At 46.6% G+C, this 230,686-nt stretch carries 196 protein-coding genes, 2 pseudogenes and 1 riboswitch (1 of these 199 cut by a window edge); of the genes and pseudogenes, 70 read left to right on the top strand and 128 right to left on the bottom strand.

Going from position 1 to position 230,686, the window contains the following annotated elements:
* Nucleotides 1-171, bottom strand: partial view of an IclR family transcriptional regulator gene (locus GK047_RS18900; protein WP_163950209.1) — the 5' end (the start) only. It extends 573 nt beyond the left edge of the window; 171 of the gene's 744 nt are visible here — the first part of the coding sequence; it begins with the start codon at nucleotides 169-171; its stop codon lies off the left edge, out of view.
* Between the two features lie 360 nt (nucleotides 172-531).
* On the opposite strand from GK047_RS18900, the gene GK047_RS18895 reads away from it, so the two are divergent.
* A complete protein-coding gene (locus GK047_RS18895; protein WP_163950206.1) occupies nucleotides 532-1,551 on the top strand; it encodes an alpha/beta hydrolase in 1,020 nt (339 codons plus the stop codon).
* A 38-nt stretch (nucleotides 1,552-1,589) separates the two neighbouring features.
* On the opposite strand, the gene GK047_RS18890 is transcribed toward GK047_RS18895, so the two are convergent.
* From GK047_RS18890 to GK047_RS18845, 10 genes are all read right to left on the bottom strand, one after another.
* Nucleotides 1,590-2,909 (bottom strand): deoxyguanosinetriphosphate triphosphohydrolase family protein, encoded by a 1,320-nt coding sequence (locus GK047_RS18890; RefSeq protein WP_163950202.1) that lies wholly within the window; start codon nucleotides 2,907-2,909, stop codon nucleotides 1,590-1,592.
* A 258-nt stretch (nucleotides 2,910-3,167) separates the two neighbouring features.
* Nucleotides 3,168-3,755, bottom strand: coding sequence for a GTP cyclohydrolase I FolE (gene folE, locus GK047_RS18885; protein ID WP_163950199.1), 588 nt, complete (start codon nucleotides 3,753-3,755; stop codon nucleotides 3,168-3,170).
* Between the two features lie 21 nt (nucleotides 3,756-3,776).
* A complete protein-coding gene (locus GK047_RS18880) occupies nucleotides 3,777-4,355 on the bottom strand; it encodes a TetR/AcrR family transcriptional regulator (protein WP_163950196.1) in 579 nt (192 codons plus the stop codon).
* Nucleotides 4,356-4,477: 122 nt separating this feature from the next.
* Nucleotides 4,478-4,687: a YneF family protein gene (locus tag GK047_RS18875; RefSeq protein WP_163950194.1), complete on the bottom strand. Its 210-nt coding sequence runs from the start codon at nucleotides 4,685-4,687 to the stop codon at nucleotides 4,478-4,480.
* An 89-nt stretch (nucleotides 4,688-4,776) separates the two neighbouring features.
* Complete coding sequence (locus tag GK047_RS18870) at nucleotides 4,777-5,811, bottom strand: HD-GYP domain-containing protein (protein ID WP_163950192.1); 1,035 nt, start codon at nucleotides 5,809-5,811, stop codon at nucleotides 4,777-4,779.
* Nucleotides 5,812-5,816: 5 nt separating this feature from the next.
* Nucleotides 5,817-6,362, bottom strand: coding sequence for a methylated-DNA--[protein]-cysteine S-methyltransferase (locus GK047_RS18865; RefSeq protein ID WP_163950189.1), 546 nt, complete (start codon nucleotides 6,360-6,362; stop codon nucleotides 5,817-5,819).
* Nucleotides 6,363-6,440: 78 nt separating this feature from the next.
* Complete coding sequence (gene queG, locus GK047_RS18860) at nucleotides 6,441-7,601, bottom strand: tRNA epoxyqueuosine(34) reductase QueG (RefSeq protein ID WP_163950186.1); 1,161 nt, start codon at nucleotides 7,599-7,601, stop codon at nucleotides 6,441-6,443.
* 36 nt (nucleotides 7,602-7,637) lie between these two features.
* The gene (lepB, locus tag GK047_RS18855; protein WP_163950183.1) at nucleotides 7,638-8,231 is read right to left on the bottom strand and encodes a signal peptidase I; all 594 of its coding nucleotides are present in this window, start codon (nucleotides 8,229-8,231) and stop codon (nucleotides 7,638-7,640) included.
* 4 nt (nucleotides 8,232-8,235) lie between these two features.
* Nucleotides 8,236-8,790: a DUF402 domain-containing protein gene (locus tag GK047_RS18850; RefSeq protein WP_163950179.1), complete on the bottom strand. Its 555-nt coding sequence runs from the start codon at nucleotides 8,788-8,790 to the stop codon at nucleotides 8,236-8,238.
* A gap of 144 nt (nucleotides 8,791-8,934) precedes the next feature.
* On the bottom strand, nucleotides 8,935-9,366 hold the full coding sequence (locus tag GK047_RS18845) for a GNAT family N-acetyltransferase (protein ID WP_163950176.1): 432 nt from the start codon (nucleotides 9,364-9,366) through the stop codon (nucleotides 8,935-8,937).
* A 461-nt stretch (nucleotides 9,367-9,827) separates the two neighbouring features.
* On the opposite strand from GK047_RS18845, the gene GK047_RS18840 reads away from it, so the two are divergent.
* Nucleotides 9,828-10,025: a hypothetical protein gene (locus tag GK047_RS18840; protein WP_163950174.1), complete on the top strand. Its 198-nt coding sequence runs from the start codon at nucleotides 9,828-9,830 to the stop codon at nucleotides 10,023-10,025.
* Nucleotides 10,026-10,113: 88 nt separating this feature from the next.
* Nucleotides 10,114-10,725 (top strand): superoxide dismutase, encoded by a 612-nt coding sequence (locus GK047_RS18835; protein WP_163950171.1) that lies wholly within the window; start codon nucleotides 10,114-10,116, stop codon nucleotides 10,723-10,725.
* Nucleotides 10,726-10,762: 37 nt separating this feature from the next.
* On the opposite strand, the gene GK047_RS18830 is transcribed toward GK047_RS18835, so the two are convergent.
* Nucleotides 10,763-11,110, bottom strand: coding sequence for a hypothetical protein (locus tag GK047_RS18830; protein ID WP_163950168.1), 348 nt, complete (start codon nucleotides 11,108-11,110; stop codon nucleotides 10,763-10,765).
* 228 nt (nucleotides 11,111-11,338) lie between these two features.
* Between GK047_RS18830 and GK047_RS18825 the strand changes: the two genes are divergently transcribed.
* Nucleotides 11,339-12,022, top strand: coding sequence for a Crp/Fnr family transcriptional regulator (locus tag GK047_RS18825; protein WP_163950166.1), 684 nt, complete (start codon nucleotides 11,339-11,341; stop codon nucleotides 12,020-12,022).
* A 12-nt stretch (nucleotides 12,023-12,034) separates the two neighbouring features.
* Here GK047_RS18825 and mutY read toward each other — a convergent pair whose 3' ends face one another.
* A complete protein-coding gene (mutY, locus tag GK047_RS18820; protein ID WP_163950163.1) occupies nucleotides 12,035-13,159 on the bottom strand; it encodes an A/G-specific adenine glycosylase in 1,125 nt (374 codons plus the stop codon).
* 101 nt (nucleotides 13,160-13,260) lie between these two features.
* Between mutY and GK047_RS18815 the strand changes: the two genes are divergently transcribed.
* Together GK047_RS18815 and GK047_RS18810 are read left to right on the top strand one after the other, a co-directional pair.
* On the top strand, nucleotides 13,261-13,836 hold the full coding sequence (locus tag GK047_RS18815) for a hypothetical protein (RefSeq protein WP_163950160.1): 576 nt from the start codon (nucleotides 13,261-13,263) through the stop codon (nucleotides 13,834-13,836).
* 45 nt (nucleotides 13,837-13,881) lie between these two features.
* The gene (locus GK047_RS18810; RefSeq protein WP_275901692.1) at nucleotides 13,882-14,331 is read left to right on the top strand and encodes a c-type cytochrome; all 450 of its coding nucleotides are present in this window, start codon (nucleotides 13,882-13,884) and stop codon (nucleotides 14,329-14,331) included.
* A gap of 8 nt (nucleotides 14,332-14,339) precedes the next feature.
* Here the strand turns inward: GK047_RS18810 and acpS are convergent, their stop codons facing one another.
* Nucleotides 14,340-14,729 (bottom strand): holo-ACP synthase, encoded by a 390-nt coding sequence (gene acpS / locus GK047_RS18805; protein ID WP_163950157.1) that lies wholly within the window; start codon nucleotides 14,727-14,729, stop codon nucleotides 14,340-14,342.
* 228 nt (nucleotides 14,730-14,957) lie between these two features.
* Between acpS and GK047_RS18800 the strand changes: the two genes are divergently transcribed.
* Complete coding sequence (locus GK047_RS18800) at nucleotides 14,958-15,935, top strand: aldo/keto reductase (RefSeq protein ID WP_163950154.1); 978 nt, start codon at nucleotides 14,958-14,960, stop codon at nucleotides 15,933-15,935.
* Between the two features lie 80 nt (nucleotides 15,936-16,015).
* On the opposite strand, the gene nadE is transcribed toward GK047_RS18800, so the two are convergent.
* The 12 genes from nadE to GK047_RS18740 all read right to left on the bottom strand — a co-directional run bounded on the left by nadE (nucleotide 16,016) and on the right by GK047_RS18740 (nucleotide 24,409).
* A complete protein-coding gene (nadE, locus tag GK047_RS18795; protein WP_163950151.1) occupies nucleotides 16,016-16,825 on the bottom strand; it encodes an ammonia-dependent NAD(+) synthetase in 810 nt (269 codons plus the stop codon).
* Between the two features lie 175 nt (nucleotides 16,826-17,000).
* Nucleotides 17,001-17,438 (bottom strand): BrxA/BrxB family bacilliredoxin, encoded by a 438-nt coding sequence (locus GK047_RS18790; RefSeq protein ID WP_163950136.1) that lies wholly within the window; start codon nucleotides 17,436-17,438, stop codon nucleotides 17,001-17,003.
* A 124-nt stretch (nucleotides 17,439-17,562) separates the two neighbouring features.
* Nucleotides 17,563-17,958 carry a DUF3905 domain-containing protein gene (locus GK047_RS18785; RefSeq protein WP_163950133.1) on the bottom strand — a complete coding sequence of 132 codons (396 nt, stop codon included), beginning with the start codon at nucleotides 17,956-17,958 and terminating at the stop codon, nucleotides 17,563-17,565.
* Between the two features lie 54 nt (nucleotides 17,959-18,012).
* Complete coding sequence (locus GK047_RS18780; protein WP_163950130.1) at nucleotides 18,013-18,888, bottom strand: prolipoprotein diacylglyceryl transferase family protein; 876 nt, start codon at nucleotides 18,886-18,888, stop codon at nucleotides 18,013-18,015.
* Between the two features lie 63 nt (nucleotides 18,889-18,951).
* The gene (locus GK047_RS18775) at nucleotides 18,952-19,848 is read right to left on the bottom strand and encodes a polysaccharide deacetylase family protein (protein WP_163950127.1); all 897 of its coding nucleotides are present in this window, start codon (nucleotides 19,846-19,848) and stop codon (nucleotides 18,952-18,954) included.
* A 219-nt stretch (nucleotides 19,849-20,067) separates the two neighbouring features.
* On the bottom strand, nucleotides 20,068-20,754 hold the full coding sequence (locus tag GK047_RS18770) for a PspA/IM30 family protein (protein WP_163950124.1): 687 nt from the start codon (nucleotides 20,752-20,754) through the stop codon (nucleotides 20,068-20,070).
* Between the two features lie 3 nt (nucleotides 20,755-20,757).
* On the bottom strand, nucleotides 20,758-21,210 hold the full coding sequence (locus tag GK047_RS18765; RefSeq protein ID WP_163950121.1) for a PspC domain-containing protein: 453 nt from the start codon (nucleotides 21,208-21,210) through the stop codon (nucleotides 20,758-20,760).
* A 7-nt stretch (nucleotides 21,211-21,217) separates the two neighbouring features.
* Nucleotides 21,218-21,877 carry a PspA/IM30 family protein gene (locus GK047_RS18760; protein ID WP_163950118.1) on the bottom strand — a complete coding sequence of 220 codons (660 nt, stop codon included), beginning with the start codon at nucleotides 21,875-21,877 and terminating at the stop codon, nucleotides 21,218-21,220.
* A gap of 44 nt (nucleotides 21,878-21,921) precedes the next feature.
* Nucleotides 21,922-22,221, bottom strand: coding sequence for a LiaF transmembrane domain-containing protein (locus GK047_RS18755; RefSeq protein ID WP_163950115.1), 300 nt, complete (start codon nucleotides 22,219-22,221; stop codon nucleotides 21,922-21,924).
* A gap of 252 nt (nucleotides 22,222-22,473) precedes the next feature.
* Nucleotides 22,474-23,157 carry a hypothetical protein gene (locus GK047_RS18750; protein WP_163950112.1) on the bottom strand — a complete coding sequence of 228 codons (684 nt, stop codon included), beginning with the start codon at nucleotides 23,155-23,157 and terminating at the stop codon, nucleotides 22,474-22,476.
* Nucleotides 23,158-23,159: 2 nt separating this feature from the next.
* Nucleotides 23,160-24,050, bottom strand: coding sequence for an ABC transporter ATP-binding protein (locus tag GK047_RS18745; protein WP_205516881.1), 891 nt, complete (start codon nucleotides 24,048-24,050; stop codon nucleotides 23,160-23,162).
* The gene (locus GK047_RS18740) at nucleotides 24,050-24,409 is read right to left on the bottom strand and encodes a GntR family transcriptional regulator (protein WP_481856013.1); all 360 of its coding nucleotides are present in this window, start codon (nucleotides 24,407-24,409) and stop codon (nucleotides 24,050-24,052) included. Before GK047_RS18740 ends, GK047_RS18745 begins: the two co-directional genes overlap by 1 nt.
* A gap of 213 nt (nucleotides 24,410-24,622) precedes the next feature.
* Between GK047_RS18740 and GK047_RS18735 the strand changes: the two genes are divergently transcribed.
* Both GK047_RS18735 and GK047_RS18730 read left to right on the top strand, forming a co-directional pair.
* On the top strand, nucleotides 24,623-26,053 hold the full coding sequence (locus GK047_RS18735) for an ABC transporter substrate-binding protein (RefSeq protein WP_163950103.1): 1,431 nt from the start codon (nucleotides 24,623-24,625) through the stop codon (nucleotides 26,051-26,053).
* Between the two features lie 105 nt (nucleotides 26,054-26,158).
* Complete coding sequence (locus GK047_RS18730) at nucleotides 26,159-27,145, top strand: metallophosphoesterase family protein (RefSeq protein ID WP_163950100.1); 987 nt, start codon at nucleotides 26,159-26,161, stop codon at nucleotides 27,143-27,145.
* Nucleotides 27,146-27,155: 10 nt separating this feature from the next.
* On the opposite strand, the gene GK047_RS18725 is transcribed toward GK047_RS18730, so the two are convergent.
* From GK047_RS18725 to GK047_RS18685, 9 genes are all read right to left on the bottom strand, one after another.
* Nucleotides 27,156-29,384, bottom strand: coding sequence for a hypothetical protein (locus tag GK047_RS18725; protein ID WP_163950098.1), 2,229 nt, complete (start codon nucleotides 29,382-29,384; stop codon nucleotides 27,156-27,158).
* Nucleotides 29,385-29,408: 24 nt separating this feature from the next.
* Entirely contained in the window at nucleotides 29,409-30,587 is a 1,179-nt protein-coding gene (locus GK047_RS18720) for an ABC transporter permease (RefSeq protein WP_163950095.1), read from the bottom strand.
* Nucleotides 30,584-31,312 (bottom strand): ABC transporter ATP-binding protein, encoded by a 729-nt coding sequence (locus tag GK047_RS18715; RefSeq protein ID WP_163950092.1) that lies wholly within the window; start codon nucleotides 31,310-31,312, stop codon nucleotides 30,584-30,586. The genes GK047_RS18720 and GK047_RS18715 overlap by 4 nt, the downstream gene beginning before the upstream one ends.
* Before the next feature lie 33 nt (nucleotides 31,313-31,345).
* Nucleotides 31,346-33,034, bottom strand: a complete 1,689-nt coding sequence (locus GK047_RS18710; protein WP_163950089.1) for a permuted SH3 domain-containing protein — start codon at nucleotides 33,032-33,034, stop codon at nucleotides 31,346-31,348.
* Between the two features lie 233 nt (nucleotides 33,035-33,267).
* A complete protein-coding gene (locus tag GK047_RS18705; RefSeq protein WP_163950086.1) occupies nucleotides 33,268-34,089 on the bottom strand; it encodes a hypothetical protein in 822 nt (273 codons plus the stop codon).
* Between the two features lie 205 nt (nucleotides 34,090-34,294).
* On the bottom strand, nucleotides 34,295-35,815 hold the full coding sequence (locus tag GK047_RS18700) for a sensor histidine kinase (RefSeq protein ID WP_163950084.1): 1,521 nt from the start codon (nucleotides 35,813-35,815) through the stop codon (nucleotides 34,295-34,297).
* On the bottom strand, nucleotides 35,812-36,495 hold the full coding sequence (locus GK047_RS18695; RefSeq protein ID WP_163950081.1) for a response regulator transcription factor: 684 nt from the start codon (nucleotides 36,493-36,495) through the stop codon (nucleotides 35,812-35,814). The genes GK047_RS18700 and GK047_RS18695 overlap by 4 nt, the downstream gene beginning before the upstream one ends.
* A 228-nt stretch (nucleotides 36,496-36,723) precedes the next feature.
* Nucleotides 36,724-38,226 (bottom strand): C39 family peptidase, encoded by a 1,503-nt coding sequence (locus GK047_RS18690; protein ID WP_163950078.1) that lies wholly within the window; start codon nucleotides 38,224-38,226, stop codon nucleotides 36,724-36,726.
* Nucleotides 38,227-38,383: 157 nt separating this feature from the next.
* The gene (locus tag GK047_RS18685; protein ID WP_163950075.1) at nucleotides 38,384-39,412 is read right to left on the bottom strand and encodes a copper amine oxidase N-terminal domain-containing protein; all 1,029 of its coding nucleotides are present in this window, start codon (nucleotides 39,410-39,412) and stop codon (nucleotides 38,384-38,386) included.
* 325 nt (nucleotides 39,413-39,737) lie between these two features.
* Between GK047_RS18685 and GK047_RS18680 the strand changes: the two genes are divergently transcribed.
* The gene (locus GK047_RS18680) at nucleotides 39,738-41,000 is read left to right on the top strand and encodes a BaiN/RdsA family NAD(P)/FAD-dependent oxidoreductase (protein ID WP_163950072.1); all 1,263 of its coding nucleotides are present in this window, start codon (nucleotides 39,738-39,740) and stop codon (nucleotides 40,998-41,000) included.
* A gap of 58 nt (nucleotides 41,001-41,058) precedes the next feature.
* Here the strand turns inward: GK047_RS18680 and GK047_RS18675 are convergent, their stop codons facing one another.
* Together GK047_RS18675 and GK047_RS18670 are read right to left on the bottom strand one after the other, a co-directional pair.
* A complete protein-coding gene (locus GK047_RS18675) occupies nucleotides 41,059-42,414 on the bottom strand; it encodes a cation:dicarboxylate symporter family transporter (protein WP_163950069.1) in 1,356 nt (451 codons plus the stop codon).
* Nucleotides 42,415-42,723: 309 nt separating this feature from the next.
* A complete protein-coding gene (locus GK047_RS18670) occupies nucleotides 42,724-43,155 on the bottom strand; it encodes a hypothetical protein (RefSeq protein ID WP_240344035.1) in 432 nt (143 codons plus the stop codon).
* A gap of 292 nt (nucleotides 43,156-43,447) precedes the next feature.
* Here GK047_RS18670 and GK047_RS18665 point away from each other — a divergent pair, with 292 nt between their 5' ends.
* The gene (locus GK047_RS18665; RefSeq protein ID WP_163950067.1) at nucleotides 43,448-44,413 is read left to right on the top strand and encodes an aldolase catalytic domain-containing protein; all 966 of its coding nucleotides are present in this window, start codon (nucleotides 43,448-43,450) and stop codon (nucleotides 44,411-44,413) included.
* Nucleotides 44,414-44,498: 85 nt separating this feature from the next.
* Here the strand turns inward: GK047_RS18665 and GK047_RS18660 are convergent, their stop codons facing one another.
* On the bottom strand, nucleotides 44,499-44,819 hold the full coding sequence (locus GK047_RS18660; protein WP_163950064.1) for a hypothetical protein: 321 nt from the start codon (nucleotides 44,817-44,819) through the stop codon (nucleotides 44,499-44,501).
* Between the two features lie 155 nt (nucleotides 44,820-44,974).
* Here GK047_RS18660 and GK047_RS18655 point away from each other — a divergent pair, with 155 nt between their 5' ends.
* From GK047_RS18655 to GK047_RS18645, 3 genes are all read left to right on the top strand, one after another.
* Nucleotides 44,975-45,820: a response regulator transcription factor gene (locus tag GK047_RS18655; protein ID WP_163950062.1), complete on the top strand. Its 846-nt coding sequence runs from the start codon at nucleotides 44,975-44,977 to the stop codon at nucleotides 45,818-45,820.
* A complete protein-coding gene (locus tag GK047_RS18650) occupies nucleotides 45,817-47,181 on the top strand; it encodes a sensor histidine kinase (protein ID WP_163950060.1) in 1,365 nt (454 codons plus the stop codon). The genes GK047_RS18655 and GK047_RS18650 overlap by 4 nt, the downstream gene beginning before the upstream one ends.
* 237 nt (nucleotides 47,182-47,418) lie before the next feature.
* On the top strand, nucleotides 47,419-47,925 hold the full coding sequence (locus tag GK047_RS18645; RefSeq protein WP_163950057.1) for a C40 family peptidase: 507 nt from the start codon (nucleotides 47,419-47,421) through the stop codon (nucleotides 47,923-47,925).
* A gap of 62 nt (nucleotides 47,926-47,987) precedes the next feature.
* Here GK047_RS18645 and GK047_RS18640 read toward each other — a convergent pair whose 3' ends face one another.
* Nucleotides 47,988-48,467: an Hsp20/alpha crystallin family protein gene (locus tag GK047_RS18640; protein ID WP_163950055.1), complete on the bottom strand. Its 480-nt coding sequence runs from the start codon at nucleotides 48,465-48,467 to the stop codon at nucleotides 47,988-47,990.
* 114 nt (nucleotides 48,468-48,581) lie between these two features.
* On the opposite strand from GK047_RS18640, the gene GK047_RS18635 reads away from it, so the two are divergent.
* Genes GK047_RS18635 through GK047_RS18615 form a run of 5 tightly spaced genes read left to right on the top strand, consistent with a single transcriptional unit; the run spans nucleotide 48,582 to nucleotide 50,477 of the window.
* Nucleotides 48,582-48,806: a spore germination protein gene (locus GK047_RS18635; RefSeq protein WP_163950053.1), complete on the top strand. Its 225-nt coding sequence runs from the start codon at nucleotides 48,582-48,584 to the stop codon at nucleotides 48,804-48,806.
* Nucleotides 48,807-48,852: 46 nt separating this feature from the next.
* Nucleotides 48,853-49,062: a spore germination protein GerPB gene (locus GK047_RS18630; protein WP_163950051.1), complete on the top strand. Its 210-nt coding sequence runs from the start codon at nucleotides 48,853-48,855 to the stop codon at nucleotides 49,060-49,062.
* Nucleotides 49,063-49,121: 59 nt separating this feature from the next.
* Nucleotides 49,122-49,802, top strand: a complete 681-nt coding sequence (gene gerPC, locus GK047_RS18625; protein WP_163950049.1) for a spore germination protein GerPC — start codon at nucleotides 49,122-49,124, stop codon at nucleotides 49,800-49,802.
* Complete coding sequence (locus GK047_RS18620) at nucleotides 49,802-49,981, top strand: spore gernimation protein GerPD (protein ID WP_163950325.1); 180 nt, start codon at nucleotides 49,802-49,804, stop codon at nucleotides 49,979-49,981. Before gerPC ends, GK047_RS18620 begins: the two co-directional genes overlap by 1 nt.
* A 4-nt stretch (nucleotides 49,982-49,985) precedes the next feature.
* Nucleotides 49,986-50,477, top strand: a complete 492-nt coding sequence (locus GK047_RS18615) for a spore germination protein GerPE (RefSeq protein ID WP_163950047.1) — start codon at nucleotides 49,986-49,988, stop codon at nucleotides 50,475-50,477.
* 209 nt (nucleotides 50,478-50,686) lie between these two features.
* Here GK047_RS18615 and GK047_RS18610 read toward each other — a convergent pair whose 3' ends face one another.
* A complete protein-coding gene (locus GK047_RS18610) occupies nucleotides 50,687-52,321 on the bottom strand; it encodes an S-layer homology domain-containing protein (RefSeq protein ID WP_163950045.1) in 1,635 nt (544 codons plus the stop codon).
* 552 nt (nucleotides 52,322-52,873) lie between these two features.
* Here GK047_RS18610 and GK047_RS18605 point away from each other — a divergent pair.
* The 4 genes from GK047_RS18605 (at nucleotide 52,874) to GK047_RS18590 (ending at nucleotide 55,076) form a co-directional block, all read left to right on the top strand.
* Nucleotides 52,874-53,575: a response regulator transcription factor gene (locus GK047_RS18605; RefSeq protein WP_163950044.1), complete on the top strand. Its 702-nt coding sequence runs from the start codon at nucleotides 52,874-52,876 to the stop codon at nucleotides 53,573-53,575.
* 145 nt (nucleotides 53,576-53,720) lie between these two features.
* Nucleotides 53,721-53,957 carry a hypothetical protein gene (locus GK047_RS18600; protein WP_163950042.1) on the top strand — a complete coding sequence of 79 codons (237 nt, stop codon included), beginning with the start codon at nucleotides 53,721-53,723 and terminating at the stop codon, nucleotides 53,955-53,957.
* A 96-nt stretch (nucleotides 53,958-54,053) separates the two neighbouring features.
* Nucleotides 54,054-54,695 (top strand): thiamine diphosphokinase, encoded by a 642-nt coding sequence (locus tag GK047_RS18595; protein WP_163950039.1) that lies wholly within the window; start codon nucleotides 54,054-54,056, stop codon nucleotides 54,693-54,695.
* 108 nt (nucleotides 54,696-54,803) lie between these two features.
* Complete coding sequence (locus GK047_RS18590) at nucleotides 54,804-55,076, top strand: helix-turn-helix domain-containing protein (protein ID WP_163950036.1); 273 nt, start codon at nucleotides 54,804-54,806, stop codon at nucleotides 55,074-55,076.
* A gap of 42 nt (nucleotides 55,077-55,118) precedes the next feature.
* Here GK047_RS18590 and GK047_RS18585 read toward each other — a convergent pair whose 3' ends face one another.
* The gene (locus GK047_RS18585; RefSeq protein ID WP_163950034.1) at nucleotides 55,119-55,499 is read right to left on the bottom strand and encodes a response regulator; all 381 of its coding nucleotides are present in this window, start codon (nucleotides 55,497-55,499) and stop codon (nucleotides 55,119-55,121) included.
* A gap of 140 nt (nucleotides 55,500-55,639) precedes the next feature.
* Nucleotides 55,640-56,764, bottom strand: coding sequence for a response regulator (locus tag GK047_RS18580; RefSeq protein WP_163950031.1), 1,125 nt, complete (start codon nucleotides 56,762-56,764; stop codon nucleotides 55,640-55,642).
* Between the two features lie 303 nt (nucleotides 56,765-57,067).
* On the opposite strand from GK047_RS18580, the gene GK047_RS18575 reads away from it, so the two are divergent.
* The gene (locus tag GK047_RS18575) at nucleotides 57,068-57,517 is read left to right on the top strand and encodes a PilZ domain-containing protein (RefSeq protein WP_163950029.1); all 450 of its coding nucleotides are present in this window, start codon (nucleotides 57,068-57,070) and stop codon (nucleotides 57,515-57,517) included.
* On the opposite strand, the gene GK047_RS18570 is transcribed toward GK047_RS18575, so the two are convergent.
* Nucleotides 57,510-57,989: a GAF domain-containing protein gene (locus GK047_RS18570; RefSeq protein ID WP_346010362.1), complete on the bottom strand. Its 480-nt coding sequence runs from the start codon at nucleotides 57,987-57,989 to the stop codon at nucleotides 57,510-57,512. The genes GK047_RS18575 and GK047_RS18570 overlap by 8 nt on opposite strands.
* 303 nt (nucleotides 57,990-58,292) lie before the next feature.
* On the opposite strand from GK047_RS18570, the gene GK047_RS18565 reads away from it, so the two are divergent.
* Complete coding sequence (locus GK047_RS18565) at nucleotides 58,293-59,504, top strand: serine hydrolase domain-containing protein (protein WP_163950023.1); 1,212 nt, start codon at nucleotides 58,293-58,295, stop codon at nucleotides 59,502-59,504.
* Between the two features lie 92 nt (nucleotides 59,505-59,596).
* Here GK047_RS18565 and GK047_RS18560 read toward each other — a convergent pair whose 3' ends face one another.
* The 3 genes from GK047_RS18560 to GK047_RS18550 all read right to left on the bottom strand — a co-directional run bounded on the left by GK047_RS18560 (nucleotide 59,597) and on the right by GK047_RS18550 (nucleotide 62,763).
* The gene (locus tag GK047_RS18560; RefSeq protein WP_163950021.1) at nucleotides 59,597-60,781 is read right to left on the bottom strand and encodes an S-layer homology domain-containing protein; all 1,185 of its coding nucleotides are present in this window, start codon (nucleotides 60,779-60,781) and stop codon (nucleotides 59,597-59,599) included.
* A 336-nt stretch (nucleotides 60,782-61,117) separates the two neighbouring features.
* A complete protein-coding gene (locus GK047_RS18555; RefSeq protein ID WP_163950018.1) occupies nucleotides 61,118-61,567 on the bottom strand; it encodes a hypothetical protein in 450 nt (149 codons plus the stop codon).
* 326 nt (nucleotides 61,568-61,893) lie between these two features.
* On the bottom strand, nucleotides 61,894-62,763 hold the full coding sequence (locus tag GK047_RS18550; RefSeq protein ID WP_163950015.1) for an RNA polymerase sigma-70 factor: 870 nt from the start codon (nucleotides 62,761-62,763) through the stop codon (nucleotides 61,894-61,896).
* Nucleotides 62,764-62,998: 235 nt separating this feature from the next.
* On the opposite strand from GK047_RS18550, the gene GK047_RS18545 reads away from it, so the two are divergent.
* Nucleotides 62,999-63,565 (top strand): RNA polymerase sigma factor, encoded by a 567-nt coding sequence (locus GK047_RS18545; RefSeq protein ID WP_163950012.1) that lies wholly within the window; start codon nucleotides 62,999-63,001, stop codon nucleotides 63,563-63,565.
* Nucleotides 63,552-64,829: a hypothetical protein gene (locus GK047_RS18540; RefSeq protein ID WP_163950009.1), complete on the top strand. Its 1,278-nt coding sequence runs from the start codon at nucleotides 63,552-63,554 to the stop codon at nucleotides 64,827-64,829. Before GK047_RS18545 ends, GK047_RS18540 begins: the two co-directional genes overlap by 14 nt.
* Before the next feature lie 62 nt (nucleotides 64,830-64,891).
* On the opposite strand, the gene GK047_RS18535 is transcribed toward GK047_RS18540, so the two are convergent.
* The 5 genes from GK047_RS18535 to GK047_RS18515 form a co-directional block, all read right to left on the bottom strand.
* Nucleotides 64,892-65,419, bottom strand: a complete 528-nt coding sequence (locus tag GK047_RS18535) for a YfiT family bacillithiol transferase (protein WP_163950007.1) — start codon at nucleotides 65,417-65,419, stop codon at nucleotides 64,892-64,894.
* A gap of 76 nt (nucleotides 65,420-65,495) precedes the next feature.
* Entirely contained in the window at nucleotides 65,496-66,992 is a 1,497-nt protein-coding gene (locus tag GK047_RS18530) for an HD domain-containing phosphohydrolase (RefSeq protein ID WP_205516873.1), read from the bottom strand.
* A gap of 193 nt (nucleotides 66,993-67,185) precedes the next feature.
* On the bottom strand, nucleotides 67,186-68,514 hold the full coding sequence (locus GK047_RS18525; protein WP_163950003.1) for a hypothetical protein: 1,329 nt from the start codon (nucleotides 68,512-68,514) through the stop codon (nucleotides 67,186-67,188).
* A 17-nt stretch (nucleotides 68,515-68,531) separates the two neighbouring features.
* Entirely contained in the window at nucleotides 68,532-69,986 is a 1,455-nt protein-coding gene (locus tag GK047_RS18520) for a flotillin family protein (protein WP_163950000.1), read from the bottom strand.
* Between the two features lie 38 nt (nucleotides 69,987-70,024).
* A complete protein-coding gene (locus GK047_RS18515; protein ID WP_163949997.1) occupies nucleotides 70,025-70,549 on the bottom strand; it encodes an NfeD family membrane protein in 525 nt (174 codons plus the stop codon).
* A gap of 575 nt (nucleotides 70,550-71,124) precedes the next feature.
* On the opposite strand from GK047_RS18515, the gene GK047_RS18510 reads away from it, so the two are divergent.
* Both GK047_RS18510 and GK047_RS18505 read left to right on the top strand, forming a co-directional pair.
* A complete protein-coding gene (locus GK047_RS18510; RefSeq protein ID WP_163949995.1) occupies nucleotides 71,125-72,669 on the top strand; it encodes a copper amine oxidase N-terminal domain-containing protein in 1,545 nt (514 codons plus the stop codon).
* Between the two features lie 140 nt (nucleotides 72,670-72,809).
* Nucleotides 72,810-73,217, top strand: coding sequence for a hypothetical protein (locus GK047_RS18505; protein WP_163949992.1), 408 nt, complete (start codon nucleotides 72,810-72,812; stop codon nucleotides 73,215-73,217).
* 95 nt (nucleotides 73,218-73,312) lie between these two features.
* Here the strand turns inward: GK047_RS18505 and GK047_RS18500 are convergent, their stop codons facing one another.
* On the bottom strand, nucleotides 73,313-73,783 hold the full coding sequence (locus tag GK047_RS18500) for a CBS domain-containing protein (protein WP_163949989.1): 471 nt from the start codon (nucleotides 73,781-73,783) through the stop codon (nucleotides 73,313-73,315).
* 92 nt (nucleotides 73,784-73,875) lie between these two features.
* Complete coding sequence (locus GK047_RS18495) at nucleotides 73,876-75,090, bottom strand: NAD(P)/FAD-dependent oxidoreductase (protein WP_163949986.1); 1,215 nt, start codon at nucleotides 75,088-75,090, stop codon at nucleotides 73,876-73,878.
* A gap of 216 nt (nucleotides 75,091-75,306) precedes the next feature.
* Between GK047_RS18495 and GK047_RS18490 the strand changes: the two genes are divergently transcribed.
* Together GK047_RS18490 and GK047_RS18485 are read left to right on the top strand one after the other, a co-directional pair.
* On the top strand, nucleotides 75,307-75,507 hold the full coding sequence (locus GK047_RS18490) for a cold-shock protein (RefSeq protein WP_163949983.1): 201 nt from the start codon (nucleotides 75,307-75,309) through the stop codon (nucleotides 75,505-75,507).
* Between the two features lie 64 nt (nucleotides 75,508-75,571).
* A complete protein-coding gene (locus tag GK047_RS18485) occupies nucleotides 75,572-75,772 on the top strand; it encodes a cold-shock protein (RefSeq protein ID WP_163949980.1) in 201 nt (66 codons plus the stop codon).
* A gap of 417 nt (nucleotides 75,773-76,189) precedes the next feature.
* Here GK047_RS18485 and fumC read toward each other — a convergent pair whose 3' ends face one another.
* Nucleotides 76,190-77,581 carry a class II fumarate hydratase gene (gene fumC / locus GK047_RS18480; RefSeq protein WP_163949976.1) on the bottom strand — a complete coding sequence of 464 codons (1,392 nt, stop codon included), beginning with the start codon at nucleotides 77,579-77,581 and terminating at the stop codon, nucleotides 76,190-76,192.
* A gap of 68 nt (nucleotides 77,582-77,649) precedes the next feature.
* Nucleotides 77,650-77,826 (bottom strand): hypothetical protein, encoded by a 177-nt coding sequence (locus GK047_RS18475; RefSeq protein WP_240344046.1) that lies wholly within the window; start codon nucleotides 77,824-77,826, stop codon nucleotides 77,650-77,652.
* 411 nt (nucleotides 77,827-78,237) lie between these two features.
* On the opposite strand from GK047_RS18475, the gene GK047_RS18470 reads away from it, so the two are divergent.
* Nucleotides 78,238-78,630 carry an acyl-CoA thioesterase gene (locus GK047_RS18470; RefSeq protein ID WP_163949973.1) on the top strand — a complete coding sequence of 131 codons (393 nt, stop codon included), beginning with the start codon at nucleotides 78,238-78,240 and terminating at the stop codon, nucleotides 78,628-78,630.
* A gap of 11 nt (nucleotides 78,631-78,641) precedes the next feature.
* On the opposite strand, the gene GK047_RS18465 is transcribed toward GK047_RS18470, so the two are convergent.
* Nucleotides 78,642-79,223 (bottom strand): pyridoxamine 5'-phosphate oxidase family protein, encoded by a 582-nt coding sequence (locus GK047_RS18465; protein ID WP_163949970.1) that lies wholly within the window; start codon nucleotides 79,221-79,223, stop codon nucleotides 78,642-78,644.
* A gap of 430 nt (nucleotides 79,224-79,653) precedes the next feature.
* On the opposite strand from GK047_RS18465, the gene GK047_RS18460 reads away from it, so the two are divergent.
* Both GK047_RS18460 and GK047_RS18455 read left to right on the top strand, forming a co-directional pair.
* On the top strand, nucleotides 79,654-79,815 hold the full coding sequence (locus GK047_RS18460) for a hypothetical protein (protein ID WP_163949967.1): 162 nt from the start codon (nucleotides 79,654-79,656) through the stop codon (nucleotides 79,813-79,815).
* Nucleotides 79,816-79,961: 146 nt separating this feature from the next.
* Nucleotides 79,962-80,561, top strand: a complete 600-nt coding sequence (locus GK047_RS18455; RefSeq protein ID WP_240344034.1) for a DUF3298 and DUF4163 domain-containing protein — start codon at nucleotides 79,962-79,964, stop codon at nucleotides 80,559-80,561.
* Here the strand turns inward: GK047_RS18455 and GK047_RS18450 are convergent, their stop codons facing one another.
* Both GK047_RS18450 and GK047_RS18445 read right to left on the bottom strand, forming a co-directional pair.
* Nucleotides 80,562-81,485: a TRM11 family SAM-dependent methyltransferase gene (locus GK047_RS18450; protein ID WP_346010361.1), complete on the bottom strand. Its 924-nt coding sequence runs from the start codon at nucleotides 81,483-81,485 to the stop codon at nucleotides 80,562-80,564. It lies immediately after the preceding gene.
* Between the two features lie 765 nt (nucleotides 81,486-82,250).
* Nucleotides 82,251-83,189 carry a LysR family transcriptional regulator gene (locus GK047_RS18445; RefSeq protein ID WP_240344033.1) on the bottom strand — a complete coding sequence of 313 codons (939 nt, stop codon included), beginning with the start codon at nucleotides 83,187-83,189 and terminating at the stop codon, nucleotides 82,251-82,253.
* 67 nt (nucleotides 83,190-83,256) lie between these two features.
* Between GK047_RS18445 and GK047_RS18440 the strand changes: the two genes are divergently transcribed.
* Nucleotides 83,257-84,327, top strand: coding sequence for a branched-chain amino acid aminotransferase (locus GK047_RS18440; protein WP_163949961.1), 1,071 nt, complete (start codon nucleotides 83,257-83,259; stop codon nucleotides 84,325-84,327).
* A 204-nt stretch (nucleotides 84,328-84,531) separates the two neighbouring features.
* On the opposite strand, the gene GK047_RS18435 is transcribed toward GK047_RS18440, so the two are convergent.
* The 10 genes from GK047_RS18435 to GK047_RS18390 form a co-directional block, all read right to left on the bottom strand.
* On the bottom strand, nucleotides 84,532-84,891 hold the full coding sequence (locus tag GK047_RS18435) for a hypothetical protein (RefSeq protein WP_163949958.1): 360 nt from the start codon (nucleotides 84,889-84,891) through the stop codon (nucleotides 84,532-84,534).
* Between the two features lie 45 nt (nucleotides 84,892-84,936).
* Nucleotides 84,937-85,179, bottom strand: a complete 243-nt coding sequence (locus tag GK047_RS18430) for a hypothetical protein (protein ID WP_163949956.1) — start codon at nucleotides 85,177-85,179, stop codon at nucleotides 84,937-84,939.
* Nucleotides 85,180-85,245: 66 nt separating this feature from the next.
* Nucleotides 85,246-86,190, bottom strand: a complete 945-nt coding sequence (locus GK047_RS18425) for a phosphotransferase (RefSeq protein WP_240344032.1) — start codon at nucleotides 86,188-86,190, stop codon at nucleotides 85,246-85,248.
* Between the two features lie 995 nt (nucleotides 86,191-87,185).
* Nucleotides 87,186-87,617 carry a YkvA family protein gene (locus GK047_RS18420; RefSeq protein ID WP_240344031.1) on the bottom strand — a complete coding sequence of 144 codons (432 nt, stop codon included), beginning with the start codon at nucleotides 87,615-87,617 and terminating at the stop codon, nucleotides 87,186-87,188.
* A 56-nt stretch (nucleotides 87,618-87,673) separates the two neighbouring features.
* A complete protein-coding gene (locus GK047_RS18415) occupies nucleotides 87,674-88,279 on the bottom strand; it encodes a LysE/ArgO family amino acid transporter (RefSeq protein WP_163949950.1) in 606 nt (201 codons plus the stop codon).
* Between the two features lie 66 nt (nucleotides 88,280-88,345).
* Nucleotides 88,346-89,221: an N-carbamoylputrescine amidase gene (gene aguB / locus GK047_RS18410; RefSeq protein ID WP_163949947.1), complete on the bottom strand. Its 876-nt coding sequence runs from the start codon at nucleotides 89,219-89,221 to the stop codon at nucleotides 88,346-88,348.
* 38 nt (nucleotides 89,222-89,259) lie between these two features.
* On the bottom strand, nucleotides 89,260-90,294 hold the full coding sequence (locus tag GK047_RS18405) for an agmatine deiminase family protein (RefSeq protein ID WP_163950313.1): 1,035 nt from the start codon (nucleotides 90,292-90,294) through the stop codon (nucleotides 89,260-89,262).
* 213 nt (nucleotides 90,295-90,507) lie between these two features.
* Entirely contained in the window at nucleotides 90,508-90,786 is a 279-nt protein-coding gene (locus tag GK047_RS18400) for a chorismate mutase (protein WP_163949945.1), read from the bottom strand.
* A gap of 79 nt (nucleotides 90,787-90,865) precedes the next feature.
* The gene (locus GK047_RS18395) at nucleotides 90,866-91,597 is read right to left on the bottom strand and encodes a metallophosphoesterase family protein (RefSeq protein ID WP_163949942.1); all 732 of its coding nucleotides are present in this window, start codon (nucleotides 91,595-91,597) and stop codon (nucleotides 90,866-90,868) included.
* Nucleotides 91,598-91,618: 21 nt separating this feature from the next.
* Nucleotides 91,619-93,586 (bottom strand): dihydroorotate dehydrogenase, encoded by a 1,968-nt coding sequence (locus tag GK047_RS18390; RefSeq protein ID WP_163949939.1) that lies wholly within the window; start codon nucleotides 93,584-93,586, stop codon nucleotides 91,619-91,621.
* A 932-nt stretch (nucleotides 93,587-94,518) separates the two neighbouring features.
* On the opposite strand from GK047_RS18390, the gene GK047_RS18385 reads away from it, so the two are divergent.
* Nucleotides 94,519-95,016 (top strand): DinB family protein, encoded by a 498-nt coding sequence (locus GK047_RS18385; protein WP_163949936.1) that lies wholly within the window; start codon nucleotides 94,519-94,521, stop codon nucleotides 95,014-95,016.
* A gap of 712 nt (nucleotides 95,017-95,728) precedes the next feature.
* Nucleotides 95,729-96,955: an NO-inducible flavohemoprotein gene (gene hmpA, locus GK047_RS18380; protein WP_163949932.1), complete on the top strand. Its 1,227-nt coding sequence runs from the start codon at nucleotides 95,729-95,731 to the stop codon at nucleotides 96,953-96,955.
* Here hmpA and GK047_RS18375 read toward each other — a convergent pair.
* The 7 genes and pseudogenes from GK047_RS18375 to GK047_RS18350 form a co-directional block, all read right to left on the bottom strand.
* Nucleotides 96,910-97,443: a Crp/Fnr family transcriptional regulator gene (locus GK047_RS18375; protein WP_163949929.1), complete on the bottom strand. Its 534-nt coding sequence runs from the start codon at nucleotides 97,441-97,443 to the stop codon at nucleotides 96,910-96,912. The genes hmpA and GK047_RS18375 overlap by 46 nt on opposite strands.
* 254 nt (nucleotides 97,444-97,697) lie before the next feature.
* Nucleotides 97,698-98,168: a CBO0543 family protein gene (locus tag GK047_RS18370; protein WP_205516871.1), complete on the bottom strand. Its 471-nt coding sequence runs from the start codon at nucleotides 98,166-98,168 to the stop codon at nucleotides 97,698-97,700.
* A 22-nt stretch (nucleotides 98,169-98,190) separates the two neighbouring features.
* Entirely contained in the window at nucleotides 98,191-98,667 is a 477-nt protein-coding gene (locus GK047_RS18365) for a CBO0543 family protein (protein ID WP_163949922.1), read from the bottom strand.
* 130 nt (nucleotides 98,668-98,797) lie between these two features.
* Nucleotides 98,798-98,998 (bottom strand): YiaA/YiaB family inner membrane protein, encoded by a 201-nt coding sequence (locus tag GK047_RS18360; protein WP_481856018.1) that lies wholly within the window; start codon nucleotides 98,996-98,998, stop codon nucleotides 98,798-98,800.
* A 42-nt stretch (nucleotides 98,999-99,040) separates the two neighbouring features.
* A pseudogene (locus GK047_RS30415) lies at nucleotides 99,041-99,244 on the bottom strand (YiaA/YiaB family inner membrane protein); the annotation flags it as partial.
* A gap of 146 nt (nucleotides 99,245-99,390) precedes the next feature.
* Nucleotides 99,391-99,843: a hypothetical protein gene (locus GK047_RS18355; RefSeq protein WP_163949918.1), complete on the bottom strand. Its 453-nt coding sequence runs from the start codon at nucleotides 99,841-99,843 to the stop codon at nucleotides 99,391-99,393.
* Between the two features lie 10 nt (nucleotides 99,844-99,853).
* Entirely contained in the window at nucleotides 99,854-100,627 is a 774-nt protein-coding gene (locus GK047_RS18350; protein ID WP_205516870.1) for a hypothetical protein, read from the bottom strand.
* A 104-nt stretch (nucleotides 100,628-100,731) separates the two neighbouring features.
* On the opposite strand from GK047_RS18350, the gene GK047_RS18345 reads away from it, so the two are divergent.
* Entirely contained in the window at nucleotides 100,732-101,313 is a 582-nt protein-coding gene (locus GK047_RS18345; protein ID WP_205516869.1) for a TetR/AcrR family transcriptional regulator, read from the top strand.
* 64 nt (nucleotides 101,314-101,377) lie between these two features.
* Nucleotides 101,378-103,243, top strand: coding sequence for an alpha/beta fold hydrolase (locus GK047_RS18340; protein ID WP_163949911.1), 1,866 nt, complete (start codon nucleotides 101,378-101,380; stop codon nucleotides 103,241-103,243).
* Between the two features lie 89 nt (nucleotides 103,244-103,332).
* On the opposite strand, the gene nasC is transcribed toward GK047_RS18340, so the two are convergent.
* A complete protein-coding gene (gene nasC, locus GK047_RS18335) occupies nucleotides 103,333-105,432 on the bottom strand; it encodes an assimilatory nitrate reductase catalytic subunit NasC (protein WP_205516878.1) in 2,100 nt (699 codons plus the stop codon).
* A gap of 169 nt (nucleotides 105,433-105,601) precedes the next feature.
* Between nasC and GK047_RS18330 the strand changes: the two genes are divergently transcribed.
* The 5 genes from GK047_RS18330 (at nucleotide 105,602) to GK047_RS18310 (ending at nucleotide 112,368) form a co-directional block, all read left to right on the top strand.
* Nucleotides 105,602-106,888, top strand: a complete 1,287-nt coding sequence (locus tag GK047_RS18330) for a glycosyl hydrolase family 18 protein (protein ID WP_163949908.1) — start codon at nucleotides 105,602-105,604, stop codon at nucleotides 106,886-106,888.
* Nucleotides 106,889-107,054: 166 nt separating this feature from the next.
* Nucleotides 107,055-109,646, top strand: a complete 2,592-nt coding sequence (locus GK047_RS18325) for an Ig-like domain-containing protein (RefSeq protein WP_163949905.1) — start codon at nucleotides 107,055-107,057, stop codon at nucleotides 109,644-109,646.
* Nucleotides 109,647-109,809: 163 nt separating this feature from the next.
* Nucleotides 109,810-110,193 (top strand): hypothetical protein, encoded by a 384-nt coding sequence (locus tag GK047_RS18320; RefSeq protein ID WP_163949902.1) that lies wholly within the window; start codon nucleotides 109,810-109,812, stop codon nucleotides 110,191-110,193.
* Nucleotides 110,194-110,357: 164 nt separating this feature from the next.
* Nucleotides 110,358-111,455: a carbohydrate kinase gene (locus GK047_RS18315; protein WP_163949899.1), complete on the top strand. Its 1,098-nt coding sequence runs from the start codon at nucleotides 110,358-110,360 to the stop codon at nucleotides 111,453-111,455.
* A gap of 4 nt (nucleotides 111,456-111,459) precedes the next feature.
* Complete coding sequence (locus GK047_RS18310; protein ID WP_163949897.1) at nucleotides 111,460-112,368, top strand: pseudouridine-5'-phosphate glycosidase; 909 nt, start codon at nucleotides 111,460-111,462, stop codon at nucleotides 112,366-112,368.
* Between the two features lie 42 nt (nucleotides 112,369-112,410).
* Here the strand turns inward: GK047_RS18310 and GK047_RS18305 are convergent, their stop codons facing one another.
* Together GK047_RS18305 and GK047_RS18300 are read right to left on the bottom strand one after the other, a co-directional pair.
* Nucleotides 112,411-113,709 (bottom strand): ATP-binding protein, encoded by a 1,299-nt coding sequence (locus GK047_RS18305; RefSeq protein ID WP_163949894.1) that lies wholly within the window; start codon nucleotides 113,707-113,709, stop codon nucleotides 112,411-112,413.
* 163 nt (nucleotides 113,710-113,872) lie between these two features.
* Complete coding sequence (locus tag GK047_RS18300; protein WP_163949891.1) at nucleotides 113,873-114,445, bottom strand: nitroreductase family protein; 573 nt, start codon at nucleotides 114,443-114,445, stop codon at nucleotides 113,873-113,875.
* 575 nt (nucleotides 114,446-115,020) lie between these two features.
* On the opposite strand from GK047_RS18300, the gene GK047_RS18295 reads away from it, so the two are divergent.
* Both GK047_RS18295 and GK047_RS18290 read left to right on the top strand, forming a co-directional pair.
* Nucleotides 115,021-116,649: an S-layer homology domain-containing protein gene (locus GK047_RS18295; protein ID WP_163949888.1), complete on the top strand. Its 1,629-nt coding sequence runs from the start codon at nucleotides 115,021-115,023 to the stop codon at nucleotides 116,647-116,649.
* A gap of 174 nt (nucleotides 116,650-116,823) precedes the next feature.
* Nucleotides 116,824-117,231, top strand: a complete 408-nt coding sequence (locus tag GK047_RS18290; protein ID WP_163949886.1) for a YuzC family spore coat inner layer protein — start codon at nucleotides 116,824-116,826, stop codon at nucleotides 117,229-117,231.
* Nucleotides 117,232-117,282: 51 nt separating this feature from the next.
* On the opposite strand, the gene GK047_RS18285 is transcribed toward GK047_RS18290, so the two are convergent.
* From GK047_RS18285 to GK047_RS18270, 4 genes are all read right to left on the bottom strand, one after another.
* A complete protein-coding gene (locus tag GK047_RS18285) occupies nucleotides 117,283-118,080 on the bottom strand; it encodes an energy-coupling factor transporter transmembrane component T family protein (protein WP_163949883.1) in 798 nt (265 codons plus the stop codon).
* On the bottom strand, nucleotides 118,071-119,672 hold the full coding sequence (locus GK047_RS18280; RefSeq protein ID WP_205516868.1) for an ABC transporter ATP-binding protein: 1,602 nt from the start codon (nucleotides 119,670-119,672) through the stop codon (nucleotides 118,071-118,073). The genes GK047_RS18285 and GK047_RS18280 overlap by 10 nt, the downstream gene beginning before the upstream one ends.
* On the bottom strand, nucleotides 119,673-120,269 hold the full coding sequence (locus GK047_RS18275) for an ECF transporter S component (protein ID WP_163949875.1): 597 nt from the start codon (nucleotides 120,267-120,269) through the stop codon (nucleotides 119,673-119,675).
* A gap of 96 nt (nucleotides 120,270-120,365) precedes the next feature.
* Nucleotides 120,366-120,477: riboswitch (TPP riboswitch) on the bottom strand.
* Nucleotides 120,478-120,555: 78 nt separating this feature from the next.
* Entirely contained in the window at nucleotides 120,556-121,998 is a 1,443-nt protein-coding gene (locus tag GK047_RS18270; RefSeq protein WP_163949873.1) for a methyl-accepting chemotaxis protein, read from the bottom strand.
* Nucleotides 121,999-122,187: 189 nt separating this feature from the next.
* On the opposite strand from GK047_RS18270, the gene GK047_RS18265 reads away from it, so the two are divergent.
* Nucleotides 122,188-122,919, top strand: a complete 732-nt coding sequence (locus GK047_RS18265) for a DUF3105 domain-containing protein (protein WP_163949870.1) — start codon at nucleotides 122,188-122,190, stop codon at nucleotides 122,917-122,919.
* A gap of 22 nt (nucleotides 122,920-122,941) precedes the next feature.
* Here GK047_RS18265 and GK047_RS18260 read toward each other — a convergent pair whose 3' ends face one another.
* Nucleotides 122,942-123,736, bottom strand: a complete 795-nt coding sequence (locus GK047_RS18260; protein ID WP_163949868.1) for a helix-turn-helix transcriptional regulator — start codon at nucleotides 123,734-123,736, stop codon at nucleotides 122,942-122,944.
* Nucleotides 123,737-123,858: 122 nt separating this feature from the next.
* Here GK047_RS18260 and pyk point away from each other — a divergent pair, with 122 nt between their 5' ends.
* Nucleotides 123,859-125,271 carry a pyruvate kinase gene (gene pyk, locus GK047_RS18255; protein WP_163949865.1) on the top strand — a complete coding sequence of 471 codons (1,413 nt, stop codon included), beginning with the start codon at nucleotides 123,859-123,861 and terminating at the stop codon, nucleotides 125,269-125,271.
* Between the two features lie 108 nt (nucleotides 125,272-125,379).
* On the opposite strand, the pseudogene GK047_RS18250 reads toward pyk, so the two are convergent.
* From GK047_RS18250 to GK047_RS18235, 4 genes and pseudogenes are all read right to left on the bottom strand, one after another.
* A pseudogene (locus tag GK047_RS18250) lies at nucleotides 125,380-125,558 on the bottom strand (DUF2277 family protein).
* A gap of 200 nt (nucleotides 125,559-125,758) precedes the next feature.
* Complete coding sequence (locus GK047_RS18245) at nucleotides 125,759-126,139, bottom strand: DUF779 domain-containing protein (RefSeq protein ID WP_163949863.1); 381 nt, start codon at nucleotides 126,137-126,139, stop codon at nucleotides 125,759-125,761.
* Between the two features lie 14 nt (nucleotides 126,140-126,153).
* Nucleotides 126,154-127,674 carry an aldehyde dehydrogenase gene (adh, locus tag GK047_RS18240; protein WP_163949860.1) on the bottom strand — a complete coding sequence of 507 codons (1,521 nt, stop codon included), beginning with the start codon at nucleotides 127,672-127,674 and terminating at the stop codon, nucleotides 126,154-126,156.
* A gap of 275 nt (nucleotides 127,675-127,949) precedes the next feature.
* Entirely contained in the window at nucleotides 127,950-128,771 is an 822-nt protein-coding gene (locus tag GK047_RS18235) for a YihY/virulence factor BrkB family protein (RefSeq protein ID WP_205516867.1), read from the bottom strand.
* 133 nt (nucleotides 128,772-128,904) lie between these two features.
* Between GK047_RS18235 and GK047_RS18230 the strand changes: the two genes are divergently transcribed.
* Nucleotides 128,905-131,220, top strand: coding sequence for a UvrD-helicase domain-containing protein (locus tag GK047_RS18230; RefSeq protein ID WP_346010360.1), 2,316 nt, complete (start codon nucleotides 128,905-128,907; stop codon nucleotides 131,218-131,220).
* 378 nt (nucleotides 131,221-131,598) lie between these two features.
* Here GK047_RS18230 and tpx read toward each other — a convergent pair whose 3' ends face one another.
* From tpx to GK047_RS18190, 8 genes are all read right to left on the bottom strand, one after another.
* Entirely contained in the window at nucleotides 131,599-132,117 is a 519-nt protein-coding gene (tpx, locus tag GK047_RS18225; RefSeq protein ID WP_163949858.1) for a thiol peroxidase, read from the bottom strand.
* 52 nt (nucleotides 132,118-132,169) lie between these two features.
* Entirely contained in the window at nucleotides 132,170-132,487 is a 318-nt protein-coding gene (gene trxA, locus GK047_RS18220) for a thioredoxin (protein ID WP_163949855.1), read from the bottom strand.
* Between the two features lie 13 nt (nucleotides 132,488-132,500).
* Nucleotides 132,501-133,436: a thioredoxin-disulfide reductase gene (gene trxB / locus GK047_RS18215; protein WP_163949852.1), complete on the bottom strand. Its 936-nt coding sequence runs from the start codon at nucleotides 133,434-133,436 to the stop codon at nucleotides 132,501-132,503.
* Between the two features lie 324 nt (nucleotides 133,437-133,760).
* On the bottom strand, nucleotides 133,761-134,132 hold the full coding sequence (locus GK047_RS18210) for a hypothetical protein (protein WP_163949849.1): 372 nt from the start codon (nucleotides 134,130-134,132) through the stop codon (nucleotides 133,761-133,763).
* A 264-nt stretch (nucleotides 134,133-134,396) separates the two neighbouring features.
* Nucleotides 134,397-134,657 carry a hypothetical protein gene (locus GK047_RS18205; protein ID WP_205516866.1) on the bottom strand — a complete coding sequence of 87 codons (261 nt, stop codon included), beginning with the start codon at nucleotides 134,655-134,657 and terminating at the stop codon, nucleotides 134,397-134,399.
* 734 nt (nucleotides 134,658-135,391) lie between these two features.
* Nucleotides 135,392-135,889, bottom strand: coding sequence for a hypothetical protein (locus GK047_RS18200; RefSeq protein ID WP_163949842.1), 498 nt, complete (start codon nucleotides 135,887-135,889; stop codon nucleotides 135,392-135,394).
* A 30-nt stretch (nucleotides 135,890-135,919) separates the two neighbouring features.
* Nucleotides 135,920-136,744: an amidase domain-containing protein gene (locus GK047_RS18195; protein ID WP_163949840.1), complete on the bottom strand. Its 825-nt coding sequence runs from the start codon at nucleotides 136,742-136,744 to the stop codon at nucleotides 135,920-135,922.
* Nucleotides 136,745-137,236: 492 nt separating this feature from the next.
* On the bottom strand, nucleotides 137,237-138,331 hold the full coding sequence (locus GK047_RS18190; RefSeq protein WP_163949837.1) for a Fic family protein: 1,095 nt from the start codon (nucleotides 138,329-138,331) through the stop codon (nucleotides 137,237-137,239).
* Nucleotides 138,332-138,681: 350 nt separating this feature from the next.
* Here GK047_RS18190 and GK047_RS18185 point away from each other — a divergent pair, with 350 nt between their 5' ends.
* Nucleotides 138,682-139,590, top strand: a complete 909-nt coding sequence (locus tag GK047_RS18185; RefSeq protein ID WP_163949834.1) for a peptidyl-prolyl cis-trans isomerase — start codon at nucleotides 138,682-138,684, stop codon at nucleotides 139,588-139,590.
* Nucleotides 139,591-139,667: 77 nt separating this feature from the next.
* Here the strand turns inward: GK047_RS18185 and pdaA are convergent, their stop codons facing one another.
* Nucleotides 139,668-140,429 carry a delta-lactam-biosynthetic de-N-acetylase gene (pdaA, locus tag GK047_RS18180; RefSeq protein ID WP_481856017.1) on the bottom strand — a complete coding sequence of 254 codons (762 nt, stop codon included), beginning with the start codon at nucleotides 140,427-140,429 and terminating at the stop codon, nucleotides 139,668-139,670.
* Between the two features lie 221 nt (nucleotides 140,430-140,650).
* Between pdaA and GK047_RS18175 the strand changes: the two genes are divergently transcribed.
* Complete coding sequence (locus GK047_RS18175; protein WP_163949828.1) at nucleotides 140,651-141,793, top strand: transglutaminase domain-containing protein; 1,143 nt, start codon at nucleotides 140,651-140,653, stop codon at nucleotides 141,791-141,793.
* A gap of 96 nt (nucleotides 141,794-141,889) precedes the next feature.
* Here GK047_RS18175 and GK047_RS18170 read toward each other — a convergent pair whose 3' ends face one another.
* Nucleotides 141,890-142,453 carry a GNAT family N-acetyltransferase gene (locus GK047_RS18170; protein WP_163949825.1) on the bottom strand — a complete coding sequence of 188 codons (564 nt, stop codon included), beginning with the start codon at nucleotides 142,451-142,453 and terminating at the stop codon, nucleotides 141,890-141,892.
* Between the two features lie 280 nt (nucleotides 142,454-142,733).
* Between GK047_RS18170 and GK047_RS18165 the strand changes: the two genes are divergently transcribed.
* The 6 genes from GK047_RS18165 to GK047_RS18140 all read left to right on the top strand — a co-directional run bounded on the left by GK047_RS18165 (nucleotide 142,734) and on the right by GK047_RS18140 (nucleotide 147,690).
* The gene (locus GK047_RS18165; protein WP_163949823.1) at nucleotides 142,734-143,144 is read left to right on the top strand and encodes a DUF1761 domain-containing protein; all 411 of its coding nucleotides are present in this window, start codon (nucleotides 142,734-142,736) and stop codon (nucleotides 143,142-143,144) included.
* Nucleotides 143,145-143,281: 137 nt separating this feature from the next.
* Entirely contained in the window at nucleotides 143,282-143,641 is a 360-nt protein-coding gene (locus tag GK047_RS18160; protein WP_163949820.1) for a hypothetical protein, read from the top strand.
* A 166-nt stretch (nucleotides 143,642-143,807) separates the two neighbouring features.
* On the top strand, nucleotides 143,808-144,617 hold the full coding sequence (locus tag GK047_RS18155) for a helix-turn-helix transcriptional regulator (protein ID WP_163949817.1): 810 nt from the start codon (nucleotides 143,808-143,810) through the stop codon (nucleotides 144,615-144,617).
* 94 nt (nucleotides 144,618-144,711) lie between these two features.
* Nucleotides 144,712-145,686, top strand: a complete 975-nt coding sequence (locus tag GK047_RS18150) for an ABC transporter substrate-binding protein (RefSeq protein WP_163949814.1) — start codon at nucleotides 144,712-144,714, stop codon at nucleotides 145,684-145,686.
* A gap of 4 nt (nucleotides 145,687-145,690) precedes the next feature.
* Nucleotides 145,691-146,710 carry a FecCD family ABC transporter permease gene (locus GK047_RS18145; protein WP_163949811.1) on the top strand — a complete coding sequence of 340 codons (1,020 nt, stop codon included), beginning with the start codon at nucleotides 145,691-145,693 and terminating at the stop codon, nucleotides 146,708-146,710.
* Nucleotides 146,707-147,690, top strand: coding sequence for a FecCD family ABC transporter permease (locus GK047_RS18140; RefSeq protein WP_163949809.1), 984 nt, complete (start codon nucleotides 146,707-146,709; stop codon nucleotides 147,688-147,690). The genes GK047_RS18145 and GK047_RS18140 overlap by 4 nt, the downstream gene beginning before the upstream one ends.
* A gap of 217 nt (nucleotides 147,691-147,907) precedes the next feature.
* Here the strand turns inward: GK047_RS18140 and GK047_RS18135 are convergent, their stop codons facing one another.
* Complete coding sequence (locus GK047_RS18135) at nucleotides 147,908-148,558, bottom strand: hypothetical protein (protein WP_205516865.1); 651 nt, start codon at nucleotides 148,556-148,558, stop codon at nucleotides 147,908-147,910.
* Nucleotides 148,559-148,861: 303 nt separating this feature from the next.
* On the opposite strand from GK047_RS18135, the gene GK047_RS18130 reads away from it, so the two are divergent.
* The 3 genes from GK047_RS18130 to GK047_RS30675 are packed head-to-tail and all read left to right on the top strand — an operon-like array spanning nucleotide 148,862 to nucleotide 149,939.
* Nucleotides 148,862-149,557, top strand: a complete 696-nt coding sequence (locus tag GK047_RS18130) for a sigma-70 family RNA polymerase sigma factor (RefSeq protein WP_163949801.1) — start codon at nucleotides 148,862-148,864, stop codon at nucleotides 149,555-149,557.
* Nucleotides 149,530-149,700, top strand: a complete 171-nt coding sequence (locus GK047_RS18125) for a YvrJ family protein (RefSeq protein WP_163949798.1) — start codon at nucleotides 149,530-149,532, stop codon at nucleotides 149,698-149,700. The genes GK047_RS18130 and GK047_RS18125 overlap by 28 nt, the downstream gene beginning before the upstream one ends.
* Nucleotides 149,700-149,939 (top strand): helix-turn-helix domain-containing protein, encoded by a 240-nt coding sequence (locus GK047_RS30675; RefSeq protein WP_163949797.1) that lies wholly within the window; start codon nucleotides 149,700-149,702, stop codon nucleotides 149,937-149,939. The genes GK047_RS18125 and GK047_RS30675 overlap by 1 nt, the downstream gene beginning before the upstream one ends.
* A gap of 174 nt (nucleotides 149,940-150,113) precedes the next feature.
* Here GK047_RS30675 and GK047_RS18115 read toward each other — a convergent pair whose 3' ends face one another.
* Genes GK047_RS18115 through GK047_RS18105 form a run of 3 tightly spaced genes read right to left on the bottom strand, consistent with a single transcriptional unit; the run spans nucleotide 150,114 to nucleotide 153,291 of the window.
* A complete protein-coding gene (locus GK047_RS18115; protein ID WP_163949795.1) occupies nucleotides 150,114-151,088 on the bottom strand; it encodes a 2,3-diaminopropionate biosynthesis protein SbnB in 975 nt (324 codons plus the stop codon).
* A gap of 1 nt (nucleotide 151,089) precedes the next feature.
* A complete protein-coding gene (sbnA, locus tag GK047_RS18110; protein ID WP_240344029.1) occupies nucleotides 151,090-152,070 on the bottom strand; it encodes a 2,3-diaminopropionate biosynthesis protein SbnA in 981 nt (326 codons plus the stop codon).
* A 15-nt stretch (nucleotides 152,071-152,085) separates the two neighbouring features.
* Nucleotides 152,086-153,291: a phenylacetate--CoA ligase family protein gene (locus GK047_RS18105; RefSeq protein ID WP_240344028.1), complete on the bottom strand. Its 1,206-nt coding sequence runs from the start codon at nucleotides 153,289-153,291 to the stop codon at nucleotides 152,086-152,088.
* 210 nt (nucleotides 153,292-153,501) lie between these two features.
* On the opposite strand from GK047_RS18105, the gene GK047_RS18100 reads away from it, so the two are divergent.
* The gene (locus tag GK047_RS18100) at nucleotides 153,502-154,296 is read left to right on the top strand and encodes a YheC/YheD family protein (protein ID WP_163949791.1); all 795 of its coding nucleotides are present in this window, start codon (nucleotides 153,502-153,504) and stop codon (nucleotides 154,294-154,296) included.
* A 165-nt stretch (nucleotides 154,297-154,461) separates the two neighbouring features.
* Here the strand turns inward: GK047_RS18100 and GK047_RS18095 are convergent, their stop codons facing one another.
* From GK047_RS18095 to GK047_RS18085, 3 genes are all read right to left on the bottom strand, one after another.
* Nucleotides 154,462-154,701, bottom strand: a complete 240-nt coding sequence (locus GK047_RS18095) for a MerR family transcriptional regulator (protein WP_163949790.1) — start codon at nucleotides 154,699-154,701, stop codon at nucleotides 154,462-154,464.
* Between the two features lie 221 nt (nucleotides 154,702-154,922).
* The gene (locus GK047_RS18090) at nucleotides 154,923-155,558 is read right to left on the bottom strand and encodes an FMN-dependent NADH-azoreductase (protein WP_163949788.1); all 636 of its coding nucleotides are present in this window, start codon (nucleotides 155,556-155,558) and stop codon (nucleotides 154,923-154,925) included.
* Between the two features lie 109 nt (nucleotides 155,559-155,667).
* Nucleotides 155,668-156,420 carry a GTP pyrophosphokinase gene (locus tag GK047_RS18085; protein ID WP_163949787.1) on the bottom strand — a complete coding sequence of 251 codons (753 nt, stop codon included), beginning with the start codon at nucleotides 156,418-156,420 and terminating at the stop codon, nucleotides 155,668-155,670.
* Nucleotides 156,421-156,745: 325 nt separating this feature from the next.
* Between GK047_RS18085 and GK047_RS18080 the strand changes: the two genes are divergently transcribed.
* The gene (locus GK047_RS18080) at nucleotides 156,746-157,558 is read left to right on the top strand and encodes a hypothetical protein (protein ID WP_163949785.1); all 813 of its coding nucleotides are present in this window, start codon (nucleotides 156,746-156,748) and stop codon (nucleotides 157,556-157,558) included.
* A gap of 82 nt (nucleotides 157,559-157,640) precedes the next feature.
* Here the strand turns inward: GK047_RS18080 and GK047_RS18075 are convergent, their stop codons facing one another.
* The 5 genes from GK047_RS18075 to GK047_RS18055 form a co-directional block, all read right to left on the bottom strand.
* Complete coding sequence (locus GK047_RS18075) at nucleotides 157,641-158,531, bottom strand: ABC transporter permease (RefSeq protein ID WP_163949783.1); 891 nt, start codon at nucleotides 158,529-158,531, stop codon at nucleotides 157,641-157,643.
* A 14-nt stretch (nucleotides 158,532-158,545) separates the two neighbouring features.
* Nucleotides 158,546-159,550 carry an ABC transporter permease gene (locus tag GK047_RS18070; protein ID WP_163949782.1) on the bottom strand — a complete coding sequence of 335 codons (1,005 nt, stop codon included), beginning with the start codon at nucleotides 159,548-159,550 and terminating at the stop codon, nucleotides 158,546-158,548.
* 99 nt (nucleotides 159,551-159,649) lie between these two features.
* Nucleotides 159,650-161,317, bottom strand: a complete 1,668-nt coding sequence (locus GK047_RS18065) for an ABC transporter substrate-binding protein (RefSeq protein ID WP_481856016.1) — start codon at nucleotides 161,315-161,317, stop codon at nucleotides 159,650-159,652.
* Between the two features lie 47 nt (nucleotides 161,318-161,364).
* Complete coding sequence (locus GK047_RS18060; protein WP_163949775.1) at nucleotides 161,365-162,336, bottom strand: dipeptide ABC transporter ATP-binding protein; 972 nt, start codon at nucleotides 162,334-162,336, stop codon at nucleotides 161,365-161,367.
* On the bottom strand, nucleotides 162,333-163,319 hold the full coding sequence (locus GK047_RS18055) for an ABC transporter ATP-binding protein (protein WP_163949772.1): 987 nt from the start codon (nucleotides 163,317-163,319) through the stop codon (nucleotides 162,333-162,335). The genes GK047_RS18060 and GK047_RS18055 overlap by 4 nt, the downstream gene beginning before the upstream one ends.
* A gap of 810 nt (nucleotides 163,320-164,129) precedes the next feature.
* On the opposite strand from GK047_RS18055, the gene GK047_RS18050 reads away from it, so the two are divergent.
* Entirely contained in the window at nucleotides 164,130-165,395 is a 1,266-nt protein-coding gene (locus GK047_RS18050; RefSeq protein WP_163949768.1) for an MDR family MFS transporter, read from the top strand.
* Nucleotides 165,396-165,558: 163 nt separating this feature from the next.
* Here the strand turns inward: GK047_RS18050 and GK047_RS18045 are convergent, their stop codons facing one another.
* Nucleotides 165,559-167,604, bottom strand: coding sequence for a methyl-accepting chemotaxis protein (locus GK047_RS18045; protein WP_163949765.1), 2,046 nt, complete (start codon nucleotides 167,602-167,604; stop codon nucleotides 165,559-165,561).
* 184 nt (nucleotides 167,605-167,788) lie between these two features.
* On the opposite strand from GK047_RS18045, the gene GK047_RS30670 reads away from it, so the two are divergent.
* The gene (locus GK047_RS30670) at nucleotides 167,789-168,433 is read left to right on the top strand and encodes a transmembrane-type terpene cyclase (protein WP_163949763.1); all 645 of its coding nucleotides are present in this window, start codon (nucleotides 167,789-167,791) and stop codon (nucleotides 168,431-168,433) included.
* 94 nt (nucleotides 168,434-168,527) lie between these two features.
* Here the strand turns inward: GK047_RS30670 and GK047_RS18035 are convergent, their stop codons facing one another.
* The 5 genes from GK047_RS18035 to GK047_RS18015 form a co-directional block, all read right to left on the bottom strand.
* Nucleotides 168,528-171,131 carry a metallophosphoesterase gene (locus GK047_RS18035; protein WP_240344027.1) on the bottom strand — a complete coding sequence of 868 codons (2,604 nt, stop codon included), beginning with the start codon at nucleotides 171,129-171,131 and terminating at the stop codon, nucleotides 168,528-168,530.
* A 488-nt stretch (nucleotides 171,132-171,619) separates the two neighbouring features.
* Nucleotides 171,620-171,868 (bottom strand): stalk domain-containing protein, encoded by a 249-nt coding sequence (locus tag GK047_RS30665; protein WP_481856015.1) that lies wholly within the window; start codon nucleotides 171,866-171,868, stop codon nucleotides 171,620-171,622.
* 140 nt (nucleotides 171,869-172,008) lie between these two features.
* Complete coding sequence (locus tag GK047_RS18025) at nucleotides 172,009-174,795, bottom strand: glycoside hydrolase family 3 C-terminal domain-containing protein (protein ID WP_163949757.1); 2,787 nt, start codon at nucleotides 174,793-174,795, stop codon at nucleotides 172,009-172,011.
* A gap of 323 nt (nucleotides 174,796-175,118) precedes the next feature.
* Entirely contained in the window at nucleotides 175,119-175,799 is a 681-nt protein-coding gene (locus tag GK047_RS18020) for a DUF4166 domain-containing protein (protein ID WP_163949753.1), read from the bottom strand.
* The gene (locus GK047_RS18015) at nucleotides 175,796-176,722 is read right to left on the bottom strand and encodes a DoxX-like family protein (RefSeq protein ID WP_163949750.1); all 927 of its coding nucleotides are present in this window, start codon (nucleotides 176,720-176,722) and stop codon (nucleotides 175,796-175,798) included. Before GK047_RS18015 ends, GK047_RS18020 begins: the two co-directional genes overlap by 4 nt.
* Before the next feature lie 145 nt (nucleotides 176,723-176,867).
* On the opposite strand from GK047_RS18015, the gene GK047_RS18010 reads away from it, so the two are divergent.
* The gene (locus GK047_RS18010; protein ID WP_163949746.1) at nucleotides 176,868-178,619 is read left to right on the top strand and encodes a copper amine oxidase N-terminal domain-containing protein; all 1,752 of its coding nucleotides are present in this window, start codon (nucleotides 176,868-176,870) and stop codon (nucleotides 178,617-178,619) included.
* A 234-nt stretch (nucleotides 178,620-178,853) separates the two neighbouring features.
* On the opposite strand, the gene GK047_RS18005 is transcribed toward GK047_RS18010, so the two are convergent.
* Nucleotides 178,854-180,434 (bottom strand): S-layer homology domain-containing protein, encoded by a 1,581-nt coding sequence (locus tag GK047_RS18005; RefSeq protein ID WP_163949743.1) that lies wholly within the window; start codon nucleotides 180,432-180,434, stop codon nucleotides 178,854-178,856.
* A 453-nt stretch (nucleotides 180,435-180,887) separates the two neighbouring features.
* Between GK047_RS18005 and GK047_RS18000 the strand changes: the two genes are divergently transcribed.
* Nucleotides 180,888-181,283, top strand: coding sequence for a VOC family protein (locus GK047_RS18000; RefSeq protein WP_163949740.1), 396 nt, complete (start codon nucleotides 180,888-180,890; stop codon nucleotides 181,281-181,283).
* Between the two features lie 179 nt (nucleotides 181,284-181,462).
* Nucleotides 181,463-181,594, top strand: a complete 132-nt coding sequence (locus GK047_RS30200) for a hypothetical protein (protein ID WP_275901690.1) — start codon at nucleotides 181,463-181,465, stop codon at nucleotides 181,592-181,594.
* Nucleotides 181,595-181,912: 318 nt separating this feature from the next.
* Here the strand turns inward: GK047_RS30200 and GK047_RS17995 are convergent, their stop codons facing one another.
* Entirely contained in the window at nucleotides 181,913-182,134 is a 222-nt protein-coding gene (locus GK047_RS17995; protein WP_205516863.1) for a hypothetical protein, read from the bottom strand.
* 16 nt (nucleotides 182,135-182,150) lie between these two features.
* Nucleotides 182,151-183,935 (bottom strand): helix-turn-helix transcriptional regulator, encoded by a 1,785-nt coding sequence (locus GK047_RS17990; RefSeq protein WP_163949734.1) that lies wholly within the window; start codon nucleotides 183,933-183,935, stop codon nucleotides 182,151-182,153.
* A 201-nt stretch (nucleotides 183,936-184,136) separates the two neighbouring features.
* On the opposite strand from GK047_RS17990, the gene GK047_RS17985 reads away from it, so the two are divergent.
* The 3 genes from GK047_RS17985 to GK047_RS17975 are packed head-to-tail and all read left to right on the top strand — an operon-like array spanning nucleotide 184,137 to nucleotide 186,733.
* A complete protein-coding gene (locus GK047_RS17985; protein ID WP_163949731.1) occupies nucleotides 184,137-185,051 on the top strand; it encodes an ABC transporter ATP-binding protein in 915 nt (304 codons plus the stop codon).
* Nucleotides 185,044-185,979 (top strand): ABC transporter permease subunit, encoded by a 936-nt coding sequence (locus GK047_RS17980; RefSeq protein ID WP_163949729.1) that lies wholly within the window; start codon nucleotides 185,044-185,046, stop codon nucleotides 185,977-185,979. The genes GK047_RS17985 and GK047_RS17980 overlap by 8 nt, the downstream gene beginning before the upstream one ends.
* 28 nt (nucleotides 185,980-186,007) lie before the next feature.
* On the top strand, nucleotides 186,008-186,733 hold the full coding sequence (locus GK047_RS17975) for a DUF4097 family beta strand repeat-containing protein (RefSeq protein WP_163949727.1): 726 nt from the start codon (nucleotides 186,008-186,010) through the stop codon (nucleotides 186,731-186,733).
* A 108-nt stretch (nucleotides 186,734-186,841) separates the two neighbouring features.
* Here the strand turns inward: GK047_RS17975 and GK047_RS17970 are convergent, their stop codons facing one another.
* From GK047_RS17970 to GK047_RS17925, 10 genes are all read right to left on the bottom strand, one after another.
* On the bottom strand, nucleotides 186,842-188,149 hold the full coding sequence (locus GK047_RS17970) for an MFS transporter (protein WP_163949725.1): 1,308 nt from the start codon (nucleotides 188,147-188,149) through the stop codon (nucleotides 186,842-186,844).
* A 116-nt stretch (nucleotides 188,150-188,265) separates the two neighbouring features.
* Complete coding sequence (locus GK047_RS17965) at nucleotides 188,266-200,790, bottom strand: non-ribosomal peptide synthetase (protein ID WP_163949723.1); 12,525 nt, start codon at nucleotides 200,788-200,790, stop codon at nucleotides 188,266-188,268.
* A 22-nt stretch (nucleotides 200,791-200,812) separates the two neighbouring features.
* Nucleotides 200,813-208,558 (bottom strand): non-ribosomal peptide synthetase, encoded by a 7,746-nt coding sequence (locus GK047_RS17960; protein ID WP_163949722.1) that lies wholly within the window; start codon nucleotides 208,556-208,558, stop codon nucleotides 200,813-200,815.
* A 16-nt stretch (nucleotides 208,559-208,574) separates the two neighbouring features.
* Nucleotides 208,575-224,363 (bottom strand): non-ribosomal peptide synthetase, encoded by a 15,789-nt coding sequence (locus GK047_RS17955; protein WP_163949720.1) that lies wholly within the window; start codon nucleotides 224,361-224,363, stop codon nucleotides 208,575-208,577.
* Between the two features lie 1,138 nt (nucleotides 224,364-225,501).
* A complete protein-coding gene (locus GK047_RS17950) occupies nucleotides 225,502-225,801 on the bottom strand; it encodes a hypothetical protein (protein WP_163949719.1) in 300 nt (99 codons plus the stop codon).
* Between the two features lie 29 nt (nucleotides 225,802-225,830).
* Nucleotides 225,831-226,226: a hypothetical protein gene (locus GK047_RS17945; RefSeq protein WP_163949716.1), complete on the bottom strand. Its 396-nt coding sequence runs from the start codon at nucleotides 226,224-226,226 to the stop codon at nucleotides 225,831-225,833.
* Between the two features lie 626 nt (nucleotides 226,227-226,852).
* Nucleotides 226,853-227,611, bottom strand: a complete 759-nt coding sequence (locus GK047_RS17940) for an ABC transporter permease (RefSeq protein ID WP_163949713.1) — start codon at nucleotides 227,609-227,611, stop codon at nucleotides 226,853-226,855.
* A complete protein-coding gene (locus tag GK047_RS17935; protein WP_163949711.1) occupies nucleotides 227,604-228,524 on the bottom strand; it encodes an ABC transporter ATP-binding protein in 921 nt (306 codons plus the stop codon). Before GK047_RS17935 ends, GK047_RS17940 begins: the two co-directional genes overlap by 8 nt.
* Before the next feature lie 96 nt (nucleotides 228,525-228,620).
* Nucleotides 228,621-229,478, bottom strand: a complete 858-nt coding sequence (locus GK047_RS17930) for a sensor histidine kinase (RefSeq protein ID WP_163949708.1) — start codon at nucleotides 229,476-229,478, stop codon at nucleotides 228,621-228,623.
* An 83-nt stretch (nucleotides 229,479-229,561) separates the two neighbouring features.
* Complete coding sequence (locus GK047_RS17925; protein WP_205516862.1) at nucleotides 229,562-230,260, bottom strand: response regulator transcription factor; 699 nt, start codon at nucleotides 230,258-230,260, stop codon at nucleotides 229,562-229,564.
* Between the last annotated feature and the right edge of the window lie 426 nt (nucleotides 230,261-230,686).

The following is a 230,686-nucleotide window of genomic DNA, read 5'->3' as shown; positions in this document are numbered from 1 at the left end:
CATGATGAAGCCCTTGCCCTCTAAGGAAGCCAATAAGCGATGCACCGTGCTTTTGTGCAGCTCCACGCGACTTGAAATCTCGGTTAGCGTTAACTCCGACACACTTGTGAAACAAAGCAAAATATCTAAAGCGCGCTCTACCGCGCGAACCGTCAGTTTGGCATCTTCCATGCAACACACCGCTCTCATTATGTGGGCCCTTCACACGTTACTTCCATCAGTTAGACCCTAAATTATAGACTCAAGAAAAATAGGACGAAGTTTCATTATATGAAACCCTGTCATCTCTAGTATAACCAAACCTCAATGTCCAGTAAAGATAAAACAACTGTTTTTTTCATTGTTACAGAAAGGTTACAGCGGGCTTACAATTCCCGCACCTTCATTGACTTGTAAGCGCATACAGATTAACATTAAAGTACAGAACATTTTATCAGAATATTCCGTTAATTTTACATAATTTCCCTGACTCCTCGACCAGACACCAGGGCAACATGTTACCGATTTTGAAGATGAGGGAGGGAATCCGCCATGTCGACTACATCACTAACACCTAGAACTGGTCCGCTAGAATCACCATTGGATCAGGTCATTGCCAAACCGCTACTACGTAAAAAGAGGCTGATTCTAACCATCATTATCTCTTTCTTTGTATTATGCACTTCTCTGCTGCTTGCCTTCCATGCTTATATGGCTTGGACGTTGGCGCGGCCGCATATTGATCCGCTCCATTCCAACCCGATGCAAGCGGTTGGACTCCATTACACCAATGTATCTTTCCCTAGCCGCAATGATAAATCCAAACTAGATGGATGGTTTATTCCCGGGGATTCCAACAAAACGGTTATTTTCTCGCACGGCTATGGCGGGAACCGTGAAGAACTTTGGGTTCCGATCTACAGCTTAGCCCGAGAACTTCATTTGCAAAATTACAATGTACTGATGTTTGATTACGGATATGTGCATCCTGGCAGCGAACGCTTAATGACAGGCGGGATTCAAGAATCCCAAGAGCTGTTAGGAGCAATTGACTATATGAAACAATTGTCTGATGGTCCTATCTACATATGGGGCTTCTCCATGGGTGCGGGAACTGCCCTGCAGGCCGCGCTCCAAAGCGGCGATGATATCTCAGGGATGATCTTAGACAGTACATTTCTACTTAATCCAGACACCTTATATCATAATATGAAGCAGCACGTAAACGTTCCTAAATTCCCGTCATTACCGCTGGTTCGCTTGTTCTTCCCGCTTCTCAATGGCGTGAGCTTACATGAAATTCCCTATAATAAGGTGACTAGCCAATCTTACCCGATGCCTATCTTCTTTATTCATGGCACTGATGATAGTAAAGCACCGTACGGCATGGTTGAGGATGTATTCAGCAAGCAGAAGGACGACAGCGATACGAAACTTTGGATTATTCCGAACGGACAACATGAACTTCTCTATCGCGCCGAACCGCAAGCTTATGTCAAAAGGACGCTCAATTTCCTTAAGGAGATTGCAGCTCCACAGCAAGCTAGCCTTGGTATTCCCTCCTCCCTATAAAACCGCCCCCTTTCGGGGGCGGCCTTTTTTATATGCTTCTAATCCATCTCATAAATCGAGCCAGATTTACTGGCAAATAACTCAGCATATACTTTTTCCGCGTAGGCATCCGTCATCCCCGATATATAATCGGCAATAAAACGCGGCCAGCTCCACTGGTTTTTGTGCCGTTCATAGCTATCCATCCAGTCTGGGGGGATAATCCATTGCCCTTTATCTGGATCAATGAATGAGTTCCACAGGCTCTCTACGATAATTTCGCTGCGCTTTTGAAGACGCTGCACACGGAAATCTTTGATAAGCGTAACCCATGCTAGCTTTTTCAATATTTCCATCGTCCGCAGCAAATCCAGATCTTCCGCGTCATCCTTGACAAGGGTAACCTTCTTCCAGCCTTTGACGGCGTCGTCAATAATGTCCACGCGATTCGCAAATGAGCTGACCCAGCGTGCTTTCATTTCTCTTCGGGTTCTTGATTCCTCGCGGTTGCATTCACTGAAAATTTCTTGCCATTGATCTAAATAGTTCGATAATACCTGCCGTACCATTTGTTCAATGTTGACCTGCTCCCAACCGAATTTCTTGTTGTTCGGGTCGTTCAATACCTCCATCACAAGATGACGAAGCAGCCTCTGATCTTCAAAGAAGGTAGCGTTCATTTGGATTTTCCCAGCGCGAATGCCGTCTTCGATATCATGAGTTGAATAAGCAATATCATCGCATAAATCCATTAGCTGTGCTTCAAGTGTGGAACACCCCTCTGGCATTTTCCAAAGTGTTCGAAGCTCGCGAATAACGTCCCACTCTGCTCCATACACGCCTTTCAGCCTGCCCTCATCTTCAAGAAGAAACGGATATTTATTAATGCCTAAGAGTACAGCAGCCGTCAGATCTAAACCGCTATCGCTGCCCGCTCTTTTTTCCAAAAACATGAGGATTCTGAAATTTTGCGCGTTACCTTCATATTTCAATCCATAATCTCTCAGTAGAAGATGATTGAGTACCTCTTCCCCTTTATGGCCAAAGGGCGGATGCCCAAAGTCATGCGCAAGCGACGCACATTCCACAACGGTCGGATCGATGATCAAGCCTAGATGCTCTCTTTTTTTCAAAAAAGGATTCGTGCGGTCTAACCGCTTAGCCACTTCACGAGCAATTTGTGCTACTTCAAGCGAATGAGTAAGCCTTGTACGATAATAATCACCTGAGCCAGCCCCGAACACTTGCGATTTCCCCTGTAACCGACGAAACGCAGGTGATTGAATCATGCGCGCGTAATCTCTTTCAAATTCATCCCGTTCTTCACTCACTTTCGAGGAAGCCGCCTCTCCAGGTCTATATTTCCGAATGCTGTCCATAAGCTGTCCTCCCTCTAGCAGCTGTTGCATGAGCAGAGATTATACCCTCTCCTCCATGTCAACAAGCCACTTCGTAAGCCCTCTTTCTTCCTATCCATTTATGCTAATGCCTATCCGATAGTCACTTGAGGTTTCATATTTATGTTAAAGAATACTATATCTGCTGACTGTACAACAAGTCATTCCGCAGCTTGCTCGAAAAAAAGGGATGCTGCACAAGACAATTGTCATTGTGCACATCCCCTCTGAAACCCTATTTTATTTGATCAAGGACAGAAATTCGGAACGCAGCGTAGGATCGGAACGGAAAGAACCGCGCACAGCAGACGTTACCGTCTGACTGCCGTATTTCTTAACCCCTCTGGAGCACATGCACATATGCTCTCCTTCGACGACGACCATGACGCCATGCGGCTTCAACACGTCATCCAAGATGTCTGCAATTTCGGAAGTGATCCGCTCCTGTACTTGCAGCTTGCGCGTCACTACGTCGACCAGACGAGCAAACTTGCTCAATCCAGCCACTTTCCCACTCGGTAAGTAGCCCACATGCACCTTGCCGAAAAAAGGAGCCATATGGTGCTCACATTGGCTGTAGTAGACGATATCTTTAATAATGACGAGTTCCTCATGCTGTTCGTCGAACGTAACACCCAGCACATCACGCGGATTTGCGTCATAGCCCGCAAAAATTTCCTCATACATCCGGGTTACCCGAGCCGGTGTATCAAGAAGTCCCTCGCGATCCACATCTTCCCCGATTAAGCGCAAAATTTCTTTAACATGCTGTTCAATGAGCTCGCGATTTTCGGCGACTCTCGTATTTTTGTAATCTATAGATGCCATCTTTCTTTCACTCCTCTTCCTCTACCCAATGCAAAAGGTAAGCAGCTTGATGCTGTCGCGCAGCGCCGCACTGTCTTTATGCGTTTTCGTCAGCAGCATTCCGCCCTGAAGAAGCGATACGATAGGAAGAGCAACCTCTGAAGGTGTCAAGCCTTGCAATGATAATTCCCCTTGGCTCTGACCTTCCTGTAAGCATCCCTCAACCTTCGTCTCCAGTTCGCTGAAGAAGCGGCTTAACGGCTTCCGCAGCTCCTCAGAGCGGTCACTGAGCTCAAGCGACATGTTGCCGAAAAAACAGCCTTTGCGGCACGCATTTTCCTCACAAAATGCCAGCATCCGCTCAAACAATTCAACCACACGCTGCTTTGGGGTCAATTGCAGGTTCCCTAGACTGGGTCCCCATACGAATTCCCGCATCTCCTGCATTTTACGCTCAATGACTTTCACACCAAGCTCTTCTTTGCTTTTGAAATGGTAATAAAAATTGCTTTTGCATACTCCGCTGCTTGTCAGGATGTCCTCCAGACCTGTGCCCCGAAAGCCATGATCATGAAATAAATCCATCGCAGCTTCCATAATTCGTTCTTTATTGTTCGCCATGATTGTGCCACCTCTGGATAGTACTGGTACGTCCTAGTCATACCGAACGGTAACAGGAAGGGCTCATGCCGCCTACCGCATATACGGTTTGACTGCACAGCCCTTTAGACACTACGATGGTGCTATTTCCATTTTTGGTTTTTCATCATGTTCTGCACTTTGTTCATTTGCTGCTTATTCATATTGTAACCCATTTGCTTAGCCATTTTTTGCAGCATTTCTGGATTATTCTGCATCTTTTCCATTTGCCTTTTCAAGTAGAAAACCCCGATGAAGAAGCCTCCCACCAAACCGATAATCAGCGTAACAATTGGAATAATAATACTCCACATAAGCTTGCCCCCTGCTTGTACATTATTAATAAAATGGTTTGTTTGCTCCATCATAGCATTTCTATTCATCCGTTTACAAATGAATGAATTTACAGAAGTACCTGCTCAATAAAGATCGTTGTATGCTTGGCTAAATCGATCTCTTTAATCTCTAATTCCTTATCTTGAGCATCCTGCTTAACGATCCTCACAATAGGGCGACTAGGCAGTCCTCGATGCTGTCCAACCACGACACCTGATTCACGAGTCGACAATCTCACGGAGGCTCCCGTCGGGTAGATCGAGACGATTTTCAGAAATTGAATGAGCACATCTCGATCCAACTTCGTCTCGGCAAGTGCCATCATGTGCTCACATGCTTCATGAGGCAGCATACGGCGGCCCAATGAAACATCAAACAGGAGATTATCAAACATATTTGCTACAGCCGTAATTTTGGCATAAAGATGAATTTCTTCACTCATCAATCCTCGCGGTATGCCCTCGCCATTGAGTGCTTCGTGGTGCTGGAAAGCGACATGAGCAATCAATAGACTGAACTCCCGCTTACTCTTCAGCAGCTCGAAGCCCCTCCACGTATGATGTTTTCTTGGGTCAGTAGATTCATCTTCTGTCGTAAGCTCAATCTTGCCGATATCATGCAAAAGTGCTCCAATCGCGAGCTCTTTCAGCTGAGTAATAGAAAAACCCATATTAATACCCATAAGAACAGACATCATGCAAACATTGGTGGCATGAACATACATCTCATTATCTTTCGTGCGAATATCCGATAATTGCACGAGTAAATCTTTATTTTTCATCACTTCGTCTAGTAATGAATTAATCGAGATGCTCATCGATCGCGTATTGAATTCTTTACCTGACCGGATAGAATCGAACGTATCGCTCATCCGCTTCATTACATTGCGCTTGGTCTCTTCGGAGATGATCTCTGGAATTTCGATATCATCGGTTTCAAGATCTTTGATGTAGATCATCGTGACTCCGATTCGATTAAGCGTATTGATCATAAAAACCGTTAATTGCACGCCTTCAGAAAGCAATACGGCTCCGTTGCTGGAAAATATCGTTCGTCCTAAATATTGACCCGATTCAACGGAATCCAAATGCACATATTTCATAGGATTCACTCCACGATATTTGTCTTGTTTGCAAGCATTCCTTCTAGTGCTAATAAAGTAACTTTCGTATCAAGTCCGCCACCATAACCAACCAACTCTCCACTAGCTCCAATGACACGATGACAAGGAACGATAATGGAAATTGGATTCTGGTTATTAGCTCCTCCAACAGCTCTTACTGCTTTAGGTGAACCAATGGCTTCCGCAATATCTTTGTAAGAAGCTGTTTTCCCGTAGGGCACGGTCAGCAACGCTTGCCAAACACGTTTCTGAAAATCAGTTCCATGCAGATCAAGCGATCCCTCAAAGATCGATCGCTCGCCTCGGAAATATTGCTCTAATTGCAGTGCCACCGGTCGTAGTCGGACTTCATTTTCTTGCCAATTATGCGGCCCAAGCCAACGAATCGCCCAAATTTGCAGCTTCTCTTGATTGTTTGCGAAGGTGCCGAACTTAATCGAACACAGCCCGCGACTATTAGCGACAAGCACAAGAGAACCAATGGGAGAGGAAACCTCCAAATAGTGAAGAACTCCTTCACCTTGCGTCATTTTCGTCCCTCCTTAACATTTTCCGCAAGAAAAATTCCTTCGTAAAAGCATGCTGCGTTTTCGAAAGAAGCGCGCGCTTCATAAGTGGACGTCTTGAGCTTTGCGAATAGCTTGCATAACTGCGGGCTCCTGTTCGCTTTCTAACGCTTTCCCAAGGCCAGTCGCAGCTTCTTCTCCACCGATTCGCCCAAGTGCCCAGGCTGCTGTCTCCCGAATTTCTGGACGCGGATCCGTGAGAAGCAGTTCCGACAGGGTTGGCACGGCAGTCTGATCCTTGAAGTTCCCGAGCGCAATGATCGCATTGCGCTGAATCGGCTTCTTCCCTCTCCAGGAAGCAGCAATGCGCCCATATTGTTCCTTAAATTGTTTATTTGTCATCGTTAATAAAGGAATTAGCAAAGGCTTGACCTTCTCTGGGTCTGGCTGCAGCTCTGGCTGATGAGTCCAATTCAATCCCTTGTTTTTCGGACAGACAACTTGGCACGTATCGCACCCGTAGAGACGGTTGCCGATCTTCAGCTTATACGTATCCTCCACATACCCCTTTGTCTGGGTGATAAAGGAAATGCAGCGGCTCGAGTTAAGCTGCCCGGGCCCTACGAGAGCCTCCGTTGGACACGCATCGATACATATTGTGCAGTCTCCGCATTGATCCATAATAGATGTATCGGATAAAAAGGGGATATTCGTAATGATTTCGCCTAAATACACCCACGATCCCCACTCGGGGGTAATGACGGCGCAGTTTTTGCCGCTCCAGCCGATGCCCGCCCGCTCGGCAACGGCACGATCAACGAGCACGCCCGTGTCGACCATGCTCTGCATACGCGCATCAGGCACTCGCTCCATAATGAAGGCCTCTAGCTTGGAGAGTCGATCGCGCAGCACATCATGGTAATCGCTGCCCCATGAGGCGCGCGAAATGATCCCTCTATATGCCCCTGGCTCCGAGCGTGGAGGATTAGGCAGCTTCGATGGGTAGGCGACCGCTATGGAGATGATCGACTTCGGAGCGTCGAAGCTGAGCTCCGGGCTTACCCGCTTCTCAATATCTGGCTCCTCGAAGCCCGATTCATAACCCTTCTCCCTATGCTGGAGAAGAATGTGTTTAAGTTCCGCGAAAGGCTCCGCTGTCGTGAAGCCAATTTTATCGATACCGAGGGATGACGCGGCTTCCACGATCTCTTGTTTGATAGTGCGCCAATTCGCATCTGTCCCTGTTGCGATGGAAACCGCCATAGCCTTCACCTCTCGTTTCTTGGTTGACGCTTCCTCCTAGAGCTTCGTAGCCATGGAGAATGGCCACAAGACATATTCCGCCCGCCCCTGAATATGACTGGTGGGCACTGCCCCGAACCGACGGCTATCTGCGCTTGCCGCCGCATGACGATTGTCGCCCATCACGAAAACGTGACCCTGCCCGACAAGCATCGGGCCAAAATCCCCGTCAAGAATGGGCGTGTCGGTGTAGGGTTCCTCAACGACGATGCCGTTCACATAAAGAAGGCCGTCTCGGCCTTCCACCTCGTCACCAGCGATGGCGACGACCCTTTTGACCAGAAACGGGTGGTTCGCTACGAGCTGCTCCTCAGGCTCCTTTAGAATGACGACCTCGCCTCGCCGAGGTGCTTTCACATAGGTAATTGCTTTATTCACAAATAACCACTCGCCCTCTTGTAACGTAGGCTGCATGGAGTTGCCTCTCACTGTCGAGAGATTGAAACCGAACTGATGAAAAAGAATGACAACAAGAAGAGCTACAAGGATCGACTTCGTCCAATCCCACAACTCATGAGTAAAGCTTTTGCCTTCCGCATCCATCGCTGACCTAGAGACAGTATGGTTCTGTTCATTCCTTGGCACAAACATCCACTCAGGTCCCTCCGTTCTTTTGCTTTTCCCATTGCTCGTAATAAGACATAACCAGATCGTCTTGAAAGGGCGGCTTGCCTGCATGCAACAACTCCAGCACAGCTGCAAGCCCCTCTTGCACCTTCTCTTCTACAAGTGCAGAGTAGTGATAGTTCAGCTTATGATGCTCATATTCTTCCTGATCAACAACATGAACAGAACCATCCGGCATCCGAATGACATCAAGGTCGTAATCAATATAAGTCAATACTTGTCCTGTAACGTAAAGTGGAGAGGCAATATTACAATAATATCTAATCCCACTATCCTCAATGAGCGCTACAATATTGAACCACTTTTTAGGAATAAAAAAAGAAACCCCGGGAATGCGGCTCACCCACTCTTTGCCGTCTGCTTCCTGAATCTTCGTCTGACTATTAATAAATACCATCATCTCTTGCTGCCGATGGTCAGCATGAAGGATCTCTTCCGGAACTCGCCAATTACTGAGCCACATACGGTGAAGATGTCCATCGTGTTTGAAACTTTTTATCACATACGGCGTGAATACATCCATGTCTCAAAGCTCCTCTATGCGTTCCTGCCGATATTCGATCCATTACTATATAGAAAAGCATATCTTCTCCCCAATTGCAACGGCGGAAAAGATATGCTTCCATGGTCCGATCATTTCAAATTTCTTAAACAAAGAATGTGTCTGTTAAACACTGACTTTTTTCACGATGCTGAGCCGATGCGCAGTCCGCGAAAAATCTGATGTGCTGTACCCCGCTGATTCATAAACAGGCAGTACGATCTCATTATGCACATCAACAGTCACCATAATTTTGTTCACGTTCCGATGGAGGAACCTCATCTTCATGGCTTCGATCAATGCTTTGCCGATACCCTTGCGCTGATACTCTGTTGCAACTGCAATTCGATAGTAGTACCCATTGTTATTATCGATAGTGCCGATAATCAAGCCTACGATTTCTGCATCTTCTTCAGCTACAAGGACAAGCTCTGTGTCCCAAGATAACTGACGAGCAAATGCTTCCATCGTTTCTTCATAGCAGGTTTCCGATAGTACATCCTGCAATAGTGTAGTTACCGAAGAAGTATCTCCGAGCTGAAATGAACGAACGTGCATACGGTTTCTCTCCCAATTCCATATGAATTTTTTCGGAATCATTTTCTAGTGAATTAGTAAATACGACAAAAAAATCCGAAATCCTGCTGAAAAAGTGTTAAATTTCACAAAAAACTATGTTTTTTTCGCTTTTTCTCTTGAAAGCGCTTAATTGCAAGCGTTTGCAAGGTTTTAATGCAAAAGTTCCCAATCTTGTCCAACAACTGATTGGCTTGCTGCCTTCTTTGGTGGCTGTATTAAGAAAGTTGTCGAATCGTGCTGACGGCCACTTTTTTCGTCTTTTTATATAGCGACAAGTGGTTTTAAGTATCGCCTTGCACCCACTCTTTGAAAAGCAATTCCCAAAGTATTCAAGCATTTTGGACAGGTATGCATAAAAAGTCAAAGAATTTCGGAGTTTATAGTAGGAATGTTCAAGCGCTGCCCATTTTACTTAAGCACAACGCCTAGGAGGTGAAACCATGACAAATATTCGCGAACCAAGATCCTATGATGCGAGAGATTTTCAGGAACTAAGCTCTATGAAGCCGAGTGAATGGACGGAAATTGAACTCCGTTTTAATCACAAAGTAATGAGCGATTTATCTCCTTGGCTTAATGAGCAAGGAACGCATATCCATACACAAATCATCCAAGAGATTGAGCGCCGAGGCGTCTGACTTAGTAAACATATATGTTGCTTTATTATCGAAATTCCTTCATAATGAAGGAGTAGAAACTACATACTTTTAGGAGGTATTTTATACAATGGCACATCAACTACCAGCTCTTCCGTACGCAAATAATGCACTCGAGCCACATATCGATGCAAAAACCATGGAGATTCACCACGATCGTCACCATAATGCCTATGTAACAAACCTGAACGCAGCATTGGACAAACACCCTGCGCTTCATGAAAAATCCTTGAATGACTTGATCGCTGACCTTAACAGCTTACCGGAAGATATCCGCACAGCTGTTCGCAACAATGGCGGCGGACATGCTAACCACTCCTTGTTCTGGGAAACGATCGGACCAGAAGCTGGCGGCGCACCTACTGGCGCACTTGCAGCAGCAATCGAAAGCGAGCTTGGCGGATTCGACAAGTTCAAAGAAACTTTTGCAGCGGCAGCAACAACTCGTTTCGGCTCTGGCTGGGCGTTCCTTGCAGTTGGTAAAGACGGCGCGCTTAAAGTATACAGCTTGCCTAACCAAGATAGCCCGATCTTCGAAGGCGAAACCCCAATTCTTGGCCTTGACGTATGGGAGCATGCTTACTACCTGAACTACCAAAACAAACGCCCTGACTACATCGCAGCGTTCTGGAACGTTGTGAACTGGTCCGAAGTTGGCAAACGTTACGACGCAGCAAAATAAGTGAAAAGGCGACCCCCAGGGGCCGCCTTTTTTTAAGCTATTTATACCTATGATGCATAATAGAATGAGGATAGCGTGATATAAAAGCAATACAAAAATCCGTAGCCATATCCTCTGACTGCTCCCCGCTGATAGGCTCCACACTTAAAATCGTACTCGTAATAAAATTGTAGGTTTCTCTCAAGAATGCTGTTTCCTCTGACCACATTTGCAAATCACTACTATAGTGTACCCTTACAGTTCCCTCCTCGCTTTCCAATACACCTTGCCATATTATTGGATTTTCTGGCCACTTCAGAAAACCGTTGCAGCTTTCCGAAACGAAGTCCAACACTTCTTGTTTTGTGAGAAGTTCGCTGCAAAATATAGCCAACCCTCTAGACACGATATCTCCCCCTCCATTTTTAACCATTATATTACATTTTTATCAATTTTCATAGAATTTATCAAGAGCCTACTAACTTTTATTAAGAATAAATCCTGTTGGAGATTCTTTACGTAAAAGCTCTAAAGCTGTACCATATTCATAGGGTCTGGCTTGTCCATACTGATATCGAATCCGCTTCAAATAACAACTGGTCGTTTACTATGACTGAAATGAGATGAATACCTGATGAAAACGATCGCTGCTTTAATTCAAAATGTCCCTCTCCTTCAGGAACTTTCTGAAGAAGATTTGCTAGGCTTAACCCCTTTGTTCGTGGAGAGAAAAGTTAAAAAAGGAACTATTTTGTTCCTGGAAGGCGAAGTGGGAGATGAATTATATCTCATCAAATCGGGAGTCATCAAAATTTACCGCTTGGATGATGCCAAGGAAATCATTCTAGCTCTCTTCCAGGAAGGGGATTTTTTCGGAGAAATGGCGTTAATTAGTGTTGGTTTAACAAGGTCCGCCACAGCAGAAGCCCTAGAGGCCTGCACACTGTATGCACTGAAACGTTCTTCCTTCGCGCAATTCATGGAAAAGAGCCCTAAGCTATGCTTAAAGCTCTTAGAAACGACGATGGAGCGCTTACGCAAAGCCAATGAGCAAATCTACGATCTGACCTTTTTAGGCGTTCGTTCTCGCATTATGAAAACAATTATCCGCCTTTCCGAACAGCATGGTATTCCCACCGATGATGGCCTGCTTATTAATGTGAAGCTAACCCATCAGCAGTTAGCTAATATGGTCGGCACGGTAAGAGAGTCTGTAACTAAAGTGCTACAAGAGCTTATAGACGAAAATTCCATCCAGATTGATAAGAAGCTCATCACGCTTAAAAACATAGAAGCCATTAAGCGAGATATTCGCTAATGACTTCATCGATTAATCTTTGCGCTGCTCCTGCCACGCATTAATGATACGCACGAAGGCATTAGGGAACGCATATTGCTGGAGCTCGTCCATGCTTACCCAGCGATAGTGGAACGGAATCCAGTCATCACCGTCACGCGGACGACTCGCGTCCCCTAGCTTAGCGCGATATACTTTCATTTTCCAAACAATATGACTAAATACATGTTCAGCATCCATGAGCCAGTCCTCAGGACTAATAACGATTTGCTCTTGATCCGCTAGGCACTGGCGAAGTTCATTCATGTTATAGGCATCGGCTTGCCAGTCAGACAATTGCCATTCTACATGTGGCAGTTCCCACATTTTGGCCAACAAACCCTCCTGAGGGCGCTGACGAATTAGCCATTTCCCATCATATTCACCTGTACCTTCAATGAAAGCTACTGCTCTCAACTCAGGGCGCGGGGGTTTTGCTTTCTTTTTGATAGGAAGCGTTTCCTCCATGCCCACATCACGCGCTGAACAATGCGCCATGACCGGACACGTTAAGCAATGCGGAGAGCGCGGCGTACATACCATAGCCCCAAGCTCCATCAGCGCTTGATTGAAATCACGTGCTGTTCCTTCCATAATCAGTTCACGGGCCAACTTCTCCATTCGTACTCGAGTTGCAGGCTTCATAATATCTTCTTCGATTAAAAAATACCTAGCCAATACCCGCATCACGTTGCCGTCAACGGCAGGCTCTGGCTTGTTGTAAGCAATACTAAGAATAGCCCCCGAAGTATAAGGACCCACTCCCTTTAGCGAGGAGATCTCTGTTTTCTCCTGAGGGACTACGCCCCCATAACGTTCATGAACTTCTCTTACCGCATTTTGCAGATTACGCGCACGCGAGTAGTAGCCTAAACCCTCCCATGCCTTCAACACATTTTCCTCTGGTGCAGTCGCCAGCGCCTCGACCGTCGGAAACTGCTCTATAAAACGATGGAAATAAGGGATCACCGTATCTACCCGCGTTTGCTGCAGCATGACCTCAGAAATCCATATATAATAAGGGTTTTTACTTCTTCGCCAAGGTAAATCACGCTTGTGTATGTGATACCAGTTCAGCAAGTTCTGTGAAAAATATTGTTTCTGTTCTTCGCTGTACATGTGCTCTCCTTCTCTATAAGACACGATCAAGTTATAATAGATGCATGGATATATGTTACCATTATACGAGAAGTTCGGAAGAGAAAACTAGAGGTGAATGTATGCAGAACGCAAAGCAAACAGATTTGGTAAATAGAAGAAAAGCTTGGATCGGAGAAGCGCGTGCGCTGCTGCCGCTATTAAGCATTTGGGGCATAGCGTGGATCTTCAGCGCTCTAATTGATTTCGCTATTGTTTGGCGGAACTTCGATTGGCTCAAGCAAGCGGTCTTAATTACGGCTGTAGCGGCCAGCTTAATTCAAATTTGGAACCTACGTAAGGAGTCTCGCAGTGAAAGTGGATCAGGGGTTCAAGTAAGTGACCGCAGTGGTTGGGGGCACCCTATCTTTCTGCTGCTGCCCGGGGCGCTGCTCATTGCAGCGGTCGCGCTGCTTGAGGCAATTGGCGCTATCGGGCCACTCTTCACGCCGGTGCTGCGGGCCTTCATCTTGGCGATTGGCTTCGTCCAGTTTGGACTTTTGCTGGGAAAACCCCTTGTCTATTTGGGACTGTGGTTATTCACCTTGTCCGCAATTATGGGCGTATGGTATCTCGGCTACTCCGCCGTTGTGCTCGAAGGAATGGGTGGGATCAGCCTACTCGTTAGCGCTTATATGCTGCGGGTTTGGGGGAAGTAAGCGAGTAAGAAAATAAAAGATCCATGTTCTGGAGGTAGCTCAGCCATGACAATCAAACAAGCAGCTCATACAGCTGCTGTTAATATGAAAGACCGCGTTATGTCCGCGGTGAATTGGCGGGGAGCAAGGAGCATCGTATTCGCGATCGTCATCGCGCCGATGGTCCTTGCTCTTGCCGCCTGCGGCAGCGGCTCAGGCATAACGCCGAAGGCCCCAGTCTCGCCGTCCGCCAGTGCGGATACGCAAGAGAGTAACCCCGCCTATGTGAAGGCGCAGGAGTCCTTCACCGTGAATAAGTGCATCAGCTGCCACGGTGTAGACTTGGCAGGCAAAGTCGGCCCTAAATCGAATTTGCAAAAGGTTGGCGCTACGATGAGCGAAGAGCAAATTACGAACAAAATCAAAAATGGCGGGGGCGGTATGCCCGCCTACAAGACGAAGCTCACCGAAGAAGAGGTCGGGCTTCTAGCCGATTGGCTTAGTTCAAAAAAATAGAGCAGCTTCTAGAGCTGCTCTACAATGGCATAAGCAGCAGCCATCGACTCCGTATGCGTAATGCTAATATGGATGCGGTGACTGCTGCCGTTCAAGCCTGCACGGAGCAGAGCTTCTTCCGATACCCGGCATATAGGTTTGCCGAGTCCATCCGGCAATACCTCAACATCTTGAAAGCCGATTTGCTTGCCGATTCCACAGCCGATTGCTTTCACAATCGCCTCCTTGGCCGCAAAACGACCTGCAGCAAACTCTGCGATCCGACCTCTCCGCTGCTCAGCAAGCAACCTCTCTTGTGGCGTAAGTATCCGCTCCAGAAATCGAGCAGCAGCCGAGCCCTCTAGCGTTTTGCGCATTCGCGCAATTTCAACCAAATCCGTTCCCACTCCAATGATCATAAGATGTTAGCACCCACTTTTCCTGTATCGATTTGCGTACAATGTACATGATTCCTTACCGCTGGTCAAGGTATAGCAGTCAACCTTCCCGTAAATCGCTCACAGTTAGCGCAGCTATTTGAATACGTGGTTACTTGAAGGTAAGTAACTGAACCTATCTTCAGTCCTTATGCCAAACTTCCTGAACAGGTATAATGAACATAAACAATTAGATTGGGAGGCAAACCTATGAAAGCAATGCCGCTTGAAAAACGAGGAATATCGACCAGTAGAGTCGTTTTCGGATGTATGGGTATTGGTGGCGGATGGAATCATGATCCCCTTACGAAGGAAGATTACACAATTGCAGAGGCTGCCGTTGAAGCTGCTCTTTCTATTGGAATTACCATGTTTGACCATGCAGACATTTATAAAAAAGGAAAGTCAGAGTCCGTCTTTGGACAAATCCTCAAAAATAGGCCCGATCTGCGCGATCAAATCGTGCTGCAATCGAAATGCGGTATTCGTCAATCCGATGGCGTGTTGCCTGGACGCTATGACTTCTCGAAAAGCCACATTTTGAGTTCCGTGGATGGCATTCTTGAGCGCCTTGGCGTAGAACACCTAGACGTGCTTTTACTGCACCGTCCGGATCCTCTGATGGAGCCTGATGAGGTGGCGGAAGCTTTCACTCAATTGAAAACTTCCGGTAAAGTCCGTCATTTTGGTGTATCCAACATGACCGCCTCACAAATCCGCTTCCTGCAAAGATCCATTGCAGAACCACTCGTTGTCAACCAACTGGAAATGAGCCTCGCTCGCACAGACTGGCTCGACCAAGGCATCCTTGTAAATCACAAAGAGGGCGTAACTATCAACTTCGCCGATGGCATTATGGAACACGCCCAAATGGAAAACATTCAAGTTCAAGCTTGGGGTCCGCTCGCCCAAGGCATCTACTCGGGTAAATCTCTAGATAACGCTACCAATGCGGAGAAGCAAACCGCTGCGCTGGTTCAACAAATGGCGATAGAGAAGGAAACGACGCCTGAATCAATTGTACTCGGCTGGTTAATGAAGCATCCAGCTTATATCCAGCCAGTTATCGGCACGTCTTCTGCGGAGCGAGTACTGGCTTGCAAAGATGCCGTTCGTATTTCCGAGCTGCTCAGCCGTGAAGAATGGTACGCGCTTTTCGAGAAGTCACGCGGCCACCAAATCCCTTAATTTTTACCTGCTGCTCAAAAAGGCTGAAAGATCTCTTCCTAGAGAAACTTTCAGCCTTTTTATATTCAACTCCCCGACTGTTAAATACCAGGAATCGGAATGCGTTTATGCTCCGTTTTCAAGTATTGTTTCTCCAGCTTCTCTTGAATGGTCGGATCGATTTGCTTGCCTTCCAGATAGTCGCTATTGTCACCGTATGTAATACCCAGCTCGTTCTCATCGGTTTGACCGTCCCATAGTCCAGCCGTAGGGGCTTTGTCGAGAACGCTTTGCGGTACGCCCAGCCTCGCAGCTAGCGAACGTACTTGACGTTTGTTCAGCGTGCTCAGCGGCGTAATATCGACTGCTCCGTCACCGTATTTGGTGAAGAAGCCCGTGATGGCTTCAGATGCGTGATCCGTGCCTACAACGATCAATCCAAGTTCGAATGCGAGGGCATACTGCATAACCATGCGCGTCCGCGCTTTGATGTTGCCTTTGCCTCCGCGGCTTACGTGTTGATGAACGCCGATATGCTTGAGTCCGTATTCAACCTCGATAGCAATTTCATCGACGGCTTCTTCGATGTTATTCTCGATTTGAAATTTCAAATCGAAGGCTTTCGCCGTAGCGTAGCTATCCTCAATATCAACTTGCACGCCGTATGGCTGAAATACGCCAACGGTTTTGTATTCCTTCCCCGTTTCGGCGGTCAGTTCATCCGTCGCCTGCTTGCAAAGGCCTGTGGCAACGGCGCTGTCAATGCCTCCGCTGATTGCGATTAGCAGCCCTTTGGCATGGGCGCCCAACACATAATTTTTAAGAAAATCCACCCGATTGCGAATTTCTGTGTCGATGTCGATTTCGGGCTTAACGCCGAGCTTGGCGATAATATCCTGTTGCAGACTCATCCATGTCTCCACCTTTTCTCTAATGATCGAAGAATGCATTCTTTATGATTAAGTATAGACTTTAGCACTTGAATTTTCAAAGTCAGCTATTCGCTCAAGGCTTCACAAAACAAAAAGCCCGCTGTGCAAATACTGCAAGACGGGCCATGCTGATAAAGTTTTCTTCCTGAGCTTCTTATTTGCAGAATTCGTTGAAAGCGCCGACTAGATCGCCAGCGATCATTTCTGCAGAACGGTCTTCAATTTGGTGACGTTGAATGAAGTGTGCCAGTTCACCGTTTTTGAACAGTGCGATAGATGGCGAAGATGGCGGATAGGGCGCTAAGAATTCGCGTGCTTTCGCCGTTGCTTCTTTTTCTTGACCTGCGAACACCGTGTATGTGTAAGTAGGAAGCACATCATTTTGCAGAGCTTTCGCAACGCCTGGACGACATTGACCAGCTGCACAACCACAAACGGAGTTAACAACAAGCAGAAGCGTACCGTCCTTAGACTTTGCAATCGCTTCTTCCACTTGCTCTGGTGTCAGAAGTTCTGTAATCCCCAGACGAGTCAAATCTTCTCTCATCGGTTTAACCATATCTTTCATGTAGGAATCAAAAGACATTGCCATATGTTCCACCCCTTAGTATTTTATAGTTAATATTAAAACGTAATGTTTATTGTTATTATACATCCGTGTGCGTAGAATGCAAAGCACAAAGTAACCTGAACGTAAAATGAAAATAAGGCGAAAGCTATGCTTCCGCCTTATCCTCTTCCTGCTTGCTTGTAGCTTGACCAGGTTCGTAAGAAACATCTTTGTCGGGATGTGTGAATATTCCACCCTGTGGGGGAATCCCCTTTTCAAAATAATCCCGATTTTCGGCGCTTTGAAAGCCGATATCCTTGTAGGGATGCACCCATTCATCGCCAGCCATGACCTCTGGATCCGTCTCCGCACTCCACTGCTCAAGGGGGGACTCCGCCGATTCATAGTTATGATCGCCGATCACGACGCCGTGCTCATTGACAAAGGGCTCGTGCGGACCTCGACCTTGCTCAAATTGGGGGAGAAAGTTGATCTCAAATGGATCCAGATCGCTCTGCTCTTGAGTTTGCTTCGTCTGCTTATTCCTGTCTCGGTCGCTCATGGTACTTGGTATTCCTCTCCTAAGCGTTTTCCTTCGTAAGTCCTGGGGAATATCCTATGTGGAAGGCCGGTTCGGACCATCCAGTTTTTTATCGACAAAGCCTTCTTTGCCAGGTATAGATGCAATTTTCTGGTGCTCTTTGTTTTGCTGCTCTTGTTGGATTTGCATTTTGGAATCGTTTTGGCTCATGTGGCTCAGCTCCCTTCTGTTTGTATTATGTGCCATAGGCGGAAGAAGCATTCCAATGAACAGCATGAAAAGAAATAGCAACTGCGGCCAACTAAGAAAGACAACCGTTGACGCGGGTTGCGCGAAGAAGCTGGCTATCATTCCCGCTGCACCAACGTGGAACAACGAATATTTAAAGAGCCTTCCGCTTCCAGGCGCATGTAATTGCAGTTGGGTAAACTGCTGCCAAAGGAAAAGCGGCACTAAGAGAACCGCTAGATACATAGGATACGGGTGAAATCTACTTGTTGTTCCTTCAGCTCCAATACCCCACGGCAGTGTGGTTGGCAGTCCGTTATCCGATATCAATGCGTTATATAAGAGAAAAGCGGCTGTCACTCCGCATGCAAGAACATCCAGCATCAGGATAGCCGGAATCCTCAGCTTGCGAATTTGGAACCATCCATACCCAATTGCGATAAGTAGGCCGAGCAGCACCTCTATGCCTGAGCCTGATACGAATAGTATCTTGGCGGGCTGCGTCCATAACATCGAGGGCTGTGTAAAAACTACGCCAAGCTTCCATGTAAGCACGACAATCATAGCCCCATTAAAGATGATATCCGTAATAGGAAGTTTGTTTCCGTCTTGAAGACGAAGAACTTGCCTGCGCACAAGCCATAAGCCTACGGAACAAGCGAGCAGAAGTGCAAGATGATGTCCTTCCAACTGCAAGGGGCCTATTTGTAACACATCGGGCATGCCTATCTTCCCCCCCATTGTTCATACTCCCATGGTAAACGATGGAAAGGATGTCTTCAACGGCTAAGGCTCCAAAAATTTAAAGGTGAAGGCGGACTTTGTCAGCTTCTCGAAACGAAACCCGGCGGCTTGCAGTCTTTTGATCATGGTAGGTAAGGCTTCTACGGTTGTTGTTTTAAACGTATTGTCATGCATCAGAACGATGATACTTTGTTTGCCCCGGCTTGCGCTGAGTACAGCGTCGATGATCATGTCCTTATTTTGCACAGGAGCTGCTGCGTCCGTAGAGCTAACATTCCAGTCAAAAAACTGGTAACCATCTTCAATCATGGCTTTCGTTACCTTGCTCATAATACGTTTGCCGCCAGGCCTCCAGCTCAAATGATTATTGGAGCCCCCTGGAAAACGTAAAATATCTGGTCGGTAGCCTACAGTATCTTCTAATAGCTTATCCAGCTTACGAACATCTTTCCGGAACGCCTCAACCGATTTATAAATGGTACTATAATCGTGAGAGTAAGTGTGATTGCCTAGCGTATGTCCCTCAGCAACCATTTGCTTGTAAAGGGCTCTCCCTTCACTTGTATCTGATCCTACAACAAAAAAAGTAGCGGGAATTCTAAAACTTTTCAAAATACTCAAAATTTTCTTTGTACTCTGTGATGGGCCATCATCGAAGGTCAAGTAAGCTACTTTTCCTCTATCTTTCACAGGTACTGTTCTTTCAGTGGGCTTATGTTTTCGGGGCCCCGAGTAAAAGTGCTGCGTTTCCACTGGCTCATCGTCTATAACAGATACCCTGGTAGTAGAGGGTGGAACGGGCAGCGTCAGATTAATTAATGCCGCAGAGTCTGAGTTGAGGGGCTTAGTTGGCGTTTCGTTCACTCCACAGCCAGCCAAAACCGCCCCTGCCATGACCAAAATCAAACAAATCCAACCGTGTTCCCAAGTTTCCCTCACAGAAGCCCCCCACCCATCTTCCAACGGATTGATATCGATGTGCTTATTATGGCTTCCTGCGCTTTCCAGCGTACTGGTAGTTTTATGCAGTTAGCTCCAACAAGAATCGACAGTACAGGCACTATTTCCTGGGAAATTTGTAGAACGGAACACCTATTCGTCTAAATGACGCGAAAAAGCCCCTCACGAGGAGGGGCCTTCTAGGGTTAGTTTCACAAGCTACTCGGCAGCGCTGCCGTTTAATTTTTCTTTGAGCAGATTCAACTGCTCATCCACTTTAGCTTGCTTAGCTGCATTCACAGGTGTATAGCTGCTGATGCTGCCTGCTGGTACATAGGGTTTGCGGGCAATCTCTGCTTCTACTTCCAGCTGCATGATCTTCTCTTCCATACGTTGGAAGCCACGGGATGCGTTACCGCTTTCGATGACACCGCTATAGGAAACTTGAGCCATTTGTTTTTTAGCTTTAGCAAGCTGAGCACGAGATACGAGTTCATTGCGTTTGTTGCGTAATTTGTAGAACTCATCCTTCATTTCATGCAGTTGCTGCGTCAATTCATCCGCTTGCGCTTTGGAAGCTTCATGCAAATCAGTGTACTCGACAATTTTATCTTCATGGTAAAGCTTTTCTTCAAGCGCTTGACGAGCGATAGCTTCTTGACCATTTTTCAGTGCTGCTCCTGCCTTCGCTTCACGATCAGCAACCAGACGCACAGACTCTTCTAGACGCTGTTTCAACTTGCGCTCATTAGCGATTTGTCGAGCTACAGTTACTTCAGCTTGCGCAATTTCTTGCTCCATATCGCGCAAATATTGGTTTAACATTACAATTGGATCCTCAATTTTATCCAATACCTCGTGAATCGATGCTTTTGTCATATCTTTCATTCTTGTAAATACTCCCATGGTTTACACGTCTCCTTTATTATTATCATTAGTATGTTCGTAACGAGCGACTTTGGCTCTCAGTTCTTCGATTTCTCTTTGCAGTGCTTTCTTCTCAATATCTTTCATCATTTCGTCGATATTGTTCGTTTTTGGAGCATCATATGCTGCATTATAGTTAGGGTTTGCAGCCGTTGGACCTGGTTGGGGTCTCTGCGAATTCCAATTCCCGCCGTTATAGCCTTGTCGGCCATATGAGCCTGCATAAGGATCATAGGGGGGTTGATCAAACCCAGGTTCTTTCGGTATCACAACCGCAGCAATAAAGTAGATGAAGATGACGGTTCCTCCAGTGAAAAAAGTCGTAATGACCACGAGTAAGCGTAATAGTGTTGCATCTACATTCATGGCTTCGGCGAGTCCGCCGCATAAGCCGGTTACTTTCTTATCTCTACGTGAGCGATATACTTTGCTCATGATCTTGTTATCCCTCCTGCTTCAGTTTGTTCCGCAACGCTTCTAGTTCAGCATCTACAGCCGGATTGCCCGCCGTATAATAGCTTTCACGGCTCATTCGTCTTACATCGCGGAGCGTCCTTGCGTTAAGCTCCATATCGGATACGCGCTCTTCCAAGCGACCGAACATCCTCGGTGTAGCATCCTGTGCTACACTACTCGCCCGAGCATGTAGCTTTTGCTGCAAGCGTGCAGATTCCATTCGTGCCAGATAGTAGCTGCGTTTATCTGCCACTTCTCTGTAATCAGCTTTCAGTTGCTGAAGTTCTTCATCCAAATCAAGGATGGACTGTTTCGCTTGCTCGTAGAGTTCACGGTACTGCTCGCTTTTCTCTTCAGCTTGTAGCTTCTCTTGAAGTACAATCCGCGCCATATGTTCCTCGCCGGCTTTCAATGCCAACAGCGCTTGATGCTCGCGCTTCTCTTTGGTTTCTAGCGCCGTCAGATACTGCTGACGAAGCGCAGCTGCGTGGCCAACACATTGTTGGTACAGTTTTTCGGATTGCTGCAGTTGCTCACGTTGCGCAGCTAAGTATTGATCAATCAAGCGAACCGGGTCTTCCGAACGTTCCAAATGTTCATTCAGTGTGGCTACGGTAATATCTCTCATACGCCTGATTAGGCTCATTTCACATTCCACCTTTTTCAATCTCTAAAATCTGTTTCTGTTGGTTAAACCCGCGATCTGCCAGACAACATCGTGAAACCATAACCGATCAAGCCAATTGCCAGTAAAATGATCAACCAACCGGATAATTTGCCAAGCAGGATGATGATACCGAGTCCGGCAATGATCCAACCAATTTTGCTGCCGTTTTTAATACCGACATAACCTAGACCCACCATTGCAAGCGGAATGACATATCCCATGATGGAGCCAATAAACGGTCCCATGTGGAGGCCCAGCTTATTCAGCAGGATCAGCGCACCGAATGCGATTAGCAGAACCGCAAAACCTGTATTTTTTTTCATCGTTTTCGTCACCGCCTTTCGTTGTGTGTCGTGCTCTTCTTCATGTCTTTATTCTAGGTAAAAACGAAGCTTTCCAAAACGGACTCGCGACGGTTTTTGTTCCTAGACCTAAGTCGGGGCCAACCTACGACCTGCGGATAAGACAAGCTCTCGCATAATTCGGGGACTGTATAGAGCTTCCGCATGCAAAGCAAAAAGCCGCCAAGGATACGCTCCTTTGACGACTTTTGATAAAATAAACATCAATCTCAACTAAACAGTTGCTTTACGAAGAAGCGCATAGGCGATAAGCAGATAGCCTACTATTGCGGGAACCATCCACCAGAACAGTTCCCTATAATGATGAACCAACCATCCGAACATATCGCCCCACAAATGAAAATACGCATTTAAAAAAGTGCCAACTACGCCTAACAGGAACACCGCGGTAAAAAAAGCAAACATCCCATTTCGACCAAAACGTCTATGAATACTTGAGATAGCCAAGCCGAGAAAATACATGTTTACCAACAGGATAAAGTAAATACCTAGCATACCGATTAAGGGCACATCTTTAAGAAATTCCACTTGAAAATAGTACAGCTGCGTTCCCCAGCCGTTCGTAGCCTGCTCTGCTATCGATAATACAGCGAGCATGACGGCCGAGATAAGATTGACCATCATGGCAGTGGCGAACGTTCCTAGAAAGTAATCCTTACGCCGTACGCTTAAGCCCAGCGCAAACGGGAAGGTCTCTTTCAAAGTAACCGTGCCAGCGACAAAGGTATAGATGAAAATAGCAACGACCGAGCCTGAATGAAAAGCGCCCTCTTCATTTAAACTGAACGCGAGAACTAAATTAATCACAAAACTTGCCGCAATAATAATCCACGGGGTATAGAACCACATCGCTTTATCTCGCAAATGCATCTTCATTACGCTTTGAATAGGATTCATAGTTATTCAGCCGCCTTTCTTTCTAACGTGTTGCGCGTCAGATGAACCATCAATTGCTGCAAGGATACCGCCCCAAGTTCAAGCCCTAGTCGTTCAGCCTGTTTCCTTTGGCTTACATCCAAGTCCCCAACCACTGTAGCCGAGACCAAAGCGCCGAATGGCGTACGCGCCAATACTTCCTTCCCCTTAATGAACGTATTGACGGCATCCGCAGAACCCGTTACCGTACATGCACGACCACGAAGCTCCTCCGCATCTTCATCCATAATAAGCTTGCCGTTATCAATGACGAGTACATGCTCCAGAAGACGGCTAACCTCATCGATTAAGTGCGTCGATAAAATAATCGTTCGCGGATATTCTGTATAATCTTGAAGCAATCGATCGTAAAACATACTTCTCGCTACCGCATCGAGCCCCAGATAAGGCTCATCGAAAATAGTTAGCGGCGCACGGCTGGCAAGCCCTACAACGATACCCACAGAGGATAGCATCCCTCGGGACAGCTTCTTCATCTTTCTTTTGAGTGGAAGGCGAAAATCTTCAATCAACGCGTAAGCATACTCGCGGTCCCAATTAGGAAATAAAGCTTCCGCAACTTCCAGCACATCCACCACCTGATAGTTGTCGGGATACTTTTGGCTCTCTTTAATGAAACAAATTCGACTGAGCACACGACGATTCTCAAATGGCGATTCATCAAACACCTTCAGCTCGCCACTGGTAGGAAATAATTGGGCTGTAATCATGTGCATAATGGTTGTTTTACCTGCGCCATTTCTCCCAAGCAGACCGTATATTTTGTTCGCTTCAATCTTAAAGCTGATATCCTCGATCACAGTTACTTTGCCATAAGATTTCGTCAGTCCCTTTACTTCAATAATATTCGGCATCATACTGGCTCCCCTCTCCGAATCATTTCTGTTAATTGTTCCGCCGTAATACCCAATTTCTCTGCTTCCTTCACCATCGTCACCACATACTGCTCATAAAATTGCTCTTTGCGCTTTTCCATCAGTTTCATCCGTGCACCAGCGGCTACAAACATGCCAATCCCTCGCTTTTTGTATAAAATGCCTTGATCCACCAACAGATTCACACCTTTCGCAGCGGTCGCAGGATTAATCTGATAAAAAGAGGCAAATTGATTCGTTGAAGGTACCTGCGATTCCTCCGGCATCCGATCCTCAATAATGTCATCCTCGATTCGTTCTGCGATTTGCACAAAGATCGGGCGGCTATCATCCATCATAAATCCCAAAATCCTCACCACCATATTGGTTAGTTACTCATGTAATTAACTATATAAGCAATTAAGTTATAAGTCAATACAAATTCCAAAAAATAGGTAACACCCCAATTGCTCATATCGATGTTTATTTGGAATAATTTGTAGTTTAATGGATGTTTGTGTATGATAAAGGAAGGATTTTTACTATATTTGGAAGTGTAACTGGAGGTTACTATGAAACGTTGGATGGTTCCGCTTACTGCAATTATGATTTCCGCTTCACTTACAGGCTGCAATTTCTCAATGAACGCTAATGGAACTTCTAGCGAGGGCAGCTCCCTCAAAAAGCTGGGGAAAGACGAAAAGGCTACGATTAAAGTCATGTATTATGATAAAAACTCGTTCTACCAGCAGTACGGCAATCTTTTCATGGCGAAGAACCCCAACATTGATGTTGAGGTCGTATCGAACCAAGGTATTTATGGACCCAACACGGATCCCGAGCAAGCACTAGATAAATTGCTTGAGGAAGAAAAGCCCGATGTAATCCTTGTTCAAGGGACAGAGCAACTTGAGAAGTTCGTGCAAAAAGGACGTCTCTATGCGATTGACGATGTGATCAAGCAGGATAAGTTTGACGTGGAGCAACTGCACCCTTCAACGTTAGAAACGATTAAAGGTAAAGGCGAAGGTAAGCTTTACGGACTTTCCCCTGAGTTCTACAGCCAAGCGCTTTACTACAACAAGGATTTGTTTGAGCAGTATGGGATTGAGCTTCCCAAAAATAAAATGAGTTGGGAGGATGTCCTCAATCTTGCTAAACGGTTCCCCACCGATGGTCAAGGCGATCAACGTATTTATGGTTTTTCCGCTTACTCTTATATGCGAGAAGGGGTTGGCTACCAGTATATGAGCAGCATTGGGACTACGCTAGGTCTCTCCTATTTTGATGCCGATCAGATGAAATTAACGATCCAGACCGATGCATGGAAAAAGGCGCTGCAGCTTACCGTGGATTCCATGAAATCAGGCGCTTTATACATACCGAAAAATGAGAATAACGAGAATGGGCAGCGCATGTATGAAGACTATCTCAAAGAAAATAAATTTGCCATGGGTAAAGTGGCTATGACGATTGACGGCAATTATATGATGCAAAATTTGCAAGAGGTTAAAGATCGTTTGAAAGATGTAAAGCCTGTCAACTGGGATATCGTAACGGTCCCCATCGACCCCCAGAACCCAGACTTTTCTAATAACGTTTCGGTTTCACAAATTTTCGCTATCAACGCGCAATCTGCTAATACACGGGCAGCATGGGAATTCGTCAAATATATTAACAGCGATGAATATGCGAGAGTCATGTCCAAATCGTCCCAAGGTCTGATGACCCGCACGGCCTATGCCAAAGAAAAAGACGGTCATAGTTTAGAGCCGTTCTATCTGCTTAAACCTAATCCTAACAGCATTTATAAAGGGTACGACAAGATCCCATCCGGCTTCTACCAGCCATTCACGACGTTAGCTAATCAAGAAATTCAAGCGGTTCTCGACGGTAAGAAAACAGCGGACGAAGCTTTGAAAATGATTCAGGAAAAGGGACAAGAGCAGCTCCTGAAAGCTAAGCAAGAAGCGGATGCGCAGAAAGCAGCCCAGCAAAAATAAATGCAACAAGACCTATCCCCCAAGGAAAGGTCTTGTTTTTTTGTATAGCCCTCCTTACTTAAACACATACTATTTCATCATGTAATAAGGTGGGAATTACCAATCATGAACCGTTTCTTGCTTCGTATCTGTTTCACTAGCCTTGTACTCCTTATGCTGCCCTTCGAAGAAGCGGCAGCCACGTTCAAGGTGGCCGCCGAGCCTCCAGCAGCCCCTTTGTTTTCATTCTCCGTCCTCAGCGATATACACATCATCTCCTGGGACGGAGAAGCCCAACAGCGGTTCCAGAACGCGTTGAAGGATCATCACGCGCTGCGTCCGGACAGCAAGCTCCTTGTCCTTAACGGCGACCTCACCGACGGAGATGAGGGGGATTACCGCAGCTTGCTCGGTCTGCTGAGCAGGCTGCCTCATGCTCCAGTCCATGCGACGATGGGTAACCATGACTACTATCGCATGTGGCGCACACCTGAGGGTGGGATGGACACCAGGAAGCTCAATCCGAACTGGTCGAGTCGGCAAGCCGTCGAGCAGTTCAATCGTATGTTTCACTATGATAAGCCCTACCACGAGCTTGTCCTTGACGGGTACCGCTTCCTCTTCCTAAGCGGGGAAGCTTATCGCGATGTAGATGCTTCAGTGGGCGAAGATGCATTTTTATCCCAGGAGCAGCTTGCCTGGCTTAAAGATAGATTGGATGCCTCCTCTACCGCTGATGCCGGCAAGCCTGTCTTCGTGTTCCTCCATCAGCCGCTGCCGCATACGCTCGATGGTACAGATCGTGAGCTGGGCGTCGTCCAGCACAGAGAGCTGCGGACACTGCTCGATACGCATCCGAACGTCATTTTATTCAGTGGGCATACCCACTGGAATCTAGAAACAACGAACCAAGTAAACCAGTTGAAATTTCTTGCCGCTTCCAGCGCCTCTATCCGTCAAGTATGGAACGGAAACAACGAGCCTGAGACACGCGCGATCAGTCAGAGTCTGCTCGTTGATGTCTACAAAGATCGCGTTATCATCCACCGCCGCGAGCACGTTAAGAAGCGATGGATCGAACCCACTATCGTAAAAAACTACGACGTAAAATAAATATGCCTTGTTATTGGAATTGTTTAATTAAGCGTTTAGCTGTTCCGTTCGGTGTCTCAATAACTTCATACATGTTGACTTTAATCCCTGAGTCTACCTGCTCGTTTTTCAAGCCTGTGACGACAATCTTCTGTTTACCGCTAGTCAATTTGGCTGTTCCCGTCAGGGTGGCTTGCTGTGTACCTACGACGCGACCGAGAGAATCGACCATATCGAATTCGATCTTAGAGAAATTCGAATCAATAATCACTTGATCCTCATGTGTAATATCAAGATCCAAGTTCAACTGATAGGAGTAAGTGCCATTGTTATAGAGCCAGCTAATCGAATCGCTGTTCACTTTGATCGAGAACGGATAGAGCGAAAGCGTATCACTGTCTTCCTCTTTCTGAAGCGCTACCTGATACGTGCCGATCGACACTTTACCTTCAGAAACGGATTTATCATCGAACACATGGAGCGCGAATGCCTCGTCTTCGACCCCCTTCTTATTCGGGAGCAAATAGGAGTAACTGACAATATAAGAGCTGCCTGGTGTAATCTGGGTAGCCACAGTGCTTTGCCTAGCCCCTGTGTAGGAATTGCCGCTGCTATTAATCAGCTCATTCTGAAGCTCAGGGAGTGCAAGGGTACTTGCTCCGTTATTCGTAATTTTGTACTTGGCTACTGCCGTTTTATAACCCAGATCATCATTTTCATGTGCATGCAGCTCAACAAGAGATACATCTAGATTTTTATTAATCATTGAACTGTTACTAAAAGCTAGCTTGCTGCCTAGCTTATAGCTCGCTGCCGTCGTGAACCCATTCTTGGCTTCGCTGGCCCCCTTCAAAAGGAACACAGCAACGGGCATCTGGTTCGTTGTTGTCGCAGTGTTATTTGAATTGCTTGCTGAAGAAGCTGTCGAGCCTGCTGATGCGTTAGTGGTTGTTCCGCTCGACGTGGAACTTGCAGCGCCCGTAGAACTAGCGGTACCTGTAGGGCTGGCGGCATTTCCTCCGCTTGCTGAACTTCCAGCGGTTGATATTGTCGGCGTCTTCTCCCACAGGACAAGCTGCGCCACATTCAGATCGACTCCACTTGGCAGGATCGCGTTAAAATAGTAGGTTGCTGTCTCCTTCGAAGCCAAGTAATCGTTCCGAGACGAATTATCTGTGGCTGTTATGGACGTTCCTGAATCGCCGAATTGATAGGAGGCGTAGAAGGAAGGTATTGACGCTGTAGCCTCACCATCATTACTAAGTGTTACAACCGTTTGGACATGAACGCCGTCCGCTTGCTTGGAATAAACAGAGCTGTTCGCCTTCACAGTGATTTGTTCACCCTCTTGTTGACCGATATAAGCTTGTTTCGTATCTAATGGCGTTGTTTGCAGCGATGTGTTCAAGTTCATCGTACCTAAGGAAACATCTTCACTTTGGTTCAAGTAGTAAAATTCTAACGATAATCCGGTTGTCGCCATCTTCTTAGATACCGGAGTTTTTAATGTAACCGTATCTGATTGGCTCGGCAGGAACGTCGTACCCGATCCGTTAGCGATTGTAGACGTGTATTGCAGTCCATCAGCATCTACAAGTCTCATCTGAAGACCTGCGGGCAGTTTCACACTGCTTGAGCCCAGATTTTTGGCCGATAATTGCGTATACATGTACCACTTGCCGTTCTCTGACACACGAACGCTCTGCCCCAATTGAAAAGATATGGAAGCATCATTAGCTAAGGTGCTATCTAACGTGTGGAGATTAATCATTTCCTCCGGCACGTTCACTTGACCTGCTTGCACGACCGAAGCTACAGGGAGATCGCCAAGATGGGTCATGAAATCGGCTTTACCAGTATCCCAACGGAACACATCTACCTTCAATTGATCGGCCGTTTCACCCGCTGCCAGACTGGAATAGAAGCGGAAACTCTGCTGCTCTCCAGGAAGAACACTCCCGCTCTTCTTCTCGCTTAATTTGGCCGTATAGCTGTGCCCGGCTGTGTCGGTGACTCGCACACCGTATTGGTTAAAGTCTATCGCCGTACGCTCACCGTTATGTAAAACAACGGAAAATTGGAGAGAGGAGGAGGAAAGTTCAGCTTGATCCAATGTAAAATAGGATGTGTTCGAGATGTAGACCCCTTCGCCAGCAGCGTGTACAGCTGGCGCTGTCCATGCTGCTGCGGTCAAGCCACCGGTCACCAAGAGCGCTAGTGCTGTATGTTTAAACGAAATCGAAGTTAATTTACGAATCATTGTGGTTACCTCCTGGATCTATCTTTAGTCATATCGAAGTGCATCGATGGGTTTCAATTTGGATGCTTTGTTGGCAGGATACAATCCGAAAATAACACCAACTAAAGCAGAGAATAGGAATGCGTATAAACCTACAGAAAGGGACAGACTCGTTTCCTGACTTGGATTGATATAAGGCCAAGCAAGTGATAGGGCAACACCGACAATGAGCCCGATTAAACCACCCATACCACTTATTAACGTAGCTTCAACCAGAAATTGAAGCAGAATATTCCTGCGCTTGGCGCCAATGGATTTGCGAATCCCGATTTCCCTCGTTCGTTCGCTTACCGTAACAAGCATAATGTTCATGATGCCAATACCGCCTACAATTAGCGAGATCGCGGCAACCGCAACCAATTGATTGGTAAGTGAGCTCGAAGCCGACTGTCTGGCGCTAATCAATTCGGATGAGTTGAAAATATTGTAGCCTGATGTGCTTTTGAATTTGTTTGCTAAGTAAGCTTCCAATATCCTCTGAACGCGACTCACATCGTCCCCAGAGGCAGCTTCCACATAAGCAGTTCGTATTGAACCCAGCTTAAAGTCTCTGCTCATCGTTGGCAGCGGTACAAGAACAGCGCTATCTAGGGAGGTTCCGTTTGTATTGGAACCTTTGCTTTGCAGCACGCCGATAATCGTGTACATATAGCCGTTAACATTAATTTCTTCATCTATTGGACTTTCCGTACCAAAGAACTGCTTGGCTACATCGCTTCCAACCACCGCAACGTGATTGCGGTAATCAAGATCCGCCTGAGCGAGGAATCGCCCGCTGCTCATTTTCCCTTTTTGCAAATCCAAATAACGATCATTGGTTCCAATCACGCTATAGGACTCAGAAGTCCGGTCATATTTAATATTCGTGCTGCCCCTCGTCATCGTTGGCGCTATAGCACTGATTCCAGGTGTACTCTCCAACTGCATGACTTCATCATAATTGAGCTGTGTAGCGCGTCCATTCCCCATTAGGTTGACTGTCAACAGGTTGGTGCCTAATCCTTCATACTGCTTCTCGATGGTCTTGGATGTCCCCTGTCCGATGGAAACAAGTGTGATTACCGAGCTAACTCCGATAATGACCCCAAGCATCGTAAGCACGGTCCGAAGCGGATTGGAGCGCACTGTAGCCATTGCCATTTGAAAAAGCTCCCAGATTCTCATAGGGAAACCGCCTCCTGCGCTTGCAGCTTGGAAACGGGCAAAGGTTCATTTCTTGCATCCTTGATAATTTCTCCGTCACGCAGTGTGACGACCCGTTTGGCGTTATCGGCGATATGATTATCATGCGTAATTAAGACAATCGTATTACCTTGCTTATTCAGTTCTTTAATCAATTCAAGCACCTCGATGCCTGTTTTCGAATCAAGCGCTCCTGTCGGTTCATCCGCCAAAATCAACGAAGGCGATGTAGCCAATGCTCGAGCAATCGCCACCCGCTGCTGCTGTCCACCGGAAAGCTCGCTAGGCTTGTGATGCCCACGTTGGCCCATGCCTAGCTTTTCTAGCATCCGCTGCGCCTGTTCTCGGCGCTGTTTCGCCGGAATGCCGCCATAAATCATGGGCAGTTCCACATTTTCAATCGCGGTAAGTCTGGGCAGCAGGTTAAATTGTTGGAAAATGAACCCGATCTTCTTATTCCGCAGCTCTGCTAGCCCATTGTCGGACATCTTCTCTGTAGAGACACCATCTAAGGTGTATGTGCCTGAGGTCGGGCTATCCAGCAGCCCAATTGTATTCATCAATGTAGATTTGCCCGATCCGCTGGGACCAATAATCGCAACGAAGTCACCTTCTGCAATGTGCAGGGTGATGCCTCGCAAAATTAGCAGTTCCTCATCGCCCCTGGCATAGCTCTTCGTCACTTGGCTCAGTTCAATAATATTCATTGCTTTGGCTCCTTTCTGGGGAGCTAGGCTGCCCTAGCGTCTTCCGCCTCCGCCTTGGTTTCCGCTTCCACCTTGGCTTCCACCGCCGCCAGTCCCACCGATTTGGAAAGCTCCTCCACCGCCACCACCAGGAAAGCCACCTCCGCCCGGGAAGCCCTGTTGTTGCTGCGTTGTTGCTGCCTTACGTATCGGCATGACCACTTCATTTCCTGCTTCTAAACCGCTCACGACTTCAATTTGCGTCTTGCTGCGGATACCTATTCTAATCTCATGCTGCTCCTCAACCGTGCCGTCCGCCTTTTTCAAAGAAACAGTCGTTTTACCTTTGGAAGTTGTAACAGCTTGAATAGGAAGCACCATAATATCTTTTTTATCTTGTATGTAAATTTCAGCCGTTGCTGTCATTGCATACTTGAGATCATTCTCATCCGTGTTGGGGATAGCGACTACGGCATCATACGTTGTAACCCCATTTGTGGTTGTGCCCACGTTGGAAACAGAGGTAACTTCACCGCTGAACGACTTGCCCGATATGGCGTCAACTTTCACCATAACTTTCTGTCCCACCTTGACGCTCGTCAAATCCAGCTCATCCACTGCAATCGCAAGCTGCATCGTACTCAAGCTAGCTACAGCTCCTAATGTCGTATTCGCATTAATTTGAGCGCCTGCTGGGTAGTTACGTAGCACGTTGTTTTTACTGTTAGCGAAGTCAGCCGAAAACACGCCATCGAATGGTGCTTTAATCGTTAATTGATTTACTTTTTGCTGAGCGTCATCCACTTTGATCTTCTGACTATCAATAGAGGCTTGCTTGCTGATGATATTATTTTGCAGATCGTCGTTGAACAACGTAGCGATTAAATCGCCTTGTTTCACCGTTTCACCGTCTTTGAATTTCATATTTTTGGTCGTTCCGCTTGCCTCGGAGAAAATAGCTGCCGTCCGCACATATTCAAGCGCCACCTGCGCTGAAGATTCAATTTTAGTATCGCCGCTGCCAATGCTTCCCTTCACCTTCAGACCTGCTGACAGCGTGCCGTCATTACTGACCAGAACATCCACATCGACAATTTTATTCCCATTAGCGTCAGCCTTGATCTCGCGACCAATTGCATCAACCGAACCGACTTTAGATAGCAGGTATCCGTCCACTGACAACTCTACCGAATCACCTTTCTTTAACTGCACAGCCTCTTGTAGAGAAAACGGCAGCTTCACTTTAAATTGCGTTGTATCGGAAACCGTACCGATTTTCGTCGTTTTATTGACCTGGCTGCCCACATCCAGATTGGAAGCTAAGGTAAGCTTGCCGCTCAGGGGTGCTGACACATTCATATGATTTTGCTCATTTTGCAACTCAGCCAACTCTTTCTCTAACTGCTGCAAGTTCACTTGGGCTTCCTTCAGGTTCGTTTCCGTGGAAGGCACGGATAGCTCGACGAGTACATCGCCTTTCTTAACCGCCTGATTTTGTGTCAAATTCATTGTTTTAATGATGCTATCTACAGGAATCACGATATTTTGTTTATCCTTTGCATCCAACTGAGAAGTGCCCGATACTGCCGAGCTTATGGCCCCCTTCGACACTTTCATTACCGTTTGTTGTGCTGTGGTTGCCGCAGGCTGCGATTTGCTATGTATATAGAAATAAGTCCCCACTCCGCATAACAACGCCGCTAAAACTACAATGACCCATTTTTTCTTCCGGCCCATACTCATCCATAAATCCCCTCTCCAAGTTTCCAAGACATCGCATGCCTTATTCATAAACATCCTCACAATAACAAGTGTAAGGCGAGAGACTGAAACCCTTCTGAACGTAAGCTGAAAATAAGTTGAATACAAGCTGAGCGTTTGCTGAAAAATTGGAACTTTCTGGTATTATCCGCTGCTGTGGCAAACCACATCTTAGAACAAAAAAACGCTGCCTTTTTAAGGACAGCGCCGGTGTATCAATTTGTTGAATTCGAAGCCGGAGCAGCCGGTTCCGCTTGAGCATCTTCCTCTGGACGCGAATGTTTGAAACCATCTTTGTTTTCAACAAATTTCTTGATGGAGTCTGTCATCCCTTCCTTAATTTTACTAATGAGATTATCTTCGCTGATGCCTTTAGCCGCAGCAATATCTGCGATTGATTTCCCAGCTTCTTGCTGTGTTCTCAGCTCGTCTTGCGTGATGCCGAGAATCGATGCCAACGTTTCGGCATTGCCGAAGAATCCACCGCCTGGGCCCCAATGTCCACCTGGTCTGCCTCCGTGCCCTCCTTCTGGTCTGGTGTTCTCGATTTGTTTTGTCAGTCGATCAGAGAGTCCCGACAGGATCTTATCCGCTTGCTCTTGCGTGATTTTGCCCGCTGTTACTCCTGCAGTAATAGAAGTCGTCTCAGCTGCGACTAGCTTTTGCAAATAATCGGCTTCAGTAACGCCTTGCTCAACCGCGTACGCCGCTAAAGTTTTACCAGCCTTCAGCGCTTCTTGAACGGCGTTTTGTTCTACGCCCAGCACTGTTGCTGTCTGTTTAACCAAATTATTGCCGCGGAAGCCTTCGCCTTTACCTCCGCCTTGATGCCCACCACGATCACCGAAGCCACCGCGACCTTGACCATTATGTCCGTCAGGTCCTGCTTTATCTGACTTTTGAACCGAAGAGCTGCTGGATGTACCGCTTGCTGTGTCTGCATAGGCTTGATTATGTAAAGCTCCTACAAATCCAACTCCAAGAACGAAAGATGCGATCATTGTGCCTGTAAGAATTTTTTTACTAATTGTTTTCATAAATTGTTTCCACCTTTTCTTATAGTTTGTTTGTTCCTCACAAGACCAAGTATAGGCCCCTTACCTGAAATCCATCTGAGTATGAACTGAAGGTTCGTTGAGCATTGTCTGAGAATTGGCTGAATAATCCAAATGGCCTGACCTTCTAACTGTGATCACCAAAAAGAACCTTACCTCGATTCCTATCGAGAGAAGGTTCTTTGCTTCATATGCCTATGGGCAGCGTTACTCGGAACGTGCTGCCGTTCCCTTCGCTGCTATCCACTTCTATGGTGCCTCCATGCAGCTCCACAATCGATCTGGTAATCGATAAACCAAGACCCGCTCCACCACTCCTTCTCGCCCGAGAAGAATCAATACGGTAGAAGCGATCAAACAAATGTGCCTGATGCTCGGGAGAGATTCCGGGTCCATTATCTTGAACCGCGATTTCAACACCGTCCTTCGTGGTTGCTAACCGAAGATCAATTTGACCTGATGCAGGGTTCGTATGCTGAACAGCGTTGTGGAACAAATTGAGAACGACTTGCTTAATTTTGTCTTGATCGTACATACATCGCGTACGCGGTGCCAACTTAAGTGAGATTTTGCGGTCTCCCGCCAGCAGCCGGAGCTGCGGCTCCATCTCACGCAGCATCTCATCCAGTTGTCCTTCCCCCTTGTGGAAGGCTGGCTTTCGATCCAGCCGCGCGAGCAGCAGCAAGTCCTCGACTAGCTTATTTATTCGCACGGATTCGCCATGCATACTTTTCAGCGCCTTCAATAACTGCTCAGGCTGGTTGTATGCTCCCCGCAGCAGCACTTCGAGGAAGCCATGAATCGAGGTCAACGGCGTGCGCAGCTCATGCGAAGCATCCGCTGCGAATCGGCGCATCTGCTCTTTGGCTTCCTTCTCGGCTGCGAACGAAATTTCCAACCGCTCCAACATGCTGTTGAAGGAGGTCGACAAGCGATCGATCTCCATCTGTCCCTGATGAGCAGGGAAGCGTTCGCTCAAGCTCCCCGCGTCTATGCGTTTTACGGTATCCACCATCGTAGATAAGGGGACTAGCGTGCGGCGCAGCACAGGGAGGAACCCTAACAATCCAATCACTAAAGCTAACATGGATAAAAGCAAAAAGGTCACAAGTTGACGAATCAGCACATCATTAATTGGTCCTGTGCTCGCGCTTGCTTGAATGAGCCCTCTAATCTCTTGAGATCGTTCTGGATTCAAAGCGACGATCTGGTGAAAGACAACAAGTTGATCCTTACCATTATTGTCCTTCATGACCCTATAGTTAAGCTTCATTCTCGTTTTCACTAGCGCCTGATATTCCTCTGCAGAAAGCTGAGGAGTCGAAAGTCCATTTTTTGATGTGATTAGTTTATAAGTACCTTTATCATCAATAATCGCTATCGATAGATCCGGAATTAGAATTCTTGGGAAGTCACTCGAATTATTATCCGATCGATTATTGCGCGGGGTATCCCTCTTTGGCAAAAAGGGATTCTGATTTTGATCCAGAAATTCACCCATACGCTGCCACGTTCCCGGGGGAAGCGTCGCAAGTTGGTTGCGAATCGTTTCCGCATTGTTCTGATAAAGAAATTTTTGCATGAAAATGTACTGAAATACACCGATAAGCAAAAGCAAAACAGACATCACCAACAAAGACCGCGACAATAATTGAAACTTCAGTGAACCGGTGACAAAAAGCTCGGCAAACCGGCTCCGCTTCTTCATGTCAGATCCATCCGATACCCAGCGCCGCGAATCGTGCGGATCAATTTATGTTCTTTATCCCCCAATTTATCCCGCAAAGAACGGATGTACACCTCGACGATATTTTCTTCACCGCCGAAATCATAACCCCATACTTTATCGAGAATCATCGTTTTGCTGAGCACAAGCCCGTGGTTAATGGACATAAATTTGAGTAGTTCGTACTCCGTGGGCGAAAGCTCCAGCACTTTGTCATAGAGACTAATCTCCTTGCGGCGATCATCCATTCGGAGGGGCCCGATGACGACCTCACCGAATAAGTTCGGGAAATGATTGCGGATACGCGCATAGATGCGAGCAAGTAGCTCCTCAAAGCTAAACGGCTTAATCATGTAATCATCCGCGCCTAACGTCAGTCCCTTCACCCTGTCATCGACTTCATCCTTAGCAGTCAGCATAATGACAGCGATATTATCCGTCTTTTTAATCATTCGACAAACCTCAAAACCATCCATCCCAGGCATCATCACGTCCAAGATAGCAATGTGCGGTTGAAATTTATTACAAATCGTGATGGCGCTCAATCCATCTGGAGCCGTCATCACCTCGAATCCTTCATTTTGCAAACCCAACTCCAGAAACTCCAAAATATGCGGTTCATCATCTACAAGCAATATTTTAATCCCTTTTAATTGGCGCATGGGTACTCCTCCTGAATTTCATCTTACACGTTTCTATACTTATTATCCCATATCCTGCCTGAAAGCAATCTGAGAGAAACCTGAAAGAAGCCTGAATGTTTAGGTAAACAGTTTTTTTAGGTAAACAGTTTTTCATAAAAAAAAGCTCACCATACGAGTATGGTGAAGCTTATTCACGCCGTTTACTTGTCCGCAACCTGGAATCATATCCTGCAGGCCAGAAACCCATTAGTTGGTTATAAGATTCGGTCGAGCTTGCAGCAAGGTCATCCCCTTATCCTGCAGATTTTGGAGGAATTGCAATGCTTCAGCCCGAGTTAACCCGTCATTACCAGCAAATCCAGAAATAGTTGCCGAAGTTTTACCCTGTGAAAACCTGTTATCGAGCAAAAACTTGACTGCATCATCGTTGTTTGAAAAATTTTTACCACTGAGCCCAGAAATAATCTGCGCAACCTCGACGCGCTTTATTTCAATATTTCGGCTATTACCGTCGAGTCCCAGTTTAAACATATTCGCATACGAATAATAGACATCGCTCCAGCTCCCACCATTAGGCACTTCTAGTTGAAGAACGCTAACGTTATCAGGGTACATGCGAAATAGCATGGCTAAGAACTCAGCTTCCGTCACCTTACTATCAGGTCTAAAAGTACCATCTTGATAGCCTTCGACAATCTGAAGTTCACGGCCACGTAAGATAGCGTCGTGAGCCCAGTGTTTGCCGATATCTCTTAACGGCTTCATTGGTATACCCTGACTTTTATCAGGGGTTTCTGCTACTTTTAAAGAAAAGGTAACTGTTTTACCGCCAAAAGTCGCCTCGATTTGGGCATTTCCGATGGACACCCCTGTTAGATAATGATCATGGATGCTAACATGAGATGAGGCGGAAGAAAATTGCACAGATGAGGTTACCTCTGATTGAAGACCTCTTTCATAGTTAACTGTGATTTCAGGAACTGGAATACTTGAGCCTACACCAATCTGATAATCATAAAGCCCATACGTTATAGAAGTAATTGTGTCTGGTTGGGTAGAAGGATTCTCGGTATCACCTTTTTCATCTTCCTGATGTTCCACAGTAACTGCGCGACTCCCCATCTTCTCCCAACGGTCTTTAAACGTCCAAAGATTATACGTCACACGTTTTCCAGTATAAGGGTCATTGAAATACGCATTATCATCGTCCCATCCTACCATCAAAAGGACATGCTCAGGACCGTTCCAGTAAACCATATTCCCCTCGTCATCCACCCATTCATCAAGTTGTTTGGGATCCTTCATATTTAGCGTTGCCCACACAACAACCGGAGCTCCTTCTTGAATTGTATGTAGTAAATCATTGAAAGAACTTCCCGTTAAATTTTTAGACTTCCCAGGAATATAATGTTCAATAATATCAAGAATGGGTTGTTCGAACACACCGTAACCAATTGTAGAATAAGGATTTCCAACAAACACGGTATTTGGATTCCCCCCGATGTACGAACTCTTCACGACGCGCGGCATATTCCCTTTAGGAAGTAAATCAGCCACATCCGTCTTAGTTGCAGGAACCCCAAAATAATTCAATAACATTGTAGTGGAGGTTGCCTCGCACCCAGAGGGAAGTTGCGGAAATTGAGAAATTATTTCTACATCATTGACCATAAATAACCGTTCACTTGCAGAAGCATTAGGCGTAAAAAGCATAAAACATATCATAACTACTAGCATTGTGTTTTTCATGGTGACAACTCCCTATTAAGCAAAAACTAGCATTGTGACTAGTTTCTATTCAAAAAATTTAACAAAAAATTATGCTGAAAAAGAACTTATCACAAAGTTCATTCCAGCATTGGCTACTCATTAGTAGTCGCTTGTAAAGAACAGACTCTAAATAACGTTATTTCTGCTCTGCATTTACAATAATGATCTGCTTTAAATTAGTCTCAGACCGGAAATAGACTTTATTTTTGAACACTTCGGAAAAGAAACGTAGGGGAACAAACAATACGCCATCTTTTTTAATGGGTAAGCTATCTTGCGCAAATTCAGTAAAATCAGCACCTGATTTTTTAACGGTACGGTTATGTCCATTAGAATCAAATTCCACAGGTATCCCCTTTTTATCCGTTAGCGTTACTAAACCGGTTCCCTCGTTGTAATCAACCTTAAGCCCTAACATCTCGGATATAGTTCGTATAGGAATATAAGTGGATCCATTTTCGATAAAGGGGTTATATTCATTTTTTATCATTCGAGCATCCACATCCATTACATTGCTAAAAATGGTGTATTCACCTGTCTGCGCATCTCCTGACAAATGACCTACATTAAATGTGTATATCGATGTATCTACCTTATTATTTTGAGTCTCCATATTCAGAATAAGCAAATGCGGGAGCAGAGCATCAGAACTCACGCGTTTCTCTGTTAGCTTAGCCAAAAAATCAAGCGTGCTCTTAGCATCTTGCAACCGTGCGATTGCGCTCATATCGCTCTCGAACTTCACTGTTAAATCACCATCATTTGTCTTAACATGAAATCCGTTCTTGTCTTCTGTCAATTCTCCGAGATGAAGATCGAATAAATGCTCTTTATCAGAAAATTGTCCCAAGGCAGCATGATAAGTAAACTGGTTGTTAACGACTGGACCCACATTATAAGGATTGCTTCTTATTGTATAACTTTCTTTTGCCTGATAACTTTCTACAAGCGGCTTTTTGACCTTCCCTACCTCAATACCGTTCTGATCTTTTAAGGCGTAATAAAATTCATTCTGGCTCGTTTCACCCCATTTATGGAAGAACGTATTGAGCTTTTGAGCATCCCCAATCTTCAGATTCTCTGTCACATTTTCAGCAGATGCTGGTGGTCCTACAAGACTTAGAATTAAAGCTCCAATAAGAACGGAAACAGCTATTTTTTTCATCGTATTTTCTCCATTTCGTTAAGTTTAAGAAGATTCATAGTGCTTAAGTCCCTTTCTCACTATTCGCCGCGACCTATATTTTTCCTTTTTATTACGACAAAATTCCCATTTATTCGACATTATTAAGCGAAAAATGACGGCCCCATCAGGACAACCCAACTCTGGTTGAAGCTCCTTTCTTTGCAGGCCTATCTCAACAATCGTTTTCATAACACAAATTGAATGTTTGTGGAATACGACATGCGTTCGGGAGACAGGTGTTTTGTTTTGAACGGGTACTGCATGATATGATGGAACAAAATATGCATGTAGGGGCTTTTTTACGATGAATGTTGAAGTGATAGTAATTGGTGGAGGATCGGCTGGACTCATGGCAAGCATCGCCGCCAGCGAGCAGGGGGCTTCGGTTCTTCTCGTTGATAAGAGTGACAAGTTAGGCAGGAAACTGGGTATTTCGGGCGGTGGACGATGTAATGTCACCAATGCGAAGGAAATCGATGAGTTAATTAAACATATTCCTGGAAATGGGCGATTTCTACATAGCGCCTTAGCCCATTTTGGCAATCGAGATATCGTCAATTTCTTCGAAAATTTAGGCATTCGCCTGAAAGAAGAAGATCGCGGACGTATGTTCCCCGTAACCGATAAAGCCAAAACAGTTGTTGACGCCCTTGTGAATCAAGTGAAGCGCCAAGGAGTCGTGATTAAAGTAAACAGTCCTGTAGCCGAAGTCCTTTACAAGGATGGCAAAACGTCAGGCATTCGACTGCAATCAGGCGAAATCATTCACGCAAGCGCTGTGATCATCGCTACGGGTGGAAAGTCGGTCCCCCATACAGGATCTACAGGCGATGGCTATCCATGGGCTGAGAAGGCTGGACACACCATTACAGAACTTTTCCCAACGGAAGTTCCTCTGACTTCCAAAGAAAGCTTCATCCGCAGCAAGGAACTACAGGGCCTATCCTTGCGAAATATTACGCTGTCTGTCTGGAATCCGAAGGGTAAAAAAGTTATTGAGCATGAAGGCGATATGATCTTCACTCATTTTGGCATATCTGGCCCGGCGGTGCTGCGCTGCAGCCAGTTCGTCGTTAAACTCATCAAGCAAACACCTGGACAAGCGGTAGCCTTAACCATCGATATGTTCCCCGACAAGAGCGTAGATGGCCTGTATGCAGAAACCATGCAGCTCGCCAAGAACGAGCAAAAAAAGATCATCAAAAATGTACTTAAGGGCTATCTGCCCGAGAAGCTGATTCCTCTGCTGCTCCTAAGAGCAGAATTAGATGAGAATACGACCTACGACCATATTCCCAAGCAAGCATGGATGGACTTATGCAAGCTTGCCAAAGCCTTTCCTATTCACGTGAGTGGCTCCCTTTCTATCGAGGAGGCATTTGTTACTGGCGGCGGCGTAAATTTAAAAGAAATCGATCCTAAGACGATGCAATCCAAGCTAATTGAAGGCTTATTTTTCTGCGGAGAAATTCTAGATGTTCATGGATACACAGGCGGCTACAACATAACAGCAGCTTTCTCCACAGGTTATACAGCGGGGAAACACGCTGCTTTGATTCAACAGTAATTAATAAGACAGACACCCGCATCCATGATGCAAGTGTCTGTCTTTTCTTTATTTTTGCTTATGCCGTTGCGAGTTCGAGATCGTCTTCCTCATCACGATTGAATGCTTCACGGTCGAATTCACCTTCGGACTCAGCTACTAGCAAAGCTGTAACTGTTGTTCCCGTTGCATTAACAGCTGTACGACCCATATCGATCAGCGCCTCAACACCAAGCACAAGCCCCATACCTTCCAAAGGTAAGCCTAAGGCGGTAAGCACGACTGTTGTCGAGATTGCAGCCGGACCTGGAACCCCTGCCACACCGATAGAAGAGATAACGCTAACGAGAATAAGCAATGCGTACTCTGATACGCTTAGTGGGAGATTGTAAACTTTAGCTACGAATATCGCTACAACTGCCGGCCATACCCCACCGCAACCGTTGAAGTTCATTGTTGCGCCTAATGGTGCTACGAAGCTGGCAATCCGCGGTGAAATTCGCAAACGTTTCGTAATAACTTCTAGATTCACCGGCAGTGTTGCGTAACTGCTGCGCGTTGTGAAAGCAACAGCGATCGTAGGATACGCCTTTTTAAAAAATTTGATCGGGTTCACTTTCGCTACTAGAAGCACCAACCCGCCGAAAATGAGCACAAAGTGAATGATAAGTGCAACATAAGAAGTAAGGATAATCTTGGCTAACGGTGCCAGCGTATCAAGGCCGTATTTAGCAGCCATTGCTGCGATCAGTGCGTATACGCCGTAAGGTGTCAAACGGATTACATATTTTACAACTTGATGAATGACAGCTGTTAAGGATGTGACAAGTGCTTTAACTGGCGCAACGCTCTCTGGCTTCTTGGAGCCTACGTGCACAATCGCTACTGCAACGAATATAGCGAAGATCAGAACCGGTACAACTTTGCCGTTGGCCATGTCACTAATTGGGTTAGAGGGTACCAAGTCCAAAATAACTTGTGAGAACGTAGGAATTTCTCTTGCTTTGAAATCTTTTGGAACCACTTGCGCGATGCCTGCTCCAGGATCGATAGCCAGTGCGACAACCAAGCCAATCAACGCTGCGATACCTGTTGTAAGCAAGAACCAACCAATCGTTTTCAGTCCAAGTTTACGGAGCTGACCCAGACTGGATAAAGATGCGATACTATTAATAACAAGAATAAGGACCAGAGGCATAACTAGCATTTTGATTAAATTGACATAAGTGCTTCCGATTGTGCTTACACTTTTAAAGTCCAAATGCAATTGATTGAATGCGACCCCCGCAACCAATCCAAGTCCTAATGCGATAAAAACGCGGTTTCCGAAGCTGATACGTTTTCTTGCCAAGAAGATAAGAAGCCCAATTATGACGATGGACACGAGCAAGCTGATCCAGTTTGATTGAAACGCTGTGACTAAGTTATTTTTCACCAAAATCATCCCCTTTAATTCCAATGTTGTTACTTGGTTTTATGGGATAAGATTATGACATATGTCGTGGACTGTCAACCACTAATTTTCCACTCCCTCAGAGAAAGCCGCATCTTCCCCCGTCTCTAACGTTAAGTAAAGCGGCAGGACAAAGCTTTGGAAGATAAGATCAGGTCAGTGTGGATCTTATCTCCCACCATTACTTGTGTACATTGTGATGACCCATAGCCTCGTCATCTCCATAATCAACAACAAGAAAACCGATCCTCCAACGAAGGAGAATCGGTTTTTTGCGTCTTCTAGGCGACCTCACATGCGGATTCCAGCGCTAAAATGATTGTAATCATCGGCTGACGGATCGAAAGCGGCTTCCTCTTCGCTAGGAATCGCATCCGCATCCCTCAAAGACACTGAAGCCGATGCTTCGTAACCTTCTGGCCAATCTTCGTTCACTGTGTGAGCCGGAATCCGAATCGAACCCTCCAAATCGTAGGCCATGGCGAAAGTTGCAGACTCCGTCTGTGTCTGCTTGCGCTCCACTAACCGCCCGCCATGCGCCTGAGCAATCTCAAGCGCCGACGTAATCTCTTGCGTATCTACGTGGATATGCAGAGTCGGCTTTTCATCCAAGAGAAGCCTAGGCTTGTAGCCCAACTCCTCCAACGTATCCAGCGCATGAAGCGCGTCGCGCTCTTGCTCAAATTCAAAAAATATTGGAACAGAATTATTCATTTCCGGCATCCTTTCTATCTCCAACTGGAAAGTCTACCCTTATCTTCTGCAATAATGTCCCGCCCTATTCGATTCCTTCCTGCACGATTTTTGGTAGTTCGTCTTGATACGCAGGCACAGCAGCTACTAAATAAAATCCAGCTCGTAGAGCCTTCTCTTCATTCATCGTAATATACGCCATTTAAAGAGGGTGCGCACATGTTAAGCTTTCATGTCTTTCATTGACAAGCTACCTTTAGATAAGTGATAATATAGCAAAATCAGAAGCGAAAATGAGCTAGTGGAAAGGGGCAATACGAGCATGGTAAAGCAACAGCAGCACAAAATTTTGGATTGTACAATTCGGGACGGCGGTTTGGTGAACGATTGGGATTTTAGCGTGGAGTTTGTCCAAGACATGTATCGCGGCTTAAGCGCAGCTGGTGTTGAATATATGGAGATTGGCTACAAAAACTCCGAGAAATTGCTGAAAGGCGGAGCATCGGGTCCGTGGAGATTCCTGAACGAAAACTTTCTTCGTGAAGTCATCACAAGCAAAACCGATACGAAGCTATCTGCACTCGTTGATATCGGTCGTGTAGATGAGAAAGACATCTTGCCTCGTGAAGATAGCTTACTCGATTTGATTCGTGTTGCTTGCTACATTAAAGATGTAGATAAAGGTCTTGAACTCGTTCAGAAATTCAACGACATGGGCTACGAAACATCCTTGAACATTATGGCGCTTTCTCACGTTATGGAAAATGAACTGGTAGAAGCTTTCGAAGAAATTAACAAAAGCCCTGTTGACGTTGTCTACATCGTAGATTCCTACGGTAGCATGGATCACAAGGATGTTGACTATCTCGTATCGAAGTTCCAACGTCTCCTGCCTGAGAAAGAACTAGGTTTACATATGCATAACAACATGCAGCTTGCTTTCTCCAATACAATTGCCGGTGCTTCCAAAGGGGTTAGTTTCTTGGATTCTTCCGTCTATGGTATGGGTCGCGCAGCTGGAAACTGTACAACGGAACTACTCCTCAGTTACTTGAAAGGCACACGCTACGATGTTCGTCCTGTGCTCGAAATTATTGAGAAACATATGCTCACGATGCGTCAAAAATGGGATTGGGGTTACCTCATTCCATACATGATCGTTGGCGCTCTAGATGAGCATCCGCGTACGGCTATGGCACACTTAAGCTCTCCGGAAAGAGACAAGTTTGTTGAGTTCTATGACAAACTGACTTCCGTGGAAACTATCCCTGCTGCTCATAAGAACTAATCTATATAAACGAACACCCCTTGCTGTTAGATGACAGAGACCCCGGCCTCTGGAACTAACGATAAGGGGTGTTTTTCGTGTCGAATCATTTTATAATTTTGGCAGACACAATATAATCTTCAGCGAAGGTTCGATCGATAAGAAATACAAAGTCTTCTTCTTTACGATTGGAGCTCTTTTTGCGGAAAATTTCAATATATGCATCATCAATTAACTCCGTGCAGCTCTCGTCGGCATATATGAGTCCATCCTGGAGGCGCTTAAAGGCTTCGACGACCAGTTCTTTGGATGTCAGCTTCCCCTGAATCTTTGCATACACTTTCCCTATGGCATCTTGATCCTGAAGCAAAATCGCAACACGTTGATTCGATCGGATATTCACCTTATTTTTTTGAGAAATACTCATTAGCCTCTACTCCTTCTTTATTTTTATTCTTCCTTATTTTATGTAAATAGTGATGAACGTGGACTAGGCTAATGATCCATACACGCCTTTGGCATAGTTGTATAGGAGAGCTTTCAAAGTTTTTAGTTAGTTGGATAGCCAACTGATGTATGTAAATGAGACGATTTGAGAAAATAAGAGCAACAGTCAACGCCGTGATAGCCGATATCGGAGCGAAATCAGCGGCACCAAGGGTGGAATCCGTATTGAGCCGTATTTTATTAATCGAGGACGAAGAACGTATCTCCCGTGTGCTCCAGCTAGAGCTGGAGCATGAGGGCTATGAAGTGCATATGGCGTCTGACGGCCGCACTGGGCTGCATGAAGCATTGTCCAATCCGAATTGGGAGCTAATCCTACTGGACATTATGCTCCCAGAAATGAGCGGGCTGGAAGTGCTTCGCCGAATTCGGCAAGTAAATGCAGTTCTCCCCATCATCTTGCTAACTGCGCGGGATGCCGTACCCGACCGGGTAAGCGGACTCGATCAAGGCGCCAACGACTACATCACGAAGCCATTCGCCATTGAAGAACTGCTCGCTCGCATTCGCAGCTTGCTTCGTCATAAAAGCCTGCAAGAACAACCATCCACTCCTCATCTGATGAAAATAGATGACTTAACCATGGATTTAAAGAGCAGAGCCGTTATCCGCGAGGGAACTTCTATCGAATTAACGCCTACCGAATTCGATCTGCTTCGTTATCTCATCCAGCATCAAGATGAAGTGATGTCTCGCGAACAAATCATTTCCGAGGTGTGGGGGTATGATTTCGTTGGGGATACGAACGTAGTCGACGTATATATCCGTTATTTGCGACAAAAAGTAGACAAGCCCTTCGCCTCTAAGCTCATTCAGACGATTCGTGGAATTGGCTATATGCTCAAATACGAGTCCGGGAACAAAGAAGCCGAGGAATCAGGCGAAATTGCGCTGGCCAAAGATGAGAAAAATCCGTTATGAGCCTTAGATTGAAAATTACACTTTGGGTAACAGCGGGGCTTATGCTCATTCTTTTTTTCAGCTTTACCTTCGTATACTACATGTTCATTCGTGTTACGACGAACGGCGAAATTGAACTTCTAAAGGAAAAAGCGCACACGCTTTTGCAAAAAGATTTGCCGAATCATCCCGAATATTGGAATAATAATAATCAAATGGACGAGTTTCTCATTCCCCAAGAGATGCTGCGCTATATTACTCCCGATACCAAAGTGCTTTATCAAATCTACTCGGACGAGAACCTGCTCCGCTATCGCCCGTCTTATGTAAATAAAGAAACGATTACAACAGAAACCGCTCGCGACGGTATCTTTATCTTTGTAAAGGTACCGGTATTCCAGCAAGGGCATCAGGTCGCGGTGTTAGAGATCGGCCGAAGCCTGAGAAAACTGGGAGAGCACGCCAACATTCTTATTTCAATTTTATCCTTAACCTCAGCAGGCGCGCTGATTCTAGCTGTCACAGGGGGCTATCTGTATACCAATGTGATCTTTCACCCGCTCCATCAACTTATAAGTACGATGCAAAATATTGAAAAAAGCGGTTCATTTCGCCGTATCTCCATGTCAAAGACGAAAACGCAGGACGAATTATTTATGTTGGGGGATACATTTAACCGCATGATTGATCGGCTTGAGGAGACATTCATGAAGCAGGAGCAGTTCCTTGCCGATGCTTCACATGAACTCCGAACCCCACTCACCATAATCGAAAGTTACGCCAGCTTACTTCGACGTTGGGCTTTTAGCGATGCAGCGCTCCGAGAAGAAGCCCTGGAGGCAATTCAGTCTGAATCCGCTCAGCTAAAGCTGCTTACCCAAAACCTACTATCACTCACCCATGCCGTGCGGGAAGAATGTGAACAAAGCGTATCCTTTGACCTGCTTCCTTTCATTCAAAAAACCGCATCCTCGCTTCGTCTAACATCGGGAAGGCACATTGAAGTGCATACACCGCCTGAACTCAAGGAACTCCATATGACGGGCAATCCAAACAAACTCAAACAATTGCTGATCATTCTTGTGGATAATGCCCTGAAATACAGCAAGCAAGATGTAACTATTCAAGTTAATGATGAGGCCAATCAAGTGAGACTAACAGTTGTAGACCACGGGATTGGAATTGCGGAAAAAGACCTCCCTCACCTCTTCGACCGCTTCTATCGGGCGGACAAAGCAAGGAACCGAAAGCTTGGTGGCGCAGGGCTTGGGCTTGCCATTGCGCACAATATCGTCATGAAGCAGAAGGGCACTATCACCCTGCAAAGCAGCTTGGGAGAAGGGACCAAAGCAGTTGTCACACTGCCCAAAACGTGTCAATAAAAATATTTTCAGCGCATTCTCGCCGTTCTCTCAGAAAACGTTCAAATACCTCTGATAGCACGTTGTACAGGCTTTCAAGGTAAATAATAGGGGGGTTTTCATCTGCTATACTTGGGCTTAGGTGAAGCGATCACCATAACAAAGCCAGATAGCAAGTCTTATAAAACAACTAGTTTTCGTAAGAATCTTCACATCGGCTTGCACCGTAGGATTTCTTACGAAAACAATTAGGAGGACATGATGAAGAACCAAAAGAAATGGTACAAAAAACTAGTCATAACAGCCTTGACTCTCTCAATAGGACTATCTGCTGGGGTAATTAGCGCCCCTCACGCAGCCGAAGCCGCAGTTGCCACATCCGCAACTTCACGCGCAAATCAAGCAATTTCCATTGGTAAGCAGTATTTAGGCAGACCGTATCAATTTGGTGCACAAGCTGGGCAAACGCGAACGTTTGACTGCTCCTCTTTCACACAGTACGTGTTCAAAAAGATTGGCGTCAGACTACCGCGGACCTCGCAACAGCAGTCGCATGTCGGAAGCTATGTATCCAGAAGCAGCCTTCGTGCGGGCGATCTTGTTTTCTTCTCTATTCCTGGAAAACCTGGTATCGTTCACCATGTAGGCATTTATATAGGGAACGGTAACATGATCAACACATACGGAGCTGGCGGAGTCCGTATTACGAACATTAACAGCGGAAGCTGGTCATCCCGCTATATGACAGCTCGTCGCGTTCTATAATTCCCTTCGTTTAATTGCAAACACCCCTCAGGACTCATGTCCTGAGGGGTGTTCTGCGTCCCCTAGAAACGGATAAATGCTTCCTGGTAGTTTTCCTTTAATCCGCGCTTACGCGCTTTAATCTCCAAGGTGGGCTGCTTATAGCGCACTCGGACCGTTTTAGGCAGCACAAGGGATGGCAGCTTGATGATTCGGTTCTTGCCGTTAATAAAGCCTAGCAGTTTGATTTGATTAGATTTCACAAAAACTTGGATCGCTTTAGGATCTTCTTCCTTACTCAGCTTTACTTTAATAATGACATGTTCATGTGTCTCAAAGATCTCCGATGAGATTCCACCAGGAGACGAAATGCTCGCATCCATGCCAGGCATCGCTTTTTTCAGCATGTCCTGTACATATCCTTCAACCCACGTCATATTATCTAGAAAGGTCTGCCCTTTTTCACCGAAAGGCAGCTTTTGCCCCAGAAACTTCTCAATTTGCTCCCACTTTAGCCAGGGGTGCCGATTAAGCCCGCTCAACCTCATCACCTCATTTTCCATACCAGTATATGTGCATGCGTCTAGATCGTGACAATCGCCTGAAATACGGCGCACCCCTAGGTGGATACCCTCATATACTAAAGAAGTGAGAAGCCTGAGCAAGGGAGACCGACTATGCCTTCAATCGTAGGAAATGTCAAAATTATCAGCGTGGGTCCGAGCTCTGTTGTCCAATTCGGCGATTGCCTCATTATATCCCCTACCAGTTCGTCCAAAACATTCGCAGGGGCGGGCTCGTTCAACACCGGGGACTTTCCGCGAATTTATAATGCTTACAGCACAACCGTAACGAACGATTCCGATCTGATCGAAAACAACGCCAGCGGGGTGATCATCTAGGAGGATTGCCTCAACAAATTCAATACGAATGAGGTGATCCTCTTAGATGAACTGGACCATCCATCAGACTATTATGATCCAACATTTGAAGGTGGACTCTGTCGCTAATTCCTCGGTTCTGCAAATTGGAAGCGCAGGCTCCATCCGCTCTTTGTCTAATCTATATAATACAGGCGGATTCGTTGAATCTGCACCCCAGCTCGGGACCAGCGCCACTAATCCGGTCTCGCTCGTCCCCCTGCCACCCCCAACCTGATTCACAGAGAATAGAGCTACAACCCTAGCACGGGCTAGTGAAACGAGGTGCTTTCCAAGATGCACAACCCCATCTCCTGGCAACAATGGACGCAGCAGCTCTGCACCTATATAGAAGTGCAAAAACAGCGTATCGACAAATTGGAGCAGACTGTCGCCACACTGGAGCAATCCGTCGCCAAACTCCAAGGGGATCTGAATGCCCAGAAAGATCAGAAACGTATTCACATTGATAAAATTGAATACAATTTCGACCAGCTCAAAGTCGAGAAGCTGGACGGCACGCTAACGATCGGAATTAGCCCCAGTTCGTTAGATAGTATCGAAGATTTTACCGTCAACGGTGTTTCCGTCGGCAAAGAGGGGCAAAGCGGCGCTGTGCCTGAAGGCGGCAATCCTGCTGCTTCAACAATTGGAACATCTCCGGACCTTGGGGTCCAACAACAAGTATCCAGCCGCATCCAACAGTATCTTCAGCAGGACGTACAGGCCGATATAAAGAACCTGGAGCTCAAATATCAGTACCCTCTGGATGATGATTATAAGGAACTCATTTTGGAGGACATTCGTAAGCAGCTAGATACTCGCATTGGGCATTATGTGAATCAATACCGCAGTGTCGGCTTCAAGGAGCCTATGGAAGCCATAACCACAGGCATTATGGAAAAGACCAAGCAAGATATCTTAAGTGCTTTAGAGACATACATATCCAGTCTGCCTAGAAATGAGGGATCACAATGATGAACTTTTGCGTTGTAAACAAACAGCTTTTCGTTGGGGACGTGCGTATCATCGGGGTAGCAAGTTCTTCGGTATTGCTTATAGGGGATACCGAAACCATTTCCTTATCTTCCATGTTCGATACACCGCCAGAATCCGTTATCATCTCCCCTTTCATTCCCCTGCCAGCGGAGAAATGACGTTATGGCGCGATTATCGATCGTTAGCACGGTTTATGTAAATGACGTAGGTTCCAGCAGTACCCTCCATATTGGAGATCATGTGTCGACAACGCTTCAATCCAGAGCGTTTGCCGTACAGCGGGAAGTTCCCCTATATTATGATAATGAAGGCAATTTCGATGAATATCCGTTCTATATTAGACCTTTCCCAATCCCACAGCCTCCTGAGCCAGTCGCAATGTCTGTGGATAACTGGGGCTCGTTCATACGTGTTGGAGGCATCCGAATTCTCGGTGTAGCCTCATCATCTCTGATTCAAATCGGCAGCAATTGCAACACTCGCTCTGAGACAAGAATCAAAGATTTCAGACAGTTTGTCTCACCAAAGCCAGGACCTCAAGAACAAACGACATTCGTTAAGAAAGGCCAAGAAATCGGTATTGGAGATTTCGTAGACATGCTCAAGCCGCCTCCACGACCTCCCCACACGCGAAGCTCGACGTCGATTAATTAATAATCCGTCATAACAATCTCGTTCAAAAAAAGCCTGCATCCCCATGCTATGATGGGTTTGCAGGCTTTTTCCTAGAATTTCCAAAACGTTGAGAACCACTTAATCAATAACTATGAGATCGGGATCAAACGGAACAAACAAATAGTTGACGCACATTCAAATGCCTGCATCTCAGCACATCGTACATGGCTTGCAACGCGAATCCCGCCTCACTTTGTGAGCAGCGGCTGTGCGCGGCTGAGCAGCGCGGCCATCTCTGCGCGCGTCACAGAAGCCCGCGGGCGGAACGTGCCGTCGGCATAGCCGTCGACGAGGCCACCACTGCTCATCGCAGCAATGGCCTCCGCCGACCAGCTTCCAGCCGGCACGTCGGAGAACTGCGCAGCCATCTTACCAGGCTGCGCGGATACTTGCAGTACGCGGGCAAGCAGCGCAGCCATCTGCTCACGCGTCATGATTTGATCCGGCGCGAAGCGACTATCGCTGATCCCTTGGATCAGCCCGTTTTGCTTCGCTAGCATAATATCCTGCCACGCCCAATGGCTGGCAGGCACGTCTGCATAGCCGTCGGCAGTCATGGCCGAGACCGTGCTGGACAAACCTAGCGCGCGAACCATTATCGTCGCAGCTTCTGCTCGAGTGAGCGCCGCGTCTGGCGAGAACTGATTGGAAGCGGTGCCTAGCATCCAACCAAGGTTCGCCGCAGCGAGCACATCGCCCTGCGCCCAATGCTTCTGCATATCAGCGAAGTAAAAACCATCGGACCAAAGACGATAGTAATCCCACACATCCGCCGTCTCTTGATTAAGGCTCCAGCTTCCTGTTCCCTTGAGATCATATTTACTAACTAATTTGAGTTTCTCCTTTAGGGACTGCTCATTTTCGTACCAGACCGTGTACCTACCTTCAGCTAGTTTTTTACCATTAATAGATGTTTCTTTATCTGTTGGGTTTATCGTAAACGTAGCAACCGGCGATTGACTTTGAGCATCATAACGAGTCGTTCCCTGATAGGTTTGGATCAGCTTGTTCACCATCTGGTTGGACAAGCCTGCTCCGTTGGAGGCTGGATCTTGGTTCCAATAACGACCATAGAACGGAATTCCAAGCACTATCTTATTCGACGATACTTGCGTTAGCGCATATTGAATGGATTTCTCAACAAAGGGTAAGCTAGCCACAGGTCCCGCAGTAGGATCACCCGGATAGCTTTCATCATAAGCCATCAGCATCAAATAGTCGCTGACTGCAGCTAACGCTTTATAATCATAAGCAGCAATCCAGCTCTTCGCTGCACCCGTCGGATTCGCCGCTACGGCTACAGATACTTCCATCGTGCTTGGCAGCTTGTCCCGAAGCCTTTTGATTAAATCTGTATATTTATCCCTATAAGTTGCGTCCATATTTTCAATATCCATGTTGATGCCATCTAGCTGATTAGCTTGTATAGCATCCACGATTTGATTAACGAGAATTTCTCGGTTATCAATGCCTTTCTCCCCAATTCCTTCGTCAAAGTTATTGCTAAGGAACGGAACAACTTTCTTCCCATTCCTATGCATCTCATCAATGAAGGTAGCCTGTATCGTATTAGATATTTGTAAATTCCCCTCCGCATCCAACTCAAAATAACTGGGTGATACAACATCAAGTGTTTGGCCGCTCTTCTGCACTTGAGCGGTGTAGGAATTCGGACTTCCAAAGTACAAGTAGGCCATATTAAACTTGCCTTGGGCTGAAGCAGCATGAACTTGGACCTCTTGAACTTGATTCGTCAGAAGTGAAAGCACAGCTGTTATCGAAACCATTACTGCTAATTTACCTAGTTTCCTTCGTATGTACATATTCGTTTAGCTCCCTTATTGTATGTCGAGGCGCCCTTCCCCTATCTTGCAGGATTGACCCCCTTTACGCTACGAGTAAATATTGGGACACAGAAAACGCTGTTAGAGCTAGAGCCCTAACAGCGTTTTCCGTGTCCCATATCACTCATTCTATCATCAATGATTTTCCCCCTCATAATCCCTACCTTTTTGTACTTCTTCATAGAGACAATGGGAGCACATCATGATAACATAAAGAATAAATTAAGATTACCTAAATTTTGGGTTAATTCTAGTCCATGAGTGACTATCTATTCGTCAATTCGCTGCTATTCGGGTACATCTAGCAGATACAAGTACCTATTACAAAAGAGAGGCATTGAGGGGAAATCATACCTATACGAAACGGGGGAATTTCAGCATATAGACCAAGCAATTTCCTCATTTGACTGGTTAACAATAAAAGAATAGAAATTAGTAGGACAAACGTTCTATAATAGCAGTAAACATTTGGGAATGGGAATCGCTTACTTTTAAAATAGAGTCGTTCCGTAACCGAGGAGGATTCCATATATGTCACGCGAAAAAATTTTAGTCGTGGACGATGAACCGGAAATTGTCCAGATCATCCAGTTATATCTCGTACGAGAAGGCTATGAAGTCATTAGCGCCAACAATGGGCAGGATGTCTTCGACATCGTGCGCGAACATAAGCCCGATCTTATCATTCTAGATATCCTACTGCCCGGACTCGACGGCATTGAAGTTTGCAGACAGCTGCGCAAAACGAGCAATACCCCCATTCTATTCATCTCCTGCAAGAGCGAGGATATTGATATCATTCTCGGCTTAAGCATGGGCGGCGACGATTACATGACCAAGCCCTTTAGCCCTAGTCAGCTCGTGGCTCGCGTAAAAGCTCATTTACGCAGGAATTCTATTCGAGAGCAGCACAAAGACGATCCGCAGCTGGTGAAATTCCCCGGCCTCGAAATCGACTTGGTCAGTCATGTTGTGACGGTGAACGGCAAAACCATCTCTCTTTCAGCTAAAGAATTTGACCTCTTATCTTTAATGGCCAAAACGCCGAATCGTGTTTATAAAATCGAGCATTTATTTGAGCTGGTGTGGAGCTTGGATAGCATTGGCGATCCACGCACATTAATTGTACATATTAGCAATCTGCGCAAGAAAATTGAATCTAACCCAGCCGAGCCTCGTTATATCATTACCGTGAGAGGTGTAGGTTATAAATTTAATGGTTCGCCTTCTTAAAACCATAAGTGATAGAGAGCAATAAGCTAGTTCTACAAAGGAACGGCGACAGCAGCAACGTTCCTTCTTTCTGCATGATCTAACTCATAATTTCCCCCAAGCTTGGAGAAGGTATGGATAGGCTATGCGAAAGGAGGAGTGCGGCATGTCTGAAGATAAAACGATGGATCCCATGAGCGGCGACACGGTCGAAACGGATGGCGTCTATGCAAACGAAGCGGGACGCGAGGTTACACTGAAGCGCGGCGATGATTTCCCTGCTGATTTGATTCTAGGCCGAACGACATGGGCAATGAAAGGCTTCTCGATGAATGAAGCCGATATTGATCACGACCAGAAAGAGAATACGAAGGTACGACGACGCGTGGATACACGAACTTAAATGGATTGACTCCCGGGCTTGTACATTGAAGCTCGGTTTTTTGTGCTTATGTGATATAATGTGGGGTGATATCAAGCTAGAGGAGACGGGACAGATATGAAAGGGAAACGGATTGCCATCGTTACAGGCGGAACACTCGGCGAGTGGACTCTAGAGGAATTGAGAGAGGATGATATCCTTGTAGGGTCGGATCGTGGCGCATTGTTTCTAATCGAGCATGGCTTACAGCCACATATCTCTATGGGGGATTTCGACTCTGTCACAGCGGAAGAGAAAGACAGAATACGCTCTTCGAGTCACGCTTTCCTTGATTGTGATCCTATTTACAAGGATTTAACCGATACCGAGATGTCTTTCCAGTGGGCGTTAGAGCAAAAGCCTGCTAGCATTGTCCTGTTAGGTGCACTCGGCACGCGCTTCGACCATTCGTTGGCGAACGTTCATTTGCTGCGTAAAGGGATAGAGTACGATGTGCCCTGCACGATCATCGATGCCAGCAATGAAATCATGGTCATTGATCAGCCTACCCGCATACAGAGAGGGCGCTACACACATGTTTCGCTGCTACCGCTTAGTCTAGAAGTAACTGGTATTACGCTGCACGGTTTTCAATATGCCCTGCACAAAGCGACACTTCAGATTGGACAGTCGTTAGGAATCAGTAACGTACTTCTTATGCAGGAAGGACTCATTGAATTGGATTCAGGGTTATTGCTTGTCATCCAAAGCAAAGATTAAGACTAGAAGATTTGGAATTTTGACATATCTAATAGGAAGCCAAGGCATACTCCTTCTGTTAAAATGAAAATTACGTCATAAACTTTTGGATATTGAGGTTGTTAGTGCATGCAGGATTTACAAGTAAGCCAGGTTCATGTCGTCCAGCCGAACAGTACTCACTCCGTCATCAACCGATTTGCAACTATATATCTGCTTACGAATCGAGAAGCGGAAATTATTGGTCTTATTGCTCTTCATGGCTACAGCAACAAAGAAATCGCCGATCACTGCACAATAAGTGAAAAGACTGTGAAAGTACATATCGATAAAATTATGGTTAAAGTCGGAACTCGTTCTATGCGAAAACTGCTAGCTTTAATCATTTGTACGACAATCTAAAGCCCAGAGCTCTTACCGCTCTGGGTCTTTTTCTGGATAAAGCTAGTTGCGCGCAACTGCTGTCTTAAAACCGAACACCTTATCGATCGCTTCCTCTAACCGTTCCTTTTGTATGGGCTTGATCACGAAATCGCTTGCACCGCTGCGAATGGCATCGAGCACCATCTGACGCTGACCCATCGCTGAACACATAATGATTTTAGCATCCTTATTGATCATCTTTATTTGTTTAACTGCTTCTATACCATCCATTTCTGGCATCGTAATATCCATCGTCACAAGATCAGGCATGAATCTGCTGTATAAGTCGACCGCTTCTTTCCCATTCTTCGCCTCAGCGATTACGTCATGGCTCATTTGCTCCAATAAAGAGCGCAGCACCATCCGCATGAACGCTGTATCATCTACCACCAATACCTTCACTTGATCCCCCCTCCCCTACTTAGATTACCAATAGTTTACCACTTGGATTTGAACAGCTACTAAACAATGACAAGACTTCATGCTAAAAAGAACCAGGGACCTCGCAACTGCGAAATCACTGGTCCTTTTATGTAATCAGGTTAGCATTCCCATTGATCATACCAAGCTACAATTGAAGCTCGGGGAGCGACGCCCAATTCCTCCTCAAGCAATACCGTCAATCTATGATACTGCTCCTCTACTGCGACTCGATCGCCAACTTCAGCATAGAGCATCATTAAGGAAAAGTAGCTTTCTTCGTTGTAGGGCTGCTGCGCCTGAATCCGCTGATACATCGACATGGCTTCCTTATGCATCCCATGCAGGATGTAATAATCGGCTACTTGCTGGGTCTGATTCAACCAAAGCATACGCAATCGCTGTCTTTCATGTTCGGCCCACAGATAATCGTACTCTCCCAAATAGTCTCCTTGATAGGCATCTATGACGCGTTGGTGTCCTGCGAGAGTGCTCTCAGAGATCGGCTCTAGCTCCGTCAAGGTCCGTTCCCATTCAACAGCATCTACGCTTACAGCGTCCGCTTGAATCATATAAGCATCTTCCATTGCGATCGTTTGGATGGGAATATCGATGGCTTCTTTTTTCAAACATTGGCGAATTTGATAGATTGTGGTGTATAAGTGAGTCTTCGCTTTATTCTCATCGAATTGAGGCCATAGCATCTCATGCAGGACACTCTTGCGAACAAACTGCCCTCGATGGTGAACTAAATAAGCAAATACCTCCTGTGCTTTAGAGGTCCGCCACTTGACCAGGTCACGCTTTTCTCCAGGAAGGTCGATACGAAGTGTTTGAAAGCAGCGAACTAGAAAGGGGCTCTGGGTGGCGTTTAATCGTTGTACATGCTCTCTCCGCTTCTCTAAACGCTGAACAGTATCTTTCATGCGATTACGCTTGATGGGTTTCATCACATAATCGACAGCATTGAGATCAAATGCTTGCAAAGCATATTCATCAAACGCAGTAACAAAGACGATATCCAATTCCGGACATGCTTCCTGAAGCATCTCCGCGAGCTGTATCCCTGTGACTTCTGGCATATGAATATCCAGAAAAGCGACGTCTGGTTGTAATTGAATTGCTGCCTCTAGGGCTTGATTCGGTTCCAAAAAGGCTCCTATAATTTCTATGTTAGCTTGCTCCTTAAGTATCTTTTCCAATTGAATCAGCGCAAGCCTCTCATCATCGATAATAATCGCTCTCAATGTTTCACCTTCCTGATAATCCAATTCATTATTACTCGCATATATATGTTCTTTCGGTTATTTCTAAGCATTTAATTAGCTTAAATTATCTTGGATATTTCCATCATAAAAAGCCCCTGACAACCAATCATTTCAGAGACCCGTTTATCATTTGGTTTTTTTTACCTTTATCATAGCACTCTAGATTGAGAGAACCAACCCTTATTTCTCACTTTTTTCTCATTTTGTCCCAACAATTTTACTAGTTCATTACAACTAGATAATATAGTATAATTGACCTACTTCATATAAAGGTCGATAATCATGCCACTTTCAAATAATCGCACATACTTTCGGATCAATCTCCAAATCCCTTTATCTGCTATGTTCAAGATTATTGGAATCAAGCACAAGGATACTGATACCAATTACTCCAAAATTATGATTAAAGACATTAGTGTTGGCGGCATTCGGATGCACACACCTTTAGATTTGCCTGTTCAAATGGACTTGCTGCTTGAATTCACCTTTCAACTGTTCCATAATCATCTCAAGATTCTAGGAACCATAACAAGAAAAAATAAGCTGAACCCCTCCCTCTATGAATACGGGATTAAGTTCAGCATCGTTGATCTCGTTATGGAACAGGCGCTGGCGAGCCATTTGACCCTGCTTGGCACCCGATTAAAACATACAAAAGTACTGGCAAGCTGCAGTTTCTGTTCCGATGAAGATTTAGCAGATATCTTACCTCAACAGTATGACATTAAATAGCCGCAGACAGCGCCTTCACGAACTGCTCCAAATAGCTTTGATCCGTTTCATCGAAACGGTTCTTGGTCGGGCTATCGATGTCCAACACACCAATAAGCTGGTTTCCTTTGAGAATGGGGATCACAATTTCAGATTGCGATGCCGCATCGCAGGCAATATGCCCAGGAAAAGCATGAACATCCGCAACACGTATCGTCTCTTGACGCTGTGCTGATGTACCGCAAACTCCTCTGTTTAGCGGAATGCGGACACAAGCTGGAAGTCCTTGAAAAGGTCCCAGGACAAGCTCATTTTCCTCCAACAAATAAAAACCGACCCAATTTATATCGTTCAGAAATTGCTGCAGTAAGGCGGATGCGTTAGCCAAATTAGCAATTCGATTCGGCTCGTCATGAATTAATGCCTCCAATTGCTTGATTAGAAGCCTGTAGTTCTCTTCTCGCGTTCCCTCATAACATGATTTTGCAAACACGCTTACCCACTCCCTTTCCACTAAATATGAATTAATCCTATCATACCAGAACGAATCATTCTCGCCAAAAAGGGCAGTCCGCATTTACAGCCGACTTCCCTATTACGATGAACGATACGTGACAGTTAACCAAAAGGCCTGGAATCATCTCAGGGTCTTATATATAGTTTAAGACTTCAAATCCTAATTTTAAGCTTATTTTAAGTTAACATTTAAGTTATATTAAGGTTTTGCTCATATTTAATTCACACTTCTCAAGTAGTATTTTCATTATGAAAATACTTTCTGGAGGGTACGGGTGAAATGAAAAAAAAGAAAAAGCGCACTGGAGGCGGTACGAATCTATCTCTACCAGTTGCAGCAGGGAGTGGGGACAAGACATATAGAAATCCCTCTAACAAATCAATCACTCAGGCCGCTAGGTCTTCTGTAGATACCATAAAAAGCACGCTATATTGGCCGACCGAAGACTGGAGAACGACCACGCCAGAGTCGCAAGGGATGGATTCCTCCATTATTGCGGAAGCGATCGAAGCTTTCCAACATCGCAATATGCACAGTATGGTTATCATTCGTAACGGCTACTTAGTAACGGAAGCTTACAACTCAAGTACACAAATCGATACTCGACAAGATGTGCGCTCCGTTACGAAAAGCATCACATCCGCGCTAGCAGGAATTGCTTTATCTGAGCAAAAGTTAAGGAGCCTCGATCAGAAACTCACTGAGTTTTTTCCCGAGTTAGTCTCCGACCCATTCAAATCCAAAATTACGATCAGTCACTTGCTATACATGGCCTCGGGCTTGGAATGGACCGATCAGAACGATCAATCCTCTTCTGATATGATGTACTCACCGAATTGGATTCAGTTTATATTGGAGCAACCTTCCGCGAACCCGCCTGGCAGTAAGTATAACTATAGTAACGGAGATTCTCATCTCCTTTCCGCCGTGCTCCAAAAAGCAACGCATCAATCCCTGTTTGACTATGCCAAAGCCCATTTATTCACCCCACTAGGGATAACAAATGTCAATTGGAATCATGATCCTCAAGGCCATAGCATTGGGGCATGGGCGTTGGCACTGACCGCACGAGATATGGCCAAAATAGGTTTGTTGTATCTAAAAGAAGGCGTATGGGATACCACAACTGTGCTCCCAAAACCTTGGATTAAAGAGTCGCTCACCAAACGTGTTTATCATAATTATCATGACGGAACACAGGGCGGATATGGCTATTATTGGTGGTTAAAGCCTTATCTTCGAGGACGATTTGAAGGTGATACCCGAACGTATGATACCTTCTATGCCGCGGGATCTGGAGGACAGCGTATCTTTGTTGTTCCCGAACTGCAGCTCATTGTAACACTTACAGCTGACTCTTCGGACGTAGATATGCCCGAGCAACTGCTGAAGCACGTAACAAAATCGATCCGCTCAAATCGGTGGATAACAGATAACCTAGAAGCGGCTGATAGACTTGCTCAAGCAGTACAATCCTTTAAAACCTTTTAAGCACTCTAGCTTAATTTCAATGCACACCATAAAAAAGAACCACTTCCCAAATGCGGGAGCCGTGGTTCTTTTTTATTCAACATCCAATTCAATCATGAAGAGTAGATAATGGAAAATACCAGCGTCTTTCCATCTGGTTCTAGCCTTGTCTCTACCGAATAACTCCCCATTTGCTTCGTGGTTGTTTCTAGCTGCCCCTTCGCGGCTACACGATTACAAGCGTCTGTAAACTGACGATAAAACGTTTCTGCATCGTAACCAAACAAGAAATCAGTAAACTTGCGAATGCTCTCCTGGTTGCGCGCTAACGTGCCCTCTTCAAGACGAACGGTTACTCCGTAGGTCGAGAACTGAGGATCGAGCCATAGGGAAGCCTCATTACTATTACGCGCCTCCGTCGTTGCGCCGGCAACCGCCCGACTCTTCGCGTCCCCGTCCCTGAACAGGCGCAGCGTCGTTTCTTCCAAGTCGTAGTTCGTCCCTCGAAGTTTGCCTGCCTCCTCCATAACTCCGTACGTTTCCAGCATACGCTGGTCTGGAAAGATCAGCTTCTTGTAGCTGCCATCTTTGGTTGGAACAACTTTAATGAACGAAGCTGCGCTGCTGTTCACTTTGATACGTTTTGCTTTCGTCTGCAGACGGGCGATTATTTGTAGCGCTTCAGCCCGCGTCACATATTGTCCAACACCGAAGTAACCGTTTGGGTAACCTTCCATAATCCCTTTTGTCATCGCTTCACCAATAAATTTTTGCTGCCGCGTCGTAGCGCTTTGGAAATCGCCAAACTGCGCTGCAGTCTTCAAGCTATACACTTCATCCTCTAAATACTCTGTTTCCTTGAGTAAATAATATAAGATTTCAGCAACATCTTCTCGTTTTAGCTTCGCTTTATAGTCAGTGAATTGACCTTTAGTAATGAAATGCAGGTCACTTGCCAAATCTAAGTATGGCTTAGCCCAGTAACCAACGGTATTTGGCTTAAACGTGAAATCCCTATAATCCTGCTGCAAAATACTTTGATTGCTGTTGCTCAGCGACTGCAGGAAGGTGGACTTCCATTTCCGTTCACTATTGGGGAACATATCGGTAAACGCTAACAATACAATTTTGACGAATTGATCCGCCGTCACGGAATCATTCGGTCGGAAAGTTCCATCGGGAAAACCGTCTAAAAGTCCTTGTTGTGCCATTTGGCTAATCGTTTGTTCAGCCCAATGTCCTCGAACATCCACAAAGCTCGCGGCTTCAGCCTTTCCTTGTACGACACTAATAGACATAATGCAACATATGGTTAAGAGCACTACCCATTTTCTCAGCTTTATCATCTGTAACTCTCCGCTTCTCCATGGTTTATTTTGGCGGAAATACGCGCCCTTCCTAGGATAAGCCTTCCGTAAAGCTTTGAAAACCTGCTAGATGCCTAGTATCGAGCATGCTTAGCCGGGACTATAGCCATATGAAGGCTTAATCTACTAGATGCACCTTAATCCACAAGTAGGAGTAACAAAGGAACTTAGGAGCATGACTCTATATTACAGGGATAAGATTGAGTTCATTAATCACTTCTCGCAGACACGAAAAAGAACCCCATCTCGGGGTTCTTACTCTTGCATTTATACGATTCTCTTAGCGCTTCCTACCATTTTGACTGAATTATAATAGCGAAGCCAGTCGACTACGTAAAGCATTTTCATCAAGAAATCGGATACATTCCCTTGCAGATCTGCGTATTTTTCCTGCTGAAGTAATTGATGTATCTCCCAGCTCTTCATGCAAATTGCCTTGATCAGTGCATCTTCCGTTTGAGGCTTATGCAAATCGGTTCCCCGCGAGAGTTCGATTTCCTCGATAATACGCCCCCTATAGTAGGGGTGTACGTTTACCTGCTGGCCCAAATCAATATAAGCAAGTCCTGTATATTCAAAAGGTAGCCAAAACAAATTCGTTTTTTTATCGTTTAATTTCACTGTATACGCAAGTCCCAGGTTCAGTGCAATTGGCTGTGGATAATTGTTAATTTGTCCGGTTCGAAGATGGTCCCAGACATGCTCAACGAAATTCATGGTGTTCTTCCTTTCCTAGGGGGCTCGTTTTGGTAGGCAGTGTTCTTACCTTCATATTGCGTGTTAATGACTTCAATTGTCAAGAAAGCTCATGACGGAGAGCACCCTTTTCTTACGTATGTAACAATCCGATTAGTACCACACCATGTCAAAAAAGGAAACATCCGTATATGATCATCTGGTGGTCCGCTTCATTTTCCGGCTATCCTCTTTCATTCTCCCCCCGAGAAGGAATCTCCTCTCCATTTCGATTCACAGTAACTCCCATCTTGTAAGACCCATAATCCGTATTCACCTCGAATATTATAAAAAGGAGGACCAATAAGCTAGCCCTCCATGTCATCAAAGTTTAATTTATCCGGATTTCTCATAAAAAATATGCGCTGCACGCGGCCTTCCGACTCAATCTCTATATTCACTGCGGTAACAGGTTTTCCTTGTTCTGTGATGATGATACCGGTTTGACCGTTCATGTTGACCACATGGTATTCGTAAAGTCCAATCCTCTTGGTACGAATGCCAAGAAGGAATTTGATCACGCGCTCGCGTCCCACAATCGGATTCAGCGCAGCTACAGCTTTACCACCGCCATCCGAATACATAATGACATCTTCAGACAGAGAACGTATGAGCCCATCTAGATCACCTGTGCTGGATGCGTGCAGAAACTGCTGCGCCAAGCTATACGCATGTTCATCGTTATGGACCGCCGGAGCCTGCTCTTCATGAAGCTTTCTCTTCAATCGACTGAAGATTTGGCGACAATTGGCTTCCGATTTACCTACAATTTCACTTATATCCATGTATTCATATTCAAACGCTTCTCGCAAAATAAAAACCGCGCGCTCAATTGCCGTTAGCTTTTCCATATATACCATGAATGCATAAGAAAAAGTCTCATCACGCTCCATTGCATGCAGCGGATCATTCGTATTCAGCAACAGGGGTTCGGGCAACCACTCGCCAACATACATCTCTCTTCGAATACGTGCAGATTGTGCGTAATCGATGCATCGATTCGTTACCATTTTGCATAAATAAGCTTTTACGTGATTTACTTCACTGGCTTGAAGCTGTTGTGCATTTATAAATGTATCCTGCACCATATCCTCCGCATCTGCAACTGAACCCAGCATGCGATAAGCAATCGAGAACAACAATGGTTTATATTCATTATATAAATCTGCGATATCCACGGCGTAATCACTCCTTAACTTTTGCTGATGCAATGCTTACTTCGTAAGTATGTGCTTTTTCATAACAACAGCAGGTGTCCCAAGTATTCAATTGCTTTCACTTTTTTAGTATACCTGCTCTCACTCGCTACGCCAATGTAGACGATGTTCGGAGCTAATTTGTGACCTTAATTTTTTTTTAGCCGCGAGCGAACTTTTTTAAACTTATTACGTCTAATCTTAGAGAGGTGAGAGTATGGAGACGACCGGTGTCCATGTATTTGAGTATTTAAAGTATGTATCTGAAACGACGGATCAGAAAGCAATTTTACGCAATTTGATGGAGGCCTATGGCAATGACGTATGGAATTATGCGTTCAGCATATGCCGTAACATGGATTTAGCGGACGACATCTCCCAAGATGCCTTCCTGAAAGTATATCGTAATTTGACGACCTTCCGCGGTGAGGCTTCCGTAAAAACATGGCTGCTGACAATCACACGCAACACCGCTTATGACTATTTACGCAAAGCATTCTGGCGCAAAGTCACACTCGTTGGCTTCATTCAATCCGCAGGTACATCTCAATCTGCTGAAAATGAAGCGATGGAGAAGCTCTATGCCAGTGATATATGGAAAAAAGTAATTTCTCTCCCTCCTAAGTATCGAGAAATTCTGATTTTGCATGCGCACCATCAGCTCTCAACGAAGGAAATGGCAGCCGTTCTGAACATCTCGGAAGGAACTGTGAAATCGAGGCTCCATCATGCCAGATTGAAGGTGATCGGGCTGAAGGAGCGTGAAGCGCGTGAACTCTCCTGATCCGGATAATTTACATAAGGAATTGGAATCAGGACCGCTCCAAGAATCCGGTTTTACATCCAAGCTTCAGCGCAATATCGAGCGAGCGATCGACCGGAAGGAGCGCGCGAAGCCTCGTGTAAAACCGTTTCTTTGCCTCGCAGGACTCAGCGCGATCGTGGGAGCCGCGCTGCTTTTCCCATGGGATACGATCCACACCAAAAGCGACGCCGCGTCGGCAGTTGATTTTCCGGCCCAAGTAGAAGCGCAGGCCACCAGCTCCTCGCCAGCTCCAATCAGCACCGCACTGCTGATCGGTTTAAGAACTGAGCATGAAGCCGAGGGCACCAAACGTACGTTGAACTCACTACGGTATAGCACCTATCGTACTATGCTAATCGCTCCTGTCCGCGGGAAGCTGCAGAAAACGTCAGAAGGCAGCGGCATTCTCATGCCCTATAAACAAAACTTTTGGAAGATAGATTCCCTAGTTAACAAAACAAAAACTGATGAGTTTCATTACTTGTCCGCGCATTTGGCTGATCAACCAGTAAAAGAGGAAACCTTTACCGACGATCCCCTTGAGGAACTAAACCATGTGGAAACACTGGTATTCGCAGGCAACCAATACTTATCTGTGAAAGAAACGGAAGAAGCCTGGAGCGGAACTGCCCCGTATCAAGCTGATCGAATCTGGGTTCGCACCTTACCCCAACTGAAGGAAGGGCATGCGACTCAGTTCTACAAAAAACCAATCGATAAGAACCACGTCTCGATGACTGATCTCTATGGCCCCAACATAAGCGGAGTATTGAGTAACTTGTCCACTACTGTTAAGAGACTTCCCTCGGAAACACAAGGTGAGATCACAGGGCAAAGTTGGACCGTTCAGCGCCAACCAGGACGTTGGGTTGGCAAGATCGCCGAGACGCCTAGCCCTAGCTCCTCTAGTCCAGATCGCTACGTCCTACGCGATTTTCCGCGCGAGCTCCCGGATAAAGTCGTCAACCACGACGTGCTTTGCTGCTCATGGAACGATCTTCGATCTTCTTGGCCGAATGCGACTGATGCATTATCCTCACCGATGAATGACATGATTGTTATCTTCGAAGAGGATAAACTCAAGTTCTACCCGTATGGTCAAGCACCGAACAACGACCCTCAATTAACCATAGACCTGCAGCCAGGCGAGCAGCTTGTTATGGCACAGTGGGCAACAGACCATTATGTGCAGGAATGGATCGATAAGGTCGGAAAGTACTTGTCGTACGATAACAAAGAGTAAACAAAGAACCTCTACCCCTCATCAAAAACGTTGGGTGTGGAGGTTCTTTGTTCCGTTTGCTTCTACCAACCTCTGCGATCGCGAAGACGGGTAATATGGGTAATATGATGATTACCGTGCCAGGCATAGTTGCCCACGTTCCAATCCAATCGAATCTTATTTCCTGATTCCGGATGAACAAAGGCTCTAGCCAACTGGTCTTGGTTCAGTGAGTGAAGTAAGATCATCCAGCGGCTATGTAGGGCATCAAGCAGTGCGAGTGAAAGCTCCACGGGTGCCGATTTCCCGTCGCTAAGACTAGCCCAACGATCCTCGTAGTAAGGTCTAATTGTCGGTTGTTCCTCTGTTAGAGCAAGCTTGAAGCGTGTGTAGCTATTCAAGTGACTATCTGCCACGTGATGAACGACTTGCCTCACTGACCAGCCACCTGGACGATACGGTGTATCCAACTGCTCATCCGAAAGCCCCGCTACTGCTGCTTGCAGTCTTCTAGGCGTCGATTCGATATCAGCCATCCACACCTGTAGCTGCTCTTGTGTAATTTCGCCCTCATGCTCAAATAATCCAATGGGATAGCGCAAATCTTCCATACTTCCATCCTCCTGCATCTTTTTCTCCCATTATACATGAAGTAAAGCTGCTACCTAGGTAATAAATGGTCTATTTCTATTGGCTTTCTTTTATAGGATTAAAGGTGCATTCGGCTTCTTGCGAGGAAGAATACGCAGCCATAAACAATTCGGCGAACCGCGAATCCCACTGGGTGCCTCTCCCCTCTTCTAGAATGGCTAACGCCTTCTCTACAGCCATTCCTCTACGATAGGGACGATCCGAAGTCATCGCATCGAACGCATCAGCGACAGCGATTATTCGCCCGAAGACTGGAATATCAAGTCCCTTCAGTCCATCAGGATATCCCTTACCGTCAAAGCGCTCGTGATGCGAGCGGACACCGGGTAGAAGGGGAGCCATCGCCTCGGTAGGCTCGATTTGCCTTAGAATCGTTTCACCCAAAACGGGGTGTAGCTTGATTTGCTCAAATTCCTCATCCGTCAATTTACCTTCTTTCAGCAGTACCGCATCTCTAACGCCGATTTTACCGATATCGTGGAGCAGCGCAGTTTTGTTCAAAAGATCAAGCTCTTCCTCACTTAAATTCGCAGCTTGTCCAATCATTAACGAATATTTAGCCACACGCTGCGAATGACCTGCGGTGTATGCATCTCTGGCATCCAGAGCAGCTGCCAAGGTGCTAAAGTAGCTCTGCAACAGTTGATTGTTCATACTTTCTCGCGCTTCAAGGCCCTTCACCATGTGATTGAATCCGGCAAACAGACGAGAAAACTCATCGGAATATAAGTCCGAAGCTCGTACTTGAAGATCCCCAGACTGAACCTCATTCATCGCTAGGTATAGATCGTTTATTGGCTGCTGAATATCTCTCGTTAACAACCTTGCTCCAAGCGAAGAGAACCCTACACCCAGCAGTAAAATGATAGCCGCCCATTTCCAATAATCCGAAGTTATTTCCACCGATTTGTTCACAAGTCGAATTTGAGTTGCCAAGCTGAACAGGAAAAGCGGCATCGTACCAATTAAAAAAGAGCTCAGTTGAAACTTGCGTTGTATGGATACGATAACTCGACCGTCAAGCGAGACATCCTCCCCGTAGTAGCGCTGCCCCAGTTCACGAATATGAAGCAATACGGGGCGAATGGCCTGTGCTGTCAGGAAGAACTCCAACAATCCATGCATATTTGCAATCAGCAGGGCGCCGATGCCCGCTAAACCTATATAAAACGCTGACAGGGACAGTAAGCCTAGCTTAATACCTATGCTCGCCATAAGAATAGCAGGGATGGATAACCCCAGAAAATGCGGACCGAGAATTCGCTTCACCGCAAGCGCAGGAAAGCGGTGCGTTTGCAGGTAGGCTTCACGGAGCGTAGCCAAATCGGGAACCTCCTGCTCAAACATCAACCGAATGGGCTTTACATGAAAGCGAAACATGATAAACTCGGAAAGCATCATGATGCAGAGCGAAAGCATCATAATGATAAAAAGACGCAGCAACTCCGTATTTGATATATTAAGTGTCGTTGATATGATGAAACCGCCAACAACCATCACGGCTGCTGCGGACCCCAAGACATAATTTCGCATTAAATGTTTAAGAAATCTCTTATAAGTAAGCACAATGAATTCCTCATTTCTGCAGCACTGTCAGACTTAGCTGACAATTCCTCATGGTGTTCTCTTCATTGTATAGTAATTCGACAATTTACGGTGATTTTCTAACAGTTTTTTAACAAAAAAAGGTGCCCTCCTCGGAATGCTGAAGGCACTTCGTAAACTCCTATTTGTTAATTTTGAGCTTAATGCTGGAATACTCCAGCACATTTGCAGGTGCTACACTCTCAAAACTATAAATCCTATCTTTTCCCACAAGATTAGTATCTGGTTGTATTTGAAACGGCGCTGTCCCCATTATATTGCCTGTTCGATCTATGAAGCTTAACTGGCCTTTTATAGAAGTACGATCGGTCGCCTCGTCAAGCTGGAACTGGCCACTGATAACACTATAAATCCCATCCCTTCTAACTTGTATGCCGCCCAGACGAAGCTCAGGAACAGCTGCATCTGTAATCAACATGGGCTCTGATGGCTGGACGTCATTTACAATGCTCCCGAACAACCTACCGACTTGGACCGTAGCATATTCAAAATCAGAAATATTGTCATTCACTGTAAGATCGATGACTTGTCTTCCAGCACCGGTAGCCACTTCTGTTGTTACGCTATTCGATACACCCAATCTCTCGCCAAGAGCACTATAAAATAAAACTTGGAACCCGACTTGAGCTGGTTCATTTCGATCATGCCATTTCCGACCCAACTGCACTTCAGCTTTCATATGGGTACTTCCACTCGACGGGTCAAAGTTCCAATAAGTAAAACCAACCTCGACGTCGTCATTCCTATCTACAGCATCGAGCTCATGCAGTTTAAACCATACGGGACCGATCCAAGAATCAATACGATGCCAATTACGCCACACTTCCTTGACATTTACCAGCTGTGGGGTAATGCTTGCGAATGTTTGGAAAGTAGTCGGATTACGGACAATTACAGTCTCATAAGGTAGCTGAACCTCTTCATCAACCTCTTTTACTCCTATCAAGGATAGGTAACCAGGTTGTATCCACTTATCTCCTGATTTCGTCTTTATTAAGTAGCGGCTACCCCATTTGGACTTTGTTGTTACGATCTGCGGAGCCAATGCGCCTCCCGTTGGCTGGGTTAGACCTGGATCATCGTAGATCGCTTGAATACTGCCAAGATCGATGTTCGTGATTAGGGGCTCTGCATGATCGAACTCCGCATTATCTGGCGAAATCCACATCAGACCCATCCAAGTGGAAATTTGATAAAAGCTCCTTAAATACCCCTCTCCATGGCCGACACGTAATAGCTTTGTATTCAAAATCGTTACTTCCTGCGGGGATAAAAGACCTACTTCTTTCCGGTAGACATCATAGAAACTCGTATCCTCAAACAAAGTAATCGTTTTTGCCGACGGAGCGGGAGCTATTAACGCCAACGAACTGGATGCAAATACTCCCCCTATAACAAACCAACATCCAATCAGACTAAGTACTACCACTCTGGCGACAAGCCTCTTCATGATTCACCTCAACTGAATTATTCCGTCTCCTTGCCTACAGCATCCGGGATCAGCGCATTTTCTTTCCCTAGAAATGCGCGAGCAAGATCTGTTACCGTCTTACCTGTTAACGTTTGTGCGATTTCAGGCACTTGGGCGATCATCTTCGTGATATCGCCTGTTATTCGATTAACACCCGATGTCGCGCCATCTTGCGAAATAACCGTAATTTTGTCCACTTTGCTAAGAGGAGCGGCAATTTTCTCGGCCAGCTCTGGCAGCATGCGAAGAATCTCGACCGTAACGGCAGCCTGCGTATACTGTTTGTAAGCTTCGGCTTTTTTCTCCAAGGCTTCGGCTTCGGCAAAACCAGCCAACCGAATGACTTCCGCATTCGCCTTCCCTTTAGCCAGTTCCGCTTCGGCCGTCGCTTCACCTCGTTTTCTTGTCGATTCCGCCTCAGCTTCCGCTTCGAGAATTTGGCGCTGCTTACTCACCTCTGCACGCATGATTGCAGTCAGCTTATCGGCTTCCGCTGGTTTAATAACCGTTGCCTCAAGCTCTTTCTGCTTAAGTTCAACTTCAATTTGGCGAACATTCTTATTGGCTTCTGCTTCCATCTGCTTAATTTTCACTTGTTCCGTCATCAGAGATTGCTTAATTTGGTTTTGCTTCAACTCGTAAGCCAAATCGGCTTCCGCCTGCTTGGTCGTCGTTTCCTGTTTAAATTCAGCTTCTTTAATGCTCAATTCCTTGCGATACTGGGCTTCTTTGGCAGATGCGGCGCTCTCTGCCTCGATACGCAGCTGATGAGCTTCCGCTTTACGGATGGCGGATTCTTTTTCCGTATCGGCCTGTCTCATTTGAATATCTCGCTCGACCTCAGCCTTTGCAATGCTTGCGCTCTTCCGAATACGCTCAACCTCAGGGACACCCAAGTTTTCAATGTATCCTTGATCGTCGGCAACCCGTTTTAACACGAAAGAAATCAAACTCAGACCCATTTTATCCAAATCCTCTGAGCACGTCTCGCGCATCTTACTGTTTAGTTCGTCAGGATTTTTGAGGATCGCTTCCACCGTTAATTGACCAACTAAACCACGGAGATGTCCTTCTACGGAATGTAATATTATCGTTTCCCGTTCTGTCATTGTATGGTCGAGAAACTGCTCTGAGGCTGTGGCAATGGCAACAGGATCGCTTTGGATTTTAATTTGAGCGACAGCCTCGATTTTGAGCCTAATTCCTTGCTGGGAAAACATAGGTTGATCCGGCTTCACATCGAAGCTCATCAACATCATAGAGATCGTTTTATAGCTTTGGAAACCTGGAATAACGAAAGTACCCCCGCCTTGAACAACTCTTTTACCCCCTAAGCCGTAAACAATCATAGCTTCGTTAGGCGGTACTTTCTTATAAGCTTTCACAATTGAAACTAGTAAGATAAAAACGACAAAAACAATAGCGCCAGCTGCATACAAAACAGTTAACATTCTCAAATTACCTCCCTGTGGCACATGTTTGTTAAGCGTTATTCATTAAACTCTACGACCGTGGCAACACCTTTGTCTACGTGTAAAACAACGACTTTAGCTCCTTTCTTGATGGACTCCCCTTGCTCAGACTTCACACTAATAGCACGCGTAGTTCCCTGCAGAACAAACTTCATTTCCCCAGTGCCTTTTTCATGAATCGGTACTGATAGCTGTCCCAATTGTCCTTGAAGATCAAAATCACTCTCCTTCATGCTGTGATCGTGCTTATAGATAACTTTGGCATAGAAGAGGAAGAAAAACCAACCAATGAGGAGACCAGCCGCTATTGCAATGAGCATAATAAGTATTAAGCTCGTCATGCCTATACTGCCCAGCATATAGCCTACACCGCCAAATACAGTCAAACTGGCCAAGATCGAAGATAAATTAAAAAAAGACGGCCCTGCATGGGCATGCATACCGCTATCCACGTGGAACTCTGAAATATCTCCACCGAAAAACGTAATTAGCAACGTGAGAGCAAGGCCAACAAAGAAACAAATTGCAAACAAAGTCATCATGTGCGTCACCTCCCTGCGAAGTTACAATACACTTTCCAGTTTTCAACTGAAATTATTTATTTTTCAATATGTTACACACTTACCCAAGTTTCAAACAAACTAATAAGCTTAATCTGGCGTGGATTTATATGAAATTTCAAGTTCTTCATAGACTTCCCAACATTTAACAAACAAGACATAAATATAGACGCACGTAAGCATGAAAGGTTGCGTGTACCTACCTGAATATGCACCTACACAAACAGCTTTCCCAACGCTGCGCAGAACGAACTGCCCATAGATGGGGAGAGCTGAACCTTAATCGTAAAATGAGCTACTTATGAGACTCCGTCTGTGGAATAACGATACCAATGAGCTTTGATTGATTTTTGACCAAACTTCTCGCAGAGAAATCAGGAGTGTAGTTCAAATCTTCAATAATCACTTTGATACGTTCAATCGTTTCCCCCTAGATTTAGAATCCATTTTTACCTAAAATAAATATTTCCCCCATTTAGCGCATCGTTCTTCCCGTTCATGCGTATAAACATTTGTCATTTACTGTTATCTATAAAATTTAAGGAGTAGATTCGAGCATGAAGAAAAAGAAATTAACAGGGTGGATTTCAGCCGCATTAGTTGTTCTGATGGTTACGCTAACAGGTTGCCAAGCTGTTCAAGGATTAGATTTCGCCCAAGCTATCCAAAATGGAGCAAGCGTGAAGTCAACTGAGTCCAAAAGCACGTTCCAACTGGAACTCGTTACTGGCAATACCGCGCAGCTGTCCGCTGAAGCGCAAACCGCAATCACAGCGTTCAAGAACGTTAAATTGTCGATTGCGAACGCCAAAATGCAGGACAATCAACACCTCTCTGTAGATGGCGCCCTCACTTACGGTAAAGGGACAATCCCTTTTAAACTCAATGTAGATGGTACCAAGTTTATTGTTCAGATCGAGGGTGCTCCAAAACCAATCGAGTTTGATCCAGCAACGTTTGCAGAGGCAGACGAACTCACGCTGTTACCTACTAGCGTACAGACTCAGCTTGGCAATAAGATCAAGGAATTACAACCAGCTCTCATTAAGTTTTTCTTGAAAAATTTCCCCAATCCTAAGAATATTACGGTCACCTCTTCTACCGAGCAAGTAAATACCGAAACTCTTAATTTGCAAAAGGTTCACTTGGAGTTGAACGGCAGTGAAGTGGTTGATCTTCTGAAGGTATTCCTCAAAAGCATTCTTGCCGATGAAGAAGGCCTAAAAGAATTGCTAGGTCAATTGTACGATGCGTTCCTTCCTCTCCTTAACGAACAAGGAGAAGGTCAAGCTTCCGTTCTGTTAAAAGACAAATCTTTAGCTGTCGGATTCGCTTATTCGTCCATTCACGATAGCCTCGAAGAAGCTGTCGCTAGCATGGATAAAGCTACACAAAATCCTTCTGAAGATGCTCAAGTTCAAGCACTTTTGAGCGCTAAAACTACGCTAAAAACCGACTTTTTCATTGATACAGATAAACAAATTCGCAAAGAAAACTTTGAACTCTTTATCCCTATTACGGATGAAAAGTCTGGTGTTTCGGGAATTAAACTGAGCTATGCTGGTGAGGCATGGAACATTAACAAACCGGTGAAGGCCGATGCCATCGATACTTCTGCAGGCGTATTAAACTTTGAATCTGAGCCTTCCTTTATCTACACCTTATTGAATCAACTAGATAAAAAATCTGCTTTCTATACGTTGTTGAAAAACGACTTGAAAGTAACAAAAAAAGAAATCCCTCTTGTAATCAATCAAAACAGCGAAGAAGAATCTCTGTTTGATAGTTACAGTCCATTTATCAATGCAGACAATAACACGATGGTTCCCGTCAGATTCATCTCCGAGCAGCTTGGCGCGGATGTGAAATGGAACGGAGATCTCAAGCAAGTTACGATTAAAGATGAGCTTACTGGCACAACGATTGTCCTGACCCTTGATAGCCAAAGAGCAACTGTCAACGGTTCGCCTGTACAATTAGAAAGCGCAGCAACTCTTCATCATGGCTCCACCTTCGTACCTATTCGTTTCATCGCTGAGAAGCTTGGCAGTACGGTCAGTTTCAACAATGATACGCACACAGTAACGATTAAACGGGATTAAAACGTTGGCAATTTAGCAATATTAGGCGGACCTAGGTGTCCGCCTGTTCCCTTTTTCGAATGTCTGAATAGTCTAGTAAGGAACTAGGCAAACGACGTGCTGTTCCCAGGGACAGCAGTACGAAAAAGGAGCGAAGCCTCATGTATACGAATCCACCGAATCAACAAGATTACCAAGAGCAACCCAGTCCGCAAGAAACACAGCTGCGACCTACGCATCAAGTTATTTATCAGGCAGAACCGTCATGGACACCGATGATGAAACAAAAGCAGCATGCCATACACGCTGCCCTACACCCTCATGTCGGTCACCACATCCACGTTCAGACCATAGATGGGCATACGTATCAAGGAACACTAGTTCATGTAGACGGACACCATGCTCACATTCATGTGCACCCACATGGACACCACCCTCATCATGGGCATCATCTTCCGTTCGTTCAACATCCATCTGGGCAGCATCGCCCTATCTACTCTCCAGCGGCCTATAATCAAATTATGACACTCGTGCTATTTGAATTGCTTGTAATCCTACTACTAGGATAAACTAAAAACTCGCCTCTCCACAGGTCATTGCGACCTTTGGATAGACGAGTTTTTTAATTAATAGGACTGACCAGTTCCTTTATTCAGGGGGCCCGTTAACTTAATCGCTTATGCAAAAACTGATCATTAAGAAAACGCATCATATCTCCCCGACTTATAATGCCTGCCAAATAGCCTCCGTTTTTCTCCACAACAACCTTCTTAAGATGCCTTCTGCCAAGAATGGAAGCGACTTCATCCGCGGGCATAGCTATACTGACCGTAACGACCTTTTTCGTCGCAATTTCCATCACGGTTGTTTCCATCATGTCGCGATACTTATCTTCCATCGTTTGTGTATCCAACCAAGAAGATATAAAGAACGGAGATACTACAATAACCTTAGACTGTGAACCGATACCACGCATAATATCGCCATCGCTAATATACCCTTTAATTTCATTGCAGTGGTTAACTATAGGCATGCCACCGATACGATGGGATACGAATTTGTCCAGAACCGTCCGAATCGTATCCCCTTCCAAAACCTTAACAACCTTAGAAACCATAATGTCTGACGCATTCATTGGTCCATCCCCCTTTTCAAAAGGAAGCTTACAATAAAATTGTAAGACAATTCTAACTATTTAGTCAATGGTCGTTTTTGCTTATCTGCATTCTATTTCCTACCAGCTTCCACTTGCAGGTGCTCTACAACTTTACGGCTCATCAGACTAGCCATATCCCACGTCAACTTACGAACTTGGCGCCCTAGCTTTCCAGTGAGGACGATATTCATTCCCCATTTTTGAATCCAAATGAAGCCCTTTTCCGGGCCAAGCCCGATGCAAAATAAATTCATATAGGCTTCATGCGCCGGGCCCTTTTCTCCAGCGAGTTCAGCCTTAATAATCTTAGCAAGACGCGTCGCTTGAGGAATAGCTTCCTTGCATGTCATGCCATCAGCTTTGCCTGTTAAAGGATCAAACACATGAGCACAATCGCCAATGGCGTATACATGCTCACACCCTTTGACATGGTAGCGTTCGTCCACCATCAACTTACCATTCCCCTCTAGAGGGAGACCAAGCTGCTGAACTAGCGGATTCGGACGCAGCCCCAACGTCCAAACACAGGCGCCAACAGGTAAGCTAGCGCCATCTCGCAGCAGCACGGCGCCATCGCGGAAGGCCTCCGCTCTAGCACCATGCAGGATGTGGACACCAAGCTCGCCCAGCTCCTTTTCGAGCCGCTGGCTCACGTGTGGCGGCGCTGCTTCGAGCAGTCTCGCCTGCGAGCCGATTAGCGTGACGCTGATCAGTGTTGGGTCCAGTCCAGCGGCTACCGCCTTGCGTCTCAGACCGCAGGCTAGTACGCTGGCGGTCTCAATACCCGTAATTCCGCTGCCTACCACAGCTACAGATAGGAGCCTCTGCCGTTCGGACACCCGCGCTGCCAGCTGAGCATCGCGGACGTTCCGTTCCAGCTGCACTCTAATCATTTCGCTGCTGTCCGTATCCGTTAAAGAGTGACCTCCCTGCTCTGGCGCAGCCGAAACGACCCTACTACCCAGACATAGAATGAGCCTATCATATTGAAGCGATTCCGTTTGTCCATTCGGAAGCTTGATTCCGATTCGTTTTTGTTGCTGTTCTACTCCAGACAGCTCGCCCTGTATGACCTCGATCGTTCCATCGAAATAAGTGGAGAATGGGATTTTTAGTGCAGTTCCCTCCACTGCCCCTTGAAAAAGCAGCACTTTCCTGAGATGAAAAGTTTCTTTATCGAGTAAGGTGATCCTCATTCCTCTTTGACCCGTGAACTGCTTCTGCAACGAGCTTACAAGGTTAAGACCTGCATAACCTCCACCAACAATAACGATATGCTGCTCCATGCGCCATATCCCCTTTCAAATCCCTTGATACTACTTGAGACGAAGCAAGAGTCTGTCTTGTGACGTAGCTCCGCTGGAATCTTTGCGAGTTTTTTATTAAAAGTGGAATAAGCTCTGGATAAATTGGATATATTATCAAAGCTGCGTTAACAAATTGTCCAGATCGAAAAGGTCGGGCCGTCTACGCACAAATTATTGTTGGAGGTTTTTGTAAACATGGAAACAGGTACGGTAAAATGGTTTAATGCAGAAAAAGGTTTCGGGTTCATTGAAGTCGAAGGCGGTAAAGACGTATTCGTCCATTTCAGCGCCATTACAGGTGAAGGTTTCAAAAGTTTGGATGAAGGTGAGCGTGTTCAATTTGAAGTTGTTCAAGGTAACCGCGGACCACAAGCTGAAAATGTAGTCAAGCTGTAGTCCTTCACCACATATGCTTTAAGCTGCTTGCGAGTCTGAGTCTACACGACAAGGAGGAGTTCAATTGTATTTTTCAAAGAAATCGTTGGAACCTGTACCAGAAGAACAAACTAGCATCTGGACTTGCAGCACCGAGCAGTGCTCATGCTGGATGCGGGATAACTTCTCATTCGATGATAGTCCCGTATGTCCAATTTGTAGTTCGTCTATGGTGAAGGATTTAAAGATGCTCCCCACCTTATCGAACACAAGCAGCAGAAGATGATTATTCAGAAGGAGGGGGACTTGCCTCCTCTCTTCACACTTCCCCATAGGGAAGTCCGACCAAAGAAAAGCCCTTGCTGCTCCTATCGGAGTTGGCAAGGGCTTTTCTCCTGGTCTTGGTAAAGTTGCTATATAGACGGCACTAAAGGATCTGGGGCAATGCTCGAATACATCATGCCAAATTGATTCAACCTTCTCTGAAGAATTATCGATTGTCACCCGTTTTCGACCTAACAAATTGGCCACACATTCAGATGCATTTTCTGGCACAATTTTCACCTTACGAATGACATTTCCCCCGCGAAATGTAACAACCGTGCCATCTTGTATTGTGTAGGTGTCTGATGTGAAGAAAGACATTCAGCTGTTTGTCTTTGTACGATGTGGAAGAATGATGACGTACACGCCTTCACAGCCGCTAAGTCTCCTTCGGATGCACCATCTCTTCTGGACGCACATAGCTGTCGAACTGCTCTGCCGTCAAATAGCCGCTGCGCACAGCAGACTCTTTTAACGTCAGCCCTTCCTTATGGGCCCTCTTCGCGATGCTCGCCGCCTTCTCATACCCGATATAGGGATTGAGCGCCGTAACGAGCATAAGCGATTGCTCAAGATTACGCTGAATGGCTTCACGATTCGGCTCCATACCTGCGAGACAATTATCATTGAAGGAGCGCGTGCTATCCGCCAAGAGCCGCACGGATTGCAGGAAGTTATAAATGATGACGGGCTTGAACACGTTCAACTCGAAGTTGCCCTGACTGGCGGCAAAACCGATGGCCGCGTCGTTTCCCATCACTTGGCAGACGACCATCGTCATCGCCTCGCTCTGGGTGGGGTTAACCTTGCCCGGCATGATCGAGCTGCCGGGCTCGTTCTCGGGGATCGTGATTTCCCCGATCCCACACCGGGGGCCGCTCGCCAGCCAACGCACATCGTTGGCGATCTTCATCAGGTTCGCCGCCAGCGCCTTCAGCGCGCCGTGTGCGTAAACAATCTGATCATGGCTGGTCAGCGCATGAAACTTATTCGCCGCCGAGACGAAGCGCGTCTGCGTCTCGCGTTCAAGCGCTTCGGCAACTCGCGCTCCGAACTCCGGATGCGCGTTCAGCCCTGTGCCCACTGCGGTACCGCCGATGGCCAGTTCGCGCATTGTGTCCACGCTGCTGCGCACCATGTGCACAGTCTGCTCCAGCATCGCCCACCAGCCGCTGACCTCCTGCCCTAACGTCAGGGGGGTCGCATCCTGCAGGTGGGTGCGCCCGATCTTAACGATGGAGGCATAGGCCTCCATCTTGCTCTGAAGAGTCGCCTGCAGTAACGCTAGCGCAGGCAGCAGTTCCTGCTCCACGGCGATGACGCCTGCGACATGCATCGCCGTAGGAAACGTATCGTTCGAGCTCTGCGATCGATTCACGTCATCATTGGGATGAATGCGCAAGCCATCCCCAACCAACAGCTCGTTCCCGCGGTGCGCAATCACCTCATTAACGTTCATATTCGATTGCGTCCCGCTGCCCGTCTGCCAGACGACGAGAGGGAACTCATCGTTCCAACGGCCCTGCACAATCTCATCCGCCGCTTGCGTGATAGCATCTGCTTTCTCTGCCGTTAAGCCGCCCAACTCGCAATTCACTTGCGCAGCGGCTTTTTTCAACAGAGCAAAAGCTTGAATGAGACGGAAGGGCATCCGCTCTGTGCCAATCTTGAAATTCTCATAGCTGCGCTGCGTCTGGGCGCCCCACAACTTATCCACAGGCACTTTGATTTCCCCCATCGTATCGCGCTCAACGCGATAGCCTTGCTCCATAATAATCCCCTCTTTTCATAGATAGCTTCATCGTAGTATTCCCCGCTTAGAGCGAACTATCACCCTTCTCACACCGAGGAAAGCCACTCCATAATCTCCTCCGCACTTGCAATCGTCGCAAATTTCTCGTGTACATTCACCGGCGTCATGCAATGGACCTGCTCCTCTGCGTACACCACTCCATCGGGACCCGCCCGATCAAACATTGCCTTCACATCTGCCACAAGATACGTTGTGAACCCCAAAATCCGCCGCCATTCGGGTCATCGTTTCCACACAATGATTCGTGGTCAGTCCTACAATCACGACCGTTCGGATTCCAAATCATAAAATCATGCTCTAGGTCCGTACCCATGTAAGCAATGTGGTTTCATGAATCAAGCTTCATGCGAACCTTTTCAACTTGTTGGCGATCTAACGAAAGTAACGTTACACTGATAGGATAAGGAGGCGCTACTCCCCAAGCAGTCGAGCGTAACAAAGGTCAAGCAGAGCGTGACAAACAAGGATATCAGTGCAACAATTACAGATATGCTGTGTGAATTGTTCAGAAGTAAATCAACGATCTGACTAACATCAAATTCGTTTTACACGTTCGCTAACTAAAAACAAAAAACACCTGCCACGCAGGTGTCTAATAAAGGAGAGTCTATCTCATGGAATCTACACTAGAAATCATTGTTCGTTCCACCGAAATCGATATAAACGGACACGTCAATAACGCCAAATACTTAGAATACCTCGAATGGGGTCGGGAAGAATGGTATGAGCGCTCAGAGCTCCCCTATGATGCTTTCAGCCACATGGGTATCCAAACCGTCACTGTCAACATCAACATTAACTACAAAAAAGAGTGCAAACAAGGTGATCGCCTAACCATTACCTGTCGCCCTGAAAAAATGGGCCGCTCGAGCTTCGTTCTGAAGCAAGAAATCATCAATGAGCGTGGCGACCTCTGTGCCGATGCCCTCGTTACCAGTGTTACGATGGATAGCCATACGCGTAAAAGCCGTGAAATGCCTGAGCAATTACGGAAGCATTTTGAATGAGTAAGACCCGCTCAATCTTCAATTCCTAGAATACCTGTGGATAACTTTTGTCCAATCGTAGTCACTAAACCATCCATACTCATCATATTTTTCTCGCGATGGTATTTGTTAATCCCTTGCTCGCCTTGATGTACGGCCCACTGCTGAAGCGTGTTCCTTTCACCTTCATAGTTATAAAAGGGAATACTGAACCCACAGGAAGTTTTCACCGCGTGAATGGAGACAACGATGATCTGACGAGCGCCCGGTAACAGCGTAAATCGTGGAGCTAGCTTCTCCCACTCCGAAGTACCCGGCAAAACTACCCTACCTTCTCCATACAAACGCAAAATCATAGGAGGCCCGTCAAAGGCAGTGAACATGAGCGTAATTCTCCCATTCTCTTCGAGGTGCGCGCTCGTTTCGTTTCCGCTTCCTGTCAAATCCAAATAAGCAACTTCTGTCTGGGATAAAATACGCAGCACGTCATGACCCTTCGGTGAAAGATTGACATGCCCCTCCGCATCCAATGGAGCCGATCCAACGAAGAAAATATGTTGCTTTGCAATGAATGCCTCATGCTCTGGTTGCATGACTTCGAATAATTTCCCCATGAACACCACCTCCGTTTATTCCATTTTCTTCTATTATGAGGCTCTCTCCTTTATTTGTGAAGTAGATGGAAACTATCTGTTCTATAGCCAATTCCTATAGCGCTATATTCTTTCCACGTAATTACCTAGTTACGATTAAAATGTTCCATCCGCATTCGCGATAAGACTACCTGGTACTAAAACACTTTTCCAATCCTCCATGTTTTATTTTTTGATCAATGCGGTTTGTATGGATGGCACGCACCTCTATTGGTGGGACAAATTCCATCTGTTTAACAAAAGTGCTCCAATCACCAAGTCACGTCCCCTTCCATTTTTTCATTTTTTCTTATCTATGACCATCGAAATTTCCATTAAAAAAGCTAATTCTGCATAATTATGGGTATTACGTGGCATACTTTGTTCGTTATAGAAGAGGAGGTGATTGTACATGTCAACAACTGATAGCAATGACGTGGTTAGTCATGGTATTAATGCTGCTCAAGCAAGTGCAGAAGACAGCAAATCCCAAGAGCAGGTAGAACAATTATCCGCTGAACTACAAGAAGCTTCCACTACGTCCCAAACTGATGAATCCAGCACACAACAATAAAGCTAAAAAAGCGGTAGGAGCCCTGCGCTCCTACCGCTTTTTTAGCAGTTTTTTAGACGACAGCCTATTATCCTTGAGAAATTACACACCATTCGCCCAGCATCCGAATAAATTGTAACAAACATGCAGGAATGGATGATGAAAACATGGAAAAGCCTGTTAACATACAAACGTACCAAGTGCTACGAGATAAGCTCAATCTGCTATACCCGGCAGTTGTGCAGCTAACGTCCAATTCAGTTCAGCAAACACTGAATACAGCTATTGTCAATGCGGTTAATCAATTGCTTCATGATCAAGGATATCCGCAAAATCCGCTGACCGATGTAACGGCCTATTATGAGCTTAAAACAAATCAAAGAGATGTGTTGAGCTTGTCCTTGTGGAACTACGCGTTTTCAGGGGGCGCTCATGGATTAACACTACAGAAATCATTGACCTTTAGTACACAAACTGGAAAGCAGTATGCGCTCAAAGATCTGTTTAAGCCAAACAGCAACTATGTGGCCAAACTCTCAGCTATCATTCAGGCCCAAATTAAAACAAGAAGTCTCCCTTTACTTGTGGATTTCAAGGCAATTCGCCCGGATCAGGATTACTATATCGCAGACAAGGCTCTCGTGATTTACTTCCAGGTGTATGAACTCGCTGCCTATGTCTACGGGTTCCTTTATTTCCCGATTTCCGTATATGACATTCAGGATATCATTAACGAAAACGGACCATTAGGTAAAATGCTTAGCTGATTAGACGCAGACTATAATCTGTCTGCTGAACTTGCCTTTGCGAACGACGCAACGCTCGGCGATGCGGAAACCGACCCGCAGCACGAGCGAATCAATCTGCTCGGTCGTAATAATGACAGCGCGCTCGGCTAAGCGGCGAGCGCTCTCAAGCATTTGAAGCTGCTCGTCTTCCGGCAGCTTCGAGCAGAGATTGTACGGCATGTCGAGAATAAGCGCGTCATAGCGGCCCTGCAGAGTCCGCATGTCCGCGAGACTCACCACATTTGCCATGCCGAAGTGATCTAAGTTCACCCGCGCGCCGCGCACGGCCAGCGGGTTGACGTCGCAACCGACGATATCGATGCCCATCGATATCGCTTCCACCAGCACCGTGCCGATACCGCAGCACGGATCCAACACCCGCGTGCCCGCTATATCGGGCACGGCGATATTCACCACCGCCCGCGCAAGGCGGGTTCCCAGGGCGGTGGAGTAGTTCTGCGGCTTCTGCTGATGCTGAAGCCACACGGCTTCGCCGAAGCTGCAATCGCCGAACAACCATCGGCCTCGCAGCTCCGTTACAGCGAACCATTGCTCCGGCCGTCGCATTTCGGCTTTGCCGCGAAGATGCCGGCCTATTTCGCGCTCGACCTCCCGCTGCCGGTCATAGCTGATGGCTGTTTCCGTCTCCGCGAAAACAACCTTGAACGTTGACCCGCGTACGGTCAACGTCTGCACCTGCTCGGCCAGCTCTTCCAGGCTATCGGCCTCGAACAAAACCTCCAGCCGCAGCTTCAGAAACGGGCTGCGACTAGCATCTATACAGCGCGTGCTCTCTATGCAGCGCACGCCCAACTCTGCACCCAGCAGCGTGCGTAGCTCTAGCTGACATAACGCCTGCTCATCTTCATGGCAGGTGTAAGTGTACACATATTTCATCGTCATAAAGGTTCCTCTGTCTCTTAATCATTAGCAGAATTTCACGATAACTGCTGAAATTTCCGTTTAACACGCCGTGGACATCGTAACAAATTCCGTCGCAGGTAGCTCCCTATTTTATCGTCCTATCCGTCGTAAGGAGCGAACTAAGTCCGGGCACTGCTTCTTGAGCCTGTACGATCGATTATATCCTGTATTGTCGTTTGACAGCACCCTCTTTCTTGAACCCGCTGACCTATCGTTTCCAAAATGAGTTAAAAGTTTGCGCTGTAAAGATTTATTTACTGTGCAAGTAGTAACTTTTTTTTCAAGCTCTTGTTGTCCCTTTTTTTGAATTTCCGTAATTGCTTCGTCCAGAGATTTTTTATTAGTAAGAACAGCTTGCATCTCATCCTCAATAATGCCCCCAAGAGGAATCACTAGGTAATCAACGGGGGTGGGGGATTCGTAGCCCCAGACTGGATGTCAGTAAAGGTGATTAGACCTAAAGATCCAATCAAACCTATGCTCTTTGTTACACTGTTAGGCCCTTCGTACCTTCATTGGTGGGAATCATCGGTTTAATAACCACGAATTTTATGAATCAAGAGATAGCAACGGAATTGGGCCTTTTCTTCATTATGTACGCTAGCGATATCTTGTATCTACTAGGGAGAGTACCAGCGAACGTGTTACCAAGTGCCTATGTCCCTGAGCTGCTCCTCCGTAGTCTTTGGTTAATGCCACTTCACTCTCTCCCTCGTTCGGAAGAGCAAATGTTTTCGAGTAAGGTTATATAAAATCTGTACTCAATTGCCTGATAAACGTATCGGTTGTTTTGCACATAAACATGTCTTTCCTAAGAACAATACCGACCTCTTTTTCGGGGACGGGGTCTTGGATAGGAATAGACCAAATCCCGCTGTGGTCGCCAATCCTTTTTACATATGACTCTGGTAGAATGGCTCCGCGCACGTTGTTCCTCGCCATTTGTAGCAATGATTCCAGCGTGGATAGCTCCAATGCTGGCTTCAATGCGAGGCCAGCCCGATGCACGCAGTCATCCAACATTTGACGCACATAAAATTTCTTGGGAAGCATCGCCAAGGGCAGTTCACAGAGATCTCTTAGTCCAATCGCTTCAGATTGAGCAAGCGGATGCTTACTAGATACAACAAACTGCAAACGTTCGTTATACAACGGAATACGCTGTAACTGCTCCTCCTCACCCGGTAAGAAGACAACGCCGAGATCCAGCTGATTGTTCAGCAACCCTTCCTTGGTTTCCTCCGTAGCCAGTTCAGTTACCGATAGCTCGATCCCAGGATAGCTCGCATGGAAGGATACAATAGTTGCGGTCAGCAGGTGATTCCCCGAACAGCCAATGCGTAGTCGGCCGCGCTGCATCCCCCTCATCTCATTGATCGCCGCCTGTGCTTGGTCAAGCTCGTGAAACATATTCCTACTGTGCTTATAAAGTATTTCTCCGGCTTCTGTGATGAAAATTCTCTTCCCGATTCGCTGAAAAAGCGAAGTCCCCAACCGGGACTCCAACAGGCGAATTTGTTGGCTTAGGGTGGGTTGGCTAATGCCGAGTTTCTCCGCAGCTTTCGTAAAATGTAATTGCTCGCAGACCGCTAAAAAGTATTCCAACAAGCGATATTCCAACAATTTCGCCTCACGATCATAGTTAGTATCTATGATGTTAATTGATAATTCAGAATTGATCAATGATTCTTTTTCTTCTATAGTAAAGATAACTATTTACGAACTTAGTAGCAGGAGAGGAATGAGATCTATGTACGGAAAGATTCGGATTGAACAGGTGAAACAGCTCAAACCTATGCCTAAAGCGGATGAAAAGCTGGGCTTTGGACGTTATTTTACCGATCATATGCTGTTGATGGATTATGAAGAGGGGAAAGGGTGGTTCGATCCGCGCATCGTTCCCTATGCGCCGCTTACTTTAGACCCGGCAGCTATGGTTTTCCATTATGGGCAGGCTGTATTTGAAGGGCTGAAAGCTTTTCAAAGCGAGGAAGGCGAGGTGCGGATTTTCCGTCCTGATCAAAATGCGAAGCGGCTCAACCATTCCAACGAAAGGCTCCAAATGCCTTTCATAGATGAGGACTTTTTTGTAGCATCCATACAGACCCTCGTGCATGTCGATGCGAAATGGGTACCTCAGCAGCCTGGAAGTTCGCTCTATATTCGCCCCTTCATAGTTGCGACAGAAGCTGGGCTTGGGGTCAGGAGCTCAGCGCGTTATCTATTCGTCGTTATTCTAACGCCTGTTGACAGTTATTATGAAGAAGGACTCCAGCCCATTCATATTCTAGTGGAAAGCCACTATGCGAGAGCAGCCCAAGGTGGTATCGGCGACGCCAAAACAGGGGGGAATTATGCGGCAAGTATGAAAGCGCAGGCTCTCGCTAAACAAAAGAATTGCGCGCAAGTACTCTGGCTGGATGCCAGCGAGAAGAAATTCTTAGAAGAAGTGGGTAGCATGAACGTCTTTTTCTATATTGGAGGAGAGGTTATTACCCCTAGCTTGAGCGGGAGTATTCTGGCTGGCGTTACGAGGAACAGCATTATTCAGTTACTGAAGGATTGGAAGATTCCCGTCATCGAACGGAAAATTTCGATCGCAGAAATCGTTCAAGCTTATGAGGACGGGACGCTGCAGGAAGCGTTCGGCACAGGCACAGCAGCTGTCGTATCGCCCATTGGAAGCTTACATTGGAATGAGAAACAGATGGTTGTTCATCAGGGGGGTATCGGCGAGCTGACGCAAAGGCTCTATAACGCCATAACTGGCATTCAACGTGGAACCGTTGTGGATTCTCATGGTTGGATGGCCTCTCGTTGAATGTAACAGATCAAGTCACGGAACTCGTCTTACCGTCATTGCGATGACAGGGCGAGTTTCTTTTTTTATACGCTCACTTCTAGCTTTTAGTAAAATAAAGAAAAAAGGTGCGTGAGGAGAGGAGTTTGACGCATTGAAGGCGGCTTTTTAAGAGACAAATTGCGAAAATGACACAGCTGAATAGACAAATATTAAGATATTGGCCTATTTTACTGGCCATATGAGGCGGCTATCAGATGCTGCGCTTCCTTGCACATATACTTCATCTATTTTCCCGAATTTGTTAATGATCGTTAAATCAAACCTACCAACGCCACTTGCGTTTAGGATGCTGCCTTGAATCCGGACGAATAGTTTACCATCCTTGTAGTCTACCTTGTAGGATTTATAGTTAACGGCGCTAGCGGAAAAATCTCCTTTCATGGTAATGAAATCATTTGTTACGTTTGCTTCAAGAATAACTATACTCTCAGGGGTGATTGTTGATGTGAACAGCTGGCTAGCTATCCACCCAGCTAGAAGTACTATTACCAGAATAATGATTCCAATAGACGTTTTCTTCAAGGTTCTCCCCCTATCTATTGACCAAATTCATTTGCAGCCTGAGTTTCACGACTTCATTTCTTTTCGATCTTGTAAATAAAATAACAGCCAGATAATTCCCGAAACAAGAGCGGTCATAAAGCCAAGACCTCCGACTAATAAGAACAACAAAAAGCGCACAAAACTAGCATTCTCATCATGATTAGACATAGAAGCAAATTGTATTGATATCCCAATTCCTACACTTAAAATCCAAACCACAACTCCAATAATCGCAATAATTAAAGCTTTCTTCGTACTCTTTCTCAAAAAATCAGCTCCTTTGCACTCTATTATACAACCCGCCATGATTGAGATCGACATATATTCGGATTACTAACCAATCCGTTCTGCACACTGGACTAAATTAGATAGCGTTTCTTCCAGTTGGATTTTCAACAGTCCTTTATCCCATTTGTCCTCCCCACTAGTCAGATCCCCGTGTATAAGCAGCAGCATCCAGAGGGAGAACGTAGAGGAAAACAAGTAATACTCCTTTTTAAAGGCTAACTGATCTAGCTCGCTGTTGCTTGAATGTGCCTTGAATTGTTCTACGTAGGAGTCCAATACTTTTTCCCTAAGTTCATTTGTCACTACCTTTGGAAAAATAGGATGCGAAATATCGACTAAATGGTATAGGTCCCATAATGGTGTATTTAGATGGGCGTGCTCCCAATCCAGAACGAAAACTTTATGATTACTCCTAGCATAATTGCCAAGATGCAAGTCACCATGTGAAAGAACCCGACTCTTAGAAAAGCTAGATTGTTCAAGTAACGAGAATAGGTTTTCAATGATTACTGGCGAGGGATAATAGTGAGTCCATATCTCTATAACATGCTTCTTTTTTAGAAATAAATCTTGTACGAGTTCCTCAATAACGGGCTTTGGCCCCTTTAAGGGAGCGTCTAACCATTTGTCTATAGAAAGGGAATGCCAATAAGCCATCTGCCTTGTTACTTCTAGCACAATTCCCTCTTCAAATCTATGTTCGAGCTGACCGAGATCCTCAAAAATGATCCAACTTGCCTCTGGCCTATCGCTTGTTGAGCTCGCTCTTATGCTGGGATATATAGGCCGAAAATCATGAAGCACTTGCTCATAAACCCACGTTTCTTTGCCTAATTGCTCGTTATTCGTTAATGGTTTAAACACATAACTCTGCGACTCAGAGACATAGAATCTCTCTACATTTCTACCATTCATGCCTTTATAGAGAATTTCTCTTTTCACGATTTTATCCTCGTTCAAATAACCATCAGATCGTACTACGTCATTCATAGACGGCTCTATCATCAACCACACCTCGGCACCTTTTTACATTAATATACATTTAACCTAAATCATTGCATGCGCAAATAGAGATTTTGTACAGCTATTGATTAAAAGATTGTCGTACAGCCCCTTTATCCTTGTCTACTTCCACTTCTACTTAGGCATATGCCCCATTTATGATGTCATTTTCGGTCACAAATAACATTGATACCCTTCGTCTTCATACGGCTGCATGACCCGATAATGCCAAATTGCATGTATAAACATTATACTTAGCTATTTACTAATTCTAAAGGTGCATCAACAATCAACCCTATCCGTTTTTAAATAAGGAGAACGACATTAGCCCCTTTGGAACTTGGTAACAAGTTTCGCTGGCATTACCCCAAATAGGAAAATTCTTGGTATTTTATGTACGTCTGAGCATACGATACAATGCTTCCCATTCTTCTCTATCGCCCACGAAGGTTGGTTATGGGCGGTATAGTTAAAGGGGATTTTTTTCAAGAATTTTTCAGTAAATACTCGATTATTACTCCCAAAAAAGCAATTGAAACACCTACTATTAAGTTAACTTTAACTTCTGATAGTTTAATTTTTTCAATTACAAAAACCAAGAATAAAAGAATAGCCCAGTATTAAATTGAGGATATAAATTGACTATCTGGAAATATAAAAAATTTGCCACCTAACAAGTGGGTTATACCTGCCAAAGAAAAAGCAATTAATAGTATTAATGGAATACGCAATTTCAGTTTCAAGAAAATCCCCCTCCTTCTTTATTAAACATAATTTTTATTTCTTTTTATATTGGTATAATATACCAATATAAGTAAAACAATTCTACTGAAGTGATATATTTGAATTTTAACAAGTTATAAACTGGTAAGTACCGAACAGCCTTTGAATACCTATCGTAGAGTCCCTTTTCAACGCAAAAAAAGACTGTCCCAACGTTATAGAATAACCAGGGATAGTCTTTTCCATATATTTATATTTATCTATCTGCTTGCTTCCTCATCGCTCTTAGGAGCATCTTCTTTCTCCACCAGCTGAGCTTCAATCTCAATGAGATCCGGGCTGCTCATCGCATCCTCCCCAAAAAAATCTCTCAGCTTGTCCTTCGCCTTACGCTTCACATCGCTATTGATACTCATCGCTACAGCTCCAAGCGCTAGACCCAGAGCGCCTAAATCATCGACATAGCCGACCACAGGCAGCAGATCGGGCACAAAGTCGAGTGGAAAAATAAGATAACCAAGCGCACCATAGATTTGAACCTTAGCTTTCAGCGGCGTTTTTGGACTTTCAAGCGCATAGAACAAGAGCAAGCCCGAGTAAATGACCTTAATCCCGGCGTCTTTAGCGCCTTTTTTCAACTTCGTCCAGAAACCCTCCTTGGAAAAATACTTTTCATACTTGGATGCGTCCATCTTCATCACTCCATTCATTAGGTTACTACGCGTTAAGATGCCTTAGAGATTCACACTTATAGCGTTGTTACCAAATAGATCGCCGCTGCCCACATCACAACTGCTGATACTTTATTCAGATAAGGGATCAGTCTGCCTGACTTGTCTCTGAGCCCTATCCATCGGCCCGCTGCGGCCAATAAGAAAAACCACAGCCATGAGACCGCAATACACGTAATGGTGAATGCTGCTTTCTCAGCACCTTGGTAACTCAATGAGCTTGTCCCAATAACCCCCACTGTATCCAAAATCGCATGAGGGTTCAAAATAGAAATCATCATCGTGAATAAAATTAATTTACCCACTTGTGTGTGCTGAGGAACCTTCTTGTCTGTTGAAGGTTTTGTTTTCCAAGATGAATACCCCATATAAAGCAAAAATAACACACCGATGACGACAATCGTCGTTTTGATCCATACAAAGCTAAATACAATAACCGACAGTCCCAAGACTGCGACTAAAATCAATAACGTATCGCATAACGCCGCCGTAACTACGATAGGAAGTACATAGGTCAGTCTTCCCCGAACTGCCCCTTGCGAAAAAATAAAAAAATTCTGAACACCTAGAGGAATGATTAGACCTATAGCTAGTATAAATGCGTGAATAATTGCTGATAACATGATGGCTCCTCAATGCTAGTCCGATCAAAAAGGCAGCCACCCTAAAGGGATGACTGCCAACCTAGCTTATAGTACTTGCTCCCCATCATAGGTGGCAATTTTTTTATACAAATCAGGACGGCGGTCGCGGAAAATCCCCCACTCAATGCGCTGAACCTCCAACTGATCAAGGTCGAATTCAGCCACAAGCGTCGTTTCTTCCGAACGCCCCGCTTCTGCGATCTTGTTACCCTGCGGGCCTGCGATGAAGGAAGAGCCATAGAAGTCGATGCTTGAATCCTCATCTTCTTCTTTACCTATGCGATTCGACGCGATTACTGGCATTAAGTTGGCAGCGGCATGCCCACGCATACACATTTGCCAGTGATCCTTGGAATCAATCAAGCCATCCTGTGGCTCAGAGCCGATAGCGGTTGGATAGAACAGCAGCTCAGCCCCCATCAACGCCATGACTCTAGCTGCTTCCGGGTACCATTGATCCCAACACACTCCTACGCCGATCTTCGCATAGCGTGTTTTCCACACCTTGAATCCGGTATCTCCAGGATTAAAATAGAACTTTTCTTCATAACCTGGGCCGTCAGGAATATGACTTTTGCGATACAAACCGAGAACTTCTCCATCCGCGTCAATCACCGCGAGGGAGTTGTATCGAGCATAGTTCTTCTTCTCATAAAAGCTGATCGGTAGAACGACCTGCAGCTCTTTTGCGATCTTGCGAAAATGATTGACTGCTTTGTTGTTTTCCAACTCAGTTGCATAGTGATAATAATCCGATTTTTCCTTTTGGCAGAAGTAAGGTGTCTCGAACAGCTCTTGAATCAAAATAATTTGAGCGCCCTGAGCCGCCGCTTCACGGACTAGAGCCTCGGCTTTCCGGATGTTTTCCTCAATGTTGGTGGAGCAGCTCATTTGTGTAGCTGCGACTTTCACCTTTCTCAATCCAATCACCTCTCATCTAGTTCTTTATGTTACAAAGCTTACGCTCTTTTACTTGCTGGCATCTGCTGCGTTGTGCAGTGGACGTTGCCGCCCTCTTTAATTATGGACATGCCGTTGATTTTGCGGATACGACGATCAGGGAAAGCTGAGCTTAATACTTGCTCTGCTTTGCGATCCGTGTCTTCAGCCGTTCCACCAAACACCGGCAAAATGATACCGCCGTTCACGAAGTAGAAGTTCAGATAGCTCAGCGTCAAACGCTGCTCTTCAAAGAATGTTTTCGGAGGCTGCTCGATCTCGATGATCTCGAAAGCGCGTCCCTTAGCATCTGTTGCGCTGCGCAAAATCGCCAGATTCTCTTGTGTAATCGCGTAATTCTCATCCGCAGGTTCGTTGCAAACCTGAATAATGATTTTACCAGGAGCTGCGAAGCAGGCGATATTGTCGACATGACCGTCGGTTTCGTCGCCATCCAGGCCGTTTTTCAACCAGATGATTTTCTCGACATTGACGAAATTTTTCACATGCTCTTCAATCTGCTCGCGGCTTAGCTCTGGATTACGATTCGTATTCAAGAGACACTCTTCTGTTGTCAAAAGCGTGCCTTCCCCATCCACATGAATAGAGCCGCCTTCCATGACAAGCGGAGCGTCCAAACGCTTCACACCGTAGTGCTCTAATACCTGCGGGGCTACTTCATCATCCAAATTCCAAGGGGCATACTTGCCTCCCCACGCGTTGAATTTCCAGTTTACTGCCGCGATTCCCTGCTCTGCATTCAGCACAAAGGTTGGCCCATTATCTCTAAACCAAGCATCATTATGCTCGATCGCTAGGAACTCGATGTTGGACTCTTCGAACAAGGCTTTTACCTGTTCCGCGTCCCCTGGGTTAACAATAACGGTCACAGGCTCGAATTCGGCAATAGCCTTCACTAAATCAGTGTAGCCCTTTGTTACAACTGCATGATCTTCTGGGTACACCATTGAAGCTTGTACCGGCCATGAAACGAAGGTGCGCTCATGAGCTGTCCATTCTGCGGGCATTGTATAGTGTAAATCCTTAGCATTCATCTTATCCATCTCACTTTATCCTTGAATTTTAGACGTGCTGCCGCCAATTATGCTTGCGAGCACCGACTTTCATCATAACCTAAATGACGTTCAGGCTCAATGCAGAACATCAGTAAAAAAAGATTCCATTGACAGGAATTCTATAGCATTCAATTCGTGAAAAAACGGATGCAGCCGCAGAATCCCTTCTGGCACTGTATCCGTTTTTCCCATTTAAATTCTTTGCCGACTTTGAAGCTCTGAGGATTCGTCGAAGATTTGCTTGAAAATATTTTTGATCATTTCATCATCAAAGGGCCCTTTGTTTTGGCTGCATAGATGCTCGAAGATTTCTCGTTCTCTAATTGGATCGTACACATCTTGAATGCCTGCGCTGCGTTTATAGGCTCCAATGAGCTCGACAACCCTCGCTCTTTCATTCAAAAGATCAAGTAATTTAAGATTGATTTCATCAATTTGGGTGCGCAGACCCTTTAGCTCCGTGTTATTCATGCGGTCGTAGTCTCCTTACCTTCCATGCATTTAACTAATAATTATAGCATATTTCGCATGAATTGTATGGAGCTTCCCTTTACTTCTTCTTCCCACGATATTGCCCTGTACGAAGCTCTATAACATAAGGCTCCAAATCTGGCATATCCTCATCTTTCGCTTGCTGCACGGCACGCTCAATGTCGTACGGGACACGAACCAGTTGAATATTCAGAGGTGCTGTCTTCTTACTATGGTAATGTCCTTCAAGAATGGCATAAGAAGCCTGCGGCATATCCAGTGGGTTGCCAACACTGCCTACGTTGAATAACGTGCGCCCATTCAAGTGCTGAAGATACGCATTATGAACGTCTCCATAGCCCGCTACATCGGCTTGTAGCGTTTCCGAGCATAGCGCTGAAGACTCGAACATCGACAATCGGCTATCCATAGCATCCCATGGCTGGATGCGTTCATAGACGCTTCTTGGAGAAGCATGAAACAGCCTTACGTATTTGCCGCTCATCCAAAATTCATAAGAAAACGGCAATCCTCGCAGGTATGCCATTCGCTCCGTTCCCAGTCTAGCTTGATGCCAATTCAAGGTCGGGTCTTCTGCGGGTTTGCTCATGAAATCGTCCCAATTCCCCATAATGACGGTATGGCAAACCTCCCTTATACGATCTACGGCACGCTCGGAATGCGGACCTTTCCCAACTAAGTCCCCCAGACATAGGATGCTCTTAAGATCACGGTGGCGGATATCCTCCAACACGGCATCTAGAGCTGGCATGTTGCCATGAATATCTGAAATTATCGCTATTTTCTCCATCAGCATCACCTCCCTTAAGGGTTAAGAATTGTTCGTTAGAGCGACAGTCGGTACACTCGCCCTGCCTACGAGAAACGGATACATGAGATACAGTCCAACAGCATAAAGAGCAACTGCAATATAGACAGGAAGAAGATGGATGAAATCGGTATAGCCGATATGAAAATGAACAAGCAGTCCGGCGGCGAACCCAGGCAGTCCACCCAAGAAGAACGTCCACCATAACCAAGCTTCGCCCTGGTTTACGCCCCATAGCGCCGAAGACGTGATTGCCACCGCGAGGGAAAACAGAGCGCCGCCGAAACCTGCTCGATCATGCGCAATCAAGGGAATGAGACGCTCGTTCCAACTCGCAAGCTGCTCGGCGCTCAGACCCACATAAGTGAGATCTGTCGGTACAAATACCGTCGTAACACCGATGGAAGATATCGTAAGCCCACCGATCCCTAGCGCAAATCCAAGTACGACGAAACAGCACTGTCCCCACTGCGCCCTGCGCCAAACAGCGTCATTGCAAAGCCCTGGCGGTTTCCGCGAAGGCCTGTCCTTCAGGCCCCGCATCGACATGAGCAGCATAGGCAGCAGCACTGCGGCAGCAAGGGCATGTAAAGGATCGAAGAAGCCATATCCGAGATACAAGAAAAAGCTGCTGAATCCTACCGCACAAGAGCTGAACACTGCTGTACGCGCCCAATGAAGTCCATAACGAAGACCATGATGGGCTAACTGATAATAAAAGATACCGATGGAGACCATGGTCCCGGCCAAAGTAATCCGATCATGGGACATGAAATGCAGCAAGCGATCATTATATGTCAGGATAGCATTCCGACTTATCCCAAGAAATGTCTCATCATAAGGCAGAAGTACGCTGGTCGTAGCAATAAGCCATGCAAGCACACCACCGATCATCATGCCAATACCTAGCAGGCTCATCCAACCCCAGTTTGCCCAAAACGATGGCGATTCCGGTTCTTCGGTAGCTCGAATGCGATCATAAATGATCGCTTCGTTCACTCGCTTGGGCAGTCCCGGCCCCGCGTATACGAGCCCGCTGTGCAGCTGGACACAGTTCGCGCCAACAGAGAGAAGCGCTAGTGCATCCTCTGGCTGGTGCACACCGCCAGCAGCGATAATCGTGCTCCGCTCGCCCAGCGCCTCGCGGAGCAGCCGCACTCGGCTCAGCGAGGCACCGAGCTGCTCGGCACCGCCAACGCGAATACGGCGGTCGTCCTGCGCATCGCGCACAGCCTCGCCGATGACGACACCGCTCCAGCCTCCTAGCTGGGCGTCTTCTACAAGCTGCCGCAGCATCTCCTGTGGATAACTCTGCGGCACATAAACCAACAGCGGCTTCCCAGCCGCCGCTGTCATAGCGAGCTGGCGTACCTCGACGAGGTACGCCGCAGCCTCAGCCGATGGCCAGCCTTCGTCAAGGCCATCGAAGTAGAAGCCCGCCGCGTATGGCGTCAGCTTTGTCAGCAGCTCTTGCTGCTGACAAAGCGCTTCCCGCGGGGAGCTGCCAGGCAGGGGCCTGAGCCGTACAAAGTGGGGCAAAGGATGCCCCGTGCCTCTGGCCAGGCGACGGACAATGTCATCGACGCCGTCATTTGCATAGCCATCGGGGTACACGATGGCTTCCTGCTCCACCTCTCTTAGCATCTCTGCTTCTACTTCTCTGCCTACCTGACTGACTGTGACAGGACCGAGTTCTATGAAGCCGAACCCGAACTGGGCCAGCGCTTTATTCGCTGTACCATGCGGATCAAGCCCTCCACTTAAACCCACAGGACATTGTACCCTCACACCTGCTAATTCACTTTGGAGGAGAGGCGACAGCTCCATGTGCCCCATCGTTTTGATAACGAACGTCCCACCGGGGATGCGGCTTAGCCCTCCCATCGCATGAAGCGTGAGCCCCCGAGCCAGCTTGGCAGGCAAACAAAAAAGTAAAGGGCGAAAAATAGCGTGATAAGACCAATCCGGCATAGGATGATGCGCTCCTATTCATAGCAATATGGGGTTCCGCCAACATTTTAACGAAAATATACTAAGGACGACCGTTTAGACGTGTGAAAAGCGGATTTTTCTTACTCTAAGACGGATGACCGCTAAGGTAGCCAGAGAATGGACGACTACATATTTGCTAATAGTCCATCCACGATATTTTTTAAAAACCAAGCTTCCGTTATAATCCCTCAAAATCAACAAAGATCGCATCTTCCTTTTTGGTAATTTTGCCGCCCATGAGCAATCCTCCATCTTTTAGTCAAATAAAAACGCAATTCGCATATTTCCTTGACATACATTTTCCACTATCTGTTTAAGGATAGCAACAACTGGATGTAACAAACGTTTTCAAATTTATAAAAATCCTTAACGCATATTTTACGCGGTTATCTAACGAGCGTGTGAAAACCCCTTGAATTATAAAGCTTTGTACATTGTTTGCATGTATTTAATGTATTCTTTTGGGAGCATCAAAAAAAGCAGTCCAAAACTGGAACAATACAGTCTTGGCCTACTTTTTTTTTGTCATTCAACTATCGTTCTCCGTTAACGTAATCGATTATTCGATTCACCTGGGTACATTTATAGAAATACCTAATCGTTATCTCTAGATCTTTTATCTAATAATTTCTGTAGAGATATGTGTCGCTCTAAGGTGAATTATTATACTGATGAAACCTATTACTAAAATCGCGATAGAATCCAATGGTTGAATCCCCCTCTACCATTAAAAAATGATCCTATTTCCGACCGAATTGTTAAGAAGAAAAAATGGATTATGCTGGAGTGAGAAGGCATGCCGTTATTCAGCTCTCGGGCAGTTTAGCGCAATATCATAGTCAGCTAACCAGAGAGCTTTCCACTCGACTGGGATTTATAGTATGCTAAACCAAAAGGGAGGAGAGGAATTTATGGTCAAACAACTGATCGTCGGCGACGCAACGCATGAACTGGCCACTACGCGCCGCATTCTGGAACGCTTGCCCGAGGAGCATATGTCGTGGAAGCCGCACGAGAAATCGATGACGCTCGGCGGGCTGGCCACGCACCTGATCAACCTGCTGAACTGGCAAATCGCGATTTTTCAGTACCCGGAGTTCGATCTTTCGACCGTGCCGCTGCGGCGGGAGCCTTTGGAAAAACGCGCTGACGTTCTGGAGGAGTTCGACGCGAACGTCGGCAAGTTTGAAAAGTTTCTCGCCGAATGCGACGAGAAAACGCTCGGCGAGGAATGGACGCTGCGCCACGGCGACCATATCATCCTCCGCAAGCCGCGGGCGATCGCGCTCCGCACCTTCGGATTAAGCCACATGGTCCACCACCGGGCGCAGCTCGGGGTATACTTGCGGCTTCTCGATATTCCGGTCCCGGGCATCTACGGTCCCTCAGCCGACGAGGAAGTCCAATGAACTAAGTTTCTCGATCCAATGCGCGCCAAACAGTCGCAGGGCACCGGCATGACCGTCGGTACTCTGCGACTGTTTTTATTATCGTCGAATACCTGTGTAGTCCGGCAAGCAGCTGGCGCTGGATTCGCTCTCTTAATAGTAGCAACAATAGGAGTAAGCAAAAGCATCAATCGCCAAAAACATTAATGCAAAAATAGAAACCGAACTTTGTCGGTTTCTTTTTCCGGCAATGATTGCAGCAAAAATGTTCAAACGTGCATGGCCATAGCGTTTTAACCAATACCGAATTTTTCTATCCTGTATGTGGGATCATACTTCGATACATCCATTTGAATGCCAACTTTTAGTAAGAATGGATTTTTACTTATTCAAGAAAAGTTCTCCCTACAACAAGAATCGCTCCATCGCGTAAAAAATTGCGGTTGCACAAATAACACGAAGCTCAAAGTTTACTCCTCCTTGACTAACTTTGAAGTATTACGAGAAGCACAAAAAAAGACCCTACAATCCACTTTCTTTTACTTCACCGAAGGAGTAGCTTCGACAATTATGAGAAAATGGCGAATTAGGGTCATCTATTACGGAGTTCTTATAAGCTTATAGACGGACACAGATCTTTGAAACTTAGTGTGATTATAATCACACGTCATGTTTCTTCCTCTCTATATACTTGAATCATAACCAAATCAAATAAGAGCGAGGCGATACGCTAATGTTAAGCGAAAAAACAATAAGCGTAATAGAATCTACTGTTCCTGTACTCGAGATCCATGGAACCACGATTACAAAACGATTTTATGAAAGATTGTTTACAGCGCATCCCGAACTGCTTCATATCTTTAATCATGCCAACCAAAAACAAGGCAAGCAACCAACAGCTTTAGCCAACGCTGTTTATGCTGCCGCAAAGCACATCGATCAACTAGAAACGATCTTACCCGTTGTCAAGCAAATTGCTCATAAGCACCGTAGTCTCGGCGTAAAAGCAGAACATTATCCAATTGTAGGGCAAAATCTTCTCGCCGCCATCAAGGATGTACTTGGTGATGCGGCAACAGATGACATCCTTCAAGCATGGGGAGAAGCCTATGGCGTAATTGCCGATGCCTTTATTGGTGTGGAAGCGGATATGTATGTGCACGCCAAAGAACAAATAGGAGGATGGGACGCTTTCAGAGCCTTTCGCGTGGACCGAAAAATTCGAGAAAGCGACGTCATCACTTCCTTTTATTTGGTACCTCAAGATGGTCAATCCATCGCTCCATTTGAGCCAGGACAATATATAAGTATAAAAGTAGAAATTCCGGGAGAAGCTTTCACTCATATCCGTCAATATAGCCTGTCCGAGGCTGCTGGGAAGCCTTATTATCGCATTTCTGTCAAGCGAGAGGACGGCATTCCAGGACAACCGTCTGGTAAGGTTTCTGTTTATTTACATGATCAGATCGAAGAAGGCGCGATTGTGTTGCTATCCGCGCCTGCTGGAGACTTCATCTTAGATCAACACGATACAAAACCCGTTGTATTCATAAGCGGCGGGGTTGGGTTGACACCATTAATCAGTATGTTGAACACCTTAGTCGAATCCTATCCAAATCGGCAAGTAACCTTCATCCACGCTGCTCAGAACGGCGACATGCACGCTATGCGTAAGCATGTTGAGGAGCTCGCAAGTATGTATTCACAGGTAGCCTTTCATTGGTGTTATCAAAATCCTACAGTACTGGATAAAGCGGAACAAGCTTATCATAAAGAAGGATACATTGACTTGCCTTGGCTACAAAGTGTGGTGCCTACGAAGGAAGCCAGCTTTTATTTCTGCGGTCCATTGCCTTTTATGAAAGTGATACACCATGCACTTAATGTATGGGAAATTCCCCAAGAAAATATCCATTATGAGTTCTTCGGCCCTGCCGGCAGCTTGTCCGCCTCCGATTGAGCTCTTAATAGCCGATTAACCGTTTCACGGCGAAGGCCGATAAACTGACCGATCTCTTCCTGTGTCAAGATATCGGTCAATTTATCTAGAGGCATATAGGCTAGGAACCAACTCTGCAGCTTTTTTAATTTTTCCGCCGGGGCGATCTCGGTCAGTTGATCGATCCGCTGCTGCATCATGCGCAGCTTGTCCTGCAAAAGAAGGGCGATTGTGCGGCATTTATCTGGATCGTTCTCCAATTCCCGATACCACTGTGCCGCCGAAATCATCTCAATTTCACAAGTTACAAGAGCAATAGCTGTGCCATAGTAAGGATTAGGGCTTATCAATGCATGGTGGGGGATGATTTCATTCGGCACAATGATATTCACGAGAACCGAGTTTCCGTCTTCATGGAACCGGACGATTTTTAGAAGACCGTTTTTTATCTGGTAAAGCGGCCCCGTTTCACCTTGGCGAAACAAGATTTCACCTTTATGCAAGATCATAATTTTATTTCTCCTTTAACAAAAAAGCGAAAGCCCAGTTTATCTGCTCATCGCTACTTGGCATATTCCTTCTACATTAACAATTTCCGCCTTATTCACGTACTTTCCTTCAAGCTCTATCATACCGTTCCCATCATTATCGGTAAACGATAGGCGAACATCCCTTTTTCACAATCGCTTTCTGGCATTTCCCCAAAATAAAAAGCCTCCACTTTTGAGGCTTTTTTTGCTTTCCTTAAAATCCAATAGGCAAGCTAATAGTTCTCAGAAACAACAGCTTTTCGGAAGAACCAGGTGTAGAACCATCTGGACAAATACAAAGTTACCCAAACGCTTAAAAATGTCCAGTACCATTTCCACGTTATATAGTCAATTAACGGTGTTTTCTTTTCAATAAAATGCTCAATGGCGGTTAATCCAGCAGGATAAGCGGCCACATACATCAGCTTAATCCAGACACTTTTCTGTATCGGATAATACAAATTCATATATACAGCAACGATTGGATAGGCCATGAACTCAAAAGTAAAACTTGTTCGGTTATAGACAAGTTCTCTTAGCGGATATTCGATCCAACCATTTTGAACGACAAGGAGCCCCAGAATCCAATTAATAAATTGTTGGAACAAGAACACTACCTGTGCCTCACGTCTCCAACGTTTAGGTATCAAGAGCAAACCCGTAATAGAAATTGCCCAGACCGCTATTAACAGGATTCGATCCAATGTAAAAACCATAGTGGCATTTCTACCCTCTTCCTCTAACCGCTTTAAAAAACCAACGCCCATAAAGTCTCGTAACATTTAAACCTAGAAAAAAAACAATTCCATTCAACAAAATATGGAAATGGTGGAATTTGACTAAATTCGTATACTTTTCAATTGCGTATACATAGCCACAAGCGAATAAAATAAAACCTATCTGGTATAGAGCTTTGATAAGAAGGTTCTTCCCCCCAGGATAGTACAAGTAAAAAACCGTAGAAATAAAAGGATATAACACATAGTTGTTCGTAAAATTGCTTCCTGAGGCTGCCGGAAATTCCCTCACTGGATTAGAAAACCAGTTCATTTCGACAAAAAACAAGCTCAGCGTCCAACTGATGACTTGATTGGACAGAAAGACCAGAGCGGCTTCACGCGATCTTCCCTTCGGGATCACAATCGGCATTGCGATAACACAGACCAACCAGACCATGATTAAAATGGCACGTTCGATTGTCATTTGTTATCAGCCTCCCAAGTAAGCATATACTTCCCAATATGCCCTAATTCATACCTTATAATTAACTTTATAGAGATCTACGCCAAAAAAAAGCGCCCACTTGCCATTAGGCCGTAGACGCTTAGCTTATTTACAATTCTTCTGCTGTATCCACAACATGTAAAGCTTCATCTTCATTATTGTCGCGAACGGTCTTTTGCAGAACAAACGATGACATAGTTAGGAACAATGCCGTTACAGCATAGTACCCTTTTACGGATAAAGGTTGTTCTAAGTTAATGATGCCAATAAACATACCAATTAGGGCCAACGAGAATGAACTCCATGCCATGAAAGTGAATGCCGATGTGTTCCGTTTGCGAGAACCGTATCCATCCTCCAAATTATCGCGAACAACCTTCTGAAGAACGAAGGAGGACATCGTCAGAAATAAAGCGCACACTGCATAATATCCTTTCACACTCAAGGCCTCTTCCAAGGTGTAAATACCGACAAACATGGCAAAGAATGCGCCTATAAATGATGCCCAGACCATAAAAGTGAATGCGGATGTGTTTCGTTTGCGGTTCGTATACATAGCTCATTTCCCCCTGTGGTTGCTTACTGCAACACGCTAATGTCTTGCTCTTGTTTCTCATTATAGGAGGGAAGTCCCGAATCAGATAGTACTATTTACCAGTAGTACCGAAATTCAGGTGGTAAAGAATGGCTGCACGCAGCCTTTTAATCGCAGACGGCAACGCCAAGGGCAAGGTGTTCCCAGAAAATGGACTCAACCTGCTTGACCTCCTCGTTCGTACATGAGACTAAGACGACCACTTCCGTACTTTTACCTCCTGCGCTTAGTTTCGAATTTCTTTTTTTGCGAAGCCCATCTAGGAACACGCCTACCGTAAACCCGACGACGGCTCCGATAATCCCCCAAAGAATGGGCCCTCCTTTTAGAATAAATCCATAGGAGGAGCCTACCACAGCCAGAGCCGTTCCCAGAGCAAATCCAGCGTCCAATAAGCTAACACCATCTGAGCTATGGATGGTATCGAACATTTTCACTTGTTCCGACCTTCGACGTAAGGGAACGGCATAAATATGCTCTTTGGAGATTCCGACCTCTTCTAGAGCTGTAATGGCCAGCTCGAGGTAGATCGAATGATCAAATGATGATACTACATGCATCGCGTCAGCCTCATTTTAGGAGCGGAGATTCAGGAAATCGGAAATGGGGATGTTGATAATTTGATTCCAGTAATCTAGCCTGCTCGCGGTCAAATAATTTATTGTATTCTACGGTATTCACGTAGGCGTCATAAATGGCAAAGCCATAAATTGAGGGTAGAAACAGGAGCCACTTCATCTCCACAACACTTACAGATCGAGTCAAATCCCACATGAATAAATACTGCAAACCATCAAGTAAATGGGCAAGATAAGAGATTACCACCCAATTAGCAAGCAGAAAAAAAGCATTAAGGATGCGATTCGTATAGAGTTGGCCCATGCCCGGCATTAACATTGACCATACGATGGCTACCCATGGTGAGCGTTTATCTAGGTAATTAATTTCCATACAGCCTATTTTAAACACATCAATCGGGGCATTTTCCCTTTTGGCCAAAATAAAGTTTAGATTCAAATCCAAAGAAGTGCGATAACAGTCATAAATCGAAAATAAATACACAGGCGCGTAAAATGACATCCAGTGAAGATCGATTATCGCTTTCGCCTGCTCGAATTGACCGATGAAGGTGTAGACCATCGCTTCGTTCAGATGCATCTGGGAATTAATTACCATCTCCCATCCAATGAGCAGAAACCCCCTGAAATACTTGGATAACAACAGATGACCGAATCCCGGAAAAGCAGCGGACCACCACGCAATAATAAATGGATTCCGCAAATGCAGTTGAGTAATGCCTAGCAGGCTGACATATGCAATTTGGCGGCGCGGCTTTTTTACCATGTACAGCATCCTTAAGATTAATTTTCCAATTACCTTAGTATCCTCTCTCCCTTGTAGGATATACATGGATTGACAAAGAACGAATAGTACTATACAGTACTATTATGATAAAAAAAAGAAAGCCAACTAATCGAGATCGCACGCTTCAAGTCGCTACTTCTTTGTTCCTAACGAAAGGTTATCTCGCAACTAGCATGGATGAAATTGTAGCCGTGAGTAAAGTTTCCAAAACGAACATTTACTATTACTTCAAAAGCAAGGAAGATCTACTGTCAGCTATTCTCGATCAACTCATACAAACCTATACCGAGATGATTCACGAAGTAGCTTCAAGAAGAGATACTTCTGTACAGGAGCGTTTTACAGCTCTTATCCAGCTGTTGACACAGCAAGAACTGGAATGCCTGGGCGGATGTCCATTCCTTACGTTATACGCCCAAATGCCACAAGAAGCTCATCAACTTCGGGAGAAGGTATCCGCGTTTTTCCGAGATCAGGTCGACGCGGTAGAAGCGTTACTACACGAAGGCATCCAGAAACAGGAATTCAAAGATGATTTACCCGCCAGAGCTACCGCTCAACTCATTGTTTCCCTCATAGAGGGTGGATTATTTCTAGCGCATGCGAGTAAAGACACGGGCATGCTTGGTTCTTCTCTTACTACTTTAGCTTTCCTGCTAAAGTAATTTTTTCGGCACAATTTAGTACCGGTTAGCACTAATTAAAATTAAATGAGAGAAGGCGTATTCAATGGCACATATTTTCATTACGGGTGGCACAGGGTTTATTGGCATGCAGGTGCTGCAGCAGCTTTCTCGCGCAAACCACACGATAACAGCTCTCGTTCGCTCCAAAGTGAGATGGGAGCAGGTTTGCAAACAAATGGCATTCACGAATGAGGGGCTGCAAAGTATTACACCTGTAATTGGGGATTTAAGCGCGCCCTCCTTCGGATTAAGCTCGGCCGACAGTGCGCTGGTCCGACAGGCGGATGTGGTCATTCATGCCGGCGGGCCGATGGATATTTTACTCGGGGAGGAGGAAGCACGGATCGTATTTTTGCAAGCTGCCGATGAAATGCTAGCCTTAGCGGATCGTATTCATGCCGATAAAGGCTTAAAGCATTTTATTCATCTAGTCGGGTTCAAGAGTCCATTCAACGACCAGAATATGAACGCTCCTGAGTCGGTGATTGCCCGATTAGAGCAGGAGCCTCCCTATGAGCGTATGAAATGCCTTGCGGATTTACGCATTCGTCAGGGCGCGCAGCAAGCTGGTTACCCGCTTTCTGTTGTGCATCCGAGTGTTGTTATTGGCAACTCCGAGAACGGGGATACGCCACAAACTGGCGGACTTGGTATTCTTGTCAGATCGACAGCAAGGAAAATGATGGGGCTCGTTCCCGGCGGTGCGTCCCACTGGCTGCCGCTCGTGCATGTAGACCACGCAGCTGCCTTCATGGTCGCCCTCGTTCAAGAACCGCATCCAGCTAACGGGACTTATTATTTAATGGATGATACAAAGGACAGTCCGTCCATGCTGGAACTCGTAACTGGCATGGCTAAGGAGCTTCGTGTCAGCAAGCCGTTGGGTTCGATTTCCTTGGGTCTGTTGTCCAAGTCACTCGGTGGCCCACTTGGTCGGAAACTCGGCATTCCGAAGGAATCGCTTGATTTCATCATTCCCAAGGATACAGAATATCCATTGAAGCAAGCGCGGGACATGCAGCTAAAATATGGTTTGACACACTCCGTGAATGCCTCCATTCTCCCATCAGCCTTTGCTGATCTCGACTTTCGCCTCATCCATTCGCACGCCCACCGTCAGGCTGAAGGGTATAAACGAGGGAAAAGGGGACCTTTGGCTACACTTGAAAAGAGCGGTCAGCAAGCAGGAGAAACAAGGGATTCCCCGCTTATTTTTGTCCATGGTACCCTGAGCGGAGCGGATTGGCTGGTTCCGCTCGCCGAGCAGTTCCCCACATCGACCGTCTGCCTAGTCGATCTCCCCGGCTTCGGACGTTCGCCCTATCATCACGTAGACGATGTCCTCGAAGGACATGTCCAATCGCTGGTTCAAGCGATTCAAACTTTTGATACCCCGGTTACGCTAGTGGGCCATTCTTTGGGTGGGCTTCTAGCTGCCCAAGTGTTCCAGCGCGTACCGGAGCAAATCCGCAGGCTGCACATGCTCCAGCCTGTACTGCAGCGCGCTCCGAGGAAGTATCGGAGCGCGCGAATGACCGCGGCTGCGCTGCGCAGGCTGCGCGCGCCGGGCTTGCAGAAGCAGTTGCTCGCGCAGAGCTGCTTCCAGGACATAAGTGACATACCGCCTACGTATGTCACTTATGTCCTAGAAGAGCTGAAGTCACCGCGTGTGCGCAGGACGACTGCGGGAACCCTCTCTGCATTGGCACGAGCAGAGAGCTTCTACTTCTCGCAGGGAGATTATCTGCGAAATGACAAAGTTTCGATCCTCTGGGGCACCCAGGATAGAATCTATCAGCTGCCAGAGCAGGCCCGTTCGGTGAACACGCTAGAGCTATCTGCTGCTCATCACTTCCCGCTCTCGCAGCCAGCAATGACAGCTCAGCTCCTGCGGCAGCAAGAACTTTAATACTGTTTCAGCGCGTCAGGAGTTACACAACGAAAAGCCCGATATTGCGAGCAGTCAAGTCAAGCTGTTTCGGACCCTCGGGTTCCTTTTTATACGCTCATAGCTGCGGAATGCAATCCGCTCACATGAACCGCACATATTTTAAATCCAGGCATCCTGCACGTGGGATCAAGCGCAGGATGCGTGAGTTTGTTTACATTCTGCGCACCGCCCCAGTGCATAGGCACGAACACCATATCCTCACGGATATTGTCACTGTAGCGGCAGCGGACGATCATAGCTCCTCGTCTTGACGCCAGCTTCATGAGAGCGCCGTCCTCTATGTGAAGCCGCTGTGCCGTGCTCGGATGGATTTCAGCGAAGGACTCCATCTCTCGCTGCGCCAAGGATTCGCTTCTTCGGGTTTGCTCACCAGTTAAATAATGCACTAGCGTACGCCCCGTCGTCAGATACAGCGGGTAATCGTCGCTGACCTGCTCGCTCAACACATGATTATGCACGACACTCAATTCTGCTCTACCGTCCGTATGAGCGAAAGACGTCTCGAACAGACGCTTCTCACCCAAGTGCCCAAGCTCTGGGCACGGCCAGTACACGCCCTCATCATCGCGTAACCGCTCATAGGTGATACCATAATAATCTGCGACACCGCCTCGGCTCGCTAAACGCAGCTCGTCGAAAATCCCCTCCGCCGAAGTGAATGGGAAATAAGCGCCCCTGCCCAACTTCACCGCCAGCTTGCATAAGATTTCCCAGTCATGCTTGGCCTCCCCTGGCGCAGATCGGCTCGCTTCCCTCAACAGAACACGTCCCTCAAAGTTCGTTAGTGTTCCTTCATTCTCTAAGAAGGCTGACACAGGCAGCACCAAATCCGCCATTTGCGCTGTTTCGGACATGAGCATATCGGCAACTACAAGGAAGTCAAGCTTCCGCAGCCCTTCCTCGACTAAGCTAGCATTCGGATTTGAAACGATTGGATTCGAGGCCATCACGAACAATCCGCGAATTTCCTGCTCCTGCACCTTCTGCATCATTTCGTAAGCAGAGACTCCTTTACCTGGGAGTTCGCTGGGCGCAATGCCCCAGACGCTCGCCACATAAGAACGATCCTCTGGATTCTCAATTAAGCGATACCCCGGCAGTTGATCCGCCTTTTGCCCATGCTCCCTGCCGCCCTGACCATTCCCTTGTCCAGTCACAGCACCATATCCACAACCTGGTTTGCCGAAGTTTCCGGTTAACAGCAATAAATTGAGGAAGTTGCGTACGGCCATATGACCATCTGTCTGCTGTTCCACACCGCGAGCTGTAAACACCATTCCCGTAGCAGCTTGGCTGAAGGCTTGGGCAGCTTCGCGGATCAGCGCTGCAGAAATCCCCGTAAGCTCAACAATCTCATTCATTTCAAGCGTTTCCAAGTGTGCTAACAGAGCTTCGACACCTTTTGTTCGCTGCTGCACAAAAGCAGCGTCTATCCAACCTTCCTCCACGATCACTTTCAAAATTCCATTCACTAGAGCTGCATCCATGCCAGGCTTTACCTTTAGATGAAGATCAGCCATTCGTGTTGTTCCCGTTTCTCTTGGATCAATAGCAATCAGATAAGCACCCTTCGCCTTAGCTCGAGTAAAGTAAGGCATAATCGTAGGCTGACACTCCGCAATATTTGTTCCTGCCAAAATTATACATGAGGCTAATGCAATGTCAGACAACGGATTCGTCAAACCGCGATCCAATCCCAAAACCTTCATTCCCGCGGATGCTGCGGCTGACATACAAAACCTGCCATTATAGTCGATGTATTTCGTCTTAAGGCCCACCCGCGCGAATTTACCCAGCAAATATGCCGATTCATTGGTCAGCGACCCGCCACCGTAGACGCCTACGACGTCTTGTCCATATTGCGTTTGCAGCTCTGTAAACTTGCTAGCCATAAGCGTATACGCTTCCTCCCAAGTGATGGCAACATACTGTCCGTCTCTACGCGCCATCGGATGAAGGATTCGTTCTTCGCTCAGCGCATGCTGATGCGCATAAATGCCTTTGATGCAAAGCCGTCCTTCGGAGGCAGCATTCGGCGTCCCAATCGCTTTATATGTTGATGGCTCATCTGCATTTTTCTTTTCGATGAGCTGCATTTTACACTGCACACTGCAAAATGGGCACTGCGTCTTCATCCCCTGATTCATCTTCTCCGCTCCCACTCGTCCTGCAATGAGTACTACTCTACTTGAGTCCCTCCTTTTTTTCAACTTCATAAAAGCCATAGACATTCACCCATTTCCACCTACTCGAATATAGTAAAGAAATGTTTCCAGCAGGTACTTATGCTTACGATCTTTAGGAGGGAACCCCCCCATGCAAATCCAAGTTATCCAAAAAGGGCAAACGTTGTATCAAATCTCACAAATTTACGGTGTTTCTGTGGACACAATCGCTGCAGCCAATGAAATCGATCCAAGTCAAGCGCTCGTCATCGGACAGGCACTGGTTATTCCAATTGTCGGCTCCTATTATTGGGTTCAGCCCGGTGAGAATCTCTATGTTATTGCCCGAAAATTGGGCGTCAGTCCCCAAGAACTTGCTTCTATTAACGGATTAAGCCTGAGCCGCCCGCTTCCCGCAGGTTTTCGCCTCTATATCCCGCCTTTTCCTCGTCCATCAGCCGAAGTTAATGCTTACCTTGAACCCCGAGGAACGCATGTAGCTCCCGCACTATCCCAGTCGGCAAAAGAAGCTGCTCCCCATCTCACTTATTTGGCTCCCTTCAGCTTCCGTATTAAGCGGGACGGCACTCTGCAAGCACCGCCTCTAGGTGATCTGGCCTCCATAGCGGCAGAGCAAGGAGTCACATTGATGATGGTTGTCACGAATTTGGAGAACGACCAATTCAGCGCTGGTTTGGGTCACATTTTCCTAACTGATGAAAATATCCAGAATCGACTGCTCGAAACAATTATAAGCACGGCTAAACAGTTTGGATTTCGGGACATCCATTTTGACATCGAGCATCTGCTCCCTACTGACCGCGAAGCGTATAATCGTTTCCTCCGCAAAGCGGCAAAACAAATTCATCAAGAAGGCTACTTGATGTCTACGGCTCTCGCTCCCAAAACAAGCGCGGCCCAAGCCGGTGAATGGTATTCCGCTCATGACTACAAGGCTCACGGGGAAATTGCTGACTTCGTTATCATCATGACCTATGAATGGGGATACAGCGGAGGCCCTGCGATGGCTGTTTCTCCCATAGGACCTGTGCGCAAGGTACTCGAGTATGCTTTAACCGAGATGCCCGCCTCCAAAATCATGATGGGGCAAAACCTCTATGGCTACGACTGGACATTGCCCTATGTCAAAGGTGGCGCCTACGCCAAAGCCGTAAGCCCCCAAGCGGCAATCGAGCTCGCGCGTAAGAATCACGCTCAAATCATGTACGACTATACTGCGCAGGCGCCGCATTTCAACTATTGGGATGAAGCAGGCAAGGAACATACCGTATGGTTCGAAGATGCAAGATCTATCCAAGCCAAATTCCACTTGCTGAAAGAGCTTAATCTCCGAGGAATCAGCTATTGGAAGCTAGGACTCAGTTTTCCGCAAAATTGGCTGCTCATTGAGAATAATTTCAAGGTCGTGAAACGCTGAGCTTCACAGCGTGTTCTTGCCAAGAACGAGTACCCTGAACCTTGAGACAGAAGGTTTGGGGTATTCTGTATGTAACTATTCATTTTAGGAGGCTTATTTCCGATAATATATGGAGTTCCGTCAATTTCGTACGATTGGAAGGAGAAAACAGTGGAGGTAATCAAACATGAAGTTTAGTCGCAACAAATGGTTATCATTAATTTTTATTATGATCCTAGCAACTCAGTCCTTACTAGCAGGAACAGCGTCTGCTGCCGACGAGATTTCGAAGCTCGTGCTCAGTAAAAACGAACTGGTTCTTCAAGTCGGAGACACCGCGAATTTAACGGCAACGGCGATTTATGTAAGTGGCTTGACCGAAAACGCAACAGTCAAAGCAGATTGGAATTCAGGATCGGCGGATGTCGCTTCGATCTATGCAGGTGTTGTCACAGCAAAAAAAGAAGGCAGCGCAGTCATTACTGCTACTTATATGGGGAAAACCGTCATCGTAAACGTCACAGTTACGAAGAAGGTAAAATCATTAACAAAGAACAAACAATCTCTGGACTTACGTCTCGGTGCATCCGAGCAAGTTATAATTACAGCCTACTACGTGGATGGCACGTCAGAGGATGTTACGAGCAAAGCTGACTATACTTTCGATGCAAACTCCATCGTTTCGGTAACGAATGGGTTGGTAAAGGGTGAAAGTCCTGGTAGTGCTGCAATTACGATCAAATACATGAATCAATCGATTATCCTGCCTGTTGACGTTGAAATCGTCAGACGTATTGATGCAGAGAAATCTCAAGTTTCCTTGCTCACGAACGGAACGCAGAAGATTAAACTGATGGCCACCTACCCTGACGGAGCTGTAGCCGATGTCTCGGAAAAAGCGGAGTGGAAGTCAGATAAAGAAAAAATTGCAGACGCGATTAAAGGCACAATTACAGGTTATGGCGTTGGTAAAGCAACCTTAACCGCTACATATGGCACGAAAACAACAACGATTACTGTTGATGTAGATGCGAACATTAAGCTTGATTTAGATAAACAGCTTATTTTACTTAAGAAAAACGGTACTGGATCGCTTAAACTCACGGCTACCTATCCGAATGGAACAACAGAGGACTTCACAGACCGTGCAGAATGGGCTTCAGAAGATGAAAAAATTGTACAAGTGTCCAAGGGCAAGCTGATCGCCAATTCGATTGGCGAAACCGTTGTTTCCGCGAAATACGGAGAAAAAACAATCAAAGCTGTCGTTGATGTTGAAGTTCCACACAAATTAGATGTCAATAAAGACCTGCTCTCCCTGCAAGCAGGGAAAGACGATCAACTCGTTTTGCGAGCTACTTTTGCCGACGGAACAAGTGAAGAAGTCACTGACCGTGCGGACTGGAGCGTTGACGATGAGAAAGTTGCTTTCGTTATTAAGGGGAAAGTGACCGCGTATAAAGCAGGAGAAGCGAAAGTGACCGCGTCCTACGGGGGGAAAACAACTACGACCAAGGTCGAAGTCGATATTCCTAATATCATCAAACCAAGCAAAAAAATACTTAATTTACAAATTGGCGGCTCTGAAACGCTAAAACTTATCGCTGTTTATAAAGATGGCCGCGAAGAAGACGTAGCAAGTAAAGCCGAATGGACAACAAGCTCCAAGGACATCGCGGATGTTCACAATGGCTACATTTCAGGCACAAATACCGGCGCAGCAACCATTACAGCCAAATACGGCACACGTACTACGGTCATTCAAGTATCGGTTGGCGTTCTGAAAAGTTTAACAATCACTCCAGAAAAATTGGTATTGAAAAAAGGTGCCACGGCTGCATTGACTGCAACGGCCGTTTATACCGATGAAACGTCCAAGGATGCTACATCCGATGTTATCTGGACAAGCAGCAACCCCAAAGCCGCTACGGTTGAGGCTGGTAAAGTAAAGGCCATAGCTTCTGGCGAGAGTACGCTAACCGCACAGTTGGATAACAAAACGGTCACGGTGTCCATCCAAGTGGATATGGCCAGTGACCTTACGGCCAACGTGGCCAGTCTTGTCTTCGACATGAACGAGACGCGATCCATTACGCTAACTGCCACCGATCTTCTTGGAGCTACTCTTAATGTGACCAACGAAGCCGAGTGGAAAACTAGCAACAGTTCAATTGCCACCGTGTCCAAAGGGGTTGTAACACCGGTTGCTAGAGGTAAAGCGACCATTACCGCTACTTATGGCGGTAAAACCGTTACGATTCCAGTTGAAATCGGAGTGATTCAGAACTTAGTGGCTGACACCACGTACCTTACAACCAAGAGCGGCGAACAAGTGCAAGTGAAGCTAACGGCGACGTTATCTGATGGCACAACCAAAGACGTCACGAAAACAGCGACATGGAAAGTGTCCTCCTACAAGTTAGGTACTGTCAACGAGGGCCTTTTCTCCGCTACCGCTTCTGGAAAAACATCATTAACCGCCTCGTTCGGTGGCAAAACGGTTTCTATTCCCGTTGAGATCGATTCATTAAAATATTTGAAAACAGACGTCGTCAGGGTGGAGTTGCGTGAAGGCAAAACCTCCGAGGTAAAGGCCTTGGGAACCTACACAGATGGCTCTGAGGAAGATGTTACGAAGCCGGCGTTATGGACTACGTCTAATATTCTAGTCGCAGACGTGAAGGATGGCATTATTCGAGCAACGGGAAAAGGAACTGCAAGAATCACTGTCACCTATTCCAATATGAGGACGACAGTTCTTGTGACCGTAACAAAATAAATGAAATGGTTCGTTCAATCAACCGCCGATCCCCTATTTGGGGGATCGGCGGCTTTTCGTTTTATTCCGTGTTTTACGAATACATAAGTTCCAACATCCAGGGAAATATACCTTTACCTAGATTCACACAAATTAATCATATATGGCCTTGGAGGTATAAAATATGTTGCCACGCTTTGTTACGCTTGCTTTAGTTTCTTTCATTACGATTATAGCTCTGCTAGGAGCCCATCAATATCACACACATTCCCAAGCACAGCAGGCAACAACACAGGCAGATCAGCGGGAAGTCGCCAAACAGGGCTCGCCGACCTTCTTTCATACGAATCCATTTGGTATGCCGGGTGTAGACCGCGGTGTTCGTGTCCGATCAGATTCAAACAGCTACGCCGCTGCCCAGGGGCTTACACCGCCTACCTCAATCAAGGTACTTTCAGACAGCAATACGGCGGCTAAGCCTCCTTCCTACTTGAAATATTTCGGACTATTGGGCTTGCTTGGGCTACTTGGATTCGTGAACCGTTCAAAGACTGAACAGTCGAAATAGTTGCCTTCTCAACCGTTACTATCTTCCTGTGTCGAAAAAAAGGAGCACTGTCCCTATTCTGGGCGCAGGCTCCTTTTTCATTCATAAACATTTGTTTGTACTATGGACATTTGTCCGTGAGTGTATTAAAATTAAGCTATTCACAAAAGAGAAAGGAGCCGCTCATGGACCGGGAACAGCAAATCTTAGCGCTCATACGTCAAAATCCATTTATCTCCCAACATGAAATGGCAAACGCCATCGGCATCTCAAGATCAGCCATTGCTGGCTATATCGCCTCATTGATGAAAAAAGGCGTCCTACGTGGACGTGCTTATGTCACAGCAGACGACAATACGGTCATGTGCATTGGCGGTGCCAACCTAGACAATAAAGCGACCAGCAAACAAGCCATTCGACTTGCTTCCTCCAATCCAGTCACCGTCGCGGAGTCCTGTGGTGGCGTGGCACGCAATATCGCGGAAACGCTCGCCAATTTGTCCTGTCAAACTGCGCTACTTACCGTTGTGGGCGACGACAAAGCGGGTCAATGGGTCTTGGAAGAGACGAAGAAGCGTGGCGTCGAAGTTAGCCAATCCATTGTGCTGCAAGGCGAGAAAACAGGTACCTATACAGCCCTTCTAGACGCAACAGGCGAAATGTTTCTAGCTTTCGCCAACATGGAAATTTACGATAAATGTTCACCTGCACTACTTCGAGAAAAGTGGCCTCATATCGCCGCTTCCAAGCTGGTTATTGCCGATACCAACCTGCCATCTGACACCTTGGATGAATTGGTGAAACGCTGCGGCGAAGAAGGTGTCTCGCTGTTCATCGACCCTGTTTCTTCGGAAAAAGCAAAAAAACTTCCTCGGCACTTACAGGGAGTGACTGCGATCTTTCCCAATTTAGAAGAAGCCTGCCAACTTGCTGGCGTCTCCATCTCTACAGAGCCTGACATTGCCAAGCTCGCGGAAGCCATTCGGGAGCGCGGTGTGGAGCATGTGTTCATTACACTTGGGAGCAGAGGTGTGATGTACAGTGGTCAAACAGGTAGCAAACACTTCGCCCCTATCCCGACGCAAGTCGTCGAAGTGACGGGCGCTGGCGATGCCTTCCTTGCAGGAATCGCCTACGGCGTGCTGCATAATCAATCTTACATCGAGGCTTGCTCGTATGGTCTCGCCGCTGCTCACATCACGCTGCAAACCGCTGATTCTGTAGCCAGCGAATTGAACGAAGAACGACTCATTCAAACGATAACAACCATCAAAGGAGACTAACGATATGAACAACTACCTGACATTTACGGACGAAGTAAAAGAAGCGCTTGCTAACAATAAGCCTGTTGTAGCTTTGGAAACAACGATTATTTCCCATGGTATGCCTTACCCGCAAAACATTGAAATGGCCAAAAAAGTTGAACAAATCATTCGGGATAACGGCGCTGTTCCAGCAACCATCGGTATCATGGATGGCAAAATCAAAATTGGCTTGAACGAGCAAGAACTCGAAGAGTTTGCTACAAACCAAAATGTAGATAAAGTCAGCCGCCGCGATTTGCCCTACATCCTTTCATCCGGTAGAATCGGAGCAACAACCGTGGCCGCAACGATGATCGGCGCAGCGCTTGCCGGCATCCAAGTGTTCGCAACTGGCGGTATTGGCGGCGTACATCGCGAAGCCGAAGTGACAATGGATATTTCCGCAGACTTGACGGAGCTTGCTCAAACGAACGTAGCTGTCGTATGCGCTGGCGTCAAATCCATTCTCGATATCGGCCTTACTCTAGAGTACTTAGAAACCTATGGTGTACCTGTTATCGGCTACAAAACAAGTGAATTCCCCTCCTTCTACGCACGCGAAAGCGGCTTTGGCGTGGACTTCCACCTCAATGAGGCTGCCGAAGTGGCTAGCATGCTGCGTACCAAATGGGAGCTTGGCTTGAACGGCGGCGCCATCATCGCCAACCCGGTTCCAGCAGAGTCCGCAATGGATCACCTCGAAATCGAAGGTGTTATTCAACAAGCGCTCGCTGAAGCTAAAGATCAAAACATTACTGGCAAAAAAGTAACACCATTCCTGCTTTCCCGCATTAAGCAATTGACGGAAGGTCGCAGCTTGGAAACCAACATTGCGCTTGTATATCACAACGCGGAAGTTGCTGCCAAAGTAGCCGTAGCCCTTAAAAACTAATACAAAAGGATGCCAGGGCATTTCCCCTTGGCATCCTCTTTTTTATTTTCGTATTGGCAGTCTCACCAGCACTTGAGTTCCCTTATGAAGCTCGCTATGTATTTCAATGAAACCTTCAAAATGATCGACTAATTTTTTGACCATGAATAAACCGATGCCTTGTCCACTACGCTCTAGGTTCATTTTCTCATATTTTCGAAACAGCTTCTGTGTCTGCTCACCCGTCATGCCGATACCCTGATCTTTGATCTGAATATGAAGGGAATCCCTTTCGTTATGGACCTCCATCCAGATACAGCTATTTTCCTCGCTATACTTAATCGCATTACTGAGCAGATTGGATACTACAAGCTTCATCCCAACTACATTACCAACCATCTTGATGGGTTTTGAAGGCAGCGTACTATGAAGTTCTATATTTTGCGTTCGTGATTTGGTCTTCATCGTAGCGATTACTTCTTCCAGCACTGGAAGAACACTAATTTGAGTCGTACTCCATAACGCTTCAGTTGACAGCATTTGTTCTGTATTAATAATATGCATAATCTCATTATCGATCACATCGACGTAGTCCGTAATCGCTTTCAGTTTTTGCTTGCCATCCACGTCCAAATCCTTCTGCAGCAGCATAGCTGCATAAGCCTTAATAACAGTTAGCGGATTACGCACCTCATGCGATACCACATGGACGAAGTCTAACTTCTCTTTATATTGATTCATCTCAGATTGCATCTGTGTATGCACCGCCAGTGACGGGAAAACGACTTCCTGGTCTCCCTTTCTATATAAATTGGAGCGTACCAACGAAGTGTCCGTCATTAAGTATCCATGATTTTGCAAAAGCTCATTCTGAACGTGCGCCGGAAGCCTATGCCCATTGTACACCCACACACCAATCATTCTAAACTCTTCTATTGTAAATCCATTGCTTCTTTCATACTCTTTAAGAAGCTTACGTAAATAATCGGGCTCCAAATACGGAACATGCCCCCAAGAGCGTATTGGGATCTTCCTTTGTAACAACGGTTTAAGAAGCTCTGCCATAGTGTGCAGAACCTTTTCCGCTTGTAAATCTGTATCTGCTCGATTCAAATCATCATGATTCACAAAGTGAACGTCCGCCAATCCTCTTCGGTCCACCAAGCCCTTTACTTTATCCATAATGACCTGAAAATTTTCACTACTATCAATGATAATCACTTGCTGCCGCAGCTTAAGTCCTGTCTGGATAAATGCAACTGCATTTTCTATGTATTTTTCATCAGAACTGTAAATATATAAAATATGAGCACCGCTAGATACATCAATATGCTCGGTTAGTGGGATAGTAGGAATCGACAACTTCACAGCCCCTCAAATATCTTCCAAACAAATGTTAACTATTGTTGATCGTTAGTATACCATGTTCTCCTGACTAACACGACGACTAATTATTTCATTCATCCTTATGCGGCTTAAAGAAAAAAGCCTACCCTCACTTGCAAGGGTAAGCTCCAATAGCGACCTAATCGTTCAGCCACAGCGTCTTTTGCTCGAACGGAACTCGTTCCGCCTTCGGTGTAGGCATATCTGGGTAGCCGAGATAGATAAACCCGACCATTTCTTCTTTTCCTTGCAGATTGAACGTCTCTCGCATCTTCGGGTGGTAAGTTGGAGCTCCCGACCGCCAAATCGTCCCCAAACCAAGCGCATGAGCGGTTAACAGCATATTTTGGACTGCCGCATGCACAGCGGCATATTCTTCAATTTCCGGTACTGTGGGATGATTCGTAGGAGTTACAGCCACCGCAATAATGACAGGAGCCCGAAATGCCTTCTTCTCCTGACCGCTTCTAATCAGCTTCAGCTCATCCACCGAGACTTGACCAGCCTCTGCGGCAGCAACTTCTGCATACCCCCGTCCTAACAGCTTCCTACCATCACCCGTCATCACCCAGAATCTCCAAGGCTCTGTATTGCAATGATTAGGTGCCCATACACCAGCTTCGAGAATTTCTTCAATTAAAGCCTTATCCACAGGGTCTGATTTTACCCTGCCTATGCTCCGTCGATGACGAATTGCTTCTTTAACATCCATTAAGAAAATTCACTCCATTTCGAGATATACACTGCTTTCTCTATTGTGCACCACGAATCTAGCTTTCGCAAACATGCGCGCGCCAAGCAATCGCCTCAAGCAAAAAAGGGACTCCAACGAACTTTGCGTTCGTGGAATCCCTTATATATGTACAAACATTATTTATTTATCTTTTTTAGCGTGTGAACCGTCGCAGTTTCCTTCAACGTTCTGTGTGTTACCACATGCACATTTACCCATGGTGTCAGCCTCCTTCTCGTTTGGTTCTTAATAATATTATATGCAATTCACTTACATTTGTAAAGTGATTAATTTAAAATTAGTAAATGATTATAATAATCATTCTCACTATTCGTAAGTTAATGAGGAAGATTATCATTCTCAATAAACGATGAAATAACAACAATCGGCAATAGCACTCTTGACCTGAGAATGCCAACAATTTGACAATGACGTGCTTTTTCATGCAATGTATAGTTATAGCTATAGAACGGCCGTACGATAACCTGCTAGATTCAAAGCTATTTTTTAATAATCAACGAATTTGACTAACCCAAATCATCAGGAGGTATATAATGAAATCTAAACAAATGACAACCCTTGCGATTACTACTCTTGCTCTGTCTATGTTATCTTCCGCCGCTCTTGGTAACCCAGCTAGTGCAGCTGGTAAATCCTCTGCAGACTTTACTGATTTAACTAGCATTGATGCGCCATTAAAAGCTAAAATCGACGCAATGATCACGGCTGGTATCTTCGAAGGCGTCTCGGAGACTTCTTTCGGGATTACACAGAATATGACACGCGCGCAGTTTGCAAAAGTAGCTACGCTTATCTTCGGAGTGACGGTTGACCAGACGATTAAAGCTTCCAGCTTTACAGATGTTCGTGCCGATGATCCAGCCAATGGTTGGGCGATACCTTATATTGAAGCTGCAAAAAAAGCGGGCTTAATTGATGGTGTTACGGATATGACCTTCGTTCCCGGAGACTCCGTTACAACTGGTCAGCTAGATACCGTTCTGCTAAAAGGTTTAGGTAAAAAAGTAAGTGTCCTTGGCTCGCCTTGGTATGGTGACGCAGTGAAACAAGCTACTGATCTTGGCATTCATGCAAGCAGTAAAGCAGGAGATCAACCTGCTAATCGTGCAGATCTCGTTCAAAGCTCGTACACCGCTCAAGGTGTATTTAAAAATCCAAATCAAACACTTATTTCTGTAGGAAATGTACAAGCTACTTCTGACAATAAAAAAGTACAGGTTACTCTTAACAAGCAAGTCGATACCAGCAAAGCTATTCTTACCCTGAATAAAGGCACTACGATTGTGAATACTACAACAGAATGGTCAAGTGACGGGAAATCTGCAACATTAACTGCCAAAGACGGTGCATTAGCTGTTGGTGAGTACACAGTAACTCTAAGTGGTTTAGAAGCTACTTCTATTCAAACAGCAACCGGAAAATTGACTGTATCTGCAATAGACACAGGGAATATTTCGATAACTGGTAATTATGATCTTGCTAATGTGCTGGATAGCGGCTTAATTGGAGCAGCAACAGGTCAAGACCTCCTTGCTACGAAAGCTGAGGCTGAAGATCCAACACGAAGTAAGCTTGCCAAAGAAATTGAAGTGAAGGCCACTTCAGGCGGCGAAACTTTGGCGATTCCTGGCATTGTTCAATCCATCACCTCTTCCAATGTTAGTATTGCAAAAGTGGAACTAACTGCGGATCACCATGCCTATGTTATTGGTAACAAAGCAGGAACCGCTGAAATCACTGTCATGGTTAAGATCGGAGATGGCTCTGCCAAACAATTAAAAGTAACTGTCACCGTAAAAAGTGATTCCGTGACTGCAAAAGAATTAAAAGCTAACAAAGCAACGATCGATCGAAACTTTTCGGTAACGAATGGCGTATATAGCGGAAACTTCGACGCTTATACTGAAATGGATCTGAACATTACCGACAATTATGGTATCACTTATAAAAAGGATGAAATCCGCTCTTACAATTTTGCGTTAGGTACAGTCTTCCTCGTTAACGATATCGTGGGCGATCCTAACAAAGGAGCTGTAGGTTCTGCTGTAGTTAATCGAGACGGTAGTGTTCATGTGACAGGTAACGTAAAGTCTTTTGAATTAACTGCCATCTCACCAAATGGGAACAAAGTGTCGAGTTACGTGACAATGCACCGTGTGTAATTATTGATGAAGTGAAGAATATTGCTAAGAGCACCCTTAAGCCTAAAAGCTTAAAAAGGGTGCTCTTTTTGTTTCTATAGCAAACAACTGTTCGAACCGTGGTTTGCATGCACTCCCATCTAGACTTTACATATATTGTGTAAGAGTGGCCATTTCACCCAAAGGAGTGCGTCGATGAATTATCCACCTTCCTATTTCCCGCAACCCTACTCGCCTTATGACGGCTATCCCCCGCCTAACGTAAACTACAGCCATCCCGCTTACTGGATATGGGAACGAGAGCGAGCTTATCCTCATGTAGACACGAAAATACTAATGAGCTCAGTAGACGCCTTTCAGCGGCTTATGAACGATGCATCTCTCTTGCTCAAAAAACTTGCTGATCCACAGATAGCCTCCCAATTGATGACAGCCGCTCAGACCGGTAACCAGAAGGAAGTTGATCGCATTGTTAGCTCCTTCGGCTGTGAATCCGCTGTGGCGACCAGCTTTACACCAAGTAGCGTTAAGTTCTCTATTGATCCCCTTGCGCAGGGGATACCCTGCTGTGACTTATCCATGTCGCTCAAATGGGGAGAATAGAAAAGCAAACTCTGCCAACCATCAGTTGGTAGAGCTTGCTCTTCAAGGAAACTAACGGACATCTGCAGCACCGCCCACAAGCGGCCATACGGCACTCAAGTAATACGATAGAAAGACCAGAATTGCAAAATAACCAACATACCACAAATCCCACTTGGTGTAGGTGATTCGATAATAGTAAGTCCTCTGACTAAGGGAGGAGAAACGTTTCGCCTCCATGGCGACAGCCGTCCGATGGGCACGGCGAATGCTTTGAGCCAGCAGCGGAATGGCATACATGCGAAGCGTCACGTACCAGCCGGTAAAGAGGCTGCGTTTCTTTTTGCCCCGTACCTTCAAAGCATGCCGAAGGGTCTGAAACTCTTCGAGGATGACAGGGATCATGCGCAAAGCAGCCAAGAAGCTGTAAGCATACTTCGGCGCTATGTTCCACTGCTGCATCATCGAATAAAATAGCGCGACAGGGCGCGTCGTCAAGCTGAAGAGAAGGCCCACCGAAGCAACCTGGAGACCGCGGAAGCCGAGATGAAGGCCGCGGTAGAAGCTTTCTTCGGTAATCTTTATGAAACCAAGCTGGAACCACAGCTTGCTGCCGCTGCCAAACATCATCATCCCTGTTGAGGATGAAACGAAAATAAGCAGAAACGGCGATGCGTATAGCAGCAAACGCTTCAATGGATGGCCGGAGAATAGCACCAGCGGTATCAGACTGCCTGTTGTTAAATAGATCATCGTATTGAGGTTGTGTATGAGCACGACAACGATGAACAAGGCGATAGATAAAATAAGCTTTACGCTGGGATTTACCCGATGCAACCAGGTTTCTCGATACATAAATGTTACTTGCATAGCTGGATTTCTCCTTCTGCAGCGCGCAGGGACTGCAAAGGTGGCTGCTTCAGCTCTCTTTCACTCACTTGCCCTGCTTCTACCTGCCAAACACGCGTAGTGAATCGCTTCACGATCTCATCGTCATGAGTGATCATCATAATGACCGTCCCACTCTCCCGCAGCCGCTCCAGCTGCTCTAGCATGCGGAATGTATTGCGCGCATCCAGCCCAAAGGTAGGCTCATCCAGTAATAAAATGCTGGGTTCTCGCACCATAGCAGATGCCACGCTCAGTCTGCGTTTCTGCCCCATCGATAGTTGGAACGGATGGTGTCTGCGCAGCGCAAGCAGGTCATACTCCTTTAGCAGCTTCTCCACGGCACCATGCTGCGTCTCTTCAGGCAGGGAATAGGCAATCTCCTCTTCAACCGAATGGGTAACGAACTGAAATTCGGGGTTCTGGAAGACGAAAGCGACGCGTTCAGCAAGCTGCTCCACCTTACTTCCCTGAACTCCCTTAATCCAACAGCTGCCTTTGGTCTGGATCAAGCGCATAATCGCCAGCAGAAGCGAGCTTTTGCCCGCTCCGTTGGCGCCAACAACCGCGATCCAGTCCCCTCGATTCACGATTAAGTTATCCACAGAGGTCTTCATCTGTCCTCCCCGAATACCCACGAAATTCTGCATCGACATGAGCACGCTTGAGTCCGAAACCGCGCTGTTTTCCATGCTACTGACTCTGCCAGCCTCAGCGGTTTCTTCACTCCATGTAATGGAGTCAGCCCTTAATTCAGCAGCAAGGTTGTTTTTATCCACCCCATGTTCCTGCTGTTGCTCTTGTACCCTACTCATTTGGAGGGCCCGTTGACGATCATAATCGTCCCATACACCAGGGTACCAAATGCCATACTCAATCAATTGCTGTTTGTATGACGCAAAGATATCTTGCGGTCTTCCATCAGCAAGTAAATGCCCATCGGGAGCCATCACTATCAGGCGGTCGATGAAGTCAAGAATACCGCTGATTTTATGTTCAACAATAACCAGTGTTTTATCTGCGCTTACCATGCGGATTGTATGCCATACTTGCTTCGTGCCTTCCTCATCTAACAGAGCCGTCGGCTCATCGAGGAACAGCACGTCAGGCTCCAAGGCTAGTACGCTTGCGATAGCTAAGCGTTGTTTCATTCCCTGTGACAGCTGCCCAATAGGCGTGTGCACATCGGTGAAACGGAGTCCCGCCATGTCTAAATAACGCTGAATGAGCCCCAGCATTTGTTCACGCGGAATCTGGAGATTTTCCAAGACGAAAGCAATCTCCTCATCCACATAGGGCATACAAAATTGAGTGTCTGGGTCCTGAAAAACGTATCCCCAACGGGTCGGTGTCTTAATTTCTTCTGCTTTAAGCGGCATTTCCACCGTATGAGGAACAATTCCGCTCAATACTTGAAGCAGCGTGGATTTGCCGCAGCCACTCGGTCCAAGCAGCAGAACCTTCTCACCGGGCTCAATAGATAAGGAAACCCCCTGGAATAGCAGGGGGGCGTGTTCTCCCGGATATTTTAATCTGAGCTGAGTAACGCCTATTCCTCCGTTTGGTATCATCATCTACCCCAGTACGTCGTAATCTTTCTTGGAAACGGGACGAACCAGATTAAGCACGCCTGTCTTCGCAAGGGCGCCAGCTAAGTAGTAAGCGAATACACCTGCAATCAGTGCGCTTCCGACTAATCGAAAGCCGATAAACAAGCAATAGTTCCAAAACGTAAGCTGGTCAATGTATCCGTAGTGGCTATCCACCAGCAACGAGAATGCTGCCGAAGCAAAGGATGCCAGCACCGTCACGCCTACATTTACCCGACGGTATAGAAATAGGGCGAAGATAATTTCTGCGCCAAGCCCCTGAAGCACGCCATAAACGAGTGTAGAAACACCCCATGAGCCTCCAAATAACGCCTCAATTGTCGCTGCGGCGACCTCAGCCAAGAGCGCTACCCCTGGTTTACGAATAACTAAGAAAGCGAAGGTAGCCGCCATAAACCACATGCCATAGCTCAATTGCTCTGCGTGAAGACCTAACGGTTTCAACACGTCGTACATGGGCCCCCATATGCGATAAATCACACCGAACACCGCGGCAATCACGATGGTGACCAAGATATCGGTCAATTTCAAACCTTTGGATGCAGATTGCGTTTTTGCCATCTGTACATCAGCTCCTTTTCCTTTATCTAATTTGAAATGAGATAGGCGAACACGAAAAAGCCCACCGGGTAGCGGCAGGCATAAGATTAGTGCGGAAGTGAAATCGGCACAATGTTCTCTACGCTGGCATTACCCAGATCAGATTAACGGTCAGTGGCATAGGGCCACTATCTCAGCCTGACTTCATCAAGCACCCGTGTTGCTATTCATTTGGCTTAACTGTAGACGATTCCCTACTTTTTGGCAATCCTTTTTTTGAGCTTATTTCGCTTCTACTTGTCTTTCACTACTCTACGAGTTGCTGAAGGTTTTGTGTTAACCCGTTGAGCTGACGAATGCTATTAACGATATCCTCCACGCGCTTCTGTTGGACTTCAGCGCTGGCAAGTACTTCTTGCACAGAAGCGGCAGATTGCTCCGTAATGGCAGCGACGGAAGTCATTTCCTCGGCAACTTTTTGCGAAGAAGCCTGCAGTTGAACGTTCATCCGTTGCAAGCTCTCCGCTTGCTCCATTACTTCAGCAGTATTGTTGTTAATAACTTCGAACAGACGACTAACACTTTCCGCTGAGTTTTTACCAGAGTCAACCGCTTCCAATCCAACCGTAACTTTCTCTACGGCTGATTCCACTTTATTCTGGATAGATCCTAGGATTTCTGAGATATCCGTCGAAGCCACATGCGCATTTTGTGCAAGCTTTCGAATTTCGTTGGCTACAACGGAAAAGCCTTTGCCCTGTTCACCCGCTCGCGCTGCCTCAATGGAGGCGTTCAGCGACAGCAAGTTTGTTTGATTAGCAATATCCGCGATAGTCGAAACAATGTTGCTAATCTGCCTATTTTCTTCATTCACCGCGTTCATGATTTGCGACGTATCGATAACGATTTGGGTGATATCATTAATTTTCAGTGACAAATCTTCCATTTGTGTCTTCCCTTGATTCGTCATTTGCGCCGTATCCCGCGAACGGCTGCTCATCGTTCTGGATGCGCTAGATGTTTGAACAACCGTCTCATTCACATCCTGCATTGCCGATGTAATGTCTGTGATGCTTGTCGCCTGAGACTCAATGCCAAGCGATATTTCATGAAAAGCAGCAGCAACTTCATTGGTAATTTTCCCTGTAATGGAGGCATTCTCTTGAAGCGCGTTGCTCGATGTGCCCAGTACCTCCGTTGTCTCTCGTACTCCGACCAGGACCTGCTCCGTCTGCAATCGTGAAAACTCCGATTCTTCGGAACTTTTCACAACATTCCTGAGCATCCGAGATCCAATAAAGCTTTGACCAATGAGAGTTACTATCGTGAGTACATAGAATGCGTTCACACCGATATAATCCACATTGCCGCTAAGTGTTGAACAGAAGTAATTCAAATTAATAATCCCGATGATGCCGTTTAGAAGAAGCGGCCGATAATCTAAATACAAGGAGACAAGAGCCAAGCCAAGAAACAAGATCAGCGCATTAGAGAGTATCGCTTCCGTCTCCATAAAAAAGTAAGATATGATGTTAAAGCCTATGGCAATCACATACTTCGTGTAAGGGATCAATTGCTTTTTCCACGTTAAGTACATACATACGCCAGTAATCGGGACGCCACAGGCAATCAAAATCAAAATCGTATGCAATGATTCGTACGACGCGGCGATTCCCAAAACCAGGCATCCAACTAATAACTTAACCATGATCCCATTTCTTCGATGAAGTTCCATCATTTGTACAGACATTGCCTACCGCTCCCCTTTTTTCTCTATAACCGGACATAGAATTGCAAAATTCAACACATGTCGACTGAATTCCTCTATTTAACATGCCTATCCTATTTTTGGCCGTTTGACTTCTTGTACACTTAGAACTACAATGTGTAGTGTGAATATCAACCGTCTACTATCATGATCAAAAGGAGCATATGATACATGGATCACTCCAATATGCAGCAAGGCACCGATTTGACAGCCATTTTGCTTTACATAGGTATTGTAATTATTGCTTTTGCAATTGCAGGCTATGTACTAGCTGTCAAAACGAGTAAAGCGAATACGAGCCGCTTGAAAAAGGCGGAGAAGCAAGCCCTACAGAAAAAGCAGAAATCAACACTTATGATTGCACATGTTCTTCTGACCTTAGCCATCTTGTGCATCGGAACCGCCCTCATTCAGCGTTCATCCAGCACTTATAGTATTGAGAAATTGAACTATAACGCATCTATTCAAGTTACAACTGACAAAGATTTCGGACGCGGGCATTCGGAAATGCCCTTGAAATATGAGATGAGTATTCCGACCTCTGGCACGCACAGTCCTCATGATCTCAAATTTGGTTTTTATGCAGAAAGACCACCGTATGAAAAGTTAGTCCATAATTTGGAGCACGGCGATATTATTATTTATTATCATCCAGATGCACAGACGGAGCTGCTTGATAAGCTTCGTTATCTCGTTAATTTCAAAAAAGCAGGTGCAGGCGTGCTGGCTGTTCCCAATCCAGATGTACCGAGCGATCAGGAAGTGGTCGTAACTGCTTGGACCAAAACCATGCAGCTGACCAAGTTCGACGACGCCAGTGTTGGCACCTTCATCTACCAAAACATCAATAAAGGACCTGAACAAATTCCGCCTGAAATAAGACGTGGCGGCGGAACAATGTAAGTTTGTCCGAATGAGATCGGCATTATTTACGCACGATTTCTCGATCGACGACCAGATCTGTCGGCACTAATCCCGTTAGACGCCTGAATACTCTGTAAAAATAAGAAGGATCGCTATACCCAATAAATTCAGATATTTCCGTTACGGTAAGTGCGGAGTGCCTCAGCATATAGATAGCTGTTTTGATGCGGGTAGCGTTCATATAATCGCTAATGGTTTGCCCAGTCACCTTACTGAACAGAGATGCTGAATAATTCGGAGAGCGATCGATGCAAGCCGCGAGCTCATCTTTCGTGACATGCTCGCGGTAATGATTCTGAATATAAGCTTTCATCTGTTCAACCAACACGCTTGTAGCGTTCACAACACCGCCTTGATCCCACTCTCTATGCAAATGAACGAACAGCTCTTTTAGCAGCGCATCGCACAGCGTCTGATAATAGGGCTGTTTGCCTTTCCATTGCTGAAGCATCACACGCATACGGTCTAGGATAAAGTCGTACTTGCCAGTTGTCCCGCTAACATACTCCTTAGCCTGTAATAGCGGAAAAGCTTCTCCCTCTCCACGACATGAAAATTGTACAACATACTTCTCGTGTACCATCGTTGGCACACTTTTGCCATAATACTTCATTTCGCTTGGGATCAGCAGCCATTGGCCCTTCTCCAGCACATGCTTCCTCTCTCCGAGCTCCCCACCGATCCAATACACACACTTCCCATATGTGACTAGAATAAGCGTCCAATTGAGGCTTCGTCCATCTTCCTCCGCATACCAATTACTTGTTTTGTCATAGGTGAAAGTTCTAACCTGCATCCTCTATTCACTTCCAATACTATAGTACATACATCATACTATATTTCATAGAACTTAACGTAATTTAGGTCTAAAATGAAGCCAAAATTGATTCCTCTACTCGAAAGGAAGTCCTACACAACATGCGTAAAACGAAAATTATTTGCACCATGGGGCCCGCTTGCGATTCCATCCCTACTCTCAAAGAATTAATCCGCGCTGGCATGAGCGTCGCAAGACTGAATATGGCTCATGGAGATTTAGACGAACATCGCGGACGTATTATAAGAGTACGCCAAGCGGCCAAAGAACTAGGTGTAACGATTCCGATTCTCATGGATATCAAGGGTCCGGAGATTCGCATCGGGCAACTAAAAGATGCGGGCTACGACCTGCAAAAAGGCGATATAATCGTCCTTACAACCGAACAAATTATCGGTGATTCCAGCCGCGTCTCTGTCAACTACCCAGGGCTTCCGCAAGACGTGAAGCCAGGCAATCTTATTCTAATCGACGACGGCTCTATTGAGCTGCAGGTCGAGACCATAGACGGCTCCGAAGTTACGTGCAGCGTGCTGAATCAAAGTGTACTGAAGCAGCGCAAAGGGGTAAATTTGCCGGGTATTCGCACGTCCCTGCCGGGCGTCACCGAACGCGACATCATGCATCTTCAATTCGGCGTTGAGGAGAACATCTCCATCATCGCGATGTCTTTCGTTCGTAACGGGAACGACGTTAGAGAAGTTCGCGACATTCTAGAGAAGCACGGCGCTGGCTTCACGCCGATCATTTCCAAGATCGAGAACGAAGAAGGGATGACCAACTTCGCCTCCATCCTAGAAGCTTCAGATGGCATCATGGTAGCTCGCGGAGATTTGGGCGTAGAAATTCCGACGGAGGAAGTGCCTATCGCCCAGAAAGAGATGATCCGCGCCTGTAATCTTGCGGGCAAACCTGTTATTACGGCAACGCAAATGCTGGATTCCATGCAGCGGAACCCGCGCCCTACGCGCGCCGAAGTGAGTGACGTGGCAAATGCCGTGCTTGACGGCAGCGACGTGGTCATGCTCTCCGGTGAAACGGCGGCTGGGAAATACCCTGTCGAATCCGTCACCATGATGGCCACAATCGCTGAGCGCGTGGAACAAACGATGGAGCGTAATTCGCTGATCGACGCGCAGCTCGACTCTAACAACGAAGTGACGGAAGTTCTTTGTCAGGCAGTCGTTTCATCCGCTAACAAATTGCATGCGGCAGCGATCTTGACGCCTACAGAAAGCGGATTTACCGCTCGTATGATCGCGAAATATCGTCCAGAAGCGCCTATCCTGGCGATTACCTCCAACGCATATGCAATCAGCTATCTGAGCATGGTACAAGGTGTCATCCCGATTCACGGCGAGGTATGTGACTCCACGGATACGATGATCCGCTCTGCCATTGAGCAAGCAGAAACACTGGGCTATTTGAAAAAGGGCGATCTGACGATCGTTTCCGCAGGTATCCCGATTGGTAAATCCGGGACGACTAACCTCATGAAGGTTGAGCGGATTTAGAGCAAAAATAGCGCCCGCAAAAACAGAAAGCTGTCCGAAACTAGAACATATAGTTTTGGACAGCTTTCTGTTTTTAGAGAGCAATTGGCCCCCTTTTGTATGATGAGGTTAGCCAATCCTTGATTCGATTTCTACCTCGCGATTGCGAGGCTCGGCATTGGTTGCCAGCGAGTCCAACAGATTCCGGGTAACCATGCCACCTCCTTGATGGTGCGATTAAACGCTGCCTCATTTGGCTCGCTGAAGCCCAAGAGCTTTCTCACGAATTGGAGGGAGGTCACCTTAATCTCATCATCGGCCTTCTCCCTGTTTTCTCGTAAAAAACCGCCTGAATGCTTCCTTTACACTGATTTTAAAGAAGTTCCATTTATTTACCGATTAACATTAATTTCCTAATTTCGATGGATTTTAATCAAACAAAAAGAAAAGCTGCCTGAAGGTCATTGGCATGACTTCCGGACAGCTTTCTTGTTAGAGGAAAAATCTCTTACGATAGTTTCAAGATGCTCAACTCCTCCGATGAAAACACGCGCGAGCGTGTGAGGAACCGCAACCCCTCAGGTCCCTCCAAGGAAAACATACCGCCTCTTCCAGGAATAACATCGATGATTAACTGCGTATACATCCAATACTCGTATTGTGCCTTACTCATATAGAATGGGGCTCCATGAATCTCACCTAGCTGCACATCCTGTTCGCCTAGGAAGAACTCCTCCTGCGGATAGCACATAGGCGAGCTGCCATCACAACAGCCTCCGGATTGATGGAACATCACTGGCCCGTACTTCGCCTGCAGCCTGTCAATAAGCTGCGAAGCAGCATTGGTGCAGATGACCTTGAGAACAACGGGTTCCGTAGCGTCTGCCATATCTTACCCGCCTCTTAGAAGAATCCCAGCGCGTTCGGACTGTAGCTGACGAGTAAGTTTTTGGTTTGCTGGTAGTGGTCGAGCATCATGCGGTGATTCTCTCGGCCGATGCCCGAAACTTTATAGCCCCCGAAGGCGGCATGAGCTGGATAGGCATGATAGCAGTTGATCCACACGCGACCCGCTTCAATGGAGCGACCCATACGGTATGCGGTGTTCGTATCGCGCGTCCAGACCCCTGCGCCTAAACCGTACAAGGTGTCGTTGGCGATGGCCAGCGCTTCTTCTTGATCTTTGAACGTCGTGACAGACACGACGGGGCCGAAGATTTCCTCTTGGAAAATGCGCATTTTATTGTGACCTTTAAGCACCGTTGGCTGAATATAGTAGCCTTCCGCGATATCTCCGCTCATCGCAGCACGGCCTCCGCCGATCAAGCATTCTGCTCCTTCTTGTTGTCCGATGTTCATGTAGCTCAAAATTTTCTCCACCTGCTCAGTGGACACTTGAGCACCAAGCATCGTCTCCGTATCCAGTGGATTGCCCTGCTTGATGGCTGCCACGCGTTTTAACGCCTTTTCCATAAAGGCTTCATAAATGGATTCCTGAATGAGTGCACGAGACGGACATGTACAAACCTCCCCTTGATTGAGCGCGAACAAGACGAAGCCCTCAATCGCTTTATCTAAAAAGACATCATCTTGCGCCATGACGTCTTCAAAGAACAGATTGGGTGATTTGCCACCCAACTCCAGTGTTACCGGGATAATGTTTTGGGAGGCATACTGCATAATCAAGCGGCCCGTTGTCGTCTCCCCTGTAAAAGCAATCTTCGCAATGCGATTGCTAGATGCCAGTGGTTTGCCTGCTTCTAGTCCGAAACCATTTACAACATTCACCACACCAGGCGGCAGCAGGTCTTCCACAAGCTCTAACCAAACAAGGATAGATGCAGGCGTTTGCTCCGCTGGCTTAATTACAACGCAATTGCCGGCAGCGAGTGCAGGAGCGAGCTTCCATGTAGCCATGAGCAGCGGGAAATTCCAAGGGATGATTTGACCAACTACGCCAAGCGGCTCATGAAAATGGTAGGCCACAGTATCGTTATCGATTTGGCTTAGGCCACCCTCTTGAGCACGGATGCAGCCTGCAAAGTAACGGAAATGGTCGATCGCCAGAGGCACATCGGCGGCCAACGTTTCTCTCACTGGCTTGCCGTTATCCCACGTCTCAGCGACAGCAAGAAGTTCCAGATTCGCTTCCATACGGTCAGCAATTTTGTTCAATATGCTCGCTCTTTCCACAACAGACGAACGTCCCCAAGCGTCTTTGGCTGCATGGGCAGCATCCAACGCTAGTTCAATGTCCTCTGCTGAGGAACGAGGAATTTCACAAAAAATCTGATTGTTCACTGGAGACACATTTTCAAAATACTGCCCTTTGACCGGTTCAACCCATTGACCTCCAATAAAGTTGCCATACCGCTGTTTGAACGAGACCTTCGATCCTTGTTGCCCTGGTTGTCCATAAATCATGCTAACAGCCTCCTTAGAATTCGTAGAAAGCTTACTTCATAAGCATCTACATAGAGTCCCGCCAGAAAAACCGACTACACAAGCAGCACCCGATCGTTTCTCCCCGGAAAACTAGCTTCATGAGCTTACCTCGGAGAAAGGATTGCGCGAGACTAGAACTTTACTTCATCCAAAGAACGTGCGACACATGCATCCTGCAACGTGGACACCCTCCTCGTAAAAACCCTAGTAAAATATGTATATTAAATTGCAAGAGCATATATGCTTGCGGTCGCCTACGTTTTCTTCAACTGCCTGCGCACATGACCCATCGCATTAATTTCCCCGCCAACAATAATAATCAGCGCAGATATATATAACCAAGTCATCAATACGATAATGCCGCCGAGGCTTCCATAGGTGGCGCTGTAATTCGTAAAATGATTAACATAATACGAGAAGCCTAACGATGTGCCCTGCCAGCCGATTCCCGCGAACAACGCGCCTGGCAGCACGCTTTTGCAAGATAAGCAAGTATTCGGTGCGATGTAGTAGATCCCTATAAAAACAATAAAGACAATGATAAAGTTGATGATCCATCGAAAGTTGTTCCAAACGTCGACTTGTGCTGCAGGTAGATGAACATGCGCATGCAGCCAAACGCCAATCCACTGACCGAATACGCTTAGGAGCAGCGCGGATACGATGACAATCAGCATACCGATTGTTAGCATCACAGCTAAAAGGTGCGAGTGAATAAAACTTTTGCGATCAGGAAGCCCGTACGCTTTGTTCACTGCGAGTACGATAGCGTTCATCGCCGCGCTAGCACTCACCAACGATAGCACCAACCCGAAGGACAAAGTGCCTCCTCGCTTTACACTAATCAGACTAACGAGTGTCTCTTCTAACCAGCCAGCTACTGCGCCTGGCATATATTCTTTGATCAACACAATGACATCATCTGAGGTAAATGGCAGGTATCCCAGCAAACTCATAATGAAGATAAGGAAAGGAAACAAAGATAACAGAAAATAATAGGCGCACTGCGCAGCAAGCCCTAGCGCATCATGCCGCAGGAATTGATTCCACAGTGCTTTCAAGTAAGACAGGATCATGTAGACCGATCTCCTTTCGCTGGGCAAAAATGACTTCCCTTCATCGTACTCCCTGTTAATATGACATTCCCCTACTTGTTTTGCAAATGTGGTAGAATGGATACTCTAGTAACGCAATGAAACAGGTGATGATGTGAATACTCCTACTATTTACCCGACTCCGTTCGGTTCCAAGCTTACTTCGAATCCGACCATCCCGCATGCCCGCATGGCCGAATTAACGACAAGCCCTGACTTCGTGTCCAATGCAGAAAGCGACGCTTTCTTCTTCCGTGATTTGGAGCAGCAAGGCATTCTATTAAATAAACCCCAGGTAGAGGCTGTGCGTCATTTCAAAGGACCTCATCTTACTTTGGCCGGAGCTGGTTCAGGGAAAACGACGGTCCTCGTCTGCCGAGTCGCCTATTTGCTAATTGTCCACCGGGTTCATCCGGGGAATTTGCTGCTGATTACCTTTTCCAAAAAAGCAGCCGAAGAAATGCGAGAACGTCTGACGCTGATGCCCAGCCTGGATAGTGGCATATCCAATACGATTCAGGTGCGAACGTTCCATGCTTTTTGTTTACGCATAATCAGAATGAATGGCATGGATCAAGAAATTTTGAGCGATGGCCGTTACCAGCAAATCGTTATCAAGCGTATCCTGCTCGGTATGGGTCTGCAAGACACCTATCAGCCTGAGGTGCTGATCTCCTTGCTTTCCTCATACAAAATGCAATTGATCCGAGTCGACGATCTTCCTGAAAAAACGGAGGATGAGCAGGAATTAAAGCGCATTTTCGCGCAATATGAGCAGTGGAAATTAGAGCAGCATAAAATTGATTTCGACGATATTTTACTCATAGCCTATGACCTCTTACAGCAAGATAAGGACGTCCTACGCTCCCTGCAACGCAAATTCGCTTATATCAGCGTCGATGAATTTCAAGACACGAATACGGTACAGTATGAAATTATTAAAATGATTGTGCAGCAGCACGAAAACTTGATGGTTGTCGGCGACGATGACCAGACCATCTATTCGTTTAACGGTGCCCGTAATGAATTCATTTTACAGTTTCATGAACAGTATCCTCAAGCCAAAACGGTTACGCTCGATATCAACTATCGGTCCACTTCAAGCATTGTCGGTCTAGGCAACGCCATTATCAGACATAATGTACACCGGAAAAATAAAACCTTGCTTGCCACCAAGAAAAGCGAGATCAAACCACAATACATCCGCCCACTGAGCAGTGATGACGAAGCAGATTGGTTAATTACTGATTTGCGAAATAAGGTAAATACAGGTGAGTACAGCTATGGAGACTTAGCAGTACTCTATCGAACAGCCAGCAACAGTCGAGCCATTATCGAACAGTTGATCCTGCATAACTTGCCGTTTGTTGATTACGGAAGCAATGATTCATTCTATGAGCAATGGATGGTCAAGCCGATTATCGATCACCTTCGCATCGCCCAAGAACGGCGTAATTTCGAAGCCATAGAGGGAATTCTCCCTTCGTTATATATCGGACGTGAGCAGGGAATAAGAATCATTCAGGATCAGGAAGCCATTCAAGCTAAAAAATGGCCCCTCATTCATTTACTCGGCTTGCCTTTGAAGGATTTCCAAAAAGAAAAGCTGAAAAATCGTATCCGACTGATCAAAACCCTAGCCGTCATGAAGCCTGTGGAAGCTATTCAAGCCTTACGTAAGGATTTCTATGATGCCTTTCTGGAAACGAACAAGCGCAGCAAGCTGACGCATCACCGGGAAATGCTGAAAGAAACGTTAGACGAGTTAGAATCCTCGGCCAAACGGTTCGATACGATCGAGCAGTTTCTTTATTTTATCCATGAAGTGGCGGAAAAACGCACCGAAATGAGCTTGCTCAAACGAGAACATGCCGGAAATAAAATTTCCCTCATGACGATCCATAAATCGAAGGGACTGGAATTCCCCATCGTTTATTTACTCTGTGCCATTGAGGGCAACATGCCGCACAGCTCGGCACTAGACGCGAACCATCTGGACGATGTCCGGATGGTTGCTGCAACCGGGCGCGATAAAGCGCCCGCAGCGCTAGAAGAAGAACGGCGACTCGCTTACGTCGCCGTCACGAGAGCCAAGTCCGAGCTGCTGATCAGCTCGCCTGCATACTTTCGCGGGAAGAAGGCGGAGCTTTCCCGCTTTCTCGTGTCCGCGTTCCCTCAGCCGGGCACGGACAACAGGGCTAAACCAGACAGCCGCGTGAGCGCTGCTGTCTCAGTCCGACCGGCAGCAGCTGGCAAAGCTGCTTCTTTTAAACCAAGACCCGCGACCACCGAGCGGGTCGCGGCCTGGATCTGTCCAAGCGATGGCTGCAACGCTTGGGCGCGCATCTCGTCGCCGCAGGAAGCGCAGCGAGCTTCCAAAGAATGCCCCTTATGCCGCAGGCCTATGACGAAGGGCAGCAAACTGATCTAGCCACGGACGCCGGCTGATTGCGCGCTCAGCCATGCACGCAATGTCGAAGAAGAGCCAGAATTCGTTGCCATTTGTGTGCTGCGTCCACTGAACAGTGGCACCTCCGTCATCATGATGTTATGGCAGTCAGAACCTCCTTTTAACTATTAACAGCAGCCCCAAACCTACTGTCATGCTCACCGCAAGCGGGAAACAGCCGTCAGGATGCTTCAATCTATTGCAAGCACTTCCGTGTAAACATAGCACGAGAAAACGAAGGGCTGTCCCGTAAGTGTTGGCATGAAAGAGAGAGTCCCAAATTTTACGCAAATAAACCTTTAAATCCACTAGTAAAAGTGGATTTGAAGGTTTATTTTATGCACGAAGTCCAGCGCATTTTTATACCAGTTCCTTTAAAGCGGCCAAAGCCTTATCGTAGTTCGGATGTTCACTCATTTCCGTCAAATACTCAACGTATCTAACGGTGTTATTAGCATCCAAAACGAAGATTGCGCGTTGATCTAGCTGAACCTCTTTAATTAAGACGCCATAGGCCTCACCGAAAGCGCGATGTTTATAATCAGAAAGAGCAATGACTCTATCGATTCCGGCAATTGAGCAAAAACGGCTCTGCGCAAATGGGAGATCCACGGAAATCGTAAGAATCACAACATCGCCGCCTAATTTATCTGCTTCTACATTGAAACGGCGTGTCTGCGCGTCGCAGGTCCCCGTATCTAAAGAAGGAACGACTGAGATCAGCTTTACTTTGCCGTCATAATCGGAGAGACTAACCTCTGTCATCAAATCCTTATTGATTGTGAAATTCGGCGCTTGATCGCCAACCTTCAATTCAGGACCTATGAGTGTAATCGGTTGTCCGCCTAAAGTCGCTACGCCCGTACGTTCTTGTGCCATGTTAAAAACCTCCATTAACTTTTATGAGTTACCTTTTATATACAATGTGATATCAGGCATGCTCAATAGCTATTTTGAGCTGTTCCTTCGATTGGAAACCGGTCATTTGTTTGACCACTTGCCCCTCTTTAAAGACGAGCAGCGTCGGTATGCTCATCACGCCATATTTAGCTGCGGATTCGGGATTATCATCTACATTCACTTTAACAACCTTGGCCGAGTTGCCGATTTCTGCTGCCAATTCATCAAGCACAGGGGAAAGCATTTTACAAGGCCCACACCAAGGGGCCCAAAAGTCTAGCAGCACTGTACCAGCTTGTGTTTCTACCTCTTGATGGAAATTAGTATCGGATACATGTTTAACGGACATATGCCATTCCTCCTTATTCATTAATATCGTGTTCAGACAGAAATCTTTCACAATCTAGCGCCGCCATACAACCGCTTCCGGCAGATGTGATCGCTTGACGATATATTCGGTCCTGTACATCCCCACAAGCAAACACGCCCGGTATAGCCGTTTGTGAGGTCCCTGGTTGAACGTACAGGTAGCCTTGCTCATCTGTTGGCAGCTGTCCGTTGAGAAAAGCCGTGTTCGGTTGATGGCCGATTGCTAGGAAAATACCGTCAGCTTCAAGCAGCTCAGTCTCGCCAGTTTCATTATTGAGCACCTTCAGGCCGTTCACCCCATTCGGGCCCGCTGTTACTTCTAGCGGCGTTTGGTTCAAACTCCATGCGATTTTCGGATTGCTTCGAGCATGATCTTGCATAATTTTCGATGCCTTCAACTGAGCTCTCCGATGCACGACCCGCACTTCAGAAGCGAATCTCGTCAAAAACTGTGCTTCCTCCATCGCGGTATCGCCCCCACCGACGACGATAATTTTTTTGTTTCTGAAGAAGAAGCCATCACAAGTTGCACAGGTGCTAACACCTTTGCCTATATTTTCGATTTCACCCGTAATCCCCAGCTTCTTTGCAGTTGCCCCTGTAGAAATAATGACAGAGTCGGCTGTGATCTCGTCCCCTCCCTCCACAAACAAGGTAAAGGGACGTTTCGATAAATCAACCTGCGTAACACGTCCGGAGAGAATGTTAGCACCGAATCGCAAGGCTTGCTTACGCATGTTGTCCATAAGCTCCGGTCCTGTTATTCCATCAGGGAAGCCTGGGAAATTATCTACTTCCGTAGTTGTAGTTAGCTGTCCTCCAGGTTGAATGCCTTCAATAACTAAAGGGGATAGGCTAGCCCGAGCCAAGTAAATAGCGGCGGTTAGTCCCGCAGGGCCCGTTCCAATAATGACTGCTTTCTGATGCATACGATCTCCTCCTTTAATTCTCCATATCTTCTGTACACCATTTAGATGAGTTCCATCACGACGATGATTGTAAACTCAGCCCATTTGTTTTCACTCAAAATTTAATTTATTCAAATTTAATTGTTATCAAACTTTATGCGTAAATCATATCAATTCGAAATATTATTGTCAACAATTAATTTGCATGCAATTTAAAACGCTTATATTACCCCCCTTGCTTTTTCATCTAAGGACAAAAATGTAATACGCAAAAAGCTGCGACCACACTATCGCAGCTACCTAACAGCTCTCCGATCATCATTCCGTTTTTAAGATTTCCTTCCTTCAATTAAAAAATCTTTTTTCCTCGTCCGTCACTGTATATAGCTTTTTTAATGTTTCTTCATCATCACAAGAAATGATTGAATCAAATAGGATTGCCGGGGAACAATTTGATGTGCCAGATTTGTGATAACCCGTCACTCCTACAAGGGAACGCACAATTTCATTTTGATAAATTGTAACTGTTAGTTCTAGAGTACCTTTCCGTTCGAATCCTCCAGTATCCCAAAATAGAATATTGTTGTACAAATCAATAACAAATTCTGCTCCATTTTCGTGAATGCAGAAAAGATACTTCCGTGTCTCTTTTTGATTCTTTAAACCCTGATAAATGAAATCATAGATTTCCCCTAACCGCGCTATTAGATGAATCATTTTGTTTTAACTTGGATGCGACGATTCCGAGTAATCTGTATCTAAGCTGATAATGGGACATTTTCTGCTCTACTCGTTGATCGATTATTGCGCATAAAATAGAAATAACATTGTCTTCGAAGTGTGAAGCTACATGGCTTTTAAAAGTTCTACTCATTGTTATCATCTGATCCTTTAGTATATACAGCGGCCATGTAAGGCCGCTCTTATCGTCATTTTGGACGAGTTGTCCCAGAATTCTTTTAGGTGTAAATCCATTATTGATTAGGCTCTGTAACGGTCGATCAATGTTAAAAAGAAAATGCCTACTGCTTCTATGGGCAGCATCCCCAATTCCGAAGCAAATTGTTCTACAGCCTGTTCAATATCATCGAGTGCTGGACCACCTGAACGTTCCCATACGTTGTCTTGATGTTCAAATGTCCACGAATGATATTTTCGAAACCCTGATTCAACCAATGAAATTTCCCCATCTGTAAAATGAAATTCTACAGAGCATGTACATGTATTCATTTTTTTGTCCATATCTTCTTGCCCTCCATTTAAATAATTTAAGGTACAAATTTATGTCTGAACCTATTTCTGACGGTAGAACCGAATTCCAACCTTTCTCTTGAGCCAATTTCAGATAATGGTTGCCTACATTGATCGATTATGCGGAAAGCTTGACTTCGCTATTCCCACGTTGCCCCAGACCAATTAGTTCCCGAATCCATACGGGTATTTAAAATTGAACGAAACAACCACAACCACCGATATCGAACATATCAATTTTTCGGGAAAACTTTTGGTTGGAGGGGCCCCGTAGTACGCTTTTGAGCTGACGGTTTAGAGCCATTTTTTTAGGTGTCGCAGCTTCCAGAGGAAGGTTACCATTTCATTTCAGAGGGCTATCTTTCTTCTTTGAACTTCTTTCAAGCCCTTCCGCCCCGCCGGGTACCCGCGGTTGCAAATCAAAAAAGCACAATGGAACAGGAATGTTCTTTTCCTGGTCGCTTGTGCTTTTAGTGGGTGGCGGTTTCCGGTGGCCACAAAGATTTTAATTATTAGATTTGAAGAAAGTGAGATCCTGACAGATAATAAACGGCCAAAGCTTCAGAGGCATTAACAAGACATGCCACTTTCAGGTTGGGACAAGGGAACTGATTTTGCTACTTCTTTTTAATAAAGCGTTTGACTGCATTCACACAGAAGGAATCATGCGAAGACAAAAAAGAGCCGACAAAGTCGACTCTCCTAATTGAATATTTGAAATTACATTACAGTACAGGAAGATCAAGTTCTTTACGTAGTTGCTTTACGGTCTTTTCATTATTATTGTATTGCTCTTGCCCTTTTTTCAATTTTTCGATTCTTTTTTCTACTTCTTCTGCCTTTTTGAGGTAATTATTATCGTTATTTCTTACCGCATCTTGTTTAAATTCAATAACAATTAGTGTCAAGTTACCAATGGATTCCTCTAATTGCTTAGCAAAATTTTCAGTATCGTCAGGATCCGCTTCCAACTGGTGCTTTCTGATCTCAGTACCCAAACTCTTAGTTTTATGACCTAGTTCGTTTCTTACATCTTGGTCCTCTTTTGATTGGATGGACATCGCGTTCATTTTATTGTAATCAGCATCAAACTGAGCTTGCTTACTCATAATTAGAGCTTTCAAAGAGGCTACATCTTTATCAGCTAGTGCGGAAACTGAAAATATACTTGCCCCAACTAAACATGTAGTTGTGATGGCAGTTAGTTTTGTTTTTAATTTCATTTGGAATTCCTCCTGTATTCTGGGATTATCTTAATTATCGGCTTTAATCTTGAATGTATAAACGTATGAGAACCCGGCATTTTTTCTGTCAATTATCATTTGTTTAAGATTTTTACCACTACCCCATAGAGCCTTATCCGAAGGACCTGTACTCGTAGAGTGTTGAGCAACATACACATTACCAGCATTGTAATAATTAACAGCAACGGAATGTTTAGTAGTGTAGCTAGAGTCCGCGAATTGAACAATATCTCCAACCCAGAGGTCAGAATAAATTTCACTAAAATACGTTATAGCTTCCTCCATGGTATATCTTTGTAACTGATAGGTATGGTTACCATTATAACCATCTATGCCTCCCCAAAATCCACGGAATTGATGAGCACCTGTCCATGATGAAGTACGACCATTTGTGTTTGATGGAGTAGCAACATTAGGCCCATAGTAATACCAATCCTGAGAATGGACATTGCTGCCATCTTTGTAGGTTCCAGCGTCAACAAATGGTAGCTTACCGCCATGATACTGTCCTGGATAAAGAGCATTCGATCCATTATAAATAATATTTTCATGCAATACTTGAGAGACAAAGTTTGTACAATCTCCGCCGTCTATTGAAGTTCCGTAGTCATTATAATTTTGATTTCTATTAACATACTCTGCAAATTGTTCAGCGTATCTGCCGGCGCCAGCACGATCATAACTTGAATTAACGTAGTAATTTGAGTTTGTAAACACAACTGCCCCATGTGTAGTTGCTGCCTCAGTCTTGTTTAAATCCATAAACAAACTAGGTGCTAACAATGCTACTGCTAAACCTGCTGTGCCTACTTGTTTTAATCTTTTTTTGTTCATCGTTAAGTTCCAACCCCTTTTAAATTTGTATAAAATTAGTAGTTCGATTTAATATATTACTTTATATTCCATAATATGGCAATAAGTATTTTTGGCGAACACAAGGGTTGGCGCGCAGCCACCATGTGGGGAGCTGCCCCGAAAAGGTGTCTACAACTTTATTTTATTCAGTCTAATACTTTATTTTCTTTTTACATCTCCACCCGATCTTGACCTCGCGGCCCGCCTTAGCGGAAATAGCCGCCTTCCTGGATTACTTTCAACGGCTGCAAAGAGTGAATATCCATGAACGCAATATTTAATAAAGAAACTTGTAGGTCATTTTTAATGGAATGTCCCTTCCACCCCGCCGGGTACCCGCGGTTGCAAAGCAAAAAAGCACAATGGAACAGGAGTTTATTTCTCCTGGTCGCTTGTGCTTTTAGTGGGTGGCGGTTTCCGGTGACTGAATCAGTGTGTCCCTGTGTCCAAAAATTGCAGCATCAATTTCCCTTAATGATCATCCTTACCAAGGAGGTATCCGAAGTTTTCCGGATTATCTCTAATATCGTCGACTAATTCATCGTACCAATCTGCTAAAACAACTGTTCTAATACGCTGAGCGTCTGGATCCTTCGGTGTCAAAAAGTCTTCCTGAATCCATCGCTTTACCTTTTCTCGCACTGTTTTCTCACTTTTACCTAACAGAATAACAAGATCAGTGATTGTTAGCATCTCTTGTCTAAAAACAAGCTCACGAAACACTTGGCGTTGCTCTAAATCTAGTTTACGAATCAGTTCAGGTTCTACTTTCAAGAGCTCACTATTTTTTTCTTGGACAATTTGTGCCGCGTGCGTATACACCTCAGCTAGACCGTCTAAGAAATACTCCAGCCAAGGTGTAATTTCAGCCTCATGCCGACCAAAATAGTAATTATGAGGTAATCCCAATTGAAGGGCTTTGTAGTATTCATTCAAACTACGATCGTAAAAGTTCTCGAGAATAAAAAGACTTTTTAGACCAAAACCACCCCTTCGCAATATGTACGTCGCAATCATGCGAGCTGTCCGTCCATTGCCGTCCATGTAAGGGTGAATGGTCAACAGTTGCCACATCGCAATGCCTGCCCGTAATGGTGGGGACAATTCAAAGGTCCGCGGTGAATTGATCCAAGCAACTAAATCTTCCATAAGAATAGGAACATCCTGCGGCTCTGGTGGCATGTAAAACCCAGACTGATTCCGTTCACCCACCCTATTTTGTTCTTCTCGATATTCGCTCAACCTAGGGCGCCGACCATGTACGATCCGAATAATGGCATGTAGTTTCTTAATCCATTCTTCCGTAATCGGTAGCTGACGAACTTCTGATTCATCTAAAAACTCTGTAGCTTTCATCAGATTATATACTTCTTGTTCTTTATCATTATCGCTAGTCCGATACAATGCCTTACGCTTCGCTTCTTCATCAAGATCGTTACCCTCCATACGGGTGGACAGAAGAACAGTCGATTCTTTAGCTTCTTTCTTTAACTGTTCCAAAATATCAACGGGTAAAGGAAGTTGTTCAACAATCACACTGCCATATTGGTAATTGATTGTATCCATCTCGATTTTCGTTTGTATTCCTTTTTTGGAGTAAGGAAGTATTGGAAAAGACTTAACATTGTTTTATAATATTTCATTTGGAAAACACCCATCTCTCTATTCAAATTTTATAATGGAAAACTGTCTAAGAACCCCTAATCGAATCCTATTAATTTGATACAGCACAACTAACTTTCATCACCGTTACTTAAAATTAAAATCATCATCAAGCTCAAAGTTCCCGAACTCAATTATCGTTGGGTTGATGCAGGTTTCAACAAACCTTCAGGTAACCTTCAACTCATCTTCAGAATCGGAAGGCATAATGAAACACAGATCGAATCATCACGTAAAGGAAGGGAGAAACGACTATGAATATCAAGCATGCAGATCGCAAATGGGTGTGGGCATCATCCCTATTAACGATCGCTTTAATCGTATATGCCATCTTCTATCCACCTGTTCTAAAAACCGCTGCAGCCGACAAAGCCGTTGCTAAGGTCAATGGCGTCAACATAAGCTCTACCCAACTATACGAGGCGATGTTAGCTGGTGGGGGCGCGCAAACCCTGGATTCTTTGATCAGTAATGAAATTATTAATCAAGAGGGCAAAAAAGCGGGGTTGCAAGTCACTGAGGCTGATATCAATGAAGAACTCGCTTCAGTTAAGGGTTCTTACGGCTCTGAGGACGAGTTCCAACAAGCACTTACCTCCTATGGCATGACCCTGAATGATTTGAAGAAAAGCATGCAATCTCAAGTTCTTCTGAAAAAGATTTTAATGCCGCAGGTGACAATAACCGATGAGGAAATCAAAAAATATTATAACGATAATCTCGAATCCTTAAAAGCGCCTGAACAAGTTCAAGCCTCCCATATTTCTGTAAATACCAAGGAGGATGCGGATGCTATTCTGGCTTCGCTAAAAGCTGGTGGAGATTTCGCCGCGATCGCAAAAGAAAAATCGTTAGACACAGCTACCAAAGATAAGGGCGGAGATCTTGGCTATATGTCCAGTGAAAAGTTAGAGCAGGCCGAAGAAGCTTCTGTATTTGCTCTACCCGTAGGTGGAATTAGTGATGCAATAAAAACGAGTACTGGCTATGATATTATGAAAGTAACCGATCATAAACCTGCCTCTACACCGACTTTGAACGAGAAAAAAGAAGATATCAAAAAATCGTTAACCCAGCAAAAATTAGCCACCCTGTCTTCGACTTGGCTTCAGCAGAAGCGGTCGGAATCTACCGTGGAGAATTATTTGACAACAAAAGCGTAAGCTCGAAATAAACGCCTTAACCTTGTGCAAACAAGGCTAAGGCGTTTATTTTTGTTTAGTCTCCATTTTCAATCTACTTAGGGCGTTCTAATCTTCATCTCATCCAAGCTTTTGAACTGATAGCCTTGACTCCTCGCGTCGTCAATAATCTTACCAAGAGCTTCTGTGTTGTCCTTTGACACAGAGTGCAACAAGATGACAGCCCCTGGATGCAGCTGAGCCATCACATTTTTATAAGCATACTCCCAGCCCTTCTGGTTCTTAGGCTCCCAGTCTCTATAGGCAATAGACCAGAACACATTCGTATAACCTAATTGCTGGCTTACCGCTAACGATTGCTCATTAAAGATGCCCCGCGGTGCCCGAAGATAGCGCATCTCCTTTTGCCCTGTCGCAGCCTCCACTCCGGCCTTCACTTGATCCAGCTCTTGTTGAATGCGAGCAGCGGAAATTTGGCTCATGTCCGGATGGCTCCACGAATGGTTGCCGATAAGATGGCCTTCCAGCGCCATACGTTTGAGTAAATCTTGCTCTGTCTTGATGTAATGCCCCGTCACAAAGAAGATCGCCGGCACTTGCTTTTCCTTCAACACATCCAAAATTTTGCCTGTGTAGCCTTGCTCATACCCATTGTCGAAGGTGAGATATAGTTCTTTGACAGCAAGATCTCCTGTAAAAATCGCCCCGTGCTTTTTCAAAAGATCTTTAAAGCCTTCCTCGTCTATGGAAGGACGTTGTCCCTTCGAGCTTTTCTTAAATCCGAAATGATAGGCCCCATCGGCAGATACCAGCGTGGCTTGCCCCATAAGCAAGACCATAATAATCGCTATGATACGCATGTACTTCATGGATGAAGATTCACTCCTTGATGTCATTAGATTTGTGCAGCTTGCATAGCCTCTTACTAATATGTCACTTTTTAGACTGCGTTTATGTGAAATAATAGAGGTGATGGAGTAGGGTAATTTTGGTATGGGATAATTTTGTCGAAAAAAGTCATTTCCTGTGATAGGATGAATCTTGAAGGAAACGCTACCAATGTGAAGGAAGGAATTCCAGAATGAAAAAATGGGCAAAGCATCTACTGATATTCAGTACTATGTTAGGAACTTTTTCCGCTACGACCGCATTAATCCCTTCTTCCGTCTTTGCAGCAGCAGGCACAACCGTACAAGATCAACTACAGAAAGACATCACGCAAGCTTTAACGAATCGCCTGGATTCCTACCAACTCACTTACTCAGGCACGAGCGCATCCCTGAAAACGGATCTGAACAATGCGCTAAATGCCGCTCTGAATACCAATGATTATTTGCATTATATCGTCAAGTCGTACAGCTATTCGGCCAATATCCAAGGTAGTACAGCAACGGTTTCGCTTAAATTCACCTATTGGGAGACTCTCTCTCAAACCACCGAAGTTCAGAAGCGAGTTAAGCAAATTCTTGATGACATTCTAACTACCGGTATGAACGAGCACCAGAAAGAAAAAGCTATTCATGATTGGATCGTCGGCCACGTGGCCTATGATACAAAGCTCATCTCACATTCGGCCTACGATGCCCTAACCAAAGGGAAAACGGTCTGCCAAGGCTATGCCCTCCTGACCTATGAGATGATGAAGCAGGCCGGTATTCCGGTGAAAATCGTGGAAGGCTCGTCACGCGGCCAATCCCATGCATGGAATCTGGTGCAAATTGGCGGTAAATGGTATCAACTCGACTGCACGTGGGATGATCCCGTACCCGATGTAGCTGGCCGGGTACTCTATAACTATTACAATATTACTGATGCTCAACTTCGGGTTGATCATACTTGGAAAGCCTCTACGGCCTATCCGACTGCCACAACTGCATACAACGAGACCTTAACCTCACTAGCAACTACCGATACGGCAAATGCAACTTTTTACAATAAATTGTACCAGTCTATGGGATATTCCTATCTTTCCGAAGCTAATACGGCAACTAATGTACAAACTTTAACGAACAAGCTGCGTGCCGCGATCGATAATCGCCAACAATCCCTAACGCTTCGCTATACAAATGGGACCACTGTAACAGCAGATTTGAAAAAAGCATTCGCCACTCAAAAAGGAATTACCAGCTACTCTTACACACAGGAAGCTTTTACGCGAACTACGACAAATGACAAGCTGTTGACAGTGAATTTCAACTATTCAGGGAATAACGGAAAGCAATGATGCATGACCTACCATGCATAAAAAGCCCAACTTGCCTTCAGGCAAGTTGGGCTTTACTGATGATTAGCCTGCTTTTCGCTACCCATTTATTAGCGACTAATCCAAATGCTTAACCATATGATAATACGGACTATGATGAATCACTTTTTCACCGTTTAATGTATACCCCAGTCGTTTATATAAATCGAGAGCTCTCTTATTATCAATGGTGACAATTAAACCAATTTTACGATAGCCGTGCCTGCTAGCTTGTTCCTCTGCGGCTTTGATTAAATCGGTTGCTATTCCTTTACCTGCGTGCCCAGGGGAGACGGCTAGAGAATCAATGTAATACTCATCTTCGTCCGCTTCTTTCTCCACAACAATAGAAGGATCATTCTTCAATTGACGAAGTCTTTCTTGAATAGGACGATCAATAGTCTCCGCTTCACTTCCATGGTAACATAAAATAAATCCAACTACGTGTTGATCTACTTCCTTAACCAACATATGCTGGTAGCTAAGACGGTTACCTTCTTGAACGAACCACAAGGCCAAGCCAGGTAATATTTCCTCTTCTTTTTCCGCTCCGGTTAGTGCGTAGGCGATATCCTCAATAGCATCAAACATCAACACGGATGCTTCTGAAGCATCCGACTTCCTTGCTGGTCTTAGGGTCATATAGCCTCCATTTTAAACAATGTTCATTTTATTTCCGTGCATCTATCCATTATATCCCACTTTCTACAAAGAACAATTGTCGCAGCTAAGTCCCTTATCTGTTAAATGTAGATAGGTTACACAGCTATCCTGAAACTGTAAATTCATTCTTAATATTCAATTAAACCAACAGCGCTTTTACCTTGCGCTTGAATGTTTAGCGTGTTTTGTTTACATGCATTGATCAACACAGTAAAATTCACTGTAGATACAGAAATTCATCAAAACAGGGGGCATTTGATTGATACATTTCTCAGAGGTTAACTATTTGGCTGTTTTAATTGCAACGATAATCACCATGTTTCTTGGATTCCTTTGGTATTCCCCACTCTTGTTCGGAAACACCTGGGCTAAGCTTCGAAATATACAAGTAAAGGATATGTCGGGAGGCGGCCCAGCAACGTACATCCTTACTGCCTTAACGGCATTGGGCGGAGCCTTTCTACTGGCCCTGCTGTTGACGCTCAGCGATACGACATCGCTCGCATCGGGGCTTACCGTCGGTCTACTCATTGGTTTGAGCATTTCCCTGAAAATAGGCATGAACTATTTGTTCGAAAACGGGAAAATCCAGTTATATTTCATTACAATTGGATATCATCTGGTTTCCTATCTTGTAGCAGGGCTTATTATCGGCGCTATGCAAGCATAGACTAGGGCCATTCGCTGGCTGTCCTTACTGTATCGAGACGCACGTCAAGAAATGCAAGGAGCTCGGAGGTACGAAACCCAGTTCAAAAGAATCCCCCCTGAATATAGTAAGGTAGCAAGCTTTATGGAGGGGATCTAATGCTTCAACTTAATGGAATTGTCGGCGGAAATTCGCCGATTTCTGTAGCTTCACGCAAAACCATCTTACTTCAGCAAATCGTAATTAACGTAAAAAGAGGGCAGAAACTCGTTTTGAAGGATATTAACTTTCTGTTCAACAACGAGTCTTTCTCGATAAAAGTTGAAGCCGCGCCATCATCTGGCACCTTCATTGCGAGGGGCGGGGCAGGCGATCTCCGCCCAAACAAAGTGTTAGTTCATAACACGACTAGGGGCGATCTACGTATTTTCCTGCTAGTCAGCGCCGTTAATGCAGCCAATAACACACGGTCATTGAGCCGCTCTGACAGCTGGCATCTCACATTTTCAAAGCAATAAATGTAAATGTAGTCTCCTTGAAGATACCCAAAAAAGCGAAGAGCATTCCCCTCTCGGGACGATGCTCTTCGCTTCATTTCCGTTCAAATCTAATTTTGCTTGTATCTAAACACGTAATTATGTCAATATCAATATATTAGTTGAATCACGAAAGGGCCGGGGCAGAATGACTTTCCAACAACTCCTTCAGATCATTCCACTCATTGAACATATCGAATCTCATTCCGCTTCCATTAAGATCGATTGTCCAGCAGACCAACACCTGCTTGTTCTTGTTAGACGTGGACATATCAAAATACAACTGCAAGACGGTGAACCTATTGTTTGTTCACAAGCTTATGCATGTCATCCCGATTTGGGCCCTTTCTATATACAAGCGCCAAAAACGAAGGAAGTTGAGTACGTCGTCTTCACTTACCGTCTGCTCCCTGAGCAAAGCACTTGGACGCTGCACGGCCCGCTCACGACGATTAGTGACTATAAAATTAACTATATGGTGGACGAATTAATCCGTACAACCCAAAATATTCACCCCCATTCAATCGAAGAAGAAGCCGCCCAGCAATTCAGAAAGAGGCTCATGTTCGAGCGAATTTTGTTCATTTATTTATACGAATCTCATATGACCTATGAGAAGAAATCCTCAGCGGAATCCATTGAAGAGACGCTCTCTTATATGAATGAACATTACATGGTGGCGCTCACGCTGCCTATGCTAGCTAGACGCGCAGGAATGAGTACCGGACACTACACCGTTCTGTTCAAAAAACGAACAGGAACGACCATGACCTCTTATTTACATACCCTTCGAATTGAAAAAGCAAAGCTACTGCTGCTCCAGAGCGATTTGCTGGCCAAAGAGGTCGCCCAGCGCGTTGGTTACGTGGATTATTTCCATTTTAGTAAAGTGTTCAAAAAAATGACAGGCTGCTCCCCGGCAACTTTTCAAGAAACCAAACGAACATCTAAAAATTAGACATGCCTAATCTTCTTATTTGATATGTTCGAATGGGACAGAATTCGATATGATTCCAAATGATAATAATAATCATTTGCAGGGGGAAATAGAAATGAACCATTGGATCCATCGTATGTTCAGTTTTGCATTGATAAGTATACTTGCCATAAGCCTTGTCGCTTGCGGGAAGTCGACGAATAATCAAACCGAAGCAACCACCACGCCGGGACAAGCGAGTACGAAGCCCACCACAGAAGCAAGCGGCAAAATTACGGTTCAAGACGCCGTTGGCACGGTCGAACTGCCAAAGAAACCTGAGCGAATTGTCGCCATGGAATTTGGCTTTACAGATACCCTAGTTACCTTAGGCGTACAACCCGTAGGCGTCGCCGACGATAATAGCCCTGATCTATTCATGGATTCCGTTAAAAGCCAATTAAAAAATTATAAATCCGTTGGTTCCCGTTATGAACCGAACATTGAACTTATTAGCTCACTGCAGCCCGAACTAATCATTGTAGACATTAATAAACATAAAAATGCGATTCCTCAATTGAAAGCCATTGCTCCGGTTCTGGTTCTGGATGACTTTCAAGCTGATTACAATCAAATGTTGAAAAACTATGCGATTATCGCAAAAGCAGTCGGTAAAGAAGAGGAAGGGAAGAAACGTTTAAGTGAACATCAAGCCAAAGTGGATACATTGAAAAAGAAACTTAAAACCACGGATCTTCGCGTGCTACCAGCTGTCGTGAATCCAAAAGGCTTCTTCGCTCATTCAGATCATTCCTACAGCGGTTCCTTCCTAGCTATGTTAGGTTTTACTGATCCAGTCAAAAACAACACGGCTTACCCGCAATTAACGCTGGAACAGCTCGTTGAAACGAATCCTCAAGCTCTGTTCTTGCTGCCAACGGAGAAAGAAACGATCGTCAAACAATGGGAGAGCAACCCGCTTTGGAAGAAGATCGATGCTGTAGCGAACAACAAAATATTCACTGTAGAACGACGCGATTGGTCGTTATCCCGTGGATTGCTCGGATCCGAGAAAATACTCGAGGATATTGTAAAGAATTTGGGAGAGTAGCCCCATGAACAAGCAACTATTTGGAAAGCAGAGCCGCACAGGGCCTCTGCTCTTCCTTTTTTCTGCATCTAGCCTGTTATTAGTATTCGGTCTCATCTGCAGCTTAAAATGGGGGCAATCCCCTGTTTCATGGCAAATCTTATATGAAGCTTTGACCTATCAAGGTCATGATAAAACCCATCTATTCATCCAAACATTACGTTTACCGCGCGCCTTCATGGCCTGCATCGTCGGTATTCAATTAGCCTTGGCAGGGCTTCTCACTCAGCTCACGACGAAAAACCCACTAGCTTCGCCTCACATCTTCGGGATTAATGCTGGCGCAGCATTAGCCGTTGTATTCGGCCTAGTGGCCGTTGCTGGCTTGGGCAATATGGGAACCATTATATTTGCTTTTATTGGAGCTGCGCTTGGGGCTCTTTTGGTCTGGTCGCTCGCAGGCACAGGCAACAAACAATACGTCCGTCTGGCATTAGCGGGGATAACGATTCACTTTCTACTATCCTCTCTAACCGAAGGACTCATTATCTTGAATCAGCAGGCCACGGATAGCATGATTTTCTGGCTCGTCGGCTCCTTGAGCAACGCTGCTTGGACAGAGGTTCGCGTTATTCTGCCTTTTCTCATTGGTGGTCTTCTGGCCTTCAGCTTCATGCTCCCGTCTTTTCGCTTGCTGCTCGTCGATGATGAGATTGCCGCTGGACTAGGCCAACGTATTACTGTGGTTCGAGCGATTAGTATGCTACTCGTCATCGTTCTTGCAGGCTCAGCAGTGGCCCTCTGTGGGCCAATCGGCTTTGTTTGCTTAATCGTTCCACACATCGCCCGCGCCTTAGTTGGGAGCAATCTAACTGTCCTTGCGCCGTTAACCGCACTGCTAGGGGGGAGTTTGCTGCTGTATGCCGACTTCATCAGTCGATTTATTGCCTTCCCTTTTGAATCTCCCGTAGGCATTGTAACTTCAGCTATAGGCGCCCCCTTCTTCATTTATTTAGCCCGCAAACAAGGAGGTGCCGCCAAATGAGAAAAAAAATCCTCTCCCTTGTCGCCGCCTTCCTGATCATGATCGTCCTTGCGATCCTATCCGTTCGTGTAGGAGCGGTTCCTGTGCCTTTCCGAGAAATATGGGCCAGCTTTCTACATGAAAATAACAAATCATTGTTCATTGTCAATCAAGTTAGAATGCCGCGAATCGTCGTTGGGATATTAGCCGGATTCGGCTTAGCCGTAGGCGGCGTAATCCTCCAAAGCTTAGTGCGGAATCCACTTGCGAGCCCCGATGTGATCGGGATTACAAAAGGAGCTGGCTTTGCTGCTGCGGCTGTTATTTTTCTATTTCCCAAAGCACCGAGCTACACCCTGCCTATTGCAGCTTTCGTCGGCGCTTTCACCGCTTTCATCATTCTTCTAGCGTTAAGTCGCCGACTAACACTGCGTCCTGCTTCCCTTGCTCTGGTCGGCGTTGCCATTGGAACCGTGTTCCAAGCGGGCACCCAATACTTGATTGTTCGACATCCCAGCGACATTAATATGGCGCTGCTATGGATGTCTGGCAGCCTGTGGAGCCGAAGGTGGCAGGACGTATATGCCCTGCTTCCTTGGATTGCCGTGCTTCTTCCCCTTGCGTGGCGGAACTTCGCTAAGTTGAACATTTTCCAACTTGGGGACGAGATCACTACCTCCTTGGGGCTAGGCATAGCCAAGCAGCGCTTCTGGCTGCTGCTTCTGGCCGTAGCCCTCGCAGGTTTTTCCGTATCAGCCGTTGGTGCGATCGGCTTCATTGGCTTAATCGCCCCGCATATCGCACGCAGCATCGTTGGCAGTCGCCATCAGTGGCTCATCCCGCTAGCTGCCCTCATCGGGGCTGATCTGATGCTCCTGGGCGATTGCCTCGGCCGAATTCTCATCATCCCGCGGGAGGTGCCCGTCGGTATCATGACGGCCGTAATCGGCGCCCCTTATTTCGTTTACTTACTACGAAGAGAACGAAAGAGCAGATCTTAAGCAAGTAGAAACAGGGGCTCTCCCACGGGGGTATCAGTAAATGAGCGAGTCCCAAATAATGTGCAAAAATGCCTTCATAAACCACTATGCAAGTGGGGATAAAGGCGTTTTTGGGGTAGGATTATTCATGTCAGAGTATGGGGGCCAAAAATCCGGAAATGACTTTTGAGACAGCCCCTCACTACTTATTTTTTTACGTAAAGTGAACCTAGCTATTTTACTTTAATTTGCTTTGCAATAACTCAATTAACTGCTTACCCGGATCTTTCATCTCACCTGTAGGGCGAGTTCCTTTTCCGTTGCTGTTCCCCTTACCATCAGACCCCTTAGTCGTAGACGATCCTTGACCCTGTTCTTTCCCTGCATCCTTAGAAGCATCAGCCTGAGCAGCAGAATCGGTATTCTTCGCCGCATCTCCACCCTCAGCATTTTTCTTGCCGTTACCGCCATTGCCATTGCCACGATTATTCATACGAGCAGCCGCATCATCCACAAACTTCTTCTGAGCATCCGTTAGCTTCTCCAACAATTTAGCTTTACTATCTTCGGTAAGTTCCCCTTTCGCAACGATATCTTGAGCGATCGGCAGCATCGTTTGCGCTTCCTCTTTGGTAATAGCCAAACCCTCTGCCTTGTCCAACATAAGTAGGGTTTGGAACGTACCGAACATTTGGCGCTGCTGTTGATTCATCATGGGTCTACCTTGGCCCGCTTGCTTCTGATCTGTTCCTTGAGCCTGACTTTGCTTTGCGGGTTGATCCGTGCTCACTGCCGCAGCTGCGGCGTTTTGAGCCGATGGGGCATTGCCGCAACCACTTAATAAAATCGGTATAAGAATACACACGCCGGTTAACTTTTTCATCTTCATTATTTTATCACGACTCCTATCTTTTTCCTTCCAAACAAGCTTACATCTGATTTATGAACAAACTGAGAATAGAAGCTGAACCTTTGCTAAAAGTTTACTTAAAATAGGATGAGTCAAGTAACGATTCAAGGTTTTATAGAAATAGGGAAACACCTATCTTTTCCATAAAAATAATATCAAACGTTTAATAATGGGAATATTTGTTCTATAATAAATAAGAACATTTGTTCTATTTTAGTTGTGTTAGTACCTATATCTTTCACTTTATTATATATAGCCTTTTAAAAGGAGGAGTGATCGTAAGTGTCCAATTTAATAACTGTCCAAACCTTTACACCCAAAGAGGAGCAATTTTATAAAGACTACAAGCTACAGAACCCCAAACTATTTAAGAACAAAATCATTGACCATTTCTTTCTAAATCCAAACCACGCCTATTTATTAGGTAAATATCTAATACGCCCTACATCTGAAAATGGCGAGCTGCTTGAGCACAAATTCCGCCAGTTTTTCTTTTGCATCCGCTTTACCAAGTATTTGAGTTCTCTCATCCGTTTTTGCGATATTGATTTTCATAGAAAAAGGCGCCGTCATGAAGAGAGAAGCCCCCTTGTTTTCGACGTTCCTTTAGGTGAAGACGAGGACAGGACACTAGGCGATTCTCTCTATTCACAATCTTTTCATAGGCAATCCGAAGCGCCATTAAAAGAACCCGAGCTCTTTCAGTGGACATTAGAGAACGAGTACCTTTTTGCAGCGTTTAATGAGCTGACCGAAAGGCAAAAGCTTGTCATCACCTTGGCCTACTCCACTTATGCATTAGATACCGAAATCGCCGATTATATTCAGATATCGCAACAGGCTGTAACAAAAATAAGAATACTAGCACTAAATAAAATGAGAAATTACTTACTTTCACCTGGAATTTCCCACCAACGATCCAAAAAAGAAGCAAGGAGGCGAGCCGAATCATGCAAGATACTCCGTTCATCACACTGATTACCACTTCCATTTCTAATTTCGGTTTTCCTATTGTGCTAACGGGTTACTTATTAATGCGTTCTGAAAAAAAGATTGAAGCATTAAATACAACGATATTGGAGCTGCTTCAGTTAATAAGAGATGAGGTCCGTAATAAATAATGACAAACCCAAATTTATATGAACTGGTCCTTAAAGCAAAACATGGGGATAAAGATTCGATGAATCGAATCTTAGAGCTCTTTCACCCCATCATTCAACAAGTTTGTAACCGGACAAACAAGAATGATCGGCATGATCTCAGGCAGCACCTTGCAGAAAAGATCATTCAATCTGTAATTGCCTATGATATGGATACCGTTCCTGACTACTCCACTTTTTGCAAGCTCATCCTGCATTGAATAATTCCGAAGATCCGCATCGTTCATCGTTCATGCAGGTCTTTTTTTGATTTTCTCACTAGAATAATCGACTTATGTAAGGAAGTGCATGCTTTATGCAGCTAAGTTAAAAAGAAAAAACACCTTTCTTAAGGTGTCTAGTTTTCACATTTTATAAATATACCTAGCGGTCGATCAAGGACAGCTTTCCAACATGACACCTTTCCCGAGCCGAACAGCCTCCTGCCAGTAGTAGTCAGCTACAGCTATATCAAATACCGCGAGACCCATCGGGTTAAAATAAACAGGCTCCTCCGCGCGAAATTCAGCTAGCCCGTCGCGGAGTCCTACATCTGCCATCGTGCGGACATCAGACTCTTGCAGACCGCACCGAATATGCAGCTGCTCCACATCCGTGTTTTCACGGCTTACCTCCTGCCAATCGTCAACGATGATCGCCTTCACCTTCGCCACGCTTTCAGGCAAGTAGTCCCTTAACGATACGTTGAGCAGCAGCGCCCCCGTTGGCGGCGCCTCGTCGATATATCTTTCTTTCGCGACCGTACAAGTGGCAATCACATTCGAACTTCGATAGAGGGACTGCCAGTCGTCAGCAATGTCAGTAATCGCCCGAACAGCTTCTGGCACTGAGTCCCAATCAATTCCTTGGAGATCGAACAAGGTGACTCGTTTCAACTTATTCCCAAATCTTTCCGCGCACATCTCAAGGTGCAAGCGGCCTATTGGCCCCCACCCAATAATACCTACTTGCAGTTCAGCTGGCTGCCTCGCTGCCACATATGCACGGAGCATGAACCCGCTAACCGCAGCGGTGCGTAATCCACTCAGCAACCCGCTATGAAAGAAAGCAATCGGCTCCCCTGTTGAGGTATCGTTTAGGATAATTGTATTTTGCGCTCTAGGCAGCCCTAGGCGATTATTGTTAGGAAAACTTGCAATCCACTTGATTCCTGCCCTATTCATATTTCCACCGACGAAGGCAGGCATCGCAATCATGCGGTTTGCGGGATCATGGAAGCGTAAATAGGGCTTAAGAGGGTGCACACAATCGCCTTGTTCTTTGATTCTAACAACCTCTTCTATTAAGCCGATTAACCTCTTCCAGTCGATTCCGATCTCGCGTATATGCCCATCATGCAAATATATCATGTTAAGATCCTCCCTTAGAGGAAGAAGGATCAAAGTTAAGTTCCTGCCGTACCCATTCATCATTGTATACCGTGTTCATATACCGTTCGCCCCGATCCGGTAAGATGACAACGCATACCGCCCCCTCCGGGATACTCCCCGCCATCCTGCGCAAGGCGGAAATCACGCCTCCAGCCGATGCCCCCGCCAAAATGGCCTCATGGCGGACCAAATCACGACAACCTTGAACGCATTCCTCCTCTGATGCATACACAACGAGATCTGCTACGTCATGTCGATAAAGTCCCGGGGATATGCCTGCACCCAAGCCAGGGAATCTCCGCGGGCCTTTTTGGCCGCCAAAGATAACGCTCCCCTCCGCGTCAACCGCTACGATCTTCGTAGACCACTGACGACTACGAATATATTCCATACATCCGCGTATTGTTCCACATGAACTAACACCGCAGAATAGGTAGTCGATCGGCCCAAGCTGATCCCCGATTTCCTTCATCGTTGTTTCGGCATGCGCCAAATAATTGTCTGGATTCCCGTACTGATTGGTCCAAAAGGAGCCGGGTATTCGATCAAGCAGCTCGCCAACTCTACGGATCCGTGCCGGTAGGAACTCACCTGTCTCTTCATCAGGCTCCGTAACCAAGTCAATTTCTCCATGGAAGCTCCGGATAATCTGCTTATGCTGCTCCGTCGTTCGTATATCGACTACGCAAATGAAACGAATCCCTAGATAGCAGCATAACTGCGCCAAGCTTATCGCCAAGTTGCCTGAACTTGATTCGATGATAACGCTATCGGGAGTGATCTCACCACGCCTTATCGCCTCTTTAATCATAAAGAGCGCAGGTCTATCCTTGGCACTCCCCCCTGGATTCATCCACTCCAGCTTTCCATAAACACGAAATGGATCCGCTTCGAACAATCGCTCGAGTCTGACAAGCGGAGTGCCGCCTATGGCCTCAACGATGCCTCCCTCGAGTTTCATACGCATCCCTCTCCTTTATTCATATCCGATTTTCTTGCCTTTGACTGAGCTGCGAAGCTGTGAGTCCTCGAAAGGTGCCCAAATAACTTGAATTCCTTCCAGAATCCCGGCGCGAATCATCAGACCAATCTCCGGGATGCAGTTCTCCAAATCATACCGAATGCTCTCCAGCACCAAGCTTGTTTCAGTCACGCTATATACATACACGCGCAGCGCATTGCCCACTACCTTCACGCGAACACTTGCGTTACCCAGATGGCGATACACCACGTCCTCTATATCGTAAATGCTAATCTTCTCGCCGTGCTTTAGATCGGGCCCGATTCTTTTTACAATGCTTTGAAAGGTCTGTCTGGGCTTATCATCCACCATGATCGTACGCAGATCGCGAACAACATCGTAAGTGACATAACGTAAGGCAGGAAATGACTCCCTCACCGTAGATGTTAGAACAAGCACTTGCTCGTCCTCATTCTTCAAGGGCTCCAGTTCTTCTCCAAGCTTCTCTGGACTAATACCTTCACCTATGAGTCCCTCTGCCAACAGGTACCGTCCATGTTGGTGTGAGAAGTAGGCGATAGTCCCTATTTCAATGGAGCCATACGTATCTGTTATTTGTTCCATTCCTATGCACATGCGTTCAGATACCCGCTTGATCCAGCCAGGAGAAGCAATTTCCCCGACAAGAATAACATGACGAATTCCATAAGCAGTCGGATCATCAGAAGCTAATAATATACGTTCCAAAATAGACGGCATCGTATAAAAAACTTCAGGTCTAAAGCTTGTCAAACGCTCTATATGCTTCTCGATGGGCAGCTGGAAGGAGAGCGACTCCACTTCCATGTTCAGACGACGAAACACTTCTACAGCTGTCGCCTCAGCATGCCCTGTACCCATATCCGCCATTGCTGATTGAAACCCATTCGGTCCAAGAATGGTTCTGAAGATATCGAGTTTAATCCGCAAGTAGGCCTCTTCATCCGACTCGGAGTAGTAGATTGCTTTGCGTCTTTTGGAACTCGTTCCGGATGTTTGGTATCGGTTTAATTCGCCGCATTGTGCCAGTGGATTATTTTCAATATAATAGTGTGCTTCCAATACGGATGCTGTCACCAAAGGCAATCGGTCCAAACGAACTGCTGAGAGTTCCTGCTCTACATCTATCTGATCCTTATACCAAGGAAAGTACCTTGACATTCGTTGGATTGTTCCCTTCATTTCTGTAAGCTTCGACACCGTTTCTTCCCTCACCCGTCTTCTCTGTCCGACGTGATCACAATTACTGCCTACACATCCTATGCAATTCACCTGTATGTCGTTCTTTCCGTCTTAAATTTCCGAGTAGAATACCATGGTAACTATCACCTCTAGAGCTGTGGATTCGTATGATGCAGGAAGAACAATCTTGCGCGGAAGAAGGTACTACCTATGCAAAATAACCTGAAATACGTTTCAAACAAGCTGTTGAAGACCCGCATCGTACTGAACGACCGGAAATTGGCAAAGCATGTACCGCACACTCGTCCTTTTCAAAGGATACATTTATTCGCCATGCTGGAGCGTTATAACATGGTCTACGTGAAGCCGAACACAGGATCGTTGGGCATCGGTGTCATGCGGGTTGAGAAAGGCGCAAACCTTTACCGATATCAAAGTGGAGTTCGGGCATTCACCTTTCCAACCTTTCAAGCAATGTGCCGATCCTTACAAAAGAAAATTGGCAAAAAAAAATACCTCATCCAAAAAGGCATCCACGTACTTAAATACGATGGACGCCCTTACGACTTTCGTGTCATGATTCAAAAAAATCCCGCGGGTACATGGGAATGTACAGGAACTGTCGCTCGAGTCGCTCACCCTCGTAAAGCAGTCACCAACGGCAGCCAAGGCGGAACGATATTTCTTGCACCTAACCTTATTGAACCAACAGCAGGCACCGAGAAGACCGCCCGGCTGCTTAGTCAAATGGAACGTTTAGCCCGGCTGACAGCCGTTCAGTTCAGCCGCGCCTACCCAGCAATGAATGAGCTTGGACTTGATATCGCCGTTGACCGTCAATTAAATCCTTGGATCTTAGAAGTGAATACACGTCCCGATCCTTGTCCGTTCACCAAACTAGCGGATAAAAAAATAATTAATAAAATCGTCGGTTACGCCAAATCCTATGGTCGAAGATACTGTTTAACCTGCTCCAAAGCGAAAAGATCGCCTGATCATACATGAAAGAAATGCAGGGGTTTCTATTGTGGATAGATAATATTGTGGATATGTTGACATGTATGTAGAAAGTTATTAACAATAAGGCTTTATTGATTGTGGGGTTTGTGCATAAGTTTGTGGATAACCTGTATAGATAAATAAAAACGAGAGCCCTAGGGTCTCTCGCTTTTATTTAGTAACTTTTTCTTTCTCAAGTATCTCATCTATTTCATGTTTCAACAAAAGATACCTATGGACACTTCTCATGATTGGAACTTTCGTCAACTTGTTCTTGTCCACGTATAGCTTCATTTGGTCCTTGGAGAGGCCTAATGATTCTCCCGCTTCCGTAACCGTTAACACAACTTCATTGCTTGTTGCATTAAAAGTGGTCTTCACTTTTTGATTCCAATCTTCAAATACATGCATTTACCAGCAACACCCTTCTCATTAAGTCAATACATTCTTTATTGACTTGAATTCATTAATTATACCACGAACCAATCATTTATGCTTAAACAGATTCTACAAGTTGTTTCATCTGCAGCCTCACTTCCAACAACGGCACCATATTCCCCACATACATCACACAATAATTCCTACAAAAAAAAGAGAGCACCTTCTCAGGTACTCTCCTCAAACTTCACATCTTAGAAACGTTTGGCAACTTCTTTTGCTTGTACAATTGCTTTTTCTTTGATGGCTTGTGCTTGGTCTGGCTTAGCGCCCATACCTTCTACAAAGATTCCCTCAAAAGAAGGAACGCCATGGAACTGCATAATTTTCCCGAGGTAGCTATAACCATTTTCAAATCCTGCAGTAGGCCCTTCGGAATAAATGCCACCGCTGGCTTGAATGTGAACAGCCTTTTTATCTTTTAATAGACCCACTGGCCCATTTTCTGTATAAGAGAAAGTTTTACCAGCCACACAAATCGCATCAATATAAGCTTTAAGAATTGGAGGGAAAGAAAAATTCCACATTGGGGATACATAAACGTATTTATCAGCCGCTATATATTGGTCTACAATTTCGCCCAAACGAGTAACTTTGGCTTTTTCAGCATCAGAAAGCTGGTCAAATGAAGAGCCGGATCTTAATTTGCCCCAACCGCTAAATACGTCAGCGTCAATTTGAGGAATATCTGACTTGTACAGATCAAGAAGAACAACTTCATCAGATGGATTAGCTTCACGGTATGCGTCAATAAACTCTTTCCCTACTGCCAAACTAAATGAAGTTTGATGATCATTAGGGTGTGCCGTAATATAAAGAACTTTTGCCATGATAGAATACTTCCCTTCTTATCTGATATTTTTATAATTACAGTTTGATTATAACTTATTTCTAGCCAATATAAAACTAGTATTAACTTACTTTATTAAAAAAATATTTTTATTCTTTCGCTTTATCTAAAAGCTCCAGCAAAGCCTGTGGCAGGGCAAACTGCTGATTGTTAATAATGATTCGATTCAGCTTCTCTTCGGATATTTCTGACTGCTCTTCTTTGATAACCTCAATTTCCTTATGGAGACGTTCCATCTGCTGATCTAGAACAGACGCGGCAAATGCGGCTTGCTTTAATTCGGCAAGTAGTCGCTCGGGTACAACTTGATTGTCTTCATTGTATTTATAATAGATTTTGTGCTCTAAGCTAGCCCAGAAATCCATAGCAATCGTACGAATTTGAACTTCAATACATACACTTTCTCGCCGATCCGACATATGAACCGGCACATCAATCAACAAGTGAAGACTTTGATAGCCGTTTGGTTTCGGGTTCTTAATGTAATCTTTCTCTTCCGTGACCTTCAGATCACTTTGATTTTTTAGCATTTGGCTAATTAAATAAATATCAGATATAAATGAACAGGTGATGCGCAGACCTGCAATATCTTTAATATTATCTCTAATGCCAGAGAACGAAATATCGCTCCCCTTTCTATACAGCTTGTTCAAAATACTCTCAGGCGACTTCAACCGAGATTTCGTATGCTCGATCGGATTATATTCATGCAGCATCTCGAATTCTTGCACTAAAATTTCAATTCTTGTCTCCATTTCGTCCAGGGCGAATTTGTACATCATCATGAATCTTGTTATGTCATTCTTAAATTGTTTCAATTGATTTATTGAAAGTTGGCTCATCCTCTTTATTCCTTCCTCTATCTCAGATCTAACCACTTGATTGATCTTGATTTCACCGAAGCAGTCATGTCTTGTTTATGGTTATTTTCCTACTCCTCGTTAGTTTAAAGTACTTCTATCCTTTGGTGCAAATTTAACATGAAATGTGTGCAAATCTTTCTTCCTTGACACCTGGGAAGGTGTCTTGTATAGTATCAGATATAGTTTTATTATGGTTACTTACGACGGAAGCACCCGTAAGAAAAGGCTCAATGCCTTTTTCTTGCAGGTGCTTTTTTTGTTGTAAATGGCTATAAAATTTTATGAATCTAAGGGAGGCTTTTTATTGAAAAATCTTAAGCATGTGACTACTTTATTTACCGCTCTGATGCTGGCTTCAGCCGTTCCGACCGCGGCAGCTGCTGCTTCCGTGGAAATCACAGCATCCATGAAATCTTCGATCGATAAAATGATCACCTCCGCAGATCGCACGCAAGCAGGTAAAATCAACTCCTTATACAATGAACTCCTCACACTACAAAAACAAGAACAGGACTGGGATGTGAAAATTAATGCCCAGCACACCGCCAATGCAGAAACTTTAGTCGTTCTCAACAAACAAATTAAAGCAGTCGATGGAGCTAAATTAGACAAGCTAGAAGCCGACGTCGCACAAACAAGAGGGCGGCACAAACTATTATTAGATCGATATAGTTCGTTAAATAAACAGATCGATGCTGCCAAGCTGCTGAAAGACAAAGATCTCAATAGTGCGCTTCGTTTCCAAGCAACGCTCATGAGAATTCCTGTGCAATTGGCGCGCATGGACATAAAGAACAAGGAAAAAGCATTGCAGACCGCCAAAGAGCAGGCCTCCAAAACGATTAAAAAAATTCGCGCCACCTTAGCAGACAACGATCAAGTTAAAACACAGATTAAAGCCAAGAAAAGTGCTATTAAAACAATAGATACCAGCGTGAACCCTGTATGGAGCGCTTTTAAACAAGCTGTTAAAAAAGAAGAACCAACTAGCGTTCTTAGTTCTCTCTCTCCCTTAGTCTCCCTAATACGCCAGCTTAGTGACGAAAAACAAAACATGTATAAGCTTGAAACAAAGATCAATGATACTCTTGCTGCCGTCAAAGCTCAGTTACCTTAGCGGAAAGTAGCTCAGACATCGTACAAAGAAAAAGAAGCCCTAGACTAGCTAGATGCCCCTTCTAATAGATCATATGGAATACCTATTGCTTCATTCGAGGGTCAAGTACATCCCTCAGTCCATCCCCGATGAGGTTAAACCCTAGCACGGTGAGCATGATTGAGAGACCTGGAAATAAGACCGTCCATGGTGCATTTTGGATAAACTGACGTGAATCGGAAAGCATTTTCCCCCATTCAGGATCCGGTGGCTGCGCACCCATTCCGAGGAAACCAAGGGCGGCACATTCAATGATCGCGGTCGCTATCCCCAACGTTCCTTGGACGATGATTGGTCCTAAGCTGTTTGGTAAAATGTGCGACAAAAGAATACGTGCATCTTTCATCCCCAGCGCTTTGGCAGCCGTTACGTATTCTTCCGTACGAAGACTGAGTACCTTGGAGCGAACCAGCCGCCCAAATACGGGAATGTTCACAATCGCAATGGCAAGCAGAGCATTTTGCAGAGATGGCCCTAATACCGCTACAACCGCGATCGCAAGGAGAATGCTCGGGAAAGCAAGCAAAATATCAAAAAAGCGAGAAATGAAAATATCAATCCATCTGCCGTAAAACCCTGCCAAAATACCGAGAAACGTACCCGCCACGATTGAACCGAGTACGGAGGCAATCCCCACCCACAGTGAAATACGAGTGCCGTAGACGATCCTTGTGAACAAATCTCGTCCAAGGTCGTCTGTTCCGAACCAATGCGTTGCGCTCGGGCCTTGTAAGCGGTCTAGAAGCACCTGCTCCTTATAATCATAATGGGTGATCAGCGGAGCCAGAAACGCAACCGCTGCAAAAAAGAGAATAATCATCATCCCGAGCATCGCCAGTTTATTACGGCGAAAAGCCCGCCAGCCTTCCCTCCAAGGACCGGAGGTCACGACCTTCGTCTGCTTCGGTTCTATGTACAAGACAACTTGTGACAACGGCCTTCCCTCCCTTACTTGTAGCTAATGCGCGGATCAATCGCCGCGTACAAAAGATCGACAAACAGATTGATCATAACGAATATAAAGGCAATAATGAGAATCCCCGATTGAATAACGGGATAGTCGCGAGAAGCGATCGCTTCATAAATGTAACGTCCAACCCCAGGCCATGCAAAAATAGTTTCTGTCAGTACCGCTCCGCCCAATAGTAGGCCAATTTGAAGGCCGATCACCGTAATAACCGGAATGAGCGCATTTTTAAACGCATGCTTGTACACGACAAAAAATTTGGATACTCCTTTGGCACGCGCTGTTCGAATAAAGTCAGAACGGAGTACTTCGAGCATACTGGATCTAGTCATCCGCGCAATAATCGCCATCGGGATCGTTCCCAGCGCGATCCCCGGTAGGATGAGATGCTTGATCACTGTCCAGACTTGATCTAGACGTCCAGCAATAAAGGCATCGATGATGTATAGATGGGTGACCGCCTCGACCGGATCCCGCACATCCACTCGACCGATAGAAGGAAGCCATTGCAGCTTCAATGAAAACAGCCACTGCTCCATAAGACCCAACCAGAAAACGGGCATAGAAACCCCGATAAGAGCAATAAGCATGCTCGTAAAATCAAACCATGAATTTTGTCTCCACGCACTCAAAATGCCCGCATTCACGCCAAATAGAACAGCAATGAGCATGCTGACGAATGTAAGTTCAAGCGTTGCCGCCAGATACGGTTTCATTTCTTTAGCAATCGGTTCTTTGGTACGGATAGAGGTTCCCAGATCGCCACGGAGTAAACTTCCCAAATACGAAAAGTATTGAACGGCTGCCGGACGATCAAGGCCTAGTTCCAGCCGGAGCGCCTGCTTCGATTCCTTACTCGCCTTTTCTCCGAGAATCGTTTCGGCAGGGTCGCCAGGAATCGCATGAATGATAGAGAAAACAATAATGGTCATTCCGAGTAGCACGGGCACGAGCTGGAGAAGACGTCTGAGCATATACGATACCATAATGGGTTCACTCCTGCTTCGCGAGAAGATATAAGTAATGAAAAGTGAGGCAGGTGGCGCCTGCCTCCCCTTTGTTAATAAAGCTACCTAGCATGCAGTTTACTTGAAGATGACTGTTTCATAGGATTCGCTTCCAGTTGGGGAAGGAATGTATCCATCAATAGCAGCTTTCCCAGCTAAAATGGGTGTAGAGTGAGCTAGCGGGACCCATGGAGCGTCAGCTTTAATTAAGACTTGCGCTTTCTTATAGTTCTCGCTGCGTTTAGCTTGGTCATTCATTGATTGTGCGTCAGCAAGCAGCTTATGAACGTCTTCACTCATATAATACGATTGATTATTGCCGCCTACATTTGTTTTATCAAGAAGGGCATATAGGAAGTTATCCGGATCGCCGTTGTCACCGTTCCAGCCAAGCATGTAGATGTCGTCCTTTTCACCTTTTTTCGTATCGTCAAGGTATGTCGCCCACTCTGGTGAAACGATCTTCGTTTTCACCCCAATTTTAGCGAAATCTTGTTGAATTGCTTCGGCGACTTTCTTACCGTCCGGCATGTATGGACGCGGTACTGGCATCGCGTAGAATGTATACTCGCCTGGTAGGCCGCTCGGATATCCTGCGTCAGCAAGCAGCTTCTTTGCCTTTTCAGGATCATATTCGTAATCCTTAATATCATTGTTATGACCCCAAAGTGACTTCGGCATCGGGTTAACCGCTACTTCGGCATTACCGCCGTAGAAAGCTTGAATGATTGCTTTTTTGTTTACCGCATAGCTCAATGCTACGCGAACTTTCGCATCATCGAACGGCTTATGTTTCAGGTTGAAGCCCACATAGCCCACATTGAAGGATGGACGAACAAGTTTTTTCAGGTTTTTATCGGCTTCGATGTTCTTTACATCATCGGGATTCACTCCCTCTATCAAATCTAGCTCTCCATTCTTCAGCGCTGTTAAACGTGCGGAGTTATCTGGGATGGAACGGATGATTAGCTTGTTCAGCTTCGGCAAACCTTGCTTCCAGTAATTCGGGTTCTTTTCAAGGGTGATAGATTCATTACGCTTCCATTCTTTGAAAACAAATGAGCCCGTACCCACTGGCTCCGATTTAAATTTCTCTTTCTTTTCTTGAATTGCCTTCGGACTGCCAATTCCAAAACAAGGCATAGCAATATTTTGCAAGAACGGCGCTTGCGGTTTGTTCAGCGTAAACTGAACCGTTTTTGCATCAACGGCTTTGATTTCTTTAATGATGTCGTCCTTCTCACCGCCGAACTGTGAGGTGTAATAATCGAAGGAATCCCCTTGGAATTTCACCGGACTCTTCGGATCCTTCCAGCGATTAAAATTAAATACGACTGCGTCGGCGTTAAAATCGGTTCCATCGTGGAACTTGACTCCACTGCGAAGATTAAATGTATAAGTGAGACCGTCTGATGATACTTTCCAGCTCTCAGCAAGGCTCGCCTCCACTTCCGTTGTACCATCCTTATAATCAAGGAGCGTGTCATAGATTTGCTGCGTTGCTTTAAACGATTCCCCATCTGTTACAATCGATGGGTCAAGCGCTGCAGAATCTCCACCACGCCCTACGATTAGCGTATCTTGAACCTTTTTAGAGCCCCCCTCTGTCTTCGCCTCCGCTTTCGGAGCGTTTGTTTTGGCTGGATCGGACGTCTTAACGTCTTTGTTGTCATTGCTGCACCCCACAAGTGCAAGCGAGATTGCAAGTACAAGTCCTAAGCCACTTGATACCCATTTTTTCATAATGCTGCCTCCCTTTTCATCGTCAATTTTATATAGGTCCTCTCCCCTAACTAAGAGGGGTAGAGATGACACGCCACTTGATGGCCGTCCATCACTCGACGGAGAATCGGCCGTTCTTGTTTGCAGCGTTCTGTTGTTGCAGGGCAGCGTGTATGGAACGCGCATCCTTGTGGTGCATTAGACGGGCTTGGCACATCACCCTGTAAAATTATGCGCTCTTTGCGGACGAAGGGGTCTGGCACCGGAACCGCAGACAGAAGTGCTCTGGTATAAGGATGCTTCGGTTCCCGATATAAGGAAATCTTATCAGCAAGCTCAACGATCCGACCCAAGTACATAACCGCAACTCGACCACAAAAGTGCTTAATAACGCTTAAGTCATGCGCGATAAAAATATAAGTGAGCCCGAATTGGCGCTGTAATTGCTGCATAAGATTCAGAATTTGCGATTGGATGGATACATCAAGTGCGGAAACTGGCTCGTCTGCCACAATAAGCTTTGGATTCAGCGCGAGCGCCCTCGCAATTGAGATACGCTGCCGCTGACCTCCCGAAAACTGATGAGGATAACGGTCTAGCTGCGTGCTGCTAAGTCCAACGACATTCATTAGATCGAGAACCCGCTCGGAGAGCTCCTTGCCGCTAGCAATACCGTGAACGATATACGGCTCCTCAAGAATACGTCGCACCGAATGGCGTGGGTTCAGCGAAGCGAACGGATCTTGAAACACGATTTGCATATGACGACGCATGGCTCGAAGCTGTGAATCCGTCGCTTTGGCAACGTCGTTTCCGTCAAATACGACCTTACCTTCAGTCGGTTCAATTAGCCTTAAGATGGATCTTCCCGCTGTGGATTTCCCGCAACCGCTTTCACCAACGATTCCAAACGTTTCGCCCTCTCTTACATTAAAAGAGATGTCATCAACAGCTTTCACATAACCTGTAACGCTTTGCAAAAATCCGGTGCGTATCGGGAAATATGTTTTTAAATGCTGAACTTCCAACACATGCTTCGTCACCCCGCGGCACCCCCTTTTTCGTCCAACCAGCACCGCGACTTATGATTATAATCAACGAATTTCAAATCCGGCATATGAGCCTGACACGTTTCCATTGCTTTCTCGCACCTCGGTGCAAAACGGCATCCTTGCTTAATGGAGCCTGGCGAAGGTACATTGCCAGGGATAGAATATAACTGATCTTGCTCGATATCCATCCTTGGGATAGAACGAATAAGTCCTTTGGTATACGGATGTCGTGGGCTCCTGAAGATGTCCTTCACTGGACCTTCTTCGACCACTTTGCCCGCATACATGACCACTAACCGATCGCACATCTCAGCCACAATGCCAAGATCGTGTGTAATAAGCATGATGGCTGTGCCCATTTCTTGATTGAGTTTCTTCATAAGGTCAAGAATCTGTGCTTGAATCGTCACGTCCAGAGCTGTTGTCGGCTCGTCGGCGATGAGCAGCTCCGGCTCACAGCAAAGTGCCATGGCGATCATGACGCGCTGCCGCATCCCCCCCGATAACCGATGTGGATATTCATCCACAATCTGCTCGGGACGGGGAATACCTACGCGACGAAGCATATCCACTGTATGCAGACGTGCCTGCTTGCGATTCGCCTTCCGGTGCAGGCGAAACGCCTCTCCGATCTGCTCCCCTACCGTTAACAGCGGGTTGAGCGAAGTCATAGGTTCTTGGAAAATCATCGAAATTTCGTTACCGCGAAGCCTTTTCATTCGATTTTCTTTTGCTATCGTAAGCTCCTCGTCCTTATAACGGATAGAGCCACCAGCAATTTTCCCGGGCGGTTGTGGAATAAGCTTCATGATAGAAAGGGAAGCAACACTTTTTCCGCAGCCAGATTCCCCCACGACACCTAATATTTCGCCTTTACGAATGGTTAAATCCACCCCATCAACTGCAGGCACTTCACCACGATCTGTTACGAAATGCGTTTTGAGATCTTGAATTTCAAGCAGCATGTCCTTCATAGGGGTATATATCCTCCTTGAGCAGCGATGTCAGACTCCAAAACAAAATTGTAAACGATTACAATTTTGTGCCTATCCTTTATTTTCCTGTACAATCTCTTTTCGCAAGAACAAGGTACTGGTCGCCTTGCGTCGACACCACATCGCACGCCGACGATCCGCGCGTGTTGGGCTCTTTATGACCCAGAAACCAAATTCACAGTTTCCTGTAGTAACCACTGCTGTTGAAATTTGACCATTAGTTATTTCAGGCTTTACAAAGTAATTACTGCTCCTAAAATTTCCACTGATATTTTGAGACTTGCGGAAATACGATAAGAAAGTCGCGATAAATGATACGATTTGTATCAAGCATGGCAATAAGACAAAAAATCTAACTCCGTACTTTACAGAATAAAGGGATAAGTGTAAGCTATCGTGCTGAACTTGCGACCGAGGGAGTGAACGATTTTATGGAGGAAAAAATTAATAGCAGTATTGAAAAGGAATATTGCCTAGTTTTATTTTGAAATTAATTGACAATTGGTTAGTTATTGCTGATATTGTAATACCTTAATTTACCATTCGTCAATATAAATATATTTGACGCAGCTTTATTGTCAGACGAACCTCGCCTTGAGCAACAACTAGTGATCATGGCTACAGCTTGCCTAAGAGGCCTTCCATTCAAGGCCGACATTCTCATATCTCATGTCTTATTGCTTATATATCATTATTTCAAAAAATCACGCACCTAACGCTCTGCCTTGTTTCAACAAGAAGAATGGTAGTATGATGAGTACAAACTTTACAACTAGAGGTAATACATACATGAAAATTAAAGATTGGGATTCGAATTTAAAAATCCGCTTAGGCGGAGAGGTTACCTTTAACATTATTTTTTGGACATTCTTTCCTTTCTTAGCCATCTATTTTGCAAATTCCTTCGGTAAAGGTTTGACCGGGATTCTTCTGGTCTTATCCCAGGCGCTCTCTGTGCTGGGTAATTTGCTGGGAGGTTATTGTGCAGATCGATTCGGGCGAAAGCGAATGATGGTTATCGCTTCTTATGGGCAAGCAATCGGTTACGGAATCTTTGCATGTGCCGCATCCCCTTGGGTATCCATGCCCATCGTTGGATTCTTGGGATTTAGCCTCGCCAGCTTGGCTGGCTCCTTGTATTGGCCTGCTAGTCAGGCTATGGTTGCCGATGTCGTCAAAGAAGAACACCGTTCTGGCGTCTTTGCCATTTTCTATACAGCTGCGAATATAGCCGTCGTTATCGGTCCCTTGCTAGGCTCCATCCTTTACACGGATAATCCTTACGTTGTACTAGCAGCTGCATCTGGGTTCTGCGTTATTCTCGCTTTGTTGATGAGCCGCACCTTAAGAGAATCGCTGCCTGCTCATTTGGCTGAACGCCACCAATCGAAAATCGGGGAACCGTGGTTTCATTTCTTGATCACACAGCTCCGCGACTACCGCATTATTGCAGCCGACCGAGTGTTCCTCCTATTCGTCCTTGCAGGTGTCCTACTTTCTCAAACTTTCATGCAGTTAGACCTTCTGCTGCCCGTTTTTTTGAAAGAAAACGTCCAATCGGCAACGATATTCTCCTACAATAATTGGAATTTGCAGCTTTCTGGCAAACAGTTATTTGGAGTGATCGTTTCAGAAAACGGCCTGCTTGTTACTCTCTTTACTGTGCTTGTGACCAAGTGGATGCTCGCCTATAAAGATCGATATGTATTCATTGGCGGGGCACTATTTTACGCGGCAGGAATCGCCATGTTTAATCAAATGTCTACATTTTGGGGCTTTACGCTCGCCATCGCCGTCTTCACGCTCGCGGAGCTTATGTCTGCTGGGCCACAGCAAGCCTTCGTGTCAAGATTAGCTCCCGATCATATGCGGGGCCAATATTTCGCGGCGTCCAGTCTGCGTTTCACGCTTGGGCGCACCATTGCGCCTCTATCCATCCCACTTAGCGAGTGGGTTGGCTTCTCGTGGACATTCGGCCTGCTCGCAGGGCTTGCAGTTTTAGGCGCAGTCCTGTATAACGTCATGTTCAACTACCATGATCGTCAAGCAGCTTGACACTAAGTACATAACGGCGCTTCCCAAAAAGGTCTGCTTTAGCGCTTCATATTTCTATTCTCGACGCTCCATAGATGCACAAAAACCTCCAATTCCACTTTGAAGTGGGCTTGGGGGTTTTTGTGCATTTTATAGGATTAGCTCATTAAAATGGAAATATTATTTATACAATAAATTTGCTCACTTCATTCCGCAGTTGCTCCGCAATCAGATTCATTTCTTTCAAATTACTAGACATCAGGTTAATAGACGCATTCTGCTCTTCAATGTTAGCCGCCACTTCCTCGGTGGAAGCCGTCATTTCTTCGGAAATCGCCGATGCCTCTTGGATATCCGTCATAACCTGCTCTGAGTTTTCCATTACTTTTTCGATAACATGATGCAAATGTAGGATACTTTGTTCCGTCTCACTTACTTTTCCTTTGATTTCACTGAATGCATGGCTTCCTAACTGAGTCTTTGCGGTTAAGCTTGTTACGATCTCGCTATTTTGTTCAATAATCGTGACCGATGACAACGTTTCTTGCTGGATCATCAAAACTAACGTGGATATTTTTTCCGTAGCTACTTCGGACTGTTCCGCTAATTTACGAATTTCACTGGCAACGACGCCGAAACCTTTTCCATGTTCTCCTGCGCGGGCCGCTTCAATTGATGCGTTTAAAGCCAGCAAATGGGTTGAAGACGCTATAGCCGTAATGGTTGTAATAATTTCTCCAATCTGGTTGGAGCTTTCCTCTAACTTGCGAATAAGTGTTCTTGTTTCACTCGTTATTTCGACAATTTTTTCAACCTCCTGAACGGCATCAAGAATGGCTTCTCCACCCTGTTCAGCAAAAACTGTAGCACGTAAAGCATTATCCGTGGCTTGTTCGATTTCGTTTTTCGTTGTGCTTACCAACTGTTGCGTATTTGCCATATTTTCAGCAATTTCCATAACACTACTCGTTTGTTTACTGCTACCGTTAGCCACATCCTGAATGATCACAGCAACCTGATTAGATGCGTTCCCGACTTCGGCCGCGGACAAGGAAGAACTGCTTGAGAACTCTTCAACCTGATTGGCATAGCCCACAACATTAGCCACAATTCCCCTCAAATTTGCAATGAATTCATTCAGCGAAGTAGCTAGCTGACCGATTTCATTTTTGCCCGATACCCCAATGCTCTGGGTTAGATCTCCGCCTTTTTCCACTAATGTATGAATCTCTTTTCTTAGCTTCAATAGCGGTGTAGATACTTGACGATGAATAAACCAATATAATAGTGCGATAAAAATTAGCATAGCTATTGTAAATATGATAATCGTAGTTTTCAGGTACTGGTTGATTGGCTGCAAGATTTCCGCATAGTACATAATTGTAACGATTTTCATGCCCGTATCTCCAATTGGAGCATAGGTAACATAGGCCTTTTTGCCGTCGTATTGGGTAAGCGTTAACGCATGACTCGTTGATTTAATGATTTGACTGCCTAATGCACGAATTTCGTCATTCTGCTCTTCCGTCATCTTGGTGTCCATTGTCTTGTCTTTATCACGATGGGAAATATAAGCTCCGTCGCTAGCAATAATGAATGCATGTCCCTCCATACCGACTTTCATGCTTGTGACTTGCTTTTGCAGCTCCATCATGCCGATATCAATGGTCGCAACACCAATCACTTCGTTTTTTTGCTTAATTGCACTTGTTACCGTAATCATCGGGACACCTGTAACCGAATCTTTATACGGTGCAGACCACACATTCTGTCTACCGAGAAAACCGTTCTTGTACCAATCTTCTTTAAAATAATCGAAAGTGCCGACACTGTACTGATTGTCAAAAACGATGTCCTGTTTGTCTTTATAGGCATACCGCGCAAATAACTTAGCTTTGGGGTCGAATGCATTAGGCTGCATCCAGAAGCCCCCGCCGACGATGAGCGGATCTGCTGCAACAAATTGTTTAGTTGCCTCTTCAATTTTATTGATCTCTTTTATTGTTGAAGTCCCTATCGTGAAAGTAAGTCCTTCTGATAACTTCGCTGGCTTCTGCAGCATCCCATAAAGCTGATCTGCTTTATTATCTGCCTCCAACGTTAGCTTTTCTTCAACTCTAGCAAGGACTTCCTTCTTAAATTGAAAGAAACTAAAAAAGGATTGCCCCACAAAAATTACTACTGTAATCGATGCCAAAATCATAACTAACATAGTCTTTAAACTTTTCATGTTAACTCCCTTTCATTTAGTAAATATTACCTATAATAACGGTAGTTTATGGCAGGAACAAACTAATTTCGACATCTAGATTCTACTTCCTTTATTTTCAATATTTGTTTTGAATAAAGATCATAGACAAGTTAGATAAATCATATCCATAAGAGAAGTCCAAAAAGGATGTGATTTTCTTACTATGCAACACTTATTGTCCTCAAACCTAGAACGATTGCTGCAATATGGGGTGGCCTTTTTTTGGACAATTACTTATATGATGATCATCTATAAAGGGTTCCGGGATCGAACCTGCGGAATGCCGCTCGCCGCCCTTTGCGCGAACATCACTTGGGAATTTCTATTTTCCTTCGTTCTTCCTTTCAGCCCACTCCAGCAAATCATAACTATGATATGGTTTCTCTTGGACTGTATCATCCTGTTACAACTTTTTTATTATTCAAAAAGACAATACCCTATATGGCCAATCAAATCTGTGGTCCTCTCATTACTAGCGATTGCCCTTCTGCTGCATTATGGAATTACGACCGAATTTCATGATATCGAGGGCAAATATTCAGCATTTGGCATCAATCTCATGATGTCCATTCTTTTTATAAGAATGCTGCTGACAAATGATTTACTAGGACAGTCCACATACATTGGCTATTTTAAAATGATTGGTACCCTAGGCGCCTCTATTTTGTGTTATTCCCAATACCCGCAATCCATTTTATTAGCTATTATGTATATCCTTATCTTTATTCTTGACGTCGCTTACATCCTTTTGATGAATAACAAGTCAGTGAAGATCATTTATAGATCCAATACTTATAAGCAATTATGAAAAAAACCTCCAAAACCACTGTAAAAGTGGCGTTGGAGGTTTACTTTCAAACCCATGCAAATAGACAAGATAGAACAGATTATTAGTTAGATCGTTAGTTAGATCCTCCCGCCAGACTCGCCTCTACCGGTTCAGAGTTATTCCTTACGCCGACCGCCTTGACGATGAAATCATAGCCCTTGGCAGGGTCAATGGCATTCAATGTATAGCTATAATTCGTTTGACCACTAACTACCGGTACATAAATACTCCAGTTTGGATTCACCTTGTTATTCTTTTCATAAATTCTAAAGCCCTTTACTGGTTCTGTGGTACCTGAAGGAGTTTTCCATGAAATCACAGCTTTATTGCTCGATTTGCTTACAGTTACGTTTTCAACCTTATTGGGCCTGGTATCCGTTCTCTTGATACTGTATGCATCATAAACAGCTATAGGCTGCCCCTTAACGGCGGTGTAAGAAGTGAAATTAAGCACGTCGCCAGTTATCGATACATCCACAAACATTTTCTTAAAAGGCTGCTCATTTTTGGCCGCGAAGAAATTATCTGCATTAGGATTCAAAGTGTAGAATTTCGAACCCCCTGAGTTGCCCATGAGATAGACCGTGCCTTTGGGATCGACAACATTGCCTTGTTCATCTTTGATCACATTCTTGATGGGGACGTTATTTAACATTTGATAAGATCTCATATACATATGATCATGGCCTTCGAATACCAAATCTACGCCCATTTCATCAAATGCAGGAATCAGAAATTTTCTATAAAATTTCACACGGTCGGATTCGGCCGAGGCGTTATCACCCGATGAGTAGGCTCCCTTGTGCATCGAAACAAACTTCCACTTTTTATCTGTTTTTGCGACCTGATTCCTCATCCACTTCAACTGCGCATCGAATTGGGCATCCGCCCTATAAGGATTAACTTCCCCTTCATATTGGGTATTGATTTGCATAAAGAGTGCGTCGCCGTATTCAAAAGCGTATACAGTGCCATCTTCTGTACCCGTCCCGACGTCCTTGGGCAAGTTAAAATGATTATAAAAATTGTTGTTGGGATAATCCTCTATTTCATGATTGCCGACAATAGGCGCAAAAGGAACGTTAGCAAATTCCGTCTTCGGAACGCCTAGGAACCACTGCCATAATTGTTCCAAATCGCCGTCGTCTGTTAAATCTCCCGTCAATAAAACAAACTTAGGATCAACCAGTTTATCTATCGCTTTTCTAAAGGTATCTTGCCATAATTCAAAATTTGCTTTATCTGAGCCTTGGGTATCTGTCGTATACATAAAATGAAAGTTTTGATTACTCGCTGTATCCGTAGTGAACGAACCATTCAAGCTCCACCCATCAGCATCGCCATTACCCGCCCGATATACATATTTCGTGCCTGGCTTAAGTTGATTAGCTATGGCCTTATGGCTGGCAAATTTTTTGTATTTTTTGGTTTTCCTGTCACCCTCAGTCATTAAAGTATCAATGATAGTCGCATTACCGTTAAAAGTAGTCGCTAGGGCTTCGGGGAATATATCTCCTTGCACCTTAGAAGCCTCAACAACTTGAAGAACAGTCCCTGTAATCGACTCGGAACTATACCAATCGAATGCCAGAGTTGTCTTAGGATCTCCGTTAAATGTCATGTTCAACAAAGTTGGCGTCTTGTTGCCAGAAGGCGGCGTAACTTGCGATTTCGTTTTAAAGCTCCATGAAATATCATTGGCAGGAGCTATCCCATCCGCAGCGCCCTTTACAAGTTCCTTAGGTAGGGTAACTTTGTAAGTCTTTCCATTTGCAAAATCAGGATGACTTATTTTCAACGTATCGTTGCCTACGATTCCGGCCGTTATGCTGCCTAAGGGAGTATTAGCATCGTCAGTAATAGATGCATGACTGGAGCTATTAAGAACTATTGATTTATTGAATTTGACAGACACTTCCGCATTAGTTGCTATATCTGTGGCACCAGAAGAGGGGGTTTTTGTGACATCGAGCGTTGGGATATCTGTCCCTCCGCCAGCTTTACGTTCGCCCGTCACAGTAACCTCCTTGATTCTGCTTGATCCTGTGCTTGATATAGTTCCGCCGCCTACGTTTGTTTTGGAAGTAACAACCCAGCGAATATACAGCAAATCCTTATCATTTGCTTGACTAGGAAGAGAAACTCCCACTAATTTGCAAGTATTATTCTTGCAACCGAAATTATTCTGAACCAATACCAATGTGCCATTAGGAATATCGGTCCAACTTTGTTGATCTATACTGAATTGCGCCTTGAAATCGCGAGGCCCTGTACTTGAAGATGTTTGCTGCGAGGATAAAGTTAGATTTTCGAAGCCTTTCGTCGAAAGAACGGCAAGCCAATATTTTGTACCGACTCCATCGTCCCAACCTTGATTGCGAACGCTGTTCTCGCTCGGCTCATACGTGTATTGATTTGTGTTCGTTCCCACATCCTTCATCGTAGAATTCGCTTTATAGACGCCTCCAGTAGCCGCAAAGACGCCGTTATTCCCCTTGTCCTTGAATATCCATTCCGCTAACGTTTCCTTTGCTGCTGTTGCAGCTGGGTCTACTCTCAGACCTGAATCTTCTTGTGCGAATGCCGCTCCATCCAAAGCTAACATTAGAAGTACAAGTGTCAAGCAGATCGATTGAAACCATTTCCTTTTAACCTTGTTATTTACCTGCATGTCCATTACCTTCTTTCCTCATAGTTATAAGATATAAAAGAATTGAACCGGATACAGGAACAGTAAGACGCTCAATTGTAAGTAATATTCCTCCTTCTTGATCAAGATCGTAATTGTCTGGATTTCTTGGTGTCAGTCTTCCTGTCACCAAGATGTACGCTGCTGACTGCGTTAGTAAGAGTCATAGCAGAATGAATTCTTGTAAGCGTTTGCATAATTAGCTGCATTGACTACTTCTGCTACATTCTCTTCTGGTTACGTCTCTCCCTATCACACTAGCCGGTTTGGGTTTCTTTGTATTCACCCCCTTCAAAAATAGGTAGTAAACCAAAAGTTAAAGCGCTTAAACATTTCCATTATAGCATATTTACTATATTTTGCAAATCACATATACGGTATCTAAAAGTTGCTTCCATACGGTTTCCCACAACGCATAAAAAACTTCTCCTTAAACTCATAGTCACGCCCCTGTTTTGTAGACATTGGAAAAAGCCTTAGGCAATAAGTTGGTATCGGTACTCTACCGGTGACAGCTTGTTTTGTTTTCTCCCAGCTCTATTTGCGTTGCAAATTATATCTTCACCCGTTGCTTCCTCAATAAATCTTAGTGGAATAAAAGTGCTTCCATTATGTATGAAAGCCAGAGCGGTTAGTTCCATAGTTACACCATTCACCAACGACTTTTTCTCTCCGGTGGTACGTTGGATGACCAGCACTCCTTTTTCCCCCGTAACACTCTGTATTTCTTCATCCTATTCGATGTTAGGTTCTCCCCTAAACGAAAAAAGCAGCCATCGCAGAGAAATCTCTGCGACAACTGCTTTTTCGACTCGGAGTGAGATGCCTTGGCGGCTTAATTAGCTCATTGCCGTTTCTACTACATTTACACTTGTTTAAATTCGATCCAGTCGATCTGCAAGCCTGGTTTGACGAAATCCAATTTCAATTCATAAAGGCCATCTTCCAGTTCGATTTTCACAAGCTTCTGCCTGATCCATTTGCCTTCCGTCCCATTCGTTTGAATGGTTGTCATCAACTGATCGTTCAGTGTCACATTACAAGCGCTTTGAGCCAATTCTGGTTCCGGAGACATGATATTAACAATGATACGATATTGACCGCCCTGATCCACTTTCATAAAGGTCGATCCGGCTGCGGCAGGTTTAACCTGTGCATGTTGGGATAGTGCTTGCGCTTGCTCCGTCGAAAGAGATGGATTCGCCTTGAATGCAGCAACCGTTTCTACAATCTCCTGTTTTCTTGAGAACACCGGTGCGTGCATGATGAACTCGCAAATGTTCATTGCCGAGCGCTGAAGTTCTCCACGGGTTAACGAACCATTTTCCAGAGATTCAATCGTATTGTCATCCCAGCCGTTGATTTCTGCCCCATAGTTAGGAACAACCATGTACAAATCATTTTGGGCACGGATCATCCAGTTCGTGTACTTCCGATCCGCAGGCCCCCCCTCGACGACATCGTTCATAATGGCCCACCAATCCGTCATCACGATGCCTTTAAAGCCCCATTCCCCCCGAAGAATCGTGGTATTCAAATCATAATTAGAAGCCGCCCAATGCCCGTTGATGGGATTATAAGAGGTCATAATCGAATTCGCGCCGCCCTGCTTCACCGCAATTTCAAAGCCTTTCAAATAAATCTCCCGAAGGGCGCGTTCGGAAACGATGGCATCTACCTTACTGCGATGCTTTTCCTGATTATTGCAGGCGAAATGCTTCAGTGTGGCGTTGGAACCGCCCTTCATAATGCCCCGCGTGCATGCTGCGGCGAATACCCCGGAAATCAGCGGATCTTCCGAAAAATACTCAAAGTTGCGTCCATTGAGCGGACTGCGCCGGATATTCAAGCCAGGTCCAAGCAAGGCGTCGACGTTGTTGCTTAATAATTCCTTGCCTTCCATGACATAAAGCTCTTCAACCAGTTCCACATTCCAGGTTGCCGCAAGCAAGGTTCCGATTGCAACCTGGGTCGCCTTCTGCCCGCTATCCATACGAATTCCGGACGGTCCGTCTGCCGTACAAGCAACCGGGATTCCATAATTGAATAAACTGTCGCTTCCCCCCCCGAAAGCCGAAGCCGTACCCGGTGTAACCAACGGACTGCTCATACCTTCTCCTCTGACAATCGCTGCCAGATCCTGATCACTAAGCTGAGCGATAAAGGCTTCCATGCCGACTTTCCGATCATAAACATCTCTTAATTTATGTCCTTGATTACCGGTTTGCTCCAAAGTTTCAGGAAGATTACTCTCGATCCTTTCCGCTAAAGAAATCTTTCGCTTCGGTACCTCTACAGAGATGAGTTCATACGAACCGTCATCCTTCCGAGCACCCGGCTTCATTCTCGTAAAGCTTTCCGTCGGCGCCAGCGCCTCTTGCAACTGCTCCACGACTTGAAGAGTTTCCACGACGTAACCACTTTGTCCTTGGACCCCTATTTCCGCCAGATTTTTGACACTGGTTCCCACATAAATTCGGTATGTCCCGGCCTCCAGCACATAAGCAGAAGGATGCCCCGTCACGCCAGCGTCATCATAGGAAGCCATAGAATGAACAGGGAAGCTCACCTTAAGACGCTGTGATTCACCCGCCTGAAGGACTTTTGTCTTCCCGAATGCCGCCAAAACTTTAGCAGGTTGCCCTAGCTTTCCTTGCGGCGCTTCGTAATAGACCTGTACGACCTCTTTTCCCGCAAAGGTGTCTCCCGTATTTGTTACAGTTACGTCGATTTCAACGTATGTTTCTCCTTCTTGGGTGGTCAGCTTAGCCTCTTCAGACTCGACTTTAAATGAGGTATAAGAGATACCGTACCCAAACTCAAAATGCACCTTATCCGGGTAAAACGTCTCAAAATAACGATAGCCCACATAAATATCTTCCTGATACAGGTTCTTGAATTCATTGCCATAATTGCGAGTCGATGGATAATCTTCTATGGAATAAGCGATCGTATCCGTTAATTTACCACTCGGTGTCACCTCTCCGGCCAGTACGTCGGCAATCGCATTACCTCCCTCCATACCGCCCTGCCAAGAGTAAATAGCGCACGAAATCGGGTGTATATAACTATCATCATTCAGCCAGCTCATATCAATAATATTCGATACATTCAGCACAACAACGGTTTGTTCAAAATAAGCAGTGACCTGCTTCAGCATCGCTTGTTCATCGGCCGTTAATTGATAACTGCCCGGCGCGTCCGCATTATCCTGATCTTCTCCCGCCGTACGACCAATCACAACGACCGCTTTGCTCGATTGGCTTCTTGCCTTCGATACCTGTTCATCGGTTAAAGGCATTTCCTTTTGGTTCCACGGCTCTGCCGCCCATACTTTTCCGCCATCATCAAATGGATTTTGCTCAATCCACTTTTCATAGACAGCCGCCAGTTCTTCGTTGACTGTAAGGTTCTTTTTACTGCGAAGACCGTCTAACAAATTGGTTGTATAAGAAACATGGACACTCCCGCCCGAACCTGTACCGCTGCGATAATAATTAACTTGTGTTCGGCCAAAAATTGAAATGTTTTCGCCGTTTCGAAGCGGAAGTACCTGTCCTTCATTCTTTAACAGCACCGCGCCTTCTGCGGCTACCGTCCGACTAAATTCAGCAAAACCTTCTAATGGAACTCCCAGAATCTGTGTACTCATGTTGTTTCCTCCCGATTCTCATTTCCATGCATATTTGCTAGCTCTATAGAAAGGAACGAGATCTCTTTCTATAGAGCTAGTTTTTTTGTAAACCTATGCATGTTCTCTATAAAGTTCTTTTTTAAAAAATTGTTATAATCTTACTATACAAGCACTGCTTCTAAAAAAGCAAAATCCACAGCTCTTACAGCTGTGGATTTTACTAGCTTGTCAGAAACCGGGTGTATTTTAACCCCCAAAAGTTTCTCTTTTTGATAGGTACATTGCAAAAATCTTTCGGCTTTGCACGGGGGTGATAATGCTCGCTGAAGGGGAATGTATCTCTACTCTCTTCTCTCTTCCCGCGCTGGCTTCACATGCTGCGGAATTTCACTCCCCGCAATGGGAACGTACTCGATATCAAAGGAGCCTCTATACCCGAAAAGTGGGCCGAAAAATTTATTATTCACCTTCACGTCAATTTGGAACTTCCCCTTCTCATCGTCGTACCACTCACAGACATCGGCATAACCGGAGAAAACCATCGGGAACCGAAAGCCTAGAATCCCCTCATAAAAATATTGCTTCCCTGACCGCAGCCTCATACCGCCATTCTCCGCAACGAACATCTCAATTTCCACGGCCAAATGCTGGTGCGTGCCAAGATAGTCGATGATCTTCCGTCTTTTCTCACTGTAAATCATCGTGGCGTCCAAACGTCTGACCCGATTGGGAAAATGATACGTTCGGACCCAAGTAACCGTCTCTCGCCCGAAGTAATCCTGGTATGCGTAATTCTCAATTGTGAAAGGAATTTGTTCCCCTCCCTGCGGAAAAAGGATATTCCGCCACGCACCGAGTGCCAAGAACGGCAATGTATACCATTTGCCATACCAGACCTGTTCCATAATGCCTTTGCCGATGGAGGCTATTTGATGCTCGCTGCCGAAGCCAAATCGCTTCTGAATCTGGGGGTGGAGCTTGGCGAAGTCCTCACCAAGAACCTTTTCGTAGATTGAGGTCATGCTTGTTTCCCTCCTTCACGGGAGCTGCGCAGACACCTTGCGGCACTCGGAAGCACTGCTGTGCCTAGCAGACTGACCATAGACAAAGCAATCATCGCCAGATTCAAAGTGATCGGATTGAAAGGCGCGACATAGGTCGCCGGGTGCGCTGCCGCACTTAATCCAAGCAGAATTAAGACCACGATATTGGTCTTATGCAGAACTTTCCGCTTCTGTCCTCGCAGAATGAGGAACAAGAGACCGAATCCGATTTCCCCTAACCCCATCAGAGTCAGAATGGGTCTCTCATAACCAGCAAGACCAGCCATCCCCCGTAAAATATCCATTTCCCCCGAGTCTGGTACTAGCAGCTTAGGCACCAGTCCTTGATACACCCAGATGGTAAACAAACTGAGATTTTGTATGAGTTCTATAATGGAGCGCCTAAACGATACATGTGGGAGAGTCCCCTGCTCTAGCCATAGACGCAAACTGTCAAAACTCCAGGCAGTCGCCCACCCCATAATCGGTCGGAATAGGAACCGATCGAGCCAACTGCCGAATACACCGAAACGTGTCCTGTAATCATATCTCGTTAAGAAGCGAATACCGTCATCTGTCGGTACATACCGCCAGTAACCATTCCCTTCAGATATTAGCGATATCGGATTGGCAGAACTGAATTTCAGGCTAGAGGTCAAGATGCCTTCCTTCTCTATCGAACCAACCGTCTCTCCTTCTCCAGCAATACTGAGTCCAAAGCCGATATTAGTCTTATATACAAAGCGCTGAGACTGCTCTTCATAGGATTTGGGAATATAAGTAATCTCAGAGAATCGCAAATCCCATTGTTGATGTATTTCAGGCGTCTGGGTATACGTCCACAACGTTTCCATCGGTGCCTTTATAACAATTTCTACATAAATGGGTTTTCTTTTGGCCATGGTTACCTCCTACTACCTCCATCTATTTCGATAGTTTCCAACCAATTCCTTCTTGGTGTGTTTTAAAGGAATTTCTGGAAATTTATCGAAAACAGTTTATCATGTCACAATCGACAAAATAAAAAGGGTAGGCGGATGCAGAACAATGTGGCGATATATTTTTATACTTGCAATTTCCATTATGGCGGTCATATTTGGGGATCCGCTGAGGACAGCTCATGCAGAAGAACAGCGGATCGAGGTCATCCTGGATGGTGAGCGAATTATATTTCCTGAGAATCCGGCGCTCATCGACGGTTCGGTGTTCGTCCCGATGCGCACGTTGTTCGAAAAGCTCGGGTACAGTGTGGAATGGTTTCCAAAAGCACAGATGATTACCGCAAAAAAAGACGGAAAAACACTCATTATGGGAATAGATTCGCCCAATGCGTATTGGAATTTTGATCAAGTAATTCCCTTGCCCTTGCCACCGCGTTTGATCGATGGTAGCACCTATGTGCCTTTACGGTTTGTCGGTGAAGTTTCGGGCAAGCATGTGAAGTGGGACACTGCATCCAAAACAGTAATCATTCAAAAAGTCACAGCCGAGACGCTAAGGGAGACGCTGATCGACACGATCAAACCCGATGTGTACGAAGAGCACGGTGTGCTTCCCTACCGTAGTCTAGCTTTGGACTTTGACACAGACAGACACTTAGTCACGTTTACGATCGAGCTAAACGACGGACGTCTGAAGTCCAGCTCCTCCGAAGAGCTGACCCAACCGTTTGCTCAGCACATATCCCTCGCCCAAAAACGCTTGCCCGAAACAGCTATGTCTTTGTACAGCAAAGCATCAAAATGGGCGAATGAAGTGCACATTCGAGTCGTGTATGAGAATCAATTGGTTCAGCAATATTCAGTCACCGGTTCCGATCAGCTTAACGAGCCGGAAATGTTTGTCGTCGAAGCGGACGGCGTTGGCCAAATCGCGCTAAAGTATGTTGACGAAGAAGGAAGGTTACAAAGTCTGTCTCCTCCCACAGGCGTGGATCTGAATGCAGAATCCAAGGTTGCTTCGACGGTCGCAACTCACCTGAAGGCGATTCGTGAGGGAGATGCCAGCCTCTACCTGAACACAATCAGTGCTACAAGTGACCAGAAAGCCGCTAAGGTTAACGCCGACTATCTCCATGCACACCCAATAGACGTCACACTAGAGAATTTGGCCTTCCTTTACATGACAGACCGAATGGCGATTGTAAGCGTTTCGGAGCAGTATCGGATTGGTTCACAGCCGCGAAAGCGCGAAACGGATTATGTCCTAGTCCGAACGACGGACGGCGATTGGAAGATGGAGGGAAATGACTCCCCTGGATCTAGGATCAGTTGGGACAGTGAAATTTCCAAAGATGGGTATGAACCAGGACCATTTACCAAAGAAGACATGAACGAGGTTCGCAAACTGCTTGAGGCACGGTTGTCCGCCATGAATGCTGAGGACGTGGGAGGCTATAAGGCGACCATCGACCCTGCCTCCCCGTATTCGGGTGCGATGGGAAGTGGGGTGGGAAGTGTCCGACTGTTTAAAGAAACTGAACTGCAGTACCAACTGTTCCCAGAGGACTTAACCTTCATCGGAACAAAATCAACGCCAATCAACATTTTAATCAACACGGACAATGTCCAGCTGTATTATGTGATGGGGCATGTACTGTACAGCAAAAAACCATCAGACACTTCGCACTTTCGGAGTCAGCATCTGTTCATACTGTATGCGCTAAGCAAGAAGAACGGTCGGTTCTATGTATGGGAAACGTTGGAGTACGGAGTCCGCTACGCTGGCATGTATCCGCTCGAGACCGCAGTGCGCCTAATGGATCCGAATTTCAACCCGTTGAAAAATCCGAAGCCATAGCTACGGTAAGGATGCGTCGACCAGCATATGCGCAATAATTTCATGTAAGATTTTCAATATGAGTAAGAAGAAGGCCACTAGGAGCTGACGCCCTCCTAGTGGCTTTTGCCACATGTTTTGGCAAGAAAAGTTATTTGGCATTATGCCGTGTAACACAAAAAGGAGCCTGCCACTACTAGAGTGGCAGAGCTCCTTTTTGTTTTGTGGATTTACCAAAAGATAATCTTAATCTGCTTATTCCCCTAACTTCGGGTTAAAAGTGACCAACTCTTTAGACACAGGCCTGCTACTAAACCAATCGTAAGGTCCCTGGATTCTTAATGTCAGTTTATTCCCAAAATCCCCACGATCCTTATATTTCATAACATTCAAGTCTTTAGGTATAAATTTGGCCGTTACCTCTTGAACAGACCCTGCCCCAGCCGCAATAGTCACTTGACCACTTTCCACTTGGAAGATTTCAGCTTTATGAACCTCAAAACTGCTAGGATAAGTAAATCCTTTGCGTGAAAAATCCAGCCCCTCAATACTTATACTGGGATCACGATAACGTTTTCCAGTAAGTTCAGATTCATGATGCGCCTTTTGCACTAAAACGTAGGCTTTCATATTCGGATCATAGGGTTCTCCTCCTTCACCTCGTGCCCTACTAGGAAGAATCGCAGGTTCATCTTTATATTTCTCAATCCATTCGTCAATGTGAAAATTCAACCACTTGGCCACTTTAGGTTTTTGATCTAAGTATTCATTTATAGAACCAGTCCAATCTATGTTTCCATCATGTATTTCTATGATAGGTTTAGCATTCGGGTCTCCAACTAAATAGCGATATGGATCATTGGGATCATTCCAATCTACCAATATCAATTCATCCACTACCCCTTTGTAAGGTTTCCCGTTATAAGTATGTTGAATTGTCATATCGTCAACGATCCATAAATCTTCCGGTTTTGCGAAAATTTTTTCTCCAGTAGCAGCAAGATAACTTCTTCCTTGATTGAAAAACATAGGCCACTTACTAAAAATATTTGTATGTCTCCATTCCAAGTCGGCTTGGGTTATTGCGTAGGTGTCAGTATCTAGTTTATCGCCATGCATATATTTCAATACACGTTCAATAACAACGACAGATTGCGCTCGATTAGTAGAGAGCTCTTTACCCAAATTTCCCTTATTATCAACGCCTTGCATTAAACCCGCCTGGGTAGCCATAAACATCCACTTGCCGTCGTTATTATTATTATCAACGGGAATTTTTTTCCCATATTCACGACCATTTTCATCAATGCCACCAAAAAAACCAATGTTACTTATGATCTTTCTCTTTGTTTCATCTAGGAAAGTATCCGCCTTTGCGGCCCTAACCGCAATACGAGCCATCTCAAAGCGCGTCATTTCTTTGTTCCAGTCTCCATCAGGGAAATCACTATCTTCCATAAAATGACTGTTTTTTGCTTGAGTAATATATGGTTTATACCACTCTAGTGCGTTTTGGGTTTCTTGGGTTGTCTGATTACTAGTAGCCATAACTAATAGCTTAATAAACTCAGCGCGAGACACGCTTTTATCTGGTTTAAAGGTATCATCCGGATACCCTTCTATAGTTCCTTTTGCTAATGCGTCCTTCACGATTTGTTCGGCCCAATGGCCAGTTAAGTCGCTGAAGTTTGTCCGGGTTGTCTTTGCATTAATACTCGAATTTGCCTGTGAGGCAGCGAAGCTTGGGGTGCCTCCACTACCGATTAGACACATAACTACTAAGCCGCTTGAAACAAACACCTTTACCGTTTTGTATGAAATCTTTCTAATAAACATAGTTCCCTCCTTAGCAAAACTTTCTCCATATTGTTACAATATTCTACAAATTATGAGTAAACCCCTCCTTTTAAAATAACGATGGTACAGCCAAAAGCGTATTTTAAACGCAACTGTCATTTATTTCTGTTGTGTCTAGGATACGATTAAGATGTGTCAGCTGGATGTCAAACATCGTTTAGTTTTAATAGCGTCAAGGTAAAGGTGGAGCCTCGCTTACTGCTCTCCCGTAAGAAAAGCTGCCCCCCGCTGCGCATGGGCCAACATCAGACTGCAAGGCAGTCCCAGGCCTAGACCTCTCACCTTATGCTTTTTGAAACTGACCTTAATGGCTTCCTTTACTTGAAATTGAATAATTTTCTATGTTCATTACAATACTGAAGGAAAGCGAGTCTATAGGTAGAATACATGATATAAGATTTATGAAATAAAAAATTGGGAGGACGGGAAATCATGGGTAGATTAGTTCATTTCGAAATTCATGTAGGTGACATGGAGCGTGCTAAGAAGTTTTATGGAGAGGTATTTGGATGGAAATTCGAAGATTGGAGCAGTTACGCTGGAATTCCTTATTTCGGGGCAGTGACTGGCGAAGCAAACGAACCTGGAATTAACGGAGCTTTGATGCAACGGCAAGGTGCTTCCCCAGAACCAAGCCAGGCTGTCAATGGCTATGCATGTACAATGGGAGTGGGAGATTACGATTCTACTGAAGCAAAAATTCTTAATAATGGAGGCAAGATCGCATTGCCAAAATATGCTCTGCCCGGAATGGCGTGGCAGGGGTATTATATAGATACTGAAGGAAATATTTTTGGTATTCATCAACCAGATGAGAACGCAAAATAAACCATTTTTAATATGTATCCAAAAAATCTATATTTTTGATACGGATAGGTGGTCATCCACAATTAGGCACTTTCCTTAATAGGAAAAGTGCCTTTTCTATTTAGAAGTACTTTAACGAATATAAGGATATTCCGAAATGTTGTTGAAACCCAATTAAGTGGAGGAGAGACAACGCATCCATGACGCTTGGAGATGTGGTGTATCGCATTCGAGAAGAGCACTTCGGGCAGATCATCGTTTACGTTTATCAATTGGCCTTGGAGAAGAAATCTCTTTTCGACATCCTCAAGTATTTCAAGCTCTCTGCCTAAGCCAGTTTTTGCCGATTACGCTACAGGTCTGCCCATTTCACTCATCTCAGTAGTGATTTTGCAAGACTCAAGTAAAATAAGTAGTTCCATTAAAAGCCCCATACCAGAAGCAAAAAATTTAATTTGCCGTATACGCTTATTTACTTATCTGCTGATACAAAGCATGAGATAAGATAATTAATAAAACTAAAATAAAGAGGGCAAAAAGGGTTACAATTCCTGGCATAAAAAATGTTTTCAAATGTGAGATACAATACATCAAAGAGTCTTTCTTAACCAGCTAAAGTCATCATCTACAACGATCATGTTGAGGTGCTTTTAAAACTGGACGCCGCTGGTGTCGTTATCGACGGGACTCACATCGACGATCTCTGGATTTGCCTTTTTCAAGGATCGTTTCAGCATCTCTAAATCGGTCACATCACCGATAACCGACTCCACCAAAATATCCTCCACATTCCCCAGCTCAAACAAAGACGGGGTGGTGGGAGCAGGCAAAGAGTAGAGATTGGCCTTCCTCAATCTTTCCATTCCGATCATGTACGCTAAAGGGTCGCTACAACACAAGCAAAGATTCGTTACGTGCTTTCTCGACGGCTTCATCCCGGTCTCTGACTTGCATTTTCAAATAAATCGATGACATGTAATTTCGAATGGTGCCTTCGGACAGATACAGTTTCGAGGCAATGCCCTTATACCGCAGCCCTTCCGATAAACACCGCAAAATGTCCAGTTCCCGGTCGGTTAAGCCATAAGGGATTCGTGCCGCCTGCTCACTGTCGCTCTGGAACAGTTTCTTTGCGACCTCTCGCGACACCATGGTGTCTCCATGGCAGACTAGACGAATCGTAGCCGCTAATTCTTTGGGCTCGGTAGTTTTCAGCACGTACCCCTCTGCTCCCAGACTCAGCGATTTGGAGGCGTATGCCACATCTTCGAAGGAGGTGACCATGATGATGCGAATGTCCGGCCACATCTCCTTGATCCATTTTGTCGCTGTAAGGCCGTCCATCTCAGGCATGTGGATATCCATCAAAATGATGTCCGGCTGCTCGGATTCACAAGCCTCTATCGCTTGTTTGCCATGATCTGCCGTACGGACGTGAAAATCAGGCTCTTCTTCGAGCAGGCTTTGCAGACTGCCGCGAAGCATCAACTGGTCATCGACCAGCAAGATGTGAATCTTGTCCACCTGCGGCTCTTCCTGCCGGTAGGGAATCGTACATGTAATAATGGTGCCTTCCCCATCTCGGGAATGCACATACAGCTGGCCTTGGAGCGAGGTCAGCCGTTCCCGCATGCCGGATAGTCCAAAGCCAAATTGCAAATCCTCCCTGCCGACCCCGTTGTCCTGCACCTGCATGCTGATTTTATCCTTCTCATGATGAAGAAGTACTTGAATGGAAGTGGCTTGACCATGCCGGCTCGCATTCGTTAACCCTTCCTGCAAGCAGCGATGAAGGGCAAGCTTGGTATGCTTCATGACCGGAAACGGTTCTCCCATCGTACGAAAGACGACGCGAACCGCTGTGTTCGCTTTAAATTCATTAATAATTCCAAGCAGCGATAAATCCAAAGAAAGATCTTCCTCCAGCGGATCGATAAGGTGGACCTGCTTTCGGATCTCCTCCAGTCCGTTTCTCGCCGATTTCAAAATGGATTGCAGCTTATCGCCACCTTCCTTCGAAGGGATGTACGGACGCATGGTCTCCATGCCTAATATGACTGAAGTAAAGGTGTACCCTATCGTATCGTGCAGCTCGCGCGCCATGCGGTAGCGTTCTTCCAATAAGGTCATGCGTTCGACTTGATTGGAGTATTGCTCCAATATGCTGTACTGTTCTTTCGCTAATTTTAATTTTTGTTTAATGGCATCAACGGAATCGCTTATCTTTTGCAAGCCAAAACCGACCAAATAAACAAACGTTGCATCTACAATGTTTTGTAAAACAAACTCTACCGATAGGTGGTGAACTCCTCTTCCCCCGAAAGTAAATAAAGTCACAGCGGCAGGCACCATAAAGAGATGCCTTTTACCCCGGCTGTAGAAGGAAATCGAAAGGACGGCTGGTAAAAATAGTCGTATCAACTCGTAATGATGGGCTAAGAACAGCGATAGTCCTCCGGCAAGTAATAATTCAGCAATGACATACCATGTGTACCTAAAGCGCCGCAGCACCAAGGGCAGCGTATGACATAAAAGAGCTCCGATCAAAATCACGGGGAACGAAAACACCGGATGATCTTGATAGGACAACAAAACAATCGCAATGACCCACAGTGTTCGCACCGCCAAAAAGGTATAGTCCTGCCAAGGCCATTGTTTTAGAAAAAGCGGCATTTGGAAAACTCCATTTCAAGAAAAGAATTAGCTGTCCAACTTCCTCGATATTAACATGAAATTTTATCATAATATGCAAAATTTTAGGCTTTTCACTATCATAGCAAGGTTATGATATTTTGTCACTGCCGTTTATGACAATTCGACTGTTATGGTGGGATCGTCTGGTGCTCGGCATATCAAACAAAGGAGTGGAACAGCTTGTCTCTTCTGGAAATACGTGATCTCACCAAAACCATTGGCAGACGAAAAATTGTAGACCGCTTGTCACTGGATGTGCAGCAAGGCGAAATCGTCGGTTTGGTCGGCCCGAACGGAGCCGGAAAAACGACAACGATTCGAATGATGGTCGGACTGATCTCCAAGTCAGGGGGTCACGTGCATATTAACGGAGAAGATGTGTCAAAAAATTTTGAAGCCTCAATGAAACACGTAGGCGTGATGGTGGAGAATGCCGACATGTACTCGTATTTATCGGGCTACAATAATTTAATCCATTTTGCCAGGATGTCCGTCGGCGCGACCCTGGAACGAATCGATGAGGTTATCGCATTGGTCGATTTGGAGGATAGCATCCACAAACGTGTCGCCACCTACTCTCTGGGCATGAAACAGCGGCTTGGGCTAGCGATTGCTTTGGTTCACAAGCCTTCGCTGCTTGTGCTTGACGAGCCGACAAACGGACTCGACCCCAATGGGATTCGCCAGCTTCGGGAGCATCTGATAAATCTGGCCAAACATCAGGGAACCGGGGTGTTAATCTCAAGTCATTTGATGTCAGAAATGGAGTTGATGTGTGACCGGATCGCCGTCCTGCAGAAAGGCAAATTGCTTGGGGTTCAACGTGTCTCAGAGCTGATCGGCGAAGGCGTAGCCCAAGTTCAGATTGAGGTCGATCGCACCGATCTGGCGATCCCTATTCTACAAGTGCTCTTAGCGGGCAAGGAAATTACGGCGGATCACAACACCCTTCAAGTTTCGGTTAACAAGGAGCAAATTCCTCAGATCAGTCAAAGTTTGATGAAAGCTGGAGTAAACGTGTACGGCATTCAGATGATTAAAAAATCTTTGGAGGATAAATTCATCGAAATTACGGAGGGATCCCATAGTGATTAACTTGATCCGCAATGAAAACATGAAAATTTTCAAACGGAGACGCACATGGATTATGGTCGCTCTGCTCGTTGTGTACATTCTTATCCAAATGGCGAATCTTAAGAGCGCAACGAAGACCTCCTTGGACTCCGATTGGAGGGCGCTCGTGCAAAGCGAGAATACGAAGCTGGAGTGGGATGCGTCCAAATCCGATGCGCTTCCCATCGAGAAGCGCATGGCTGCGGAAAAAATAATGCTCAACGAATATTATTTGGAGCATAACATTCAACCGCAGATTAACGCCTGGACTTATACGGTATCCCAAACGCGTAATATTATCGTCGGCATTTCTTTCCTTGTGGTCATTGTGGCCGGCGACATCGTCGCGGCTGAGTTCACTTCCGGTACGATCAAATTTCTGCTGACCCGTTCGGCCAGCAGAACCACGATATATTTATCCAAATATTTCGCGGCCATCGGATTCGGGCTGTTCATGGTACTAGTTGGCATCGCTAGCTCGCTATTTTTCGGAGGTATGCTGTTTGGATTCTCTGGAATCGGAGATCCTTATTATTTTGTCCAAAGTCAGGCGATTGCCAAAACCGGTGTCCTTCAAGCGCTGCTTGGCGGGTTCGCGCTGAACATACCGTATGCGCTGCTCGTCCTGACGTTTGCATTTATGATTTCAGCCGCATTTCGTAGCACGACATTCTCCATCGTGTTTTCGCTGGTTGCTGCGGTTGCCGGCTTCGTGATCAGCATTGCGTCAAATGGCTTTGCATGGACCAAGTATTTTGTATTCTCCCATACCGATCTTACCCCTTATTTGTGGGGGACGCCGTCGATAGAAGGGATGACGCTGGGTTTCTCGATTTTGATGCTATTGTTCCATCTCGCGGTCATGCATTTCATTTCGTATCCGATCTTCGTGAAGCGCGACGTAGTCTAACCAAATATCCCAATAGGAGTGAATTTTCATGAAAACATTTAAACTGACTGCCTTTTGCGCCATCTTCATGCTTCTAACCGTAGCCTGCACTTCCAAGTCAACACCCACCTCGAACGACGCGGGAGCTGGCGCCGCCAAACAATTGGAGCTGCCAAGCACTAACGTAACGAAGCTCATCATCGACAATACCAACGGCCGTATCGAAATCGTCGGCAAAAAAGACACCGATAAAATCCAAGCGGATCTTCGGCTCAATGGCGGTGACGCGAAGGACGCGAAACTGAATTTGACGGCGGGCAAAGACGGCGTCGCTACCTTGGAAGCTGCCTTTGGTGGCAAGTTCCTGTCGACAGGTTCTACGTCGGTGGACGTTAAACTGACCCTTCCGGAGAAGATCCCAGTCGAAATCAAAAAAACGCATCGAGACGGGGACATCAACATCTCTCAATTAGCTTCCGGTGTCAGTATCGAGAACGTGAACGGGCAAATCACTTTATCGAGCATCGGCGGTCTGATCGGCATCACGAACCGGGACGGCGATATCAACATCCAAAATGCGGGGGCCGACGTCATCATCGAAAACGTGAACGGTGATATCAAAGTCGCGAATGTAGCGGGCTCCGCCAATATTCAAGTGGGAGACGGTACACTGGATATCGATAAAGTAAACAAGGATGTCGCGATTTTGCAGACAGGAAGCGGCCAAGTTACGGTCGGGGCAGTGAAAGGAAAGGTCACACGCGGTAAAAAATAACTTTCCTGAAAACCATAAAACCGGGCCTGAAGAGAACAGAACTCTTCAGGCCCGGTTTGCGGTTTCACAGCTGCACCAACAGCGGGAAGCGGCTCTTTTATTCCGATCTCACGATGCGGATATCCGCTCACTCTGTTCAGTCTTTACGGTCAGAGGCGCGTCGTTCTTTTTGAAAAACTCGCGCAACTGCCGATTTTGATGCGCAAGCAAGCCCACGACGAAAACGATACCGCCGGATACTAGCGGAAGGTAAGCCCAGTCGATCCGATTCAGCACAAACCCGTAGACCCAGATGCCTAGCGGTGTAGCGAGCATCGTAATGGAACTCGTAACACCGAATACGCTAGCCCGGAGATGATCCGGCGTGTACACCTGAATATACGAAATCATCGGAATGTTCCCCATCGAATTCATTAAGCCGGTAATCATTAAAAGCACGAAAAAAAACCCCGTTATCGCCCAAGGACTCCCGGATACCTGCGGAACCAGTTTGGGAAAACACCAACATGCAAATAAGATCGCCTGAATCTGAAACAAAATAAAAATCTTGTTGATCATGAAATGATGAACTCTCTTCTGTGATACGAGAATAGCGCCAATAATAATGCCCACAAACCATGAAGCTTGGATGATGGAAAGCTGTTGAGCCGAGATATGCAGCTCCCGATAGGTAACGTATGGCAAAACAACCTGCATCAGCGGCGCCAATATGAAATTAATAACAACGAATAAGAAAAGCACGTATTTAATTGCTGCTTGCTGCTCGATATACCGGAATACTTCCTTCAAACTTTCAAAGTAACTGGCCGCCACCGGATGGTCTGAGGTCGTGTGAAATCTTAATAACCATTGCAACGAGCCAGCAAGAATGAAGAAAACCGTACTGAAAATCAAGATGTTCTCAAATCCCCATACCTGATAAGCCAGTGCCCCCACCATCGGACCGACTACATTGATCACCGCGCCAATGCTCTGGTAAGAAGAGTTTAAGCTGTGTACCCGATCCTGATCGACCAGATTGGGAATGGATGCATTCAAGGCAAGCAGCGTAAACGACTGAATTACATTAAGGATTACACTGTAAACGCCCAGCAGCCATATCGGGGCCGGTTCAAAATAAAACAGGAGCAGCAAGGAGAACATGATTATGCCGCTAAGCAATTCGGAAAAGACAAGCACCTTCTTTTTGTTGCTGCGATCGACATAAACGCCTGCAAAAATATTGACGAAGACGCCAGGGAGAATCGACAAACCTAATATGATCGAAAAAATTACCGCCGAACCTGTCAAGTCCAAGATATATAAGCTTAACGCAAATTTAAACAGGGCGCTGCCTAGCTCAGAGATCAGTCTTGTACCTGAGAATATGAATATATTGCGGTTCGTATATGGCCTGTAAGAAGTCGGATCACTCATAAAAAATCACCTTATCCCGCTCCTTCCCCTTAGTTCCCTATGTGAATAGAGAGCGCCTCCCCAGACTGGCTTGTTTCCGAAGGAGACGCTTCGTGTTTCTTCTGTTCTTTCCTCGATTAGTGCGTTACTGTCGTCGCAGCCGTCAATTGATCGACTGCCTCCTGCCATTGGCTGCGTACCATGCCCGCCTCTTCGATATACGGAAGCGCAAGAGCCATAGAGAGGTTTCCTGCCTCATCATGCCAAACCTCGCATAAGATCCGCTTTCTTCCTTCGATATTGGCATTGCCGAGGTCCACCGATTGCAGTACCCGGTGCTCGCTTCTTAATTCGCCGAGATAGTTGAATACGATCGGCATAGCATCCATCGCCTGCTGCAAATGACGAGCGGATCTTGGATAAAATTGTTCCATGGCTGTATGATAAGTCAGATTGGCAAAGCTGATGTTATGCTCCGCGGCGAGCTGTAACTTGTGTTTCACCTTCTGCTCCAAAGCGCTAGGGTCTGTCCAATTCTTGGCCAGGATCGGTACGTAATCAACGAATTCGCCGATCACGTCGAAATATCGTTCCCCTTTAAAGCTTCTACCGTAGTTGGCGACCCAAATAGGGGCCTGATTTAACTCGAAATATCGTTCGCATAACCCAGCGAATGACGAGAACGCCAGCTGCCACAGTTCCGCAGTGCCGAAGCGCCCGTCCAAATCGGCCGCGCTCACGTCCAACCTTACTGCAGTATGGCCGATCAACAACGATTGGGCAGCAGCGACCTCCGATACCCGTCGTATGTTGTCTTCGAATGCCTCCAATTCGTACAGCGCAACCAGCGCAGGATCGCTTAGATTGACGGGGCCGCTTTGAATCTGAGCGGTAAAATCCCAGTAACGACCGACAGCTTCGTCCTGCAGCTGCTTCCCGGCTTGGAATGATTCGTAATACTGGCTGATTTGGTTTTTGATAATTTCGCCGCTCATATAATCAAATATGGAGTGAGAGAATGGCAGAAGGAGCAAATACTCTTTCAGGTTTTTCTTCACCAGCAGGATTCGGTACATAAGCGAACCGTTCTGTTCGTGATTTTTGTAAAAATACGGCCAAATGACTTGATGAAGCAGCATTTCTTGCGATTCACGCGAAACCCCGGATAAATCTACAAAAGGCAAAGTGATAGGATCAGGATTGTCGTACACCTGCCATACCCATTCTCCATCGGCCTTAACCAAGACGCTGCGCATCAAGTCATGATTCCGGATGACTTGATGGATGGCCTTCTCCAGATGTTTCACGTTGAGGTATTTCTCAAACGTCATCACCGTTCCAGAAATATCGTCATGCTCCAGATGATACGATTGGGTAGGTGAAACTGGCTGCAGATCGATCACCGGAAGACGCAGAATCGAATGTACGAAAGCCTCAAGCATGCTATCGATCTGTTGCTTCCACTCGTGACGAACTTCATCAACATTCAGCGTTTCCAGACTGAGATCGTCTTCCGACGCTGCCGTGATGTAATGCGGTTGGTCCGCTTCATCGAAGTGGGCCGCAATCAGCTCCAGCATTTCGTCATGGCTTGGGCTTGAAGCGGAGTTTGATGAGCCTTCGAGATGCAGAACCTGCAAGGTCTCATTCCCCGACGACACTTGGCGCAAGGAACTGCGGATTCCAAATTTTTCTTGAAGAAGATGCTCCACGGATTCGAACGTTCGGAGCGAAACGGAAAGACTTGTATCGGATTCTACCCCATGCTGCGTCAAGCTTCGAATCGTCGGATGATGGAACAAGCTGTTGAGCCTAATTTCCAGTCCGGTCGTCTGCTGCATCTTCGACACGAGCTGGATGGCCGTTAACGAATGACCGCCCAAATCGAAGAAGTTATCGTCGATCCCCACCTTCGGTAGGTCAAAAATACTTTGCCAAGCTTCTGCCAACTGCTTCTCCAGCTCGGTCCGCGGTTCCGCGTATTCCACATTCTGGATCAACCCGAGATCCATTTCCATCAACGTCCGCCGATCTGCTTTCCCGCTTGCTGTGAGAGGCATCTGATCCAGCAGGACGAAGAATGCGGGAATCATGTATTCCTGAAGATGCCCGGTTAAATTTTGGCGCAGCTTGGCTGCCGTCACACCCGGTTTCCCTACAATATAGGCACACAAGAATTGTCCGCCCGTCCGGTCATCCCGGGCGAGCACAACCGCTTCCTTTACTCCGTCCTGCGCCAGCAGCGCCGCTTCGATCTCGCCCAGCTCGATCCGGTAACCGCGGATCTTCACTTGGTGGTCGATACGACCCAGATACTCAATATTCCCGTCCGGCAGCCACCGCGCCAAATCGCCGGTCCGGTACATGCGCCCGCCGTCAGCGAACGGGTCCCGCACGAACTTCTCCGCCGTCAAATCCGGCCGGTTCAGGTAACCCCTCGCCAGGCAATCGCCCCCGATATGCAGCTCGCCCGGCACGCCCACCGGCATCAACCGGTCGGCCTTGTCCAGCACGTACAGCCGCACATTATCCAGCGGCCGGCCAATTGGAATGCTGCCCGGCACCGCCTCTGGCGGGCAGTCGTAGTAAGCGACCTCCACCGTCGCTTCCGTCGGCCCATACAAGTTGTGCAGCGTCGCTCCGCTGGACGCTCGCCACAAGCGGTTGAACCGCTTTACATGCTCGCTCATCAGCGCCTCGCCACTGGCAAATACCCGCTTGACGTTCCCCAGCCGGCCGATGAGTTCCTCCTGCTCCGCCACGTCCAGGAACGCACCCAGCATCGAGGGCACAAAGTGGATCGCCGTGATGCCATGGGCTTCGATCGTATCCGCAATCAATCCCGGGTCCTTCTCCCCGCCCGGTGGCAGGAAGCAGAGTCTCGCCCCCTGAATCGCCCACGAGAACAACTCCCACAATGACACATCGAACGTGTACGGCGTCTTCTGCAGGATCACGTCCTCCGCGCCGAACGGCATCCGGTGCTGCATCCAGTTCAACCGATTGATCAGCGACGCATGTTCGATCATAACCCCTTTCGGCCGACCCGTGGACCCCGACGTATAGATCACATACACCAGGTCACTGGAGACGTTGACCGGCTCCAGGTTGGCCCCGCTGAGTCCCGCGGCCTGCTCCAGCACATCCTCGATGCCGAGCAGTTCGCGCTCGGCCCCAAGTGGCCGAAGCGGCTCTAACAGATTGCGCTGTGTTAATACGAGCGCCGCGCCGCTGTCCTCAAGCGTGAACAAGACGCGATCGACAGGGTCTTCTGGCTGAATCGGCAAGTATGCCCCTCCTGCCTTGTGGATCGCCATCAGGCCGATGATCATTTCCAGCGACCGGTGCACCGCGATCCCTACGATCCGATCCGGTCCGACGCCTTTCTCCCGCAGCACCCGGGCCAGCCGATTCGCCTGCTCGTTCAACTCCCGGTAGGTTAGCTGCTCCTCGCCCATGACGACCGCCACCCGATCCGGCGTCCGCTCCACCTGCTCCTCGAACAACCCGTGAATCGTATGTTCCTTCGGATACGGTGCCGCCGTACGATTGTAGTCATTCAAAACCTGCTTCTCTTCGTCTGTCACGATATCGATCCCGGCCAAGGGAAGCGCCGGGTCAGCAAGCAGTTGGCGCACAACCGCACGCAAATGTCCTTGAATCCGTTCAACCGACGCTTTGGTAAACACGTCCTTGTTATATAAAAACTTGACGTTCAATTTGTCCCTCAAGGAAACAATGAGATTAAAATCAAAGTTCGTCTGTTCGAAGAACGACATGCTTTCCATATGGAACTTGAGCGGGGAGCCCTCGAAGGATGCCTGCCGTTCCTCGTATTCCGGATAATTCTCAAACACGAGAATATGATCCAACAGCGATTGCTTCAGCTCCGAGACAGATTGAATCTCCGCTAACGATGCATATTCATACTTGGAGGATGCCATCGCGTTCTGCTGAACCTGCGCCAACAACCCGGCAAAGGTTTGCTCGGCTTCCGTCCGTACCCGTACGGGAATCGTATTAATGAAAATGCCGACCATTTGCTCGATCCCCGGGATTTCCGGCGGTCTGCCGGACACGACCGATCCGAAAACCACATCAGAGGTGTTGTTGTATTTCTGCAGCAAGATGCCCCAAATCGCCTGAACGACGGTGTTGACCGTAACCCGGTTGCCGGACGCCAATTCGGACAATCGTTTCGTGATCTCCCGGTCGAAAGAAAATTCCAGCTGCCCGGATGGATCGTTTCCATGCGACGCGGCCGACTTCGGCAGGGTGGCATATTGGCTGTATTCTTCCAAATAATGCTGCCAATACGAGAGCGCTTCTTGCGCATCCTGCTTCTCCAGCCAGCGTATATAAGCAGAATACGGAGGCACTGGCTCTGAGTGAGAAGGGGTTCCGCTCACGAGCTCCAAATACATCTGGATGAAATCTTGATAAATGATCCCAACGCACCAGCCGTCCAAGTTGATGTGATGGAATGTCCAGATGAGTCGTTGACGATCCTCGCCGATTTTCAGCACGACCATCCGAATGAGCGTGTCCCGCGCGAGATCAAACCCTCTTTGAATATCGGAGGCCTTAATTTGCTCCACGCGAATTGCGGTCTCGGCCTGGTCCGCACCCGATATATCGTAGAACTGAACTTCCTCTGTCTTACGAGAGAATACGATCTGTCGCGGGATCTGAATGTCCGAATAAACAAAATTCGTACGCAGCACCTCATACTTATCCAATAAGCGACCCAGACTTACATTCAAGAGGTCCAGATTTAGCGTCCCTTCAATTTCTACGCTAAGCTGCTCCACATAAGCCGACGTACCGGGATTCATCAAATAATGGAAAAGCATGCCTTGCTGCATCGGCGTCAACGGGTATATGCTTTGGATGGCTCCGCTGCCCGCATACCGTTCGAGAATGCCGTCAAGTTCGCGAATCGTTAGCCCCCGATCTTGGAAATCCGAAGGCGTATACTGCCGCTCCGTCCTAAGCGCGCAGTGATCGATGACTGTCTCCAGCTCCTGAATGTAGGCATGGGCCAGCTGTTCGATCTCCTCCGCCTCATATTCTTGACGGCTGTAACCGATTTCTATCAGCAGCTCCGAACCGGAAATAATCGCGTTGATGTCAAGGCTGAACCGGCTCTCCGCCTGTTCGCTGATGGATCGGCCTGGGGACAGCGGCGACATTGAGAAGCCAGCTGTCGTCGGTTCTTCGTTAAATTGACCTAAATAGTTAAAGCTGATTTGCGGTTCGAGTTTGAAATCCAGACATTGTTTATTTTCGGGCCGCGTTAAGCTTTTGAGCAAGCCATACCCGATTCCCCGGTTAGGAACCTTCCGAATCGTTTCTTTCGTGTTCCGAATAACCCACGAGAGCTCGCTTCCTTGACTAAGATCCAGAACGATCGGGAACATCGTCGTAAACCAGCCGACGGTACGTGTAATGTCGATGCCCTCAATGATCTCTTCTCTGCCATGTCCTTCCAGGTTAAGCGGAAATACCTCCATGCCGAACCGCTTCGCAACCACCAGTCCAAGAGCCGCAAGGAGCAAATCGTTAATCTCCGTGTTATAGCGCTGATGCACCTGCACCTCTCCCAGCAACTGCCGCGTATAAGCCGCGTGGAGTCGAACAGCAATACTTGCCCTTGGTGCTTCGCTATCTTGTCTCATATTGAAACCGCGCTTTGGCAGAGACGATACATCCGTCTTCTCCAGCTGCGTCCAATACGGGATTTCTTTCAATAAAGATGGGCTGTTTGCATAATCGGAAAGCTGCTCGGCCCACAGCTTGAATGAATCAGTTTTTTCCGGAAGCACCGCCGTTTTTCCCGCTAGCGCTTGGGAATAGATGCTATTCAAATCTTCCAACAAAATGCGCCACGATACTCCGTCGACTACCAAATGATGAATCGCCAGAAGCAAATGGCTCCCTTCATCCGTGCGGAAGATACCGGCCGTCAGCAGCTTGCCTGCGCTTAGATCAAGCCCGGCTTGCAGGTCGCTGGCGATTTTCTCGATCTCATGATACGCATCGGACCGATTGGTAAAGTCATAGACGGCCCACTGAACCGGGCATCCGACAGCGCCCCGGTTGAATTGGCGCACACCGTCGGCATGAGCGTTGTAAATCATCCGTAGCGCATCATGGTGAAGCCATAACTCATCCAGCGACTTTCGCAGAGCAGGCTCGTCAAATCCGTTCGGGCTGAACAGCATCACCGCTTGGTTAAAGTGATCGGTGCCTTCCTTTTTATGCTCGAAAAACCATCGCTGGACCGGTGTGAGCGGCACCTCCCCTTCCGTAACCCCTTGATCGATCGACCGCGTACGACGCTTAACCCAAGGGCTGACCGTCCGAATAGTCGGATACTGGAACAAATCTTTCATCTCCAGCTTCAGTCCAAACGTGTTCAAACGGGCAATGACCTGAATCGCCTTGATGGAGTCCCCTCCCAGATCAAAGAAACTATGTCCGACACCGATATGCGCCCGGCCCAGCACACTTTCCCAGATACCCGTCAGCGCCTCTTCCACCGGCGTCGCCGGAGGTTCGTAAGGCACTAACGCATCCCATGTAATGTCCGGCTCGGGAAGTTGTTTTTGATCCACTTTGCCGTTGACCGTCAGCGGCAAACGATCCAGCGCCACAAAACTTGCCGGAATCATATAGTCAGGCAAGCTTTGCGACAAATAACCGCGGAGATGACGCGTGCTCTTGCCTGCGTGCAGGACCACATAGGCACAAAGGTATTTTTGACCCGACGCATCTTGTCTGGCAACGACGATCGCTTCTTTCACAAACTCGTTGGACAGCAAATGCTTTTCAATTTCGCCAAGCTCAATGCGGAAGCCACGGATTTTCACCTGATGATCCAGACGTCCCCAGAACTCAATATTTCCATCCGGCAGCCACCTTGCGATATCGCCCGTTCGGTACATGCGTTCCCCAACTGAGAACGGATTCGGAACAAAACGCTCTTCTGTCTGGTCCGGTCGGTCCAAATATCCACGGGCAACGCCGTCTCCGGCAATCCATAGCTCCCCGGGAATACCGATCGGCTGAAGGCTGCCTCTGTCGTTCAAAATATAGGCCGAGGTGCGGGAGATCGGTTTGCCGATCGGAATGGTCCACATGCTCTCGTCCAATTCGTCTACTTTATAGCATGTGGCAAATACGGTTGTCTCCGTCGGACCGTACATGTGCAAAATCTTACCCGGGCCAATGAACGCATACAGTTCTTTTACATGAGGGAAGGAAACCCGCTCCCCGCCGAAAAGCACTTTGCGGATCGTTCCAAAGCACTCGATATTCGTATCGACCAGCGTATTAAACAGAGCGGTGGTAATGAAGAAAATCGTTACCTGCTCCTTGCGCAGCAAGGAAGAAAGCTTTTCCGGGTCCAGCACCTCTTCCTTTTGGATTAACACCAGACTGGCTCCGTTTAACAAAGCGCCGAAAATATCGAACACCGAGCCGTCAAACACAAAGTTGGACAGCTGGAGCAGCGTGTCCTGCTCCGAGATATCAATATAGTCCGTATTTTTCACGACTCTGCTGATATTATGATGGACCGTCAAATTGCCTTTCGGCTGGCCGGTAGACCCGGAAGTATACATCACATAGGCCAAGTCGCCCGATGTATTAATCAAAGGCAGATTGTCCGCGTATCCAGACGCGTCCGTCTCCATCATGTCCAAGTCCAGCACTTCCCCGGTAAAGCCGCTGGCGCCCTGCTCGCCGAAGAAGTCGGAGGCTGCTCTGACATGGGATTGCGTCAACAGCAGCGGCGACCCGCATTCGTTCAGAATCAGCTTGATCCGTTCGGCGGGATAATCCGGCGCGATCGGCACGTAGGCGCCGCCGGCTTTCAGGATGCCCATGATTCCGGCAATCATCTCCAACGAGCGGCCCGCCATCAACGCTACCCGCGTATTCGCTTGTACGCCTTTATCCCGCAACGTTTTGGCCAACCGATTCGCCTTCTCGTTTAACTCGCGGTAGCTCCACCTCAAGTCCCCAAAAACAACGGCGGTACGGTGCGGTGTCCGCTCCACCTGTTCCTCGAACAGTCGCTGGAGCGTCTTTTCTTTGGGGTAGTCGCTTGCCGTATTGTTAAACTCCGTGGTGAGCGCATAGCGCTCCGCCTCCGAAAGCAGCTCCAGGTCGGAGATAGCCGTATCCGCCCGCTCGACAATCGCTTCCAATAACCGAATATAATGTACGGCCATCCGCTGAATCGTCTCGGCTCGAAACAGTTTGGCGCAATACTCAAAACGAAAAGCCAGCTTTTCTCCATGGGCCTCCGCCGTCAAAGTCAGGTCAAATTTGGAGATGCCTGTTTCCAGCGGGTAAGGGTTAAAGGACAACACATGATCATGCAGCTCCGGCGATTCGCTGTTTTCCAGCGAGAACATGACGTCGAACAAAGGACTCCGGCTCATATCGCGCTGCACGCCCAACTGCTCCACCACATCTTCAATCGGATAATCCTGATTTTGGAAAGCGCGAATGCTCGTTTCTCTCACTTGTTGAAGAAATTGCAAAAACGTCTGCTCGGGCAGCGGGCGGTTTCTTAAAACTAACGTGTTAACAAACATCCCGATCGTTTTTTCCAGATCCGGAACATGTCTGCCCGCGATCGGCGACCCCACCGTAACATCTTCCTGACCTGAATATTTATGCAGCAGGACATTATAAGCAGCCAGCAGCACCATAAACAGAGTCGTTTTGCTTTCGGTGGTGAGCTTCTTCAATTTGGAAAACAGGTAGGCGTCGGCTTCAATCGCAATTCGCTCTCCTTCAAAGCTCTTCTTCTGCGGCCTAGGATAATCGGTGGGCAAATTCAATACCGGCAGCTCGCCAGACAGCTCGTTTAGCCAGAATTGCTCCTGCTCGCGGAGCTGCCCGCCCTTCAACGATTCGTTATGCCAAACTGCAAAATCCTTATATTGAATGCGCAGCTTCGGCAGTGCTTCGGCTCGGTACAAGGCCGAGAAATCGTCCATCAAAATGTCGATAGAAGTACCATCGGCAACAATGTGATGCATATCGACCAGAAGAAGATGTTTTCCGTCCGAAAGGCGGTTGAGCTCCGCTCTGAAAAGCGGTGCAGCACTCAAATCGAAGGGCCGGATAAACGCATGCAGCGCCGTTTGAATCTGCTCCTCCTCGAGTCCGTCGCCGACTGACAGGTCCCCGGACGCCAACTGAAAACTCACTTGATCGCACAATCTTTGCACCGGCTCATCGCCAACCCATTCGAATGAAGTTCGCAGTGCCTCGTGCCGATCAATCAGTTGTTGGAACACCTCCTCCAGCCTCGCTTGGTCAAGCGGCTCCTCGATCACCATCGCCGATGGCAAGTTATAAGCGGTTTCCGCTCCTTCCAGATGCTGCAGCACCATGAGCCGCTTTTGCATGGAGGTCACGGGATAATAATCTTGCAGCGGCGCGGATGGAATCTCGGCGACGGCTTGTGATTCAACCTTCGGATCGGCAATAAGCGCCCCCATCGTCTCAATCGTGGGATTCCCGAAGATATCGGGCAGCGTAAACTGAACCTGAAACTCTTTATTGATCCGGGTCATCAGCTGTGTCGCTTTCAGGGAGTGCCCTCCCCACTCAAAGAAATCGTGCCGAATGCCCAAGCCGGATACGCCGAGCGTTTTTTCCCAGATCTGCGCAAGCCTTATCTCGGTTTCCGTTCTCGGGGCGATGGATTCACTGCCTAGCAAGCGGCCTTCCGGTGCAGGGAGCGATTTCCGGTCCACTTTGCCGTTGGACAAGTGCGGCAAACCGTCCAAAACTACAATGTGCGTCGGTACCATATAGCTCGGCAATACCAGCTTCAGCCGTTCCTTCAACGCCTGCTCCTGTCGCTCCTGGTCCGATGCAACATACGCGCATAGGAAATGCCCCCCTTGCCCATCATCCCGGGCGAGCACAACCGATTCCTTTACTCCGTCCTGCGCCAGCAGCGCCGCTTCGATCTCGCCCAGCTCGATCCGATAACCGCGGATCTTCACCTGGTGGTCGATCCGGCCCAGATACTCAATATTCCCGTCCGGCAGCCACCGCGCCAAATCGCCGGTCCGGTACATGCGCCCGCCGTCCACGAACGGGTCCAACACGAACTTCTCCGCCGTCAGATCAGGCCGGTTCAGGTACCCCCTCGCCAGGCAATCGCCCCCGATATGCAGCTCACCCGGCACGCCCACCGGCATCAACCGGTCGGCCTTATCCAGCACGTACAGCCGCACATTATCCAGCGGCCGGCCAATTGGAATGCTGCCCGGCACCTCCTCTGGCGGGCAGTCGTAGTAAGCGACCTCCACCGTCGCTTCCGTCGGCCCATACAAGTTGTGCAGCGTCGCTCCGCTGGACGCTCGCCACAAGCGATTGAACCGCTTCACATGTTCGCTCATCAGCGCCTCGCCGCTCGTAAATACTCGCTTGACGCTCCCCAGCCGACCAAACCAACTCTCCTGCTCCGCCACGTCCAGGAACGCGCCCAGCATCGAGGGCACAAAGTGGATCGCCGTGATGCCATGGGCTTCGATCGTATCCGCAATCAATCCCGGGTCCTTCTCCCCACCCGGCGGCAGGAAGCAGAGTCTCGCCCCCTGAATCGCCCACGAGAACAACTCCCACAATGACACATCGAACGTGTACGGCGTCTTCTGAAGGATCACGTCCTCCGCGCCGAACGGCATCCGGTGCTGCATCCAGTTCAACCGATTGATCAGCGACGCATGTTCGATCATAACCCCTTTCGGCCGACCCGTGGACCCCGACGTATAGATCACATACACCAGGTCACTGGAGACGTTGACCGGCTCCAGGTTGACCCCGCTGAGTCCCGCGGCCTGCTCCAGCACATCCTCGATGCCGAGCAGTTCGCGCTCGGCCCCAAGTGGCCGAAGCGGCTCTAACAGATTGCGCTGCGTTAATACGAGCGCCGCGCCGCTGTCCTCAAGCGTGAACAAGACGCGATCGACAGGGTCTTCTGGCTGAATCGGCAAGTATGCCCCTCCTGCCTTGTGGATCGCCATCAGGCCGATGTTCATCTCCAGCGACCGGTGCACCGCGATCCCTACGATCCGATCCGGTCCGACGCCTTTCTCCCGCAGCACCCGGGCCAGCCGATTCGCCTGCTCGTTCAACTCCCGGTAGGTTAGCTGCTCCTCGCCCATGACGACCGCCACCCGATCCGGCGTCCGCTCCACCTGCTCCTCGAACAACCCGTGAATCGTACGTTCCTTCGGATACGGTGCCTCCGTATTATTGAATTCACCCAGCAGCGCTTCTTGTTCCGGTGCGGATAAAAGCTCTACAGCGTCCAACGCGAGTTCTGGGTGGGACGACACGGTACGGGCCACGTTCTTCAGATGCTGCCCCAGATTGTGAATGGCCTCTGAGCTGTAGAGCAGGCCATTGTATGTAAATTTAACTTTGATCGTTTCTCCGGGGATGACGCTGATGTTGAAATCATAGTTAGTTTGTTCGAATCCTTCCGTGGCGGTAACGGCCAGTCTCCGCTGCTCGTCTTGTCCGGATACCTCTTGGGTACCCGGAAAATTTTCAAAAGCGATAATGTGATGAATCAAGTTGTTTTTTAACAAGCTCGCCGACTGAATATCGGTCAGCGAAACATAATGGTATCTATTTACATCTACAATGGATTGCTGGACTTGTTCCAGAAGCTCTGCGAAGCGATAGCCGCTTTCCGTGCGAATCCGGACGGGGAGTGTATTGATAAACAATCCCACCATTTGTTCGACCCCGGTAATTTCAGTCGGCCGTCCAGACACCACGGCACCGAATGTGACATCGTTCGTATTGTTATACTTCTGCAAGAGCAAGCCCCACAACGCATAAAATACTGCGCTCAGCGTCACCTTATGGTCTTTCGCAAGCTTCTCTAATTGGCCCGTCAGCTCGGCTTCGAATACAACCGACTCCTGGCTCAAATTATATTTACCGGCTGCATCTGCGACCAAGCTATGGGTAATCGGCAGGAGACTTTGATGTTCGAATGCTTCCAAATACTGTGTCCAGAAGGTGAGTGCTTCCTCCTGATCCTGCCTCTCCAGCCACTTCAAATACACCTCATAGTCAGGCACTCGTTCAAGCTGGACCTCCTCCTGAGATTGAAGCGCACCGTACAATTGAAGCCATTCATTGAATACAATTTCCAAGCACCAGCCGTCCATGATGATATGGTGGAAGCTTACAATCAGCTTATACGTATTCTCGGCGTATTGGATCACAGCCGCCCGAAACAGCTCCTCGCGCGTCAGATCAAAGCCCCGCTCTTTATCTTCCTGGAGCGCGCGCGCTACATAGTGCTGCTTGGCGGACTCATCCATTCCGGAAATATCATCAAAGCGGATTTCTGGCCGTTTTTGCTTAAATACAATCAATTTGGGCTCTTCGATGTTGAGATGAAAAATATTGCTTCGTAAAATTTCATGCCGTTCAAAGAGGCGTGTAAGACTTTGCTCTAAATAAGCCACATCAAGCCGACCGTCCAGCGTGAAGCATACCTGTTCAAAGTAGGCGTGAGACGATTCGTTCATTAAGCTATGAAATAAAATCCCCTTTTGCATCGGCGTTAACCGGAATATACTTTGAATTTGCATGTCTTTACTCATAACTCATCTCCCATGGCCTTGATCATTTATAGTAGGCCAAAATATCGTTCAGCTCATCGATCGAGAGCTCCTTGCTTCCCAAATCGGCCGGGGTCAATTCCTTCTCTTCTTTTTCGGCGCAATGGTTTGACACTTCCACTAAACGCGCATGCAACCGTTCGCCAAGCTGTTGAATCTCAGATTGCTCCAATTCGTGTCGGCTGTACTCGATCGACAGGGTCAGCACGCCATTCTCAATACTGCCATTAATATCGAGCACAAACAGCGCTTCCGCCTCTTCGCTGAGCGAACGTCCAGACGACCAATCTGAACTGCGGAACAATGCGGAGGCCGAGCTGCCTTCGATATGTCCTTGGTAATTAAACCGGATTTCCGGCTGTAGGCGGAAGACCACCTCCTCTTTGTGCTCAGGAGAGGTCATGTATTTCAAAACGCCGTATCCGATTCCTTTATTCGGGACTCGCCGCAACTGCTCTTTCACCGTTTTGATCTGCAGCGGCAGATCGGCACGATGGCCCATTTCCAGAAGAATCGGATACATGGTCGTGAACCAACCCACCGTTCTTGTAACATCTATCTGCTCAAAGATTTCTTCCCTTCCGTGCCCTTCAAGCATTAAGAACCACTGCTCTTCATCGTTCCAATCGCGCAGAGCGAGTCCTAAACCAGTTAACAAAATATCGTTGATTTCGGTGTTATACGCTTTGTGAACGTCCGTCAACAAACGTTCAGTTTCCCGCTTGGAGAACGAAACGCGCCACGTGTCCAAGTCTTTGGCCCGTCTTACCCGGGCAGACTCATTGCGGAGCAGAGATTTTCCAGTTTGATTGACAAACTCTGACCAATACCTCTTTTGTGCAAGAAACAGTTTGCTGTCCGCGTACTCCCGAAGGCGGGAAGTCCATTCTTTCCACGAATGGGTTTTGGACGGAAGGCTACTCTTGTCGCCGCGCGACGCCTGAATATACCCATCCTCTAAATCTTCCAGCAGAACCCGCCAAGACACGCCGTCCACCACCAAATGATGAATGGCTATTAACAAATAATCCCCGGCTCGCGTTTTGAACAATCCCGCCTGCACAAGCGGCCCCTGCTCCAGATTCATACTTTGCTGGATTTCGTTACAGAAGCCTTCGACCGTTGCTGCTCCAGCAAGCTCATCGGTGATCTCAGTCACTCTAAGCGTATAAGACGGGTTATCCAAGCCATGGATATATGGCGTAATCTCATCTTGTTCAGCCTTGAATGTCGTTCTCAGCGCATCATGGTGCTGGATCAGTCCCCTCAGCGCCCGATCCAACACATCCGCTTGCAGGCCGCCTTCGCTATAGAGCATTACCGCTTGGTTCCAGTGATGCTTATCAGCAAAGTTTTGATCGAAGAACCATTGCTGTATCGGTGAAACAATAACATCGCCAGTGACAGTGCCCTGATCGATCTGCAGCTCGACTGCCCTCACGTAAGGCGTCAGGTTGCCAATGGTTTGATGCCGGAACATATCCTTGATCTCCAGCTTCCAGCCGTGCTTGCTCAACCGGGAGGCAATCTGAATCGCCTTGATCGAGTCTCCGCCCAGTTCAAAGAAATTGTGAAGTGTGCCGATGGGGCGGTAACCGAGCACCTCCTGCCAAATTTCGACTAGCACCGATTCCAGTTCGCTAGCCGGAGGCATATAATTTACTGTTGTCAACAGGGTGTCATCCGGCTCGGGCAGCGCTTTGCGATCGACCTTGCCATTGGACAAATGCGGCAGCCGATCCAGCGTAACGATGTACGTTGGCACCATGTAGTCCGGTACAGCCGATTTGAGCCGTTCTTTAATATCCGGTCCGCTTAATGGTTCATCCGATGAGACATAAGCACACAAGGAATGCGCGCCCGTCCGGTCATCCCGGGCGAGCACAACCGCTTCCTTTACTCCGTCCTGCGCCAGCAGCGCCGCTTCGATCTCGCCCAGCTCGATCCGATAACCTCGGATCTTCACCTGATGGTCGATACGACCCAGATACTCAATATTCCCGTCCGGCAGCCACCGCGCCAAATCACCGGTCCGGTACATGCGCCCGCCGTCAGCGAACGGGTCCCGCACGAACTTCTCCGCCGTCAGATCCGGCCGGTTCAGGTAACCCCTCGCCAGGCAATCGCCCCCGATATGCAGCTCGCCCGGCACGCCCACCGGCATCAACCGGTCGGCCTTGTCCAGCACGTACAGCCGCACATTATCCAGCGGCCGGCCAATTGGAATGCTGCCCGGCACCTCCTCTGGCGGGCAGTCGTAGTAAGCGACCTCCACCGTCGCTTCCGTCGGCCCGTACAGGTTGTGCAGCGTCGCTCCGCTGGACGCTCGCCACAAGTGATTGAACCGCTTCACATGTTCGCTCATCAGCGCCTCGCCACTGGCAAATACCCGCTTGACGCTCCCCAGCCGACCAAACCAACTCTCCTGCTCCGCCACGTCCAGGAACGCACCCAGCATCGAAGGCACAAAGTGGATCGCCGTGATGCCATGGGCTTCGATCGTATCCGCGATCAATCCCGGGTCCTTCTCCCCGCCCGGCGGCAGGAAGCAGAGTCTCGCCCCCTGAATCGCCCACGAGAACAACTCCCACAATGACACATCGAACGTGTACGGCGTCTTCTGAAGGATCACGTCCTCCGCGCCGAACGGCATCCGGTGCTGCATCCAGTTCAACCGATTGATCAGCGACGCATGTTCGATCATAACCCCTTTCGGTCGACCCGTGGACCCCGACGTATAGATCACATACACCAGGTCACTGGAGACGTTAACCGGCTCCAGATTGGCCCCGCTGAGTCCCGCGGTCTGCTCCAGCGCATCCTCGATCCCAAGCAGTTCGCGCTCGGCCCCAAGTGGCCGAAGCGGCTCCAGCAGCTTGCGCTGCGTCAATATGAGCACCGCGCCGCTGTCCTCAAGCGTGAACAAGACGCGATCGACAGGGTCTTCTGGCTGAATCGGCAAGTATGCCCCTCCTGCCTTGTGGATCGCCATCAGGCCGATGATCATCTCCAGCGACCGGTGCACCGCGATCCCTACGATCCGATCCGGTCCGACGCCTTTCTCCCGCAGCACCCGGGCCAGCCGATTCGCCTGCTCGTTCAGCTCCCGGTAGGTTAGCTGCTCCTCGCCCATGATGACCGCCACCCGATCTGGCGTCCGCTCCACCTGCTCCTCGAACAACCCGTGAATCGTATGTTCCTTCGGATACGGTGCCGCCGTATCATTGAATTCACCCAGCAGCACTTCTTGTTCCGGTGCGGTCAAAACGTATACCTCACCCAACGTTTGGTCGCTGTTCCCGGCGATGGACTTCAAGGTCTTGATAAAATGACTGGCAAACCGTTCGATAGTCTCCGGCAGAAACAACGGGCTGCTGTACTCGAAATCCAAGTGGAGATTACTCTCTTTCTCCGTCGCGCTTAACGTCAGATCGAACCGGGAAACACCCGGATTGAGCACAATCGGTTTAAATTCGGCATCGCCCGCACGCAGCGGCTCTTGATTCGTATTTTGCATGACGAACATCGTATCGAATAACGGGTTTCGGCTTACGTCTCGGCGCAGTGCCAGCTTTTCGACCAGTTGTTCGAACGGGAATTCCTGATGGTCGAAAGCCGCCAACGTTTGTTCTTTCACTTCAGCCAAGAATGCTTTGAATGTCTTGTTCGGCGACGGATAGTTGCGGAAAGCCAGCGTGTTCACGAACATGCCGACCGTCCGTTCCACATCGGGATGCCTTCTGCCCGCGATCGGCGATCCGACAATCATATCTTCCTGATGCGTATATTTCGACAGAAGAACGTTGTAGGCGGCAAGCAGCACCATAAACAGCGTCGTTTGCGTTTCCGCCGCAAGCTTCCGAAGCGGACCGGTCACGTCTTCGCCCACAATGCGGGTAACCGAACCGCCGACGAAGCTCTGCACCAACGGCCGAGGGAAATCCGTGGGCAGCTGCAGAACTGGAAGTTCTCCGGACAACGTCCGCAGCCAAAACGCCTCTTGCTCCGCAAAAGCGCCTTGAGCGAACTGCTCGTTTTGCCAGTGGGCGTACGCTTTGTACGAAACGGACGGAGGCGGCAGCTCCTGATCTTGATATATTTTTCCAAATTCATCCATAATAATCGATACGGAAACGCCGTCAGAAATAATATGATGCATATCGACCAATAAAATATGCTTATGATCCGTCAATTGCACCAGCTCCGCACGCAGCAGTGGGGCCTGCTCCAGATCGAAGGGGCGAACAAATTGGCTTAACGCCGCTTCGATTTGTTCTTCCTCCGGGCTGTCACTCGGCTGAATAACCGTGTATACCAATTGGAATTGGGAGTCGTTGTGAATCCGCTGTACGGGCTCTCCTTCGACCCATGCAAACGACGTTCGCAGCGCCTCATGCCTGGCGACCAATTCACTGAATACCCTCTCTAGACGTTCCCGGTCGATCGCGCCTTGAACGAGCATTGCAGAAGGCATGTTATAAACAAGCTCCGCGCCCTCCATCTGGTGTAAAATCAACTGCCTTTTTTGCGCGAAGGACACCGGGTAATCGTCTCTTTCTTTGATCGGAGCAATGGCTGTGAACACGGGCACCGTTTCTTTCCCCAACGCTTGCGAAATGTAGCGGCTCATCCCCTCTATCGTCGGATGTTCAAACACTTGACGCATCGGTATCTCAATGTGGAGCGCCCGATTGATTTTTGAAATTAGCAGAGTCGCTTTCAAGGAATGGCCGCCCAAAGCAAAGAAATCGTTTCGGATTCCGATGGGGCTTACCTTCAGAACCGATTCCCACAGATCGACCAGCACCTTCTCCGTTTCCGTGCGTGCCGATTCGTATTCGCTGCCTTTCAAATGAGCATCCGGTTCCGGCAGCGCCTTCCGATCCATCTTTCCGTTGGCCAGAAAGGGTAGACTTTCCATCGGCACAAACCGTCCCGGGATCATGTAATCTGGCAGTGAGGCTTTTAAATGACCGCGCAGCTCAGATAGCGTCAGCTCCCGGTCGGACACGACATATGCGCACAAATACTTTTCTCCCGTCTCATCCTCTCGGGCCAGGACCACAGCCTGCTTCACATCGGGGTGAGTCAAAAGCAGCGCAATAATTTCGTCGACTTCAATGCGGTATCCGCGAATTTTCACTTGATGATCAATCCGCCCCAAATATTCGATGTTGCCGTCCGGCAGCCATCTGGCCAAATCGCCGGTTTTGTACATTCGCCCGCCTGGGACGAACGGGTCAGCTACGAATTTCTCTGCGGTTAACTCCGGCCGGTTCACGTAGCCTCTCGCTACGCCAACCCCTGCGACATGGAGCTCTCCTGGAATCCCTACGGGCAGCAGGCAGCCAGCATGATCGAGAATGTACGCCCGGATGTTATCGATCGGTCTGCCGATGGGAACGTGCTCCGGTTCTTCCGATACCGGGCAGTCGTAATACGTGACGTCCACTGTCGCTTCCGTCGGTCCGTACAAGTTATGCAGCGTGCTTTGGATAGTCTGGTGCAGAAGCCGGTTAAAGCGCTTCACATGAGAGGCCGCTAAGGCTTCGCCGCTGGCAAACACCCGCTTGACGCTTTGCAGCTTGAAGGCGGCGTCCCTTTGTTCCACATGCTCCAGAAAGACGGCAAGCATCGACGGAACAAAGTGCAAAACCGTCACCCCGTTGGCTTGAATCGTATCCGCAAGAATCACCGGGTCCTTCTCTCCGCCCGGTGGCAGGAAGCATACCGATGCTCCCACCCAAGCCCACCAAAACAGCTCCCACACCGAAACGTCAAACGTAAACGCGGTTTTTTGCAAAATGACGTCTTCTGGGCTTAGCGGATATTTCTTTTGCATCCAAGAAATCCGGTTAATGAGCGAAGCATGCTCAATCATGACGCCTTTGGGTCTGCCCGTAGAACCGGACGTGTAGATCACATAAGCTAAATCGCCCGGTTGATTAACGTGTGGCAAATCGCTGCCATCTCCGCTGAGCTCGAGTTCAATGGCTCGAACGGTAAATTCGGAAGCGAGACCCGCTAATAGATTCAACAGCTCCGGTTGGGTCAGCAAAAGACTTGCGCCGCTATCCTGCAATATAAACCGGATGCGGTCTTCCGGATCTTCCGGATGGATCGGCAGATAAGCGCCTCCGGCCTTGATGATCGCCAATATGCCGATCATCATCTCTAGCGAGCGATAAACCGAAATGCCGACTATCCGGTTCGGCTGCACTCCTTGCTCCCGAAGCACCCGAGCCAGCCTGTTAGCCTTTTCATTGAGCGCACGGTAGGTCAGTTGTTCGTTACCAAACACCATAGCTACCCGATCTGGGTTCCTCGTTACCTGCTCCTCGAAGAACTGCTGAAGCGTCGCATCATCTGGAAACGGAACAGCGGTATTGTTAAATTCGCCGAACACATACTGCTGCTCTTCCGGGGTAAGCAATTCAACCTGATCCGTCCGCACGTTCGGATCGGCGGCAATTTGCCCGGCAATATATTTCAAATGCGCCTCAAGCCTCGCTATAGCGGAAGGCTCATAAACTAAACGATTGTAGGCAAATTTGACTCGAAGCTCATCCCCGGGGATGACGCCGATATTAAAATCAAAATTTGTTTGCTCGAAGCCTTCGACCTCAGCAATCGATACGATCTGTTGGTCCTCGTCACCAGAAAGTTCAGCGACTGCAGGATAGTTCTCAAAGGCCACAATATGATGAATCAGCCCGGACTTCAGCGGCGTAAACGACTGAATGTCGGCGAGTGAAACATAATGGTATTTGCCTGCATCCATCATGGCGTGCTGGAGCTGCTTCAAGATGTCGGAGAATGTGTCCGTCTCTTCCGTTACAACCCGTACAGGCACGGTATTGATAAACAGCCCCACCATCGTTTCTACCCCTTCAACCTCGGCGGGACGGCCCGAAGTGACGGAACCGAAGACCACATCTTTCGTATTGTTGTACTTTTGCAGCAGGAGCCCCCAGATCCCGTGAAATACCGTGCTTAACGTGACTTCATTTTGTCTGGCGACCGCCTCCAACTGCTTGGTCAACGCTTGATTAAACGTGAAAATCCGATTATTCAGCTGATACGCCTGGGAGCCTGCCGATTGGATACCAACCGGCAATGCGCTTTGCTGCTCTATTCCCTCCAAATACTGCTTCCAATACGAAAGCGCCTCGACTTTATCCTGCTTCTCGAGCCAACTGATGTAACCGCTGTATGGGAACACCGGTGCCAAGTCCACCGGGCGGTTGCTGCCATAAGCCCGATACAATTGGAACAAATCTTTAGCCACGGTGCCGATGCACCAGCCATCCATAATGATGTGATGGAAGCTGAGCACTAGTTTGCTTTTCGTGCCGCCGAGCTGTAGTACGGACAATCGGATCAGAAGATCCTTTTCCAAATCAAACCGGCGCTTTCGGTCCTGCTCGCTAAACCGTTTGACGCAATCCTGCTGCTCAGCATCGGTCAAATGCGAAATATCTTCCACATGAATGGATGCTTGATGCTTTTCCAGAACGACCTGTAAAGGCCGCTCCGTTTCTTTATAAACAAAAATTGTTCGGAGGACATCGTGCCGGTTCACCAGCGCCTGAAAGCTTCGTTCAAGCAAGCCAGGATCGAGCCGCTCGTTCAGCGTAATCACCGTTTGGTCAAAATAAGCCTCGGAACCCCCATCCAGAATGGAATGGTATAGCAGCCCTTCCTGCATGGGAGTCAGTGGGTAAATGTTTTGGATCGCTACGTTTTTCATGACAAACCTCCATGTTTTACAGGTTTAATTTACTGCTTAACAATTGTGATAAGTTCTGAAATTCGTCAATTGACAGCTTGTCATAAGTAAAGTCGGTAGGACTCTGCTCCGTCGTTTGCTTGACGCAGCAGTGGTCAATAATCCGAATTAAATGCTCTTGGTAACGGAAGATCAAACGCTCGACCGTGCTTTGCTCGTATTCGCCTTTATTGTAATTGAAAGTCATGACAAGCTGACCGTTTTCAATCATCCCGTTAATATCCAGCGACGCCGACCGCACAACGTCCGGACCCGCTTCCGCGCCAGCATCGAATGGAGAGAGTGTGTACCATTCGGTGTTTAGTTGTGAATCAAATTGCCCCAAATAGTTAAAGCTGATTTCCGGATACACTTCCCCCGAGAGCTGATCACGATAGGCCTTGCTGACGTATTTCAGAATGCCATACCTCGCCCCTTTGTTCGGGATACGCCGCAAACTGTCTTTAATGCTTTTGATTTGATAGGACAAATCTTGCGTATGACTCATATCCAGCAAGAAGGGATATAGCGAAGTAAACCAGCCGACCGTCCGGGAAATATTCACTTCTTTCAATAACTCTTCTCTGCCGTGGCCTTCCAAATGAATCATGACCGTATCTTGATGGCCCCAATCTTTGATGCTAATCCCGAGGGCCGTCAGCAAAATATCGTTAATTTCCGTATTGTATGCCCGGTTCACTTGCTTTAACAGTTTCTCGGTGTACTCGGCATCCAGGACCAGTCTCAGATCCGCGCTATCCGCCACTTTATTGGACAACGGCTCATTGTCCTTAGGCAATGGTCCCCAGTGCGTTTGTTCAAGGACGGACCAATATTCGATTTCCTCTTGAAGCGCCTGATTATCCGCATAGCTCACAATTTCCTGGGCCCACAATTGATAGGAATCCGACTTGGACGGCAAGGCCGGGGGCAGCCCTTGACGGAGTTGCTCATACAGTGTCCCGAAGTCTTCCAAAATGATTCGCCAGGACACCCCGTCCACCACCAGGTGATGGATTGCGATCAGCAAATGATCCCCGTCTCCGGTTTTGAACAACCCGAGTTTGAGCAGCGGGCCGTCTATAAGATGAAGGCCGCTTTGAATCTCGTTTGCTGCTCGTTCCACTTCGTCTTCTAACGTTAAGCTTGCATCGAAATGCTTTACGGTTAGTTGAATCGATTCGGTAGGAAGCCCGCGATTCATTTGAACGATTTTCTCCTCATCCCATTGATAGCTCATGCGCAGCGCGTCATGGTGGCGAACGATATAGTCAAAGACGCTTGCTACATCCTGTTCATCGAATCCTTCGGCACGGAAGAGCATGACGGACTGATTGTAGTGATGCGGATGGGCGATTTGCGTCTCAAAAAACCGCCGTTGGATCGGCGTTAACGGGACTTCTCCTTCGATAGCCTCTTGGTTCGCGATACGGGTCCCCTGCTTCACAAATTTGCTCAACAGCTTGATTTTGGGCTGCTGGAACAATTCTTTCATATCCAGCTTGTACCCACGGTGGTTCAACCGCGATATAATTTGCAGACCTTTAATGGAATCGCCGCCAAGATCGAAAAAATTATGATTGGTGCCAATTGGCTTTACAGACAGCACTTCTTCCCAAATATCAGCAAGCAGTTGTTCGATTTCGTTGGCTGGCTCCTGGTAATCATCGTTGATGGCCTCGTGCCAATCCGGCTCTGGCAGCAGTTTCCGGTTGATTTTGCCTCCCGGTGTGATCGGCATTCGATCCAACGACACGAACACCGTCGGTATCATATACTCCGGCAATTCAGTTGCCAGATAAGCCCTGATTTCATCCGAAGGAATTGCCTCTGCCGATACCACGTAACCGCACAACAGCGCACTTCCATTATGCTCGAGCGCCATAACGGCGGCTTCCTTGATCCGTCCCCATTGAAGCAGTCGGTATTCGATTTCTTGCAATTCGATACGGTATCCTCTGATTTTTACCTGAAAGTCAGCTCTGCCTAGAAAACTAATATTCCCATCCGGCAAATATTTGGCCAAATCTCCAGTTTTATATAGCTTTTCGTACGATGCTTGCGCGTAAGGATTGTCTATAAAACTGGATGCCGTTTTCTCGGAATCGTTCAAATAACCGATCGCCAGCGGCACGCCCGAAATGTACATTTCACCCACGACACCAACCGGCACTTGCTTGAGATGCGCGTCCAAAATATATACTTTAGTGTTGGCGATAGGCCGGCCTATCGGAATCCGCTCTTCATGACCGTCGATCCGGTAGGCGACGCAGCCGATACTCGCCTCGGTCGGACCGTATAAATTCGTGGTTTGGACGTGAGGCAGTATGCCTCTAAATTTCCCCACGGTAGAAGGCGTAATTTCTTCTCCCCCTACGATGACTTGCTTCAGCGATAACAGCTTCCCTTGCAAAGCCGGTTGTTCTTCCAGCTGGTTAACGATTGTGTTAAACACAGAAGGAACAAAGTCTGTCATCGTGATTTGAGCTTTGTCGATGAGACCGGCCATGTAATCGGCGTTTACGGTCATACCCGTTTCCGGTAACACCGTACGCCCTCCGTTCGTCAAAGGCCAGAATAATTGCCAAACGGCGCTGTCGTACACGTGGTTTGTGGTCTGCAGGACACTTTGCGCCGCCTCGCTTCCGAAGTAATCGTTCATCCATAAGAACCGATTCGTGATGCCACGATGCGGGACGACTACACCTTTGGGCCTGCCTGTCGAGCCAGACGTGAAAATTACATAAATCGGTGCCTGCCCATCAATCGCGACCGCCGGGTTGTCGACCACTCCGGACAATGTACGGCAATCGATGTTTAGAAACTCACCGTGAAGATGTCCTTCTTCAAACGGCAAACCTTGGTGAGCAAGAAGGAAAGGGCTATTCAGGTCGGTAAGTGCACTTTGCAAACGTTCCACAGGCCACTCCATGTCCAACGGCGAGAATGCCGCCCCCGTTTTCATAACAGCCAGCAGCGAGACGACCAGTTCCAAGCTCCGTTCCATGAGGACAGGCACGTAATGTCCCGCTCCAATTCCTTGACCGATCAACCGATGAGCCACTTCGTTCGCTTGCTGATTCAATTCGCTGTACGTCAAACTATCTCCCCGATACATGACCGCTATGGCTTCCGGTGTTACCTCCGCCTGCCGCTCGATGTACTGATAGATCGGTTTGGGGTTGGGATACGAAACCGAGGTATCGTTAAAGCGGACATGCATGGCTTCCGCTTCACGGGTGCCGATTAGCTCGATCTGAGCCAATGTCCGGTCCGGCTCTTCCGTCACCTGCTCCAGCACAGCAAGATAATGATCCGCGAGACTTTCAACGGTTTCCCTCAAAAATAAGGTTGTTCCGTATTCGAATTCAATTCGCAACCGTTCTTCTTTTTGCTCGATATTGAGCACAAGATCGAACTTAGAAATGCCGGTCTTCAGCGGATAAGGGGTCATCTGCAAGCCATTGGCTTTCCACTGCTGCGAGTCTGTATTAAAGAAGGAAAACATCGTATCGAATAACAGATTGCGGCTCAAATCCCTTTTCAGTTGAAGCTTCTTTACAAGATCGGAGAAGGAGTAGTCTTGGTTTTCCAGTGCCATCAGGGTGCTTTCCTTTACTTCATCCAGTAAATGAAGGAACGATTTGGAGGCAGCGGGATAGTTTCTAAGCGCCAGCGTATTGACGAACATGCCCACAATCGATCGGGTGTCCGCATGAGACCTGCCGCTGACGGGAATACCAACGATGATATCTTCCTGCCCCGTATACTTGGAGAGCAGCACTTGGTACGAAGCAAGAAGAACCATAAATAAGGTGCTACCAGACCGTGTGCTAAGCGTCTCCAAACGTCGTGTCAGTTCTCCTGACAGTTCGACCGCCACGACGTCGCCTTCGAAGCTTTGAATCTGCGGTCTCGGCTTATCACTCGGCATTTCGAGCACGGGAATGTCACCTACATATTGATCAATCCAATACTTCTCTTGTTCCGCCATACCTAAAGCTTGCGATCCCAGCCATGCGGCGTAATCTTTATATTGAATCCGCAGCGGAGGCAGCGTGCCGCCATTGTACAGTGTGTTCCATTCCTCGATAATAAGATCAACGGAGGTACCGTCAGCAACCAAATGGTGCAGATCAAGATTGAGCAGATGCCGACCATCGTTCAGCTTGATCAGTTCCACCCGGATTAAAGGAGCTTGACTCACGTCAAAGGGTCGAATAAACGATCGGATGAGCGGCTCCGCTCCGTCAATGCCGACTTCTGCTTCGATGAAGGGTACATGGAAATGGACATCCTCGTGGATGACCTGCACTTGTTTTCCATCGACCTCCGTAAACGAAGTTCGGAACGCTTCATGCCTCGCAATCAATTGTCTGAACGTTTCTTCCAGTTTGTCCCGGCTGACATCACCTTCAATTATCAGGGCTGCCGACATATTATAGGCAATGCCTGTTTCATCCAAATGCCAAATCGCCAAAAGTCTGGACTGCGCCGATGAAACATCGTAATACACGCTTTGTGGGGCCTCTGGAATCTCGTCGTAATCGGTTTGCTGCGCGGACAGCACGACCAATGCAAGCTGTTCGACGGTTGGTGCCTTGAACACGGACTTGGGCGACAGCTGAACATGGAATACTTCTTTAATTCTCGCCATTAACAGCGTTGCGCTCAGCGAATGCCCCCCGATCTCAAAAAATGGATCGTGTATCCCGATAGGCGATACCCCTAGCAGTTCCTGCCAAAGATTGACCAGCTTTCTTTCGGTTTCCGTTCGGGGCACGACATACGTCGATTCGTCATCCGTGAGTCTCTCCGGCTCCGGCAATGCTTTTCGGTCCACCTTGCCATTCGCGGTCAGAGGCAGTTGCTCCAGAACAGTAACATAAGAAGGAACCATATAAGGAGGCAGAGTGGAAGTCAAAAAATGTTTCAGTTCTTTAGTTGTATGTCCAGCTTGAGCATGAAACACAACGTAAGCGGACAGGTACGCTTGATCACCGTACGCTTTCAGAATGACGGCGGCATCTTTCACCGCTACGTGCTGCAGCAGCGTGTTTTCAATTTCGCCCAATTCGACCCTGTGCCCCCGGACTTTCACCTGGTCATCAGTGCGCCCGCCAAACTTTAGCGTGCCGTCCGGCAGCCAGGCGGCTAAATCTCCTGTTCGATACATTTTGACATCCGGCAGAAACGGATGAGCAATAAACCGCTGATTCGTGAGCTCCATGTTGTTTCGATAAGCTCTGGCCAGCCCTCGTCCCCAAATATACAATTCCCCTTGAACACCGATCGGCTGCATATTCTTGTGTTCGTCAAGAATCAGCACGCCGGTATAAGCAATCGGCTTGCCGACATGGTCGGTTTCATCTGGCTGTAAGTTTCTTTGAATCGTTGTAACTACGCTGTATTCGGTCGGGCCGTATTCGTTGATCAGTTCGATGTTCGAATTTTTGGCGCGTGAGGCGTCCACCAGCGATTTCGTAACCCGTTCTCCACCCAACGTCACCGCCTTGAGCTGCGCTGCCTCTTGCAGTGTCAACATTTCCACAATCGGCAGATAGATCGACGGCGTACCTACCAGATGCGTCACCTTGCATGCCAGCATCAGCGATTTCAGCGCATGAAAATCCCCGATCTGCTCATCTGTAGGCAGTGCCACAGCCGCACCCGACAAGAGTGGAGTAAAGAACGCCGACACAAACGCATCGAATGAGCTCGATACCAAGGGAAGCACGCAATCCCCAGGCCCAAGCGCATATTCTCCTTTTCTCCACTGCAGCGTATTGACGATGGCTTTATGCTCAATGCAAACGCCTTTGGGTTGACCGGTCGAACCCGATGTATAAATGAGGTAAGCCAAATTATTCGGATACGAGCGGTGCAGCTGCGAACGTTGCTCCTCTTTGTACCACGCATCGTTAGCCATACTTAAGACAGATCCCGTAAAATCAACGCCCGATTTTAACCCTTCCTGCACAAGCATTACGACCGCACCGCTGTCGGCGAGCATATACCCGATTCGTTCTTTCGGATAGGCTGGGTCGATCGGCATATACGCGCCACCGGCTTTGAGAATACCCAGAATGGCAACCGCCATGTCCAGGGAACGTTCCATCATCACGCCGACTACCGTTTCCTGACCAATACCCCGTTTGACCAGCGCGTTTGCCAGTTGATTGGCTTTTTCGTTTAAGTCCCGGTACGTCACCTCCTGATTTCGGAAGCTAAGTGCAAGCTGATCCGGTGTCCGCTTGGCTTGCGATTCAAACAGCGCATGCAAGGTCCTGCTTTCTGGCGTTTTCAATTCAGCATGCATAATCGGGTTAAAGTCCCGAAGAATCGCCTGCTTCTCCACCGGCGGCATGCACTCTAGCTGCGCAATGGTGCTATCCGGTTGATCAATAATACTAAGAAGCACCTGAACATAATGACGCGCCAGTTGATGAATGGCGGATTCATGAAACAGCTTCGTGCAGTAGTTGAAACGGATGACTGGTTTTCCTTCCCATTCGTCCACACTGACGATCAGGTCCATTTGAGCGACGCCTGGATTGAATTCCGTCGGCGCGAATTCAATTCCGCCCGCCGTGACTTTCTGCATGCCAAAATTCTGTACCACAAGCATCGTATCAAACAGTGGATTACGACCCAGATCCCGGTTGATTTCCAGCTTGTCGATGAGCTCCTCAAACGGATACTCTTGATTTTCCAAAGCGAGCAGGCTTGCTTCCTTGACCTCTTGTAAGAAAGGTAGGAAGTGCTTCTCCGCCGATGGATAGTTACGCAATGCCAGCGTATTGACAAACATGCCAATCGCCCGTTCAATGTCCGGATGCTCCCTGCCGGCAACCGCCGTACCCACGATAATATCCGTTCGCCCCGTATATTTGGCTAACAATACATTGTACGCCGCCAGCAGAACCATAAAGAGCGTCGTTCCCGTCTCGTTTGCCAGTCTCTGCAAATTCACAATCAGTTTGGGATCGACTTCATGATGGAAGACCGCCCCCTCAAAACTTTGAACCGGTGGTCTGGGAAAGCTCGTGGGCAACGCCAGTACCGGCAGTTCTCCACTCAAGGTGCTCAGCCAGTAGCTCTCCTGCTCCGCAAAACGATCACTTGCATATCGTTCCCGATGCCAGGCAGCAAAGTCTTTATACTGCACCGGCAAAGGAGCTAGCGGTTTTCCTTGATACAGATCGGTTAATTCGTCGATAAACACCGATACCGATAAGCCATCCGCTATGCTGTGGTGCATATCCAGCAGCAGCACATGCCGATCCGGAGCGACTCGTAATAATCGGGACCGAAACAACGGCGCTTGATGGAGGTCAAAGGGCTGAATCAATGTGCGGGCAGCCTTGTCGAGATCTTTCGCCCGAACGTCCGATATCGGAATGTCGAACTTTACTGTGTCATGGACAACCTGTACGATTTCGTCGTCTACGACATCAAATGAAGTACGCAGTGAATCATGGCGCTGCACCAGTTCCTGACAAGCTTGGAGCAAACGTGAGCTATCCAAGTCCCCGGTGATATTTAGCAGACCCGAGATGTTATAAGTCGTCCCCACTTCCATCGCATGTAAGATATACATCCGCTTTTGAGCAGCGGACACCGCATAAAAAGGCTGTGTCGCCAATGTCACGATAGGGAGAACGACTTGCTGTTCCCCATGCTCGATAAAACGTGCGAGCGCCCTTACCGTTTGCGAACGAAACAGCTGGCTCAACGGGATTTTTGTGGAAAACTCCCTCTGCAGCCGGACGAGCAGCAGTGTGGCATCAAGTGAATTTCCGCCGATTTCAAAAAAATTATCATCCAGATAAACGTGAGACACTCCCAGCACATGCTGCCAAATCGTGCGAACCTTCTCTTCGGCGTCGCTGCCCTGCTCCTGTGGAGCAGATTCGATTCGGGGCCGATCTCCCAGTCTGAGCTGCGTCAGGTCGACTTGTCCCTCCGGGGTAAACGGAAGTGATTCGACGATCACAATCTCTTTAGGCACCCAATGGTCGGCAAGGTCCTGAAGCATTTGTTTGCGAAGTTGCACGGGATTTAGAGACTTCGGATTTCCTGCCACGTAAGCCGCCAGTGTATGCCCATTCCCGGATTCCGCATTCCCAGTCGCAATGAAACAAGATTCAATCTTCAGTGAATCGGTCAAATACCGTTGAAGCAGGGGCAGATAGACCGTATGACCCCCAACCTGCATACGCTCTTGAACCGAACCAATCCGCTGCAGCCCACCAGCCGCACGGCGAATAGCCAATTGACCACTGTGGTATAGCGTCGTCCCACCTGCATGATCTTGGACACACAACTCGCCAATTACGCCGATAGGGGTAGGTTTCAGGTAACCATCCAGCAAATAGATGGCACCTTGCGGCAGGACATCCGCTTCGTTTAGCTGAAGGTTGAGATGACTGCGCCAATCGATGGCAGCTTCCGCTTCTTCCTCGCTCGTAAGCAGGGAAAGCTCCGCAATCGTCCGATGTTGGCCGTCCGCCATGGAATGCAGCATTTGCATGAAATAATCCAGCCACTTGGTGCGCGTCGCCGAGTCGGCGATATCCCCATTCAAATCAAAATCAAACCAGAGCTCCCCTCCGACTTCCATGACGTTAAGGAACATGTCGTATTTGGAATATTGAATCGGTGTCGGCGTTAAGCGGACGTCCAGTCCTTTAAAATGCAGACCCTTCAGCGGGCGGTCCATATTGAAAATGATATTCATATCCGGAACCTTGCGATCCGTAAAATGCTCCGCCAAATCGGCGAGAGAGTAATCTTGAAGGGCTTCGGTCTCTTGCATTTTCGCCTTGATCTGCTGCAAAAGCTCCACAAGTGACGTATGATCGGCAACCCGGCTGACGATCGGCAGTAAATTGACACAATTGCCGATTAAATGGTGCCGCCCCATCCGCGCCTGACCGGAGGTCGGAACGCCGACCGTCATCATGGCGTTTCCGGTTAGTCTATGTAAAAATAGCTGGTAGGCGGTTAACAATGTCACAAAAAGGCTGTTACCCGACTGGATGCTGAGCGTCTTTAATTTTTTGGTTAATTTCAAGTCCGCCCTTACACTGGCCCGCTCCCCCTGAAACGTTCTCCGCCGCATGCCTCCATGCTCGGAAGGCAGGTCAACCGCCGAAACGAGCGAATCCAGGCTCTTATTCCAATACGCGATCACCTCATCCGTACGGCCTCGTGACAACTGAAGCTGCTGCCATTGCTGAAACTCTCTGAATGGCGTCGGTGTCGGCAGCGATTCTGCCGTATGACCTTCCAAGTACGCGCTGTAAAGCTGTTCCAATTCTTGTACAAACACAGCAATCGACCAGCCGTCGGCCACAATATGATGGAACGCGACCGTAAACAAGTACTCATCCGGACTTAACCGGAGCAGGTTGATGCGAAAAAGTGGCATTCCAGATATTAAATTGAACGGCAGCCTGCCTTGTTCTTCTAGCCATTGTCGGACCCACTGCTCGCGTTCATCATGCGCAACCTCCATACAAACGGTCACTTCGGTGGCCACAGTGACCTCGGTGAGAACCCGCTGCTCTTCCCCGCTGGCATCGACTACAGTGCGAAGCGCTTCATGCCGATTCACAATGGTTTGCACCGCCCGATTGAGCGTGTCCACCTGTAAATCACCCTTTATTCGAAGCGCAACCGTCTCATTGAAGGCGGCGGCGCAACCGTGCCGGGCTTGTGCGGCAAACCAAAGCTGTTTTTGCTCCTTCGTTAACGGAAAGGAATCGGAAGCAGGGAGTGCCTGCGCTGTCTTGTCCCTTCCCTGATCGTCCGGGGAGGGTGGCTTATCCGGAAGAAATCCTCCTTCCCTCAGCTCCATCACGCTTTCTTTCACAGCGGCAAGAATCTTTGCTAGATCCTCGGCGGTATGAGCCGTCGACAAGAAGCAGTTGCGCCCTTCCCAAATGTATAACCCTTTGCTAATTAGCAAATAAAAGAACAATTCGATGTCACCGTACGAGACAAAACGGAAAAGCGATCCGTAATTGATCATATGAATCGGGACGCCCTCTTGCTTAAAAAAGCCGTTAATCGTTTTAACCAATTCGTCCGTTCTTCGGTTGAGCGACGAGAGCAGCTCTGGCCCCTGCGATTTCAAATATTCAAGAACCTGCAGAGCTGCATTCATCGTAAGCGGATGTGTGCAGAACGTGCCCCCCACAAACGTCTTCTTCTTCGCATTGGCCGGATACGATTCATCGGCAAACGACCAGATGCCTCCATCAACAGCATCCATAAACGCAGCCTTGCCGGCGACAATGCCAATCGGCATGCCTCCCCCTACGACTTTTCCGTAAGTGACCAGGTCGGCTTTAATGTCAAACCATGCCTGTGCGCCGCCCATGTGAATCCGGAAACCCGTAATCACTTCATCCAAAATAAGCGCTGTACCCGACCGCTCGGTAATCTCCCGAATCATCTTCAGAAATGCTTTGGGCTGAAGATCGGGCCTACGGCTTTGAACCGGCTCGATCAACACGGCCGCAAGCTCATGGGCATGTTCCCTGATCAGTTCCAAAGACTGCGGGTTGTTATAGTTCAGCACCATCACATCGCTCATCATCCCGTCCGGGATGCCAGGAGCCATAGGGAGCGCCTCGCCATGCCCGGATTCTGGGTCGGCCACGGCAAGCACCCCGTCGAACGTGCCGTGATAGGAGCCGGAAAACAGGGCGACTTTGGAACGGCCGGTTGCCGCCCGCGCCAGACGCAGAGCGACCATAACCGCCTCTGTGCCCGAGTTGTAAAAAGCAACCCGCTCCACCCCCGTCAGTTCGCAAATCAGCTCGGCCACTCTGCCAGCTGAATTAGACATGGGACCGATAGGAGGAGTATGGGAGTGAATGGTTCCACGCAAATCCTCGGATATAAACGCCGGATTATGCCCTAATAAATTGACCCCGAAGCCCATCGTCAGATCGATATATTCGTTTCCGTCGATATCCCACATTTTCGACCCCGAGGCCCGCTCTGTCACTATCGGATATACGATTTCTTTCCAGTAGGAGCGGAATCCGGCCACATTGCGATTATTCGCATGGACCAGCCGAGTATGCTGGGTATAATTCTTTGATTCTCGCGTCCGCTGAGTATACAGATCGATAAACTGGGATAAAAATTGATTTTGTCGGGTCGTATAGCCGCTGCTCTCTCCGATAACCAATGGCTGGTATGGGATAAACGGCTTGGCCTCTTTCTCGTTTGTGGCGGCCTTTGCCACTGGCGACGTTATTCGGATAACCTTTTCGGTCTTGGTACCAGCAGGCAACGAACCCATTTGTGCTTCGATTCCTACCAGTTCTTTAGCTGGAGCAGCCAAAGCGGCTCCGCTTAACAGCGTCAGCTGCTGCGTCAACACATCCGTAAAGCTTTTTTGCTGTGCTTGCAGCAGCTCGATTTGCTGGGACAGCAATCTTTCCAACGACCCGACAGGTGCAGCGGACACCATGGTTTGTGGCTGGACTGCTTCGGCTGTTGGGGAAATCCATGCTCCCACAGTCAAGTTCGCTTGGCCTTGGTTTTGTGTTGGAGAATTGATCGGAGCAGTCCATGATTCATCGGTTAATGCGGCAAGCGCCGGTTCTCGATAGCTGTGATCCACTACATATTGCTTCAGACTGGATATGTTGGAGATCGACTCAAAAAACTGTGCAATGGGAATATCCAATTGGAACTGATCCATAATGTCTTTTTTGACCTGGACTAAATTGATCGAATCCAAACCCATTTCGAGAAAATGGGCTTGTTCATCCAGTTCCTCGGGTTTGAATCCCGATGCTTTGCCTATAATCTGCCTAAGCGTGGCAGCGATTTCCTCAATAAACGCTTGCCGAGCGCCGGGCGGTTGCGGTATATCATAAGTAGCAGCCACCTCACGGATCCCCCCTTCTGTACTTTCCGCAAGCTGCGGTTCCCATGTGATCCAACATCGGTTTCGTTCAAAAGGATAATGCGGCAAAGGGATCTTTTGTTTATCCACGTTATCGTACAAAACATCCCAAGGAATGGTTGCTCCTTGACTGTACCATTCGCCCAATGCGTGAAGTGAGCTTGCGGTTCCATAGCCGCTGTCTGCGATGCCAGGTGCAAGCTGCCCGGCCTTCCGGCTCATCGCAGCTAGCTCATGCTCATCGGGATTTCCGGGTGAATGGCGGTCAGGATCCGTCGACGCTTTAGACGATCCGCAATAAACTCCTTGCGTATCTCGAGCACCTAAGGCAACCAACTTCAACTTGCTCACCAATTCCTGTCGGTCGGTAACGACAACCGCAATCCGATGTTCAAGATGCGCTCTGCCCGTGTTCGCGGTGTAACACACATTCATCAAATTCGCGTTTGGATGCCTACCAAAAAAATCAATAAATTGACGGAACCGTTCCTGTAAAGACCATTCTGTCTTGGCTGAAATTGTAAACAAATACGGCCCATCACCTGCTGCAGGTGCACTGGCTGCAGGCGCTATGTATTGTTCCAGCACAACATGAGCGTTCGTCCCACTGAACCCAAACGAGCTTACCCCGCACCGAAGCGGTTCGCCAGCAGTCTCGAACTCTGTCAGTTTCGTATTTATATAGAACGGCGACGTCTCAAAACGAATTTGCTTATTCGGCTTCTTGAAATGAACGAGCGGGGGATTTTGCTTCTCATTCAGCATCAGCACGGCTTTGATCAGACTGGCGATGCCCGCCGCTTCAAACAAATGACCGATGTTGGTTTTGACCGAACCGATGGCACAAAATTGTTTCTTGCTCGTATATTTTTCAAAAGCTTTTGCTAAGCCATTAAATTCGATGGGATCGCCAAGTTTTGTCCCCGTACCGTGCGCTTCAATAAATGTTAACGATTCCGGATGAATACCCGCGTCACTCCAAGCATCCTCGATGACCTGCGTCTGAGCAGCCGGATTCGGTGCGGTAATGCCTACGGTGGTTCCGTCCTGATTAATAGCGCTTCCCTTAATCACGGCGTATATATGGTCACCGTCCGCAATAGCCTTGCTGAGCGGTTTCAACAGGACCGAGGCCACGCCTTCTCCCGTGCCAGTTCCATCCGATTCATTGTCGAATGTTTTGGCTCGGCGGTCCGAGGATTCCATTTGTAGTCCCAATCCGACAGGAAGCAGTACAGTGCGCACCCCACCGGCGATCGCCAGTTCGCAATCTCCGTTCAGGATGCCTTTGCATGCCAAATGAATAGCAACCAGTGACGACGAGCATGCCGTATCCAGCGTTAGCGCAGGCCCTTTCAAGTCCAAGAAGTAGGCAATTCTGCTAGCGAGCACAGACGGTAAATTCCCTACGATATAGTGGTGGAACTGTTCCGGTTTCACGTTGGAGAGAAGCCGTTCGTAATCGTGCCCGACTTTCGAGTAACCGACATACACGCCCACTTTTCGGCCTCTAAGCTGTTCTCCTGCATATCCCCCATCTTCAATCGCGTGAAATGCGGACTGCAAAAACAACCTTTGATTCGGGTCCATATAGCGTGCTTCGTTCGGGTTCATTCGAAAAAAGGAGTAGTCGAACTTGTCGATCTCATGCAAATAACCGCCTTGCACGAATTCATCCTCGGTTTGATGCAAGCGGAGCGCCGCACTGTAATTCTTGGCATCCTGAACCCGCTCTGCCCCGAAAGCGGTTATGCTATCCTTCCCCTGTACGACATTAGCCCAGAACTCGTCCGCCGTTGTCGCGTTAGGTAAATTTAGAGACATTCCAATGATAGCGACATCCTGCTCCCGTTGTTCCTCCGCTTGAGCAGAGGGGATCTCGGACTGGATCTGCTTCTTTTGCTCAGCGATATGCTTGGCAAGCTCCGCAATGGACGGATAGGCAAACAGATCCGTGACAGACAAGTTCTGACCGAGCCGGTTAACAATGTGCTCCGTAATCTGAGCCAATTGTAGAGAGGTCGCCCCGAGATCGAAGTAGCTGTCGCGCGTATCGATTCGTTTGATTTGGAGCACTTCGCAGCAAATGTCGTGCAATGCTTTTTCCGCTTCGAATGCGGTGAACGGCAACTCTTTCTCTTCAGTTTGCTGAGCAATCAGTACCCTTAATTGATCGCACACTTCTTGGAATACTCCGGCCTCGAACTGCTGGGTTAGCTTATAACGCTGGACCTTGCCGCTCGTGGTTTTGGGCATCTGCTTAATCGGGACAACCTCGTAGATAGCCCATCCCCCTTTGCGGCTCAAATGTTTTTTTAGCGCTGCGGCAATGGGGGCAAATTTCTCTAGGGTTTTCTTCGAAACGATAAATAGTACGATTTCTTCTTTATTTTCGCTCGGATGGCGTACTCCGCAGGCGGCTACCCGCCCAAGCTCTACTCCCTCGACTTCCTCGGCTACTCGCTCAATGTCATGTGGATAAATATTTTCGCCATTCATAAAGATAATGTCTTTGGCTCTTCCTGTAATCACCACCTGGCCTCCGCGCAGGAAGCCAAGGTCCCCGGTATCGACCCACCCGTCATCCGTCAGCAAACGAGAGGTCGCTTCGGGATTGTTATAATAACCGCTGGTGACATTGAATCCCTTGATTTGAATATGACCGATCGTATCGTCTGCCAAGAGCCGGTGCTTATCGTTGGTTACGCGAACTTCGCAGTAGGGGATCGGCGGTCCATTCCCCACAAAACTGACCCCGGAATCCTCGCTCACTTCCACGATCCTTGCTCCAGTATTCAGGTGTTTTCGATCCAGATATACCGTAACGATCTCATCGCGAGGATCTGAGATGCTCACGCCGACAGATGCTTCCGCTAACCCGTAAGCTGGCGTTATCGCCGTCCGTTTCAACCCGTAAGGAGCCAACGTATCGGCAAACTGATGACAAAGCTCGACAGAGATAGGTTCCGCCCCATTCAGGATCAGCCGGACACGAGATAAATCCCAGTCCTCTGCTTTTTCCGGCTTAAAATGGCTGAGAAAATACTTGTATCCGAAGTTTGGTGAAGATAGGTGGGTAATGTTATGCTCGGAAGCTTTCTTGATCCATAGTACAGGCTGGCGGATAAAGAGGTTCGTCGGTATGATAAACTGCTGGATACCCAATACAAAAGGGGTCAAATGATTGCAGATTAAGCCCATATCATGAGTTAAGGGCATCCATTGCAAAAGCGCATCGCCCGGAGCCATGTGTTGGCTATGGATGAGCCCGCAGCAATTGAATACAAGATTTTGATGCGTCAGGATGACGCCCTTCGGATCCCCCGTGGAACCGGAGGAAAATTGAATGAGCGCAATATCCTGAGGGTCCTGTTTTACTGCTTTTCCCTGGGAACGCCCGCCGTAATTTTCATGGATGATCAAATGATGTATATGTAGCGATTGAAGCTGCTCCGTGAATAATTCTTTCGCTTTTAAGCGATTCAAATTTTCCAGAGTCTTTTCGGTAGTGATCAGAAATGGGCGATTCAGAATGCCCCAGACTTTCAATACTTTAGTCTTGTGCTCATCGTTATTGCCGACGCTGATCGGCACCGGATACATGCCCCCCAGAATACAGGCCCAGAAAGCGACAATAAACTTTTGATTGTCTTCGATCTGGAAGAGGACCTCCTGCTTCGGCTGGACGCCCTTTTCCTGAAGTTCGCCAAGAAACCCGAGTGCTTCCCTGTAAATGTCTTTATAAGACAAATAGATCTCCTGATCGTCACCGTCTATGAATGTAATTCCTTTGTCTTCCGACGTACTTCTAGCCTCGATTACGTTGCTTAAGGTTTGAAATTGCTGTGTAAACATAAATGCCCCTCTCTTTAAGTAATCGTGGAATGACGTCCCCTAAGGGAATATATACTGGCGTGAAAATTTAAATGCAACATGTGCTTATCTGCTTCATTGGTTCTAAAATCAGAGACTGATCCCTTGAAATAATTCATTTAGATGTTTATTTTTTGAAATAAATAAATAATTTTATTTAATACGTATAATATGCATTAAATTGGAAATTACAAATAAAAATAGCTGCTCCGCTCATGAACCGGTTATTCGCTCGATCAATCACCTCCTTTAACTCAAGTAAAAGACCAAATTGTATAGGGTAACGTAGTATTCCAGATGCACGCCTATCTTTCCAGTTAAGATAAAGTTCATCTTCGAAAACGGGACCCTCACGGAGTTCAGCATTATTCTCGGTTCGCTTGTAGAGTTAATTCAGTTTTTTCAGATGATTGCGCACGATTCATTAAGTGTGATAGCGAGTTCTTGGGGTTTGATGTAAAAACTTGTAGGCGTATATACTAAGAGGCGATTACCGAAATCGTATGTGGAGTATGCATATTACAAATTGGTGTATAAACCATAATTGATTTTTATGATATTTCCATTTATTTTGTATTATTTCCCATATCTTGTCTAGTCTCATTTTATTTACGTGTAGGCGCCACTAATCTCTTTTTTCGTCCTATGTTTAACTGATTTCCGACAAGAATCGTGAAAAATATTTAAAAAAGCTGCTAATCCGCAGCTCATTGTTGTCGTTTATAGGATGTAATCTAGGAAAGAAAAGGGTTTTATTCCAGCCCTCATTTCTCATTTCAGTAATCTAAAGTAGTCCATAGTAATCAGGGAAATGTTGGAATCCGAATACTGAGGTTTAATATCGAGGCTTCGAGACTAAGATTCGACGATATCCCCGCCCAATCAACATCTCATCTGCCGACACGGCCGTAGACGAATTAGCGGTTTGTAATTTCGACATGATTCGTGGTGTCTCCGATGGGATAATAACCCTCCCAAACCAATTGGATGATCGAAAGCATATCTTGCTTCTCAATGAAAGAACAATCGGGCAAAATCTGAATTAAATGTTCTACACATTGTTTGAATGAGTGTGCATCATAGCCACTGAGCCTAAAAAGCGACATGAGCTGCCCCAACTTCATTTCATGAAAATGGAGTTTAAGCTATAGAAATCATCAGGATCAAACCCAATTATAAATCGTTCAAAAGCTAAACAAGTGTTTGTATAGAAGGAAGCATCTGGAAGCATCAGAAGTCCCATCAGATTCAGGTGTTGGTGCGAATGAGGAGTAACATAGACTTGTCCACCTTGACTCTCGCAAAATCGTCTAAACGCATGGTAGTTTACTGTCAGGGAAAAACTACCATGATAAACTAAAGAAGGGGAGGGTTGTTCGTCGAGTTCAGCCATAAGTTGATGCCCTTTATCAGCAGTCAACAGAAATAAACCTTCTTTAGAAAGTCGCTTCAAGCGCTCAAGACAACGTAGTCCAACGGAAGGAAGAAGTACATGAGATTGCTTGATATTCCTTTTGTAGAAATCAAGCAAATCGTGAGGAAAATATCAAAAAAATAATTGGCAATCAGAATCAAGGGATGAAAAAGGCTTTGGGGGTTAATCGTGGTTTTGTTATGGATCAAATGAATAACGGTATCGTTTTCAACATCAAAAACAGCAAAATCAAGATTTTCTTTTTCAACAAAAGGTTCTAGGTTGGGATGACATCTCCAAAACTCTAAATTTTCGGTGGGTAAGTCATTAAGGATATAACAAAAATCTAAATATTTAAGAGAAGTAGATTCGTAAATACGGCTCAAATATGTAAGAAAATGATAAGCAAATCGTCCTGTTCCACTACCCAATTCTATTATTTAGACCTTATCAGAAGATTCATGCTTATTTCGCTTAATATCTTTCAAAAAATGACATACAAGCTCAGCATACGTTTTTGCTAAAGAGGGATTGTTCATTATATAATGAGGGACTTCCCCGGTTTTCCATGCTTTAATACCCTTTCCCTTAGAGTATTCTTTCTGCAGTAACCAAATTGAAGTAAAATCTACTACAATCATAAGGAAAATACCGAATATTCAGATTAAATTTAATAATAGATGGTGGTGCCTCCAGAACATATGTGCAGTTTTTGCCTTAATAGGCCGATTACTTCTTTTGGTTATAGCAGTCTCTAAACAAATTCCCATCGCCTACGGTACATCCAATGCTACATTGCTTAGCAAACTAGAAGAATTGGAGGAGCAAAGATTCAGCTTGATCAGAAGCTTCTCAAAGCTGAGGCAAAAACAGAAAAAGCAGCCATCACAGAGGAATCTCTGCGACAACTGCTTTCTCAGTTCGAGGGCCACATTGTAAAGCGAGACATTCCTGAAATCAAAAAGTTCATCGCCAGCTATGTGGAAAAGGTAAATTGTCTACGAAAAGCATATTGAGGTCTGTCATGAACTGATAAAAGCAGCCATAACAAATATAATCACGAACCGCTATGCACTTCTGACCTCGAATAGTAAATAACGTTAAATGTAAAAAATAAAACAAAGGCTATGCCATGTGGGTATAAAGCATGAAGGTAATTGCCTACAGCAACGTTGGACTTCCCCATTAAGTCCGCCATATGTACGACCATCGAACCAAAAGGAACATAACTGCCTAATATAATACGACTTGAGTTCGTATCTTCCACTCCACTGAAAACCATCATAGCGATGAGAATAGCCACTACTCCAAGAACAATCGGTGGAATATAGCTTTTTCCTACGATTCCTGCAGTCATCGCCATTGGAATCGTTAAAGCCATCAAGGCCAGCATCCATAAATAGACACCTGCATATTCTCGAAAAATCGCACCCGTCAACAATTCATCGCTAATGAAGTTACCAGATAAGATAACGAGTATAAAATTCAAGGAAAAAGTAGCTATCATCATGATGAGAATAACAATCAATTTACCAAACATAAGAGTGAAGCGGCGATAAGGATAGACAAATAGTTGATTGACCGTTCGTTCCGTATATTCCCGAGCAACCACATATCCTCCCATCAGCGTAAATAATGCAGGACCTGTCAGCACCGTGAAAAAGATCAAATTGTTATAGAAGAATTCATCCCATTCTAAATGCTCTAATTCAACGAGCAAGTTCAACAAAGCGGGAACCGCGGCACCGATAATAATTAACCACAGCACATTAGTCCTCTTTAGCTTATACAACTCCGTGTATATGACATTAAGCACCCCAATTACCTCCTGTCAGGTTAAGAAAATAATCCTCCAATGTTTCGCGCACCATGATCATCTCCAATACATCAATATCGTGTTGAACGAAGGTCTTATTGATGAGAGATGCTTCGGATAAGTGTTCGAATATCCTAATCACGCCAGGAGAAGGTACAGAGTAATCACTAATCGTTAACCTTTGCTCTAATAGCATAGCCGCTTTCCGTTCGTTGCTTACTTTGAACTCCACACAATGTCTGTTTTTCATCTGAAGAGACTGTTGGTCGATTTCTTGGACCAATTTCCCATTATGAATAATACCAATTTTTGTTGCAATCTGTTGGATTTCACTTAAGATATGACTTGATACCAGCACAGAGATGTTCCTTTTTGAGGCGAGTTCCATTATTAAGTGGCGAACCTCTTTAATGCCAGAGGGATCCAAAGCATTTGTCGGCTCATCGAGAATCAGAAGCTCAGGATGATGGAGCAAAGCTCGGGCAATACCTAATCTTTGCTTCATTCCAAGAGAGAAGCTCTTCACTTTTTTGTTGCGGTTTTCTAGCAAACCTACTTGTGCTAATGATTCTTCTATGCATTCTTTATTTCCCATACCCATTAGCCGCCGATGAATGTCTAAATTCTCAACAGCGGTCAAATTGGGATATGAACCGGGCATTTCGATAATCGAACCAACCCTTCCAAAAGCCAAGGCGCGTCCTCCTGTTACGAACTGCCCGAATAGCTCAATAGAACCTGAGGTTGGTTGAATCAATCCCAGTAGCATGTGGATTGTCGTTGTTTTGCCGGCTCCATTCTGGCCAAGAAAACCATAGACCTCTCCCTTTTTTACTGAAATATTGAGGTCATCGACAGCAGTATAGTTCTTGTACCTTTTGGTAAGACCTGTAATTTTTAGTATCTCTTCCATTATTCATCAACCTTCCACTATGAGTTTAACGCTTAGGTTGATTTTCATTATACATATAGGTAGTTACATGGTAATTAATTACTTCTTACATTTTTCTTACGTTGCTCTAGGAAGACAAAAGGAAAAACATGTTTTCTCATTCGGGATACTACTTACTTGAATATGGCCATTTTGCTTCTCCACTAATCGCTTAACGATCGTAAGACCTAGTCCATTCCCTTGCTGCTGCATATTTCTTGATGCTCTTCCTGTATACAATCGTTCGAAAATATACTTCATATCCATATCATCGATTCCCTGACCACGATCCCATACGTCGACATGCACCCATTCTGCAGTTTCCCTAACCTCAACACCAAATATGCCCCCAGTCGCGCCATACCTGAGTACGTTGGAAAACAAGTTATTCAATATTCGTTCAATGCCGTGATTGTTTCCGAAGACGAATAGGGGGTAGGATGGAAATTTAAATTGAGGAGATAGCTGCACATGTTGAAATTGATGATAAAAAGACGCAATAACTTCTTGAACGATCCCAATCATATTGATTCGATCAGTCTCTAGCGGTATGTCGGAGGATTCAAGCTTTGATAATTCAAAAAAATCGCGGATTAATGTATCCAGTTTATTTCCATTTGCAGTGATGATATGAAGATAACGCTGCCGTTCCATCTCTGTTAGGGTCTGATCCTGCTGCAATAGTTCAACATAACCGAGCATCGACGTCAAAGGCGTGCGCAAGTCATGGGACAGATGAGCGATCATGCTCTTACGTTCATTCTCAAGTAATCTTAATCTCTCCATATTGAGTCCGAATTCATCGAGAAGGCGATTCATGCTCCCACCCAGTTCACTTAAGTGAACGTTGGTGGTAGGGATGCGAATTCGTTGATTGATGCTTCCAATGCGAATCTCATCAATACTTGCTGCAGAACGCGCTAATTGATGATTCATGTTCCACTGCCGTATAGCGAGAAAACTGCTTACCAATATTAATATAGTACTAGTAAAGATTAAGATATAGAGGATCATTAGTTTTAAACCTCTCCTAATTTGTAACCGATTCCCCACACCGTTTGAATATATTTGGGTTGGGATGGATCTAGTTCAATTTTTATACGTAAACGACGAATATGTACCGTGACCGTGTTCTCATCAGTTAAATAATCTTCCTTCCAAATCGCTTGATAGATTTGAGATTTTGTGAACACACGGGAAGGATGTGACAGAAGTAGCTTTAGAATATCAAATTCTTTGGCGGTCAGTGTTACTTTCGATGCCCCAACCTCCACTTCATAAGTTTGATAATTCATAGCAATATCGCCATGTCTCACAATCGCAGATGTATCGGTGAATGTGTTGTGATTTAAGTATAAGTACCGTCTCAGCATGGCCCGGACTCTGGCAGTCAGTTCCCCTAGCCCAAAAGGTTTGGTTACATAGTCATCGGCACCAAGCCCAAGCCCGATCATCTTATCAACCTCTTCCCCTTTAGCTGACAAAATCAGGACGGGGATGTTGTGTTTTTCGCGAATTCGCCGTAATACTTCATAGCCCTCAATCTTGGGAATCATCAAATCCAGTATGATCAGCTCAAAATCTGACTGTTTCAACTGATGAAGAGCTGCTTCTCCATCATACGCGGATACAGTTTGATAATTTTCTTTATGCAAACAGGTCATTAGTAGTTCGTGAATTTCCCTATCGTCTTCAACAATTAATATTTTGGATTGCATACGGATTCTCCTTCTGGTCTTGATTCGCTTATTTTACCACATGTGGAATCGATAAGATGCATAGAAGGAAAGCTTCGATGCTACCCATCACTGGATTGTCCAACGGTAACGATATTGTGGGTACTTTTCTGGAAAAGTTGAAGAGCGTCAGATTACGAACATCTTGGACTCAATCGCAATTGACACTTCCAATGCTAAGTTGCTTGGTAAATTGAGGGGTTGAAGCATCAGAAGGCACAAGCCGAACAGAAGCTTCTCGAGCTGAGAGCATAAAAGAAAAAGCAGCCATCACAGAGGATACTGATATGCTCCCCTTACGGTAGACAGGTGAAATAATAAAACCTGTTGCTGTAAGGGGAGCTTTTTCATGTCAAAAAGAAAATACGGAGCTGCGGAAAAACTCATTATCCTTAATGAAGTATCAAG

Source organism: Paenibacillus sp. SYP-B3998, assembly GCF_010820665.1.
In the GTDB taxonomy this organism is placed as follows: Bacteria; Bacillota; Bacilli; order Paenibacillales; family NBRC-103111; genus Paenibacillus_E.
Note: the sequence above shows the minus strand (reverse complement) of the source record. Positions and strands in the feature narration are given on the sequence as shown.

Coding starts and splice junctions, on each gene's coding strand:
- GK047_RS18545 (WP_163950012.1), top strand. CDS start 62,999: ATGGAGACGACCGGTGTCCATGTATTTGAGTATTTAAAGTATGTATCT.
- GK047_RS18375 (WP_163949929.1), bottom strand. CDS start 97,443: ATGATCTTGCATAAAGGTGAAATCTTGTTTCGCCAAGGTGAAACGGGG.
- GK047_RS18690 (WP_163950078.1), bottom strand. CDS start 38,226: ATGAAAAACACAATGCTAGTAGTTATGATATGTTTTATGCTTTTTACG.
- GK047_RS18100 (WP_163949791.1), top strand. CDS start 153,502: ATGCAAAATAACCTGAAATACGTTTCAAACAAGCTGTTGAAGACCCGC.
- GK047_RS17935 (WP_163949711.1), bottom strand. CDS start 228,524: ATGGAAGAGATACTAAAAATTACAGGTCTTACCAAAAGGTACAAGAAC.
- GK047_RS30200 (WP_275901690.1), top strand. CDS start 181,463: ATGACGCTTGGAGATGTGGTGTATCGCATTCGAGAAGAGCACTTCGGG.
- GK047_RS18525 (WP_163950003.1), bottom strand. CDS start 68,514: ATGAAGAGGCTTGTCGCCAGAGTGGTAGTACTTAGTCTGATTGGATGT.
- GK047_RS18265 (WP_163949870.1), top strand. CDS start 122,188: ATGGATCACTCCAATATGCAGCAAGGCACCGATTTGACAGCCATTTTG.
- GK047_RS18340 (WP_163949911.1), top strand. CDS start 101,378: ATGGCACATATTTTCATTACGGGTGGCACAGGGTTTATTGGCATGCAG.
- GK047_RS18610 (WP_163950045.1), bottom strand. CDS start 52,321: ATGTACATACGAAGGAAACTAGGTAAATTAGCAGTAATGGTTTCGATA.
- GK047_RS18390 (WP_163949939.1), bottom strand. CDS start 93,586: ATGCCGGATTGGTCTTATCACGCTATTTTTCGCCCTTTACTTTTTTGT.
- GK047_RS18315 (WP_163949899.1), top strand. CDS start 110,358: ATGGACCGGGAACAGCAAATCTTAGCGCTCATACGTCAAAATCCATTT.
- GK047_RS18020 (WP_163949753.1), bottom strand. CDS start 175,799: ATGACCTCAATCTACGAAAAGGTTCTTGGTGAGGACTTCGCCAAGCTC.
- GK047_RS18260 (WP_163949868.1), bottom strand. CDS start 123,736: ATGCAGGTTAGAACTTTCACCTATGACAAAACAAGTAATTGGTATGCG.
- GK047_RS18740 (WP_481856013.1), bottom strand. CDS start 24,409: ATGATGGATGATAGCCGCCCGATCTTTGTGCAAATCGCAGAACGAATC.
- GK047_RS18145 (WP_163949811.1), top strand. CDS start 145,691: ATGAACAAGCAACTATTTGGAAAGCAGAGCCGCACAGGGCCTCTGCTC.
- GK047_RS18655 (WP_163950062.1), top strand. CDS start 44,975: ATGAGACGATTTGAGAAAATAAGAGCAACAGTCAACGCCGTGATAGCC.
- GK047_RS18725 (WP_163950098.1), bottom strand. CDS start 29,384: ATGATTCGTAAATTAACTTCGATTTCGTTTAAACATACAGCACTAGCG.
- GK047_RS17970 (WP_163949725.1), bottom strand. CDS start 188,149: ATGAGTGATCCGACTTCTTACAGGCCATATACGAACCGCAATATATTC.
- folE (WP_163950199.1), bottom strand. CDS start 3,755: ATGGCATCTATAGATTACAAAAATACGAGAGTCGCCGAAAATCGCGAG.
- GK047_RS18490 (WP_163949983.1), top strand. CDS start 75,307: ATGGAAACAGGTACGGTAAAATGGTTTAATGCAGAAAAAGGTTTCGGG.
- GK047_RS18565 (WP_163950023.1), top strand. CDS start 58,293: ATGAAAAAAAAGAAAAAGCGCACTGGAGGCGGTACGAATCTATCTCTA.
- GK047_RS18630 (WP_163950051.1), top strand. CDS start 48,853: ATGAACTGGACCATCCATCAGACTATTATGATCCAACATTTGAAGGTG.
- GK047_RS18595 (WP_163950039.1), top strand. CDS start 54,054: ATGAAAGGGAAACGGATTGCCATCGTTACAGGCGGAACACTCGGCGAG.
- GK047_RS18095 (WP_163949790.1), bottom strand. CDS start 154,701: ATGCATGTATTTGAAGATTGGAATCAAAAAGTGAAGACCACTTTTAAT.
- GK047_RS18645 (WP_163950057.1), top strand. CDS start 47,419: ATGATGAAGAACCAAAAGAAATGGTACAAAAAACTAGTCATAACAGCC.
- GK047_RS18320 (WP_163949902.1), top strand. CDS start 109,810: ATGTTGCCACGCTTTGTTACGCTTGCTTTAGTTTCTTTCATTACGATT.
- GK047_RS18395 (WP_163949942.1), bottom strand. CDS start 91,597: ATGGAGAAAATAGCGATAATTTCAGATATTCATGGCAACATGCCAGCT.
- GK047_RS17965 (WP_163949723.1), bottom strand. CDS start 200,790: ATGAGTAAAGACATGCAAATTCAAAGTATATTCCGGTTAACGCCGATG.
- GK047_RS17925 (WP_205516862.1), bottom strand. CDS start 230,260: ATGCAATCCAAAATATTAATTGTTGAAGACGATAGGGAAATTCACGAA.
- GK047_RS18270 (WP_163949873.1), bottom strand. CDS start 121,998: ATGTCTGTACAAATGATGGAACTTCATCGAAGAAATGGGATCATGGTT.
- GK047_RS18510 (WP_163949995.1), top strand. CDS start 71,125: ATGAAGAAAAAGAAATTAACAGGGTGGATTTCAGCCGCATTAGTTGTT.
- GK047_RS18530 (WP_205516873.1), bottom strand. CDS start 66,992: ATGCGAAATTATGTCTTGGGGTCCGCAGCAGCCGTGATGGTTGTTGGC.
- GK047_RS18605 (WP_163950044.1), top strand. CDS start 52,874: ATGTCACGCGAAAAAATTTTAGTCGTGGACGATGAACCGGAAATTGTC.
- GK047_RS18785 (WP_163950133.1), bottom strand. CDS start 17,958: ATGAGCGACCGAGACAGGAATAAGCAGACGAAGCAAACTCAAGAGCAG.
- GK047_RS18300 (WP_163949891.1), bottom strand. CDS start 114,445: ATGGATGTTAAAGAAGCAATTCGTCATCGACGGAGCATAGGCAGGGTA.
- GK047_RS18520 (WP_163950000.1), bottom strand. CDS start 69,986: ATGTTAACTGTTTTGTATGCAGCTGGCGCTATTGTTTTTGTCGTTTTT.
- GK047_RS30670 (WP_163949763.1), top strand. CDS start 167,789: ATGCAACACTTATTGTCCTCAAACCTAGAACGATTGCTGCAATATGGG.
- GK047_RS18750 (WP_163950112.1), bottom strand. CDS start 23,157: ATGAATCCTATTCAAAGCGTAATGAAGATGCATTTGCGAGATAAAGCG.
- nasC (WP_205516878.1), bottom strand. CDS start 105,432: ATGAATCAGGGGATGAAGACGCAGTGCCCATTTTGCAGTGTGCAGTGT.
- GK047_RS18310 (WP_163949897.1), top strand. CDS start 111,460: ATGAACAACTACCTGACATTTACGGACGAAGTAAAAGAAGCGCTTGCT.
- GK047_RS18415 (WP_163949950.1), bottom strand. CDS start 88,279: ATGTTATCAGCAATTATTCACGCATTTATACTAGCTATAGGTCTAATC.
- GK047_RS18800 (WP_163950154.1), top strand. CDS start 14,958: ATGAAAGCAATGCCGCTTGAAAAACGAGGAATATCGACCAGTAGAGTC.
- GK047_RS18285 (WP_163949883.1), bottom strand. CDS start 118,080: ATGCAAGTAACATTTATGTATCGAGAAACCTGGTTGCATCGGGTAAAT.
- GK047_RS18365 (WP_163949922.1), bottom strand. CDS start 98,667: ATGACAATCGAACGTGCCATTTTAATCATGGTCTGGTTGGTCTGTGTT.
- mutY (WP_163950163.1), bottom strand. CDS start 13,159: ATGTACAGCGAAGAACAGAAACAATATTTTTCACAGAACTTGCTGAAC.
- GK047_RS18185 (WP_163949834.1), top strand. CDS start 138,682: ATGAATATCAAGCATGCAGATCGCAAATGGGTGTGGGCATCATCCCTA.
- GK047_RS17960 (WP_163949722.1), bottom strand. CDS start 208,558: ATGAAAAACGTAGCGATCCAAAACATTTACCCACTGACTCCCATGCAG.
- GK047_RS18640 (WP_163950055.1), bottom strand. CDS start 48,467: ATGGAAAATGAGGTGATGAGGTTGAGCGGGCTTAATCGGCACCCCTGG.
- GK047_RS18085 (WP_163949787.1), bottom strand. CDS start 156,420: ATGAGCCAACTTTCAATAAATCAATTGAAACAATTTAAGAATGACATA.
- GK047_RS18665 (WP_163950067.1), top strand. CDS start 43,448: ATGGTAAAGCAACAGCAGCACAAAATTTTGGATTGTACAATTCGGGAC.
- GK047_RS18705 (WP_163950086.1), bottom strand. CDS start 34,089: ATGAAAACAATTAGTAAAAAAATTCTTACAGGCACAATGATCGCATCT.
- GK047_RS18290 (WP_163949886.1), top strand. CDS start 116,824: ATGAATTATCCACCTTCCTATTTCCCGCAACCCTACTCGCCTTATGAC.
- GK047_RS18670 (WP_240344035.1), bottom strand. CDS start 43,155: ATGCCGGAAATGAATAATTCTGTTCCAATATTTTTTGAATTTGAGCAA.
- GK047_RS17975 (WP_163949727.1), top strand. CDS start 186,008: ATGAAAACATTTAAACTGACTGCCTTTTGCGCCATCTTCATGCTTCTA.
- GK047_RS18840 (WP_163950174.1), top strand. CDS start 9,828: ATGACAAATATTCGCGAACCAAGATCCTATGATGCGAGAGATTTTCAG.
- GK047_RS18425 (WP_240344032.1), bottom strand. CDS start 86,190: ATGAATGACGTAGTACGATCTGATGGTTATTTGAACGAGGATAAAATC.
- GK047_RS18025 (WP_163949757.1), bottom strand. CDS start 174,795: ATGAGTACACAGATTCTGGGAGTTCCATTAGAAGGTTTTGCTGAATTT.
- fumC (WP_163949976.1), bottom strand. CDS start 77,581: ATGGAGCAAGGCTATCGCGTTGAGCGCGATACGATGGGGGAAATCAAA.
- GK047_RS18470 (WP_163949973.1), top strand. CDS start 78,238: ATGGAATCTACACTAGAAATCATTGTTCGTTCCACCGAAATCGATATA.
- GK047_RS18015 (WP_163949750.1), bottom strand. CDS start 176,722: ATGGCCAAAAGAAAACCCATTTATGTAGAAATTGTTATAAAGGCACCG.
- GK047_RS18875 (WP_163950194.1), bottom strand. CDS start 4,687: ATGTGGAGTATTATTATTCCAATTGTTACGCTGATTATCGGTTTGGTG.
- lepB (WP_163950183.1), bottom strand. CDS start 8,231: ATGTTTGTGCCAAGGAATGAACAGAACCATACTGTCTCTAGGTCAGCG.
- GK047_RS18560 (WP_163950021.1), bottom strand. CDS start 60,781: ATGTCTATTAGTGTCGTACAAGGAAAGGCTGAAGCCGCGAGCTTTGTG.
- GK047_RS18205 (WP_205516866.1), bottom strand. CDS start 134,657: ATGGACAAAAAAATGAATACATGTACATGCTCTGTAGAATTTCATTTT.
- GK047_RS18135 (WP_205516865.1), bottom strand. CDS start 148,558: ATGAAGATGAAAAAGTTAACCGGCGTGTGTATTCTTATACCGATTTTA.
- GK047_RS18405 (WP_163950313.1), bottom strand. CDS start 90,294: ATGAATGCTAAGGATTTACACTATACAATGCCCGCAGAATGGACAGCT.
- GK047_RS18150 (WP_163949814.1), top strand. CDS start 144,712: ATGAACCATTGGATCCATCGTATGTTCAGTTTTGCATTGATAAGTATA.
- adh (WP_163949860.1), bottom strand. CDS start 127,674: ATGATTTATGGACAACCAGGGCAACAAGGATCGAAGGTCTCGTTCAAA.
- acpS (WP_163950157.1), bottom strand. CDS start 14,729: ATGATCATTGGAGTGGGAACGGATTTGGTTGAAATTGCGCGAATGCGC.
- GK047_RS18700 (WP_163950084.1), bottom strand. CDS start 35,815: ATGAAGAAGCGGAGCCGGTTTGCCGAGCTTTTTGTCACCGGTTCACTG.
- GK047_RS18455 (WP_240344034.1), top strand. CDS start 79,962: ATGGAAAAGCCTGTTAACATACAAACGTACCAAGTGCTACGAGATAAG.
- GK047_RS18460 (WP_163949967.1), top strand. CDS start 79,654: ATGTCAACAACTGATAGCAATGACGTGGTTAGTCATGGTATTAATGCT.
- GK047_RS18400 (WP_163949945.1), bottom strand. CDS start 90,786: ATGAATAACACGGAGCTAAAGGGTCTGCGCACCCAAATTGATGAAATC.
- GK047_RS18115 (WP_163949795.1), bottom strand. CDS start 151,088: ATGATATATTTGCATGATGGGCATATACGCGAGATCGGAATCGACTGG.
- GK047_RS18155 (WP_163949817.1), top strand. CDS start 143,808: ATGACTTTCCAACAACTCCTTCAGATCATTCCACTCATTGAACATATC.
- GK047_RS18385 (WP_163949936.1), top strand. CDS start 94,519: ATGGTCAAACAACTGATCGTCGGCGACGCAACGCATGAACTGGCCACT.
- GK047_RS18755 (WP_163950115.1), bottom strand. CDS start 22,221: ATGAAAAAAAATACAGGTTTTGCGGTTCTGCTAATCGCATTCGGTGCG.
- GK047_RS18515 (WP_163949997.1), bottom strand. CDS start 70,549: ATGATGACTTTGTTTGCAATTTGTTTCTTTGTTGGCCTTGCTCTCACG.
- GK047_RS18495 (WP_163949986.1), bottom strand. CDS start 75,090: ATGGAGCAGCATATCGTTATTGTTGGTGGAGGTTATGCAGGTCTTAAC.
- GK047_RS18125 (WP_163949798.1), top strand. CDS start 149,530: ATGCAAGATACTCCGTTCATCACACTGATTACCACTTCCATTTCTAAT.
- trxB (WP_163949852.1), bottom strand. CDS start 133,436: ATGCATCAGAAAGCAGTCATTATTGGAACGGGCCCTGCGGGACTAACC.
- GK047_RS18170 (WP_163949825.1), bottom strand. CDS start 142,453: ATGACCCTAAGACCAGCAAGGAAGTCGGATGCTTCAGAAGCATCCGTG.
- GK047_RS18140 (WP_163949809.1), top strand. CDS start 146,707: ATGAGAAAAAAAATCCTCTCCCTTGTCGCCGCCTTCCTGATCATGATC.
- GK047_RS18620 (WP_163950325.1), top strand. CDS start 49,802: ATGAACTTTTGCGTTGTAAACAAACAGCTTTTCGTTGGGGACGTGCGT.
- GK047_RS18280 (WP_205516868.1), bottom strand. CDS start 119,672: ATGATGATACCAAACGGAGGAATAGGCGTTACTCAGCTCAGATTAAAA.
- GK047_RS18780 (WP_163950130.1), bottom strand. CDS start 18,888: ATGCCCGATGTGTTACAAATAGGCCCCTTGCAGTTGGAAGGACATCAT.
- gerPC (WP_163950049.1), top strand. CDS start 49,122: ATGCACAACCCCATCTCCTGGCAACAATGGACGCAGCAGCTCTGCACC.
- GK047_RS18835 (WP_163950171.1), top strand. CDS start 10,114: ATGGCACATCAACTACCAGCTCTTCCGTACGCAAATAATGCACTCGAG.
- GK047_RS18825 (WP_163950166.1), top strand. CDS start 11,339: ATGAAAACGATCGCTGCTTTAATTCAAAATGTCCCTCTCCTTCAGGAA.
- GK047_RS18895 (WP_163950206.1), top strand. CDS start 532: ATGTCGACTACATCACTAACACCTAGAACTGGTCCGCTAGAATCACCA.
- GK047_RS18090 (WP_163949788.1), bottom strand. CDS start 155,558: ATGGCAAAAGTTCTTTATATTACGGCACACCCTAATGATCATCAAACT.
- GK047_RS18420 (WP_240344031.1), bottom strand. CDS start 87,617: ATGGACGCATCCAAGTATGAAAAGTATTTTTCCAAGGAGGGTTTCTGG.
- GK047_RS18105 (WP_240344028.1), bottom strand. CDS start 153,291: ATGAAGGGAACAATCCAACGAATGTCAAGGTACTTTCCTTGGTATAAG.
- GK047_RS18005 (WP_163949743.1), bottom strand. CDS start 180,434: ATGTTTATTAGAAAGATTTCATACAAAACGGTAAAGGTGTTTGTTTCA.
- GK047_RS17990 (WP_163949734.1), bottom strand. CDS start 183,935: ATGCCGCTTTTTCTAAAACAATGGCCTTGGCAGGACTATACCTTTTTG.
- queG (WP_163950186.1), bottom strand. CDS start 7,601: ATGGCGGTTTCCATCGCAACAGGGACAGATGCGAATTGGCGCACTATC.
- GK047_RS18160 (WP_163949820.1), top strand. CDS start 143,282: ATGCTTCAACTTAATGGAATTGTCGGCGGAAATTCGCCGATTTCTGTA.
- GK047_RS18000 (WP_163949740.1), top strand. CDS start 180,888: ATGGGTAGATTAGTTCATTTCGAAATTCATGTAGGTGACATGGAGCGT.
- hmpA (WP_163949932.1), top strand. CDS start 95,729: ATGTTAAGCGAAAAAACAATAAGCGTAATAGAATCTACTGTTCCTGTA.
- GK047_RS18465 (WP_163949970.1), bottom strand. CDS start 79,223: ATGGGGAAATTATTCGAAGTCATGCAACCAGAGCATGAGGCATTCATT.
- GK047_RS18760 (WP_163950118.1), bottom strand. CDS start 21,877: ATGAGCCTAATCAGGCGTATGAGAGATATTACCGTAGCCACACTGAAT.
- GK047_RS18730 (WP_163950100.1), top strand. CDS start 26,159: ATGAACCGTTTCTTGCTTCGTATCTGTTTCACTAGCCTTGTACTCCTT.
- GK047_RS18035 (WP_240344027.1), bottom strand. CDS start 171,131: ATGGACATGCAGGTAAATAACAAGGTTAAAAGGAAATGGTTTCAATCG.
- GK047_RS18070 (WP_163949782.1), bottom strand. CDS start 159,550: ATGGTATCGTATATGCTCAGACGTCTTCTCCAGCTCGTGCCCGTGCTA.
- GK047_RS18175 (WP_163949828.1), top strand. CDS start 140,651: ATGAAAAAATGGGCAAAGCATCTACTGATATTCAGTACTATGTTAGGA.
- GK047_RS18745 (WP_205516881.1), bottom strand. CDS start 24,050: ATGCCGAATATTATTGAAGTAAAGGGACTGACGAAATCTTATGGCAAA.
- GK047_RS18360 (WP_481856018.1), bottom strand. CDS start 98,998: ATGGCATGGAGTTCATTCTCGTTGGCCCTAATTGGTATGTTTATTGGC.
- GK047_RS17955 (WP_163949720.1), bottom strand. CDS start 224,363: ATGTTTACACAGCAATTTCAAACCTTAAGCAACGTAATCGAGGCTAGA.
- GK047_RS18660 (WP_163950064.1), bottom strand. CDS start 44,819: ATGAGTATTTCTCAAAAAAATAAGGTGAATATCCGATCGAATCAACGT.
- GK047_RS18325 (WP_163949905.1), top strand. CDS start 107,055: ATGAAGTTTAGTCGCAACAAATGGTTATCATTAATTTTTATTATGATC.
- GK047_RS18575 (WP_163950029.1), top strand. CDS start 57,068: ATGCCACTTTCAAATAATCGCACATACTTTCGGATCAATCTCCAAATC.
- trxA (WP_163949855.1), bottom strand. CDS start 132,487: ATGTCCGTTAAACATGTATCCGATACTAATTTCCATCAAGAGGTAGAA.
- GK047_RS18500 (WP_163949989.1), bottom strand. CDS start 73,783: ATGAATGCGTCAGACATTATGGTTTCTAAGGTTGTTAAGGTTTTGGAA.
- GK047_RS17995 (WP_205516863.1), bottom strand. CDS start 182,134: ATGATCGGAATGGAAAGATTGAGGAAGGCCAATCTCTACTCTTTGCCT.
- tpx (WP_163949858.1), bottom strand. CDS start 132,117: ATGGCACAAGAACGTACGGGCGTAGCGACTTTAGGCGGACAACCGATT.
- GK047_RS18865 (WP_163950189.1), bottom strand. CDS start 6,362: ATGACGCAAGGTGAAGGAGTTCTTCACTATTTGGAGGTTTCCTCTCCC.
- GK047_RS18345 (WP_205516869.1), top strand. CDS start 100,732: ATGATAAAAAAAAGAAAGCCAACTAATCGAGATCGCACGCTTCAAGTC.
- GK047_RS18880 (WP_163950196.1), bottom strand. CDS start 4,355: ATGGCGAACAATAAAGAACGAATTATGGAAGCTGCGATGGATTTATTT.
- pyk (WP_163949865.1), top strand. CDS start 123,859: ATGCGTAAAACGAAAATTATTTGCACCATGGGGCCCGCTTGCGATTCC.
- GK047_RS18600 (WP_163950042.1), top strand. CDS start 53,721: ATGTCTGAAGATAAAACGATGGATCCCATGAGCGGCGACACGGTCGAA.
- GK047_RS18890 (WP_163950202.1), bottom strand. CDS start 2,909: ATGGACAGCATTCGGAAATATAGACCTGGAGAGGCGGCTTCCTCGAAA.
- GK047_RS18720 (WP_163950095.1), bottom strand. CDS start 30,587: ATGAGAATCTGGGAGCTTTTTCAAATGGCAATGGCTACAGTGCGCTCC.
- GK047_RS18695 (WP_163950081.1), bottom strand. CDS start 36,495: ATGCGCCAATTAAAAGGGATTAAAATATTGCTTGTAGATGATGAACCG.
- GK047_RS18200 (WP_163949842.1), bottom strand. CDS start 135,889: ATGAAATTAAAAACAAAACTAACTGCCATCACAACTACATGTTTAGTT.
- GK047_RS18535 (WP_163950007.1), bottom strand. CDS start 65,419: ATGGAAGATTTGCGCTATCCCATTGGATTATTTGAGCATGAGGGCGAA.
- GK047_RS18245 (WP_163949863.1), bottom strand. CDS start 126,139: ATGGCAGACGCTACGGAACCCGTTGTTCTCAAGGTCATCTGCACCAAT.
- GK047_RS18505 (WP_163949992.1), top strand. CDS start 72,810: ATGTATACGAATCCACCGAATCAACAAGATTACCAAGAGCAACCCAGT.
- GK047_RS18050 (WP_163949768.1), top strand. CDS start 164,130: ATGAAAATTAAAGATTGGGATTCGAATTTAAAAATCCGCTTAGGCGGA.
- GK047_RS18590 (WP_163950036.1), top strand. CDS start 54,804: ATGCAGGATTTACAAGTAAGCCAGGTTCATGTCGTCCAGCCGAACAGT.
- GK047_RS18330 (WP_163949908.1), top strand. CDS start 105,602: ATGCAAATCCAAGTTATCCAAAAAGGGCAAACGTTGTATCAAATCTCA.
- GK047_RS18815 (WP_163950160.1), top strand. CDS start 13,261: ATGCAGAACGCAAAGCAAACAGATTTGGTAAATAGAAGAAAAGCTTGG.
- GK047_RS18845 (WP_163950176.1), bottom strand. CDS start 9,366: ATGCACGTTCGTTCATTTCAGCTCGGAGATACTTCTTCGGTAACTACA.
- GK047_RS18635 (WP_163950053.1), top strand. CDS start 48,582: ATGCCTTCAATCGTAGGAAATGTCAAAATTATCAGCGTGGGTCCGAGC.
- GK047_RS18735 (WP_163950103.1), top strand. CDS start 24,623: ATGAAACGTTGGATGGTTCCGCTTACTGCAATTATGATTTCCGCTTCA.
- GK047_RS18440 (WP_163949961.1), top strand. CDS start 83,257: ATGTACGGAAAGATTCGGATTGAACAGGTGAAACAGCTCAAACCTATG.
- GK047_RS18770 (WP_163950124.1), bottom strand. CDS start 20,754: ATGGGAGTATTTACAAGAATGAAAGATATGACAAAAGCATCGATTCAC.
- GK047_RS18295 (WP_163949888.1), top strand. CDS start 115,021: ATGAAATCTAAACAAATGACAACCCTTGCGATTACTACTCTTGCTCTG.
- pdaA (WP_481856017.1), bottom strand. CDS start 140,429: ATGCGTATCATAGCGATTATTATGGTCTTGCTTATGGGGCAAGCCACG.
- GK047_RS18765 (WP_163950121.1), bottom strand. CDS start 21,210: ATGAGCAAAGTATATCGCTCACGTAGAGATAAGAAAGTAACCGGCTTA.
- GK047_RS18045 (WP_163949765.1), bottom strand. CDS start 167,604: ATGAAAAGTTTAAAGACTATGTTAGTTATGATTTTGGCATCGATTACA.
- GK047_RS18790 (WP_163950136.1), bottom strand. CDS start 17,438: ATGGCAATGTCTTTTGATTCCTACATGAAAGATATGGTTAAACCGATG.
- GK047_RS18680 (WP_163950072.1), top strand. CDS start 39,738: ATGAATGTTGAAGTGATAGTAATTGGTGGAGGATCGGCTGGACTCATG.
- GK047_RS18195 (WP_163949840.1), bottom strand. CDS start 136,744: ATGAACAAAAAAAGATTAAAACAAGTAGGCACAGCAGGTTTAGCAGTA.
- GK047_RS18685 (WP_163950075.1), bottom strand. CDS start 39,412: ATGAAAAAAATAGCTGTTTCCGTTCTTATTGGAGCTTTAATTCTAAGT.
- GK047_RS18555 (WP_163950018.1), bottom strand. CDS start 61,567: ATGAATTTCGTTGAGCATGTCTGGGACCATCTTCGAACCGGACAAATT.
- sbnA (WP_240344029.1), bottom strand. CDS start 152,070: ATGAAACTCGAGGGAGGCATCGTTGAGGCCATAGGCGGCACTCCGCTT.
- GK047_RS18350 (WP_205516870.1), bottom strand. CDS start 100,627: ATGGTAAAAAAGCCGCGCCGCCAAATTGCATATGTCAGCCTGCTAGGC.
- GK047_RS18055 (WP_163949772.1), bottom strand. CDS start 163,319: ATGAAGGACATGCTGCTTGAAATTCAAGATCTCAAAACGCATTTCGTA.
- GK047_RS18450 (WP_346010361.1), bottom strand. CDS start 81,485: ATGACGATGAAATATGTGTACACTTACACCTGCCATGAAGATGAGCAG.
- GK047_RS18235 (WP_205516867.1), bottom strand. CDS start 128,771: ATGATCCTGTCTTACTTGAAAGCACTGTGGAATCAATTCCTGCGGCAT.
- GK047_RS18615 (WP_163950047.1), top strand. CDS start 49,986: ATGGCGCGATTATCGATCGTTAGCACGGTTTATGTAAATGACGTAGGT.
- GK047_RS18210 (WP_163949849.1), bottom strand. CDS start 134,132: ATGATTCATCTAATAGCGCGGTTAGGGGAAATCTATGATTTCATTTAT.
- GK047_RS18850 (WP_163950179.1), bottom strand. CDS start 8,790: ATGGATGTATTCACGCCGTATGTGATAAAAAGTTTCAAACACGATGGA.
- GK047_RS18010 (WP_163949746.1), top strand. CDS start 176,868: ATGTGGCGATATATTTTTATACTTGCAATTTCCATTATGGCGGTCATA.
- GK047_RS18870 (WP_163950192.1), bottom strand. CDS start 5,811: ATGAAATATGTGCATTTGGATTCCGTTGAATCGGGTCAATATTTAGGA.
- GK047_RS30675 (WP_163949797.1), top strand. CDS start 149,700: ATGACAAACCCAAATTTATATGAACTGGTCCTTAAAGCAAAACATGGG.
- GK047_RS18275 (WP_163949875.1), bottom strand. CDS start 120,269: ATGGCAAAAACGCAATCTGCATCCAAAGGTTTGAAATTGACCGATATC.
- GK047_RS18190 (WP_163949837.1), bottom strand. CDS start 138,331: ATGGATACAATCAATTACCAATATGGCAGTGTGATTGTTGAACAACTT.
- GK047_RS17930 (WP_163949708.1), bottom strand. CDS start 229,478: ATGAATCATCAATTAGCGCGTTCTGCAGCAAGTATTGATGAGATTCGC.
- GK047_RS18355 (WP_163949918.1), bottom strand. CDS start 99,843: ATGCATGTAGTATCATCATTTGATCATTCGATCTACCTCGAGCTGGCC.
- GK047_RS18810 (WP_275901692.1), top strand. CDS start 13,882: ATGACAATCAAACAAGCAGCTCATACAGCTGCTGTTAATATGAAAGAC.
- nadE (WP_163950151.1), bottom strand. CDS start 16,825: ATGAGTCTGCAACAGGATATTATCGCCAAGCTCGGCGTTAAGCCCGAA.
- GK047_RS18650 (WP_163950060.1), top strand. CDS start 45,817: ATGAGCCTTAGATTGAAAATTACACTTTGGGTAACAGCGGGGCTTATG.
- GK047_RS18710 (WP_163950089.1), bottom strand. CDS start 33,034: ATGAGTATGGGCCGGAAGAAAAAATGGGTCATTGTAGTTTTAGCGGCG.
- GK047_RS18715 (WP_163950092.1), bottom strand. CDS start 31,312: ATGAATATTATTGAACTGAGCCAAGTGACGAAGAGCTATGCCAGGGGC.